Raw genomic sequence first — 223,957 nt, 5'->3', positions numbered from 1 at the left:
GGGGCGATGGTGAGGTAGCGGATGCGCTTGGCTTCCTTGGCGGCTTCGGCGGGCGGGATCGTATCGGTCACCACCAGTTCGGTCAGCTGCGAACCGTCGACGCGGGCGACCGCCGCGCCCGAGAGCACGCCGTGGGTGATGTAGGCGGCCACCGATGCCGCGCCCTGATCGAGCAGCGCGTCGGCGGCGTTACACAGCGTGCCGCCCGAATCGACGATGTCGTCGATCAGCACGCAATGGCGGCCCTTCACCTCGCCGATGATGTTCATCACTTCCGATTCGCCGGGCCGGTCGCGGCGCTTGTCGACGATGGCGAGCGGCGCATTGTCGAGCCGCTTGGCGAGCGCTCGCGCGCGGACCACGCCGCCGACATCGGGCGACACGACCATCAGGTCCTTGTCGCCGTAACACGCCTGGATATCGGCCGCCATCACCGGCGCGGCAAACAGGTTGTCGGTCGGGATGTCGAAGAAGCCCTGGATCTGGCCGGCGTGCAGGTCGACCGCCAGCACGCGGTCGGCACCGGCCTGCGTGATGAGGTTGGCGACCAGTTTGGCGCTGATGGGCGTGCGCGGGCCGGGCTTTCGGTCCTGCCGGGCATAGCCGAAATAGGGGACCACTGCGGTGATCCGGCGGGCCGATGCGCGCTTCAACGCATCGATGCAGATCAGCAGTTCCATCAGATTGTCGTTCGCCGGGAAGCTGGTCGACTGGAGCACGAACACGTCTTCGCCGCGCACGTTCTCGTGAATCTCGACGAAGACTTCCTCGTCGGCGAAGCGCCGCACGCTCGCATCGGTGAGCGGAATTTCGAGGTAGCCTGCGATCGCACGGGCGAGGGGCAGGTTCGAATTGCCGGCCATCAGTTTCATAAGGGAGGCGGTCCTTGTTGCGGGCGGTGCGGGATCGCTTCGGCGGCTAAACCGACGGTCACACGATTGCAACGTGTGGTTCGCGTGCGAGCACAGGCTCGCGCACGCAAAGGCCTTTCCTACTTGCGCCCGTTCGTGGCTTAGAATGGTCGATGGCGAAGCCCCTTGCCCACAATTCGCGCCGCCGCCCCGGCTGGTTCCGTCCCGTGCCGCTGCGCGCGCGGCGCGACGGGTGGAGCGGGGCGCGCCAGTGCGCCTTTCTCGTGCAGCTCTATCTGACCGGATCGGTTGCGGCGGCGGCGCGACGCGTCGGGATGAGCCGGGCGAGCGCCTACCGCCTGCGAGAGCGGGCCGATGCGCAGTCCTTCGCCCATGCGTGGGACCGGGTGCTGACGCCGCCCGGTTCGGGGCGCTGCGACGATGCTCGCGAGGATTTCCGGAAGGTGACAGATGCGGAGTTGGTAGGGCGTGTCGAGACGCCGGTGCTCCAGCCGGTCATCTATCGCGGACGGCTGGTCGGGATTCGCGAAAAGCCGGACATTTCGGCGCTTCTGCGGCTGGCGCGGCGGACCGGTTCGGCGGTGCGCGATTGCCTGCCTGCGGACTCGGGTGAGAGCGGAGCGAGTTTCTCTAACACCCCCTGTCGGTGTGTCACGACACCGCGATCCTCCCCGTTTTGCGAAGCCGAATGGGAAGGGGGACCGCGACGCCGCAGGTGTCGGGGTGGAGGGGAACTTGGATCGCCGCCCCTCCGTCAGCCGCCTGACGGCGTCTGCCACCTCCCCATTTGCGGCTTCGCCGAAAACGGGGAGGATCTGGATGTACCGCGTGCCATTTGAAGGTGCGAAGACCGTCGTTCCAAAAAGAGAGTGCAGTCCTCGCCTATCGGACCCGATGCTCGCTCTTGATCCACCGCACCGTGCCGCTCGACGAGCGCATGACCACGCTTTCGGTGGTCATCTTGCCGCCGCGCTTGAGCTTGACGCCTTCGAGCAGCGATCCCGAGGTGACGCCGGTGGCGGCGAAGATGCAGTCGCCCTTGGCGAGGTCTTCCAGCTTGTAGATCCGGTCGAGATCCTCGATCCCCCACTTGGCGGCGCGGGCCTCTTCCTCTTCGTTGCGGAACACCAGCCGGCCGTTGAACTGGCCGCCCACGCAGCGCAGCGCCGCAGCGGCGAGCACGCCTTCGGGCGCACCGCCCTGGCCCATGTACATATCGATCGTGGTGTTCTCGTCGGTCACCGCGATCACGCCCGCGACATCGCCGTCGCCGATCAGCACCACGCCGCAGCCCAGCCCGCGCAGCTCGGCAATCAGGTCGTTATGGCGCGGACGGTCGAGCACGCAGACGATGATGTCCGACGGGTCGACGCCCTTGGCCTCGGCCACTGCGCGCACGTTGTCGCTGGGGGACTTGGCGAGGTCGATGATGCCTTCGGGATAGCCGGGGCCGACCGCAATCTTGTCCATATAGGTGTCGGGCGCGTTCAGAAGGTTGCCCTCTTCCGCCGCCGCCAGCACGGCGAGCGCGTTGGGCCCGGCCTTGGCGGTGATCGTGGTCCCTTCCAGCGGGTCGAGCGCGATGTCGATCTTGGGCCCGGTGCCCGGCGCGCCGCCGACCTTCTCCCCGATATAGAGCATCGGCGCCTCGTCCCGCTCGCCCTCGCCGATCACAACGGTGCCGTCGATATCGAGCTTGTCGAACGCGCGCCGCATCGCTTCGACTGCGGCGGCATCGGCGGCTTTCTCGTCGCCCCGGCCGATCAGCTTCGAAGCGGCGATCGCGGCCTTCTCCGTCACACGGACCATTTCGAGCACCAGCACGCGATCAAGTTCATTGGCGAGTGCGTTGGAAACGCCTGCGGTGTTCATAGGTGATTCAGCCCTTCTGCTATGTCTTGCAATGCTTACAGCGCCTAGTGCGGGAGCGAGGCCATGTCGACCAGGACCGTGCGGTTTGCGCCGCTCCTCTGCGCTCTGGCGTTGGCGGCGGGGCTATGCGGCCCTGCGCTGGCGCAGCAGGACGCGGGCGACGAAGACGTCGTCGGGCCCATGCTGGAGGAGGCGCGAAAGACATATCGGGTCGATCCGCCGGAGCCGGAGCGTCCCGCCGATTGCCCTGAAGCTGTCGGCAACGAAATCCTCGTCTGTGCGCCGGTCGAAAGCGATCCCGACCGCTATCGAATCACCTCCAGCCTCGACAAGGGGGACGACAGCCACCTGTCGTGGGGCGGCGAGGCGCCCGACGTGTCGGGGCCGGGGATATTCAAGGGCCCGGCGACGGTGGGTGGACTGTGCTTCATCCCGCCATGCCCGAAAGACCCGGTCTATGTCGTCGATGTCGCCGCACTGCCCGAGGCGCCGCCCGGCTCCGACGCAGACCGGATCGCGCGCGGTCTCGCCCCGCGCGGCAGCCGCTTCGATGACGGCGAAACGCAGGTCGCCGCGATGGAGAGCGAGGAAGAACCCGCCGACCCTGCGGTGGACCACCCATCGCAATCCTCCGCCGAGCCGGACGAGATGCCCGAGAGCTGAGCGATCAGTCCATCAGGATCGGCATCGCCAGCGGAGGCTCGACGATGCTGGCCGCGCCCTGCAGCCGGGCCAGCGCATCGCGCACGTTGCGCGCCGGGGCCTTGTGCGTGACCAGCGCGATCATGATGCCGCTCTCTTCGGGGCCGACGCTCTCGCCCTCCTGGATCAGGCTCTGGATGCTGACCCGGGCATCGCGCATCGCAGCGGCGAGTTCGGCGAGCACGCCGGGCCGGTCGGCAACCACGAAGCGCAGATAGTAGCGCGCTTCTCTCTCCCCCGAATCGGCACACTTCACACCGGCAAGGCTGGTCGCGGGTACCGCGAAGGCGGGCCGCGTCTCGCCCCGGGCGAGTGCCACGACATCGGATACGATCGCGCTCGCGGTCGATTCGCTGCCCGCGCCCGCGCCCTGGATCAGGATCGGTCCGGCGTAGTCGCCATGCGCGAGCACGGCATTGGTCGGCCCGTCGATGCTGGCCAGCGGATGATGCGCGGGCAACAGGCAGGGGCGAACCCGCTGCAGCAGGCGCGCCGGCGAATCGCCCTGCCGCTCCATATCGGCCATCGCGACGAGGCGAACCGAATAGCCCAGCCGTTCTGCCTGCATGATGTCGGCGGCACGGATATCGCGAATACCCTCGATCTCGACCTCGCAGAAGCGCGGCTCGACCCCGAAGGCGAGCGCGGCGAGAATGGCGAGCTTGTGCGCAGCGTCGCCACCATCGACATCGAGCGCGGGGTCCGCTTCGGCGTAGCCCAGCCGTTGCGCTTCGGCGAGGACCTCACCGAAATCCTCACCCTGCCGCTCCATTGCGGACAGGATGTAGTTGCTGGTCCCGTTGAGAATGCCTTCGATCCGGTCGATCCGGTTGCCGACCATGCCTTCCCGCAGGGTCTGCAGGATCGGCGTGCCAGCGCACACTGCGGCTTCGAACAGCAGGCCCGCACTATTCGCCTCGGCACGCTGCGCCAGGTCCAGACCATGCTGCGCGATCATCGCCTTGTTGGCCGTGACCAGCGACCGGCCATGGCCGAGCGATTCGCGCGCAAGATCGAGCGCCGGACCGTCGCTTCCGCCGATGACCTCGGCGACCGCGTCGATTCCGTCCAGGTGCGCAAGTTCGACGGGATCGTTGCACCAGTGGTACGAGGACAGGTCGATACCCCGATCCTTCGTGCGCTCGCGCGCGCTCACCGCGACGACCTCGATCGGTCGCCCGGCGCGTGTTTCGATCAGTGCGGCATGCTCGGTCAGCAGGCGGACGACTCCTGCGCCCACCGTGCCCAGCCCCGCGATTCCCAGTCTGAATGCCTCGCTCATGGCGCGCAGCGATGCGATGCTGCACTCGCGAAGGCAAGCCCTAGCAGCACCGATGGCCGGGGAGGATCGTCGAGGTCAGTACCGGACGCTCGGCGCCTCGCGCATTCGCGTGCAGGGGCCTAGCTGCGACAGGATGAACCGATAGTCGTCGCTCGCACGTGCCCGGTCGGCCGGATCGCGGGCCAGGTTGGCCGCGCTCGGCAAGGATGGGGGCAGTGCGCAGGCGAGGCGATAGTATGCCAGCGAACCGGGCTGCGGCACCGTTACCGCCTGGTCGACGATCTCGGAAAAGGACACGCCCCAGACGGGCGCCATGCCGGGGCGACGCACCACGCTGATGGCGGCGGGGGAATCGTCGACCGTATCGAGGAAGATCTGCGTCTCCGATTCGCCTGCCAGCGTCCCCGCGACCGACAGCGCGTCGCGCACACCCGCGATGCGCGGCGCCGCGTCGGGCGCAACGAGCTGTTTCAAAATGAGACGCGTGCGCTGCTCAAGCGCGTCGTTCCACAGCAATTGCGCGTCTGGAGCGACCAGCAGGAGCTCGCCGGGCCGGTCGGGAACGGGACGCGCGAACAGAATCACATCCTGCTTTTTCAGCTTCGGCTTCTTGCCGCGTGCGTCGAGCGGGAGATCGACGAGGTAGCGGATGCGTTCACCGAGTCTCGACGATCCTGCAATCAGGCTTTGCGTATCCGCCTCGATGTAGAACCGGGTGTATCCCGGTCGCAGGCCCGGCGCGCGTTCCGGCGCAACTTCGCTTTGCTTGCGCACCTTTGCGCGCACCACGAGGTCGGCATAATCCGCCAAGTCTATCAGGTCGGCATCGCTGAGCTGCTGACCTGCAGCGACCTGCGATTGCGTGGGACCCTGGGCCATCGCCGGTGCCACGAGGGCCGGTGTGACGAGAAGTGCGGCGGCACTGATGGACGAAACAAGGAACTTCACGGCGCTCTCCGTGGTTAAGCATATCGGACCTGTTGGCAGGTCTCTATGACAAGATTTTCAGGCTGGAGACACATTTACCCGTGAATCCTGACTGAACCGACAAAGGGTTTGCAGAGGTAGAACATCCTGTTTAAGACCCGGCCCGTCTGGGCGGACGGTAGGAAATTGCCCGGACACGGCCCCATAGGCTCGATTGATTGCGGCTTCGGCTCGTCCGGAGACGCGATAGAATTGACTAACGGGGTTGAACAATCGCCGTCCGGTGCAGCCGCCGGACATGATCGCCGGGCCGCGCCCGGTGCTTGATGGAGTGATGCGACTGCATGGCTTATTCAGACCAACAGATGAGCGGTAACAAGATTGTCGCGATCATCATCGTTGCTCTTATTCATGTCGTCATCGGCTACGTCCTCATTACCGGCCTGGCGTATTCCGCCGTTAAGAAGGTCGTGGAACGGGTGACGACAGTCGATATCGAGGAACCGGAGCCGGAGCCGGAGGAAGAACCCCCGCCCCCCGAAGAGCCGAAACCTGAAACGGCACCCCCGCCGCCGGTGGCACCGCCGCCGCCGATCAGGGTTGCGCCCAATCCCCCGGACGTTCGGACGCAACAGACGATTCCGCCGCCAGCGCCGCCTGCGCTGCGGATTCCGCCTGCCGCGCCGGTTGCGCCTCCCGCGCCGCCGCCGCCCCCGCCTCCGCCGCCGCCCCCGCCCCCGCCTGCGGATCCGCTTCGCCCGTCGAACAGCCCGGGCTCGTGGATTACCCCGTCGGATTACCGGTCGAGCTGGATCAGCCGCGACTATTCCGGCAGCGTTTCGTTCACCGTGACGGTGGGCAGCAACGGACGGGTTTCGGGATGTTCGGTCACCGGAGGCAGCGCCCCTGGCGACCTCAAGGACGCGACCTGCCGCCTCATCGAACGCAGAGCGCGTTTCAAGGGCGAGGCAGGATCCTGGTCCGGCACGGTTCGCTGGCAGATCCCGAATTGATTTAGGGCGACGCGTCTTCGCAATGGGGCACCTCGGAGACGCGTCGACATTGTTGGTTAGACATACTTTTTTGGAGAGTTCGCGATGTTCATCAATCTAATGGCGGCCGCCGCTGGCGAAGGTCCGCAGACTGAATTCGGTTTCATGGAAGCGATGAAGCAGGGTGGTCCGATCGCATGGACCATTCTGGCCGTTCTCGTGATCATGTCGGTCGGTTCGTTCTACATTCTGATCACCAAGCTGCTCGAGCAGAACAAGGTGCTCGGCCAGTACAAGAAGGTGCGCACGCAGTTCTGGCGCGCCAACACGCTGGAAGAAGGCGCTGCCAAGCTCGACAAGAACAGCGCATGGCGCCAGATGGTCGACGATAGTGTCGAAGCCCAGGCTTCGCACGGCCGTATGACCGACAGCCTCGAAGCGCACGACTGGATGCACGGTTCGCTCGCCCGCTCGCAGGATGCGATCATGTCGCGCCTCAACGGCGGCCTCGCCTTCCTCGCTACCGTCGGTGCGACCGCACCGTTCGTCGGCCTGCTGGGTACGGTTATCGGTATCTACCGCGCGCTGATCAACATCGGCCTCGCCGGTTCGGCCTCGATCGACAAGGTCGCCGGTCCGGTTGGTGAAGCGCTGATCATGACCGCGATCGGTCTGCTCGTCGCCGTGCCCGCCGTGTTCGCCTACAACTGGCTGATGGCGCGCAACAAGAAGATCGCCGAGCTGCTGACCGGCTTCTCGACCGATCTGCTTGCCTACATCAACTCGAACGGCGCGGTGAAGCCGATGACTGCGGCTTCGGCCAAGCAGGCTGCTGCTGCCAAGACCGTCAAGAAGTAAGCCGATCGGGGGTCACGTTCCATGCGTGGCCCCGCTTCGCTCTTCATCTTGGCTAACTAACGGATAGGACGCAGACCATGGCGATTTCCACGGGAGGCGACGGCAATACGCCGATGGCAGACATCAACACCACTCCGCTGGTGGATGTTATGCTGGTGCTTCTCATCATCTTCCTGATCGCGGTTCCGGTTGCGATCCAGACGATTGAGAAACTCGAAATTCCGATCTTCGAATCGGTCGAATCGAAAGACAAGGTGGAAAACCTGCTGATCACAGTCAGCACCACCGACGCCGAAGGCCGCACCGCCGGGCCCGTAAAGTCGGGCTTTACCGGTGCCGTTCGCGACGGCGAATGCCGCGTGTATCTCGGCAACACGACCCCGGTCAGCTCGGAAGAGCTTTACGACCAGGCGTTCAAGCGTCTCGACAGCATTGTTCAGCGCGCTGGCGGGCCCGAGGCCATCATGGAAGACCCGGATCTCATCCCGCAGGTCCACATCCGCGGCGACGTGAATGCGCCGTGGCGCTGTGTTGCCGGGACGATCTACAACGTGCAGGCGGCAGGCTATCCGACCATCGGGTTCATTTCGAACCCGGTCGATCCGAACGGCTGATCCGGCCCAGACAAAGACTTAGGAGACTTCAACCATGGCTATGTCAGGCGGCAAGGATGATGGCGCGCCGATGATGGAAATGAACATGACGCCGTTGATCGACGTCCTGCTCGTGCTCCTCATCATGTTCATCATCACCATTCCGGTGGCTACGCATGCGGTCAATATCGACCTGCCTTCGCCGGACCCGAACAATCCGCCCCCCGATCAGATCGATCCGGTGAAGAACAAGATCGTGCTGACCCAGGACGGCCAGATTCTCTGGAATGGCGATAATATCAGCCAGCCCGAACTGGTCCGCAATCTGCAGCTGACGCGCGACATGCAGCCCGAGCCCGAGCTGCAGTTCGAACCCGAACCGCTCGCAAGCTACGACCTGTCGGCCAAGACGCTGAACATCATCAAGGCGTCGGGCGTGACCAAGTTCGGCTTCGTCGGCAACGAACAGTACCGTACGTTCGGCAAATAAGCCGATAGGCAAATCCAGCGGCGCATCAGCGCTCGCGACATTCGAGGGGGCGGAGCGATCCGCCCCCTTTTTTGTGCGCACTGGCCAGGGGTCCGATAATGATATATTCTCACACTCGCAGGTCGGATCACCGATCGCATTGTGGGAGAGTGAAAATGGCTTTCGCGAGTTCCGCCGAGACCGCTCCTCTGGGCGAAATGAACATGACCCCCCTCATCGACGTGCTGCTGGTGCTGCTGATCATGTTCGTGATCACCATTCCATTGTCGGCACACTCGATCGACATCGATGTCGGCTCGAACACCGAGAAGTTCGAGTTCGATCCCATCGTCAACAAGGTCGTCGTCACCGAAAGCGGCACCGTGCTGTGGAATGGGCAGCCTGCTTCGCAGAGTGAGTTGAAATCCAACCTGCTCCTCGCGAGCCGAATCGCGCCCGAACCTGAGTTGCAGTTCGAACCGGAGGGGAATGCGAGCTACGATCTGTCCGCGCATACGCTGCGTACGATCAAGGCTTCCCCCGTCACCAAATTCGGCTTCGTCGGCAACGATCAGTATCGGGAATTCGGCGCGAAATAAGCCGATGCTACGATGGCCGCATCCGGCTAGGCAGCGGCGATGACACTTATCGAAGCGTATCACCTCAAACACGCCATCCCCACCGTAGAGGATTACCTTAGCCTCCGGATGGTGGCCGGTCTGAGCCCGCATGATCGCGCCGCCGCCAAGGCAGGCCTTCCCAACAGCATCGTTTCGGTCATCGTCGAGTTCGAAAGCCAAACGGTGGCGATGGGCCGGATCGTCGGCGACGGCGGGCTGTTCTTCCAGGTCTGCGATATCGCCGTCCATCCCGCTCACCAGGGCAAGGGGCTGGGAAAGGCGATTATGCACGAACTGATGGATCGCCTGGCGCAAACGCTGGAGGCACCCGCCTACGTCAGCCTCATCGCGGATGGCGACGCGAACCATCTTTACGCCCGCTACGGCTTCGCATCCGTAGCTCCCATGTCGCAGGGAATGGCCCGCTGGCTGAAGCCTGCCGCCGGCTAGCCTTCGGTCGCGCCGGCTCGCATGGCTTCTGCCGCCAGACTGTCCGCCTCCAGCAGCAACTCGTCGTCGACCGATCCCTGCGGCAGGCTCTCTCGCCCGATCATCACCATAACCGGCACGGCGAGCGGGCTGACCCGGTCGAGCTCGACATGCACCAGATCGCCCTGCGCGCGATCGAGGAGATCGCCCAGCCGCCCGACATCGGTCATCCGCGTGCGCGCATCCGCCCACGCCGCCTCCAGCAACACGTGATCGGGCTCATACTTGCGCAGGACATCGTAGATGAGGTCGGTCGAGAAGGTCACCTGCTTGCCGGTCTTGCGCTTGCCCGGATGCTGCCGCTCCACCAACCCGCCGATGACCGCGACCTCGCGAAAGGATCGGCGCAGCAGGTGCGAATCCTGCACCCAATCGACAAACTCATGCGCCAGAATATCGGGCGACAGCAGCGGCGCAGGATCAACGACCGGCTTCAGCCCCCAAACCGCCAGCGAATAGTCGTTGGCAACAAATCCCCCCGGCATCAGCCCGCGATCTTCCATCCGCTTGGTAATCAGCATGCCAAGCGACTGGTTCGCGTTCCATCCAATGAAGGTGTAGTAGACGGTATATTCACGCCCCCCACGCGGGAAACTCTCGACCAGCAGATTGTTCGGGCCCGGCATTGCACTGCGCCAGTCCTGCATCTCCAGCCATTCGCGCACATCGTCCGGGAACCGGCCCCACCCTGCGCGGTCGACCAGCATCGCCCGGACGCGCTCGGCCAGATGCGTGGTCAAAGGCATGCGGGCACCGCCATAGCTCGGGATCATCGCCGACCTGGACGATGCGCGCACGATAATCTCCATATCCCGCAGCTGCTCGACTTCGAGAGAGGTGCCCGCGAAGGCGAACGTGTCGCCGGGCGAAAGCTGAGCCGCGAAGTTCTCCTCGACCCGCCCTAGCGAGCGGCCATTCCTGAAACGCACCTCCAGCATCTCGGCATCCATGATGATGCCGGCATTGAGCCGGTGGCGCGCCGCGTGTTGGGGGTGCGTGAGGCGCCACTCGCCGTTGCGATCGCGCACGATCCGCTGGAAGCGGTCGTAGGCCTTGAGTGCATACCCCCCGGTCGCCACGAAATTGAGGACACGGGCGAAGACTTCCGCATCCACCCAGGCATAGGGGAGCGAGCTGCGCACCTGCGCGAGCAGTTCGCCCTCCTCGAACGGTGCAGCGCAGACGCAGGCCATCACATGCTGGGCGAGCACATCGAGCCCGCCGGGGCGGAAATCCTCGCCATCGCGCTGCCCTTCGTCCACCGCATCCTTGGCCGCCTGCGCTTCGAGGAATTCGAACCTGTTGCCGGGGACGAGCAAGGCGCGGCTCGGCTGGTCGAGCCTGTGATTGGCCCGCCCGACGCGTTGCAGGAGCCGTGAGGAGCCCTTGGGGGCACCCATTTGCACCACGCAGTCGATATCCCCCCAATCGACTCCCAGATCGAGGCTGGCAGTGGCAACCAGCGCCCTCAGCTCACCTGCCGCCATCGCCGCTTCCACCTTCTCGCGCGCCTCGCGGCTAAGCGAGCCATGATGAATGCCGATCGGGAGTTTCTCCTCGTTCACATCCCACAGGTGCTGGAAGATATATTCGGCAAGGAAGCGGGTATTGGTGAATACCAGTGTCGTGCGGTTCTGCTTGATGACTTCGTAGAGCTGGGGGATCGCCCAGGTTGCCGCGTGGCCGCCCCACGGCACGCGGTTCTCATCGGGTAACAGTATCTCGACCTCCGGAGGCGCGCCCGGTTCGCCCTGGACGACCGCCACCCGGTCGATCTCTCCCCACGGCGCGAGCCATGCGCGAAAGCCTTCCTCGTTGGCTACCGTGGCGGACAGTGCCGCACGCTGCATGTCTGGGGCAATCGACTGCAGACGCGCGAGACATAGCGCCAGAAGATCTCCCCGCTTGCCCGTAGCGAAGGCGTGAATCTCGTCGATGACGATCCGTTTGACGCCCGCGAAAATCTCGAGACTTTCGGGGTAGGAAAGCAGGATTGAGAGGCTTTCTGGGGTAGTCAGCAGAACGTGTGGCGGCTTCTCGCGCTGGCGGCGCTTGCGATCGGAAGACGTATCGCCGCTGCGGGTTTCAACCCTGATCGGCAGACCCATCTCCTCGATCGGGGCAAGCAGGTTGCGCGCAACGTCCTGCGCCAGCGCCTTCAATGGAGAGACATAGATCGTGTGGAGGCCCTCGGGCGGGGTCTGATCGCCCAGGCGCGAAGGAGTGAACGCCGCCAGGGTAGGTAAAAACCCAGCCAACGTCTTGCCCGCACCCGTATCGGCGACCAGCAAGGCGTGCTCGCCCCGGTCGCTCGCTTCGAGCATGGCATGCTGATGGGCCCGGATGCGCCAGCCACGCCCCTCGAACCAGTCTTCGATTTCAGGCGGTGTGCCGCTGCCCGTCATGCCTTCATAATGCACGACGCGCGTTATGGAGCCTGATGGCTATTCGCCGCCGACATCCTCCATGGCCTCTGCAAAGGATTCGCCCTCATTGTCGTCGGATGAATCCATCGAACCGTCGGCTTCATCCTCGAGCGCGTCGGCCGCTGCGTCCAATTCTTCGTCGGACCAGTCGCTCATGTCGATGGTCATCGCCTCTTCTTCCATCGCTTCGGCCGCGGCCATGCTTTCCCGCAATGTCGACTGGTCTATTCCGAGCATCTCGGCCGCACGCCGCTGCTCCGACGGCGTCAGGTCGTCATAACGGCGGGGCTCGGGCAGCCCGTCCGCCGCATCTTCGAAGCTTTCCGTCAACATCGGCAGCTTCTCGATGAGGCTGGGGATGGTATCCATCATCCCCGAGATCACTTGCGGATCGGCGTTGAGAAGCAGGCTTTGCGAAGCAAATTTCGCGCCAACGGGTGTTGCAAAGAACGATTCCAGCTCTGCCAGTTCACTCGTCTCGAACTTGCTGGCATAGGCACGGGCCAGACCATCGCGCACGCCCGGCTCGAGCACCCCGAACACCATGTTGACCCCGCTGACGATGCCGTCGAACTTCGCCTGTTCGCGGCTCTGGTACACGGGATCGAATATATCGGTCAGCTCGGCGCGTTGCTCGTCGGTCAGCGCTTCAACCGTTTCCTGCGCAACGCCGGTATAGTTCGCAAGGTCCGAAGTGCTCATCCCGCCTTCGGTATTCGCCATCTTGAAGATCGGGGCGAGAAACGATTCGATCATCTGCCCCATCATCTCGCCATAGATACCTTCGGGCACCAGGCTCGCCGCGACCGAGTTCGCCAAGGGGAGCCGCGCTTCGGCCTCGGCGGTCAGCGGCTCGGCTTCGAACATGCTGGAGAGCATGGCGGTGACCATGGCCATGGCCATCGCATCGTCATCGCCGCCTGCCTCGTCCGAATCATCCTCGAACCACACCTGGTCCGTTTCGGCGGCATCGGCGTCCTCATGCGAATCGTCGATCCGTACGACCGAGACGACCACCGGCGGCACATCGCTTTCCTGCGCGATAACGGGCTGCACGCCGACTACAGCGAGCGATCCCAGTGCGGTCGAAACGATCAATTTCTTCATGACGGTCCCCCTCGTCGATTTCCCTGGGCTTTAATGCCCTGCTTGCGGCCCTCTTGCGAGTCCGGAAAGTGCCAGTTGCTCGTCGATCTGTTCCATCAGCCGTTCGAGCCCGGCTTCGCTCTCGCTCTCGGCCCGCGCGACGAGTACGTCCTGCGTGTTCGAGGCGCGCAACAGCCACCAGCCGTCATCTGTGGTCACGCGCACGCCGTCCGTTCCATCTACGTCCGCCGGACTGTCCTTCAGGCGCGCCTTCACCTCGTCGATGGCAGCAAATTTGCGCGATTCATCGACCTGGAAGCGCATTTCCGGCGTGTTGATCATCTCAGGCATGGCGTCGCGCAATTGCGTCACCGATTCGCCCAAACGCGCCGAAGCCGCGATCAGCCGGATGCCGGCATAAAGGGCGTCGTCGAAGCCATAATAGGTGTCGGCGAAGAAGACGTGTCCGCTCATCTCGCCCGCCAGCGGAGAACCGGTCTCTTTCATCTTGGACTTGATGAGCGAATGGCCGGTCTTCCACATCAGCGGCTTGCCGCCGTGCTTTTCGACATGGTCGAACAGCGCGCGGCTGGCCTTCACATCGGCAATGATCGTCGCCCCCTGTTGCCGCTGCAGCAGATCCTGCGCGTAGATCATCAGCAGCTGATCGCCCCAGATCACCCTGCCCGCGCCGTCGATCGCGCCGATCCGGTCGCCGTCGCCATCGAACGCGATGCCGAAATCGAGGCCCTTTTCGGCAACCAGTGCGCGCAGATCCTCGAGATTATCTTCGACGGTGGGATCGGGATGGTGATTGGGGAAGGTTCCGTCGACCTCCGTGAAAAGGACGTGATGCTCGCCGGGCAATTTGGCGACCAGTTTCTCCAGTGCGGGGCCTGCCGCGCCATTGCCCGCGTCCCAACCGACCTTGAGGCTCGCGAGGGCACTGCGGTCGATTCCGTCCAGCCCTTCGAGAAGACGTTCGATATAGCTGTCCATCACAGGCCGCTCGCTGACGGCGCCGGCTCCATCCTCCCAGTCGCCCGAAGCGGCGATTTCGCCGATCCGCTGGATGTCCTGCCCGAAGAAGGGGCGGCCCTGGAAGACCATCTTGAACCCGTTGTAATTGGGCGGATTGTGGCTGCCGGTGATCTGGATACCGCCATCGACCTGCGCGTCGGAAGCCTCGGCGTAATAGAGCATCGGCGTGGCACTGAGGCCGATTTGCACGACATCGCACCCGCTCGCCGTCAGCCCCTCGACCACCGCGTGTTCGAGCATGGGCGAGCTTTGCCGCCCGTCGTACCCCACCGCTACTTTCGAGCCACCGGCGCGCTTGAGCAGGGTGCCGAAGCTGCGACCGATCGCGCGTGCATCGTCTGCCTCCAGCGTTTCGCCAATGATGCCGCGAATGTCGTATTCGCGAAGGATCGACGGGTCGAAATTGTGGCTCATAAGGATTTCTCGCTTTCGGGAAGACTGGCAATCAACGCGTCACGCGCGGCATTGGCCTCATGCACCTGGGCGGAAGTCCCGCCCATGTCGGGATGCACCTGCCGCACGAGCCGCTTGTGCGCCTCGATGATCTGGGCGCGGTCGGCGTCGGCAGGCACGCCCAGCAGCTTTCGTGCACGAAACTCGGTCTGCGAACGGGTTGGCTTCGCGCTCAGATAATCCCATGGCCAGCGTCCGAATATCCAGCGGCACGCCAGGCACAGGACTGCCGCGATGACGATGAAGCGGATCATGCGGCCTTGAGCGCGCGGTCCGCACCATCGGGAACGGGCAGGCGCAGGTTCTGGACCAGCTGCCGCAGCTCCTGCCGCGCGACCAGATGACTGGTGCCAAGATCGCCAAGATATCCCTTGTCGAGCAGGGTGAGCCCCGAGGGGAAGAGTTCGCGGTAGATCACGCGCTCGGACAGGCCCGAGGATACGCGAAAGCCAACCCGTTTGCTCAGTTCGGACAAGGCACGCTCGATGCGGACCATGTTGCGCGCCTCGGTATGGCCGGTGCGGTTGCGCACGACGACCCAGTCCATCTGCGGGCGCTCCTGCTCGATCGCCGTCTTGCTGCGCGCGAGCCGGGCTTCCCAGATCAGCTCGGCGTAGAAACTGAGGCGGCGAACCTTGAAGCTTTCCGCGTCGACCTGCCCGATCAGGTCGAAGTCGACAAAGCTGTCGTTCAGCGGCGTTACCAGCGTGTCCGCCTCGCGGGCGACATGGCGCGCCAGCGGATCGTCGCGGCCCGGCGTGTCGAAGATCACGAAGTCGGCCTCTTTCGAAAGCTCCCGTGTCAGGGCTTCGAGGTCGGTCTCGTTTCCTTCGGAAAACACTGCCCGTGCCGCGGTGGGCAGTGCGATTTCGCGCCGCCTTGCCGTCTCTTCGCGGTTCTCCAGGTAGCGGTCCATCGTGCGCTGGCGATGGTCGAGGTCGATCGCGACCACGCGTGCGCCCTGATAGGCAAGCGCGACGGCAACGTGGACCGCCGTCGTCGACTTGCCGGTCCCGCCCTTCTCGTTGGCGAACACGATCCGGTGGGTGCGACGGCCTGACACGTGGAGCGATCCTTTGCTGATTGCGGAACGGAGCTTATTGCGAAACGGGTTCGGGCCCCGCTAGGCCGCTTGTGAATTCGTCTATCGGAGGGGTCCAACCCATGCAATCCGCCATGAAATCGATCCACCGTCTGGATCATTTGCGCGAGGAAATCGCGAAATTCCGCGCGGGACACCAGCGTATTGCGCTGGTCCCCACGATGGGTGCGCTGCACGAAGGCCATCTGACGCTGGTACGCGCTGCACGCGAGCGCGCGGACCGCGTCGCCGTTTCGATCTTCGTCAATCCAACGCAGTTCGGCCCCAATGAAGATCTCGCTGCGTACCCCCGTACGCTGGAGGCGGATTCGGAGCTGCTGCGGCAGGAGGGTGTCGACCTGCTGTGGGCACCGAACGTACCGGAGATGTATCCGGAAGGGTTCGCGACCAGTATCTCGGTCGAGGGTGTCAGCGCGGATTTCTGCGGGGCGAGCAGGCCGGGACACTTCGCCGGGGTGGCAACGGTGGTGTGCAAGCTGTTCCAGCAGGTGCAGCCCGATATCGCCCTTTTCGGCGAAAAGGACTGGCAACAATTGGCGGTCATCCGGCGTATGGCGCGCGATCTCGACCTGCTTTTGCCTTACGCCGACGCGATCATCGGCGTGCCGACCGTCCGCGAACCGGACGGACTCGCATTGTCGAGCCGCAATCGATACCTCGACACGGAACATCGCGCGAGGGCCGCGGTGCTGCCCAAGGCCATGCGCAGCGCAATCGAATCGATCGAGACCGGCGGTTCGATCCCCGATGCTCTCGCCCGGTTGGAAGCGACGCTTCGCGAAGGTGGATTTTCAAAGGTGGATTACGCGGCGCTCGCCGATGCAGCGACGCTCCAACGGGTCGATACGCTGAGCGATCGCCCCGCCCGCCTGCTCGTCGCTGCGCATATCGCGGGGACCCGCCTGATCGACAATATGCCGGTGAATGCACCGTCCTGATCCCGGCCAGGCAAGGCGGCGTCTCGGAAGAGCGCAATGGCGGGTCTGGAGGGAATGATTGGAGCGGGTAAGGGGAATCGAACCCCTCTAGCCAGCTTGGAAGGCTGGAGCATTACCACTATGCTATACCCGCTTCTCGGTCGCAGCCTTTGCCACCGGTTGGGCGCGCGCGTCAATCGCTCCCGTGATCGACTAAACCCGTACCGCGAAAATTCAGGTCAGCTTCCCGCAGCGGCCGATTTCGAACTGGCGGCGGGAGCCGGCGTCGTGGGCGGCCCGGTCGGTGTGGGTGTCGCCGTCGGCCCCGGATCGGGGATCGTCGCCCCCTTGGGCACGAGGATGGTCACATCCACGCGGCGATTGGCCGCACGTCCGCGCTCGTTGGGTTCGCCATTGGGCAGCAGATTGGGTTGCACCGGGTTTTGCGCACCGAAGGCGATGATCCGCACCTGTTCTTCTGGGAGTCCCTGCTCCTCGAGCCAGTCGGCCACGGCCTGCGCGCGCTCTTCCGAAACGCGCATGTTAACGCGATCGGGGCCGCCTGCGTCGCTGTGCCCGCGCAGGATGACCAGCTCGACCTGTTTCCACTGATCGGTGTCGAGCATCGCCTTCAGGTCGGCGATGGCCGCCTCGCTGAGGTCCGAACCGCCCTGGGAGAACGGGATCGTAGTCCTGAGCGGTTCCAGCGGGATGGGCGGCCGCTCGACGTCCATTTCGGGGCGGATGATAGAGGTTTGTTCGGGGGTCTCGGTCTCCATTGTGGCCGAGGACGTCGGGGCTGGCGTGGGGTCAGGTGCAGGCTCTTCCCGATCGCAGCCTGCCAACAGCGCTGCCAGCGCCAACACAATGATCATCGGGCCACGCATGGCCGCTCCTCCCTCGCTTGCTGTCTTCATGCCGGCTTCGCCTTCCCGGCATTTGCCTCTGCCTCGCGCCGAGCCGTCTCGGCCTCGGCTCTCTTAAGTTGTTGCGGTGAATAGGTAATGACGATGTCCCCCGGGCGCGGCTCGGGCTTGGCGGCGTGGGTGAAGAAACGCATCGCGCCATTCTCCCGCAGCAGCAGCAGCATCTGCGCCTTGTCGCCCAGCTTTTCCCGGGCATCGTCGATCGTGAATTCCTCGGTCAGCTTGGTTCGCCGGAAGGTCCAGCCTTCCTGCTGTCGTTCCTCCACCTCGGTGACGCCGAATCCGGAGGTGAACAGGGCACGTCCGCGCAAACTTTCGGGCAGCGCGCGGCGATCGTCGTCGGAGGCCTCGCCCAGCTGGTAGACGCTGTCGCGCCCGATCTCGTGCGCGAACTCGTTGCATACCAGCGCATTGTAGGCCTCGTTCTCGGTCGCGGCGACCAGCACCTGGTAGGGGTTGAGATCGAGGTTGTGTTCGGTCGCCTCGTTCAGAATCTCGCCATGATAGAACGGCAGGCCCTCGCGTCTCGCTGCAGCGAGGCGTTGCCAGCTGGAATCGACGATCATGACCGGAGTCTTGAGCTCGTGCATCTGCTTGGCCAGCGCGATCGTCCACGAGGTGCTGCCCGCGATGATCAGACCGGGCCGGGTGGCGCCTTTCACCTTCAGCAGCTTGGCGACCAGATCGACCGTGAAGCCATGGGCGACGATGGTGGCAACCACCACCGCGAAGCTGAGGCCGATCAGGACGTTACCATCGCCGTAGCCCAGTTCGTTCAGACGCAATGCGAACAGGCCGGAGATGGCGACCAGCACGATCCCGCGCGGGGCGATCCACGCCACGAACAGGCGCTCGTTCCAGGGAATGGGACTTCCGAGCAGGCTGATGAGCACGGTCGCCGGTCGGACGAGGAACAGCAGCGCCACCAGGAATGCGGCGAAGCGCCAGTTGAGGTATTGCAGGTCTTCCCAGTTGAGCGATGCCGACAGCACAATGAAGATGCCCGACACCAGCAGGACTGCAATGTTTTCCTTGAACGGATGAATGCTCCGCAGGCTGGAGACATCCATATTCGCAAGCGCGACGCCCATCACGGTGACAGCAACGAGACCGGCTTCATGCTCGATCATGTTGCTGACCACGAAGACCGCGATCACCATCGAGAAAAGGACCGGGACCTTGAGGTATTCCGGCACTGCGCCTCGCGGAAATAGGTAGGATATAAGCCAGGCCGCGCAGTAGCCGATCAGGCCCGAAAGCGCGGCCGCAAAGATCAGCGGCGGGACCACTTCGAACAGCGACGCCCCCGGGCTTTCGGAGATCCTGCGGAAATATTCGTAAGCGATCACGGCGCATAGTGCGCCGGTAGGATCGTTGACGATCGCCTCCCACTTCAGGATGGATGCGGGCCTCGTTTGCACAGACGACTGGCGGAGCAGCGGCAGCACCACGGTGGGCCCGGTCACCACCAGAATGCCGCCGAACAGGATCGCCACCGGCCAGACCAGACCAGCGATTCCATACCCTGCGAGCGAACCGAGCGCCCAGCCTACCGCAACCCCGATCGTCGCAAGCCGCCAGACCGCGCTTCCAGAGTGGCGCAATTCGCGAAAGTCGAGGCTGAGTCCCCCTTCGAACAGGATCAGCGCGACCCCGATCCCGATCATCGGCTCTAACAGCGAACCGAAGGTCTCCTCAGGACTGAAAAGATTGAGGATCGGCCCTGCTAGGAAGCCTGCGATCAGCATCAGCACGATAGCCGGCCAGCCGGTACGCCATGCGATCCACTGCGCGCCGATACCCAGCGCGCCGATCGCGGCGATAACCAGTGCTGGTGAGTCCATCGTCAAACCGTACCCCCTTAGACCCGCAACCAACGGCAGGTCGGGCGATTGTGTTCCTCGCCCCTCGGATTGGCAAGGTTACTCGCCTTCGAAGGCAAGCAGCGTGTGCACTTCGATGTTAGAATCCCGCAACCGCGCGGCTCCACCCAGATCGGGGAGGTCGACCACGAACAGCGCGGCGGCGACCTCCCCCCCCGCCTTGCGAACCAGTTCCGCCGCAGCGAGGGCCGTACCGCCTGTGGCAATCAGATCGTCGACCAGCGCCACCTTCGCCCCCTGAGCGATCGCATCGGGATCCACCTCGAGCCGGTCGGTCCCGTATTCCAGTTGATAATCGACGCCGATCGTTTCGACGGGCAGCTTCCCGGGCTTGCGGATCGGCACGAAGCCCATGCCCGCCTCGATCGCCACCGCAGCGCCGAAAATGAAGCCGCGTGCCTCCATCCCGGCGATGACTGTCGCGCCGGAGGCACGGGCATGTTCGGCCAATAGTGCAACGCTGCCATGCAGTGCTGCCGGATCGGCGAGCAAGGTGGTGATATCCCGAAACTGGATGCCGGGCTTGGGAAAGTCCGGCACGGTGCGAATGGTCGCGCGAAGCTGCTCGATATCGAGCAGCGCGCGACCTTTCACGGATGCATCCGTGGGGATCTGGTCAGGCCTTCTTCTTGGGCTTCACGCCCGCCCAGATCTGCTTCTTGGCGAAGTAGGCCAGCACGGTCGCGAACAGCAGGAAGACCAGCACGCCCCAGCCGGTCTGGCGCCGCTCGACCAGCTTGGGCTCGGCGGTCCAGGTCAGGAAGGCGGCGACGTCTTCGGCCATCTGCGGCACGGTCGCCTTGGTGCCGTCGTCGAAGGTCACCTGGCCTTCGGCCACCAGCGGCGGCGACATCGCGAGGTTGAGGTTCCCGAAATAGGGATTGAAGTACAGGCCATCGGGCGTGGTGAAGTCGGGGAACTCCTCCATCAGCCGCTTGCCGTCCTTCTCGAACGTCGCAGGATCGGTGAAGCCGGTCAGCAGCGAATAGACGTAGTCGCTGCCGTGGTGGCGCGCCTTGGTCATCAGCGAGAGATCGGGCGGGATCGCGTTGTTGTTCGCCGCCGCAGCAGCCACAGCATTGGGATAGGGCGAGGGGAAGTAGTCGGTCGGCTCACCCGGGCGCGTGGTCGCTTCGCCGGTGTTCGGATCGATCCCAGGCACCTGCTTCGTCGCTGCGAACGCCTTCACCTGTGCCTCGCTGTAGCCAAGCTCTTCGAGGTCGCGGAAGGCGACGAACTTGAGGCTGTGGCACGCCGAGCAGACTTCGCTGTAGACCTTCAGGCCGCGCTGCAGCTGGGCGATATCCCAATTGCCGGTCGGACCGTCGAAGCTGAAGCCGCCTTTCGGGCCGTGCGCTTCCAGATGGAACTCATGATCGGCCGAATGCTGCGGCTCTTCGGTGAGCGCGGTGTACGCGCCGTTGAAGAACGCGAGCAGGGCAACGCCTGCAAAGACGAGACCGGCAAGGGCGGCAATAATGCGGATCATCGGGTGTCCTTAACTTTCGTCCGTCGTCTCAAGGTAATCGGTTGCAGGGATCAGGTGGCGGGCTGGGTGTTTTCGCCCAGCACGGCCTTCTTGTCGGATCCCAGCACCGCCTCTGTAATCGAATAGGGCAGAGGCTTCGGCTTCTCGATCGAGGAGACGATCGGCAGAATCACGAGGAAATGCAGGAAGTAATACGCCGTCGCGATCTGGCTGATCATCACGTAGGGTTCTTCGGCCGGCGCACCACCGCAATAGAACAGCACCGCCATGTCGGCCACGAAGATCATGAAGAAGACCCGGAAGAGCGGACGGTAATGGCCGCTACGCACCGGCGAACGATCGAGCCACGGCAGCAAGAACCACAGCAGGATCGAGCTGAACATCGCGAGCACGCCCCACAGCTTCGCTTCGAGGATGAAGTCGAAGGTGAAGGCACGCAGGATCGCGTAGAACGGATAGAAATACCATTCCGGCACGATGTGCGCAGGCGTCGAAAGCGGGTTCGCCTCGATATAGTTGTCCGGGTGGCCGAGCATGTTCGGCAGGAAAAACACGACCACACAGTAGATGATCAGGAATACGCCCAGCCCGAAGCCGTCCTTCGCCGTGTAATACGGGTGGAATGGCACGGTGTCGCTTTCGCTCTTCACTTCGACCCCGGTCGGGTTGGACGAACCGGGAATGTGCAGCGCCCAGATGTGCAGGATCACGACGCCGGCGATCACGAAGGGCAGCAGGAAGTGCAGGCTGAAGAAACGGTTTAGCGAGGCATTGTCAGGCGCATAACCGCCCAGCAGCCATACCTGGATCGGCTCGCCGACCAGCGGAATCGCGCTGAACAGGCCGGTGATGACCTTGGCGCCCCAGAAGCTCATCTGACCCCACGGCAGAACGTAGCCCATGAAGGCGGTCGCCATGCACAACAGGAAGATGACCACGCCCAGCAGCCAGATCATCTCGCGCGGAGCCTTGTAAGACGAGTAGAAGAAGCCGCGGAAAATGTGCAGGTAGAGCACAAGGAAGAAGAAGCTCGCGCCGTTGGCGTGCATGTAGCGCAGCATCCAGCCCCAGTTCACGTCGCGCATGATGTGCTCGACCGTGCCGAAGGCGACCTGCGCGTTGGCGGCATAGTGCATCGCCAGCACCACGCCGGTGACGATCTGCAGCACCAGGCAGAAGCCGGCCAGCACACCGAAATTCCACATGTAGTTCAGGTTGCGCGGCACCGGATAGCCCGCGCCCACCGCGTTATAGACGAAGCGCGGCAGGGGCAGCTTTTCGTCGATCCACTTGGTGAACCCGCTCGCCGGGGTATATTCCTTGGCCCAGGGAAAACTCATCGCTCTCGTCTTTCTCTTGCCTTAGCCGACGGTAATCGTGGTGTCGGAGCTGAACACGTAATCCGGAACCACGAGGTTCTTGGGCGCCGGGCCCTTGCGGATACGCGCAGCAGTGTCGTAGCTCGAACCGTGGCAGGGGCAGAAATAACCGCCGAACTCGCCCTTGTTCTCGCCTTCGGCGGCGCCCAGCGGCACGCAGCCCAGGTGGGTGCACACGCCCATGGTCACCAGCATGTCCGTGTGACCTTCCTTGGTCCGGTCGGCCAGGGTTTCGGGATCGCGCAGCGCGGAAAGCGGCACCGCGTCCGCCTCGGAAATTTCCTTCGGCGTCAGGCGACGCACGAACAAAGGCTGCTTGCGGAACACCGCCTTGATTGCCTGCCCCGGCTCGATTGCGGAGACGTCGACTTCGGTCGTGCTCTCGGCAAGCACGTCTGCCGAAGGCGCCATCTGGCTGATCAGCGGATAGAGCACCGCCGCACCGCCGACTCCGGCTGCGCTCAGCGCTGCAATATTGATGAAATCGCGACGGCGCACGCCTTCGCTGTTTTCGCCGATCTCGTTGGGTTCCGCGGTTGCGGCACCGGTTGCGTCTGCCATCGTTCCTGCCTTGTCGCGTGCACAGCGGCGGATGCCGCGCTGCCCGTGTTGCTTTTTTCTCTGGGAATTCGGGCGATCCGCTCGGCCCCCGGGTGCCGGGGAGCGGGCCCCCTTTCCCATGTGCCGGGGCTGTTAGCGCGTAAGGTGCGGGCTGCCAATGGCCTTTTGTGCAAGACTTGTGGCGTGGTTGCGCAAGCGTCAGTCTAAGCCGATGAATGCACCCTGCCTACCGTAGGTCGCTTCGCCCCGGTGTGTTGCGCGGCGGAAAGAGTAAAACCGCACCGGATCGGCATAGGTATCGAGCGCGAGATTCTCGATCGTCGACACGCCAGCATTACGCAGCTGTCGGGTGACAAAAGCAGGTAGATCGAACTGATAATGGCCCGGCTTTCCCGAGGTGAAAAAGCGCACGTTGGCTGGATCATCGGCGCAGAATGCTTCGAAGAATGCCTCGCCAACCTCGTAACTGGGCTGAGCAATCGTCGGTCCGATCGCCGCAGCGATCCGTCCGCAATCGGCACCAAGAGCGACCATCGCGTCGATCGTGGTCGCGAGTACCCCGCCCTTCGCCCCGCGCCAGCCCGCGTGCGCCGCCGCGACCACGCCCGCCTGAGCGTCGGCAAGCAGGATCGGCGCGCAATCGGCGGTCACGACGCCGATCAGCAGACCGGGCGTCGCGGTCACAAAAGCATCGACATGGGGCCGGTCTTCGTCGGCCATCGGGGCTGTCACGATGGCGGCATCGGCGGAATGGACCTGATACGGCAAGACCAGCACCGCGCCCGGTGACAGCGCGGCAGTCACCCGCGCCCGGTTCTCCGCCACCGCCGCAGGATCGTCACCCGCGCCCTGCCCGATCTGCAACCCGGCAACTTCGCCGGTCGATACGCCGCCCTCCCGACCGAAGAAGCCGTGCGTCACGCCTTCGAGCGCGCTCGCCCTGATTGGGGTGGGCCGGTCCGCTGCGTCAGCCAAGGCTCGCCTCGACCTGCTCGGCGACGTCGCGCGAGAGCGTGCCCGCCGCCGCGATCCGTTCCAGCTCCGCGCGCATCATCGCCGACCGACCGGGCTCGACCCGCCGCCAGCGCCCGAGCGATGGCACAAACCGCGCCGCGAGTTGCGGATTGCGCATGTTCAGCTCCAGAATCAGGTCGGCAATCATCCGGTAGCCCGCGCCGCTTTCCTGGTGGAAGGCCACCGGATTGCCCGACATGGCACCGTAGAGCGAACGCACCCGGTTGGGGTTGGAGATGGTAAAGGCCTCGTGCCCGGCCAGCTTCCCGACCTCGTCCAGCACGTTGGGGCGCAGCGCCATGGCTTGCAGCGTGAACCACTTGTCCACCACCAGCGGGTTGTCCGCGAACCGGGCGTAGAAGTCGGCCAGAGCCTCTTCCCGCTCGGTCCCGTCGAGGCCTGCCAGCACGGCGAGCGCGCCCTGCCTTTCGGTCATCCCGGCGGCGGCGCGATATTGGGCGAGGCCCAGACGCGCGCCCTCCGCCTCGTCGGCGGCGGCAATATAGCCGAGCGCGAGCGAGCGCATCCGCCGCGCCTGCTTGCCCTGTGCGCCTTCTTCGCGCGCCAGATTGGTGAGCCGTTCATGATAATCGCGGAATTGCCCGGCGAACTCGTGCCCCAGCCACGCCCGCAGACCTTCGCGTTTCTCGACCATTGCGCCCGGATCGTAGATCTTCGAGCGTTCGCCGAGATAGGCGAAAGGCGGCAGGGTGAGCAGCTCGGCGCGCATTTCGTTATCGAGCGCATCGTCGGCCAGCACGGCTTGCGCCGCCGTGCCGATGGCCGCGCGCGCTTCGTCGTCGGCGTCACCCAGCAGGTAGCCGAGCAACAGCTCCTGCATTGCCTCGTGCCGGGCAAAGCTGTCGTCGTCGTGCGCGGCGAGGAAGACCAGATCCTCGCGCGAAATATCGCGGTCGAGCGCGATCGGCGCGGTGTAGCCGCGGTTGATCGAGAGAATCGGCGGCTTGGCGAAGCCTTCGAAGGTGAATTCCTGCTCGGCTTCGGTGAGCACGATCAGCTGTTCGCCCGCATGCTCGCCCTTCTCGCGGTCGAACAGCGCGATTCGCAGCGGGATCGGCACAGGGGCCTTGTCCGGCTGGCCGGGCGTCGGCGGCACCACCTGCTTCAGGACGAGCGTGACGGTGTCGCCATCGTGGCGCTGTTCGGCGGTCACCTGCGGCGTGCCCGCCTGTTCGTACCAGCGGCGGAACTGCGTGAGGTCCAGCCCTGCGCCATCCTCCATCGCCTTGACGAAATCCTCGCAGGTCGCGGCCTCGCCGTCGTGACGGTCGAAGTAGAGGTCGCTGCCTTTGCGGAATGCTTCGATGCCCGCCATGCTGCGCATCATGCGGATCACCTCGGCGCCCTTGTTATAAACGGTCGCGGTGTAGAAGTTGCTGATTTCCTTGTAACTATCGGGCCGGATCGGGTGTGCGAACGGCCCGCTGTCCTCGGGGAACTGGACACTGCGCAGCACCCGTACGTCACCGATCCGCTTGACCGCCGCGCCGTGCATATCCTCGCTGAACAGCTGGTCGCGCAGCACGGTGAAGCCTTCCTTCAGGCTCAGCTGGAACCAGTCGCGGCAGGTGATCCGGTTGCCCGACCAGTTGTGAAAGTACTCGTGCCCGATCACACCTTCGACCGCATCGAAATCGGCGTCGGTCGCGGTTTCCTGATCCGCCAGCACGTATTTCGTGTTGAAGATGTTGAGGCCCTTGTTCTCCATCGCGCCCATGTTGAAATCGCCCACGGCGACGATGTTGAACCGGTCGAGGTCGTATTCGCGCCCGAAGGTTTCCTCGTCCCAATTCATCGACCGCTTGATCGATTCCATCGCATGGCTTGTGCGCGGCAGATCCTCTTCGCGGACCCACACGCCCAGCGCGACCTCGCGCCCGCCCATGGTGGTGAAGCTGTCGGTCCGCGCGACCAGATCGCCTGCGACCAGCGCGAAGAGGTAGGACGGCTTGGGCCAGGGGTCGTGCCACTCGGCGAAATGACGGCCGCCATCGAGCAGCCCCTCCTCGACCGGATTGCCGTTGGAGAGCAGCACCGGGAATGCTTCGCGATCCGCCTCCATCCGCACGGTGTAGACCGACAGGACATCGGGCCGGTCGGGGAAGAAGGTGATCCGCCGGAACCCTTCCGCCTCGCACTGGGTGCACAGCATCCCATTGCTGGCATAGAGCCCCATCAGCTGCGTGTTCTCCGACGGCAGGATGCGGGTGACGATGGTCAGCGTGTGCTTGCCAGAACTCAGCGGGACGATCAGCGCCTCGCCATCGCGCCGCCAGTCGGTGCGCTCTTCGCCATCGACATGCACGCTTTCCAGAACCAGACCGTCGCCATCGAGCCGGATGTCCTCCGCCGCGTCGGCATCCAGATTGGGTTCGACCGTCAGCGTCGCCTCGACTCGCGTCGTCTCGAGGCCGAGATCGAAATCGAGCCGTATCGCCGGGACGCGCCACGGATAGGGCGCATAATCCGCGCGGCGGATCACCGCGGGTTCCTGCGGCTCGGGCGCTGCGTCGGGCAGTACGGGCGAGCCGGCAGGGGTATTGGCGCCGGATTGGGGATTGCTCAGCTGGTCCATCGGTCCTCGTTTCTGCGCGCCCTTTTGCTTGCGGCGGCTTTTGTGGCAGCACGTCACGCGATGCCAAAACTGTTCATCTTCGGCCTCGGCTATAGCGCCGGGCGAATCGCACGCGAGGTGCAATCACTCGGTTGGGAAGTGGTGGCGACCGGCAGCGAGGGCAAGCTGTCGTTCGACGACCGGGATGCCGTCGTGGCCGAGCTGGCGAGCGCGACCCATGTGCTCTCCTCGGTCCCGCCAGATCGCGAGAGCGGGCTCGACCCGGTGCTGAGCACCTACGGGCATGATTTCGCGCCCGCCTGGTACGGCTATCTCTCCTCGACCGGGGTCTACGGCGATGCTGGCGGCGCATGGGTCGACGAAAGCTCCCCCACCGGCACGGGCCGTCGCAGCGCGCGCTCCGATGCCGATAGACTATGGCTTGAACTGGGTGCGCGAATCTTTCGCCTGCCGGGTATTTACGGCCCGGGGCGCAGCATTTTCGAGCGTATCGAAGAGGGAAAGGCCAAGCGGATCGACCTGCCCGGTCAGGTTTTCAGCCGGATACATGTCGACGATATCGCAAGCGGCGTGGTCGCCGGGCTGACTGCCAGCGCACCACCGGGTGCGTATAATCTGGGCGACGACCTGCCAGCCAGCCAGAACGCGGTGGTCGAGGAAGCATGCGCTTTGCTGGGCGTCGCGCCGCCACCGCTGATCTCGCTGGAGGAAGCCGACCTCAGCCCGATGGCGCGCGGTTTCTATGCCGAAAACCGGCGAGTCGCGAACCTCAAGGCGAAGCGCGTTCTGCGCTGGCAGCCCCGCTATCCGACCTTTCGCGAGGGGCTGCGCAGCCTGCTCTAGTGGCGGAGCGAGCCCGACTGCTGCACCTGCACCGCCTTCTGTCGCCGCGCCTTTAGCGCCAGCAGCATGCCGATCACCGCCAGCACCATCCCGCTCGCGGTGAGCCACGTCCAGCGATAGTCCTCGAACAGCGTCGAGAGCAGCATCGCCACCGAAATCGTCAGGATCGAATTATACGCGGTGCGCCCCGCACCGATCTCTCGCACGAGGCCGTAGTGCAGCGGGAAGGTGACCACCGATCCGATCAGCGCGAGGTAGACGATCCCCGCCCAGTAGCCGGGATCGGCGGGCAACGGAGGGCGTCCGGCAGTGAGCAGTGCGAAGGCCCCATCGGCCAGCGTGCCGTAGAGCATTGCCCAGGCGAGCAGGCTGACCATCGGCACCGCGCGCCCGGTTGGGTTGGCCTGCACTACGTTGGCGAGCGAGGCGGCGAGGATGCCCGCCATCGCCAGCCCGATCCCCAGTACCACGTTGCCGCCGATCACCCCGGCATCGGGATTGGCCTGCCATTCGTGCACCAGCAGGAACGACACGCCGATGATGGCGATCCCGCTCCCGACGACGAATCCGCCCTTCACTGTCTCGCTCAGAAAAGCGCGTGCGAACAGTGCGTTGGGCACCATCAGCAGGCCGAACATCATCGCGACGATGCCCGAGGTGACGTAAAGCTCGGCGTGATAGACGAACAGGAAGTTGCCACTGAACTGGAAGATGCCCACCACCAGCGCCAGCAGGTGTTCGGGCCGCGTGAGCCGCAGCCGCCGCTTCATTAGCACCGCCACCAGGAACAGCGCCGGGGTCGCCAGCGCGAAGCGGTAGAACACCGACCATGCGGCGGGCACGTCGGCGATCTGCCCGGTAATGACAAGCCAGGTCGATCCCCAGATCGTGCCGGTGATGACGAACGGCAGGATCACCCGCGCCCGCAGCATCCCGCTCTCGGTCGCGCTCATAGGTCGGCGATTCGCTCGCCGAGCATGCGCGCTTCGGCCAGATCGCTATCCCACGCAGCGACGAAGCGGGCTGCGTCCGCGCCCCAGTCGTAAAACTGGAATCCCTGTTCGCGCAGCGTTTCGCGCTCCTGCGGGGTAAGGCGAATGAACACCTCGTTCGCCTCGACCGGGTGCATCAGCCTGCCCGCGCCGGATTGCGCAATCGCCCGCGCAGCGGCGTTGGCGGCGCGCGCGTTGTCGAGCCAAAGATCGTCCTCGATCATCGCCAGCAGCTGCGCCGCGAGGTATCGGCCCTTCGATTGCAGGTGTCCCGCCCGCTTGCGGCGATAGCGGACCACATCGGCCAGCGCGGGATCGAAGAAGACCATCGCCTCCGCGCTCATCCCGCCATTCTTGACGCATCCGAAGCTGAGCGCGTCGACATCGCCAGCCGCCTGTGCGGCGGATACGCCCAGAAACGCCGCCGCATTGGCAAAGCGCGCGCCGTCCATATGCAGGCCGAGACCCCGCTCGCGCGCAAGTGCAGAGATCGCGGCGACCTCTTCTGCCTGATAGACGCGTCCATATTCGCTCGCCTGTGTGATCGAGATCGCGTGCGGCTGTACCTGGTGCACATCGTCGCGGATCGGATCGATCACCGCACGAATCGCTTCCGGAGTCAGCTTGGCACCTTCGCCATCGGCCAGCATCAGCTTGGCGCCGTGCAGATAAAAGCCGGGCGCCCCGCCCTCGTCCATTTCGATATGCGCTTCGCGGTGGCAGACCACTCCGCCATGAGGGGGGACCATTGCACTGAGGGCAAGACAGTTCGCAGCAGTGCCGGTGGCGACCCAGAGCACCGCAACTTCGCGTCCGAAGAGCTCCGAGAACCGATCGTCCAGCTGTTGCGAGAGCACATCGCCATCATACGGGGAATCCGGACCATCTGCGGCACGCATTGCCTTCCAAACTTTCGGATGCACGCTGGCGGCATTGTCGGAGAGAAATCGCATTGGAACGCCCCTACGCTGCCCGACGTTCGATGCAAGCAGATCGAAAGGGACCGAGAGACCATGACCCTCACCAGCATCACCCACCACGTCGCCGGCCAAGGCGGCAAGTACGTCGCGCATGTCGAGGGCGAAGAGGCACAAGGCACGCTCGAATGGGAGCCGGGCGAAGAACGCGACGGGAAGGATGTCCGGGTCGCGACGCACACCATCGTGCCAAAGCCCATCGAGGGGCGCGGTGTCGCAGGCGAATTGGTCAAGCGCCTGATCGCCGATGCGCGCGAGCAGGATTTCCTGATCGACCCCCAATGTTCCTACGTCGAGGCGCAGTTCAAGCGGCACTCCGACTGGAGCGACCTGCGCGCCTGAGGTGGCGTTACTTCACAAGCCGGGAGAAATCGGTCCGGACCATGCTGGCTAGCAGGGCTTCACGCAGCTGCTCCGCCTCGGCGCGCGGCAGCCCGCCCATGGCGAAGTGCCCGCCCGCAAGCCCCAGATGAAGTGTAACGTAGCCGAAGAGCCGCCCCAGGGGACCGCGAGCGATGGTCACCGATTGCAGCTTCACCCGGTCGCCGATTTTGTAGCCGGGGGCGAGCCAACCAGTGCGCTTGTAGATGTGGCTCGGCGAAAGCGCATGCCGCTCCAACCGCCACAGAAACAGCTGCCGGATCGCCGCAAATGCCGAAAGTCCGGCGAGGACCAGCGCGGCAACCCACAGCCAGCTGTAGCGTTGATCTTGCAAATAGAGCGCCAGCACGGCGGCCCCCACGGCTAGCGCGGCGTAGCCCACCACTGCGAACAGGGCCGACACGACGCGAAAGCTCGCAGCAGTCCGGTGCCATTCGAGCCCGCGAGGGGGCAGCGGAAAACCCGATACCTTGAGGATCGGCGTCAATTCCTCCGCCTTGGCGAAGGGCGCAACGACATGGCTCGAATCGCCCGAATCCTGCGCCAGGCTAACTAGTTTCAGGCTCTTCCAACCGAACCTGTGGCGCACCACGCCCGTCGCTATCTGTACCGCCTGCACCCGGTGTACCGGCATGACCACGTCGGTGCGAGTGAACATGCCGCGCCGCCGCCGAAAGCCTTTCGATGTCCGCTCCAGCCGGAAATCCCAGTCGCGCATGAATGTGCGCACGATCCCGCTCAACATGCCGACCACCAGGAGCGAGACGACCGCTGCGACAGCACCGATTACCTGACCCAGCAGCCCGAGATGCGCGATCTGTTCGCCCGGTCCGGCCAGCAGACCCTGCCAGGTTTTGACATCCCAGATGTCGAACGGCAGCAGGAAGTCGAATTGCTGCGCAGCCGCGCCTAGGAAGGCGACCAGCGCCAGCGAGAATTCGAACAGCCCGAACACGAACAAGCGCTTCGGCCCCATCGCGAACAGGACCGGGACGGCCTCCTCCTCGCGCGCCGCGATCGCCTCTTCGGCAGCTTGCGCCGGCGCAGACGTGGCTGGCGAATCCAGCTCGTCGCGCATCTCGCGAACCAGCTCGCGCAGCCGTGCGCCTTCTTCATTGCTGAGATAGGCGAGCTTGATCTCGTCCGATCCCCCTGCTCCCGTCTCAAACTTGACCTCGGTCAGGCCGAACAGCCGGGGGATGAAGCCCTGTTCCAGACTGACGTCCTGGATACGGTCGTACGGAACGGAGCGCGCGGCGCGCGACAGCACTCCCGTTTCCAGCCGGATATCGCTTTCCCCGACGCGATAGGTCTGTCGCCACCAGCGCAGGAAGGTGAAGAGCATGTTGATGGCCAGAATTGCCACAACGATGCCGAATATCATCAGGGGCCCGAAGACCCCGTCGCTCCGCATCGCGATACCGACCGCCACCAGCGGGAGAATAGAGCGCGGGACGACCTGCAACGCCTGCACCACGAAAGTGCGCGGGTCCGTCCGCTTGGGGAGCGCGTCATCGGCCTCGGCCATGGCGACCGGATCGCCTGCCGCCGGTTCGGGTTGCCTGAGCGGCGCGTTGCCCGGATTCTCGGTCACAGCGATTCGCGCTTGATGTGTGCACGGATCGTCTCGCGCATGGCCAGCGCGTCTTCATGCGACAGGCCGGACAGCGTCACCACATCGCCATGCGAGCCCGCTGTGTAGAGCTGCAAGGTGGCGAGGCCGTAATAGCGTTCGATCGGGCCGCGATCGACGTCGATATGCTGGACGCGCCCGAATGGTACCACGGTGTCGGTATGAAACATGATTCCGCGCACCACGCGCAGGCGATCCTCGCTCAGGGCATAGCCACGCGCGGCGTAGCGCCGGTGCGGCAGGAAGATGACCAGACCCGCAAGGATGAGGGCAATGGGCCCAGCGATGACGAAGTTCGGAAACGGTGTGAGGTATTCGGCCACCAGCGCTCCGATCAGGATCGGGGTCGCCACAAGCAGCGCCTGCACGCGCATCGCCTTGGGATAATTGGGATGGCCCTGCCGCAGCGGTTGCCCGTCGACATCCCCGAAACTGTCCAGTCGCGGATTGATCCCGTTGCCCATACCCGTTTGCTGCCCCCGTTCGTCCATGGCGCGAGAATGGCCAAGCACCTTGCATGCGGCAAGAGCTTTCCGGCCAGCCGCAATGGCAGGTCGATCAAGGATGGCGGGTAGAGAAAATGTGGTGCTGCTGGGGAGGATTGAACTCCCGGCCTCACCCTTACCAAGGGTGCGCTCTACCACTGAGCTACAGCAGCATAGGGGACTCGCGGCGGACCGAGCCCGCCACAGGCCGCGCGCTATTGTCGCGTGGCGCGCGCAAGTCAAGCAAAGCTTGCGTATGGCACGCGCAGATAGCATTCGGGACACACGATGAACAAGCAGTCACCCGCCGATCCCAGGCCCGACAGCAAGGAGGCACGGCTGGCCGCGCAGCTTCGTGCGAACCTCAGGCGGCGCAAGGCGCATGCCCAGAAAAAGCCCGAAGCCGCCGCTTTGCAGGCGCCCGATCTTCCCAAAGATGGCGAGGCCCGCTAACGGCTCGCAGCCTATCCGCAAGGGAGCATGTAAATTGTCGACGCTGATCCTCGTCCGCCACGGACAGTCGGAATGGAACCTCGCCAACCGCTTCACCGGCTGGTGGGATGTCGATCTGACCGAGAAGGGCGTGGAAGAAGCACGCGCCGCAGGCCGCCTTCTAAAGGACAAGGGTATACTGCCCGATCTCGCCTTCACCTCGCTCCAGACCCGCGCGATCCGCACGCTCAACCTCGCGTTGGAAGAATGCGGACGGGTGTGGATTCCGGTGCGCAAGGACTGGCACCTTAACGAGCGCCACTATGGCGGGCTGACCGGGCTCAACAAGCAGGAAACGCGCGAGAAACACGGCGACGAGCAGGTGCACGTCTGGCGCCGCAGCTTCGATACACCGCCCCCGCCGATCGAACCGGGCAGCGAATACGATCCCGGCGCGGACGCGCGCTATGCGGGGATCGATGTGCCCAACACCGAAAGCCTGAAACTGACGATCGAGCGTGTGCTGCCCTACTGGGAAGAGCATATCCTGCCCGAACTGGTCGGTGATCGCACGGTGATCATCTCCGCCCACGGCAATTCGCTGCGTGCGCTGGTGAAGCACCTTTCCGGCATTTCGGACGACGAGATCACCGATCTCGAAATCCCCACCGGTCGCCCCATCGTCTATCCGTTCGAGAACGGTAAGGTCGCGGGGCAACGCCGCTACCTGGACGAAACCTGATGGCCGATACCCCCGTCGTAGCGATCGTCATGGGCAGCCAGTCGGACTGGCCGACGATGAAGTGCGCCGCCGACGTGCTCGAAGAGCTCGGCATTGCGCACGAGGCGCGGATCGTGTCCGCGCACCGCACGCCCGACCGAATGTACGATTTCGCGAAGGGTGCCGCGGACGAAGGCTTCAAGGTCGTGATCGCGGGCGCAGGCGGTGCGGCACACCTGCCGGGGATGATCGCGTCGATGACTGCGCTGCCCGTGCTCGGCGTGCCGGTTCGCTCGAAAGCACTGTCCGGCATGGATAGCCTACTCTCCATCGCGCAAATGCCCGCCGGGGTGCCGGTCGGCACGCTTGCCATCGGCGAAGCGGGGGCGACCAATGCCGCGCTGCTCGCGGCCTCGATCCTCGGTACGCACGATGCTGCGGTGATGGAGCGGCTGGTTGCCTGGCGCGCTGCACGCAGCGCCTCGGTGGCAGAGAAGCCCAGCGACGCATGATCGAGCCGGGTGGCACAATAGGTATCCTCGGCGGCGGCCAGCTTGGCCGGATGCTGGCGATTTCCGCCGCGCAGATGGGCTACCACGTGATCGCCTTCGCGCCCGAAGACGACGCGGTGATCGCACAGGTGTGCGACGAATATGTCAGCGCGGCTTGGCACGATGCCGCCGCGCTCAAGGCTTTTGCCGATCGGTGCGATGTGGTGACGCTCGAATTCGAGAACGTGCCCGCCGCGCCGCTCGACGCCATCGCCGACAAGCTTGCCCCGCATCCGCGCGCGCTCGCCATCGCGCAGGACCGGTTGGCCGAGAAGCGCTTCGTCACCGATCTTGGCGGCACGCCCGCCCCCTTCCACTCGGTCGATTCGCGCGAAGACCTGCTCGCCGGTATCGCCGCGCTGGGCACGCCTGCGATCCTCAAGACGCGCCGCGACGGCTACGACGGCAAGGGCCAGTGGCGGATCGGTTCGCTTGAAGAAGCCGAAGCGCTGGATTTGCCGGATGCGCCCTGCATCCTCGAAGGCTTCGTGCAGTTCGAATGCGAGTTCTCGGTCATTCTCGCGCGGCGCGCCGACGGTCTGATCGCCTTCTGGGAAAGTTCGGAGAACGGCCACGAAGATGGCATTCTCGCCCGTTCCACCCTGCCGGGCCGCGCGATTATCGGCGAGCAGGTGGCCGAGGCGCGCAAGCTCGCCAGGGCGGTGGCGGACAAGCTCGACTATGTCGGTGTGCTGACGCTCGAATTCTTCGCCAGCGAGAGCGGCCCGATCTTCAACGAGATGGCCCCGCGCACGCACAATTCGGGCCATTGGACGATCGAGGGTGCGGCCACCAGCCAGTTCGAGAACCAGGTCCGCGCGATCTGCAACCTGCCGCTCGGCGACACCCGCCGCGTCGCGCCGCGCGTGGTGATGGAAAACGTCATTGGCCCCGCCGCCGCAACCGCGCACGAAGCGCTTCGCGATCCCGGCGCCCACCTGCATCTCTACGGCAAGATCGAAGCGCCCGAGGGCCGCAAGATGGGCCACATCACGCGGCTCGCGTGGCCCGAGGGAGACAGCAACTCATGATCCAGGATCGCCTGTTCCTCGTCTATGCGCGCGCCGCGAATGGCACCATCGGGAAGGACGGCGGGCTGCCGTGGCATATCCCGGCGGACCTCAAGCACTTCAAGTCGCTGACCATGGACAAACCGATGATCATGGGCCGCAAGACCTTTGAGAGCTTCCCCAGCCCCCTCCCCGGTCGCCGCCATATCGTGCTGAGCCGCGATTCGGACTGGCAGGCAGAGGGTGCCGAACACGTCATGTCGGTCCCCGAAGCGCTCGCCGCCGCCGGGGGCGAAGAAACCGCTGTGATCGGCGGCGCGGATGTGTTCATGCTGTTCGAACCGCAGGCCGAACGGATCGAGCTGACGCAGATCCACGCCGACTACGAAGGCGACACCTTCGTCGGTGCGCCCGATTCCGAACGCTGGGCTGAGGTCGCGCGCGAGGACCACGAGGCCAGCGGCGCCACGCCCGCCTTCTCCTTCATCACCTACGAGCGGCACACGTGAAGAAAACCATCCTGATCATCGTCGGGCTGGTGCTGCTGATCGGTATCGCGGGCTTCTTCCAGTTCGGCCCCGGCATGGTCGAGCGGAGCATGAACAAGGTCGATGGCGAGCCGCTGATCGAAGTCTCCGACGAGGCGAAGGCGCTGCACAAGACGCTGACAATCGTCGATCTGCATTCGGACACGCTGCTGTGGAACCGCAACCTGCTCAGCCGCGGGACCCGCGGCCACATGGACCTGCCGCGGCTCGAAGAGGGCAATGTTGCGCTGCAGGTGTTCTCCAGCGTGACCAAGACGCCCAAGGGCCAGAACTACGACGCGAACGGCGACGATAGCGACAACATCACCCCGCTGGTGATCGCGCAGTTACAACCCACCCGCACCTGGAGCAGCCTGCTCCAGCGCTCGCTGTGGCATGCCGAGAAGCTCGACCGGGCGGCCGCCAATTCCGATGGCGAGCTCCTGAAGGTCGCCGACCCCAAAGATCTCGATCGCCTTCTGCGCGAACGCTCCAGCGAGACGCCCAAGCCGGTCGGCGCGCTGCTCAGCATCGAAGGGCTGCACGATCTCGAAGGCGATCTCGCCAATCTCGACACGCTGCGCAAGGCGGGTTTCCGCATGGCCAGCCTGACGCATTTCTTCGACACCGACCTCGCCGGGTCGATGCACGGGATCGAGAAGGGCGGGCTGACCGACAAGGGTCGCAAGGCCGTGCGGCGGATGGAGAAGCTCGGCATGGTGGTCGACATCGCGCATTGCAGCCACAAGTGCGTGGCGGACATCCTTGCGATGGCAAAGCGCCCGGTCGTCTCCAGCCACGGCGGAGTGCAGGCGACCTGCAAGGTCAACCGCAACCTTTCGGACGACGAGATTCGCGGGGTCGCCAAGACCGGCGGCGTGGTCGGCATCGGATACTGGGATGCAGCCGTGTGCGGCACTAGCCCACGCGATGCGGCCAAGGCGATGAAGCATGTCCGCGATCTGGTCGGGATCGATTACGTCGCGCTGGGCAGCGATTACGACGGCGCCACGACGGTGCGCTTCGACACGTCGCAGCTGGTGCAGGTGACGCAGGCGCTGATCGACGAAGGCTTCACCGAGGATGAGATTCGCGCGGTGATGGGCGGCAACGCGCTGCGGGTGCTGCGCGCGGGGATCGTGCCGCAATGAGGTGGCTCGACCATCGTGAGCCGGTGCCCGCACCTTTACGCGGAGCGATCGTTGCGCTCGGCAATTTCGACGGCTTCCATAAGGGCCACCAGGCGGTCGCGGGCGAAGCGATTCGCTGGGCGCGCGAGGAAGAGCGCCCCGTCATCGTCGCCACCTTCGATCCGCACCCGGTGCAGTTCTTCAAGCCCGACACCCCGCCCTTCCGCCTGACCAGTCTCGAACAGCGGCACGAACTCTATCTCGCCTTCGGGGCGACAGCGATGCTGGTGTTCCACTTCGATGCCGAGCTGGCGGGGACCAGCGCAGAAGACTTCATCGAGCGCATTCTCGTCGAGCGGTTCGGCGCGCATGGCGTGCTGACCGGCGAGGATTTCACCTTCGGCAAGGGCGCACAGGGCGATGCCGCGCTGCTGAAAGAGCATGGCGCGAGGCACGGGCTGGAAGCGCGCACCGTATCGGCGGTGAGCGATGGCGACGCGGTCGTCTCCTCCAGCCGGATTCGCGATCTGCTCAAGAACGGCGAACCGCAAGCCGCCGCCGACCTGCTCACCCGCCCCTTCGCGATTCGCGGGATCGTGGAGCATGGCGACAAGCGCGGGCGCGAAATCGGCTATCCCACCGCCAACCTCGCGCTCGAGGATTACCTGCGCCCGCACTACGGCATCTATGCGGTGACGGGCCGCATCCTGTCTTCCGGCGAAGAGCTGCAAGGCGCGGCCAATATCGGCATCCGCCCGCAGTTCGAACCGGCCAAGGAACTGCTCGAGCCGTATTTCTTCGATTTCTCGGGCGACCTCTACGGGCAGGAAATCGAGGTCGCGCTGCACCATTTCATCCGGCCCGAAGCCAAGTTCGACTCTCTCGACGCGCTGATCGCGCAGATGGACCGGGATTGCGCCGAAGCGCGGCGGCTGCTGGCGGAGTAGGGGTTGGCGCTCAGCGCCTTCTGACACACCTGACACAGTGTCCTGAGGCGAAAAAGCCGGCCTCTTTTGCGAGGGCGGCTTTCATCGCGTGAAAGCCGATGAGCAGCTCGCGGGGTTCGACATTATCAAAGAGCGGCAGCGAAGTTAGCGGAGCGGCGGCATGTAGGACAGCTTGAGCGAAGTCTCCGCACGCCCCGTTCCTCCCGCGAACCGATGCCGGGCATGGCAATCGAAAAATTGCGCGACGCACAAGGCCCCGCTAAGGCCTCGCGCCTGATGAGCGACGATACCCAGAAGGACTGGCGGGACACCGTCTTCCTGCCGAAAACCGATTTCCCCATGAAAGCCGGGCTCCCGCAGAAGGAACCGGGCATTCTGGCTGGCTGGCAGCAGGACGACCTGCATGGCAAGCTGCGCGCCGAGCGTGCGGGGGCGGAAAAGTTCATCCTCCACGATGGCCCGCCCTACGCCAATGGCGATATCCACGTGGGCCACGCGCTCAACCACATCCTCAAAGACATGGTGGTCCGCACGCAAAGCCTGCTCGGCAAGGATGCGCCCTACGTGCCCGGGTGGGACTGCCACGGCCTGCCGATCGAGTGGAAGGTCGAGGAACAGTACCGCAAGAAGAAGCTGAACAAGGACGAGGTCCCGCGCGCCGAGTTCCGCGCCGAATGCCGCGCCTATGCGCAGAAATGGGTCGATACCCAGCGCGAGCAGCTCAAACGCCTCGGCATCCTGGGCGACTGGGACAATCCCTACCTGACGATGGACTACGACAGCGAAGCGACGATCGTCGCCGAGCTGATGAAGTTCGCGGAAAGCGGCAATCTCTACCGCGGCTCCAAGCCGGTGATGTGGAGCCCGGTCGAGAAGACCGCCCTCGCCGAAGCCGAGGTGGAATACGAGGACATCACCTCGACCCAGATCGACGTGGCGTTCGAGATCTTCGAATCGCCGATTCCCGAATTGGTCGGCGCACATGCGGTGATCTGGACGACCACGCCGTGGACGATCCCGGTCAACCAGGCTTTGGCTTATGGGCCGGAGGTTGAGTATGTGCTCCTTCGAACCAGTTTCTTCGCTCCCGGGAATGGAGCCGAGCCCGGAAACGGGTCGGCAGATTTCCGCATCTTGGTTGCGGAGGCACTGAAGGGGCAGTTCCTCGCCCGCAACACGACCGCAGGTGTGGAAGCTGACGTGATCGAGGAATGGCGCGGCAAAGGCTCTGACCTAGCCGGAACCAAGGTCCGCCATCCGATGCACAAGCTGGGCGGGTTCTACGAGACGCTCCGCCCGATGCTGCCGGGCGATTTCGTCACTACCGACAGCGGGACCGGTCTCGTCCACATGTCGCCCGACCACGGCGAGGACGACTTCTACCTGTGCCGCGAGAACGGGATCGACCCGGTCTTCGCGGTCGACGATGGCGGCGTGTACCGCGACGACTGGCCGTGGCTGGGCGGTGACGACGAGCGCCGCCGTGCGGTCATCAACCCCAATTTCAACGCACCCGACGGACCGATCTGCTCGGACCTCTCCGAAGCGGGCGCGCTGCTGAGCGCGAGCGCGGATTACAAGCACTCCTACCCGCACTCGTGGCGCTCCAAGGCCAAGATCATCTACCGCTGCACGCCGCAGTGGTTCGTGCCGATGGATAAGCCCTTATCGCCCTCTCCCCTTGAGGGGAGAGGGTTGGGAGAGGGGACTTCTGGCGATGCGCTAGCCCAGCCCCTCCCCCCGACCCCCTCCCCTGAAGTGGAGGGGGAGAATACGCTGCGCAGCCGCGCGCTCTCCGAAATCGAGCGCGTCCGCTTCGTGCCCGAGCGGGGGCGCAACCGCATCCGCGCGATGGTCGAAGGGCGGCCCGACTGGGTGCTTTCGCGCCAGCGCGCATGGGGCGTGCCGATCACGCTGTTCGTCCGCAAGGACGGCACCTACCTGCAAGATTCAGCCGTGAACAGCCGCGTGGTCGATGCGATCCGCGAAGGTGGCGTCGATGCGTGGTCAGAGGATCGCAAGGCAGAATTCCTCTGGTCCGATCATAATCCCGACGATTTCGAGATGGTCCACGACATCCTCGACGTGTGGTTCGATTCGGGCTGCACGCATGTCTTCGTGCTCGAAAGCGACCGCTGGCCCGCGCTGACCTGGCCCGCGAACCTTTACCTCGAAGGCAGCGACCAGCATCGCGGCTGGTTCCAGTCCTCGCTGCTCGAATCCTGCGCCACGCGTGGCCGCGCGCCCTACGACCAGGTGCTGACCCATGGCTTCACCATGGACCAGAACGGGCGCAAGATGTCGAAGAGCCTCGGCAACACGGTCGATCCGTTGAAGATCGTCGACCAGTACGGTGCGGATATCCTGCGGCTGTGGGCGCTGAGCGTCGATTCGACTATGGACCACCGCATCGGCGACGAGATCCTGAAGGGCGTCGCGGACCAGTACCGCAAGCTGCGCAACACCTTCCGCTACATGCTCGGCGCGCTGGAAGGCTACGAGGCTTCGGAAGCGGTCGATTACGCCGACATGCCAGAGCTGGAGCGCTACACGCTGCACAAGCTCGCTGAGCTCGACGGCAAGCTGCGGCAGGCGATTACGGATTACGACTTCAACGAATACACCCGCCTGCTGACCGAGTTCGCGAACGAGGACCTGTCGGCCTTCCTGTTCGATATCCGCAAGGACCGTCTGTATTGCGACGATCCGGCGTGGACACAGCGCCGCGCGTACCGGACCGTGCTCGATATCCTGTTCCACGCGCTGGTGCGCTACGCCGCGCCGGTGCTGGTGTTCACCGCCGAGGAAGTGTGGAGCACCCGCTTCCCCGAGGCGAAGAGCATCCATCTCCAGCAGATCGACGAACTGCCCAGGAACTGGACCGACGCGGCGCTGGCAGAGCGTTTCGCCGCCCTGCGCGAGTTGCGCGAAGACGTGACCGAGGCGATCGAACCGCTGCGGCGCGAGAAGACGATCCGCTCCAGCAACGAAGCTGCGGTGTCCGTCCCGAAAAAGGCCATCCCCGAAGGTTTCGGGATGGACGATCTTGCCGAACTGTTCATCGCCGCGTCAGTCTCGGCGCACGATGGGGAAGGGGTGACCGTTTCGCGCTCTTCCGATAACAAGTGTGGCCGTTGCTGGCGCCTCCTGCCGAGCGTTTCGGAGGATGGCGCGCTGTGCGATCGGTGCGAGGAGGTCGTGGACTAATGCCGGGTATCTGGAACCGCCGTGTCGCCGGCCTCGTGCTGGCCGCGCTCGTCTTCGGGCTGGACCAGCTCGTAAAGTGGCTCGTCACCGGGCCGCTGGAGATCAATCAGGTCGGCGACGTGATGCATCTGCTGCCGTTCTTCGATCTGACCTTCACGCAGAATTTCGGCATCTCGCTGGGGCTTTTCGAAGCGCAGAGCGTCGAGGCGCGGTGGATACTGGTGTGCGGCACCGCGGTGATCGCGGTCATCGTGCTGCTGTGGATGCTGCGCGAGCGCACCGGTGGCGACATTTTCGGCCTCGGTCTCATTCTCGGCGGCGCGCTGGGCAACATTCTCGACCGGGTGCAGTATGGCTACGTCGTCGACTATGCCGATCTGCACTTCGGCACCTTCCGGCCGTTCCTCATCTTCAACATCGCCGATGCTGCGATCACCATCGGCGTCCTCATCATCCTTGCCCGATCCTTCTTCCTGCGCGACAAGAGCGCGGACGACGACATGCACCTCGCTGCGAAAGAGAGCTGATTATGCGTACCAAGAGCCTCCTGATCCTCGGCACACTTGCGATGGGCCTGGCTGCCTGTGGCAGCAACGGCGGCATTCTGGGTCGCGAACGGCCCGACGAATTTGCTGTGCAGCGTCAGGCACCGCTGGTGGTGCCGCCCGATTTCAACCTCGCCCCGCCCGAGCCCGGCACCGCGCGCCCTGCGGAAGGCACCGCTGCCGAGCAGGCGCTCGATGCGCTGTTCGGTGGGCCCGCTCCGCGTAGCCAGGTGGAAGCGGCTGCGATCAGCCGGGCAGGCGAGGCCGAGCCGGGTATCCGCTCTTCTGTGGGCGACCCGCACACGCCGACCGTCGCGAAGGGCCGCGTAACGCGCGATATCATCGCCGCACCCGAGGGTGACGGTGGCTCTGCGCAGGCCGTTATCCCGGGCTGATCGCCGCAATCTCGAACAGCTGGGCGTGCGCCTGTTCGCAGTGCGCCGCCTTTACGAACGGTTCCACCTCGGCAGTCGCCCGCCGAGGGTCGATGCCCCTGTGCGGGTCGGGTCGGGTCGAGTCGGGCTAACGTCCCGCCATGGATTTGACCTGGGGCAGGAACGTCCGGCCGATCCGCAGCGTCTCGCCGTCTTCCAGCTCGACCGACCAGACTCCCAGCCCATCGTGCCGCAGGCCGGCGATGTGATCCTTGCGCAGGATTGTGCTGCGGTGGATGCGAATGAAGGCTTCGGGATCGAGCTTTTCTTCCAGCCCGGCGATCGTCTGCAACAGCAGGTAGGTCTTGTCGCCCACGTAGAGGCGAACGTAATCGCGCTCCGCATCGATCCGGCGCACGTCCGAGACCGAGACCCGGACCAGTTCCGAGCGATGCGGGACCCACAATTCGCGCAGCCATCTGCCATCGCCGGGTTCGCCGGTTTCGCCGCGCTTTGCCAGAGCGCGGCCGATAGCGCGTTCGAGCCGTTCGGCCGCGACCGGCTTCAGGACGTAATCGACCGCATCCAGATCGAAGGCCTCGACCGCAAAACTCTCGTGCGCGGTGACGAAGATAATCGCGGGCGGGTTGGGTGTCTTGGCGAGCTTCCTGGCCACCTCGATCCCGCCCAGCCCGGGCATCGTCAGGTCGAGCAGCACGAGGTCGGGGGCTTGCTCTGCGATAACCTGCAGCGCGGCCTCGCCATGGTCGGCCGTGCCGACGACTTCGACCCGGTCTATCCGGCTGCAAAGCGTCTCCAACCGCTCGATCGCCAGCGGCTCGTCGTCGACCAGGACAACGCGCAGGGGTGTGTTATCGTCCATTCTTCATATCCAGCGGCATGATGATTTCCGTTCGGTAGCCCCGCCCTTCGCGCTGCCCCGATTCGACGTGTGCCTGATCTCCGAAGCGGGCGCGCAGGCGATCGCGCACGTTGGAGAGCCCGATGCCGAACCCCCCGCTGCCGCCTTCGCCCAGGCCGGGTCCATCGTCGGCAACCACCAGATGCAGGCGATTCTCCTTCGCGAAGGCCTCGATCGTGACGTGTACCGGCGTGGTCGACCGGGCAACTGCGTAGCGGACGGAGTTTTCGACCAGCGGCTGCAGGATCATCCCCGGCACGCGGGCCCGTTCGAGGGCTTCCGGAAGGGTGATGTCGACGGCCAGCCGCTCCGGAAAACGCACTTCCTCGATCGCGAGGTAGTCGCGCTGCAGGGAAATCTCGTCTTCCAGCGCAACGTCTTCGGTCGGCTCTTCGGCCAGGCTGTGGCGATAGAAGTTCGACACCGCCTGGATCATCGCTTCGGCGCGCGCTTCCTTGCCGGTGATGACCAGCGAGGACAGCGAATTGAGCGTGTTGAACAGGAAGTGCGGATTGATCTGGTAGCGCAGGCTGCGCAATTCGGATGCCTTGGCGGCGGACCGGAACCGCTCCTCGCGGGCCTGTGCCGCCCTCGCCTGCGCGCCCGCCAGCATCGCGAGATAGAGCGCGGCCCAGGCCAGCAGCAGGAAATAGCGGCCCAGCGCGATGTCGGACAATTGCCGCCAGCGTTCCGCACCCGTGGGCGCGGGCGCCAGCACGAAGGTCCGCACGTCGTCGATTTCCAGGTCTTCGCTCTCTTCGCGGTCTGCCGGGCGGCGGCGCGGCAGTGGCGGAAATTCCAGCAGCATGTTGCCCGCCTCGTCCCGGCGGATCACCACTCCCTGATCCTCCGCGTATTTCTGGTAGAATTCCTTGTAGATCCGCTCTTCCACATCGGCGAAGACCATCTGGTTGATCTGCGCGATCATCAGCGATGCCGGCAGCGCGACCACCAGCGCCGTAGCCGTCTTGATGATCAGCGATTGCCGATCGACCAGCCGCAGCACCAGCCACATGCCCAGCGTAACCGTGGCTCCCGCGAGGCATACCAGCAACCGGCGCCACAGGAGTGCTTCCTGCAATTCCAGCCCCACGATCGCGCCCCGCAGGGTGACCAATGCGAAATAGGTCATCCACAGGCCCGCAATCGAGATCAGCACCAGCCTGAACGGCAGGCGGTTCGAAACGGAGTTATCTTGCAGGTCGGAATTATCTTCTGTCACAGTCTGCCGTCATTGCCCGCCAGCGCGCGCGATTGCCATGCCGCCGGTCGATCCCAAGAATGCGCCGGTCGAGAGCGCATTATCGGCTTTCCAGCAGTCCTTCTTCCGCGATCCGCTTCTTCCACTGCGCCGGGGCGAGCTTATGGACGTTGTTGCCCGCTGCATCGACCGCCACGGTCACCGGCATGTTTTCGACCGTGAATTCGTAGATCGCTTCCATGCCCAGCTCCTCGAACGCGACGACCTTCGCTTCCTTGATCGCGCGCGCGACGAGGTACGCCGCCCCGCCGGTCGCCATCAGGTACGCCGTCTTGAAGCGGCTGATCACATCGACCGCGTCGGCGCCGCGTTCCGCCTTGCCGATCATCGCCAGCAGGCCGAGGTCGAGCATCATTTCGGTAAACTTGTCCATCCGGGTGGCGGTGGTCGGGCCTGCCGGGCCAACGACTTCGCCCATCACCGGGTCGACCGGACCGACATAGTAGATCGCCCGGCCCTTGAAGCTCACCGGCAGCTCTTCGCCCGCCTCGAGCATGTCCTTGATACGTTTGTGAGCCGCGTCGCGCCCGGTCAGCATCTTGCCCGAGAGCAGCAGGCGGTCGCCGTGCTGCCAGCTCTCGACGTCTTCCTGCGTCAGAGTGTCGAGGTTCACCCGCTTCGCAGCACTGTCCGGCTGCCAGTTGACCTTGGGCCACTGATCGAGATCGGGCTTCTCGAGATAGCTCGGCCCCGATCCGTCGAGCGTGAAGTGCGCGTGGCGGGTCGCGGCGCAATTGGGAATCATCGCCACGGGCTTGCCCGCCGCATGGCACGGCCAGTCGAGAATTTTGACGTCGAGCACGGTCGAGAGGCCGCCTAGCCCTTGCGCGCCGATGCCCTGCGCATTGACCGCGTCGAAGATGTCGATCCGCAACTGCTCGATATCGGTCTGCGCACCGCGCGCCTTGAGCTGGCCCATGTCGATCGGGTCCATCAGGCTCTGCTTGGCGAGCTTCACGCAGTGCTCCGCCGTGCCGCCGATGCCGATGCCGAGCATCCCCGGCGGGCACCAGCCCGCGCCCATCGAGGGTATCTGTTCGACCACCCAGTCGACGATATTGTCGCTCGGGTTCATCATCTTGAACTTGCTCTTGTTCTCGCTGCCACCACCCTTGGCCGCGACATCGATGGAGACCGTGTTGCCCGGGACCATCTCTACCGACAGGACACACGGCGTGTTGTCGCGCGTGTTGCGGCGGGTGAAGGCCGGATCGGCGAGGATCGAGGCGCGCAGCTTGTTGTCGGGGTGGTTGTATGCGCGGCGAACGCCTTCATCGACGACTTCCTGTAAAGAGCGCTTGGAGTCGAGGCGGCATTCCTGCCCCCATTTGACGAACACGTTGACGATGCCCGTATCCTGGCAGATCGGGCGATGCCCCTCGGCACACATCCGGCTGTTGGTCAGGATCTGCGCGATCGCGTCCTTCGCGGCAGGCCCTTGCTCGGCCTCATAGGCCTCGCCCAGCGCGCGAATATAGTCCATCGGGTGGTAGTAAGAGATGAATTGCAAAGCGTCGGCGACACTTTCGACGAGATCGTCTTCGCTGATTACAACCATGTCGCTCATCGACGGGCACCTTCTACTGATCGAAACCGGAGCGCCGATAGAGCAGCAAAGGCCTATGCGACAAGTGATGCGGGTCTTGGCGAGCCTTTCCGCCCCCTCTAAGGCGTCTGCCGGGGCCCGCATCCCCGTCTACCAAGCGGCAAAGATAGCGAGACGAGAGAAATGATTGCCACCGCGCAGAAAACGACAGATTTCGCGGCCGCACGCCGTCACATGATCGAAAGCCAGCTGCGCACCAGCGGGGTGAACGATTCCTGGGTTCTGGACCGGATGGCCGCCGTGCCGCGGGAAGATTTCGTGCCCGAGGCCGCGCGCGCCGGTGCCTATGTCGACCGCACGGTGCCCCTTGGCGATGGCGCCTTTCTCGCGCCGCCGCTGGCGCAGGGCCTGATCCTGACCCATGCCCGCCCCGCTGCCGCAGACCGCGCACTTATCGTCGGGCCCGCCACCGGATATCTCGCCGCGCTGCTAGCACCGCTGGTTGGCGACCTTGAGCAGGCGACGCCCGATTCGGTGCTTTCCGGGAATGTCGAGGGCACTTTCGATCTGGTGATCGTCGATGGCGCTCTCGAGCAGGTACCCGCCGCGCTGGCCGCCACCCTTTCGCCCGATGGGCGACTCGTTACCGGGGTCATCCGCAACGGCGTCACCCGGCTCGAACTGGGCCGCCGCAGCGGAGATGGCGTTTCGCTGATCGCCGTCACCGAAGCGCAGCTGCCCCGTCTCGCAGCCTTCGACGCGCCACCGAGCTGGACATTCTGATGATGATACGCCGATCCCGTTTCCTCGCCGTCGCGGCAACCAGTGCGCTCGCTCTGGCCGCGCCCGCCCACGCCGATACGCTACGCGAAGCGCTGGCGGAGGCCTATCGAACAAACCCCACCCTGCAGGCCGCGAGGGCGCAATTGCGCGCCACCGACGAGACCGTGGCGATTGAGAAAGCCGATGCGCGACCGAACGTGAACGGACAGGCCGCGCTGACCGAGTATGTGAAGAAGAGCTCCACCAGCTTCTTCTCTCCCGACCGTGCCCTGACCGCGGGCGTCGATCTGGGCGTGCCGCTCTATTCGGGCGGCTCGGTCAAGAACTCGATTCGCGCGGCGAAGGAACGCGTGCAGGCGGGCCGTGCCGATCTGCGCGGCACCGAAAGCGCGATCTTCAGCCAGGTCGTGGCCGCTTACATGGACGTCCTGCGCAGCGAAGCGCTCGTCGGATTGAGCGCCAACCAGGTCGATGTGCTTCAGGTCAATCTGCAGGCGACGAGCGACCGGTTCGAAATCGGCGATCTTACCCGCACCGATGTCGCCCAGTCGCAGTCGCGCCTCGCGCTGGCACGCGGTGACCTGCGGTCGGCCCAGGCGGGCCTGATCCAGGCGCGCGAGAATTACATCCAGCTGGTCGGGTCCGCCCCGGGAGAGCTGGAACCGCCGCCGCCGCTGCCCAACCTGCCAAGCGATCCACGCATGGCGGTGGAAGTGGCGCTCGAAAACAATCCCGATCTGATCGCGGCGAAGGAACGCGCCGCTGCTGCGGGCTACGATATCGACGTGGCTGGTGCCAGTCGCCTTCCGCGCGTGTCGGCATTCGCCGGATATAATTACCAGAACTTCCTCGGTTCGATCCCCGGCTCGCCTCTCGATCCAACCGATCCTGCCAGCCCGATCGCCAATAGCCCGCAGACGGCGACGTCGTCTTCGGCAGGGCTGTCGCTCACCATACCGCTGTTCCAGGGCGGTCGCCCTGCGGCCTTGCAGCGGCAGGCACAAGCCCGCGCCTCCGCCAGCTACGACCAGGTCATCGCAACCGAGCGGGACGTGATCGCACAGGTCCGCGCGGCGTACGCCAGCTATTCGGCAGCGCTGGCGATCATCGACAGTTCGCGCGAAGCGGTCGCCTCCGCCGAACTCAGCCTCGAAGGCGTCCGGGCCGAGAATTCGATCGGCAATCGCACCGTGCTCGATGTGCTGAACGCCGAACAGGAACTGCTGCTCTCGCGAGTCGATCTCGTGACGGCTCGCCGCAACGCTTATGTTGCTGGCTTCAGCCTGCTCGCCGCCATGGGCCGCGCGGAAGCGCGCGACCTCGGTATCGAGGGTGGCGCGCTGTACGATCCGCTGGACAATTACGACCGGGTCGTTGGCAAGTGGAACGACTGGGACCGCGATCCCGACCCCGAAGCGCAGGGCACGCGCACCATTGACATTCCCCCCGCCAACGCGGAAATCGGCGACGTCTACGGCCCGGTGAACGAGCCGGGCGAGGACTGAGGCAGCCGGAGCTGGGGGGCATGAGCGTGCGACATGATGGGGAAGCGTCGGTCGAGGAAATTCTCGACTCCATCAAAAAGGTGATCGCGCGCGACAATCGTGCCGGTGCGATGGAAGCCCGCCGTCGGCGTGAGCGGACGATGCGCGACGAAAGCCCTTCGTCTCCACATGATCCGGTAATGGAGGAAGAGGCCGAGGAAGTGCTCGACCTCGCCGAAGCCGAACTGGTCGACGAAGATGAGAGCGAATCGCCCGCCGAGTCGGACGACGATCGGGATAGCGAAGGACCGTCCTTGATGAGCGAAGCCGCACGCCACGCGATGCGCGACAATCTGGCTACGCTTGCGCTTCTTTCGGAACCCGGGAGCCCGCCGCAGATCGTCCGCTCCGGCGAAACATCGCTTGAAGGAATGGTTCGCGAGATGTTGCGTCCGATGCTGGCCGAATGGCTCGACAAGAACCTGCCGCCGATGGTGGAAGAGCTGGTGCGCCAGGAAATCGCCCGGATCGTGAAGAAGCAGGGTTGAGGGCACCTACCGCCAGCGAGTTTTCGCTTGCGGGCTCTGACTGAAGGCCTAGTTTCCGCGCCCATGCGCAATGCCTTCAAACCGCTCGCCCTTCTCGCCCTCTCGACGGCGTTTCTCACCACCCCCACACTCGCTCAGGACCAGTCCGGCGGAAGCACGCCAGCGCCGATGTCTGCGCGCGATCTGGTCACGATGCCGCGACTCGGCGGGCCCACCGTCAGCGCAGATGGCAAACGCATGCTCTATTCGGTCACCTCGACCGACGAGACCTCGCTGGCGCGCAGTACGCAATACCGACTGAAGACCCTCGCTTCCGGCGAAGAAGTGGCCGTGACGCTGCCCGAAGGCGCCAATTCGCCGGTCTTCGTCGGCAAGGACCGCCTCTATTTCCTCGCCCCCGGCGGGCGCAATTCGAAGGGGATGCAGGTCTTCACGGCAATCCTGCGCGACAATGGCGTGCTGGCCCAGACCGATCAGGTGACCCGATACAACCGCGATGTGAGCGGTTTCGAAGTCTCGCCGCAGGGCAACAGCCTTGCGTTCTTCGGCGATGTGCCGCGCGAATGCACGCAGTTCGACTGCGCGACCGAAGCGGCCGGGCCGGGTTCGGGCATGCTTTTTGACGCAGATGACGGCTTCGTTCGCCACTGGGACAGCTACGAGACCCCCGGCACCTTCAGCCGCGTCTTTGTCGCCCCGTTGAAGGATGGGGCCGCCGCAGGTGCTGCCGTCGCGGTCGATGGCCCGGAGTCGGATGGTTCGCTGGTCGGCGACACTCCGCTACGCCCCTTTGGCGGGCTGGAGGACATGGCGTGGAGCCCTGACGGCACCACCCTCTATTTCGTCGCGCGGCAGGCCGACCGGGCCGAGCCGACATCGACCAACAGCGATATCTACCGCTTCTCGATGGGCGACAGCGCGCCGAGCAATCTGACCGACGCCAACGAGGCGAGCGATGGTTCGCCCACGCCCTCCCCCGACGGCAAGAGCCTCGCCTATCTGGCGATGGCGCGTCCCAACTACGAATCGGATCGTCAGGTGGTGATGCTGCGCGATCTCTCAACCGGGCAGGTCCGTGCACTGACGCAGGGTTTCGACCGCAGCTTCGCCTCGCTCGCGTGGACGCCCGATTCGCGCTGGATCATCGCCACGGCGCAGAGCATCCTCGATACACCCGCTTTCCGCATCGATCCGCGTACCGGCGCGGTCACCGAACTCGATCTGGTCCGTGGCAACGAAGCGCATATCGGTAATGTGACGCCGGTGGGGAACAAGGCGCTCGTCTACACGCGCGATTCGATTGCCGCGCCTGCCGAAGCCTACCTGTCCGAAGGATGGAGCCAGGGCGTCCAGCTGACCAGCGTGGCCACCGCGCGGATTGCCGCTCTCTCACCTGTGGAAACGCGCCGTTTCGAATTCGCAGGAGCCGGCGGCGACACGGTTCACGGCCAGATTACCAAGCCTTCCGGTGTGGACGGCCGGATCCCCGCAATCCTCTACGTGCACGGCGGGCCGCAGGGGTCGTTCAACGATGGCTGGTCGAGCCGCTGGAATCCCCGCGTCCTCGCCAGCCAGGGCTACGCGGTGATCTCGGTCGATTTCCACGGGTCCACCGGGTACGGGCAGGCCTTCACCGATGCGATCAACCGCGACTGGGGCGGCAAGCCGCTGGAAGACCTGCAGAAGGGTCTGGCGGCCGCGCTGGCGCTCGACAGCCAGATCGACGGGGATCGTGCCTGTGCCATGGGCGCGTCCTACGGCGGCTACATGATGAACTGGATCGAGGGGAACTGGCCGGATCGGTTCAAGTGCCTCGTGCAGCATGACGGCCTGTTCGACATGCGCAGCTTCTATTACGCGACCGAGGAACTGTGGTTTCCCCGCTGGGACTTCGGCGGCTCCTACGCCCAGAACAGCAAGCTGTACGAGCGCTGGAATCCGGTGAACTACGTCGACAACTGGCAGACGCCGATGCTCGTCGTGACGGGAGAGAAGGACTACCGCGTCCCCTCCACGCAAGCTTTCGGTGCCTTTACCGCGCTTCAGGAGCGCGACATTCCGGCGCAGATGCTCGTCTTCCCGGACGAAAATCACTGGGTGCTCAAGCCCGCCAATTCTCTGCAATGGCATGAAACCGTGTTCGGCTGGCTCGATCGCTGGCTGGGTGACGAGAGCGAATGAGCAAGGACAAGGCGCTGCGCAAGGCGCGCGAGGCGCTGACCAAGACGGGCGGCGAGGATGCCGCGCGCCACATCTTTCTGTGTGCGATGCCGCACAAGGCAAAGTGTTGCGACCGCGCGCAGGGCGAAGAATCGTGGAATTATCTCAAGAAGCGCCTGAAGCAGCTGGGCATCGGCCCATCGAAGGGCGATGAAAGTGGTCTGATCGTCCGGCGGACGAAAGCAGATTGCTTGCAAATATGCGAGGCGGGTCCGATCGCCGTCGTGCAACCCGACGGGGTCTGGTACCATTCCTGCACGCCGATGGTGCTCGAAGAAATCATCCAGCAGCACCTGATCGGCGGCGAGCCGGTCGAGGCATACCGCCTCCATCCGGCGGACTAGCGCTCGTCGTCATCCAGCGGATTGTGGATCGATTCGTCGTGCCCGGTGCCGTTCGACAGGAAAACCAGGCCCATCAGCGCGCTGGCGAGCAGCATCGTCATCCCGATCCCCAGCGCCACTGCGATGAAAAAGTGCGGGCTGACCTCGGCCTCGCTCCAGAAAATCGCGACCATCGCCCCGCCAACGACAAGCACGGTCAGCGCAAACATGAATCGCATGATTCTTTTGTAGCGCGCCCAGGCAAAGGCGGCCTTTTCCGGATCATCGAGAGGAGATTTGGGAGCCAAGTGGCCTTCCTTAGGTGACGATTCGCCAAATGTGAGCCTTCGTGCCATCATCTGCCCGGAGGGGAAAGGAGGACCTAAGGCATGACTATCGAACGGCTTATGGCGGATCGAGAGGCGGGGGACATCCTGAGTTGTACCACGCAGACGATCATGCGCGACGCAGTTGCCCTTTTGGCGGAAAAGCGCATCGGCGCCCTGCCAGTAATGGATGGCGATCGTGTCGTCGGCATATTTTCGGAACGCGATGTGATCTATTGCATGGCGAGGGAGGATGGCGCCTGCCTCGACCGCCCGGTTGGCGAGGTGATGACCACGCCCCCGATCACCGTGAGTCGCGGCGAACAGGTCGACCGGGCTCTCGCCCTAATGACCAAGCGCCGGATTCGCCACCTGCCGGTGGTCGAGAACGAGGAACTGATCGGCTTCATCTCGATCGGCGATCTGGTGAAATACCGGTTCGACAAGGTCGAGCAGGAAGCGCAGGAGATGCGCAGCTACATCCAGACCGCTTGAGCCCGGGCACGCGAAGGCCCATATCGTGCATATGAGCACTACACCCGCCCTTACCGAGGCTGCCGCCGCACGCGTGTCCGCGATCGCCAGCAAGCAGGGCAAGCCCGCCATCCTGCGCCTCGCGGTCGACGGTGGGGGCTGTTCCGGTTTCCAGTATCGCTTCGAACTGGCCGAGGCCCCGGACGAAGAGGATGCTGCCAGCGAAACCGCAGGTGTGCGCCTGATCGTCGATCCGGTCAGCCTCGATCTCGTGGCAGGCAGCACGGTCGATTACGTCGAATCGCTCGGCGGGGCGGCCTTCCGGGTCGAGAATCCTCAGGCAGCCGCTGGTTGCGGCTGCGGTTCCAGCTTCGGCATTTGAATTAGACTAGGCGCATCGCATCGGGCAGGAAGCCCGCATGCGTATCGCCACATTCAACATCAACGGGATCAAGGCGCGCCTGCCGCGCCTGATCGAATGGCTCGAAGAAACGCGGCCCGATGTCGCGTGCCTGCAGGAAATCAAATCGCAGGACGATGGCTTTCCTGCGAGCGAGTTCGAGAAGATCGGGTATCAGGCGATCTGGCACGGGCAGAAGAGCTTCAACGGGGTGGCGATCCTCGCCAAGGACGGTCTGACCATGACCGAGCGACAGCGCGGTCTGCCGGGCGACGATAGCGACGATCATGCGCGCTATCTTGAGGCCGAGGTCGACGGCGTGGTGATCGCCAACCTCTACCTGCCCAATGGCAATCCGCAGCCAGGGCCCAAGTTCGATTACAAGCTTGCGTGGATGGAGCGGCTGCGCACGCGCATGGCGGCGATCTGGGCGGAGGAAAAGCCCGCGGTCGTGCTCGGCGATTTCAACGTCATTCCAGAGGACAAGGACGTCTGGTCACCGCCCGCGATGGCCGACGACGCACTGATGCAGCCCGCTTCGCGCGATGCCTATCGTCGCCTTTTGGCCGACGGGTGGACCGATGCGCTCGACACGCTCAATCCGCGCGGCGGTGTGTGGACCTTTTGGGACTACCAGCGCGGCGCGTGGCAGCGCGATCACGGCTTCCGGATCGATCACTGCCTGCTTTCGCCCGAACTGGCCGACAGGCTGCAGGCTGCGGGCGTCGACAAGGACGCACGCGGCCGCGAAAAGGCGAGCGACCATGCACCCGTGTGGGTGAAGGTCGCCGCCTGATTCTGTTTTCGGGAAGATGAACTGCGCGCTGGTGCGCGATTAGCGGTAGAAGACGTGGGTCTTGATCGTCGCGCGGGCCTGCTTTGTGCGGGCCCAGCGGGGCTTCACGTAGGTCGCATGAAAATACAGCGAATCGCGTGCCTCGCTGTTCCACAGGCCTTCGTGCGCAATCCGCGCGATCTTGCGCGCCCGCTCCCACGCGCCGGCATTGCTGCGGCGGCTGGGAATGCGACCGTTCTTCACGAAGGAAAACTGCGCGCGCTGGGTGACGACGCCGCAATAGTCCGAGGGGAAGGCCGAGGATTCGGTACGGTTGATGATCACCTGCGCCACCGCCAGCTGACCTTCGATCGGCTCACCGCGCGATTCGAAGTACACTGCGCCTGTGAGGCATTCGAGGTCGGGCGACATGGTGCTGGGGGCGTCGACTTCGGCCACCAGTTCGCGCAGCGAGGATGCCTTGGCGAATTCCGGTTCCGCGTCGGAAGCATCGGCAATCTTTGCGGTCTCGTCCGTTTCCGGAAGCGGCTGGACCACTTCTTCGGAGATGAAGACCGGTGCGTCCGTAGCTTCAGGCTGCGGCGCGATGACAGTTTCAGCGGTGCCCTCTTGGGCTTGCGCATCGGCGTAGGCAAAACCTGCGGATGCGATCAGTCCGGTTGCGACAAACGCCGCAAAGCCGAATTTCGTCTTGGTACCCATTGATCCCGTTCAAAGGGCGGTGAACGAACTCAGACGCAGGCTGGAACCAACACGCGCCAAAGCGCTTGTATGAAATGTGCAAATGTGAGGGTTCTGTAAAAGGCCTGCCGGCCGTTCCCCGACTGCGTGCTAATCGGCGCGACCGCATTGCCGCCTCGACCGCCTGCGCAAATTCGAAGTTGCGGGCCCATTGCCGCAGAAATGCCTGAGGTCAAGTTAAGGCCGCATTTGTGCGACGAACCGTTCCGGATCCTCGATCTGTGCCTCTATGACCCACAAATCATCGTCCTGCACGCTTCTGCGGTCGCAGTAATCGTAGATTTTTCGTTCGTTTTCAGCGGTTTCTTCTTGCGTTACTTGCCATTCGAAGCCGAAGTCCGCAGAGGGCCGCCTTTCGACTAATTTCACCGTTCCGCTGCGGTCGCGCAGCAATAGAACATAGGTTCCGCTCTCACGATCACCTTTGGCAAGGATAACTCCCGAGCCGCCTTCGCTCGAAATCTGCCGCAAAATCCCGCTAACGACGAGGTGAGTCGGCAGGCGCGAATCGCTCACGCCGAATCACTCGTGTAACCTTCGAGGCCGGAAAGCGGGATGCGGGAGCGCATGAAGGTGCCCGTTCCGCGCCCGATCTCGTCTCCTTCTTCATCGACCAACCGCGATTCGGCAACGAGAACCCGCCGGTGGCCGCTGACCCACACTCCCGTGGCGATCACGCGCCCCGTTCGTACGGGCTTGGTAAAGTGCAGGTTGAAGGCTGTGGTCAGCAGAAAGCGATCGGTGACGAGACTGTTGGCTGCATAAAAGGCCGCATCGTCGAGCATCTTGAAATAGATCGTCCCGTGCGCTGCGCCCGCCGCATGATAGACATTCTGAGTGATATCGAATGCAATCCGGGCGTGGCCTTCGCGCTCGATCGTCAGCTCGGATGAAAAGGCATTGTTGATCGGCGCGCTTCGATAGAGTCGCTCTAGCGCGCGGTAATGGGCAACTGGGCCCAGGGATTCCTCAGGCTGCGTCACGCAGATCCGCATTGGCGACGATAGCGAACAGTTCCTCTTCGCTCTGTGCCTCGAACAGCGAGTGCAGGACTCTCTCGTCCCGGGTCAGGCGAGACATGGCTGCCAGCGCATGAAGGTGCCTGGCACCTGCGTCGCTGGGAGAAACCAACCCCATGACCAGGCGCACCGGCGCACCATCGGCGGCGTCGAATTCGACATCCTGATCGAGGTGAAGGAGCATGGCGAGCGGCTGATCGATCGCATCCATCCGGGCATGTGGCATCGCCACTCCCCGCCCGAAGCCCGTACTGCCGAGGGCTTCGCGTTCGCGTAGCGCCTCGAGCACAACGTCATCCTCAAGCGAATAGGCGGTAGCGAATCCCTGCGCCAGTTCGGCCAGAATGGCACGCTTGTCGGTGCAGGTCGCGCAGCGCACGGCTTCGGGAATCAATCGGAAGGGGAAGGACACGGGGGGATTCTCTACCTTGGTAGTGTGGGTTTCGTTTGCGATCCTGAGACGTCCGACCTCAGGCCACGAAAAACGGATTGGGCGCGGTGAGCGCGGAGACGGCGGACCGGAGCAAGAAGCTCCGGTCCATCGCTCGTCAATGAGGCTCGACCCAGCCGATCGTGCCATCGTGGCGGCGGTACACCATATTATGACGGCCGCTGCCAGCATTTTTGAAGAACAGCGCGTTGGTATCGCGCAGATCGAGCAGCATGACCGCGTCGGCGACCGAGACCTCGGGGATGTCGGTCTTGGTTTCGGCAACCACGGGTGCCGAATCCTCGACTTCGCTATCGTCTTCGTCCGGCGTTGCGGCGAAGATGCGATAGGCGGCTTCTTCCGCCTCGGGCGAGAGCGCGCGGTCGGTATGCTTGTCGGTCAGGCGCCGCTTGTACCGGCGAAGCTGCTTTTCGAGCTTGGCGGCGGATGCGTCGAGCGCCTGGTGGATGTCGTGGGCTTCACCGCGCGATTTGAGCGTCAGGCCCTGCTTGATGTGGGCGACGATGTCGCACGAAAAGGCACCGCCCGGCACCTTGCCGAAAGTGGCGTGAGCCGAAATGGCGCGACTGAAATACTTGTCGACGATGCCTGCGAGACGGTCGCTCGCGCTTTCCTGCAGCGCGGCACCGGTATCGATCTGGTGGCCCGAAATCCTGACATCCATGCTCAGCTCTTCTCCTTTTCTTGGGCAGCCCCGGGGGAGGGCAGGCCTTACCTATTCCAGATAGGTCTTGCGATACGTTCAAGAAAGGTCGCATGCCGCATCAGTTCCTCCTCGGTTGCGGAATGGGGCCGAGGCGCACGTCGCGGCCGGTCTGCCGATGCGGCGAGGGGGGCCGCGACCGCAATCGAGGATGCAGTGCTGGCGTCCTCGGCGGCCAGCAGGCCCATTGCGATCTGGCGACCTCCGGTCAGCTCGATATAGACCTGCGCCAGAAGCTCCGCGTCCAGCAGCGCGCCGTGGAAAACACGGTGGCTGCGATCGACGCCGTAACGCGAGCACAGCGCATCGAGCGAATGCTTGCCACCGGGGTTCTTGCGCCGCGCCATCTCGAGCGTGTCGATCTTGCGGGTGAGGCAGATCGGTTCGCGCGCACAAAGCTCCAGCTCGGCGTTGAGGAAAGCAAAGTCGAACCCGGCATTATGCGCCACCAGCTTGTCGTCTCGGACGAAATCGAGGAACTCGTCGACCGCCTCGGCGAAACGCGGCTTGTCCGCCAGGAACTGCGCACTCAGCCCGTGAATCGCCTCGGCCTCGGCGGGCATGTCGCGTTCGGGATTGTAATAGGCGTGGAAGGTTTCGCCGGTCGGCATCCGGTCGACCAGCTCGACACAGCCGATCTCGACCATCCGGTGCCCCTGCCTGGGGTCGATCCCGGTGGTTTCGGTATCGAAAATGATTTCGCGCATGGGGAGGAGTATCGTCCTCCATGGGCTAGCTGGCAAGGTCAGGCGGGGGAGGGGCGCTCGCTTTTCAATAACGCGATCAGCGCGGCGACCTCCGCCTCGGTTTCGGCGAGCGACTGGCCGGTATCGATCACGTGGTCGGCGCGCGCGCGCTTTTCCTCGTCCGGCGTTTGCAGCGCGAGGATCTGCTCGAACTTCTCCTCGGTCATGCCCTCGCGCGCCAGCACCCGCTCGCGCTGGACGGGATGCGGGGCGGAGACCACGACCACCCGGTCGACCCCGCCCGCGCCGCCCTTTTCGAACAATAGCGGGATGTCGAAGACGATGATCGGGGCTTGCTCGTTATCCGCGAGGAATGCCGCTCGGCGCTGCGCCACCGCAGGGTGCATGATCGCTTCGAGACGGGCGAGCTCTTCGCGGTTGCCAAACACCAGCGCGCCCAGCTTGCCGCGATCGACGCCCTCGGGCCCGGTGGTGCCAGGAAAGGCCGCCTCGATCGCGCCGAGCACCGGTCCGCCGGGGCCCTGCATCGCGCGAACCTCGGCATCGGCATCGAACACGGGCACGCCATGCGCCTCGAACATCGCGGCTACCGCCGATTTTCCCATCCCGATCGAACCGGTCAGGCCAAGGATCAACGGTCGACTCATGCGGTCAGCAGCGCACGCAGTTCGTCATCGTGCTGACGCGGTGGCGGACTTCCGAAGAATAGCCGGAACGCCTCGGCAGCCTGCCCAATGAGCATCGCAAGTCCGTCGATGGTTTCGTGCCCCGCTTCGCGAGCGGCACGCAGGAAGTCGGTTTCCAGCGGATCGGTGACGATATCGTAGGCGATCGCGCCGGGTGGGGCGTGGCTCCAGTCGAAAACGAGAGGAGACTTCCCGCGCATCCCAAGCGGGCTCGCGTTAATCACGAGGTCCAGCAGCCCTTGCCGGTCGTCGAACGCGAAATCGGTCGTTTGCGCGAAGTGATCCAGCGAAACGGCATGATGCTGGGTGGTCTGCGGAAGGCTGGCAATAAGGTCTGCCGCCTGCTCCAGACGACGTGCGGCGATGACGAGGGTGAAGTTCTCCCTCGCAAGGGCGTGCGCAATGGCGCGCGCCGCTCCCCCTGCGCCGAGGATGCGCGCCATGCGGAAAAGGTGCGGTGCCTGAAGGTGTTTGGTCAGTGGTTCGAGAAATCCGGCAGCGTCCGTGTTGGTGCCTGCAAGGAGCCGGTCGAAAGCCGGATAGATCGTGTTGACCGCACCGATCGAGGTGGCTGGCTCTTCCACAGAGGATAGATGCGGCTGGACTTTCTGTTTGAGGGGCATGGTCACGTTGCAGCCGCGCCAGTCCGGGTCCGCCTGCCGTTCGGCCAGGTAATCCGCCACGTCTGCCTCGCTCACTCTACTAGCGCGATAATCCGCCTCGATGCCGAGTTTTTCCAGCCAGAAGCGGTGGATCGCGGGCGACTTGGACTGGGAGATCGGATCGCCGATCACTTCGGCAAACGGCATCGTCATGACGCTAGTTCGCCCTCTTCGCGAAGAGCATCGAGCACCTGAAGCAGCGGCATGCCGAGAATGGTGAAATGATCGCCAAAGATGCGATCGAACAGCTGCACGCCCATCGCTTCGATCCGGAATACCCCGACAGTGTGCCCGACCGCCGGCCATTCGGCAGCGAGGTAACCCTCGATGAATTCGTCGCTCAGCTCGCGCACGTGGAGCGCCGCCGCATCGGTGCCCAGCCAGGCAATCCGGCCATCGCGCGCGAGCGCGGCAGCGCTGTGAAGATGCATGACCTTGCCGGAAAAGAAGCGCAGGTGCTCTGCCGCCTCTTCGCGATCGCGCGGCTTGTCGAAGCGCTTCCCTTCGACGACCACCAGGCTATCCCCACCAAGCACGAGCGCACCCGGTCTTTGTGCGGACACGGCACTCGCCTTCGCCGCGGCGAGCGCCTGAGCGATCTCTTCGGGCGAGGCCTCGGACATTTCCGCTTCGAGCGCGCGCTCGTCGACATCGGCGCCGACCGGTTCAATCGACACTCCCGCAGCTTCGAGCATGGCCCGGCGCGAGGCACTGTTGGAGGCGAGGAGGAGGGTCAGATCGGCTTCTCCTGCGGTTTCGCCCGCACGTGATGATCGCTGATGAGCTTGATAATCGCTGCCGCGGTTTCTTCGATCGATCGGCGGGTGACGTCGATCACTGGCCAGTTGTTGTCGGCGAACATACGCCGGGCGAAACGGATTTCCTCTTCCACCCGCTCATGCTCGGCATAACTCGTTTCGGAGCCTTCGTTGAGCGAGAGCAGGCGATTGCGGCGGATCTGCACCAGCCGTTCGGGCGCGGTGGTGAGCCCCACGATCAAAGGCCCGCTGAGTTCGAACAACACCGGCGGCGGCGGGCTTTCGATGACCAGCGGGATGTTGGCGACCTTGTAGCCGCGGTTGGCGAGGTAGATGCTCGTGGGCGTCTTGGACGTACGCGAAACGCCGGTGAGAAGGATGTCGGCCTTGTGCCAATCGTTGCTCCCGACACCATCGTCGTGCGCGATCGTGTAGTGAATGGCGTCGACCCGCCGAAAATAGGCATCGTCCATGCGGTGTTGGCGACCGGGTCGTCCGTGCGCCTCCTGGCCGAAACAGGTTTCGAGCACGGCAGTCACTTCGCCCAGCGCATCCACGGCCGGTAACGCGAGTTGGCGACACTTTTCCTCTAGCGCCTTGCGCGTCTCTTCATTGACCAGCGTATAAAGGATCAGTCCGGGCGACTTTTCGAGTTCTGGCACGATCCGCTCGAGATGCTGGCGCGACCGGACCATCGGCCAGAAGTGGCGCTCCACATCGACCCCTTCGAACTGGGCAAGCGCGGCGTTCGCCACCATCTGCAGCGTCTCGCCAGTCGAATCGGAAAAGAGGTGCAGGTGGGTGCGCGACAAGGCTGCCATCCGGGTTGTGGAGAAGCCTCGGGATAAACCACTTCACCGATGCGAGGACAAGTCCGGCATCAAATTCATGCCCTTTTCGCGCCGAAGTTGGACGGGAGTCTGCCCACAGCGAAAGCGGTTTTCGACACCCGTCTGACAAGCGGGATAAGTTTCGATTGACGATGGTACCACCGCGAGTCGAGGAGCGGATGAATCCTGCGGGTTTTCCCGTGGCGCCTGTGGGCCACAGGGTTATCATCGCTGTCCACAGGGCCAACTTACTTCAATCATCTATTAATATAATTATTATTGGGGTTAGAGAGACCTATGCCCGGTCCGCTTCTCGATTGCCTACATGGCGAAATGCCAGCCCATCCCCCCGTATGGTTCATGCGTCAGGCGGGGCGATACCTGCCTGAATATCGCGCTTTGCGAGAGGAGAAGGGCGGCTTTCTCGATCTGGTCTACGACAGTGAGGCCGCGTGCGAGATCACGCTCCAGCCGATCGATCGCTTCGGTTTCGATGGGGCGATCCTGTTTTCCGACATCCTGATCGTGCCCCATGCCATGGGGCAGCACCTGGAATTCCTGGCAGGTGAGGGCCCCAAGCTCTCGCCGCCGCTGGTCGCAAGCGAGCTGAGCGATCTTCCTGCAGAACCGTCGCGCTACGAGCCGATCTATCAGACCGTACGCCTGTGCCGTGAGCGGCTGGGGCCGGATACGACGATGCTTGGCTTCGCGGGCAGCCCGTGGACGGTGGCAACGTACATGATCGCAGGGGAGGGCAGCCGCGATCAGCACGAGGCGCGCGCGCTGGCCTATCGCGATCCGGCGCGGATGCGCGCGATAATCGGGGCCATAATCGACCAGACCGTCGTCTATCTTCGCGGCCAGATCGATGCAGGGGCGGAAGCGATCCAGCTGTTCGACAGCTGGGCGGGGAGCCTTGCGCCCGACGAGTTCGATCGCTGGGTGATCGAGCCCAATGCGGCGATTGTCGCTGCGCTGAACGAAAGTCATCCCGATACGCCGGTGATCGGTTTTCCGAAGGGAGCCGGCGAGAAGCTGGTGCGTTATGCCCAACGTACTGGAGTAATGGCGCTCGGGCTGGACGAAACGATCGATCCGGCATGGGCGAACGAGGCTTTGCCCAAGGGAATGCCGGTTCAGGGCAATCTCGATCCGCTGCTTTTGCTTGCGGGTGGCCCTCAGCTCGATTCGGCCATCGCGCATATTCTGGAAAGTCTGCGCGGCCGCCCGCACGTCTTCAATCTGGGCCACGGGATTGATCGACGCACGCCGATTTCCCATGTCGAGGAAGCGCTTTCCCGTTTGCGCAATTGGCAGCCGTCTGCGTAGCGGCTAAAGGCTGAGGTCATGCAGGAAACGCTTGGAATGCTCTACTTCTGGCTCAAGGCTGGGCACATCATTTTCATGGTGTTCTGGATGGCGGGTTTGTTCATCCTGCCGCGCCAGCTGGTCTACATGCACGCGACGGCACCTGGCTCCGCAGAGGAGACCCTGTGGGCGCAGCGCACGCGCCAGCTGTCCAAGATCATTCTGCTGCCCAGCATCATCGTTGTGTGGGTACTTGGTCTTGCGCTCTCGTTTTCCATCGGGGCGTGGGATCAGGGGTGGTTCCACGCGAAGCTGCTGCTGGTCGTGATCCTCAGCGGCTACCACGGTTACATGGTCGCACTATCGAAGAAGATGGCGCGCGGAGAACGGCCTATCGAGGAAAAGCGGCTTCGCCTGATTGGCGAAGCGCCGGCAATTCTGCTTGCGCTGATCGTCGTTCTGGTCGTTGTTAAGCCCTTCTGATTGGCGAGGCGTAATCGCGCCCCTGTCGGCGAAGTTCGATTGACCTGAGCAGGCGATAGACCTATTTCGGCGGTGACCCAGCCGGGCACTGACGGCGTTCTGCCGACTCATTCTTTCGCTTTCTCCAAGCCCTCTGAAGATCCCGGCACGGCAAATTTCGGACAAGAAAACACATGCATCTCAAAGACTTAAAGAAGAAGGCTCCGGCCGATCTCGTTTCGATGGCGGAAGAGCTCGGGGTCGAGGCCGCGGGCACCATGCGCCGGCAGGACCTGATGTTCTGCATCCTTCGTGAACTTGCGGAGGACGAGGAATACAACGAGCAGATCATGGGGATCGGTACCATCGAGGTGCTGCAGGACGGCTTCGGCTTCCTGCGCTCGCCCGAGGCGAACTATCTCGCCGGGCCCGACGATATCTATGTATCGCCCAACCAGATTCGCAAATGGGGCCTGCGTACCGGGGACACTGTCGAAGGCGAAATCCGCGCGCCGCGTGAAGGTGAGCGCTATTTTGCGCTGACCAAGCTCAGCTCGGTCAATTTCGACGATCCCGAAGCAGTGCGTATGCGCACCAATTTCGACAACCTGACGCCGCTCTATCCCGAGCAGAAGCTCAATCTCGACACGCTCGACCCGACCGTGAAGGACAAGAGCGCGCGAGTGATCGACATCATCTCGCCGCAGGGCAAGGGCCAGCGCGCGCTGATCGTTGCGCCGCCGCGCACGGGTAAGACCGTTCTGCTGCAGAACATCGCCAAGGCGATTACCGACAACCACCCCGAGGTGTTCCTGCTGGTCCTGCTGGTCGACGAACGGCCCGAGGAAGTCACCGACATGCAGCGCTCGGTCAACGGCGAGGTCATCTCCTCGACCTTCGACGAACCCGCGCAGCGCCACGTGCAGGTCGCGGAAATGGTCATCGAAAAGGCGAAGCGCCTGGTCGAGCACAAGCGCGACGTGGTGATCCTGCTCGACTCGATCACACGTCTCGGCCGTGCCTACAACACTGTGGTGCCCAGCTCGGGCAAGGTGTTGACCGGCGGTGTCGATGCCAACGCCCTGCAGCGCCCCAAGCGCTTCTTCGGCGCGGCGCGTAACATCGAAGAGGGGGGCTCGCTCTCCATCATCGCTACCGCGCTGATCGATACCGGCAGCCGTATGGACGAAGTCATCTTCGAAGAGTTCAAGGGCACGGGTAACTCCGAAATCGTTCTCGACCGCAAGGTTGCGGACAAGCGCATCTTCCCCGCGCTCGACGTCGGCAAGTCCGGCACGCGCAAGGAAGAGCTGCTGGTCGAAAAGGACAAGCTCTCCAAGATGTGGGTGCTGCGCCGCATCCTCATGCAGATGGGCACCATCGACTCGATGGAATTCCTGCTCGACAAGATGAAGGATTCGAAGACCAACGAAGACTTCTTCGACACGATGAACCAGTAGGATCATGCGTCGCGCCGTCGTTACCGGCGCGCCGGGGTCGGGCAAGTCGACCCTGCTGGCCGAGGTTGCGCGGCGCGGAATTGCTACGGGGGAGGAGGTCGCACGGGCGATCCTCCAGGCTCCCGGTGGCATGGATATGCGCGCGGAGTGGCCGATCGACTTCGCGCTCGCCATGCTGGAGGCGCAGCGCGTATCGTGGGATCGCACAGGGGAGGGGGAGGCCCCGATCCTGTTCGATCGCGGCTTTGCCGATATTGTCGGCTTCCTGAGGCTCGAAGGGCTCGCCGTGCCACGCGCGATCGACGAAGCGTGTCGGGACTTCCGATACGAAGGCCCGGTCTTCCACGCACCGACCTGGCGCGAGATTTACCGACAGGACGACGAGCGCATCCAGAGTTGGGAAGAGGCGGTCGAAAGCGATGCGGCGGTGCTCGGCGCATGGCGCGAATATGGCTACAGCCCGATCACGTTGCCCTTTGCCGATCCCGCCGCCCGCGCCGGTTTCGTTATCGACAGGCTATGAGGCGGACGCTTTTTCCAGCTGCGCCGCCATCATTTCCCAGACCTTGTTTACTGCCTTGATCGGGCGGATCATCACCTTGAAATCGGCTATCTTTCCGGCGTCGTCGAAAGTGATGATGTCCACCCCATTCACTTGGATGTCATCGAGTATGCAGGTGAATTCGAGCATGGCGTGTGGGCCGTCCAAGATCTCACGCAGATAGCGGAACTGGCCCTGACCCAGCGTGGCGGCAGCAGCGGACAGGTATGCGACGACAAGCGTGCGGCCCTCCTGCGGTGTGTGCACGACGGGCGAGTGGAACACCGCACCCTCCGCCACGAGCCGCGCCAGGCGTTCCGGGTCGGGCGAAGTGGCGAGGGTGTGCCAGTCGGCGAGGCCTTGCTGCGTCGGTCTCATCCCAAGTGCTCGGCGAAGAAATCCATCGTGCGCTTGGCGGCGAGCTGGGCGTTCTCTTCGTTGCGACGCTTGCCGAACTGGGTCGCAAAGCCGTGGTCCATGCCTTCGTAATCGTGGAGAGTGACCTTGGGATGATCGTCCAACCCCTCATGCATCGCCTTTTGAGTGTCCTTGTCGACGAAGCCATCCTCGGTCGGGATATGCAGCATCAGTGGGTTAGAGATGGCGTGCTTTTCGCGCAGCAACTCGTCAATTCCGACCGCATAATAGCCAACCGTCGCATCGGAATCCGTCCGAGCGGCGGTCATGTAGGCGAGCCGCCCACCAAGGCAGTATCCGACCGCGCCGACCTTCTTGTCGCAATCCTTGCGCGCCCATTTGATGGTGGCTTCGATATCGCGAACTCCGGCGTCCTGATCGAACTTGCCCATCAGATCGAGCGCCTTCTGGAATTCGGGTTCGATGTCGGGATCGAGTTCGATGCCTTCGCCAAGCTGCCAGAACAGGTCGGGTGCGACGGCCAGATAGCCCTCTTCGGCCAGCAGATCGCATTTGCGGCGGATGCCCGCGTTGACGCCGAAGATCTCCTGGATCACCACGATGGCGGCGCGCGGCGTGCCCTCCGGTCGCGCGACATAGGCCATGAAATCCTTGTTACCGTCGAGGGTCGTGATCCTTGTCGTCTCGCTCATCGATATGCTCCCGTCGTTGATCTGCCACTGACTTGCGCCTGGTCGTCGCGCGGCCCAGATAGTTTTCTAGGAGAGGTAACGGAGAAACTGCAATGAAGGTCCACGTGGAAATCGATTGTACGCCGGAAGAGGCGCGGGCTTTCATGGGGCTGCCCGATCTCAGCAGGGCGCAGGCCGCCTATTCCGAGGGAATGGAGAAGGCGATGCGTGGGGTTTCGAACCCCGACCAGTTGCAAGAACTGGCAAAGACGATGGCGCCGATGGGGCAGGCAGGACTGAAGATGTTCCAAGCCTTTATGGAAGGCAGTGCGGCCAACATGGCACGCGCGACCTCGGGTGGTGAGAAGAAAACTGGCGACTGAAACCTCCGAGACGATTTTTGCGCTGTCTTCGGGTGCACCGCCCTGCGGTGTCGCTGTCATCCGTATTTCGGGTCCCGCTGCGGGGAGTGCCCTAGAGCGTTTGACGGGTCGCCTGCCTGCGCCGCGCAGAGCGAGCCTTCGTGATGTGCGCAATCCAGATATTGGCTGGCTCGATCAAGCTCTGGTGCTTTGGTTTCCCGGCCCCAATACGGCCACAGGTGAGGACTGCGCTGAGATCCATTGTCACGGGGGTCGCGCTGTCATTCGGGCCATCGAAAGGGCTTTGGAGGGCTCCCTCGGCCTCAGGCGTGCCACTGCTGGTGAGTTCACTCGCCGCGCGTTCCTCAATGGGCGGATGGACCTGCTCGAGGCGGAGGCATTGGGCGATATGCTCTCTGCGGAAACCGAGCTCCAGCGGGCGGTGTTGGCGAAGTCCCTTGGGGGAGGTGCCTCTGCACGGGTGGCCGAATGGCGGGACGCGATCCTGATGGCGTCGGCGGCGGTCGAACAGGAACTCGACTTTTCGGACGAGGATGAAGAGGGCACGGCACCGCCGTCCGTCTGGAGGGACACGATCTCCCGAGCCGCAGAAGAGATGCAGCGCTGGCTGGCGACTCCTTCGTCGGATCGGTTGCGCGACGGCTTGCGGGTGGTTCTGGCGGGGCCGCCGAATTCGGGGAAGTCCAGTCTGTTCAATGCAATTCTGGACGAGGCAGCCGCTATCGTCTCGCCGATTGCCGGGACGACGCGCGACGCGATCGAGCGGCCGGTAGCTATTGGGGGTGTGCCCTTCGTGATGGTCGACACCGCGGGGTTGCGACGCGAAGGGGCGGAAGAGATCGAGGCCATTGGCATCGAGCGTGCACAGCGCGAGGTTGCCCGCGCCGACGTCGTCCTGTGGCTGGGGCCAGAGGGAGCGGGGCCTGAGGGGGCGATCGAAGTCGGGAGTATGATCGATCTCGACGGGGTGCAACGAAAGGGTGATGGGGCGTTACACGTCTCCGCCCACACGCGTGCCGGTTTGGATGAGCTGATGGCTGCCCTTGTAAGCTCAGGTCGCGACAGGTTGCCCCGGCCAGGCCAGGTTGCGATTTCGCAGAGGCAGCGCGAGATTCTCGGGCAGGCCCATGCTGCTCTGTTCGATGCCGCGACCTTAAGCGACACTTTGCTGGTGGGCGAGCTCTTGCGTCAGGCGCGGCATGCGATGGACGCGATGCTGGGCAATGTCGCCACAGAAGATATGCTCGACACGCTTTTCGGACGCTTCTGTATCGGCAAGTGATGTTTCACGTGAAACAGAGCGAGGGCTGGCGAGGGGCGCCTGGCCCTCCTATAGGGACGCAATGCTGGAATACCCTATCATCGTGATCGGCGGCGGGCATGCCGGCGTGGAAGCAGCCTGCGTTGCGGCCCGGATGGGCGTGCGCGTGGCGCTCGTGACGATGGACGCGTCGAAGATTGGTGCGATGAGCTGTAATCCGGCCATCGGCGGCCTTGGCAAGGGGCACCTCGTTCGCGAAGTCGATGCCTTCGACGGCGTGCTTGGCAGGGCTGCGGACGCTGGGGCGATTCACTATCGTATGCTCAATCGTTCGAAGGGCAGTGCAGTCTGGGGCCCTCGTGTCCAGGCCGATCGCACGCTCTTCGGCAGGGCGGTTCGTGCGGCGGTCGCCGCCGAGGCATGCCTGGACGTTATTGAAGGGGAAGTGTCCGGCTTGCGCAGAGCGGGCGATCGTGTGCGTGGAGTAACTCTGAGTAATGGCACCACCATTGCTTGCGAAGCCGCGATACTCTGCACGGGCACGTTTCTCGGCGGAGTGCTGTTTCGGGGGGAGGAGCGTTTCGAAGGAGGTCGGGTGGGCGAGGGCTCTGCTGCGGTTCTGGCCTCGCAGTTGCGCGAAACGGCGTTGCCGATGGCGCGCCTGAAAACCGGTACCCCGCCGCGTCTCGACGGGCGGACCATCAACTGGTCGCAATTGGAGACGCAGGAGTCCGATAGGGACCCGTGGACGATGTCGCCGCTCTCAGGCAGACGTCGCAACCCGCAAATATTTTGTGCGATCACTCGTACCAACGCGCGTTGCCACGATATCATTCGCGCAAACCTCTCACGTTCGCCGTTATACTCCGGGGCGATCGATGCGCGCGGTCCGCGCTATTGTCCTTCCATCGAAGACAAGATCGATCGCTTTGGCGATAGGGAGGGGCACCAGATATTCCTGGAGCCGGAGGGTCTCGATACGCCCCTGGTTTATCCGAACGGGATCAGCACTTCGTTGCCCACCGAGGTTCAGGAAGATTTCCTCCGAACGATAGCGGGCCTGGAAGAGGTCCGTATCGCTGAACCAGGTTATGCCGTCGAATACGATCACATCGATCCGCGTTCGCTAGATCGCTGGCTGCAGATGCGGAACCTGAGCGGTCTGTATTGCGCCGGACAGATAAACGGTACCACGGGATACGAGGAGGCTGCAGCGCAGGGCCTGCTTGCAGGCCTTCATGCGGCTAGTACGGTGCTCGACAGGGAACCGCCGCAGCTGGATCGGTCGAATAGTTATATTGCTGTCATGGCGGACGATCTGACCTTGCACGGCGTGAGCGAACCCTACCGTATGCTCACGGCACGGGCAGAGTTCCGGTTGCGACTTCGGGCGAACAACGCGTCGAGTAGACTGACGCCGCTAGCCATCGATTGTGGCTGCGTCTCAGCCCGACGAAAGGGCTGGTTCGAGTCGCGGCAGAGCGCGCGGACGCGGATTGAGGATGCCCTCTCGGTTGAAGCCGGGCCCGCTGACATGCGCGCTCTGGGCTTTCGCGCTCCAGATGACGCAGGTCGGCAGACGTTGAGCAAATGGACACGTTTTCCCGGATTTGCCTTGCCCGATTTGGTCGACGCAGGCCTCGTTCCACGTGAAACGGAGGGTGATCTCTTGAGTGAGGTTGAAGAAGATCTTCATTATGCCCCCTATGTCGCGCGCCAGGATGCCGAACTGAGAGAGGTTAGGGCGAACGAGCGCGTCGCTCTGCCTTACGACCTTATGTTTGGAGACATCCCGGGGTTGTCGAACGAGATGATTGAGCGACTGAGCGCCGCAAGACCCGAAACCCTCGCCCAGGCGTCGCGCATTCCAGGCGTCACCCCGGCAGCGCTCACCGCATTGCTGGTATTCGTCCGCAAGCACACCGACGCAGCATGATCGAGAATGAGGAACAGGCGAGAGCATTTGTCGCTGAGCGATGTAGCTCCGAATCTTTCGAGCTGCTCAATGTGTTCGTAAGTGAGCTGCTGGCGGAGGCCGGCCGTCAGAACCTCATTTCACGTTCTACCATCGATCGTGTCTGGCAGCGCCATATCGCAGATAGTGCGCAGTTGCTTGACCACGTTCCACGTGGAACAGAGGGTGTCTGGCTCGATCTCGGGACTGGTGCAGGATTTCCCGGGGTCATCACCGCGATCATGCGTCCTGAAATCCCGCATGTTCTGGTCGAGTCGCGAAAGCGCCGGGTCGCTTGGCTTGAAGGAGTTAAAGAGCGCGCCTCGTTGAGGAATTGCAGCGTGCAGGGGTCTCGTTTGCAGTTGGTGGAGTCATTCGACGCGGCGGTCATCAGCGCGAGGGCATTCGCTCCATTACCGGATCTCATCAGTTTGTCCGCACGCTTTTCCACCGAACGAACGACCTGGCTCTTGCCGAAAGGTCGCTCGGCAGAGCAGGAGAGAGATGCACTGGATTCTCCGCAGCGCAAGATGTTTCACGTGAAACAATCGCTCACCAGTCGCGACGCTGCCATTCTGGTCGGCAAGGGTCGGCCCAAGGTCGGGAGACGGACATGATTCGCATTGCGATTGCCAATCAAAAGGGCGGGGTGGGAAAAACCACCACGGCGATAAATATTGCCACTGCCATGGCGGCGAGCGGTTGGCGAACGCTTCTTGTCGACATCGATCCGCAGGGCAATGCGTCGACGGGGCTCGGTATTCCTGCTCGTGACAGGGATTATTCGACTTACGATCTGCTCATGCGGGAAGGCACGGCACAGCAGTGCATCCAGCAGACGCGCATCCCGAAGCTCGATTGCATCCCCGCAACGCAGGATCTTAGCGGTGCCGAGGTTGAGCTGGTCGGTGAAGAGGACCGAATCGATCGGCTCAAGACAATGCTTTCGGAGGTCGATTCGTCTTACGATGTCTGCTTCTTCGATTGTCCGCCCTCTTTAGGCCTGTTGACCGTCAACGCGCTTAGCGCGGCTGATTCTCTCCTCGTGCCGCTACAATGTGAATTCTTCGCCCTCGAAGGTTTGAGCCAGCTGCTCCAGACGGTCGAGCGGGTCCAGCAAGGCATCAATCCCTCGCTCAAGATCATCGGTGTCACGCTGACGATGTTCGATCGTCGTAACCGCCTGACCGATCAGGTGGCGGAGGATGTGCGCGAATGCCTGGGTGGCTTGGTGTTCGACACCGTCATCCCGCGCAACGTGCGTCTCTCGGAGGCACCAAGTCACGGACTGCCCGCCCTTATTTACGACCATTCCTGCGCGGGCAGCCGCGCATACATGTCGCTCGCACGTGAATTGCTAGGGCGGCTCCCTGCTGAAAGGAAAGCGGCATGAGTGCCAACACGAAGACAGCCAATGTAGCGGAAGGCTCTGCCGATCGCAGCAAGCGGAAGCTGGGCCGCGGACTGGGCGCATTGCTTGGTGAGACGCAGCGCGAAGAAAGCGTTGTTTCGGACGAAGGCGGCACGGTGGTGTCGAACGGTTCGCCTCAGGGTGACGGGACCGCAGTGACCGAACGTACCGGGCTGGCGAAAATTCCCGTCGCGCGTATCGAGCCTTTGCCCGATCAGCCGCGCAAGGTGTTCGACGACGAAGCGCTCGACGAGCTGGCGCGTTCGATCGCCCAACGCGGCGTCATCCAGCCGATCATCGTCCGCCCCTTGGCCCGTAAGGGGCGTTACCAACTGGTTGCAGGCGAACGCCGCTGGCGTGCCGCGCAACGGGCAAAACTGCATGAAATTCCGGCCATTATTCGCGATCTTGATCAACGCGAGGTGATGGCGATTGCGCTGATCGAGAATATCCAGCGGGAAGACTTGAACCCAATCGAAGAAGCGCGTGCCTACCAGCATCTCGCCGAGCAGGAGGAGATGAGTCAGGCGGAAATTGCAACGCTGGTCGACAAATCGCGTAGCCATGTCGCGAACCTCCAGCGCCTGCTTGCGCTACCAGATGCGGTGATCCAGCTCGTCGAGGTGGGCAAGCTCAGCATGGGTCACGCGCGAGCCCTGATCGGACACGATCATGCCGAGGCGCTGGCCGACGAGGCGGTCGCAAAGAGCCTGTCCGTCCGCGAAGTCGAGAAGCGCGTGCGGGCAAAACCTGAGAATGCGAAGTCGGAATCGCGGCGCACAGGAGGCTCGGGTTCGCGCAGCAATGCCGATATCGAAGCGGTCGAGCGGCACCTGGAGGAATTTCTGGGCATGTCTTTGAGCATCAAACCCGATGCGGATCCACGCTCGGGCGCGATTACGATTCGCTACAAGACGCTCGACCAGCTCGATTTGCTTTGCCAGCGCCTGACGGGCGGAGAAATCTAGGACTAAGCCGAGTTGCGTGGCGCAACCCGGCTTATTTCACCGACTTGATATATTTGGGGCGACGCGGCTGATAGCGAACGGGGACCTCTTCGACCACCCGCTCCCGAACCGTGTCGTACTCCGTCGTCGTCTCGTAGGTCTCTTCGATAATTTCTTCGCGGACGACAGGGACGTAGCGCTCACCACGCTCATGCTCGACGATCACCGTTACACCGCCGGACTGGGTGGTGACGTAACCTCCACCATAAGCGGCTGAATATCCCCCCGAATAGCCCCGCGAGTAGCCGTTGCCGTAACCGTAGCCATAACCGTACCGCCGGTCTGCCCGGCCTGCAGGGTAGCCGTAGGTGTAGCCGCCTTCGCCGCGATATCCTCCGCGATACCCATCGGAGTACCGATAGCCATAGCCGTCGGTTGTTGCCGTGTAGTCAGGCTGCGGCCAATCCCGGCAGTCGCTCCACCCATCGCTGGCCCTGCGGTCGCGCGGGTCTTCATCGCAAACACGCACGTAGTCATCGCCGTCGTAATAGCTCTGGGGAGACGGTTGTGCGTACACATATGCGGCAGGAGCAGAATATTCGTACGCCGGGCTCGCATAATCTTGCGCCATCGCAGATGGACAGAGGCCGGCGAATGCAGCAATTCCGATAAGAATGGTGGTACGCATTCGCAGCTGGCCCTTTCCAGGCGGCCCGGAAAATTCCGGCCCGCTCAAGTCGTTAAGAAAGAGTTAGCATTAACGATCCCGCGCTAGATGCGATCACTAATCCTGTGTCCCGTGCTGGGGCACGGTCAACCGTCAGATACGGTCGGCGATTCGCGCCGCCAGCCCCTCGATACCGTGGGCATCGACCCCGGAAAAACGCCCTTTCTCGGGACTGTCGAGATCGATGACTGCGACGACCTGACCATCGCGTACCACAGGGACCACCAGCTCGGACTGGCTGGCCGCGTCGCATGCGATATGGCCGGGGAACGTATGAACGTCATCCACCAGCTGGGTCTGGCCAGTCGCAGCCGCAGTACCGCACACCCCCTGACCCAAGGGAATGCGGATACACGCAGGACGGCCGACGAACGGGCCCAGCACCAGCTCGCCCGAAACCACGCGATAGAAGCCCGCCCAATTGAGATTCGGTACGAAACTCCAGATCAGCGAGGCGAGGTTCGCCATATTGGCGACTGCATCCGCCTCGCCCCCGGTCAGGGCATCGGCTGCGTTGACCAACTCGCGGTAGCGATCTTCGTCACAGGCATCGGCAGGCAGCGCAAAATCGAACATCGAAACTCCTAATTCGGGGCCGCGCTCCTTTGGCGATTGCCGCCTGCGCGCCCGCGGCCTATTTTGGGTGCCATGACCATTCTTCGCAATATCGGCATCGGCCTGCTCGTAATTCTTGTTCTCGCCGCAATTGGCATCGCCTTGCTGATGCGCGGATCGCCGGCGACCCTTAGCGTAGACGAAGTCTCCGGCACCGATCCGACGCTGGTCGAACCGGACGAAGGGCTCTTCCCGACGATCGACGTGGCAGAGCCGGTCGGCTGGGCCAAGGGCGAGGTCCCCGGCGCGGCGAAAGGGCTCCAGGTGCAGCGGTTCGCCGAGGGCCTGGACCATCCACGCATCATGTACCGCATGCCTAATGGCGATATTCTCGTGACGCTGACCAACAGTCCCCCACGCGAGGTGGGCGGTATCGAAGGCTTCATCATGAAGCGTCTCATGGGCAAAGCCGGAGCTGGAGACCCATCACCGAACAAGCTGGTGCTGCTGCGCGATACCAACGGCGATGGGCGAGCCGACGTCAAGAAAGTGGTGCGCGAAGCCGGGCTGGATTCACCCTCGGGCCTCGCATATCGCGATGGCACGCTCTATGTCGCCAATCACAATGCGCTGCTGGCGTTCGATTACGAACTCGGCTCCACGCAGATATCCGGCAAGCCGCGCAAGCTGCTGGACCTGCCCGCCGGCGGCAATCATTGGATGCGTAACATCGTTCTCTCGCCCGATGGCGAAAATCTCTACATCGCTGTCGGTTCTGCGACCAATATCGGCGATGACGGGATGGAGGCTGAGGAAGGCCGCGCCACGATCTGGGAATACGATCTGAAAAGCGGCTCGGCCCGCCCCTACGCGACAGGGTTGCGGAACCCTAACGGTCTCGCATGGAACCCCCTGTCGGGCGAGCTGTGGACCACCGTGAACGAGCGCGACATGCTCGGCGGCGATCTGGTACCCGACTATCTGACCAACGTGCCCATTGGCGCAAACTACGGCTGGCCGTGGGTCTATTACAAGAACACGATCGATCGTCGGGTAAAGGCGCCGATGCCCAACTTCCTGACCGAATATGCCCGCTATCCCGAATATGCGCTTGGCCCGCATGTCGCTGCGCTCGGCCTTGCATTTACTGGTGAGGGCAACCGGATGGGCGACCAGTTTGCCCGTGGTGCCTTCATCGCACGGCATGGCTCATGGAACCGCAAGCCCCCCTCCGGCTACGACGTGGTATTCGTGCGCTTCGACGAGCGCGGCAATCCCACCGGCAAGCCGATGAAGGTGCTCGACAGCTTCCTCGACGGAGACGGGCAGACCCGGGGTCGCCCGACATGGGTCGAATGGGCCAAGGACGGAAGCCTCCTGGTGAGCGACGACACCGCCGGGATCATCTGGCGCGTCATTGCACCGGGTGCGAAGCCCACGCCCGCGGTCAAGCGGATCAAGGGCGATTCGCTCGAGCCGCAGACCGAACTCAAGGGCGATCCGCGCGATGCCTTCACCGACGAATTCGCCCGTGAATTCAATCCGGTGGGCAACTAACGCAGGCGCTTAGCCAACCAGCGCGTCGGAATCGAGCTCGTAGAGCAGACCGGCACCGGCAACGGCAGCAGCCTTGAGGCCTAGAGCTTCGGGCACGACCTGATCGAGGAAATAGCGCGTCGTCAGGCGTTTCGCGCCCTTGCGGCCCTCGTCGTCGCTGTCTGCAAGCGCGCGGTGCTGCTGGAGCAGGCACCAGCCCGAAACCGCGACGGCACACATGGCTGTGAAGGGCACGCTGCCTGCGAGGCGGTCGTCGAGCGAGGCCTCCTCCCGCATCCACTTGGCAATCGCGGCACATTCCCCGGCGAGAACTTGCAGGTTTGCTTCATCGCCAGCGTCCCGCGCAATATCCGCGAAGAGCGCCTGCAACGCCTGGCCATCTTCCAGCCCGAGCTTGCGTGTCACCAGATCGGCGGCCTGGATGCCGTTCGTTCCTTCGTAGATCGGGGCGATCCGGCTATCGCGCCAATGCTGCGCGGCGCCGGTCTCCTCGATGAAGCCCATCCCGCCGTGGACCTGAATGCCGAGCGAGGCGACATCGATGCCCGTATCGGTCGCCCATGCTTTCAGCATCGGCACGAGCACTTCGGCGCGGGCCGCTGCCGCGCTGTCTCCGATGTCGCCACGATCGACCTGCCCGGCGGTGTAGTAGAGCAGGCCACGCATCGCCTCGGTCAGGCTCCGCATGCGAATGAGCATACGACGAACGTCGGGATGCTCTATGATCGCCGCGGGGCTACGATCGGCTGCACCGGCGCGAGCCGACTGGATACGCTCCTTCGCATAGTCGAGCGCCTGCTGGGTCGCACGCTCGGCAATCTGCACACCTTGCGATCCGACATTGATCCGCGCGTTGTTCATCATCGTGAACATCGCCGCGAGGCCGCGGTTCTCTGCCCCGACGAGCTCGCCGATGCACTCGTCATTATCGCCGTAGGACATCACGCAGGTGGGCGAGGCATTGATGCCCAGCTTATGCTCGATGCTGACGCAGCGAAAATCGTTGTGCGCGCCGGGCGTACCATCTTCGTTGAGGTGATATTTCGGCACCAGGAACAACGAGATGCCCCGGCTGCCTTCGGGCGCGCCGGGAAGGCGGGCGAGGACGAGGTGGATGATATTCTCCGCCAGTTCATGCTCGCCCCAGGTGATGTAGATCTTTTGGCCCTTGATCCGATACTTGCCCGCATGCTCGCCATCTTCGATCAGTTGCGCTGTCGTGCGGAGCGCGCCGACATCGCTGCCGGCCTGCGATTCGGTGAGGTTCATCGTGCCCGACCACTGCCCGCTGATCAGCTTGGGCAAATAGCGCGCCTGCTGTTCCTCCGTCCCGTGCGCTTCGAGCGCCTCGATCGCGCCAACCGACAGCATCGGCAGCAGGTTGAACGCCATGTTCGCGGTGCCCAGGTTCTCCAGCACGGTGCATGCGAGAGTAAAGGGCAGGCCTTGCCCGCCGTACTCCGCGCTGCCCGCAATCGCGTTCCACCCCTGCTCGACATAGGACTGGTAAGCCGCCTCGAACCCGTCCGGCAGTCGCACCACTCCATTTTCCAGCTTCGCGCCCTCGAGATCGCCTTTCCGATTGAGCGGCGCCCATTCGCCAGCCGCGAACTGACCGACGCCTTCGACGATTGCCTCGACCAGATCGGGCTCGGCCGCAGAGAAGCGTTCGCTTTCGGCGAGTTCGGCGATCCCGGCGTTGACGCGAATTGCGAGCAACTGGTCCTGAGTGGCGGGCTTATAGGTCATCGCGGGGGTGCATCCTCTTGGTTTTCTCCGCCCCCGGATATAGCGCGCAGGAATGGACCGCAAATACGTTACGGAAACGGTACTGGCCGATGCGGCAGGAATCGCGCAAGCGGCGCGAATCCTGCGCAACGGCGGCCTGGTCGCCGTTCCGACCGAGACGGTTTACGGGCTGGCGGCGCGCGCAGACAGCGAAGACGCGGTCACGCGGATTTTCGAAGCGAAGGGACGGCCGAGCTTCAACCCGCTGATCGTGCACGTCTTGGATATCGCAGGCGCCGAAAGGATCGTGGAGATCGACGAGAGGGCGCGCCAGCTAGCGGAGCAATTCTGGCCCGGTCCGCTAACGATGGTCCTGCCGCGTCTTCCCGATGCCAAGGTAGCAGCCCCAATTACCGCAGGCTTGCCGACGCTCGCCGTGCGGTCTCCCGCGCATCCGGCGATGCGTGCCATTCTCGACAAGCTGGGCCAACCGCTGGCCGCCCCATCCGCCAATGCGAGCGAAACGGTCAGCCCGACCAGCGCCGCGCACGTTCTGGCGACGCTCGACGGCAGGATCGACGCGGTGGTCGACGGAGGTCCGACAGAGAAAGGCCTCGAATCGACGATCATTGCTCTGAGAGATGGCGGGCGCTGGTCGCTGTTGCGGGAAGGGCCGATAACGCGGAACGATCTCGCTGCCGTTCTTGGAGAAGAAACCCCTTCCGACGGTGCAATTGAGGCTCCGGGGCAGCTCGCCCGGCATTATGCGCCAGGAAAACCTGTCAGGCTCAACGCTAGATGCGCAGAGGATGGGGAATTCCTGATCGGCTTCGGATCGGTGGCGGGTGACGTCACGTTGTCAGAACGTGGCGACATCAACGAGGCGGCGCGAAATCTTTATGCATGTCTGCATCTGGCACGGGAAGCAGACCGGTCGCGTATCGCCGTGGCCGCGATACCGGAAGAGGGGGTAGGCAAAGCCATCAACGACAGGTTGCGCCGCGCCGCTGCGCCTACGGATCAGTCCTCCGGCTCGTAGGGAATGGTGGGCCTCAGGCGCTCGATCTCTTCGTAGGTTTCGCGCGCCTTGTCGCACGCTTTGCGATCCCCGCCCTCGCAGTCTTCGCGTTGGTCGCGATAGCGCCGTTCGAGCTTGCCCAGCCGCTCCTCGCGCTTGCGCAGCTCCCGTCCTCGCTTTTCGTCGGCCTCGCTCTGACTGGTGGTCGCCAGATCGACGGCCTTGCCGGCAACCTTTACCGGGGCAGCAGCCACGTCGATCGCCGTTTTGGCGAGACACCCCTGCAAGGCCAGTGCGGCGAGGAGGGCAAGCGGCACGATCTGTCTCATGCCGCCAGTTTATGCCCTGCCTCGCCCGATGGTGGAACCCTATTCCGCGTCGGTCGCGCCAGCAGGGTCCTCGTCCGCTTTGGCGGCTTCGGGTTTGGCCGGTTCAGCAGCCGCGCGCGCATTGCACTTGAGCTCGCCCGATCCCATCGCACTGACCTTGCACGTCGCGTTGCCGATCACTTCGACCGTGCCCGAACCCATGATGCTCGCCTCGACGTTGCCGTCGGATGCGAATATCGCATCGCCCGAGCCCGCGATGGAGATTTCCGCGCTGCCAACCTTTACCTTCGCCATGTCGAGATCGCCCGAGCCTGCGATCGACAATTCGAGGCTTTTCGCCCGGCCTGCTGCGGTGAGAGCTCCCGATCCGGCCACGTTGACTTCCAGTTCGCTGGCGTCGACCCGGCCGATCTTTGACGTGCCGGACCCCGCGATCGAGATCTCTGCCTCACCGCCGGTACCAAGGCGATCGAGTTCGATCGTGCCAGACCCTGCCATCGACACGGATTTCGGCGTCGGCATAGTCACGCGGATCGTGGCGGTGCCGCCCTTACGCCATTTGCCCTCGCGCCCGATCTCGAGCTCGTCGTCGTCGAGATCGAACCGCAGGTCCTCGGTCACGCCGGCAGGGCCTTCGACGTCGATGGTCAAAGTTTTGCCCGACGTGACGATGACGCGATCCGGCCCGGCGAGCGAGATTTCCGTGGGCGTTGCGCCCTCGTAGTCCAGCTCGGCCAGCGGCACGCCATCGCTTCCCGACATGTTGAAATTACCATTGCACGCGGAAAGCAGTGTGGCTGTTGCGGCAATTGCGAGGCCTGACCAGAATTTCATGACGATCTCCACCGACTGACTGTATTGCATCCTTAATACAGGAGGTGGGTCGTACAAAGCAAGAGGGCCGCCCCTTGCGGAGCGGCCCTCGTCAGCTGTCTGTCGAGTGCCATGAGGCACCGGTCGATCAGGCTTCTTCTGCGCTTTCGTAATATTGCGGCGCGTGTTCGCGCAGCACCGAAAGGATCTTTTCGAGCGCGGCAGGCTCGTCCGTCTTTTCCATCGCAGCGAGTTCGCGCGCGAGACGGCTGGATGCTGCCTCGAAGATCTGCCGCTCGGAGTAGCTCTGTTCGGGCTGGTCGTCGGGGCGGAACAGGTCGCGGGTCACTTCGGCGATCGACACGAGGTCGCCCGAGTTGATCTTCGCTTCGTATTCCTGCGCGCGGCGGCTCCACATCGTCCGCTTGACCTTGGGCTTGCCCTTCAGCGTTTCCATCGCTTCCTTCAGCGTCTTGTCGCTGGAAAGCTTGCGCATGCCGATCGATTCAACCTTGTTGACCGGAACGCGAAGCGTCATCCGCTCTTTCTCGAAGCGCAGCACGTACAGTTCGAGCTGCATTCCGGCGATTTCCTCGCTCTGCAGTTCGACCACGCGGCCGACGCCGTGCTTGGGGTAAACGACATAATCGCCGACATCGAAGGCGAGAGCCTTGGCTGCCATGAAATTTCCTTTCATTCGAAGGCAAGACTGTGCAGCGCGCGCAAAGGAAGGCCGACCGCCCGAGAGCGGGCGAAGGTCCGGTTGCGTCGTGATGCTGGGGGAACCTGCCTTTCAACTTCCACGTGCCGACACGGTAACCACCGTGGCGGACGGCCTATATAGCAGGTTCTTGCGAATATTGCGAGTCGATGAAACAAATGGGACGGATCAGTCACGTTCCTCGCGCGCCTGAACGAATTCCCCCCCGAGCAGCAGCACGTAGGCGCTCAGATAGAACCAGGTGAGCAGGATCACGACGGCACCCAGTGAGCCGTAGGTTGCGTTGTAATCGCCGAAATTCGCAACGTAGCGAGAGAACAGCGCGGTCGCGCCAACCCAGACGATGGAAAACAGCGCTGCACCCGGCAGCACCGCTCCCCACGGAGGATCGGGGCGGTTGGGCGCCACCCGGTAGAGGAAGCCCGCACCGATCATTCCGGCAAGGAACATTAGCGCGAAACTCGCGACCGGTGCAGCCTCTCCGGGCAACGCGGCCGTCAGAGAAATCGCGGTGCCCGCGAGCCCCAGGGCGAAGACCCCGCCAAGCGTCACCGCGAGTGCGATGGCGTTGCTCTTGAAAAAGCCGCGGTTTTCTTCGGCATTGAAGACGACATTCAAGCCGTTGATCACGCCCCCGGCAGCGTTTCGCGCGCCGAACAGCGATAATCCGAAAGCGATCAGCAGGCCCAGGCCCTTTGCATCATCCTTGGCCTCGGTCACGGATTGCAACTGGTCGCCGACGAGCGCGGCAGCGCTAGGCGGAAGGGCCCGACCGATCGCCGCGATATCGCGCGCAACGATGTCGGGCGTCGCCACCAGTCCGTAAACCAGAACGCTGACCGCGAGCAGCGGCACCATCGCAAGAAACGCGTAGTAGGACACGCCCGCCGCGACGAGCCCCGCGTTATCCGCGTTGGCCCCGCGCCAGGTCCGTGAGAGAATTTTGAACATCGAACCCCCTTTTCAGAGGAATCGACTCAATCGCCCTCGCCGGGTTCCTCGGTAAAGAACTTCTCGAACTTGCCTTCTTCGCCCTTGTGCTCGTCGGCGTCTGCGGGCGGGTCCTTCTTCTGGGTGATGTTCGGCCATTCGTTGGAGAACTTGGTGTTGAGCTCCAGCCACTTTTCGAGGTTGTCCTCGGTATCGGGCAGAATCGCTTCTGCGGGGCACTCGGGCTCGCACACGCCGCAGTCGATGCATTCGCTGGGGTTGATCACCAGCATGTTCTCGCCCTCGTAGAAGCAGTCGACCGGGCAAACCTCGACGCAATCGGTGTATTTGCATTTGATGCAGGCGTCGGTGACGACGTAGGTCATGGTGCGTTATCCTTGCGCGCCGTTTGTATCTTGCGCTGCTGCTAGTGGGTCCGTGCCCGCGCGGTCAAGAACGGTGTAACATTCACGTGCTTCGGCAGGGGGGCCGCGCCTTTCGGGCAACGCCTCGATTCGAATGATAATGACGCTCGTCTCGCGCGGAAGGGTGAGCACATCGCCCACCGCGATATCGCGAGAGATCCGCTCCACGCGCACTCCGTTGATTCGCAGATGGCCCTCTTCGATAAGCCGGCGCGCGGCGCTGCGAGTGCGCACGAAGCGCAAACGGCACATCGCCAGGTCCAGCCGCATCAGAGCGTTGCCTGCTGCATCAGGCCCGCAGCATCAGGAAAGCATGTCCTTCAGCGCGGCGAAGGCGTTTTCGGGCCGGGGCTCGCGAGGCTTGCCGCCAGCCCCCTGGTCGTTCCGCTTCGGGCCACGACCCTTGCCTTGCGGCTTGCCTTTGGCCCCACCCTTGGATCGGTGAGGCTTGCCCTGATGCCGACGCTCGCCATCGTTCGTGCGCGAGCCGGGCCTCTGCGGCAGCCACCGCCACCGATCGGGCAGGGCGGGGCCGAACATACCCTCCGCCAGCGGCTTGCCATCCAACATACGGAAGCCCGCCGCGCCAAGAAGTCGCTTAATGCTGTCGGGGGTCAGGCCGGTCGACACAGCGAGCGAGAGATCGAGCACGAAGGGTACCCCGCGACCTTTTTTGCCGCGCGCCTCGTGCGCCTGCTTGAACAGCTTCTCCGCGATATCGACCCGCACCAGCTGCTCGCCAGCGGGGCGATATCCGGCGGGCAGCGGCTTGGTCGCCGGGATGACCGATCGCATGGCGTCGTCGATCGGACGGGTGTCGATGCCAGCCTGCTGCATCGCCAGCCGCGGCGCGGGCTTGAGCAGCGCGGGCGCGAAGATATCTAGCGCGCCGAACACGACGCCGACCTTGCGCAGGAAGGGGCGCGCTTCCTTCGGCAGGTTTTCGATGCCGGCACGCTCGCGCGTCACGATGCCGTGCCCATCGAGCAGGTTGAGCAGCAGTGCACGCGCCCAAGACGTCGCATCTTCGCTTCTCGAGGCGAGCTGGAGCTTGCGCAGCGCTTCGAGCGGCGCGAGCCATTCCTTCACCTTCGTTTCGATTGCGGTGAGAAATGCCTCACGTGCGCCGTCGGGCAAGCGATCGAGTTCTCGCGCCGGCTTCAGGCGCGGCTCGACCGGGTCGACCGGATGTTCGAGCCGCGCGATTTCCTGAGTACCCCACATCACACGTCCATTTTCGAGCGCGATGCCATCCAGCCCGTTCTCGCGCAGCCTTTCCGCCTGCTGTGCCAGAATGCGCGGCAGGGCCTTCTCACCGGCGGAAAGCAGCATCTTGCGATCGCCCACCGCAGCGTGCGGGTCGATGGAGAAGCGGAACCCCTCCAGCTTGCCGATCGGCTGATCCTCGACCAGCAGCGTGCCGTCGTCCTCCAGCGAGATCGGGAGCAGCGCAGGGTCGTTTCCAAGATGCTTCATTAAAACGGAGGTCCTTCGATTCACGAACCGCTCCGTCAGGCGCGCATGCAATGCGTCGGACAGGCGGGCTTCGACTGCGCGGGCACGCGCGGCCATTTCATCACGCGCCAGCACCCAGTCGGGGCGCTGGCAGATATAGGCCCAGGATCGGATCGCGGCTATCCGCCCCTGCAGCACGGCAATATCGCCGCGCATCGTATCGAGTTCGGCGATCCGCGCGGCGACGAAGTCAGCGCCGATATACCCCTGGCGCAGATCCTGCCACAACCGCGTGACGAAACGCGCATGCGTATCGACGCCCGACGCGCGGAAATCGGGCAGCGAGCAGACCTCCCAGAACCGCCGGACATTGGCCGGGCCGCGAATCGCGCGGGCGAAGGGCTGGTCGGCCAGTTTGCGCAGGACGGCGAGATCGATCGATTCGGGCGCGGCGGCCAATTCCCGCTCTTCAGGAGATGCGGACAGGTCGGCAATCAACGTGCCGATGGTGTCGAAGCGGGGCTCGGCCTCGCGCCAGAAGAGCTTGGTGATGGGCTGGAAGCGATGCTCCTCGATCGCGTAGATTTCTTCCTCGGTGAATTCGGCGTCATGGCCGCCAGTGCCTGTCAGCGTGCCGAAGCTGCCATCGCGATGATGCCGCCCTGCGCGCCCGGCGATCTGCGCCATTTCGGCAGGCATCAGCCGCCGTCGCTTGACCCCGTCGAACTTTGCGAGGCTCGCGAAAGCGACATGGGTGACGTCAAGATTGAGGCCCATCCCGATGGCATCGGTGGCGACGATGTAATCGACCTCTCCGTTCTGAAACAACTCGACCTGCTTGTTGCGCGTTTCCGGGCTCAGCGCGCCCATCACCACCGCCGCGCCGCCGCGATGGCGTCGCAACATCTCGGCGATGGCGTAGACCTGGTCCGACGAGAACGCGACGACCGCACTGCGCTTTGGCAGACGCGAAAGCTTCTTGGCGCCAGAATGGGTCAGCGTGGAGAACCGCGGGCGCTCGATCATCTCCACATGCGGGATCAGCGAGCGGATCACCGGGGCTGCGGTGGCCGACCCCAGCAGCATGGTCTCCTCACGCCCACGCGCATTGAGGAGGCGATCGGTGAAGATGTGCCCCCGCTCGCGGTCGGCGGCGAGCTGGACCTCGTCGATCGCCACGAAGGCATGGCCGCCACCGTCGTGCGGCATGGCCTCGGCGGTGCAGAGGAAATAGCGCGCATCGGGCGGTTCGATCCGCTCCTCGCCGGTGATCAGCGCGACCGCCTTCTCGCCCTTGATCGCGACCACCCGATCATAGACCTCGCGTGCCAGCAACCGCAGCGGAAAACCGATCGCCCCGCTCGAATGCGCGCACATCCGTTCGATGGCGAGATGCGTCTTGCCGGTATTGGTCGGGCCGAGCACGGCCTTGATGGCGGGAGAGTTCATCGCGCTGCCAATGTGGCAAGCGCGCGCCCGGCTAGCAAGCGCAGTACCCGGTTCGCCGCAATCGAAGCCCGGATCGTCGACCAAAACTGAACCGGGCTGTTGAGATTAAACGGCGATTAAGAATGAAGTGGCACAGCAAAGCCACACCCGATATTGGCCGCGATCAGCAGTATTCGATAACGAACACGCGATCGGTCGTGGCCGCAACAGGCTATCGGAGACGGGATCTGGATTACGCCGACCAGCCGGTGGATGAAGCGTGGGCCGACGACGGCGCGCCATCGCCAACCGAACAGCATGGGGATGACGCCCCTGCGCCGTTCCGCGCGCCGGTGGGCAAGGCGGCCGGTGCGCGTGCCCGGCTGGCGCAGTACGTCGCGACGACCGGCAATCTTGCCCGCGCGGGAATTGCGAAGGTGGAGCAGGCGGATCTCGCGCCCGACCTCGCCCAGAACATCGGCAGCCCGCGCTGGTTTCGCGGGGCGGCCACGTTCCTTTCGCTGACAGCCGTCGCGCTGGCTTTCTGGCCCGATTTCTCGCCGGTCGAGGCGGCCCCGGCGGTCCGGCTGACCGATCAGGCGCGCGACGAGTTCCGCAGCCAGACGATCCAGCCGCTCGCGCTGGGCGGCGATACCGGCAATCATATGGCCGCGACCGCGCTCGTCCGTCCGCTCGCGAACGCACCCGAACGCCCGCAACTCGAAACCACCGCAACATTGGGACGCAGCGACAATCTGGCGCGCGTCCTTTCGCGCCAGGGTGTCGGCAAGGATGATGTTACGCGTGCGACGGATCTGGTCGCGCAGGCTATTGCGCTGGACGAGATCGAGCCGGGAACGCAGATCGACGTCACACTGGGCCGTCGTGCCAAGCTTGGATCGCAACGTCCGTTGGCCGAGATGCGGTTTCGCGCGCGCTTCGACCTGTCCCTCGCTGTGGCGCGGGGCGGCGACGGCAATCTTGCCCTGATACGCGAACCGATCGAAGTTGACGAAACCCCCCTGCGGGTTCGCGGCACCGTGGGTGGCAGTCTCTACCGTTCGGCCCGCGCGGCCGGTGCGCCCGCCAGCGCGATCCAGGCCTACCTGAAGGCGCTGGGCGACCACGAAGATCTCGATCAGGCGCTGCAGCCTGACGATACCTTCGACATGATCGTCTCCTATCGCCGTGCCGCAACGGGCGAACGTCAGGCGGGCAAGCTGCTTTACGCCGGGCTCGAACGCCCCGATGGCAAGCCCATCCAGCTGATGCGCTGGGGCAGCGACGACCAGTTTTACGAAGCATCGGGCGTGGGCGAGCAGCGTGCGGGCCTCGTTTCGCCCGTGCCGGGGCCGATCATCTCGCGCTACGGAATGCGCCGCCATCCGATACTGCGTTACAAACGGATGCACGCCGGCGTCGATTTTCGCGCCCGCTACGGCACGCCAATCGTGGCGCCGACCGACGGGCGGGTTTCCTCCGCTGGCCGGATGGGAGGCTGCGGAAATGCGGTCAAGCTGTCGCATAATGGCGGGCTGACGACCAAGTTTTGCCACATGAGCCGGATCGCGGTTTCGGGCGGGCAGCGGGTCAGGCGCGGGCAGATTATCGGCTATGTCGGTTCGACCGGCCTCTCCACCGGGCCGCACCTGCATTACGAGATGTATCGCGGCGGCCGGCATGTCGACCCGCTCTCGGTTCGCTACGTCACCCGCGCCACGCTGAGCGGGGCCGACCTCAAACGCTTCCGGTCGACCCTTTCGACGCTCAAGACGGTCGAAGCGGGCGTGGCGCTCGAAGACATGCATCCCACGCGCCCCGTGGCGGAAGAGCCGGTGCGCGAGATCGACCGGGTAGCGCTGGTCGCACGGCATCGCGACGGCGGGTAGCACTTGCGGGCCGACCGGGCTTGCGCCAAACCGCGCGCATGTCCGCACAATTCCCAACCACCCGCCTCCGTCGCACGCGTGCTGCGGCATGGAGCCGCAGTCTCCATCGGGAGAACACGCTGTCTCCTGCCGACCTGATCTGGCCGCTTTTCGTGATCGAGGGCCAGAGCGAGGAACAACCGGTGGGCAGCCTTCCCGGCGTCAGCCGCTGGTCGATCGACCTCTTGCTCGACCGGGTGGGCGAAGCGATCGAGCTGGGCATTCCGTGCGTTTCACTCTTTCCCAATACGCCCGCTGACAAGCGGAGCGACGATGCAGTCGAGGCATGGATCCCCGACAACCTCATCTGTCGCACCGTGCGCGCGATCCGCGACCGTTACGGCGACGCCATCGGCGTGATGTGCGACGTCGCGCTCGATCCCTATACCAGTCACGGGCACGACGGGCTGCTCGATGAGAACGGCTACGTCGCCAACGACATCACGCTCGATGCGCTGGTGAAACAGTCGCTCAACCAGGCGGCAGCCGGAGCAGACATCATCGCCCCGTCGGACATGATGGACGGCCGCGTCGGTGCGATCCGCGCCGCACTCGAACAGGCGGGCCACGCCAATGTCCAGATCATGAGCTACGCGGCCAAGTATGCCTCCGCCTTCTACGGCCCATTCCGCGATGCCGTGGGATCGGGCGACCGGCTGAAAGGCGACAAGCGCACCTACCAGCTCGACCCCGCCAACAGCGACGAGGCGATGCGCGAGATCGCGCTCGACGTCGCAGAGGGCGCCGACAGCGTGATGGTCAAGCCCGGCCTCGCCTATCTCGACATCATCCGCATGGCGCGCGACCGGTTCGACGTGCCGGTGTTCGCTTACCAGGTGAGCGGCGAATACGCTTTGGTCGAGGCGGGCGTGGCGGCGGGCGTGGGCGAGCGCGAGGCGCTGGTGATGGAAAAGCTGATGGCCTTCAAGCGCGCCGGATGCGCCGGCATTCTGACCTATTATGCGCCCTTTGCCGCGCGCATCCTCAATGTCTGAGTTCCGCCACGAAACCGCCCGGCTGATCCTGCGCGACTGGCGCGGGGACGACTGGGCGCCCTTCTGGGAAGCGACCAACACGCCCGCGGTGATGCGCTGGCTGGGCGGCGTGTGCGACGCGGACAAACGCGAAGGCGCACAGCAGCGCCTGCTTTCTTACAAGCGCGACCATGGCCACACGTTCTGGGCGATCGAGCGCGGGAGCGACGGCGCGATCCTGGGCTTTTGCGGGCTCAAGCGGTCGAACCAGCAAGGCGGGCCCCTCGGCATGATGGAAGTCGGCTGGCGGCTGCGCGAGGATGCCTGGGGGCAGGGCTACGCCAGGGAGGCTGCTGCGGCCGCGCTCGATCTCGCGTTCGGCCGTTTCGACGCGGACGAGGTGATCGCGCTGACCGTCGCGCGCAACGAAGCCAGCTGGGGGCTGATGAAGCGGCTCGGCATGCAGCGCAGGTCCGATCTCGATTTCGACAACGCCGATTTCGATCCCGACGACCCCACCATCATCGTCTATTCGATTTCGCCGGAAGAGTGGGCCCGTGTCGACGCCTGAGCCGATCCTGGAGACGGAGCGCCTGCTGTTGCGCCCGATCGGCCCGGAGGACGCCGAACTGCAGTTTCGCACGCTCAATACGCCGACGATCATGGGGCATCTTGGCGGGCCGCTGACGCTGGCGGCGATTGCGGAGAAGCATGCGAAGTCGCGCGATCTTTTCGCTCGGGAAGGTTTCAGCTTCCTCTTCGTGATCGAGCGCGAAACCGGCGAACTCGTGGGCCATTGCGGGCTCAAGCGGGTCGATGCCGAAGGGGCGAAGAACCCGGGCGATTTCGAGATCGGCTGGATCATTCGCGACGACCGCTGGCGGCGCGGCTACGCGCGCGAAGCGGTCGAAGCGGTGCTGCGCTGGGCCTTCGTCACGCATGACGCGCCGCACGTGGTCGCGCTGACGAGCAAGCGGAACGAACCGAGCTGGCGCCTGATGGAGCGGATCGGGATGGAGCGGCGCGAGGACCTCGACTTCGACGATCCGCGCTTTCCACCCGAGGACAATCCGGCGATCCTCTACTCGATCGACCGCGAGGCGTGGGCCGCGACCCGCTGAGTGCGACTGCTCACACACGCTTGAGACACACCACCGGGAGACACATGATGACCGATACGCAACAGCACCGGCCCGGAGTGCGGCTGATCCCGATTCACGGCAAGGCACCGCAGATTCACGAGAGCGCCTTCATCGCGCCGGGCACGGTGATCGTGGGCGACGTGACCATCGGGGCGGGAAGCTCTATCTGGTACAATTGCGTGCTGCGCGCCGATGTCAGCCGAATCGTGATCGGCGAACGGACCAATGTGCAGGATGGCAGCGTGCTCCATTGCGACGGGCCATCGCCGCAATACCCCGACGGCTGTCCGCTCATCATCGGCGACGACGTGCTGATCGGCCACATGGCGATGGTCCACGGCTGCACCATCGAGGACCGCGGCTTCGTGGGGCTGGGCGCTATTGCGATGAACAAGGCGGTGATCGGCAGCGACGCGATGCTGGCGGCGGGCGCGATGCTGACCGAGACCAAGGTGATGGGCGCGCGCGAATTGTGGGGCGGCCGTCCTGCGCGCAAGATGCGCGATCTCGACGATGCGGCGGTCGCGGGAATGAAGCTGGGTGTGGCGCACTACGCCGAAAACGCGAAGCATCATGCTGCGGCCATTGCCGGGGTCGAGTGACGCCTGACACACCTGACACAGTGTCCAGGGGGAGAAATCCACTCGATCAATCGAGCCACATCTATCGACCGATCCGATTACACGCCGATCGAAACGGGCTAACAAGGATGTGGGCAAGGATATCGTACGATGGGAAAGAGCAGCATCACCATGCCACTGCGCAGAGCCTGTAGGACAGCGCGCAATCGCGCAAAGTGCGATGGCACGCCCCAAGGCTGATCTGCCAGATCCGCAGGCACTGCGCGCACTGGTGCAGGCGGGCGAGATGCGCGTGCGCGTGACCCCGGGCGCGCGGACCGAGGGCATATCGATCATCGACGGCGCAGTGCAGGTCAAGGTCCGCGCCAAGCCGCAGGATGGCGCGGCCAACACCGCAGTCACCGAGCTGATTGCCAAGGCCCTGGGAATTCCGAAGTCGCGCTGTACCTTGTTGCGCGGCGCAACTTCGCGCGAGAAGGTGCTCGCGGTTGCAATCTAGCGCTGAACGCTATTCCAGCAGGTCGCCGCCCAGTTCCTCTTCAACCCAGCGGTCGCGGCGTGCGCCGATGAAATCGAAATCGTCCTCGTTGGTCATGATCGCATAGCCGATATCGGCGGTGGGATCGTACACCGTGTAGGACTTGAAGGGGCCGTTACTGCCACTTTCCCAGTTGATCGTGCGAACCTCGCCGTTCACCATCGCCTGGCGAACCCGGCCCCCCAGCGCGTAGTAATCGGCGGGACTGGCCACGGTCTCCAGGTCTGCCAGCATTTCAGGCGTGAAGCCGCCTGCGTGATGCGCGAAGCGCGCCAGCCGGATCAGGTCGGCGGGCGTCGCAGCCAGCCCGCCCGCACATAGTACGAAATCGGGGATTCTGATAACCGGGCTCTCGGTCGTGACGGGCGCCGCGCCGGGCAAGTTGCCGTCGGTCATGATGACGGCGGTCGACATGTCGGCGGGATCGAAAATTCGCGCCTGCATCATTTCTGCCAAAGGCGCGCCGCCCGCCCGTTCCAGCACGGCCTGAACGAGGATCCAGTTGGTGTTGACGTAGTCGAACGCGGTGCCGGGCGCATCGCCTGTCCGGCCGAGTGCAAAGCGGTTGGCGGCCTCCAGCGGCGAGATGTCGAGCGCGGCAATCGCGGCGGCATCCTTCCGGAAACCGTCCATCAACCCGTCGGCAATGCCCGAGCGGTTCTGGAGCAGGTTGCGCAGAGTGATCGCGCCTGCATCGGGCGCGGCGTAACCCGGCAGAAGGTCGGCGAGATTGTCGTCGAGCTTCAGCTTGCCGTCGCGTTCCAGATCGAGCGCGAGCAGCGAGCAGGCGAATTTCGAAGTCGAACCCGCCTGGTATCGCGCGCCGCTTCGCCCGCCATTCCCCGCACTGCTGTGGAAGACGCCTTCGCTGTCGAGCCGCGCCTCGGCATAGGCAGGCTTTGCGGCAGGGTCTGCGGCGGCGACAGGGGCCGCGATCAACGCGGCGGCGGCGAATGCGAGCAGGTTCTTCATGCCTCGTGTATTGCAGGTGCAACACACGTGCTGCAAGCACGCTCGTCAGAGTGGGTGCCCGGTTGGCCGATCAGCGCGAGGATATGCGCATGGCCGCCGCGCACAGTACCAGCGCGAAGCCACCGGCCACCCACAGCGAGGCGGCGCCGAGGTTCAGCCCGACCAGCGCGCCGCACAGCGCGCCCGCCAGCAGGCTCGCCCACAGCAGCGCGAAAGGCAAAGGATTGGCAGTGCGATCGCCCGCGATCCGCTCGGCCAGCAATTGCCCGGTGCGAACCAGCGCCCCGGTCATATAGGTCAGCCCCACCGGATTGGCGCGGTTGGCGCTCATCACCGTGTTGAGAGCGCCCATCGCCATGACCAGCAGCGCGAGCGAGAATGCCGAAAGATCGAGGGCGCGCATGGCTCTGGCCACGATCAGCATCGCCGCGACCAGCGCCGTCACCACCGGCTTGCGCCGCTCAGCCCAGCGATCTCCGGCGAGCGTGCCGATCGTCACCCCGATTACGAAGCCCAGGATCAGCAGCGCGGGCACCGCCACGCGGCTCACTCCGCCCGCCAGATCGCGCGCCAGCAGCGTGGTATTGCCGGTCATGAAGGACACGAAATAGCCGTTCAGCTGCAGGAAGCCGGTAATATCGACGAAGCCCGCCAGCCCCGCGACGGCGTAGGCGAAGCGGCGCTGGCTGGGAGTGAAGCGCTTCATGGCGTCCCCCGGTACACCGCAAGCCAGCCCGATTGAACCCGGCTTTACGGGCGCTCCGGCGTCAGTCCCTCACCAAGGCCTGCAGCGCCTCGATCCGGTCCGCCTCGTGCGGCGGCTTGTCCCACCGGATGCGGTGGATGCGCGGGAAGCGCATGGCGAGGCCGCTCTTGTGCCGCTTCGATGAGTGAACGCTGTCGAACGCGACCTCGAACACCAGGCTCTTGTCGGTCTCGCGCACCGGGCCGAAGCGATTGACCGTGTTCTGGCGCACGTGGCGGTCGATCTTCTTCAGCTCGGCATCGGTAAAGCCCGAATAGGCCTTGCCCACCGGCAAGAGTTCCGCGCCCGCATCGGGGTCGCCGTCCCAGCAGCCGAATGTGTAATCGGAGTAGAAGCTGGAGCGTTTGCCCGACCCACGCTGCGCGTACATCAGCACGCAGTCGATCAGCAGCGGATCGCGTTTCCACTTGTACCACAGGCCAGTGCGGCGGCCGGGCACATAGGGCGAATCGCGCCGCTTGAGCATCAGCCCCTCGATCGCGTCGTCGCGCGCGCCTTCGCGGATTTGGGCAAGATGCTCGAAATCGCGCGCCTCGACGATCGCGCTGAGGTCGAATCGCTCTGCGGGGAGCCGCGCCATCAGCTGTTCGAGGATCGCGCGCCGCTCGCTCCACGGCCTGTCGCGCAGGTTCTCACCATCGAGCGAGAGCACATCGTACACGCGCACGAAGGCGGGGCTCTCGGCCAGCATCTTCTTGCTCACCGTCTTGCGCCCCAAACGCTGCTGCAGCGCGTTGAAGCTGGCTGCGCCGCCTGCCTCACCGCCCTGCGCGGTGCCCTGCACCAGCAGCTCGCCATCGAGGATCGCGGGGAAGTCGAGCGCGGGGAGCATTTCGGGAAAGGTGTGCGAGATATCGTCGCCGCCGCGCGAATAGAGCCGCGTTTCGCCGCTCCCCTCGGGCCCGGCATGGACCAGCTGAACGCGAATCCCGTCCCACTTCCATTCCGCGACATAATCGTCGAGGCTGACCACCGCGTCCTCCAGCGGATGCGCCAGCATGAACGGCTTGAACAGCGGGATATCCGCCATGTCCGGCGGGTCCGCACCCTCGGCGGCCCACGCGAACAGTTCCGCATAGGGCGGCGCAAGCCCGTGCCAGTATTCCTCGACATCCTCGACCGGCACCTCGAAAGCGTCGGCGAAGGCGACCTTGGCGAGGCGGGCGGAAATCCCGATGCGCATCGCGCCGGTCGCCAGCTTGAGCAGCGCGTAGCGCCCCGAGACATCGAGCCGGTCGAGCAGCGCGGGCAGTTCGACCAGCACAGATTTGCGAGTCATCCCGCTCAGCAGCTCGACCGTTTCGCTCACTGTCGGCGGAGCAGGCGGCGAGTCCGGCTGCGGCCACAACAGGCTGGCGGTCTCCGCCGTGTCGCCTACGAAATCGCGACTCAGCGTCCAGAGCACCGGATCGACGCGATCCTTCAGGATGGTGCGGATGGTCGAGGATTTGACCGCGGGGAAGTCCAGCCCGTCGCTCAATGCCGCGAGCGCCCAGCCGCGGTCCGGATCGGGCGTCGCGCGCAGGTATTCGCCGATCAGCCGCAGCTTCTCGTTGCGGCTGCGGGTGTACACCAGCGCGTCGATCAGGGCGGCGAAGTGCTCCATCGTTCAATCCGCGCTTGCTTCGCGCGCCGGGCGTGCGACAAGTGCCAGGCGGCGCAGCGGAGTCTGCGCCAACCGACGGGAGAAAGTTTCATGAAGTCCGTACTGCTTGCCCTGCCGCTGCTGTTCGCCGCCACTGCTCCTGCCATCGCGCAGGATGACGACGCTGACACAATGGCCGCCGAAACCGCCGAAGCCGAACTGACCATCGACTCGCCGATCGAGGTGCTGATGGCCGACGACGGCGCGCGTGCAGTCGTGCTGGCCGAAATGCCCGGGCTCGACCAGCATCCCGCCTACGGGCAGTTCAAGGCGATGAGCCTGAAAGCGGTGCAGCCCTATTCGCAAGGGATGGTGACCGACGAAATGCTGGCGAACATCGCCGCGGGCCTCGCCGAACTCAACTAAGCCACGTCGTGCGCCCCGGTTGCCGCAGCATTGCGGGGGCCGGGGCGTCGCACGCGGATTCTGGCCCATCGCCCGCACAGCCCGGCTGTGGCGGCGGGTATTGGCAGGCAGGTCGATCGTGGCGGCAAAGGCTCCCATGCATCGACAACCAGACATTGGCCGGATAGCTCCCGATCTAGGAAACGTGCTCAACGCTCGTCGCCGCGCGGCAGCTGGAATCGCGGATCCTGTCGATCCAGGGGGCACGCCATGAGCCGACGTACTTCGCACACGGAAACGCACGCAACATCGCGAATCGGCTGGCTTCGGGCCGCCGTCATGGGTGCCAATGACGGCATCGTCTCGACCGCCAGCCTGATCATTGGTGTCGCGTCGGCCAATGCCAGCCATAATGGCGTTTTCATTGCGGGGATTTCCGCGCTTTTCGCGGGCGCCATGTCGATGGCCGCTGGCGAATATGTCTCGGTCAGTTCGCAGGCCGACTCCGAAAAGGCCGACCTTGCGCGTGAAGCGGCCGAGCTAGCCTATCAGCCCGATGAGGAGCTCGATGAGCTGACCCGGCATTACCAGGAGCGGGGCGTACAGCCCGAGACCGCCCGGGCCGTTGCCGAACAGATGACCGCGTTCGATGCGCTTGGCGCGCATGGACGGGACGAACTGGGCATTTCGCAAGCGACCATGGCACGCCCCCTGCAGGCCGCCTTTGCCTCTGCGCTGACCTTCACCGCTGGCGCAGCGGCACCTCTGGCCGTGGTGCCCTTTGTCGCGCCGCACATGCTCGTCGCCGCTGTGGGGATTGTTTCGCTCGTATGCCTCGCGGTGCTGGGCGCGTTGGGGGCACGAACGGGCGGCGCTCCGGTCCTGCCTTCGGTGGTGCGGGTCGCCTTCTGGGGCGCCCTCGCGATGGCGGTTACCGCCGGAGTGGGGAAGCTGTTCGGTGCTGCGATCGGGTAGCTGCCGAGGCTCCGGACCGGGTGATGCCCTCAGTCATCCTCGTCCTCGTAGCCGACCATCGCGAGTGCGCGTGCGGGCCGCTGGTGCAGCTGGCACCAGCGCAGCAGCGCCTCTTCGCGTCCGTGGGTGATCCAGGTTTCCTGCGGGTCGACCTCCCGAATCGTGTCGGTCAGCTCGCCCCAGTCGGCATGGTCGGAAATTACCAGCGGCAGCTCGAGATTGCGCTGCCGGGCGCGCTGGCGCACGCGCATCCAGCCTGACGCCATGGCGGTGATCGGATCGGGCAGGCGGCGGCTCCACCTGTCGTTGAGCGCCGAGGGCGGACAGACGACCACGCTCCCGCGCATATCGTCCTTGGAGTGATCAGCGACCAGCCGCAGCTCCCCCAGATCGACACCGTGTTCTTCATACAGGCGACACATGCGCTCCATCGCGCCGTGCAGATAGATCGGATCGGTGTGCCCAGCCGCGCGCAGTTCGGCGATCACCCGCTGCGCCTTGCCCAGCGCGTAGGCGCCCACCAGCACGCACGAATCGGGATGTGCCGCCAGCCGGTCGGTCAGTTTGGCCATTTCGCCCGCAATCGGCGGGTGGGTAAACACCGGCAGGCCGAAGGTCGCCTCGGTGATGAAGATATCGCACGGCGTCACTTCGAACGGCGGACAGGTCGGGTCGGGCCGGCGCTTGTAGTCGCCGGTAACGACGATCCGCTCGCCCGCATGCTCGAGCAGGATCTGCGCGCTGCCGAGCACGTGGCCGGCGGGAACGTATGTCGCAGTGACATCTCCGGGCAGGCGGATGCTTTCGCCATAGCGCACCGGCTCGGCCTTGTGCGGGATCGCCCCCGCATCGTCCGCCGCCCCGGTGCGATAACGCAGCTCCATGATCGCGAGCGTTTCGGGCGTGGCTACGGTCCGCCCGTGCCCGCCGCGCGCATGGTCCGCATGGCCATGCGTGACCAGCGCAAGGTCGACCGGGCGCGATGGATCGACCCACGCGTCGGCAGGCACCACGTGGATGCCGTGCGGGTAGGGCTGGATCCAGGAAAACGGGGCGGTCACGCAAGGGTGAACCGGCCCGCCATAACGAAGGTTCCTGCCTAGTCGGCGGTCTTCGCGTTCTCCTTCGCCTTCTTCGCCTTTTCCTGCTGTTCGACCATCCAGCCCTGCCAGCGCGCGATGTAGGGGCTGTAGCGCAGGACCTTGGCCATCGGGTCGATCACGTAATGTGCGTCGTCCGATCCCAGATCGATCACCGTGCTGCCCGAAGACATGTCCGCAACCATCGTCTTGTCACCGACCTGAACTTCGATCGGCATCGGGAAGGGCGTGCCGCCCTCGGTCTGCCAGGTTAGGGACAGCTTGTTTCCATCGCGGTCCTCGATCAGCGTGGGCAGGGCCGCCTGCCGCAGGTAGGCGTCGAAGAACCAGCCGAGATCCTCTCCGCTCTGCTCGCTGGCGATCCGTTGGAAATCGTTCGTATCGGCGAACTGGGGCACGAAATTGCCCGGCCGCGGATCGACCCGCCCGTAGACGAGGCGGCGTATCGAGGAGAAGAATGCCTCGTCCCCGATCAGGCCGCGCAGCGTGTGCGCAATCTGGCTGCCCTTCGAATAGATGTCTCTTCCCCAGCCAGCATCTTCGTCGAGGTAGAAGCTGGTCGAGATCGGCTCTGCCGGGACAACCGGGCTCTTGTTGATCAGCGAAGCGCGCTGGCTGACGATTGCCGCCAGATAGGCCGCTTCGCCGTCGCGCCACTGCTGGAACAACGGCTGCATGTAGGTTCCCAGACCCTCGTGCAGCCACATGTCGTTGGGCTGGCTGTTGGTCAGCTGGTTGGCGAACCATTCGTGAGAGAATTCGTGCTGGGCGAGTGTGTCGTACCCAAGCGGTGTCGGCTTGAACTTGGCACCATAGGCGTTGATCGTCTGGTGCTCCATCCCGAGGTGGGGTGTCTCGACCAGGCCGACCTTCTCGTCGCCGAACGGGTAGGGGCCGATCATGTCCTCGAAGAAATCGAGGTAGGTCTTCATTTCCTCCATCAGCGTCTTGGCCTGCTCGCCATTGCCCGGCAGATACCAGAAATAGAGCGGGATGCTGTTGCCGAAGCGGCTCTGATAGGTGTCTTCGTAGACGTCGTAGGGCCCGATATTGAGCGCGACGGCATAGGTGTTCGGGCTGCGCGCCGACCATTTCCACGTGGTCCAGCCGTCATTGGTCTCGCTGCCTGCGAAAGTCCCGTTACCCGCGGCGACCAGCCCCTCCGGGACGGTGATCGCGCTGTCGAGCCGGGCGATTTCCTTGGTCGGATAGTCGATGCAGGGCCAGAACACGTCGCATCCGTTCATCTGGATCGCGGTGGCGATCCACGGGCTGCCGTCCTCTGTCTTGTCCCACATGAAGCCACCTTCCCAAGGGGGGCGCTTGGCCACGTAGGGCGACCCATTCCACTGGATCGCAACCTTGGCGCTGTCTCCGGTCGACAGCGCCTTGCCCAGCGGAATCAGGAGCCGTCCGGCATCGGCTTCCCACTGCGCAGCCGCGCCGTCCACGGTCACCGACGTAACCGTAAAGCGCGGATCGAGATCGACTTCGAACGTGTCGAGCGGGGCCAGTGCGTCGATCGTGTAGCGCGCATCGCCCGAAATCGTCTTTGTGTCGGGATCGACCTTCAGGCGCAGGTCGAGATACGGCAGCCCGGTCGCTTCCTGCGCGGCGGTCAGCGGCAGGCCGCTGTCGGCGGTGCGCGGGGCGAGGGGGGGCGACTGCGTGGCGTCGGCCGCTTCGGTCTGCGCCGCTGCCGGGACGGCGAAACACGCCGCGATGGCGAGGGCAAGGATGGAAACGCGCATGAAAAAAGCTCCCCTGGTCTGACCAGGGGAGCTTGAACCATATTCAAGGCGGTAGCGCCAGTCGGCGAAACCTAGTTTTTGCCTGGCTTGTCGGCGCCTGTCTCGGCATCGCTGTCGGGCGCCGCTTTCTTCTTCGCCGGTGCCTTCTTGCGCTTCGCCTTGGGCGGGGCAGGCGTGAGCTCGAAGTGCGGCTTGCCGTCCTTCATCGTCACGTTGACCTCGCCGCCGTCGGCGAGCTTGCCGAAGAGCAGTTCCTCGGCCAGCGGCTGCTTGATCTTCTCCTGGATCAGGCGGCCCATCGGGCGCGCACCGTACAGGCGATCATAGCCCTTGTCGCCGAGCCACTTCTTGGCGTCGTCGTCGAACTGGATGTCGACGTTCTGGTCGGCCAGCTGGAGTTCGAGCTGGATGATGAACTTGTCGACCACCCGCGCGATGGTGTCTTTCCCGAGGTAGCCGAACGGCACGATCGCATCGAGACGGTTGCGGAATTCGGGGGTGAACATGCGCTTCACCGCCTCTTCGCTCGCATCCTCGCGGCTGACGTCGCCAAAGCCGATGCCCTGGCTCGCCATGTCGGCCGCGCCCGCATTGGTGGTCATGATCAGCACCACATTGCGGAAATCGACCGTCTTGCCGTGGTGGTCGGTAAGGCGGCCATTATCCATCACCTGCAGCAGGATGTTGAACAGGTCGGGGTGCGCCTTCTCGATCTCGTCGAGCAGCAGCACGCAATGCGGGTTCTGGTCGACCGCGTCGGTCAGCAGGCCGCCCTGGTCGTAGCCGACATAGCCCGGAGGCGCGCCGATCAGTCGCGAAACGCTGTGGCGTTCCATGTATTCGGACATGTCGAAGCGCTTGAGCTCGATCCCCATGATGCTGGCGAGCTGGCGCGCGACCTCGGTCTTGCCGACGCCGGTGGGGCCGCTGAACAGGAACGAGCCGATCGGCTTGTCCGGATCGCGCAGGCCAGCACGGCTCAGCTTCATTGCGGTCGAGAGCTTGTGGACCGCCGCGTCCTGCCCGAAGACGACCTGCTTCAGATCGCGTTCGAGGTTCTCGAGCGCGGCCTTGTCGTCCTTGCTGACAGATTTGGGCGGGATGCGCGCCATCGTCGCGATGACTGCCTCGATCTCGCGCGCGGTGATCTTCTTCTTGCGGCGGCTGGGGGGCACGAGCATCTGCATCGCGCCGACTTCGTCGACCACGTCGATCGCCTTGTCGGGCAGCTTGCGGTCGTTGATGTAGCGCGCGCTCAGCTCCACTGCCGTTTTCAGCGCATCCGCGGTGTAGGTCACCTTGTGGTGCTTCTCGAACGCGCTCTTGAGGCCCTTGAGGATCTTGACCGTATCCTCGATCGTGGGCTCGTTGACGTCGATCTTCTGGAACCGGCGCAGCAGCGCGCGATCCTTTTCGAAGTGGTTGCGGAATTCCTTGTAGGTGGTCGACCCGATGCACCGGATCGCGCCGGAGGACAGCGCGGGCTTCAGGAGGTTCGAGGCATCCATCGCCCCGCCGCTGGTCGCGCCCGCGCCGATTACCGTGTGAATTTCGTCGATAAACAGGATGGCGTGCGGCATCTTTTCGAGCTCGGAGACGACCTGCTTGAGCCGTTCCTCGAAATCGCCGCGATAACGCGTGCCCGCCAGCAGCGCGCCCATATCGAGCGAGTAGATCACCGCCTCGTTCAGCACCTCGGGCACGTCGCCTTCGACGATCTTGCGCGCGAGGCCTTCGGCGATCGCGGTTTTGCCCACGCCCGGATCGCCCACATACAGCGGGTTGTTCTTGCTGCGGCGGCACAGGATCTGGATCGTGCGATCCACTTCTGGCCCGCGACCGATCAGCGGGTCGATCTTGCCCTTGTCGGCCTTGGCGTTGAGGTTGACCGTGAACTGGTCGAGCGCGGTCTCCTTCTTGCTTTTGGCCTCTTCCTTCTCGTCGGCCGCATCCTCGTCCGCTCCGCGCGGGGATCGCGGCTCGATGGCCTGGCCACCCTTGCCGATGCCATGGCTGATGAAGCTGACCGCATCCAAGCGGCTCATGTCCTGTTGTTGCAGGAAATAGACCGCGTAGGAATCGCGTTCGGAAAACAGCGCGACCAGCACGTTGGCACCGGTCACGGTGTCCTTGCCGCTTGACTGGACGTGCAGGATCGCGCGCTGGACTACGCGCTGGAACCCGGCGGTCGGCTGCGGCTCGCCCGCCTCGTCGGCTTTCAGCGACTGGTATTCCTGGTCGAGATAGGTGCGGACCACGTCGGCGAGCTCCGCGAGATCGACCCCGCATGCTCCCATGACTTCCGACGCGTCGTCGTCCGCGATCAGCGCGAGCAGCAAATGCTCGAGCGTGGCGTATTCGTGGCGTCGCTCGCGCGCCCCGTCGAGCGCGGCGTGGAGGGTTTTTTCAAGATTCTGGGCGAAGCTGGGCATGGCTTTCCTGCACGGGTTTGCAGCCGGTGTCGGGGCTGCGGGAAGTCACCGAAACATTGCGCAAAAGGGTTAGCGCGCGGTGAACGGTGGGGAAGAGGTCCTGCCAAGGATATTGGATGCCGCCCGCTTCATGTGAAGGGCGCGGCACCGTTCAATCCTCGTTTTTCTTGGCAAACAGCGCCTCTGCGGCGCTTCGCTGCGCCGAATAGCGCGACCTGTGGCTCTCGACCCGGGCGATCTCCAGCTGGAGGAGCCGTATCCGGTCGTCGAGCTCGAATTGCGAGAGGCGCGTCAGATCCTCGGCGGCCAGCTGGTTTGCCGCGTCGCTGCTCGGACGAGGGCCTTCGGGTTCTTCCATCGGGTCGATACTCTCCTCCCACTCCCGCTTGCTGTCAATCCGCCGCGAAGGTAGGTGGCGGGCGGTGGAAGCGAATGGGGGGAAGTCGATGCCAGCGGTGCCCGAGACGATGAGAGCGATCGGGTTCGACGAGCCGGGCGGTCCGGACGTCCTTACGCTCGAACACGATGTCGCCGTCCCGAAGCCGGGGCCGGGCGAAGTGTTGCTCAAGGTCGCCTATGCGGGGGTCAACCGTCCCGACTGCATCCAGCGCGCAGGGCAGTACCCGCCGCCGCCGGGCGCCTCCCCCATCCTCGGCCTGGAGGTATCGGGCGAGATCGTCGCAGTGGGCGAGGGCGTCGACACCGCGCGGCTGGGCGAGCAGGTCTGCGCGCTGACACCCGGCGGCGGCTATGCCGAATTCTGCTGCGTACCCGCCGGACATACGCTGCCCGTGCCCGACGTGCTGACCATGGCGGAGGCCGCCGCGCTGCCCGAAACGCTGTTCACCGTATGGCACAACGTCTTCCAGCGCGGGATGGCGCGCGATGGCGAGACGCTGCTGGTCCACGGGGGTACATCGGGGATCGGGACGATGGCGATCATGCTCGCCAAGGGATTCGGGATGACCACCATCGTGACCGCAGGCAGCGAGGAAAAGTGCGATGCCGCCCGCCGCGTGGGGGCGGATCACGCGATCGATTACAAGACGACCGACTTCGTCGAGGCGGTGGGGCTGATCACCGGCGGCGACGGGGTGGACCTGGTGCTCGACATGGTGTCGGGCGATTATGTCGCGCGCAATCTCAAGTGCCTCAAGCCCGGCGGCCGCCACGTGACCATCGCCGTGCTCGGCGGGATGAAGGCCGAGATCAACATGGCGCTGGTGATGTCGAAGCGGCTGGTGCTGACCGGATCGACGCTGCGCCCGCGGTCGGACGCGTTCAAGACCGCCCTGCGCGACGAGATAGAGCGCGAGGCCTGGCCGCTGATCGAAGAAGGGGCCGTGCGCCCGGTGATGGACGAGATCTTCGCGCTCGAGGATGCCGACAAGGCGCATGCGCGGATGGAGAACGGCGATCACATCGGCAAGATCGTGCTCGCAGTGGACGAATCGCTGTAGCGAACAGACCCGCGCTGTAATGCGCGAGACTGTGGAAAGACGCAGGTTTGTAACGCGATTGTGAGTCCCCTGTAACAAACGGCCCCTACGGCTCTTCCATTATATCCCGGCCATATTGCGATCGCGCCGGAGATCTACTGGACGAACAACCGGGACCCCGCCGCCTTATGCTCGACCGAGATTCGACAGCAGACCTGCCCGCCGACCTGAATGGACTGGCAGGCCATTTCGGAAATGTGGCCAAATTCCCGCCGGTCGAGCCTTCGGTGCCGGAACCCGAGGACGGCAAGCGCCGCCGCTATCGCACGATCTGGATCAGCGACGTGCATCTTGGCACCAAGGGCTGCAACGCGGAAATGCTGATCGACTTCCTCGACAGCACCGACAGTGAAACGATGTACCTGGTCGGAGACATTATCGACGGCTGGCGGCTGAAGAAGAAATTCTATTGGCCTGCCGCGCACAATGATATCGTCTGGCGCATCCTCAAGCGCGCCAAGCGCGGCACGCGAATCGTCTACATCCCCGGCAACCACGACGAAGTGGTGCGCCCGTTCAGTGGAATGAATTTCGGCGATGTCGAAATCCGCCGCGCGGCATTTCACGATACGGCGGACGGCCGCCGCCTGATGGTGCTGCACGGCGACGAATTCGATACGATCATGCTTACCCACAGGTGGCTCGCCTTCGTCGGCGACACCGCCTATCACCTGACGATGGCCTTGAACGGGTGGGTCAATTCCGCTCGAAAGGCCTTGGGAATGCCCTACTGGTCGCTGTCGAAGGCGGCCAAGAACAAGGTGAAGAATGCGGTCGAGTTCATCTCGAAATACGAGGAAGTCGTGGCCCGCGCCGCTGGTGAGCGTGGAGTCGATGGCGTGGTGTGCGGTCACATCCACACCGCCGAGCACCGCATGTTCACGCATAACGGGCGCGACATCGAATACTGGAACGATGGCGACTGGGTCGAAGGCTGCAACGCGCTGGTCGAGCATTTCGATGGGCGGATGGAAATCCTCCACTGGCCGGACGAGATCGCACGGCGCACCTCCCCCGACGTTTCGCCGCAACGGGCAGACGACGAAAGCAGCGCGCGCGCGGTCGCCTGATGCTGCTCCAGGAAGCTGGCGGGCTAGCTGACTTGGTCGGGGCCCCTCCCAAATCGATCGCGATCGTCAGCGACGCATGGCATCCGCAGATGAACGGAGTGGTCCGCACGCTGACCACTACCTGCGATATCCTGCGCAAGAACGGATTGCGGGTCGATGTGATCACGCCCGATCAGTACCCTTCGGTTCCGTGTCCCACCTATCCCGAAATCCGCCTTGCGCTGACCATGCCCGGCACCGTGGGGCGGCGGCTGGCGAAATTGCAGCCCGACGCCGTGCATATCGCCACCGAAGGGCCGCTCGGCCTGTCGGCGAGGCGGTACTGCCTTGCCAAGGACGTGCCGTTCACCACCGCTTATCACACGCAGTTTCCCGATTACGTCTCGCGCCGCACCTATCTGCCGCCCGACGCCTTCTGGCCCTATATCCGCTGGTTCCACCGTCCCGCGCAGCGGGTGATGGTCGCCACCGAAAGCATCCGCGAGGAACTGCGCGAGCAGGGCCTTACCCGGCTGCACCACTGGGGGCGCGGGGTCGATCTGGAACTCTTCCACCCCGATGCAGGCCATTGCGCCGATTACGACGGGCTGCGCCGACCGATCCAGCTGTATGTCGGGCGTGTTGCGGTGGAGAAGAACCTCGAGGCATTCCTCAAGACCGATCAGCCGGGCACCAAGGTGATCGTGGGCGATGGCCCGGCGCGTGGCGATCTGGAAGCGCGCTATCCCGATGCGGTGTTCCTCGGCAAGCGTGGGGGAGAGGATCTGGCGCGCTGCTACGCCGATGCCGACGTCTTCGTTTTTCCGAGCAAGACCGACACGTTCGGCCTGGTGATGATCGAGGCGCTGGCCTGCGGCACCCCGGTGGCCGCGTATCCCGTGCCCGGCCCGCGCGATATCCTGACCGACGAGGTCGGCGCGATGAGCGAGAACCTGGACCAGGCGATTGCCGCTGCGATGACGCGCGACCGGCAGGCCTGCGCCGAATTCGGCAAGGCATTCAGCTGGGAGGCGGCGACCGCGCAGTTCCTTGCCGGGCTGGAGGAATTCGACGGCGAGAGCCTGACCCCCTAACGGCCCGAACGCATTGTCTGGCCGTGAATCTCGCCAGCGTGCCAATCACCTTGCCGTCAGGCCCGCCATCACCTAAGTGATAGTGGAAGCGGCCGCTCCGAAAGGGGCGGCCCTTGTCTTTTCCGGCCCTCGCCATGAAGCGGGGCGCACACTTTCAGGATGACCACAATGGCCGACCAACCGACCCCGCTGATGCCCCACGCGACCGCCACCTGGCTGGTCGACAACACCGGGCTCAGCTTCGAGCAGATCGCCGAATTCTGCGGGCTCCATATCCTCGAAGTGCAGGCCATGGCCGACGATCTGGCGGGCAGCAAGTATACCGGGCGCGATCCGGTCTATGCAGGCGAGCTGACGCAGGAAGAAATCGAGCGCGGCCAGGCCGACAGTTCCTACAGCCTCAAGATGCAGAAGGCTCCGGCCGACGTCACCCGCACCAAGGGCCCGCGCTATACCCCCGTTTCCAAGCGGCAGGACAAGCCCGACGGGATTGCGTGGATCCTGCGCAACCACCCCGAAGTGACCGACGCGCAGATTTCCAAGCTGATCGGTACGACCCGCAACACGATCGGCGCGGTGCGCGATCGCAGCCACTGGAACATCCAGAACATCCAGCCGAAGGACCCGGTGACGCTGGGCCTGTGCTCGCAGCGCGAGCTCGACGCGGTGGTCAAGGCCGCGGCCAAGAAGGCCGGCCTGGAAAATGCCGCTGCCGATCCCGCCGTCGAGGCGAGCGACAAGGCCAAGCTGATCGAGGAACTGCGGCGCGAGCGCGACGACAACGAAAAGGCCGCTGCCGAAGCTGCGCAGGAAGCCAAAGCCGCCGCATGGCTCGAAGCCAAGCGCGCGAGCGAGGAAGAGCAGCTGAGCGGCGCGCCGGTCGACACCGGCCCCGCCTCCGACGAAGAATAAGCACACCGCGAAGAACGGGAATCTTGCACGCCTCGCCCAGCTAACACTTGCGGGCGGGGCCGCACCCCTGCATCAGGCTTACATGGATGTAAGCAAGCTCCCCTATCATCACCCCAGTCCCTGGGACACCGAGATCGAATCGACCACTATGCCCGCGCTGTTCGGGCGCGCGGTCGATGCGCATCCGCAGCGGACACTGATCGAATTTCTCGGCCGCAAGCTGAGCTACCAGGCGATGCACGCGGAAGCGCGGCGGTTCGCCGCGGGCCTGCAGGAACGGGGCATCGGGCGTGGCGACCGCGTCGGGCTGTTCCTGCCCAACGTGCCGATCTACCTGTCCGCCTATTACGGGGCGATGATGGCCGGGGCGACCGTGGTCAATTTCTCGCCGCTCTATTCGGTCGAGGAACTGGCGCACCAGGTCGAGGATTCGGGCACGCGCCTGCTGGTGACGGTCGATGCGAAGCAATTGTACGACACGGCTGCCGCCGTGCTCGACCAGTCCTCGCTCCAGACGCTGGCGGTCGGCAAGCTCGCCAGCATGCTGCCGACGCTCAAGGGTCTCGGCCTCAGGCTGTTCCGCCGCAACGCAGTGGCGCAGCCGGACTATGGGGCGAGGGACGGCAAGGCCATCGTCGACTGGAACGAACTGCTGCCGCGCAGCGAGCCGCGCGCGCTCGACATTGCGCCTGACGAGATCGCGCTGCTGCAGTACACCGGCGGGACCACGGGCCGCCCCAAGGGCGCGATGCTCAGCCACGCGAACCTCGCCGCGAATGCGCAGCAGGTCAACGCGATCGACCCGTTCGACCGCAAGGACCCCGACGTGATCATGGGCGCGCTGCCGCTGTTCCATGTCTTCGCCAACACCTGCGTCCTCAACCGCAGCGTCGTGCGCGGGGCGACCATTGCGATGGTCCCGCGCTTCGAGGCGGGCGACGTACTGGCGACGCTCAAGCGAGCGCGCGTTACCGGATTTCCCGGCGTGCCGACCATGTTTCAGGCGCTGCTCGATCATCCGAAGGTCGGCCAGACCGACTTTTCGAACCTGCGAATCTGCATCTCGGGCGGGGCGCCGCTATCCAATGCACTGCGCGAGAAGTGGGAGAAAGTCTCGGGCGTCCGGCTGGTCGAAGGCTACGGACTGACCGAGAGTTCGGGCGTGGTGTCCGCGAACCCCTACGTTGCGATGCGCAAGCATGGCACGATCGGGCAGGTGCTGGCACAGACCCGCCTGCTGCTGCTCGACAAGGAAGATCCGACCAAGCTCGCCCCAGAGGGTGAGCCGGGCGAGCTGGCGATCAACGGCCCGCAGATCATGCAGGGCTACTGGAACCTGCCCGATGCCGATGCCGAGGTGTTCATCGAGCATCAGGGCCGCAAGTGGCTGCGCACCGGCGACGTCGCCCAGATCGATGCGGACGGGTTCGTGGAGATCGTCGACCGGATCAAGGACATGATCGCGGTCGGCGGGTTCAAGGTCTTCCCCAGCCAGGTCGAAGACGTGCTGCAGGAAAATCCGGCAATCCGCGACGTGCTCGTGATCGGCGTGCCCGACGATTATCACGGCGAAGTGCCGCGCGCCTATGCGACCCTCCAGCCCGATGTCCGCGCACCGAGCGCGGAGGCCTTGCGCGAATGGCTCAATGCCCGCGTCGGCAAACACGAGCGGGTCGACGAAGTGGTGATCCGCAAGGAGCTACCGGTCACGCTGGTCGGCAAGCTCGATCGCAAGGCCTTGCGGCAGGAAGTCCTAGGCGACTGACCCGTCCCGAATGCACTGCGGGAGCGACGCCGCGATCCAACGGCGCGCTCCCGCTTCCCTCCCGACCGTGGCCGGTAACTCAGTAGTAGTTCGAGGTATTGCTCGCGCTGGCGCTCGCGCGGTCCGTGTCACTGTCGTTGTCCGAAGAGAACGGCGAAATGCCGAGATCCGCGGTGGTCGACGAAGACGTTGCGCTGCCGGTCGTCGAGGAAGACGCAGTGTTGCTGGGCGCGCTCGCCTTGGGCGGAGCGGCGTCGCGCGGCGCGAAACGGCCCTGCACTGCGGCGCCCTGTTCCACGGTAAGCGCTTCGTAATGGACATCGCCGTTGATCGTCGCGCTGCGCAGGATCACCAGTTCGCGCGCATGGATCGAACCGTCGACACGGCCGGCCAGCCGCGCGGTTTCGGCGGTCACTTCGCCGGTGATCTGGCTGCCGTCGCCCTGCACCAGCGACGCGCAGTCGATGTCGCCTTCGACGGTGCCGTCGATATGCAGTTCGGTGGTTGCGCTGATGTTTCCGGTGATGGTGACGTCCGCACCCAGCACCGAGAAGCTGCCCGAGGAGGAACCGCCCTTAGCCACGGGACTTGCCTTCGGCGCTGCGGGCCGCGCCGGCGCGCTGGGCGGCGGCGGCGGTGGGGTTTCTGCGTGCTTTTTTGAGAACATCAGGGGCTAACTCCAAGAATGTGCGCGGATTGACTGCTGTGCCGTTCACTCGAACCTCGAAATGCAGGTGCGGGCCGGTCGATCGACCCGTGCTGCCAATAGCGCCGATAACCGTGCCTGCTTCAACCCGGTCCCCCACCTTCGCCTCAAAACGCGACATGTGGCCGTAACGGGTTAACAGCCCCTGCCCGTGGCTGATTTCAACCGCGTTACCATAGCCGCCCTTGCGCCCGACGAAGGTCACCGTACCGCGCGCGGCGGCATAGATCGGTGCGCCGGTCGCTCCCGGAAAATCGAGCCCGCGGTGCATTGCCGCGCGCCCGGTGAAGGGGTCGCGACGATAGCCGTAGGAGCTGTTTATCGCCGCCGCATCGGTCGGGCGAAGCTGCGGCACGCCTTCGAGCGTTTCTTCCAGCGTCGCCATCCGGGCGAGGCTGAGGCCGAGCCGCTCGAAACGCGGATCGATTTCGTCGCCATCGCCGAAGACGGCTTCCAACGGCCCGCCGCGCGCCGATTTTTCGGCGTTGGCGAGGATCTGCTTGGGGTCGAGCCCGAGCTCGTTGAGCGCCCACATCGCCTGTTTCGAACGGTTGTCGGCATAGCGGGTCAGGCCTTCGACGAAGACCAGCTGCCGCGCCTCGATCTTCGCCAGTGCGGCCGCTTCGGGCACGGCCATCGAGACTTTCTCGACCATGTCGGCGGTCTCGTCCGCGCTATCGGTAACCGTGCTTTCCTGGATCGCGTCGGCGGGGACCACCTTCATCATTTCCTCGATGAAGTCCTGCCGTTTCTCAAGATCCTGCGTTACCTCGCCCAGATTGGCGCGATAGGCGTTGAGGCGCTCTTCCGACGTGGCGACATCGGCTTCGCGTTCGAGCAGGGACACCCGCTCCACGCTCGATCGCCATTGCAGGAAGCTCATCGTCCCCATGCCGGCGATCACCGCCAGCGCGACGATCAGCGTCAGTGCGACGACCGTCTTCTGCAGCCGCGAACTTATCTTTATGAAACGAACCTGGCCGTGCGAACGCATGAAAAACTCACGCTCGGGAAACCAAAGCTCCATGCGCTGCGCCCACGTGACGCGCTGTTCCGTGTTATGTGTCAATGCAACCCCTAACCGTATGTCCGGTCCCTGCGGAGGGGCTAGCAAGCGGGCCGGGGACGGTCGAATCACCTGGCCGTCCGACAGGATGAGTCGAATTGTGGCTACGATGAACTGTGAAAAACTTTGTTATTAACCTTAATTTTCGGGAACCGGACCCAATCCAGAGTGTTTCGGCTCGCTTGACCGATTCGCTCCGGCCTCCTTCCTCGACCTCGCGATTTCCCCCTTTCAGGGGCGCATCGGCACGCGCTCGGGGCGCCGGCGCGCGAGTCGGTCTGCTGGGCGGTAGTTTCAACCCGGCGCATGGCGGGCACCGGCGTATTTCACTGTTCGCCTTGCGCGCGCTGGGCCTCGACGAAGTATGGTGGCTGGTCTCGCCCGGCAACCCATTGAAGCCTGCAAAGGGAATGGCGCCGCTCGATGCGCGCTATCGCTCGGCCGTCGAACAGGCGCGCCGGGCCCCGATCCGGGTGACCGCTATCGAAAGAGAGCTGGGCACGCGCTACACGGTCGACACGATCGCGGCGCTGCAGGCGCGCTATCCGAAGCGAGAATTCGTGTGGCTGATGGGGTCCGATAATCTGGCGACGTTTCACAAGTGGCGGCAATGGCGGAGGATCGCGTGGAGCGTACCGATTGCGGTAATCGCCAGACCGGGGTATGAGATGGCAACCGTCGCAAGCCCCGCGGCGGCATTGCTGCGGCGCTTCACGATGGACGCGGCGCGGTTCAGGAACAGCCGGTTCCACGATAGGGGCGAATGGAGCGCACCTATTCTGGTGACACTGCGTTTTGATCCCGACGCCCGGTCGGCCACCGCAATCCGCGCTGGCGAGCCGAACTGGGCATCGCGCTATGGCAACGCTCCGATCCGCGACCAGGTAACCCATCTACCTATTACACGTACCGGCACGCAGCCGGAGCCGGGGGGCGCATGACTCGCATATGCTCCCGGCCATTCCCATATCCTTGGAATGACAGGAGTATCGACCCCGCCCATGACACACGCGCACGCCGACACAGTGGCCGCCAGGGCCGCCAAGAAAGCGCCCGCCTTGACCGGTGATCGCTCCGATGCGCTACACGCGCTGGTGATGCAGCATCTCGACGACGATCAGGCGCAGGATATCGTCAGCATCGATCTCGACGGCAAATCGAGCATCGCCGATCACATGGTGGTCGCGTCAGGCCGTTCGACGCGTCAGGTTGCCTCGATCGCGCAGAAGCTGGCCGAAAAGATGAAGCAGGACGGGTACGGCCCGATCCGCCTCGAAGGTCTGCCCGCTGCAGACTGGGTGGTGATCGATGCGGGCGACGTGGTCGTCCACCTGTTCCGCCCTGAGGTACGCAGCTTCTACAATATCGAACGCATGTGGTCCTTCGGCGATGACGAGAAGCTGGCCGCAGGGGGCAACGCCTAGCTTTTTCGCCAGGCTGTGCCCGCCCGCTGACCAGTGCTGCTCCACATCATTGCGCGCGGCAAAATCGGCCGATCGCCCGAGTCCGAACTGGTGAACCGCTATTTCACGCGGATCGCGTGGGACACGAAGCTGACCGAACTGCCCGAAACAGGCGGCCGAATCCCGCCACCCAAAGAGCCCGTTCGCACGGTCGCGCTCGATGAAAAGGGCCGCGATCTCCCGTCGGAGAATCTCGCGACCATCCTCGGCGAATGGCGCGATGGGGGCATTCGCGAAACGCGCTTCCTGATAGGCGCAGCCGACGGCCATTCCGACGAACAGCGTGCCGAGGCCGACCTGCTGCTCGCCTTCGGCAGCGCCACCTGGCCGCACTTGCTGGCGCGCGCCATGCTCGCCGAACAGCTCTATCGCGCGACGAGCATTCTTGCAGGCCATCCCTATCATCGGGCAGGGTAGCCCGCGATGGTCCAACGCTTCGCCATTCTCCTCGCGCCGCTGGCGGTACTCGCCACCATAGCGCTCGCGCCGCAGGTACGCGGCCAGCAGGGCCTGGGCGCGTTCGAGACGACCGAAGAGGTACGCGCTGCCATCGAACGCGCCGAGCGCGCATCCCAGCAGGCGGCCAAACGTGGCCGATCGCTCGAATCTGCCGCCGCGCAAGCCAAGGTGGAGGCAGACAAGATCGCCAGCCAGTCCGCCGCGCTCGCGGCGCGAATCCAGGAAACCGAAGCGGAGATTGCCGTCGCGAAGGGGCAGCTGATGCTGATCCGGCGGCAGCAGGACGCGCTCAACGCGCGTCTGGGCGAGCGGCGCGAACCGCTGATCCGTCTGACCGGCGCATTGCAGAATTTTTCCCGCCGACCGCTGGTGCTGTCGGTCTTCCGGCCCGGCTCTATCCGCGAGAGCATGTATCTGCGCGCCGTGCTCGAAACGACCATCCCGCAGGTCCGGGGGCGCACCGCCGCGCTCCGCAGCGAGATCGACCGCAGCCGGGGTCTGCGCCAGAAGGCCGAAACCGTGCTGACCGGGCTAGCCGAGGAAGAAGAGCGCCTCGCAACGCGCCGTAGCCAGCTTGCCGCGATCGAGACGCGCAAGCGGCTGGCGGCAAGGCGGCGCGGGGGAGAGGCGGATCGCCAGGAAGAGCGCGCCCTTGCCTATGCCGAACAGGCGCGCGACCTCGATGGACTGGTGGCCCGGATCGATGCCGCCGGTGCGCTGCGCGAGGAGCTTGCCGAATTGCCCGGGCCGCTGATCCGTCCTGCGCAGCCTGCACAGGCGCGCGCACCGGGGAATGCCCAGCGCCTTCCGCCAGCGACGAAACAGTCTGCACGACCGCCTGCGGGGCTCCGTTTGCCGGTCGATGGGCGGACGCTGCGCGGCTTCGGGTCGGTCGATTCGAGCGGTGGGCGCTCCGAAGGTGTGACGATACGCGCGGCGGGAGGGGCGCAAGTGGTAACCCCGGCGCCGGGGCGAGTAGCCTTTGCCGGCCCTTTCAGGGGATACGACCGGATCGTGATCATCGAACATCCCGATGGCTGGACCAGCCTGATTACCGGACTGGCGCGGACCGATGTGGGCGTGGGAGACGAGCTGGTCGAAGGGGCGCCGCTCGGCGTGGCCCCACCGCGAGGCGGTCCGGTCGGGTTCGAGCTGCGCCTGGGCGGGCGTCCGGCCAACCCTCTCGACCATTTGGCCCGGTGAAGTCCCGCGCTGAAACGCATCGCACCCCGCACAACGGCCATCTGGCGTTAACCGCTTGTGCGCGATAGACGGGGGCGAATGTCCGGAAGGCTTGCCACTATGAAACTGCCCGTTGTCGCCCGCTCGCTCGCGTTTGTCTCCGCGCTCGCCATGGTCCCGATCGCCACCGCCGGGATGGCGCAGGTCGACAGCCGCGTCGCGCCCGAATTCGCCAAGCTGTTTGCGACCTACCAGCGGATCAAGGCGAGCTACGTCGATCCGGTCGACGACGACAAGCTGATCCGTGGTGCGATCGACGGGATGCTCGCCAGCCTCGATCCGCATTCCGCCTATCTCGACGGGGCCGATCTGCAGCGGCTCGAAACGCTGATCGATGGCAATTACTCCGGACTCGGCCTGTCGGTCGTGATGGAAGAGGGTGCGGTGAAAGTCGTCAGCCCGTTCCGCGGCAGCCCCGCCGAAAAAGCAGGGATCAAGGCGGGCGACTTCATCACCCATCTCAACGGAAAGCTGATCTACGGCGGCGATCTCGACGACGCGGTATCCCAGATGCGCGGACCGGCGGGCACGTCGATCAACCTGACGATCTTCCGCCCTGGCAGCGAAGAGCCGATCGAAACCACCGTGACGCGCGGCGTTATCGAACTCGAGCCGGTGACGCATACCGTTGCCGACGGGGGTATCGGGATCATCACCGTCAACGAATTCTCGCGCGATGTCGGGGCCGACGTCTACGCTGCGTGGGGTGATATCCAGAAGGAGGTTGGGGGCAAGGTCAACGGCCTGATCCTCGATCTGCGCTCCAACCCTGGCGGTTCGCTCGACGAGGCGGTCGCGCTGTCGGACCTGTTCCTCGACGAAGGGCGGATCGTCTCGCAGCGCGGGCGCGCGCGGGGGGAATCGATCACCTACAATTCTGAAACAATGTTCCGCGGTCAGATTGCGCCCAACGTGCCGCTGATCGTGCTGATCGACGCAGGCTCCGCCTCGGCGAGCGAGATCGTCGCCGGCGCACTGCAGGATCACCGCCGCGCGCTCATCATGGGCGAACGCAGCTTCGGCAAGGGCAGCGTCCAGTCGCTCGTCCCGCTGGGCGACGATGCCGCGCTCAAGCTGACCACCGCGCGCTACTACACGCCTTCGGGCCATTCTGTGCAGGAAGGCGGCATCAAGCCCGATATTCGCGTGCCCCAGATTTCGGACCCCGACATGGAGCGGCGGATGAAATACCAGCTGCGCGAAAGCGACCTGCGCGGGCACCTGATCAACGAAGCCGATCTGAAGGACGACGATCTTGAGCGCGACCTCAAGGCCGATCCGCGCTTCTCGCAGACGTCGGAACAGCTGAAGGAGCAGGGGATCGAGGATTTCCAGCTCGACTATGCGATCAAGACGCTGCGCCGGACGACCGCGAGTTCGGTTGCACTGCTGAAGTAAGCGGGGGCGCGCCGAGATGATCGATACGCCGCACATGCGTGCAGCCCGCTGGATCGTGTTGATCGTCCCTGCGCTGCTGCTCGGCGGGGCCTATCTCAGCCAGTATGGCTTCGGGCTCTACCCATGTGAGATGTGCTGGTGGCAGCGTTACCCGCATTTCGTCGCACTGGCTTTCGCGGTTCTGGCCTTCATCGTCCCTCCATATCGGTTGTGGGTGGCGCTCGGCGCGCTCGCGATCATTGCTTCGGGCCTGATCGGCGGCTTCCACGCCGGGGTCGAATATGGCTGGTGGGAAGGCGTCACCAAATGTGCCTCCATCCCGCACGCAGGCGGCGGCAGCGCGATGGACGCCATCCTCGCGACGCCGCTGATCCGCTGCGACACGGCACAATGGACGCTGCTGGGCGTTTCGCTGGCAGGGTTCAATTTCATCATCTCGTGCGGGGCGGGCGTCGCCGCGCTCGTGCTGCTCGCAAGGAAACGGTAAAGCGCCATGAAAGACGAGATCGAACGGATGATCCGGGTCGACCAGGCCGGCGAATTCGGCGCCACCCGCATCTATGGCGGGCAGCTCGCGGTCATGGGCGATCGCGCACCCAACTCGGGCGAGATCGCGGCGATGGCCCGGCAGGAAGACGATCACCATGACGCCTTCAACGCACTGATGGCGCAGCGCGGCGTGCGCCCCACCGCGCTGCATCCGGTATGGTCGGTGGCGGGCTATGCACTCGGTGCAGCGACCGCGCTGATCGGTCCGAAGGCGGCGATGGCGTGCACGGCGGCGGTGGAGACCGAAATCGACCTGCACTATTCGCGCCAGCTCGACCGTCTCGAGGAAACCGACGAAGATCCCGAACTGCGCGACATGATCGAGCGCTTCCGCGAGGACGAGCGCGAGCATCACGACGCCGCCATTGCCGCCGGGGCCGAGCAGGCGCCCGCTTACCCGCTGCTCTCGGCCGCAATCCGGCTGGGCTGCCGCGCGGCCATCCGGCTGAGCGAACGCGTTTGAAAACCGGGAACCCCGACGCCCGGTCGGGAGCTTCAGTCATGGTTCAGCCATTCGCGCCGTTTATGCTATCCACGAAGGCACACGCATTCCCCAAGCCGCAGAGGCCCCAGATGAAGACTATCGCAATCGCTACATTTGCCGCTTTGGCAGCATTCGCGGGCGCCACGTCCGCTTCCGCGCAGGACGATGCGGGCGACCGGGTCAACATGGTGATCGTCTATGGCGACGATCCGTGCCCGCCGTCGGTCGATGGCGAGATCGTGGTCTGCGCCGTTATCGACGAGGGCGAGCGTTACCGTATCCCGGAATCGCTTCGCTATAGCGACGATCCGGAAAACACGGCCTGGGCGCAGCGCGTCGAAGCCTTCAAGTTCGTCGGCGATTTCGGTGCGATGAGTTGCTCGCCCACGGGTGCGATGGGCTTCACCGGTTGCACGCAGAAGATGATCGATGCCGCTTACGAAGCGCGCAAGGGCGGTTCCGCCGCACGCTTCAGCCAGCTGATCGCGGAGGCGCGGGCCGAGCGCCTGTCGACCATCGACGAGGATGCGGCTGCCGAGCAGGCGCGGGTGGAGATGATCGAGCGCGAATACATGGAGCGGCTCGAAAAGGAACGTGAGTCCGAGGTCCCCGAAGCGCCGCTGCCCAAACCCAGCGCATCGGACGACTAATCCTCCGGCCGGGTGCGTATCCTGTCGATGATGGCGAGCGGTAGGGCCGCCGGAATCATCAGCGCCTGCATTGGCCCAAGCGGTGTGCAGGGGGTGCGCCCGGTCAATCGTGCGTGCCACCAGAAGCGGGCGTAGTTCAGCAGTGACCGCAAGCGCGTGGGCAACCTGGCCGAATTGCGAAAAATCGATTGGTAGGTGAAGGTGGCTCCGACCGGAGAATCCATCCGTTGTCGCAGGATCGTCGCCGATAACCCATCGGGCTGATATTCGACCGCGACACAGATGGCGTCCGACAAAAACGCCCCTACCCCGGCCGGGAGATTATGCATCAGCGACGCTTCGGCGAGAAATTTCTCGCCTCCGAATTCTCGCAGCGCGATCGGTTGCAGGCTTTTGTGGAATGCGCAGGTGCAATCGAAATCGGGCTCTGCATCGTATCTTTCCGCCACATCGACGCGGCGGTTGGGCTGCCGGAAGCGGTATTGTCTTTCCCGATCGATCACCTTGATCGGCATGAAGGCGATTTTCGCATCCGCCTGACGCGCAGCCTGCAGTGTTTCGTGCAGCCGACGCAGGCCCCCTTCCATCAGCCAGTCGTCACTATCGATGATGGCAACCCAATCGCCGGTCGCAAGGGCGAACCCCCGGTTGAGCGCGCGATGCTTCCCGCCATGCTCGATTTTCTCGTAGCGGATCGGGAAACCGGACCGCTCCGCCCAACCGGCCACCAGCCGCGCCGTTTCATCGCGCGATCCATCGTCGATGACGAGCCAGTCGATCTCTGGCCCAGCGCTGGCCTGACTGGCGATGGATTCATGCAAGCGCGGTAGCAGGCACGCGCGATCCCACGTTGGAGTAAGGATCGTGATGCCGAACCGTTTTCCCGTGCGCGCGCCATCTGAGAACGAGGCATTCTGTTCCTGGCTCGATCCGTGCGAGATTTCCGGAGTTTCCAATCGACCCTGTCACGCCCGAGGCAAATTCAGCGCCAAGCGCCTTCGGTTATCGGGCGTACGATATCGCTACGCCCTATGAAGCTTCGTCAAGGGCGTGCGCGCAATCGCCACCACCCATTTACCGGTCGTCTAGTCGAACCGGCACATCTCCGCAATTGCACACCGCTCAATAGAACAGGCCCAGCCGCGATTCCGGGGTGCCGAACAGCCACGTGAGATAAGGATCGTAACAGTACGAAAAGTGGGACGAAAGCATGCTCCAGACCAGCAGCACACCCACCATAGCAATGTACGGCAGCCCCGCGATTATAGGTTTGTCACGAAATTGTTCGAAATAGGGCAGCCGGGCCAGGATCGTCGCCTGCAAGGGCATGATATAATAGGCGTAACGATCCCCGATCACCGTTGAAACGACCACCAAGGGTATCGTCATGATCATCAGTACAGAAGCAATCAGCACGAGCGCGTGCGATCTGGGATATTTCTCCCGCCAGCGGCGGTTCAACAGTAGCAGGTACGTCAAACCGGTGATAGCCAGTGTGCTCGTCCTGAAATAGGCCCCGCCCGCTTCGATATCGCTTCCAAGATAACGCTGCGCGGCGGTTTGGGCGCTATCGCTGCCTGCGAACAGGAATACGGCCGGTACAACGACGACGAGCGCGCTTGCGACCATGCGCCAACTCAGTTCGCGCCCAATGAAGAGCGCAAGGATCACGAACGGCAGCGCACTTGTATGAAATCCGGCCGCGATCAGAACGAGGATGACGTACCGGATGGTCTTCTTGTCCACGAAGGCGAGATAGGCAAAGCACATGATGCCGATCGCGATACCCTGGCGGAGGGCCGCCATCGGCATGTTGAGAATCAGGACCGGGAACACCAATGCAAGGAAGGCGGTAGGGTTCGGCTCTCGCCGTGCAATGGCGTGGATGCCTGCAAAAAACGGGATCGCGGCCACCACGTTCAGCCACTGATATTCCAGCCCCAGCTGGTGCTGCAGGAAAAAGATCGGTCGCCAGAAAGGTTCGTCGCTGAACAGGGCCTCCTTCAGCGTATCGCCTTGCCAGACCCGGTACTGATAAAGGTACCCTTGCCAGTCGCACCCCACTTCCCATCGGAAGGCGACGAACAGGTAGAGCGCGACCAGCGCCGGCACGTAGGTCTCTTTGGGTCGCGATTGCGCGAGCACCGCAAGCACCAGGAAGATCGCAATATAGAGCATCAATCAATACCTTCGACACAGGCCGCAAGCAGGCTAGAGACACGCTCCTGCTGACTTTGCAAACTGTACCTCAGAAGCACTTTTCGTTGCCCCACCGCCCCCATCGTCGACCGCAAATCGCGATCGCGCAGCAGGCGTTCGAGCGCAATGCGCCAATCGTCGCTGCTATCGGCGAGAAAGCCGTTGACGCCATGTTCCACGATCTCGCGATTGACGCCCACGGGCGAGGCAACCACCGGCTTCGCGCATGCCATGTACTGGATAAGCTTGTAGCCGCATTTGCCGAGCGCCCAGGGCGTTTCATTGAGCGGCATAATCCCGATATCGAATCCATGGATCTGGTCGATTTCTGCGGCCTCGCTCCATTCCAGCGTATCGACCAGCGGATGCACGTCGCGAGCGCCCGAGCCGATGACGGTTATCCGTGCCCCGTGTTGTTCGGCGAGTGCGGTCAGCAAAGGCAGCATCGGGACAAGGTATTCGCGCCAGGTGCTCGGCGTGCCGACCCAGCCGATCCGCGTGACCGTATCGGAACGCGGTGAATTAGGGGTGCGGTATGCATCGGCGTCGACCACGGTAGGCACGATCTCGACCCGAGAGGATCCGGCCGACTTCGCGCGATCGGCAAGATATTCGTTGCCGGCAAGCACCAGCGACGCGTGCTGCATGACCCTGTCGATCTTCTGGCCGAGCATCCGGCGAACCGCCTTGCGCGGATGCAGATCGTAGGAATGAAAGACGGCATCGTCGTAATCCGCGACAATCGGAGTACGCGCGGGCAACAGGCGCCTTTCGATTGCCGCGGGGATCATCGGGAGCGCTTCTTTTTCCAGCCAGATGAGATCGGGCTTGGGCTTCGCGCGCAATTGCCCCAACCGACGGGCGTATGCTGCCGCGACCTGCGAGCGGGTTCCTTCACCAGCATACTGCGCGGTCAGATAGGCGTCATCGAAAAAGGGCGCGATCGATACATCCCACCCATGCGCCTCCAGCCAGGGCACATACTGGAACATGCGCACCCGACTGGATGCGCCCTTGCGCCCATAGCGCGAAAGGATCTGCAGCCTCATGTCCAGCGATCGCGCCAGGCCTGAAGCATCAGGATGCTCCAGAGCGCGGGCGTCCAGTCGGCCTTGCCGGAGAGATGGGCCTGCCAGGCGGCGCGAACCGGTACCGGATCGATCAGCCCATCGGCCGCCAGCGCATCTGCCTGCAACAGATCTTCGGCCCATTCGCGCAAGGGGCCTCGCAGCCAGTGACCCACGGGGATCGCAAAACCCGCCTTTGGCCGCTCGATCAGCGAGCGGGGCACATGGCGGAAGAGAATCTGGCGCAGCGGCCACTTGGCCTCTCCGCCGTGCAGCTTCCAGTCGGTCGGCAAGCGCGCCGACAGGGCGATGACATCGGGGTCGAGGAAGGGAACACGGGTTTCCAGGCTGACCGCCATCGCCGCCCGGTCGACCTTGCACAGAATGTCGTCGGGCAGATAGCCGCGCATGTCGCGCATCATCATGCGTCCGGCAAAATCGCCGGAAAGCCCTGCAGGGACCGGGTCATCGACCGGGAGGGAGCTCGCCTGCGGATCGAAGCAGGTGAGGCGGGTTCCGTTCCATTCGGTCAGGAGACTGCGATAGAACGCATCGGGCGAGCTTGCCTGCCCCAGGCGACGGCCAAGCTTCTGGGCCTTTTCCCCCGGCCGGTTCACCCCTGCAAGCTTGCCCGCGGTATCCCACATGCGCTGCGGCGCATGCTCGATCGCGCCACCGAGCGCGCTTCGCACGACCGGCGGCATGAGCGCGATCCGTGACCACAGGCGCGGACCCCACAGATAGCGGTTGTACCCGCCGAACAGTTCGTCCCCCCCATCGCCCGACAGCGCGACCGTCACGTAAGCGCGGGCCGCCTTGCACACCAGATGTGTGGGGATCTGCGACGAATCGGCAAAGGGTTCGTCGTACATCTCGGGCAACAAGGGGATCACCGCGCGCGCATCGGCGTCGGTCACGGTCAGTTCGGTATGGTCCGTGCCCAGGTGCGCCGCGACCGCCGCTGCATGCGGCGCTTCGTTGAATTCCTGCTGTTCGAAACCGATCGTGAAGCTGCGAACCGGAGCAGACGACACCGACTGCATCAACGCGGTGATCAGCGAGCTGTCGATCCCGCCTGAAAGAAACGCGCCGAGCGGCACATCCGACAGCATCTGCCGCGACACGGCGTCGCGCAGGGTAGCCTCGAGCGTATCGAGCGCTTCGTCGCGGTCCGTCAGTGGAGAGCGAAGCCCGTGTTCCACGACAGCGCCCAAATCCCAGTAACGCCGTACGCTAATCGTGCCATGGGCGTCGCCCGGGCGTAGCGGCGCGCGCGGCGGCGCGGCGGGTGGTGCTTCGCCGAGATCGACGATGGTGCCCGGTTCGAGCTTGAAGACACCTTCGAGAATGCTGAGCGGCGCGGGCACATAGGAAAACCCGATAAATTCCTGCACGGCCGCATGGGACATCGCATTGCTGCATTGCGGGTGCGCGCGCAGCGCCTTCAGCTCGGAAGCAAAGACGATGTCCTCGCCAGCCCAGCCCCAGTACAGCGGCTTTTCCCCCATGCGGTCGCGCGCGAGCGAGAGGCGGCGGCGCTCGCGATCCCACAGCGCAATCGCAAACATGCCGGATGACCGTTCGAGCGTAGCGTCGAGGCCCCAGGCGGCGATCGCGGCAAGCAGCGTCTCTGTGTCCGAATGCCCGCGCCATTGCGGCGCCATTCCTTCTGCGGCCAGTCGTTCGCGCAGTTCGAGATGGTTGTAGATTTCGCCGTTGAATGCCGTGACGAAGCGACCGCAGCGCGAGTGCATCGGCTGCGCGCCCGCCTCGCTCAGATCGAGGATCGACAGACGCCGGTGTCCCAGTGCGATGCCTGCGCTTTCGTCGTACCAGGCGCCGCTCGCATCGGGCCCGCGATGCACCAGGCGCGCAGTCATCCGGTCAAGGATTCCGGGTAGGCTCCCTTTGCTCCCGGATCGGGATAAGATCCCGGTCAACCCGCACATTGATGCCACCTATTGCTTTGCATGGCCCCCCGGGCGGGCGGCAGTGAAGGTCAACGCCTTGGCGATGCAGCGCAGTGCCATCAAGGGCCTTCCCGCGCGTAGCCACGATTTGCCAAGGATACTGGCGATCCTGTGGCGCAGATGGCGCAAATCGGCAGGCTGTGCCCGTGCCATCCGGTGAGCGTGGTCGAGCAAGAAGAAGTAGCCGCGCGAAATTCCCGCCAGATTGCTCATCGCGCTCCCGCCATGCAGCCGATATTCGTAGACGGGCTCTGTCACCGCGCCATGCACCAGATCGCGATCGTGCGCAGCGCTGAGGAAGAAGATGATATCCTCGCAATGGGTCGTGGAGGTGTCGAACTCCAGCCCGGTGATGGCTTCCGCCCGGACCATGTAGAAAGGCCCGAAAAACACGCTCTCATCGAGACGCAGCAGCGGCCGGAAAAAGGGCTGAACTTTGCTGGATGGCCGATAGAGCCGCACCTCCTCGCCATTGCGCGTCACCCTGATAGGCCCGCTCGCAATATCGATCTGCGGGTTGTCGCACAGAAAATTCACGCGAAACGTCAGCGCCGCCTCGGGCAGGATGTCGTCTGCATCGACAAAGGTGATCAGGTCGCCGCGGGCATGGCGCAGCGCGGTATTGCGAGCCGCGCTGGCCCCCGCATTGTCCTGCCGAATCACTTCGATGCGCGGATCGTCGAATGCGCTTGCGATATCGAAAGTCGCATCGGTGCTCCCGTCATCGACGATGATTAGCTGCCACCGCCGATGCGTTTGGGACAGGATCGATCGGATCGCCTCAGCCAGAAACTCCGCCGCGTTGTAGGCCGGCATGATGATCGACACGAGCGGCGCAGGTTGGGTCTCGGCGGGGCTATCCGGCATGGGCCTCACCCCTGTCCCGCGCTGCGCCGGGCGCTCTAAACCCACCCCGCCGGACGATCTTCAATGTCGGTCGTTCGACGGCAACGAAATAGATGGAGCCCGCGAGGGTGCCCAGCAGCGCCGTAACGGCGAAAATCGCCCATTTCCCCATGAAGGGCGCAAGCAACCCGGCCGACACGGATATCACCGGGCTGTGGACCAGATAGATCGAATAGGATGCCGTGCCGAGGAACAGGGCACCACGAAACACGGCCTGCCCCTGTATCGGTTTCAGCAGTGCGAGGCCAAGCACGACCAGCGCCAGCGGCGGCCCCATCAGCAGCTTGTTATCGAGCAGGTGTAACGGCACGAGGGCGACCACGACGAGCAAGCCGGGCACGATCAGCCAGTACCGCCACTTGCGATCGACCTTCGGGAATACCCACGCGCTCGCCATGCCGAGGAAGAATTCGAGAATGATCGGATTCGACAACGCCGTCATCGCGGGCGACAGTGCGAGGTCCGGCCACAGGACCGCCTTCGCGCCAATCCATGCAAGCCACAGCGCGCCTGCCACGAACATCGCGATTTTCGCGAGATAGCGGAACAGAAAGAAAGCGTAGAACATCAACTCGTAGGTCAGCGTCCACGCGACCGACAAGGCCGACACCGTCGCCAGTGGCAGTAGCGTGAGGGTGGCCAGCACGCTCCAGTTTCGCGCCTCCTGATCCCCCTGAAACAGCAGCAGCAGGGCCATCCAGCCGATCCCAACTGGCAGATAGGGCAGGTAAATGCGGGTCAGGCGTTTCCAGGCATAACGCCGCGCGGGCGCCATGCCGGGCGCATCGTTGCGATGCGCGTAGAAGATGATGAAGCCGCTGAGGACGAAGAAGAAATCGACCCCATACGCGCCCCAGCCAAAATAGCGCTGGCCCGGCACCGCGAGGAAATGCGCACTTGCCTGATCGGCGTGGTGGAAAACCACCAGCATCGCCGCAACGGCGCGGCCGATTTGAAGCCATTCGAGCTTGGCGCGTTCCCGCGTAATGCTGGGCGAGGCGGTGGTCACATCTGGCTCGTCAGGCGATCATGCCCTCGTCGCGCAGTACCCGACGGATATCCTCGACCGAAAGCCAGTCGTCATTGTCGCCGGAACCGTATTCGAACAGTGTTTCCAGCTTCGTCGCGCCCGTCTGTTCGCAATATGGTTCAACGTCCCATCGTCCGGTGCGGGGCAGGAAGACGTAGTTCGCCCCGCGCTTCACGACCTGGGGCGATTCGACCATCGAGAACATGATCTCGTGCATCTTTTCGCCCGGACGCGATCCGATGATCCGGTGCTCTGCCTCGGGCGCGATCGCTTCGGCCATGTCGCCCACCCGGTACGAGGGTGAGATAGGCATGAAGATGTCGCCACCCAGGCCATCGTTCACGGCCGTCATGACCAGGTCCACGCCGTCGCGCTTGGCGATCGAGAAGCGCGTCATGTCCGGATCGGTAATCGTGAGAACGCCGCTTTCCTTCTGTTTGAGGAACAGCGGTGCCACGGAGCTGCGGGTGTCGATCACGTTGGCATATCGGACCAGCGAATAGCGGGCGTTCTGGCGCTTGTCGGCGTCCACCAGAATGCGCTCCATCGCGAACTTGGTCGTCCCGTAAATGGTGGAGGGGGCGACCGCCTTGTCGCTGGAAATGGCGACCACCTTGGACACGTCGCTCCGCCCCACAGCGCGGGTCAGCGCATTTGCGCCGCCCACATTGATCCGGTGGCATTCGGCGGGGTTCGCCTCGGCATGGGGCACCAGCCGCATGGCAGCGGTGTGGATGACAGTATCGATCCCGGCGAGCGCACGAAACAGGGCCTCTTCATCGCAGATGTCTCCGAGGAAGAAATCGAACGGCGTCCCGCTTTGCGCGACCCGCTGCATCATGTCGCCCTGCTTGTGCTCGTCGCGCGAGTAGATGACGATCCGCTCGACTGCCGGATCGGCCAGCAGCCGCTCTACGATCGCACCGGCAACCGACCCGGTTCCCCCCGTGATGAGGACCTGTTGCACGTTAACCTCCCGTCACTGCTTTGCGAGCGCTGCCATGGCGGCGCGAAAAATCGGATTGAGGGCTTCGAACCCCCGATATTCAAGCCCGAAGGTGCGGCAGCGCGCACGCAAAGTATTGCGATCTTCGGTCAGGTAGCGGTTTATTTCGGGCCATGCGGCTCGAAACGCCTCAGGCTCGAACCGGGGGACGACCACGCCCACGTCCTGTTCGGTCGCGTGGAGGTAGTCTTCGGAAACGCCCGCAGGTGTCAGGAACGGCATGCCCGAACACAGGTATTCCCCGGTCTTGATACTCGATCGATATTCCTGCCCAGGACCGGGCGGAATCGTGATCAGCCCCATGTCTCCGGCGAAATAATAGCGTTCGATCTCGTCATACGTGCTGTGGCAGATGCTGTACTTGTCTGCCGGGACGCCAGCTGCATCGAACAGCGCGACGACCGTCGCATCGTCTGCCGGGGTAACCATCAGCAGATGCAGCGAGGGTTCGAATTCGAGCAATACCGCCATCATTTCGGCGATTTCGCGATCGTAATAGAGACCGCCGAACTTGCCGGAATAGAACAGTGTCGGCTGGCCGGGGGCGAGCCCGAGTTGCGCGCGCACCTCTTCGCGGATATTCGCGTCGAACTGGAATTTGTTGCCGTTGACGACCGTGGGGACCCGGAAGAATTTCGCCCTGGCCCCGATCGAGCCCAGCCATTCGCCCATGAATCGCGTTCCCGAAGCGATGACATGCGCAAACCGCGCCGAGGCATCTTCCAGCCGCTTCGTGATCCGGTACTGCGCACTGTCCTTGCGCCACATGCCCGATGCCACCGACACATCGCTATGCGGTTCGTACTGGTACAGGAACAGGCGCATCCCCAGCACGCGCGCGTAAAGGTAGGCGTAGGATCCGGCGATCGAACCCAGCGTCACGATATGGCGGAAACCTTTCGCACGCAGCCGGGTCATCGCGGCGAAGCCTGCGGCGACATCGCGGCCCTTGCGCGACAGCTGCATCCCCGGATGCCAGGTCAGCTGCGTCCATTCGAGACCCTGCGACTGCCAGTGCGCGACGAGCTTTTCCTGCTCCGGGGTCAGCGGATTGGCCGGATCTTCGTACGTGACGACATGCAGGCGATACGGCGCGTCCGGATCATCCAGGATGTTCTTTATGTACATCCAGAAATTCCCCTGAATCAGGGGGTCGAACAGGCGATTATACAGGAAAATGACCACAGGAGTGGGCGTCGTCACGTTACGCCTCCATCTCTAATTGCGCGTCCATGCGCGCCTAGCGCGTCGGCGATACGATCTACCTGGCGCTGATAGGTATTGTTCATGGCGAAGGCAATCCTCGCTTCACGCAAGGGACGAGAATCATATTTCGCGAGATTTTTTAGCGCGTAATCGAAGGCTTCGCGAAAATCCCCGTCGGGCCCGGACATCGCGAACAGGTCCGATATATCGGCATAGGCGGAGGTATAGCTGGCGACGATCGGTGACCCGCTGAGAAGGTATTCCATCATCTTGTGTGGGTTGGACTGATCCTCGAAATGGGCCTTCTGATAGCACAGCATCTGCAGGTCGGCGTTGGCGAGGATTGCCAGCAATCGGTCCGGATCGACCTTGCCGTGCAGGATTGCGTTGGAATGGCGAGCAAGCTGGTCGCGGAAAGGATCGCCATCCCTGAAACCGCCGAAGAAGTGGAACCGGACGTCCCCATGCGATTCCACGCATTCCAGAATGGTTTCCCGGTCGAGGTAGGCCATCGACATATTACCGCAGTAAACGCAGTGAATGCCGGGCTCGGAAAATAAGCCCGCTTCATCTTCCGGATTGTAGGGATGCGTCCAGACGCCATGCGTGATGATGGTGACGGGCTTTCCAGCAACCTCCAGGCGTCGCTCTATTTCCCGGCTCGTACAGAAAACTGCGTCGGCTGTCTGCGCGGCGACCTGCGGGTGGAAATTCTGATTGAGATCGACCTGGTGGTAGATCTTCAAGCGATCGCCGGCGAACCGCATATCGTAGAACCGTGAATTCTCGAACAGCCAGACAACGTCGATCCGGGCACCGATCTGTCGCTCGAGCCGCGCAAGCCAGCGCGCTTCCAACTTGCGACGCAAGAAGCCTGGAAGGAAGCGCAGGCCGGGCGCGACACGCGCGCTTCGGACGACGTGCAGGGAGCCGGAGATGACTTCGTCCGACAGATCGACCGGCATGCTCGTTACGCCCCGGGTTTCACCATCTGGCGGATCGAGGAACAGGACCGTGTGCCCGCGTCTGGCAAGTTCGCGCGCATAGTGATGCTTGCTGACCGAATGGCCCGCCCACGGTTCGGGTGAAATTATGAGGATGGTGCTCACGGTTTATCAGCCATGTTCCGGGTGGTGCGCAAGTTAGCCTGTCGAGCGCCATTTTTCCTTTCGAGTGCCGCGTCAAGAACGTTGCGGTATGCTTTCCGAAGCGCGGAGGTCGAAAAACGCCGCGCCGCGCGTTCAGCAATGGCGGCCCGGTCAATCTCTCCGCGCTTGTGACGGGCGGCGAACTGCGTGATCGCTTGCGCCCAGTCTTCGGGATTGCTGCCGTCTTCGAGCCGTTGCCAGTCTTCTGTGCCCGCATATTCGGCGATCGCAGGAATGTACGGGCCGACCAACGGGACTCCCGCGCCCAAGGCTTCCGCACAGGCGATGGAAAACGTCTCGTGGTCCGAATTGAACAGATTGGCGTCGCTGCGCGCGAGCTGGCGGGCGATTTCATCCCTGCTCATCCAGCCAGCGAAGGTGGTGCGCCCGGCGAGCGCCGAGTCCGCAACCAGCGCGCGCATCTCGTCCAGCAATTCGCCATCGCCGCCCAGCACAAGTTCGAACCGGGTGCCGCGCTCCGCCGCGAGGGCGAGACCTTGCAGCATGGGGATGGGGCGTTTGATCGGAACCCATCGATTCGCACTGAACAGTACCGGCACGTGGTTGCTAACTTCTCTGGCCCCGTGAAATGGAACGACATTGGGTACCACGTGGCCACTCACATCTTCCTGCCCGGCAAACAGGGCAATGTCGTCGAGCAGCGACTGCGAAACGGCCAGCAGTGGAAACCCCTGCCGGAAGGGCCTGCCCATCCGTCGCTTGGCTGGCCCGTCCGGGAGATGAAAGCCGTAATGGTAGGCGGACCAATGCTCGGTCATGACGATCGGTTTGCCGATCAGCCGCTTCCACAGATGCATCTGCGAAAGGAGGGGCTGAGCGATATGCACGTGCAGGACATCATACCGCCAGAATTTCTCGCGAAACAAAGCGTAAAGCAGTAATAAGGTGCTGAGGATTTCACCGAGGCGACCCTTGTGGAAACGGCTCAGGCAGAAATATCCGGTCGTTCCCTGTCCCAAGTCGACCCGACGGACCTCCGCGACCTTCCGCTCGGCAGGGCGTACCTGCACCGCGACGATTGCGCCGGGCGCCTCCTCGCGCAGGACCCGCACCTGTTCCTGAATGAAGTTCCCCTCATTCGGATTCCAGGGGTTCGGATACCAGTTGGCGATATGAAGGACGGTTGGGTGCATCGCGATGGTATTACCACAAGCTATAGGTGAGGGGCGCCATGCCGGGTTCCGGCGCAAAGCGTGACTGGCAAATAAACCTGCAATGCGGGCCCCGTTTTGCGAGTATGAAATTCGGACATGTCAGATCTCCTCATATCCGAGCTTCTTCAGCCAAGGATTCATCAAACCGCGCAACTTTGCAGATGCGTCCTTACGCAAGATGCGCACCCCCTTGCCTGAGTTTTTCGCATCTACCGGTGCAAGAGATTTCTGGAGGTGCGGCAACGTGTGTGCATCGTGCAAAGTTGCCTGTGGGGCATTGGATTCTTCGCTAACTCGCGTTCTCGGGATGCCGGTGAAGGCGAAGACTTTATCCAATTGCATATCGGGTTCAGCGATAAGATCTTCATAGCGAAGCAGCATCAATTGATGTGCATTTTTCTTTCGGAATCGCTCGAGCAAGAGGTTGGATTTGATCCACCGGTTTGCGGCAGCCTCATAATCCTCATAAATTCCGGCTTTTACGTAGGATACGACGACATCGCACCCATTGCGCTGCATGCCGATAAATTTGGCGTCAGGGAATACGGTCGCAATTTCTGAAAGAAAGAATGTATTATAGGGTGTCTTATCTCCCCAGAAATACCGGTCACACCCCTCTTCGCGGCCGAAGTGACGGTAGAGGTCATCGAGGAGAGATTCGACCGAGCGCCGATCCGTGCCCGCTGAGCGCTGTTCCAGCGCGAATTTGCGCAGAGAATCTATTTGGAAATGATAGAATTCCGGCTCGTACTCGAAACGACCCGCAACATACGAAACCAGGTCCTCCCATTCGCACCTTAGAAGCTTCCGCGCGCCCTGAAGTGTCGGACCCAAAACATATGTCTCCGGTGGGATATAGATATCCCCATTCTCCATCAGCAACCGCCGGAGCAAGGTCGTGCCGGAGCGCCCGCTTCCAACAATAAAAACCGCGTTGGTTTCACCCGACGTCCGATTGATGCGAATTTTGGGTCGAGGTCCATGCGCGCGTAGCAGCGCAGACCTTCCGGCGAAGGACTTAAGGTACCGATTTGAGGCCACAAATTCGTCCTTTCTGGGATCGCGCAAAAGCGCGGTGCCTAGCGGGCTGGTGAGTTTGGCAGGTGCCGTTTCGCGGTTTTTTGCGGAGTTCGGGCCGACCAGCTCTCGAGCCCGATCAGGCCCTTGATGGCCGCCCGCAAGTGATTTTGGTTCGCTATCATCTGCTTACGGGCGAGAACATAGAAGTGCGCGATCCTTAAAGGCAGGCTTCCGTCTTCGAACCTTATCGCTGCGAACTCGCTCGCGGCGAGCACCTCGCGAAAGCTGTCGATCGCCTCGGTCGACTGGCGCGCCCATTCTGGTAGCGGCACGGGATCTCCAAGAAGGAAGGCGCGAACGCGGTTTTCGAAAACCTCCTGGCTGTGCTCCTTGACAACCAAGTCCCTCAGCGTTGCCGGGTCATAGGAGAGTTGCCCCTCCCGGCGGAACGCCAGCAGCGCTTCCTGAAGGTGTTCGACATCATCCGACATGACACTGTCGGCAGCTGACCACCCTCTTGGGATATCCTTGGTGCCGAAAACCGGCAGGCCTGTAAGCGCAATCTCGCTAAGCACCGTCCCTCCGGTAAGGGGGAAGCTGTCGATATAGGCATCGATCCCGGGCAGAAGCGCTTCGATCTCGTCCCAGCCCATCACTGAACGTCTATCGATGCGCGTGTCCTTCAGGCGATCACCCCACCACTTCTCGAGGCCCGTCCTGCCGATGATGATGTATTTCGCCGACAAATTGCGAACGATCCAGACCGCGAAGTCTGCAAAGTTGTGCCGCATCGAGGGCTTGAGTTTCCCGCTTCGGCCGATCGTCAAAAAGCGAAATTCATCGCGCGGATCGCTGGCTGCAGGCTTTTCGGCATCGCGCTCGGGCGTCCCGACCTTGATCGGGATACCGGCGAAGGATTGCGCCGTGAAGGTTCGCCCGCGCTGCGAAAGCTCGTAGCCGAAGCCGCTGACCTCGATAAGCTCGCGGCTACGGGCGGCGCCGAGCGAAAACGTGTGATCGGTATGGTTGCAGAAGATGATCCGCCGGCCCGCAGCCGCCATTCTCTGCGCGAGCAAGGCGGACACGATATCGTCATTGGCGATGCACAGGTAAAGTTCGCCCGATACCTCCATCGAAAGAAGATCGTCCCAGCGCTCGGGCACGAAAACCCCTACCCCCAGCGCCTCGACCTGTTGGCGGATCGTGTCCGAAATGGCCGACGTGATGACCACCGACGGGGCTTTTCCCGCGGCTGCCAGGGCCTTGACGAAGGCCAGCCCCCATTTCGAGTGCCCGCCGACATCGTGCAGCGCCGTTGCCACGAATGCTGCACCGTCGAACCGGGTGTGAACCTCTCTTGATGCGCAAAAACGGGCGTACAACGTCTCTTCGAGATCGACGTCCTCGAGCCAGGATGGAATGTTGGTCGTGCAATAGCGCGCATAGACCCCCGCCGCGCTCAGGGCATCCGCAGGACTTTTCTGCGAAAGGCAGATGGCGCGCAGACGCCGTGCGGTCGCCTCGATCCGGTCGCGATCGGGCCGCTTGTCCAGCGCCAGCACATCCTGCGGGGTTTGAGGGAGGGACATCGGGTAAGCTCCCATCAGCCAGCGTTGCGGATCAGGAAGAGCGCGCGAATCTTATCGAGATGCGCCGGTTTGAGCGGCCACATTTCCACGCTGGCCGGATGGGCCAGGATCGACCGTGCGAAAATGAGCATGCTCACTACCCCGACGATTTGCGCGATGACCAGCGCATAGGTCGATATCACGAAAATCGCGATACATGTCAGCAGGATCAGCAGCACCCTGGCAAGCACTGGCCCGCTCAGCGTGACATCCAACGTCCGGCGCGCATAAACCAGTACGAAGGCCGAATAGGCGAGGTACATCGCGATATAGCCGACCCCCACCGCGACGAACCCCAGCTTTTCGTACAGCGTGGCCGCAAGGATCGAAAAAGTAGTCCATGCAATTGCGTCGGCCGCGAAAAACGTCCGCCCGTGTCCGTTGGCAAGAATGGCGTAGCCGATCGGCCAGCTCACGAGCTTCAGCACGTCGCCCAGCACCAGCAGCTTGAACAGCTGGGCTGCCGTGCTGAACTCGCTCGAATACAGCACCACGAAGATCAGTTCGGAAAAGGCAATGAAGATTACCAGGATCGGCGCACTGAGCAGTGCGATCAACTCGATCTGGTGGACCACCGCTTCCTGAACCGGTTCGCCGCGCGAGATGATGCCCGAAAGCCGCGGATAGTATTCGGACGACATCGATCCGACCACCAGGCCGATATAGATGACGCCGACCGACCAGGCTGCCTGGAAATAGCCGAGCTCCTCGTCGCTACCGGATTGCTGGACGACGAGACGGATCAGCAGCAGCCCACCGATCGGAAGCAGCCCGGTGATCATCACGAAGAACCCGAGCCGGCTGATCTCTTTCCACAAGGGAAGCGAGAATTTGGCCAGCGGTATCCGCACCGCGCGGCGAACCGAATCCCGGCACAGGTATATCGAACACGCGAGCGAGAACACCGCCGGGATGATCGACAGCAGCGGCACCGCGATGCCTGCATCCATCACCGCAACCGGGATCGACACCGCCGAGGCCGAAATACCGGAAAGGAGCGTGAGCTGGGCAATTCGCTTGTGCCGTTTGCGACCACGCAACAACGCGCCGTATGGCTGACTGTTGATGGCTGCAAGGATGCCGACGGTCAGCACCATGATGCCTGTGCCGGTGACACTTTCGGTCAGTTCGCCGAGGTCGAAAAACAGCATGATCGCAAGGAACACGACTGCGGTGACGACCGATTGCAAAGCGGACGTGACAATAAGATTGAAAAAGGTTTCGCTTTCAGCCTCTGGCGGCGCATCCCCCGGCGTCCCCTCTTCGATCGAGGCGATCGCGCGGGTCCCGCTGCTGTTCATGCCGACCGCACCGATGGACGCAAAGAGGTTGGTCACGTTCATGAACAGGCCGATCAGGCCGACGCCTACGGGGCCCAGCAGCACGGCGACGAACTTCATCTTGATCATCGTGAACAGCAGGTTGATGACCTGCGAGCCACCCACGAAGAAAATCGCCCGGATTACCTCTCTGGCGGCCATGTTGCGTCCGTATTTCCGTTCGATCGACGTGCCGTGGCTACGGGCCAGGCGGATGGGATCAGGAAGTCTGCGCGATCTCGCGGAGAACTTCGATCACGTGCTGCGCGTCTTCCATGGCCAAGTGCGGCCCGATCGGCAAGCTCAGAACCTCTCCGGCCAGGGTCTCGGCCAGCGGCTGGCTGCCGGGCCCGATCCCGGCCTCGGCATAGGCCTGCTGCCGGTGGGGCGGAAGGGGGTAATGAATGAGCGTACCCACGCCCGCGTCGGTCAGCCGCTTCTGCGTCGCTTCGCGGTCCGCCGCGCGCACCACGAACAGGTGCCATGCCGGTTCGGCCCAGTTGGGCACGAAGGGTAGGCCGATGCCCGATACCTGGCTCAACTCTTGCCGATACAGCGCTGCAATCCTGGCCCGCCGCTGCGTCCATTCGTCAAGATGCGCGAGCTTCACGGACAGCACGGCTGCCTGGATGGGATCGAGGCGCGAATTCGTGCCCTTTTCCTCGTTCACGTATTTTTCCCGGCTGCCGTAATTGCGCAGCACGCGAATGCGGTCTGCTATCGCGGGATCATCGGTAGTGATCGCCCCGCCATCGCCCAGCGCGCCCAGGTTCTTGCCGGGATAGAAGCTCCAGCAGACGACATCGCCGTGCGCGCCGATCCGTTTGCCCTTGTAACGCGCGCCATGGGATTGTGCGGCATCCTCTACCACGCGCAGGCCCCGGTCCTCTGCCAGCCGCAGGATCGGATCGAGATCGGCCGGCTGTCCGTACAGGTGCACCGGCAGGATCGCCCTGGTGCGCGCGGTGATTGCCGCTTCGATCCGCGCCGGGTCGATATTATGCGTCGCGGGATCGGGCTCCACCGGCACCGGAACCGCGCCCACGTTGGAGACGGCCAGCCAGGTCGCGATATAGGTGTTGGACGGGACGATGACTTCGTCACCCTCGCCGATATCGAGCGCGCGCAGGGCAAGGGTCAGCGCGTCGAGCCCGTTGCCGAGCCCCACGCAATGCTGTGCTTCGCAATATTGCGCCCACTGGCCCTCGAAGCTCTCCACTTCGGGGCCGAGAATATACCAGCCGCTCTCGAGCACGCGCGCGACCGCAGCATCGATTTCGGGCTTCAGTTCGCGATAAGCCGCGCCAAGGTCGAGAAAGGGGATCATCGCTTTTGCGCCTCGACCTCGGTCAGGAACGTATCGTAATCGCGAATATAATCCTCGTTTTCGTAGGGCCGGGACGCGAACACCAGGAGCACCGCGTCGCGCGAATAGCGGTATTGAGTACCCCAAATCATCGGCGGCATGTGGACGCCCACGTCGGGCCGGTCCAGCGTTACCTCACAGCGATCGACACCATCGTCGAGCAGGACCCGGCACGATCCGTGGACACACAACAGGAACTGTTCGCAGCGCCGATGTGCATGCTCGCCGCGCAGTTCGGTTGAAGGGACGTCGAAAATCGTAAAATATCGCGCAGGCTGAAACGGCAGTTCATCGGGGAGTTCCCCGACGGTCAGCGACCCTCGGGGATCGCCGATCTTGCGCATCAGATAGAGCGCTCCGCCCCCGACGGCCAGATCGATCCTGGTCGGCCTCGGGTGATCGAGATACTGGGCCAAATCGAAATGATGGGTGGTGCGCTGTACCTGGTCCGACGACGGACGGTAACCGACAACCTCTGCGGGGTTTCCTTCGAGGATCGCATTCGGCGGGACGTCCCGCAGCGCAACGGCCCCCGCGCGCAGCCATGCGCCGCGACCGATCGACACACCGGTGCCGATCACGCACGCCGGTTCCAGGATCGCGCCTGCGCCCACCGTGATTCCGGCACCTGCAAAGATCGCACTCTCGGCGATCTGCGCACCCTCCTCAACGGTCACGTCCTCGCGTGCTACGCTCGCGGTCATTGCTTCTCCTCCGTGCCTGCCGAACTCTCGAGGGAATCGAAAGCAGTCATGGCATCGGCAAACTGGGCGGCGCTGAAGGTGAAAAACAATTCCTTCTCGTCCCGTCGAACTTCAGTCATCCCGAGGCGGCGATAGAATGCAATGGCACGCTCGTTCGCGATGCGGACATCGACGTCGGCAATATCCAGCCCGAGCGCTTCGAAACCCACGCCAAACGAAAGCAGCGCACTCTCGATCGCGGCCTTGGGGGGCTTGCGATCGTTGAGGATAAAGCTTCCCCAGGTGAAGCGTTGCTCCCCGATGTTGTAAAGCCGGACGGTCCCGCACGGCACCCCGTCGGTGCGCTCAATAAGGTAGTAATATTCCGTGCCCGCCGCCTCCCGGGCCTTGTAGCGTTCGATCCACGCCCGCTGGCCAGCGACCGAGCCATCAACGGGCGAAAGATGGGTGTTCAGGCCGGGGTCGACGCGCAGTCCGTGGATGAACGGGGCGTCTGACGGTTCGACAAGGCACAGGCGCACGCGTGCGCCTTCCAGCCGTTCGATTGTCGAATTCATTGCTTTCATTGCGCCGATCATGGCCCCAATCGACGCGGCGAAATTGCCGGACAGGATTGCGCGGACGGCGTGTGCCGCCTTCCGCGTTCGATCGCGGGGGGTATAGATTGTGGCCCTTGGCGTGACAAGCGGCTGCCTCGGCTGCGGCTAGCGCAGCAGTTTGATGGCAGTGATCGGGCCCTTGATCGTGCCGCCGGTAGACCATGCCCGCCCCTCGATCGACAGGACCAGGACGTCACAGCCCGCCGGTCGTGCCGGCACGGGCAGAACTACTGGCGAGGTGCCGAAATCTTTCGCGGACAGTTCGGGGCCGTCGCCGGCGCATGTGAGCTTGGCCGACAGCGTATCCCTGTCTCCACCGATCTCTATCGCATGTTCGATGCGCAGGGCGGCTACCTCGGGTGGCAGATCAAGCATGCGGGTGGCCAGCACGCCGCCACTGCCGGGCTGAACACGGATCGCCAGCCCCCCTTCGGGCCGGGTTCGTGCATAGGCATCGTAGCTGTCGGTCAGGTCCCAGTCGAAGGGCGGGAATTGCGCCTTCCAATCGAGCTGCTTCGCCTGTGCTGCGGTTTTGCCCGAGGGATCGAAGGCGCGGTAGAGCGCAATCGCGCCGCCGAACTTGCCCGCGCGGACTAGGTTCACCACCAGATCGCGATCGGTTTCTGGTGAAATGTCGGCCTCGGGCGGCAGGGCAAGGCGCAGGCGAACAAGGTTGTCGGCTGCCTCTGCATCCCGCGAAGCCGCTAGCAGGAACGCATCGCTCCAGGGGGCACCTCCAGCCATCAGCTTTTGCAGTTCCGGAATGGAAGCCTCTTGCCGGAGCGCCTGCACCAGGCCCGTGCCGATCGTGCCGGTCGCCTTCGGGTTGACCCGCAGCAACGCGTCGATGATCGGCAGCGTCGCTGCGTCGTCACCGCGCGCAGATGCCTGGATCATCAACGCCGTCTGGAGCAGCGCTTCGCGCCGGCTGATATTGCTCGCCGCATCGAGTATCCGCTCGCGCTGCTCTGGCGGGGCATTCCAGGCGAGGATCGCGAGCGAGAGCGGGCTGAGCAAGGAACGGTTCAGCGCCTCGCGCGCGTAGGGCAAAGATTTGCTGACATCGACCGATGCGAAGCCCTGCTCCTGCGTGCCCACCGTCATGTTCGCACGAGCCAGCTTCTCAAGCGGATAGGGCGAGGATGACGAGGCCCTGGCCGCCGCGTCGGGGAGGATCCTGGCGACAGCATTGCCAAACGCCTGCTGGCCTGCCGCGACAGCCGACAGCAGGCTTGCCACCACGATGGCCGTTGCGATCCAGGGGCGCATCGGTACCGTCATCATCTGGCTCCGCCCCCTTACTCGGACTTGTAATCGTAACCGTAGCCGTACTTGTAGCCGTAGGCATAGCTTTCGTTACGGTAATCGAGCTTCGTGACCACTGCACCGAGCAGCTTGCCGTGGGTGGCGCGCAGCCGCTGGATCGCCTGGCGAACCGAGCGGAACGTGCTGCCGTTTGCCTGCACGACGTAAACGATCCCGTCGACCGCGTCGGCAATCTGGGGAGTGTCGGCCAGGCCGAGCAACGGCGGCGCATCGAGAACGATCCAGTCGTAATGCTTCCTCAGTTCGTCGAGTACGATCTGGAACTGGGAGGTCGAAAGAATGTCGGCCGGGTTCAGCGTCGAAGTGCCAGCGCGGACGAAATCGAGCCCGAACTCGTCCTTGTGAACGGTCGGCAGGCTGGAAATCTGGCCGGCAAGATAGGTCGACATCCCCTCGGTAGATTTCGACTCGTTCAGCCGGATCGAAATGCCCTTGCGCCGCAAATCCATGTCGATCAGCAGCACCTTCTTCTTCAGGCGCGCGAAGTTATAAGCAATGGCGAGCGAGGTGAGCGACTTGCCCTCATCCGGACGCGTGCTGGTGACAAGGATGATCTTGTCGTCCGGCTTGGTCGCGAAATTGATCGCAACGCGCGTGGAGGCATAGGCTTCGGATAGCTCGGAGTGCGTATCGCCCAGCTGATTCTCGACCTCGTCGGCCTCGAACTTGGGAATGAGGCCGAGCACGGGGAGCCCCAGCCTGCGCCGCAGTTCGGACGGATCGCGGACCGTATCGTCGAAGATCTCGCGGGCGAAAATAAGTCCGCCGCAAAGGGCCAGCGCCGCCAGCAGGGCAAGGAAGAGATTCCTCACCAAAGACGGGCTGTAGGGTCCGCCGGGCGGTTCTGCGCGCTCGACTAGCGCGATGTTGTTCCGTCCGCCGCCAACGACATCCAGCTCTTTGTAACGCTGCAGCAAGGCGTCGTATAATTGCCGGTTGGTGTTCACCTCCCGATCCAGGATGCCGTATTGCACGCCCTGATTCTGCTGCGCCAGATACTCGGCCTTCGCCCGGTCGAACCGGGCTTGCAGCTCTGCTTCGACCTGTCGCGCACCACGCAACTGCGCATCGCTCGCAGCGCCCGTGATGCCGCTTTCCTTCGATAGCGCCGACCTGAGCGAACGAAGCTCGGCCTCGCTTGCCTCTACCTGGGAATTTTCCGGGCCAAGCGTGGTACGCAGCCTTGCAAGCGTGGCCTCGACCTCCGCGATCCGGGAACGGATCGTCGCCGCGCCCGCATTCGCGACCGAGGCCGCACGCGCGGTACCCTCGGCTTCGATCCGGCGAGCGGTTGCTGCGGCCAGAGCTTCGTTCAATTGCGATAGGCGGGTTTCCACGAGGGTCTGCTGTCCTCCGCCTTCACTATCGCCCGATGCTCCACGCTGCAGCACAACGATGCCATTTTCGTTGGCATAGGAAATCAGCGCAGCTTCGGAAATTTCGAGCCGTTCGCGCTGTTCCGCCAATTGCCGTTCCAACCGCCGGCGGGCGCTCTGCGTGTCGCCGAACCGCTTGTCGTAGTTGGTCTGGATAAACTGCTCGGCCCAGGCATTCGCAAGCTTGGCCGACGCGGCAGCTCCGCCGGTCCTGACGGAAATGTCGACGAGGTTGGATTCAGGGATAGGTTCGACCTGAACATGACCGAGAAGATTGCGGGCAAGCTGTTCGGCCGACGGTGAGGCAGTCTCCGGGTAGCCGAGCGCTTCGATAACCGCACGGTCCTGCGTCAGGTTTTCGGCTTCGACGACCCGTTCGGCAAGGAAGCGGGACCGCAGCAGGACATACTGCGTTTGGTAATATTGCCGGTCACGGTTCTCGACATCGATTGCGACACCCTCGATCTGGGTCGCCCCGGCGTCCACACGGCTGATCTCGATCCGCGAACTTGCAAGGTACTGCGGGTCTTGCAGGACGGTTGCGAGGATCGCGAGAGTTACTGCGGCGGCGACGATACCCAGCAGCCAGTACCGCAGCTCGAACGCCCGCTGCGCCAATCGCTGCGGATCGAGGAGGTCGGTCAATCCGCCCGAACCGTGCCCCGTTTCGGCTGTGGTCTCGGCGTCGCTGGGATGCTGTTGCGTAGGGGCAAAATCCATGAGGGTCTCAGTTAACGAGCCGGTCGACCAAGATGACCGGCGTGATGGCAAGGGAAAACAGTTGGAGAAGTGATTCAGCCCGGCGCCGGGCGGGCGAATCGCCGACCATCACGATATCGTCGGGATAGAGTGCGGGATCCTCGTAGTTGCCGCGGTAGATAGCGGAAAGATTATAGACCCCGATATACTTCCGGCCATCGACCTCGCGAAAGATCAGCACGTCGTCGAGCTTCGCATATTCGGTCGTACCACCAGCCATATTGACCGCCCGCATCAAAGTGGGCGCCTGGATGACGGATACGTTGCCGGGTGTAGCAACCTGTCCGCCGATCGAGATCGTTGGGGCACGTTCGCTGCTCACCCGCACCGTTACATCCGGGTTGAGTACGAAGCGGGGATTGAGGCCCGCCGCAATCCGATTGGCGAGTTCGCCGGGCAGAAGCCCCGCGGCATACACCCGCCCCAGATAAGGATAGTCGATGTAGCCGTCCGTCTCGACCACGTAGGTTCCACCCAGTGTTTCGTCCTGGCGCACGGCAATCTGCAGCGAATCGAGAGGACGCAGACCGTAGTATGCACCGGTCTTGGGCGCTGGCAGCGATTGCAGGTCGGTCGCCTCGATGCCGGGAGCGGCGGCGATCTCACGGGTGGTCGCGCAGCCGCCCAGCGCCAACGCAGACAAGCACAGCAAGGCTAACAGGCCGAATTTATGGGTCATGGCGTCCCGTCCTCCATGGCGGGCTCTGTAACCGCCGAAGCTCTGTGAGAATATGAAACCTCGCCTGCCTGCCGATCTCGCAAAGTGGCAGGAAGGTGGGCAAGAATCCCGAGCAGTAATATCGCAACCATCTGAAACAGTGGGGTTCGCAGCGGATAGTCGAATCCACTGCCGAGGATCAAGACGGTTGTGATGCCCGCGCCGCAAAGTGCCGCGATCCGGCCCTCCCTCCCGGACTGCCATAATCGGATGAGAGTACGCGCGATCCAGATCATGCCCGCGATCAACAGTGCCGCTGCGGGCAGCCCGCCTTCGATGACAACCTGCAGCCAGTCGTCGTGCGCCTGATTCAAATAAGATGGAATGAGAACCTCATTGGTCTCGTAGGCATAGAACACGTCTTCGAAGCTTCCGAAGCCCGAGCCCCAGGGGAAGAAGTCGCCCGCCATGCGCACCAGAATGGGCGTCACTCGAAAGCGCAGATCGTCCAACGGGCCAGCAGCCGACAAACGCTGCAGGGCGGGCATGCGGTCCGCGAGATATAGCAGGAAGAGCAGCACCACAGAGATCAAAACCAGCGGAGCGGCGATGCTGAACCGGTGCGAGCGCAGCAAGTTCGAGAGTTTCGTGCCACCCCGTTGCCTGCGCGACCGCGGCTTTTCGATCACGAACAGCATGCCACTGCATCCCAACGCCAGGGCGGTCAGCGCAAGCCCCCCACGCGACCCGTTGATCAGCTGGAACATCAGCAAAGTGAAGTAGATCACGCCAAGCGAGGGGAACACCCAACTTGGCTGCGGACGCGGTGCCATCCGCGCAAATCCGGCAATCAGGATCATCGACGCGGCGCCGAAAATGGCCGCGTGATTTGGGTTGGCGAACAGGCCGACCGGCTGGCGCGGATCCGAATATTTGTAATAATGCAGGGCGCTGCTTTCGCCATAAGACGCCTGCAATATCCCCAGCAGTGCACTCGCCAACGCGATCGCAATGATCGTGACGATCGCAAATCTCATGGACTTGCGCCCGAGCGCGGCCCAGACGAACAGGGTGGAAAGCGGCACCGCCATCATCCACAGGGCGTGCTGCGTGCGCCAGGGTACCATCGATAGCGGACGCCAGTTGCGGTCGCCGATCGCATCGGCAACCAGCGTCATCGGCCCTCGCCCAGAGAGCGCTCGCCAAAGGTCGGGCGGCAGCGGGATCAGCTGCACAACGCACAGCCCCGTCCACAGCAGCAGCACGATCAGGGGCGTGCGCAGCTCTCGCCAGTCATTGTCCCACGACTTCAGCAAACCGTACCCGGCAGCAAGGCACGCGATCGGCAGCAGGATCGCAAGCTGCATCGCGTCGTAGCGCGACGATCCGCCAAGCGCGGCCATCATGAAGGCGAACAGCGCAGCGACCACCACGATCGGCTCCGTAGTCTGCTCTGCTGCTCCACGCTTCTGGCGTTGGCGTTTCCGGCCCGCAAATGCCGCCATTGATGGTAACCCCTTCCGGTCTCGGTTCGCAGGCCGCCCTGTTCGCCATGCGAGCGATGCGGCTCGTCCTTGCCGACCGTTCACGCTTGATCGTTTCGTGTCGGTCGAGTCAACTCCGCAATGGCTTGCCGGTAGGCCTCGATCACGTAATCGACCGAGTACTGCGCAACCATTTTCGTGCGCCCCGCCATCCCCATCGCCTGACGCGCATCCGGCCCGAGATCGAGCATTTTTTCCAACGCATCGGCCAGCGCATCGCTGCTGCGCGCGGCGCACAGAAAGCCGGTTTCACCATCATCGACCACCGCGCTGCACCCGGCGACGTCGGTCGCGACCAGGGGGCGCCCCATCGCTGCGGCCTCGATCAGGGATCGGGGCGCGCCCTCGCGATAGGACGGCAATACCACGCAGTCGGCTTCTTCGATAAACGGCCTGACATCGTCGGTTGCGCCGAGATACTCGATCGAGCCATCGTCAATGAAGGGCTGCAGTTCGGCTGCGGAGAGCGCGGTAGGGTTGTCCGATGTGAGCGGGCCGAGCAATTGGAACCGCGCATTGCCCCGCGTTCGCCTGACGCGGCGCGCGGCGGCGAGATACTCCTCGATCCCCTTGTCGCGCAGCAGGCGCGATATCATGAGGAAGATCACTTCATCCGACTTGCCGGGCAGGGGGGAGGGAGTGAACCGCTGGGTATCGATGCCCGATCCCGGCAACAGCCGCAATTGCCGCGCTCGCAGGACCCGCTTCGACACGAGGAATTCCCGATCGTCCTCGTTCTGCACGAAGACGACGGGGCTCTTGCCCAGGCTTACCCGGTAAAGCGCCCGCCCGATTTCGAAGAGCGCGCGCGAACCCAGGAATACCGTCCCCAGCCCGGTCACGTTGGGAACAAAAGGAATGCCCTGCCACCGCGCAGCCAGCGCGCCGAACAGATTGTTCTTGATGGTAAAGCTGAGCACGATGTCCGGCTGCAGCGTCCGGAACGCGCGGCCAAAGCGTGGCACGAGTGTCGCATTTTCGAACGTGCCGAACGAGCCCGCATTCATCGCGAAAGGTTCAACTTGCGCGCCAATGCCCTCGAGCTTCGCGACCGTCTCGTCTGCGGGTGCGAGTATCGTAACCCGGTGTCCATCGGCGATCAGCGCTTCGACCAGCGGCTGGCGGAAGTTCCAGACATTCCACGCCCGGTTGACGCTCATCAAGATATGCAAAGAAACTCTCCGTGGCCGCCCCGGTCGGCCAGCGGCGCCACGCCTAGTGACAGGTGCTGAATTTGTAAAGGAAACCGGGCGCGTATGTCGCGCCGAACAGCAGGATCGACGGGCCGCTTTCTCCGTCTCCGGATCGATCGGACAAGGTCCCGGGCACGGGTTCTAGCCGCCGGTCAATCCTGCACTTGGGCACGCGAATTTGCGCATCCGGTCTTCCGTTATTCCGTCAGTCCGGCCGCCCGTTCGTCGAAATAGGCGATGGCGAGAGCGAGCGCATCGGGAAAGCCGCTGTGCGTAGTTTGCAGCGCGCAGATCGGGATCAGCACACCCTGCACGCAATATTGCACGCCATATCCCCCGATCCGCGGGAGCTGACTGGTGGATCCGTGGGCCATCTGGAAGCCGATGCGATGGACATGGCCGTCCGCAACCGACGCCTTGATCTGGCTGCGGGTCGGGTTGCCCGAGGAAACGACTGTGCCGTCGATATGACACGTCCCACCGCCACTGCTGTTGGCCGCGGTACTGACTTCCCAGGCACCCAGATACGTGTTGGTGCCGGTATACACCAGCAGACCTGTGGGGTCGTCGGTCTTGAGCAGGAAGATCACGTGCACATCGCTGCGTGGCAGGTTTGGGATCTGTAGTCGTAGATCATCATCGACGCCGTCGAATGCGATGATGCCGTCCTTCCATTGCGGAGCCGTGGAGGGGGAAGCCGAGGTCCAGCTGAAGGTGCCGGGCGTCTTGAGATTGGCCAGCGTGCCGATCGTATCGGCGGGGGTAGAGGGGTTTCCACCTTCGGGCCGCGTCATCGAGGCTACTTCGGTCGTATCCCACACCGCCAGGGTGGCCGGTGCCGCGATCAGCGCGTCACGGGCGGACAGCTCGAGCGGAGGGGCGGGGGCGGCGGTGGGCCGGGTTCGGCGTGCGCCCCGGTAGGTGCCAAAGCCGAGCATCGTCACACCAGCCCGACGATGTTGGTCGCCGTGGTGCCCGTGGCGCGGATCGCCGAGGCCCTGACGTCGAGTATCGTGCCCGCAGACAACCCGACAAAGACGACATCCTGCGTGTTACCGATCGGTCGCAGGGCAATATCGCCCGCGCCGCCGATATAGATGGCCTTGGTCGCGTCCGGAAGGTCCGAAGCATCCGAAGGGCTGACGGCAAAGGCGCGCGCGGCTGGCGCCATCGGGCTGTCGGCATTGTTGCGAAAACGATCGTTCATCGGGGGAGCTCCTTGCTGTCAGAATGCGAAGAAGCCCTCCCCTTATGCACATGGGCACGAGTAGGAAAATGGTTTTGCCCGGTGCTTTGCCATTCGGTCGCCCGCCCCCTGGCTCGGGCTTGCGCGCGCGTGCGGGGCTGGCCATAGCCGGAGCGAGACGTGCATGGTCGATACACGCACGGCATTTTCAGGAGGCAGCATCATGGCACGGATCCTGGTCGTTTTCGGCACCCGGCCCGAAGCGATCAAGATGTTTCCCGTGGTCCACCAGCTGCGCGCTACAAAGGGTATCGAAACTCTCGTTGCGGTGACCGCACAGCATCGCGAATTGCTCGACCAGGTGCTCGATATTGCCGACATCGTGCCCGACGTCGATCTGGACCTGATGCGACCCAGCCAATCGCTGGACGAGCTTTCTTCTCGCATCCTTCTTTCGTTCGGCAAGGTTCTCGACGATTTGCAGCCGGATCGCGTGCTGGTCCATGGCGATACCCTGACGACGATGGTCGTCTCGCTAAGTGCCTATTTCCGCAAAATCCCGGTCGGTCATGTCGAGGCCGGCTTGCGAAGCGGCGACATCTATTCGCCATGGCCCGAAGAAGTGAACCGGCGCGCCACGGGCGTGATTGCCGATTTGCACTTCGCGCCCACCGAAGGTGCGGCCGCAGCCCTGCGCGCCGAAAATACCGATCCCGCGCGGATTCACGTTACGGGCAATACCGTGATCGACGCGCTGCTGACCACCCGGGCGATCTTGCGCGACAGGCCACAGCTGGGCGCCGGGCTCGACGCGTTGGCGAAGCGTTTCGCGGGCAAGCGAATACTTGCGGTGACAGCGCATCGGCGCGAGAATTTCGGTCCGGGGATGGAGCGAATAGCGGCGGCGCTGCGCACGCTCTCTGCGCGCGAGGATGTCGGCGTGATTTTTCCGGTCCATCCCAACCCTAATGTGCGCCCCGTCATGGAAGAAATGCTGGCCGACCGCGAGAATGTCGCCTTGATCGAACCGCTGGATTACCCCCATTTCGTACGCTTGCAGGAAATGGGCGACGTGATCCTGACCGATAGCGGCGGGGTGCAGGAGGAGGCGCCCAGTCTTGGCAAGCCCGTGCTGGTCATGCGCGACACGACCGAGAGGCCTGAAGGCATTGCTGCCGGTACCGCGAAACTGGTCGCGACCGATACCGCGCGCATCGTTTCCGAAACGGAGCGACTGCTGGACGATCAAGCCGCTTATGCAGCGATGGCGCAGGCGCAGAACCCTTACGGAGATGGCAAAGCAGCCGAACGCATCGCGCGGATCGTGGCGCAGCTTCACATCGGCTGATCGGCGGCCTCAGGCCTGATAATAGTCGCGATACCAGGCGACGAACTGGCGAATGCCGTCGCGCACCCCGGTTTGCGGCGCGAAGCCGGTCAGATTGCGCAACAATGTCGCATCGGCCCAGGTGGCAGGCACATCGCCTTTCTGGATGTCCATGTAATTGCGAATGGCGGGCTTGCCGCATTCGGCCTCGATCGCGTCGACGAAATCTTCCAGACGCACCTTGTCGCTGTTGCCGATATTGACGACGCGAAACGGTGCCGCGGGGCTCAGGCTGTCCCACTCGGGAATTTCGTCGGCGCTGGCCGGACGCTCGGGCACCGCATCCACAAGCAGCCGAATGCCCCGCACCAGATCGGTCACATAGGTGAAATCGCGATACATCTGGCCGTGGTTGTAGATGTCGATCGGTTCGTCGTTCAGGATACCGCGCGTGAATTTGAACAGGGCCATGTCGGGGCGGCCCCACGGTCCGTACACGGTGAAGAAGCGGAACATGGTCGTCGGCAGGTTCCACAGGTGCGCGTAGGAATGCGCCATCGCCTCGGTCGCCTTCTTGGTCGCGGCGTAGAAGGTCAGCGGCGTGTCGGCCTTTTCCGTCTCCCGGAAGGGCATTTCCTCGTTCGCGCCGTACACCGAACTGGTCGATGCCATCAGCAGATGGTCCACCCCGAGCTCGCGCGCGCATTCCATGACGTTGAAGGTGCCCACCATATTGGATTCGAGGTAGGCGCGCGGGTTTTCCAGGCTGTAGCGCACACCCGCCTGCGCAGCGAGATGGACGATTACGTCGGGCTGGAAATCATCGCACACCTGCTTCAGCAATTCAGCGTCTTCCAGCCTGCCCTCGGTCGCGGAAAACGCGTTATGTTCGGCCAGCATCGCATGGCGGCGCTGCTTGATGCGCACATCGTAGTAATCGGTCATCCCGTCGAAGCCGTGGACCCGCCAGCCTTCGGCAAGCAGTTCCTTGGCGAGATGGAAGCCGATGAACCCGGCGGTTCCGGTGACGAGAATTTTTCGCATGATACGATGCCTGAGAAAACGAAGTGCGTGGGAAAGGCGACGGGGCGGTGCGCCCCGTTGCAAGGGGTCGATCAGCGCGAACCGCGCCCTGTGATGACTACCTGCAAGGTGTTGAGCGCGATCAGCAGATCGAGCCAGAGCGAGAAGTTCTTCACGTAATAAAAGTCGTACTGCAGCTTGCGATAGACATCCTCGGTCGACGCGACATGGCCCTGGTTGACCTGCGCCCAGCCGGTAATCCCGGGCTTCACGATGTGCCGGTAGGGGTAAAAATCGAGCTCCTGATCGTACCAGTTCGACAGCGACACCACCTCGGGCCGGGGGCCGATCAGGCTGAGTTCGCCACGCAGCACGTTCACAAGCTGCGGCAGTTCGTCGATCCGAGTCTTGCGCAGGAAGCGGCCGACCTTCGTAACCCGCGGATCGCTGTCGACGGTGATCGCGTCCTCGCGTCGATCCTTGCGCTGGTCGCGATGATACATCGTGCGCAGCTTCAGGATCGTGAACGGGCGATCGCGGAAGCCGACCCTTTCCTGACGGAAGATTGCCGGTCCAGGACTGTCGAGACGGATCGCGATGATGGCGATTGCGAGGATCGGCGACAAGAGCACCAGGCCTACCGCAGCCAGCATCTTGTCGGACAGATCCTTTAACCGGAAATAGACCCCGTTGGGCCGCAGCATCCCGAAATTGTTTTCGCTCAGGTGATCGATCCGCACCCGCCCGGTGAGCGATTCGGACACCTGCTTCACATGGTAGACTGCGGCCCCGCGCAGCGCCGCCCGGGCTATGGCGCGTTCCCATTCGGGTGAAAGGTCGGCATGCAGATCGACCACCAGGTTATTGGTGGTTTCCGCGTCTTCCGGCCTTTCGCACAGGCGATAATAAAGCTTGGGCATTTCGGCCAGCAGACGCGCGGTCAGATCCCCCGGCACGATCATCATCGGTTCGGTGTTGGGATGGCGAAAAATGACGTTGAGTACCCAGGTCATCGCCACCGATGCCGCAAAGCCGAGTGCGAGAAGCGGTACGCTGTACGGAAGCCTGAAATAAAGCAGCAGTCCGAGCATGCCCAGATTGGGCAGCAAGAAGGCCTGCAGGATGAACGCATAGCGCCGTGCGCCGGGAAACAGGCGAAGGTTGCGATAGTTCAGCAAGCTAAGCGTGGTGGCGCAAAACGTGAAGAATATCGAATTGACGACCCACGGGCTGTCGATCTGCGAGTCAAGCGCAAGGCCAAGACCCAGCTGTAACAAGGCAACGATCCCCAGAATCAGGGGCATCTGGAACCGGAACTTGTCGAGATGGAGATGCGGCTGCAGGCCCAGCTGAGCCTGGTAATCCACGTTCAGTTCGCAATCCGCACGGTTATCCTGCGCGGGCTCAAGACCCGGGATTACGGGATCGGTCTGGAGATAGTCCGACAGACCAGGCTCCGTTGCCGCGTGAGGGTCTTGCGAAGACGCCGGTTCGTTAGCCTCGATCAAAGCCTGCGCCCCCATCTGGCGGTCCGTTACCTGTGCGGAATGTGTCCGAAGAGTGCCAAGCATAGTCCGTCCAGCCGTCAAATTCCAGTTTATTGCAACGTCCCAATTGGTTACGCCGCCAAGATCAGAGCGACCAATAGGTGTAGCCCGTTGGAATCGCACCGGGATCGAGGGCCGATTTGATGTCTGCAAGGATGCCGCCATCGCGCAGCGACCCCACGATCAACTCATCGATCCGCCCCGCATAAGCCCCATGGGGAACGGCGTAGACCAAGGCGTCGAGATCGGTGAACGCGTCCAGATCGGCCAGCGCAATGCCGTAGTCCTGCTCGAATTCCTCATTCGAGGCGAGCGGATCGTGGCACACCGCGTGCATGCCGAAGCTGCGCAACTGCTGCAACAGTTCGGCCGATTTGCTGTTACGCACATCGGGCACGTTTTCCTTGAAGGTCGCGCCCAGCACGCCAACTCGCGCGCCCTGGATCGCGGTCCCCGACGTCGCCATCAGGCGCATCAGTTCGGTCGCGACGTGGCGGGGCATGCCATCGTTGATCCTGCGCCCGGCCAGGATGACTTCCGGATGGTAGCCCATCCTTTCGGCATGCGCGGTGAGGTAATAGGGATCGACGCCGATGCAGTGCCCGCCGACGAGGCCCGGGGTGAAGGGCAGGAAGTTCCACTTGGTGCCCGCTGCGGCAAGCACATCGGCCGTCCGGATGCCCGAAAGATGGCAGATTTTCGCCATCTCGTTCATCAGGGCGATGTTGATGTCGCGCTGGGTGTTTTCCAGCACCTTGGCCGCTTCCGCCACCTTGATCGATGACGCGCGGTGGACCCCGGCATCGATGATCGCTTCATAGGCGGTCGCAACCAGCTCGAGCGTTTCGGCGTCCTGCCCCGACACCACCTTTACGATCTGGTCGATCGTATGAACCTTGTCGCCCGGATTGATCCGTTCGGGACTATAGGCCAGTTTGAAATCTACTCCGGCAGTCAGGCCGGATGCTTCTTCCAGAATCGGGCCACAAATATCCTCGGTGGCGCCGGGGTGCACGGTCGATTCGAATACGATCGTGGACCCGGGAGAGAGATTCGCGCCGACCGTCCTGCAGGCGCTCTGCAGAATGGTGAAATCCGGATTGCGATCAATGTTGATCGGCGTGGGCACGGCAACCACGATAAAATTGCATTTCGCGATTGCTGAAGCGTCGCTGGTGAACACCAGGTCGACTTGCGCAAGCTGCTCACTCGTCAATTCGCCTGTCGAATCCTGACCACGGGTAAGCTCGTCGACGCGTGCTCGCGAGATATCGTATCCGATCACGCCGTCGAATTTGGCAGCGAAAGCATGCGCAACCGGCAGGCCGACATATCCGAGGCCGACAACGCAAATCCGATAATCTTGGGTTTTGGTAGGCATGGCCATCCTGATGCTTTTTGCCGTCATTTCAATTCGGATACCGAATGCGGGCGGGTCCGCTTAGCGCGGGTTTGCGAAAATTGCATGTCGAAATGAACCGGGCCAAGCGCGCTGGGGCGTTTCATCCTGTCCACCCTTATTGGGCTCAAGCCAGCAATGTCCCGACGACTTTCTCCAGCGAAGTCTGCCATGGGGGGCTTTTCAGCCCGAATGTCCGTTCGAATTTCGTGCAATCGAGGCGAGAGTTCGCCGGACGGGTGGCCCGGGTCGGATATTGTGCCGATGTGATGGATTCGACGTCGCAGTCGGGCCCGCCATGCACCGCGCCAGCCGCAAAGATCGCGCGCGCGAACGTCGCCCAGTCCGTCGCTCCGGTACCGGCAAAGTGATAGACCTGGTCGATCCCGTGACGGGGATTTTCCTGCCAGCGGTCGACCACTGCCAGCAGCGCGTCGGCAATGTCGAGCGCGGAGGTCGGATTGCCATGCTGGTCGCTGACGATACCGAGCGTATCGCGCGTTTCCGCAAGCCGCAGCATGGTCTTGACGAAATTGCTGCCGAACGGGCTGTATATCCACGCGGAGCGCACGATCGCGTAGCTGGCACCCGATGCAGCAAGCGCCTGCTCTCCTGCGAGCTTGCTCTTGCCATACATGCCGATCGGCTGTGTCGGATCATCCTCTCGCCAGGGGCGGTCTCCGCTGCCATCGAATACGTAATCGGTAGACAGATGGATTACCGGGACTCCGATGGCTGCCGCGGCGCGGCCGATCAGGCCGGGCGCCTCGCCATTGATCGCCATCGCGAGATCGGGCTCGTCCTCGGCCTGATCGACTGCGGTGTACGCGGCGGCGGAAATCACCAGATCCGGGTGTACCTTCGCGATCGTCCGCGCGATACTATCGCCATCGGCAAGGTCGAACTCGGGCCGCCCCGCGAACACCAGATCGCGGCCCGCGCCTTGCTGGGCGAGCGAGCGTGCGACCTGCCCCTCGCGCCCGGTAACGAGGATCTTCACGTGCCGTCCGCACCCAGTCGCTCGCCCGCATATTTGCCGGAGCGGATCGGGCCCCACCACCATTCGTTTTCGAGATACCAGTCGATTGTCTTGCCGAGACCGCTCTCGAAGGTTTCCTGAGGGGTCCAGCCGAGCTCGCGCGCGATCTTGCTGGCATCGATGGCATAGCGGCGATCGTGCCCGGGCCGGTCCGCCACGAAGGTGATCAGATCGCGGCGGGATGTGCCGTCGGCCAGAGGGCGCCGGTCGTCCAGGGCATCGCAGATCGCTTCCACCACCGCCAGGTTGGTGCGTTCCTGATTGCCGCCGATATTATAGCTTTCGCCCACCGCGCCGGTGGTCAGCACCGTGACGAGGGCACGGGCGTGATCGTCGACGAACAGCCAGTCGCGCACGTTGTCGCCGGTGCCGTAGACCGGCAGCGGCTTGCCTTCGAGGGCGTTGAGGATGACGAGCGGAATGAGCTTTTCCGGGAAGTGGTATGGCCCGTAATTGTTCGAACAATTGGAAAGCACCACCGGCAGGCCGTAGGTTTCGTGCCAGGCGCGCACGAAATGGTCGCTGGCGGCTTTCGATGCCGAATAGGGCGAGGACGGGGCGTAGGGCGTTTCTTCGGTGAACAGGCTGTCGTCGAAATCGAGATCGCCGAACACTTCGTCGGTCGAGATGTGGTGAAAGCGGAAGTCTGCCTTCCGTGTTCCCTCAAGGCCGCGCCAGTACTCCAGCGCGGCATCCAGCAGGCGGAACGTGCCGACCACGTTGGTTTCGACAAAGGCGCCGGGCCCGTCGATCGACCGATCGACATGGCTTTCGGCGGCGAGGTGCATGATCGCATCGACCTGTTCTTCGCGCAGCAGACCGAGCACCATCTCGCTATCGAGGATATCGCCCTGGACGAGCCGATGGTTGGGCGCATTGGAGATCGTCCGCAGGCTTTCCGGGTTGCCCGCATAGGTCAGCTTATCGAGGTTGATGACCCGTTTGCCATCACGGACAAGCAGGCGAACCACTGCCGAGCCGATAAAGCCGGCTCCGCCGGTGACGAGGATGGTTTCCATGATGATCAGCCTTCGAAGGTAAACGGAGAATCGAATTCTGCGAACAGCGGGGCTTCCATGTCTCTTTCCGAAAGCGTCGGTTCCCCATCGATGGCGGGCCATTCGATTCCCAGCGCCGGATCATTCCAGCGGATCGCGCGCTCATGCTCTTTCGAATAGGGGCTGCTGACCTTGTACAGCACTTCGGTATCGGGCTCCAAAGTCATGAAGCAATGGGCAAAGCCGACCGGCACGAGCAGCTGGTTCCATTTTTGCGCCGACAGCGTCACTCCGACATGCTGGCCATAGGTCGGAGAGCCTTTGCGAATGTCGAGTGCGACATCGTAGATCGCGCCGCGCAGCACCCGCACAAGTTTGTCCTGTGCGACGGGCGGCACCTGGAAGTGCAGGCCACGCACAGTGCCGACGGTTTCCGACAAAGACTGATTGTCCTGGATCCAGTCGATCCGGATATTCTCGGCTTCGAAAGCGGACCTCTTGTAGACCTCCGAAAAGAAGCCGCGATGATCCCCGTATTTCGGCGGCGTCAGCTCGATCACCTCGGGAATCGCCTGGCGATGGAACTGGGTCACGCCGCCATGTCCACCAGCTTGCGCAGATAGGCGCCGTAACTTGTCTTGCCCATCATCGCTGCGCGTTGCAGCAGGGCGTCGGCATCCAGCCAGCCTTGGCGGAACGCGACCTCTTCCAGGCACGCGATCTTGATCCCGGTGCGATGCTCGATCGTTCTTACGAAGCTCGATGCTTCATGCAGGCTCTCGTGGGTGCCGGTGTCGAGCCAGGCATAGCCGCGGCCGAGGCGGGTGATATGCAGATCGCCGCGCTCCATGTAAGTGCGGTTGACGTCGGTGATTTCCAGCTCGCCGCGTGCGCTCGGCCGAATACCGCGGGCGATCTCGACGACATCGCTGTCGTAGAAATACAGCCCGGTCACCGCCCAGTTCGATTTGGGATTGGCCGGCTTTTCCTCGATGCTGGTCGCCTTGCCCGTTTCCGGATCGAAATCGGCGACCCCGTATCGTTCAGGATCATCGACGTGATAAGCGAACACGTTCGCCCCGCCCGTGGCGGCTTCCGCGGCGGCGTTGCGGCATTTTTCGCCCATCTTTTCGCCGTGGTAGATATTGTCGCCCAGAATGAGCGCGCTCGGGCCGCCGGAAATGAAATCCGCACCGATGATGAAGGCTTCGGCCAGCCCGTTAGGCTCTGGCTGGACGGCGTAGCTCAAGGCCATTCCGTAAGCCGACCCGTCGCCGAGCAATTCCTTGAACATCGGCAGGTCGCGGGGGGTCGAAATGATCAGGACTTCGCGGATGCCCGCCAGCATCAGGACGCTGAGCGGGTAATAGATCATCGGCTTGTCGAAGACGGGCAGGAGCTGCTTCGACAGCGCCATCGTGGCAGGATAAAGTCGGGTGCCGCTGCCACCGGCGAGAATGATGCCCTTCACTGGTCGGTGCCCCTAAATCATCGGAATTCCACGGACGCATAGTTGCGCCATCCCGGGTTGTCACCCCACTGCGCCGGACCCTCGCGCGCGAGGCTGCAAGGACGCGATGCCGCCATCGCCGTCCTCAGCGTCGGGGGCGTAGCGTTACCGATAAATTTACCGGCTTGGTACACAAGCTTGCGCGAACACACCCGCTGGCTGGCTGCTGGGGAAGGCGCGAATGACGAACGACAATCCGACTGTGGCGGTGGTGGGCCTGGGCTATATCGGCCTGCCGACCGCTGCGATCATCGCCCGAAGCGGCTGTTCGGTGATTGGCGTCGATACCTCGCCGAATGTGGTCGACACCATCAATCGCGGCGACATCCATATCGAGGAAGTCGATCTGGATGGCCTGGTGCAGGCGGTCGTCGCGCGTGGAACGCTGCGCGCCAGCAACGAAATGCCAGAAGCCGACGTGTACGTGATCGCCGTACCGACGCCCTTTCTGAAGGAAGCCGGACACGAGCCCGACACCGGCTACGTCATGTCGGCGGTCGACGCCATTGCGCCGGTCTTGCAAGCGGGCGCGCTGGTGATCTGCGAATCGACCTGTCCCGTCGGCACGACCAACGCGATCCGCGACCGCCTGTCGCTGCTGCGGCCCGATCTTGCGATGCCCGGCCTTGCTAGCGGCACGCCCGATATCGCAGTCGCCTATTGTCCGGAGCGGGTGTTGCCCGGCCGCATTCTGGAAGAGCTTGTCCATAACGACCGTTCGGTCGGCGGGATCACGCCGCGCTGTGCGCGCAAGGCGCTGGCATTCTACAAACGCTTCGTGCGCGGCGAATGCGTCACCACCGATGCGCGCAGCGCGGAAATGACCAAGCTGGTCGAAAACGCCTTCCGCGACGTCAACATCGCCTTCGCCAACGAGCTATCGATGATCGCCGACAAGCAGGGGCTCGACGTGTGGGAGGTGATCCGCCTCGCCAACCGCCACCCGCGCGTGAACATCCTCCAGCCGGGCCCGGGCGTGGGCGGGCACTGCATCGCGGTCGATCCGTGGTTCATCGTCCATGGCGCGCCCGAGGAAGCGAAGATTATCCGGCAGGCGCGCGACACCAATGATGCGAAGATGCACCATGTGCTCGCGCAGGCAAGCGAGCTGATCGCCGCAAATCCGGGCGTGCCCGTTGCGTGCATGGGCCTCGCCTTCAAAGCCAATATCGACGATTTCCGCGAGAGCCCGGCGCGCTTCGTCGCCGCGCGGCTCGCCCGCCAGTTCGGCGAGCGGATCCGGATTGTCGAGCCCTACGCGAAGGAACTGCCGGTCGAATTCGGCGAAACGGGCGCCAAGCTGGTCGATATCGACACCGCGCTCGAAACCTGCGGCATCCTGATCGTACTCGTCGACCACGACCTTTTCCGGTCGATCCCCGAAGAGGAACGCGCCGACGCGATCGTCTACGATACTCGCGGAATCTGGGGCAACCAGCAGGGCCGCAGTGGCCCAGCGGCATTGCGCCTCGCCAGCTGAGCGTCAGCCGAGCGCGATATCCGGCGCGTCTTCCTGTTTCATGCCGACCACGTGGTAGCCCGCGTCGACGTGGTGCGTTTCACCGGTCACGCCCGCAGACAGGTCGGACAGGAAATAGAGCCCCGATCCGCCGACATCCTCGATCGTGACGTTGCGGCGCAGCGGTGAGTTCAGCTCGTTCCATTTGAGGATGTAGCGAAAATCGCCGATCCCGCTGGCTGCCAGCGTCTTGATCGGCCCCGCGCTGATTGCGTTGACGCGAATGTTGTCAGGCCCGAGATCGTTGGCGAGATACTGCACGCTGGTTTCGAGCGCAGCCTTCGCGACACCCATCACGTTGTAGTGCGGGATGACCTTTTCGGCACCGTAATAGGTCAGCGTCAGGATGGAGCCGCCGCCTGAACCGTCCTCTGCCTTGGGTGGCATCATCGCCGCCGCGCGCTTGGCCACCGCGACGAGGCTGTAGGCGGAGATGTTCATCGTCATCAGGAAGTTGTCGAGGCTGGTGTCGACATATTTCCCGCGCAGCTCGCTCTTGTCCGAAAAACCGATCGCGTGGACGACGAAGTCGAGCTGATCCCAGTGCCCCTTCAGCGTCTCGAACGCGGCATCGAGATTGGCCATGTCGCTGACATCGCACGGAATGAGGATATCGGAGCCCAGCTGGCTCGCGAGCGGGCGGACACGCTTTTCCAGCGCTTCACCCTGAAAGGTGAAGGCGAGTTCGGCGCCATGCTCGGCAAGCTTCTGGGCGATGCCCCATGCAAGCGACTTGTCGTTCGCAAGCCCCATGATGAGCCCACGCTTGCCTTCCATCAGACGGGTCACGGTTTCTTCCTTTCCATTGCCAGCGCCTCGGGCGCGATACGCGATTCCAGAGCGTTATCCCGCATCGCGAGCCGCTCTTCTTCCGGGGTTTCGGCCAGCGCCGCATTCAGCTGCGCCCCGATAACGAGCCCGAGCCCGACCAGCCAGAAAAACAGTAGCGTTATAATGATTCCCGCAAGCGATCCGTAGGTCAGATTATACGCAAAAAAGCTCCGCAGTACCTGAGGCAGGGCCACCGTCACGCCGACCCACCAAAGTGTCGTCGCGACTGCACCGGGCCATTTGGGATAGCGCTTCTTGCGATAGGGGCTGGGAGTGAGGATGTAGAACAGCGCATAGATCGAACCGAACAGGCCGAAACCTGGGACGAACCGGGCCAGGGAAAGCTGGTCCAGCACATCGCTCAAAGGCGGGAAATAGGCATCGATCACCTGCTGCGCTGCGCCAATCGTCACCTGCGCGATCAGGGAAAACAACAGCAATATGACCGCGCCGATGATCATTGCGGTCGAGGCGAGACGGTAGAGCCAGAAGGCTTGCGTCGGTTCCGTCCCGTAGGCTCGCCTCAGCAAATCGCGGATCGTTTCGATCAGGCTGCCGACGGTCCACAGGCCCACTATGCCGCCTACCCATAGCAGCCAGCCCTGCCGCGAATCGATAACGCTTCGCGCGACGGGCTCGATCACTTCGGCAACCACCGGCGGCATCGCCAGCAGAATTGCGTTGATGCTGGCCGCACGCTCGCTCCCCTCGCCCAGCGCAGCGAAGATCGCCGCCCCGGTGATGAAGAACGGGAAGATCGCCAGCATCGACATGTAGGCGAGATTGCCTGCGTAAAGGAAACCGTCGTTGAAGGTCCCGACGAAAACCCTGCGCGCCACTTCGAACGATCGGGCGTGTCGGTGGAGCGCGGTTGCCGGGGTGCCTTGCAACTCTTGCGCTTCGCGGCGACGATCCTCGGGGGTCAGTGAATGGATCTGGCGCGATTCGGGATCGGGCAATGCCTGCCGCAAGCGAGGAATGAGGCGGCGCAATCGCAAATCAGGCGCCCAGGTCTGCGCGCGGATTCGCCCCGTCGGTCCAGCCTTCGAGCGCCTTTTCCAAGGGCGCGATATCGTCGGGCAGAACGATCTGTATCGTTACCAGCTGATCGCCGCGGCCACCGCCCTTGCGCGAAAATCCCTTGCCGGCGAGGCGCATGGTCGTGCCCCCGCTTGTGCCGGGCTTGATCGTCAGCATGACCGGGCCGTCGACAGTGGGCACGCGCACCTTGCCGCCACGCAATGCCTCGCTCAGCGTGATCGGTAAGTCGAGCCGGACGCGGTCGCCGTCGCGCTCGAAATGCGGGTGCCTGTCGATCTCGATCGTCACCAGTGCATCGCCTGAACCGCCGGGCCCCGCTTCGCCCTTGCCGCGCAAGCGCATCTGAGTGCCGCTCTCGACACCGGCGGGCAGCTTGAGGTCGATCGTCTTGCCGTCCTGCAGCGTAATCCGCTGCTCGATCAGCCGCGCGGCATCCACGAAGGGGACCCGCAGGCGATAGGCGATATCCGCGCCCTTGCGCGGCGGGGGAGCGCTGCGACCGAATCCGCCGCCCATGCCCGATCGCGGGCCGCCGCCACCCATCGGCCCGGCCCGGCCGCCGCCGAACAGGCCCTCGAACAGGTCGCCAAGATCGACTTCCTCGCCGCCTGCGCCCCGGAATCCTTCCGAATAGCCGGCGCCCGGCCCGCCTCGGCGACCTCCGCCAAAGCCGCCACCGCCGCCCATGCCGCCGAACGGATTCGTCGGGTTGCCTTCCAGATCGATCTCGCCCCGGTCGTATCGACCGCGCTGCGTCTTGTCGGACAGCATGTCGTAGGCCTTGGTAATATCGGAAAACTTCTCGGCCGCCTTGGGATTGTCCTTGTTGCGGTCCGGATGCAGCTGCTTGGCGAGCTTGCGATAGGCGCTCTTGATTTCCTGCTCGGTCGCGTCGCGCCCGACGCCGAGGATGTCATAAGGGTCCGCCATCCCCGCTAGCTAGATTTGCGAAGGGCTCTGCGCAAGGCGCTTGGCGACGCGAAGCCATCGCGAGACGACGGACATCATTGGATTTTCCTTGCGGCGCGCGCTGCCGGGCGCCGCCGTGTTTAGGAATTCTCAACCATAATCGGGTGAAGAGGGCGCAAGGGAAGGGCCCGGAACCGCCAATGTTGCTGCTGATCCAGATACCGTGCTTCAACGAGGAGCAGACGCTGCCGCAGACGCTGATCGATCTGCCGCGGACGATCCCCGGTATCGACCGGGTCGAAATTCTGGTGATCGATGACGGTTCGAGCGACCGGACCAGCGAAGTCGCCCGCCGTTACGGCGCACATCACATCATCCGCAACGCCACCAATCGGGGCCTCGCCGCCTCATACGCGCGCGGGATCGAGGAATGCCTGCGGCTGGGCGCGGACATCATCGTCAACACCGATGGCGACAACCAGTATTGCGGGGCGGACATCGCCAAGCTGGTCGGGCCGGTCGTGGAAGGCCGTGCGGATATCGTGATCGGTGACCGGCAGACCGCCAAGATCGCCCATTTCTCTCCGATAAAGCGCGTGCTCCAGCGGCTCGGCAGTCTTGCGGTTTCCACGCTATCGGGCGCTCGCGTTCCCGATGCCGTTTCCGGCTTTCGCGCAATCAGCCGCGAGGCGGCGCTTAAATCCAACATCGTTTCGCCCTTCAGCTACACGATCGAGACCGTGCTGCAGGCCGGACGCAAGAAGCTGAAGATCGTCTCCGTCCCGGTCGCAACCAATGCCGCGACGCGCGAGAGCCGCCTGTTCACCAATATCCCGAGCTTCATCGCCAAACAGCTCAAGACGCTGATCCTGATCTACGTCATGTATTCGCCCTTGCGCGCTTTCAGCGCGATCGGTCTGACGCTGGGGCTGATCGGCCTGCTACCGATCGCGCGTTTCGTGTGGCAGTTTGCCCAGGGCGACGGGGCAGGGCACCTGCAATCGCTGGTGCTGGGCGGCGTGCTGTGCGTAATGAGCTTCATCGCCTTTGCGGCAGGCCTGCTGGCCGACGTTGTTTCACGAAACCGCCAGCTGCTGGAGATTACGCTCGAGAAAGTCCGCCGCATTGAACTTGCGCAGGACGTGCAGGGCAATGCCATCGAAGACACTGGCGATGGCAGCGACACACCCATTTCTCTGCGCGCCAGAAGTTAGCGGGATGACGGGTATCGCTGCGCATCCTGCTCCGACGCCGGCCCGGCGCGGTTTCGGAATCGTCGAGCGGCTCTCCGCCCGCGCGGTTGCTGGCGCAGCCTTGGGATTGCTGCTGCTCGTCCAGTTCACGCAGGTGTTTCGCCGCGCAATCAACTGGGACGAATTCTGGCATTACAACCATTTGATCCAGTTCCAGAACGGCGAACTGGCAAGACCGCTCAACACTCTGCATGTCCGCGCGTTCTCGTGGGTGACCGACCTGCCCGGCAATGCGGTCGATCACATCGTCGTGATCCGCCTGTTCATGTTCGGGTGCGAGCTGGCGATCGTCGCCGGGATCATTGCGCTTGCCACCCGCTTTACCGACCGCGTTACGGGCCTGCTTTGCGCGCTTGCCTACCTATCCTTCCCGTTCGTGTTCCAGCACGGCTATTCTTTCCGCTTCGATCCGCCCTCGACGGCGCTGATGATGGGCGCGCTGTGGGTGCTCGCAGTCCGACCGCTCGATGTGCGGAGCATGCTGGGCGCGGGGTTGCTGATCGGTACGGCGCTGATGGTCACGATCAAGATCGTCCTGCTGCTGCCTGCCTTTGCCGGAATTCTCTGGTGGCGGTGGAGCGAACGGCGCTTCGCGTGGGATTATGTGGTGCGGGTCGCCGTGACCGGTGCGATCGCCTTGGCGAGCGCGGGCGTGATCTTCGCGCTCCATTCGCGGGGCATTGCCGGCGTCGCGTCGGAAAATGCCGCCAACATTGTCGAGGGTTCGGGTGCGACGATGTTCGCGCTCGAGGCCAAACCCTATTGGCCGGTCGCGATTGCCGCAGCGCAGATGGCTCCGCTGGTGACGCTCCTCCTTGCGCTGTTTCCCATTGCGCTGTGGAAGTGGAAGGCGACCCGGGCCGAGAAAATCGCCCTCGTGGGCCTATATCTGCCGCTGACGACGCTGCTGTTCTATCACAACACCGCGCCGTATTATTACGTCTTCATGCTGCCGTGGGTGCTGATCGCGTGCAGCATTGCTATGCCTTTTATCAACGCGCGGATCACCGCCTCGGGCACGGCTGCGCTGTTCCTGGTGTTCGGCCTGATCGGATACGCGTTCGAAGAAGAAAGCCCGATCGACAAGCAGCGCGCGCTGATCGACACGGCCTACGCCACCTTCCCGAAGGACACCGCCTATTTCGACTTCATGGGGATGCTGGCCGAACGGCCCAAGGCCAATCCTTTCGTGACTCCGGCAACGCTCAAGCAATATCATCTGGCGAACCGTTCGATCTATCGCGCGGCAATGGAGGAGCGGCCGGTGCCCCTGCTGGTCGATGACGATTACCAGTTCCAGCAGCTGTTCGCCGAGCCCTACGTGCCGACCCTGACCGAAGGCGGCGTGCCGCACTTCAGCCCCGAAGATGCCGAGGCGCTGCGCGACACGTACCTGCACTGGTGGGGTCCGTTCTATCTCGCGGGCGAGGATATCCCGTCCGGTTCGGAGCCGTACCGCTTCGAAATCCGCGTACCGGGCACTTACACCGTGGAAGGCGGTGCACTGGCGTTGGATGGACGGACCTATCGCCCGGGTGAGATCGTAACGATCGACCGTGGCGCGCATGTGGTCACCGGTTCGCGTGAGAAGCCCGCACGGATCATCTGGGGTGAGCGCCTGCACCGTCCATCCACGCCGCCGCCCGACAAACCATATTTCATGGGCTGGTAGTTGGCGATGATGCCTCTCGACCCTTCCGACCTCCAAGCGCAGAAACCGCGGCGCGCCACATTGATCGAGCGGCTGCATCCGACGCTCGCTCTGGCGAAGGATTTTCTTGCGCGGCGCCGCAGGGCGCTGCTTGGCATCGCGACGATCCTGTTCGTCGGTGGATTTGCCTGGTCGCTCGACGCGGCGCAGATCGGCCTCGCCGCAATCGCTTGGGTTTGGCTGCTCGCCTCGGTCTTCCTTGGCTTCGCGGGTGTCGTGCTCAACGGGCTCGAACTTGGTCTGTGCGCCGCGGCCGTAGGCAAGCGCTTCCCGCCTATCGAAGCCATCCGCCTGTCGAGTGTCGGAATCCTCTCCAACCTCCTGCCCATTCCGGCGAGCGCGCTTGTGCGGGGGGGAGGGCTGGTCGCCAGGGGTGCGTCGGTCGTCGAGAGCGGGCGTATCCTGCTCTACGTCGGGTTGCTGAGGTTCACTGTCGCGGGCGCGTTCACCGGGGTGGCGCTGACTTCGTTTCCGCTCGTCGGGGGGAGCCTGCTGGCAAGCGCGGCCCTGTTCGCGCTGATCGTGAGGTCGGGAGGGTTTCGGGTTGCCACCGGCCTGCTTGGGTTGCGTGTCGCCATGCTGGGTGTGGTAGCGGTTCGGCTGCTGCTGTGCTTCTGGGCGCTCGGTGCCTCTGCCGACCTCTACGATGCGGCGCTCCACGCCATCGCTCCCGTGGTGGGCTCCGTCGTCGGCCTGGTTCCCGGAGGTATCGGCGTGTCGGAAACGATTGGCGCAGGGCTAGCGATGATTGTCCGCCAATCGCCTGCAGTGGCCTTCGCCGCGCTCGCGCTGAACCGGCTCGGCGGATACCTCTGCTCCTTCATAACGCTGGCGCTCTTCGAAGCGGCAGATCTGGTGCGACAGAGGCGTCCGGCCTGACGATGCGTGTGCTGTTCGACATCGTCCACCCCGCACACGCACTGTTCTTTAAGAACGCGATCGAGCGGTTGCGCAGCGAAGGGGCCGAGATCGCCATAGCCTCGCGCCACAAGGACGTGACGGTCGACCTCCTCGACAGCTGGGGTTTCGACCATCGCCCGGTAACACGAGCCGGGGCGGGCGCTCCTCAGCTGGCGATAGAGCTGGTGAAGCGCGATGTCGCGGTGTGGCAAATGGCGCGCAAACTCCGCCCCGATGTGATGGCCGGGTTCGGCGGGGTGGCGATTTCGCATGTCGGAAAGCTGCTCGGCATTCCGGCGATCTCCTTCTACGATTCGGACAACGCGGCGTTGCAGACCGCGTTGACGTGGCCCTTCATCACCCATGTCTACACCCCCGAAAGCTATGCCGGGCCTCTGCCCGAGGGGCGGCATTCGCATTTTCAGGGGCCGAAGGAGCGTGCCTTTCTCGAGAATTTCGAGCCCGATCTCGCGACCGCGAAGCGGTGTGGGTTCGACGAGACGCGCGACAACTTTCTTGTCCGCACGGTGAGCTGGAACGCCAATCACGATCTCGGGAAGGCCGGGTGGGATGTCGATACGCTGCGGCAGCTGGTCGCTCAGCTGTCGCGCCACGGCCGGGTGCACATCAGCGCCGAGGGCGACTTGCCAAGCGATCTTGCGGCCCATGCCTATGCCGGTCGCCCTGCCGACCTGCACCACCTGATGGCGCTATGCCGTGGCTACGTGGGCGAGTCGCTCACGATTGCGCGCGAATGCGCTGTGCTCGGCGTGCCCGCCGTAACGCAATGTTCGGACATCAACGGCATCTCGCGCGAGCTGGAAGAAAAAGGCCTCGTCATCGGCCTGCGCGGTGGCGGGGAGAAGGAGTTGCTAGAGGCCGTCGCGTGGATGCTGGCCATCGATCCGGCGGAGCATCTGAAATTGCGCGATGCCTATCTGGCAAAGGTCGGCAGGCTCACCGAATTCGTCACCAACGCCATCCGGAACGCGGCTCGGCGCTAGGCTGCAGAGGTGTCCTCGACCAGGATCAGGCTGGCTCCGTTGGAGAGGTCCAGCCCATCGGTTCCGCTCACGAGTGTGCAGGTCCCCACGGCAAGTGGCTGACCTGCAAGCGACGCACCCTCCGTCAAAGGCAGGATTAGTGTGTGGCTCGCGAAACGTCCCTCCGGTACGGCGCCGTCGCTCGCCAGCTTTGCGAGGCGAAAGAAGGGGCCGTCGAGAAGCTCGGAGTAACCTTGGTCCGGTGCGCGGGAATGAAGCGCAGACGCGTATACGTCGCGGTTCGCGATCCTGAGCGCGTCTTCCAGATGCAGTTCGCGCGGGCGACCATAATCGTACAGCCGGTAGGTAACATCGCTGTTCTGCTGCACTTCGAGCAGGGTGATGCCTGCGCCGAGCGTGTGGATCGTGCCTGCAGGGATCGAGAAGAAATCGCCACGCGTCACCTCGACATAACCAAGCATCCGCTCGATCGACCCGTCGAGTGCGGCAGCGCGAAGTTCGTCAGCATCCATCTCTTGCGTCAGCCCGACTGCCAGTTTGGCCCCCGGTTCGGCGTCGAGGATATACCAGCATTCGTTCTTGCCGCGCCAACCCGCAGGCGCCTGAGCGTCGTCCGGGTGGACCTGTACGCTGAGCGCGGCATCGGTGAAGATGAACTTGACCAGCAGATTGGCGAGTTCCGGTGGGGAATCGAACCAGATTTCACCGAGCGGCTCGTCATGTGGGTTCGTGAACGGCGCTGGCGGCGTTTGCCGACCCCAGACCTTGGGCAAGGAGTGGGTTGGAAGTTGCCTCATGTCCGCTTCACCCCGTCCAGATCGCCGACATCCTGAGCGCTGCTCGCGCTTGTGACGAGGATGTCGTTTCCATCGACGACCACGATGACATCGTCGAGGCCGACCACGCTCACGCGTGGGCCATCGGTGTCGACCATCACTCCCGTGCTATCGTGCAACTCGTGAGGGCCGCTGGACGCGCCTCCGCGCGCCTCGCGCACGGCCTTCCAGTCCCCGATGTCGGACCAGCCCATTGCCGCGGGCACCATCGCGGCGCGCGTGGTGTTTTCCATGACCGCGTAGTCGATCGATTCTCCCTCGATACGTGCGAAAGGCGACTGTGCCGGGCGAAAAACCTGGCCCTCGGTTTCTCCTTCGCTCACGGCCGCCTCGCACAGCCGGGCCATTACGGGCCGGTGCGCCTGCAACTCTTCCAGAAAACGCTCCCGGCCGAAGACGAAGATTCCGCCATTCCAGCTGTATCGCCCGTCGGACAGAAAGCCCTTCGCGGTTTCGAGGTCGGGTTTCTCTACAAAGGCTTCGAGTGCATAGCCGCCGGGCAGCCTTGCGCCGCGCTTCAAATAGCCGTAGCCGGTATGCGGGCTGACAGCTTCGATCCCGAACGAGACGAGGTATCCGTCACGAGCCAGTTTGGCCGCCGCCTCCGCCGCTTCGCGAAAGGCCTGTTCGTCCCCAATATGATGGTCGCTCGGACAGACCAGCAAAACGCTCCCCTCGGGCGCGCGGTGCGCCGCGAGGGCGATAGCGGGTGCGGTATTGCGCCCGACCGGTTCGGCGATGATCGCAAGCCCGCCTCCACCCTGTTCGCGCACTAATGGCAGGTGCGCTTCGCCAGCGACCACAAGTGGAGCGGCGAAGTGTTCGGGATCGGCGACCCGATCGAGCGCCTTCTGGAAGAGGGTTCGCCCGCCCAGCAGGGCGAGGAAGGGCTTGGGTTTTGATGCACGGCTGCGCGGCCATAGTCGCGTGCCGCCACCGCCGCACAGGATAACTGGCTGGATACTCACCGTCATGGGCTCTGGCTCTAGCGACCAGCCCGGACAAATTGAATGGCCTAATTGCCGCCGCGCGGAGTGGAGGCTAGGGCTCGGGCATGAGTGAAAGCCAGCCCGCCGCGTCCACCAGTGCGTTGCCTCATGGCGATCCGCTGGGGCTGTTCGACACATGGATGGCCGAGGCGCGCGCATCCGAACCCAATGATTCGAACGCGATGGCGCTCGCGACCGCGACCCCGGAGGGCCGCCCGTCTGTTCGCATGGTGCTGCTGAAGGGCCACGGACCCGAAGGTTTCACCTTCTACACCAATGCGCATAGCCGCAAGGGTGAGGAAATCCGCGCCAACATGCATGCGGCGCTGCTGTTTCACTGGAAGAGCCTGCGCCGCCAGATCCGCATCGAAGGGCCGCTGTCGCAGGTCGCCGACACGACGGCGGACGAGTATTTCCATTCGCGCGCCCGTGATTCGCAACTGGGCGCCGTCGCCTCCGACCAGTCCCGCCCGCTTGAAGATCGCGCTGTCTTCGTCGATCGCTTTCGGGCTGCTAAGGAGCGGTTCGAAGGCCAAGAGGTCGATCGCCCAGCCTATTGGACCGGGTTTACGCTGACGCCCGAAAAGATCGAATTCTGGCTCGACCGCGACAACCGTCTCCACGACCGCCGCGTATTCACGCGCGAGGGTGGCGGGTGGAGCAGCACTTTGCTCTATCCATGAGAAGCGGCTCGGCCAGCGAGAGGGCAAGCCTCGGCCGCAGCGCGGCCGTGGCGTCGATCGCGACCGCAGTCCTGCTGGTGGCGCTCAAGCTGTGGGCGGTGTGGCAGACCAACTCGATGGCCCTGCTCGGCTCGCTGGCGGACAGCGCGCTCGATCTGGTGGCCAGTCTCGTCACGTTGCTGGGCGTCATCGTCGCTGCCCGTCCCGCCGACCGGACGCATCGGTTCGGCCATGGCAAGGCAGAAGCGCTCGCGGCGATTTTCCAGGTCATGCTGATCGCGCTTTCGGCTGCCGGTATCGCGATGCGTTCGGGCGAGGCGCTGGTTGCCGGGCAGCGCGTCGCGGGCGCGCAGGAAGGCATCCTGGTCAGCGTGATTGCCATTGTCGCGACACTGGCACTGCTTGCCTACCAGCGGTTCGTGATCGCCCGCACACGTTCGATCGCGATCACGGCGGATCACGTGCATTATCAGTCCGACCTGCTGCTGAACCTCGCCGTGATCGTGGCGCTGGTGCTGGACCGGTATGCAGGTCTTTCCGGAGCGGACCCGCTGTTCGGCCTCGGCATTGCCGCATGGCTTTTGTGGGGCGCATGGCGCGCCGGGGGGAATGCGATCGATCACCTGATGGACCGCGAGTGGCCAGACGCGAAACGGCAGCAGTTCGTTGCGGTCGCCGCACGCCATCCGGAGCTTTCGCGCCTGCACGACCTGCGCACCCGCACCAGTGGTGGTGTGGATTTCGTGCAGTTCCACGTGGATCTCGACGGCAACAAGAGCATTGCCGAGGCGCACGACATTCTTGAAGCCGTGGAACAGGACCTGTGTCGCGAGTTTCCTGGGATCGAGCTTTTGATCCACGTAGATCCCGCAGGCCACGTCGACGAACCTGGCAACATGCTGGTCGAACAGGATGAGTTCGCCAAACTGGAGAGCAACGAATGATCGCGCTTCCCTATTGGCACGTCGATGCCTTCGCCGACCGCCCCTTCGGCGGCAATCAGGCGGCCGTCATGCCGCTCGACACGTGGCTGCCCGATGCGACGTTGCAGGCGATCGGCGAAGAGAACAACTTCGCCGAAACCGCCTTCGTCGTGCGGGACGAGAGCGGGGAGGCGGACTGGGAATTGCGCTGGTTCACCCCGACCAGCGAAGTCGCACTGTGCGGTCACGCGACGTTGGCTGCGGGTCACGTGCTCCTGAACCGTGACGGGGGCGACGCGGTCACGTTCCGGACCCGCAAGGCGGGCGTGCTCGAGGTCAGGCGCAATGCCGATGCCTACGAACTGGCACTGCCGATCACACGGGTGGAAGAGGCGACATTTCCCGCCCTGCTCGCCGCGCTGCACGCGAAGGCGCCATTGTTCGAATCGGTAAGCGGGGCCGAACAGACCACCATCGTGCTGCTGGAGAATGAATCGGCCGTCCGCCGCCTGCAGCCGGACATGATGGCGCTTGCGAAAATCGACCGCATGGTGATCTGCACCGCCCCGGGGGACCACACCGATATCGTCAGCCGCGTATTCGTGCCTGCCTGGGGTGTGCCCGAGGACAGCGTCACCGGCTCCGCCCATGCCGCGCTCGCACCCTTCTGGGCCGCGCGGCTGCGGCGCGACACGATGAGCGCGTTTCAGGCATCGACGCGCGGTGGGCAGCTGACCTGCCGGCTCGAAGGCGAGCGCGTGTGGCTTGGTGGGCCTTGCGCGACGGTTGTCGAAGGCACGTTCTACCTTCCCGGCTGACCGGGACTGCTGGCGGACCGGTGATGGCAGGTTCGTCAGTCGGTCGGGTACAGCTCGACCACGTCGTTGACCTGGCGCAGCAGCGCACGACGCTGCTCGCTGTCCGAATGGCCCAGCCGGACAATCGTCAGCTTCTGCTTGGGCGAGACGACGATGTACTGACCCATATGGCCGATGGCGGCGAATATCCCCTTCGGCTTGTCGATCGGATACAGTGAATCCTGCGGATCGCTGGCCTGCGTGTTCAGCCAGATTTGCCCGCCATAAAAAGGCGCAGGCGGGCTCGGCTCCAGCATGAAATCGATCCATTGGCGCGGAACCAGCTGGGTCCCGCGATAGCTGCCGTGGTTGCGCAGGAATTCGCCGAATCGCGCCCAGTCGCGCAGGTTGCCGTGGATCGCGCTGCCGCCGATCAACGTTCCGGCGGCATCGTATTCAGGCACCATCGACGTCATCCCGAGCGGCTCGAACAGGCGCGTGCGCAGGTAGGTATCTACGGCCTTGCGGCGCGTTTCGGGGTCCGTGCTGTTATCGGTCAGGACATCGGCTGCGATGTCGGCGAGGATGACCGTGGTGTTGCTCGAATATTCGAACTTCTCTCCCGGCTCGGCCTCCAGCGGCTGCTCTTCTGCGAACTTCGCCATGTCGTCTCGCTGGTCGAGAAAAAGCATTCGCACTTCGCTCGATTCATATGGCGGATCGCCGGCTTCGGTGTGATCGAGCCCGGATCGCATCTGCAACAGGTCGCGCAGCGTAATCTCGGCGCGCGCATCGCCCGGTCGCTGCCAATTGGGGACGGGCGCAGGCTCGTCGAGCTCGAGTGCGCCATCGGCGACGAGCATGCCGATCATGACTGCGGTCACCGTCTTGGCCATCGACCAGCTGATGAAGCGGGTGTCGGCATCGTAGCCATCGGCATAACGCTCTGCGACGATTTCGCCCCCATGCATCACCATGGCTGCGCGCGTCTCGCCGATGCCCTGGTTTTCGTCGAAGAGGTCGGCAAAATCCATTGCCAGTCGTTCGCGTCCGACGCCTGGGCTTTTGGCGATGACCGCGAGTTCGGACTCGCTCGGGCCAAGGTCCGGCTCGGCACCTCCGCCGCAGGCGGCAAGCGACAGGACGAGGCAGACAGGGCTTGCAAGCGCGAGGTGGCGGAGCGACAACATGGGCGCAGCAATTCGCACGAGAGACGCCCCTTTGGCAACGACCGAAACCCCTTCCGCAACCACTCATTTCCGTGAAAAGCCTACGCGGCGCCTATGGCCGCGCATCCTGCTGGTCGCGGTCTTGGTGCTGCTGTCTGTCGGCGTGGTCGGTTGGTTCGCCAACCGCGCGGCGATCAACGGCTATGCGGTAACCGGCGCGTCCTATGCTGCGCGCGTCGCCTGCTCGTGCCGCTATATCGGCGGGCGATCGATCGGCGACTGCGCGAAGGACAAGGTCGCCGGGATGGAACTGGTGAGACTGTCCGAGGACCCCAAGACGAAGAGCGTCACCGCAACATTCCCGCTCGTAGCCAGCCAGACCGCGACATATCGTGAGGGGTATGGCTGCGTGCTGGAGAAATGGGCGGATTAGAAACGCGCCGCCACGCGGTGGTTAGGCCGCGGCGACCGTCCGGTCGATCCAGCCGCCGCCGACCACGCGTTCCCCCGCGTAGATGACCGCAGCCTGCCCCGGCGCGACGCCGAATTCGGGCGATGCGAATCGGATATCGACCGGCGCGCCGTCTCCGAGCGACCCATCGAGTGTGATTGCGACAGGCTTCGCCAGCGAACGCACCTTCGCCGTAAGAGGCACGTCGGGGAGCGGGCCGATCCGGTTGGTTTCGACCAGTCGCGCGCTCGCCGTGGCGAGCATCGCCTTGGGCCCGACCCGCACTTCGGACGCCGCAGCATCGAGCTCGACGACATAAAGCGGTTCGGGCTGGCCACCGATTTCGAGCCCGCGCCGCTGACCGACCGTGAAATGGATGACGCCCGCGTGCTGGCCCAGCGTCTCACCGGTCTGCGCGTGGACGATTGCGCCGGGGGTCCCACCCTCGGGGCGCAGCTTCTCGACGATTTTCGCGTAGTTGCCATCGGGAACGAAGCAGATGTCCTGGCTGTCCGGCTTGGCGGCGTTGCGCAGCGAAGCGGCTTCGGCCAGTTCGCGCACCTGCGTCTTGGGCATTGCACCCAGCGGGAAGCGCAGGAAATCGAGCTGCGGCTGGGTCGTCGCGAAAAGGAAATAGGACTGGTCGCGGCTCGCGTCTTCCGCTCGAAGCAGCTCCGCACCGCCGGGCCCCATCGCACGGCGCACGTAATGACCCGTAGCGAGGCAATCGGCATCGAGTTCGCGCGCCATTTCTAGTAGGTCGGTGAACTTCGGCCCCATATTGCACCTGATGCAGGGAACCGGGGTGCGCCCGGCGAGGTAATCGTCGGCGAACTGTTCCACCACCGACTCCCGAAACGCGCCCTCATGGTCGAATACATAGTGCGCGATACCCAGCCGATCGGCCACGGCGCGCGCGTCGGCGATATCGTCGCCCGCGCAGCACGCTCCCTTGCGGCCCGTGGCGGCACCGTAATCATAAAGCTGGAGCGTGATCCCGACCACGTCCGCGCCGCTCGCGGCGGCGAGCGCGGCAACCACCGAACTGTCGACCCCGCCCGACATGGCGACGACGATGCGGCACTCGGAGGCCGGTCGCGGCAGATCGAACAGCGCGGCGGCTGCATCTGCGGTGGAGAGGATTGTGGAATGGGACATAAATGCTCGCGGTGCAGCATATAGGCCCCTGCCTTGGTGAGACAAGCGGAGGTCTTCCATCGCTGTCTGGGCCGAAAATGTCCCTTCTTTACCGCTTGTTGACCATCTTGAAGCTAATGATCGGGGCATGTTCGAAGGACTTGAGCCAATCGTTGCGCAGGACGATGCGACAGGTGAGGGCGGGCTGCGGCGCGTCGGCTGGGCGGAGCTTACCGCCGCGATCAGCCTGTCGCGCAATCTTGCCAGGGACGAGCAGGGATTGCTCGCGCAGGCTGGCCCGTCCTTCGATAACAGCGAAGCGAAAGAACAACGCGGCATTAACCTTAGGTCTTTAGCGAGCCGCAAAGCGCCCGAGCGTACGGATGGGATCAGCGCAACCCAAACCCCCAGGCGCCACCGAGAGAAACCATGATCGAGAACCAGAAAATCAAGCCAGACCAGGTGATCGGCCCGCTCGGCGAGCCGCTGACCGTCGCCGACCTGCCCTCACCTAAGACCAAGCGCTGGGTTATCCGGCGCAAGGCGGAAGTGGTCGCAGCGGTCAATGGCGGCCTGCTGACGATCGACGAGGTTCTGGAACGCTATGGACTGACGCTGGAGGAATTCGCGTCCTGGCAGCGTGCGGTCGATCGCTCGGGCATGCAGGGCCTTCGGGTCACGCGCATCCAGCACTATCGCGACCTCTACGAACGCCAGCTGAAGTATTGATCGCCTGCCGAGGCGACGCGCTCCAGACTCACAATTCGTCGCTCGTCGGGAACTTGCTGTCCCCCGGCTCCGTTGCAGACCCGTAACTCGAACGGGTTTGATAATAACAGGAGTTGGGACATGTTGAGTTGGATTATCGCGATCATCGTGGGCGGCGTTGCAGGCTGGATCGCCAGCATGATCATGGGGCGCGATGCCTCGATGGGCATTTTCTGGAACATCATCGTCGGTCTGATCGGCTCGCTGATCGGTAACTGGATCGGCAATGCCTTCTTCGGCGTTGGCGGTCCGATCGGTGCGTTCAGCCTGACCGGCTTCATCGTAGCCATCGTCGGTGCGGTCATCCTGCTGGCGATCGCCAATCTGGTTCAGCGCGGTCGCGTCCGCTAACCTTACAAAACCGACAAGCACCATTGGGGCGGTCCGACACGAGGTCGGGCCGCCCTTTTTCGTATCCGAACCGCGATCGGCGGACACCTGACTGATGTTCCTTCGTCTTGCCCGCTTTGCGGTTCGTAGAGCAGTCGATTGCTTGCCGGTTGTGGGACGCGTAAGGCAGGGGTGGATCGACGGATCGCCCCGGAGGCCTCGAGCAGGCGAGGCGTGCACCCCCTAGGGAATGGACTTGCACTGATGAACTACCAACCCCCGGTCGGCCGTGAGGATGAAAAACACCCCATGACACAAACCTACTCCACAACCGTAGACGACCAGCCGAAGAGCAATCGGACGCGCGCCATCATCATCGGCATTGTCGTCGTGCTTATTGTCGCGGTGGTGGGCGGCTGGTTCTTCCTGAGCGCTGCCAACGACAGCCCGGCAGAGGCGGGTCCGGCGGACCAGGCACCGGAAATTACGGTCGTCCAGCCCGGCAGCGGCACGATCGAAGGCACCATCAACGCCAGCGGAACGATCGCCGCACGCCGTGCGCTTCCCGTCGGCGTCGTGGGCGAGGGCGGACGGGTCGTCTCGGTGAATGTCGATCAGGGCCAGTGGGTTAGGGCAGGCCAGGTGCTCGCCTCGATCGACCGTTCGGTCCAGAACCAGCAGGCCCGCGCCCAAGCGGCGCAGGTGCAGGTGGCCCGGGCCGACGCCGAACTGGCGCAGAACAATCTCGACCGCGCGCTGCAGCTGGTAGAGCGCGGCTTTGTTTCGACTGCCGATGTCGACCGGCTGACTGCGACACGCGATGCCGCGCGAGCGCGTGTGAACGTCGCGCAGGCGCAACTCGCGGAGCTTCGCGAGCGCAATGCACGCCTCAATATCGTCGCACCGGCTTCGGGCCTGGTGCTCGAACGTAATATCGAACCGGGCCAGACGGTAAGTGCCGGGATCGCCTCGGCCTTCGTGATCGCTCAGGGTGGCGAGATGGAGCTGCGCGCGCAGGTTGGCGAAAGCGACCTTCAGAAGCTCTCCGTCGGCGTTCCGGCGGAAGTAACCCCGGTCGGTTCGAGCAAGACCTACACCGGTCAAATCTGGCAGGTCGAGCCGACAGTCGATGCACAGAGCCGTCAGGGGACGGCGCGCATCGCCCTCAACTACGAACCCGGCCTCCGCCCCGGCGGCTTCGCCAGCGCGACGATCCGCAGCGGCACCACGGTCGCGCCCTTGCTGCCGGAAAGCGCGGTGCTGGCGGACGATAACGGCACCTACGTCTACATCGTGGACAAGGCCAATACCGTCCAGCGGCGCCCCATCGAAACCGGCATGGTCACTCCGAACGGTATCGCGGTCACCAAAGGCCTGACGGGCGACGAACGGATCGTGGTCAGCGCGGGTGGCTTCCTTAACCCGGGTGAAAAGGTCAATCCCGTCGTGCGAAAGAAGTAATCTACGATGAACTTCCGCAACATCTCCGCATGGTCGATCCGTAACCCCGTCATTCCGCTGGTGTTCTTCACCGCGCTGCTATTCGCTGGCCTGCTCAGCTTCTGGCAGATGGACGTGGTCAACAACCCGGAGATCGAATTCCCGGCAGTCAACGTCAACATCTCGCAGCCCGGCGCGGCGCCGACCGAGATCGAGAACCAGATAACCCAGCTGGTCGAATCCGCCGTCCGCTCGATCAATGGCGTCAAGACAATCAATTCGACCGCGTCGGAAGGCAATTCGAGCACCTTCATCGAATTCGAGATCGGAACCGATCCCGACGATGCCGTTTCGGAAGTGACCAACGCGATCAACACCGTCCGCGGGTCGCTGCCCGACGGTATCCTCGAACCGCGGGTTTCCAAGCAGGAAATCTCGGGCGGTTTCCTGGGCATCTATGCGGTCGAAGCCGACGACATGACGCTCGAACAGCTCAGCTGGTTTATCGACGATGTCGTCGCCAAACGTCTGCTGGGCGTGGAAGGCATGGCCGAAGTCAATCGCTTCGCCGGGGTCAACCGCGAGATCGAGGTGATCCTCGATCCCGCGAAAATCCAGTCTTACGGCGTGACCGCGAGCCAGCTGAACAGCGTGCTGCGGCAGAACAACCTGAACGCAGCTGGCGGTGCAGCCGAGGTCGGCGGGACGCGCCAGTCGGTTCGCGTGCTCGGCAACAGCCAGGATGCCTACTCCCTCTCGCAGCAGCAGATCCAGCTCGGCGACGGGCGGACGGTCAAGCTTGCGGACGTAGCCACCGTACGTGACGGGTTTTCCGAACAGGACTCGATCAGTAAGGTTCGCGACAAGGAAGTCGTCAATTTCGCGATGTCGCGTGCAAAGGGATCGTCGGACGTATCGACCTTCCATTCCGCGCTCGAGGAAATCGAGAAGATCGAAGCCGAAAATCCCGGAGTGCGCTTCATCCAGCTGTTCAACACGGTGAAATATACTGAGGAACAGTACGAAAGCTCGATGGCGATGATGATCGAGGGCGCGCTGCTCGCGGTGGTTGTCGTATTCTTCTTCCTGCGCGACTGGCGTGCGACGTTCATCTCGGCGGTCGCAATCCCGCTCTCCGCGATCCCGACCTTCTGGTTCATGGATCTGCTCGGGTTCAACCTGAACTCATTATCCCTGCTTGCGCTTGCATTGGTGGCGGGGGTGCTGGTCGACGATGCCATCGTTGAGATCGAGAACATCGTCAGACACATGCGAATGGGCAAGAACGCCTACCAGGCGTCGATCGACGCGGCGGACGAGATCGGCCTGCCGGTGGTCGCGACCAGTTTCTGCATCGTCGCAGTGTTCCTGCCCGTGGGCCTGATGCCGGGCATTTCCGGCCAGTTCTTCAAGAACTTCGGGATCACCGTGGTGATCGCGGTGCTGATGTCGCTGGCCGTTGCCCGCATGATCACGCCCATGCTGGCGGCTTACTTCCTCAAGTCCAAAGGCCATGCCAGCCATGGCGAAGGCCCGGTGATGGATCGCTACATGGGCATCCTCCACTGGTCGCTGGAACGCGGCAAGATGATGCGCCGCCGCGACGGGATCGAGCCGCCGACAAAGCGCTTCTTCTACATGATCCTGCTTTTGTTCACGATCCTGCTGCTGATCGCGATTACCGGCGGGATCTTCTTTGTTGCGAACCAGATGATCGGCACCCTTGGCCTTGCGCAAGCGGCGGGCAATGCCGTCGCATCTTCGCCGGAATCGGTTGCGGGCACATTCTACAGCCGCATCGTCGGCATCGCCCAGCTGGCGGTCGCAGCAATCCTTGCATTCGGTGCCGGTTGGGGCGCGCTCAAGCTGTTCGGGCTCCTCGCGGGAATCTTCGGCAGGCGGATGCGCGAAGTCTGGCGCTATCTGGAAGCGCGCTTCTACGATCATCGCGTGTGGATGCTGATGATCGGCTATTTCTCGCTTCTGCTGACGATCCAGCTGTTCATGAACGTGCCTGCGCAGTTCCAGCCGCTGGTCGATAGCGACAACAGCCAGGTCCAGATCGAGATGGTGCCGGGCACCACGCTGGAAGATACCGAGCGGGTGGCCGACCGGGTCGCGGCAATCCTCTATCAGCAGCCCGAAGTCGAGCGCGCGCTCGAACGGGTGCGGATGGGTAGCGCGACGCTTTACGTTTCCCTGTCGCCCGACCGTGAGCGGACCTCGATCCAGTTTGAGCGCCAGCTGGCTCCCGAACTGGCCAAGATCCCCGACGCGCGCGTGCGCTTCCAGTCGCAGGGCGGCGGTTTCGGCAGCGGGCGCGACATCACCGTGATGCTCGCCGGTTCGAACCCGGAAGTGTTGCAGGAGACGGCTTCGCAACTGGTCGAACAGATGAAGGGGCTCGACACGCTGGTCGCGCCGCGGATCGAAGCGGATCTCAACCGGCCCGAGCTGATCATCACGCCGCGCCCGGACCTGGCCGCCGACCTTGGCGTGTCGACCGTCGCGCTCAGCCAGACGATCCGTATCGCCACACTGGGTGAGATCGACCAGAGCGCGGCCAAGTTCTCCCTGTCCGACCGGCAGATCCCGATCCGCGTCAAGCTGCCCGAAACTTCGCGCGAAAGCCTGACGACGATCGAGAATCTGCCCGTGCCCACCCTGCGTGGCGGCACCGTGCCACTGTCGCGCGTTGCCGACATCAGCTTCGGCTCGGGACCGACGGCGATCCAGCGCTACAACCAGAGCCGCCGCGTGCTGGTCGGCGCGGACCTGGCGCAGGGTGTCGTCAGCGGGACCGCGCGCGAGCAGATCGACGCTCTGCCGGCTCTGCAGGACCTCCCGCAAGGCGTTACACGCGACGCGGTGGGCGACGAGCAATGGCAGAACGAGCTGATTACGAGCCTGATCTACGCGGTAATCTCCGGCGTGTTGCTGGTGTTCGCGGTGCTGGTGCTGCTGTACAAGCGCCTGATGAGCCCGCTGGTGAACATGACCAGCCTCGCACTCGCGCCGCTGGGCGGGATCTTCTTGGTCTGGCTGGTCGGCCAACCGCAATCGATGCCGGTCTATATCGGCGTGCTGCTGCTGCTGGGCATCGTGTCGAAGAACTCGATCCTGCTGATCGACTTCGCGATCGAGGCGATGGCCGAGGGGCGCGACAAGATGGACGCAATTCTCGATGCTGGTCACAAGCGTGCCCAACCGATCGTGATGACGACCTTCGCGATGACTGCCGGGATGATCCCGACCGCGCTTTCGGGTGTCCTCGGATCGGGCGATGGCGCCTGGCGCGCCCCGATGGGGACGATGGTGATCGGCGGGTTGGTCGTCTCGACCCTGCTGACTCTGCTGATCGTGCCGGCTGGGTTCAGCCTTGCCGACGGGTTCGAGAAACGCGTTGGCCCGTGGCTGCGCGATCGCGTGCTCAGCTATCGTCCCGGTGACGACAGGAACGCCGGGCATCGCCACGGCGGGGGCGAGGCTGCCCCGGCCGAGTGACGCGCGCGCCGACCATCAGCACCCATTCTGCGATCGCTCCACTCGATCGCGCGAAAGGCATGCGCCGCACCGCCACCTTGATGCTGGTGCTGATGGTGGCGATTTTCGCGGCCAGCCACTGGGCGATCGGGGCCCACCCGCAATGGGCCACGGGGCTGGGTTATGTAAACGCGTTCGCAGAGGCGGCGATGGTCGGCGGGCTGGCGGACTGGTTCGCGGTGACCGCATTGTTCCGCCATCCGCTGGGCGTGCCGATCCCGCACACCGCGATCATCCCGCGCAAGAAGGACCGCATTGCCGACACCATGGCACAGTTCCTGCGCGACAATTTCCTGACCCCTTCGGTGGTGGCGCGACGGATGCGGCGGATGAACGTCGCCGTCTCGGCTGGCGAGTTCCTCGTCAACCGTGAAGGCGGAGAACGCTCGCGCTTCATGGGCGGCGGTGCCGAGCTGGTGGCCGAGGTGCTCGAGTCGCTCGATCCGGAACGGCTCGGCTTGCGGGTGCGCCAGGGTCTTGCGGGCCAGCTCTCCAAGATCGAGCTGTCGCCCCTGCTGGGCAGTCTGCTGGAGAACCTGATCGCCGACGGTCGTCACCGTCCGCTGCTCGACGGGTTCATCCGGTGGGCAGGCCTGACGCTGGAGGACAACGAAGATGCGGTGCGCGAGATCATTCGTTCGCGCGCCAATTCGGTTCTGCGCTGGACCGGGCTCGACAGCCGCATTTCAAGCTCGGTGCTCGATGGAGTGTACCGCCTGCTTGCCGAGGTGCTCGTCGATCCCGAGCATCCGATGCGCGAGAAAATCGATGCATCGCTGGTCAAGCTTGCGTCACAGCTCAAGACCGATCCGGAGATGCGCGCAAAGGTCGAAGCGGTAAAGATGGACCTGCTCGAAAACCCGGCGCTTGCCGACTGGTGGATGGGGGTGTGGGAACGGATCAGGCTGTCGCTGATCGCGCGTGCACGCGACCCGCAAAGCGCGCTGGGAGACGAGCTGCGTGAAGGCCTGCGCGAAGTCGGTCGCGCGCTTCAGGACGATCCGCGTCTGCAGGCACAGATCAACCGTTTCGCCCGCCGCACCGCCGTGGGGATGACGTCCCGCTACGGCGCTCAGATCGTCGCATTGGTATCAGAAACGGTGAAGCGCTGGGATGCCGGCACGGTGACCGACCGGATCGAAAGCGCGGTTGGCCGCGACCTCCAGTTCATCCGCATCAACGGCACGCTGGTGGGCGGACTGGTCGGAGTGACGCTCCACGCGATTACGCAGCTGTTCTAGAAATCCGTATCGCTGGGCCGTCTATCGAGACAGCACGAATCTCACCGTATTGCGATAATAGGATGCGATAGGCGTCAAGCTCGCACGCCGTAGTTCTGAGCACCGGCGGGACGGGGAGGGCCGAACCGGCATGCACGGCTCCTGCCCTAATCAGGGCATCTGGAAACGAACCGTGCCGAGGTAGACCGACGTGATCGGCTCGCCGTTCACATCGAGCGCAGGTTCAAAGCGAGCACGCTTTTTCAAACGGGCACAGCTGATCTCCGCGAACTCGGCCGAGTCGGTCAGGCCGGAAACATCGCAATCGACCGGAAGGCCCTCCTCGTTCACGGTCAGACGGAATTTGATGATGGCCTGTCCGCCCTTCCACAATTCCGAAACCGGGTAGTCGGTCGACCTGATCCAGTTGCCGGGATCGTTCGTCGGTTCCACCCTGCGCGAAAGTTCGCGGTGCGCCGCCACATCGATCCCCCAGGTCGAAACGAGATCTTCCATGCATTTCTGCAACGCCGCAATCGGCTTCTCCATCGGACCGGTGGCGAGGGTTACGGCCCTCCTCCGCCGTTCGATCCGGAACCACTCGATCTGCGCGGCGCGCTCATCCGGGAAGGTGCGCCCGATGACATCGAATGGGCCGGGCGCGACATAGCCTTCCGGTCGGTCCTCTGCTTCGGAAGGAAGCGTCCCAAGCTTGCCCATCGAGATGATCGCGGCGGGCTTGAACTCTCCCAGATCGCCTTCGACAGCCGTGACATCGGTGGCATCCTCGAATGGTCCGAATTGGATTTGGACATCTTCGGGCGAGGGTTTCAGGTACAAAGATCGCATGGGACGTCCGGCGACGATGACGGAGAAGTGATCTCCGGGCAGCGCCTGCTCGATCGCGAAGACCACCTTGTCCTCGCCTTCGCCGAACGTACGCATGAGCCGGCAGTTCTTCTCGGCGTAATTGAGGTTCCAGCTGGAGGACGGCTGGAGCAGGGCCGGTTCCTGTTTTGCGCTGGCGCCATACGAAAAAGCCGCCGAGGCGATAATCATCACCGCGGCGGCTTTGAATGCTGTCTTGCGATCGATCATGGGTGGGAAGACTATCCCCGCCCAAATTTGCGAGCAAGCTATTGTGGGGTCAAAGCTTCTCGGTCAGCTCGGGCACTGCCTTGAAGAGGTCCGCGACCAGGCCGATGTCCGCGACCTGGAAGATCGGAGCATCCTCGTCCTTGTTGATCGCGATGATGACCTTGGAATCCTTCATCCCGGCAAGGTGCTGGATCGCGCCCGAGATGCCGATCGCGAAATAGGCTTCCGGCGCGACGATCTTGCCCGTCTGGCCGACCTGATAGTCGTTGGGGACATAGCCAGCATCGACCGCCGCACGGCTCGCGCCGATGGCGGCACCCAGCTTGTCGGCGAGCGGCGTGATGTACTCCTCGAACGTCTCTGCGTCCTTCAGCGCACGGCCACCCGAAACCACCACCTTGGCGCTGGTCAGTTCGGGGCGCTCGCTCTTGGCGAGTTCGCGGCTGACGAATTCGGAGGTGCCCGCATCGCCGGTGGTGTCGACCTTTTCCACGGTGCCGCTACCACCTTCGGCTTCGGCCTTGTCGAACGCGGTGCCGCGCACGGTCAGCACCAGTTTGTCTTCGGTGCTTTCGACCGTCGCGATCGCGTTGCCCGCGTAGATCGGGCGGGTGAAGGTCTTGTCGCCTTCCACGCTCATCACCTCGGAGATCTGCATCACATCGAGCAGAGCGGCGACGCGCGGCGCGATGTTCTTGCCGGTGGTGGTGGCGGGCGCGACGAAGGCGTCGTGGTCGGCCATCAGCTTGGCGGCGAGCGGAGCGATATTTTCCGCAAGCATGTCCTTGTAGGCGGCATCGTCCGCGAGGTGGACCTTGCCCACGCCCGCGATCTTCGCAGCGGCATCGGCAACGCCCGCGCAGTCGGCCCCTGCAACCAGCAGGTGCACTTCGCCGAGCTTGGACGCTGCGGTCACTGCGGCGAGCGTCGCGTCCTTCACTTCTTCGTTGTCGTGTTCGACCAGAACGAGTGTCTTCATTTCTCTACCTCAAAATCCGTCCGGGCTGAGCCTGTCGAAGCCCTGAATTTCTTCTGTCCCGCCGTCCGCAAGATAAGGACAGCCCTTCGACAAGCTCAGGGCGAACGGGTGGGAATTGCTCCTCAGGCGATCCCGAGCGCCTTGATCTTGGCTACCAGCGCATCGACATCCTCGACCTTTTCGCCCGCCTGGCGAACCGGCGGCTCGGAGACCTTGAGCGTCTTGAGGCGCGGCGCGGTATCGACGCCGAAATCGGCCGGGCTCTTGGTATCGAGCGGCTTCTTCTTGGCCTTCATGATGTTGGGCAGCGAGGCGTAGCGCGGCTCGTTGAGGCGCAGGTCGGTGGTGACGATGGCGGGCAGCGTCAGCTTGACCGTTTCCAGACCGCCGTCGACTTCGCGCTTCACCGTGATCGAATCGCCTTCGAGCGTGATCGTGTTGGCGAAGGTGCCCTGCGGACGGTCGAGCAATGCGGCGAGCATCTGGCCCGTCTGGTTGCTGTCGTCCGAAATCGACTGCTTGCCCAGCAGCACGAGGCCGGGCTGTTCTTCCTCGACGATCGCCTTGAGAATCTTGGCGACGGCGAGCGGCTCCAGATCCTCTTCGCTTTCGACCAGGATCGCACGGTCTGCGCCCATGGCGAGTGCGGTGCGCAGCGTTTCCTGCGCCTTTGCCGGGCCGACCGAGACCGCAACGATCTCTTCGGCGTTGCCCGCTTCCTTTATCCGGATCGCTTCTTCGACCGCGATCTCGTCGAACGGGTTCATGCTCATCTTGACGTTGGCGAGGTCGACGCCGGAGCCGTCCGCCTTGACGCGGGGCTTCACGTTGTAGTCGATCACCCGCTTGACGGGCACGAGTATCTTCATCGGTTGTCCTTTCCCGTGAGAGGCCGGGCGTTTTCGCGCGCCGGGCCGCAGAATGCTTCGCCTGTTCCAATGGCTGGAGGCGGTGTTGCGTTCCGGAAACAGCCTCGTCAAGGGCACGCGCGCGGGCTCGCCAAGGCGTAGCGTAAGGCAGACGTGAGTCCCCGGCCTCCGCGAGCGCGCAAGCCCTTGCGAATCATGCTAAAGGCGCGGGAACTCCCATTCAGCAGGGTGCTTGAGCACATATGTCCGACACGCCGAAAAACGTTTGCGGGATCATCGACCGTCTGACCGAGCTTGGCGACAAGCAGGACAAGGTGTCGATCGGAGACATCGTCGAATCTTTCGGTAGCCGTTCGTACGGCCCGATGCTGCTGGTACCCGCGCTGATCGGTATTTCGCCCGTCGGCGGCATCCCGGGCGTGCCCAGCTTTCTCGCGCTGACCCTGCTGCTGATCGCGGTGCAGATGGTTTTCGGGAAAGATCACCTGTGGCTGCCCGGCATCTTGAAGGATCGCTCTGTCGATGGCGAGAAGCTTGCCAATGCGGCGGAGGATATGGAGGGTGTCGGCAAGTTCATGGACAAGATTTTCCACGGCCGACTTGAGGTGTTCACGGGGCCGACGGCTGGCCGGATCGCTGCGGGTGTGATCGCGTTGATGTGCCTTGCAGTCCCTCCGCTGGAGCTGCTGCCCTTCGCTGTCGTACTGCCGATGGGCGTGATCGCGGCATTCGGCATCGCACTCACCGTGCGCGACGGCTTGCTGATGCTGATTGGATTTCTGGGCAGCGGCGCTGCGCTCTACGTTCTGATTACGAAGGTCGTATTCGGGATGCTGATGGGTGGATCGTCGGGCGGCAGCGGCGGGATGTTCTGACCCGCATCGCCATGCGCAAAAGGAAAGGCGCTCAGGCCCCCATCGACAAGCCTTCGTAGCACGTGAGCAGACCTGACAGCAGCTGCCGGTTGGGCATCAGCGTATCCTGCATGCCTTCCGGATCGCTTAGCGAAATCTGGTCGTACCGATCCTGGTCGAACAGGTCCTTGGTCGCCTCGAACTCTACGAAGGGCAGGCTGCCTTCGTACCACAATTCGCGCAGCACCCCGGCACCGAAGGCAAAGGTCGTGCGATTGCCGCGCGCGGCCACGACCTTGCCCCAGACGAGATCGTCGCCGAACTTCATCTTCACCCAGCTGCCGGGCTTGTAGCGATTATAGGTGTCCTGCTCGACCACGAGGATACGATAGGCTCCGTCGCCAACCGGACCATTGGTAAAATGGTCGGTCAGCGCGAGCTCGGCGCCGCCCATCAGTTCGGCGCTGCAAGCGTCGTAATCCGACGCCAGTTTGAAGGTGCTGAGGACCGATCGGTCGGAAATGGTCGGCCAGGGCGACTGCGCTGAGGCGGCGCTGCCAAAAATGGTCGCTACACTTGCCAGTCCGATCAGTACCTTGCGCATTATGCTGCCTCTTTAACTTCCGCCACGATCTTGCGTGCAGCATCGCCCAGATCGTCCGCCGGGACGATGGCGAGGCCGGAATGGCTAAGGATTTCCTTGCCCTTTTCGACATTGGTGCCTTCGAGGCGAACCACCAGCGGAACCTGGATGTTCACTTCCTTGGCCGCCGCGACGATGCCTTCGGCGATCACGTCGCACTTCATGATCCCGCCGAAGATGTTCACCAGGATCCCTTCGACCGCCGGGTCTTTCAGGATCAGCTTGAACGCAGCGGTCACCTTCTCCTTGTTGGCGCCGCCGCCGACGTCAAGGAAGTTGGCAGGGAACGCGCCGTTGAGCTTGATGATGTCCATCGTCGCCATGGCGAGGCCTGCGCCGTTGACCATGCAGCCGATATTGCCGTCGAGCTTGATGTAGGCGAGGTCGTATTCGCTCGCTTCGACCTCGGCTTCGTCTTCCTCGGTGACGTCGCGCAGCTTCTCGACTTCCTTCTGGCGATACATCGCGTTCGAATCGAAGCTCATCTTGGTGTCGAGCACCAGCAAGTTGCCGTCTTCGGTTTCGACCAGCGGATTGATCTCCAGCATCGCGCAGTCATAGGCGAGGAAGGCTTCGTAGAGCTGCTTGGCCAGCTTCTGCGCCTGCTTGTTGAGATCGCCTTCCAGCTTGAGCGCAAAGGCCACCGCGCGGCCGTGGTGCGGCATGAAGCCCTGCGCCGGGTCGATGGTGATGGTGGTGATCCGCTCGGGCGTTTCGTGCGCGACGGTTTCGATGTCCATCCCGCCTTCGGTCGAGGCAACGATGGCGACTTCGCCGCTTGCACGGTCGACCAGCAGTGCGAGGTAGTATTCCTTGGCGATATCCACCCCGTCGGTGACGTAGAGGCGGTTCACTTCCTTGCCCGCATCGCCGGTCTGCACGGTGACCAGCGTGTTGCCGAGCATTTCGCGCGCAGCCTCTTCGACCTCGTCGATCGACTTGGCGAGACGCACGCCGCCCTTCGCGTCGGGGCCCAGTTCCTTGAACTTGCCCTTGCCGCGTCCACCGGCGTGAATCTGCGCCTTCACGACATAGAGGGGGCCGGGCAGAGTCTTGGCGGCGGCAACGGCTTCTTCCACGCTCATCGCGGGAACACCCTTGGGGATGGCGATGCCGTGTTCCTTGAGGAGTTCCTTGGCCTGATATTCGTGAATGTTCATGGGGGCGCTCCGTCCTTCGTCGACTGGATCTGTGTGCGGATAGGTTTGTGCAGCGCCTAAGCATGGTTGCGCGCGCTTGAAAAGGGCGCTGCGCCAGCGCACAACGCGAACATCCAAAATGATCGATTACACGCGCCTTGATGCGATACTCCACGAAGCTGGTTTGATCGCGATGACCCGATGGCCCGGAGCGGGCCATAGCGTCCAGACGTGGGACAAGGGCGACAACGACCCGGTTTGCGAAGCGGATCTCGAGGTCGACACGTTTCTCCGCCGCGAGCTTTCCACCCTGTTGCCGAGCGCGGGCTGGCTGTCCGAAGAGAGCGCCGATCACGCCGAACGGCTCGACGACCGGCTGGTCTGGGTGGTCGATCCGATCGACGGCACGCGCGATTTTATCCGGGGGCGGTCTGGCTGGGCGGTTTCGGTCGCTCTCGTTTCGAACGGCCGTTCTTTGATCGCGTGCCTCGAAGCTCCGGCGCGCAAGGAGCGCTGGCAGGCGACGGCGGGCCGGGGGGCAACGCTCAACGGCGAACCGCTGATCGCGTCCGACAGGGCGGAACTGGATGGGGCGCGCGTGCCCGCGGCCGATCTGGCGAAGGCCGATCGCTCTCTGGTCGCGGTCGAGCAGCCCAATGGTATCGCTCTTCGCGCTGCGATGGTCGCCGCGAATCGTGCCGACCTTCTCGCGACGATGCGCTGGGGTTACGAGTGGGACATTGCCGCCGCCACCCTGATCGCGCGCGAGGCGGGCGCGGCGGTGAGCGATATTTTCGGGCAGCCGCTGGGATACAACAAGCGCGATCCGCGCAGTTTCGGATTGCTGGTCTGCGCGCCCGGGATCCAGCAGCAGGCGATCGAGCATTTCGGGGAACGGGCGCGCGAAAGGCTGGGCACCGCGAAGGGTCCAGAATGAAAAAGGGGGCCGACGCACGCGGCGCCGACCCCCCCCCGTTTCTTGAAAAGTCGATCCGGCCTTAGCGGCGCGCAGCCTGAACCTGTTCCTGGCTGATCGGAACGATCTTGATTTCCACGCGGCGGTTGAGCGGCTCGGCGACATTGTCGCCGGTGCGGACACGCAGGTATTGCGGGTCTTCGCCGTAGCCGCGGGTCGCGATGCGGGCGCGCGAAACGCCCTGCGACACCAAGTAATCGGCAACTGCCTGTGCGCGGCGCTCCGAAAGATCCTGGTTGTATCCCACGCTGCCGGTGGTGTCGGTAAAGCCGTACACGTCGATCAGACTGTCCGGATAGCGGATCAGGCTGTCTGCGACGGTCTTCAGGGTCGCGCGGAAGTTGGCGTTGATGTTCGCCGAGTTAGTGGCGAAGGTCACGCCGTCGGGCAGGCGGACGAGGATCGCGTCCTGATCGCCGATTTCCTCGACGTCGACGCCGCTACCGGCGGTCTGTTCGTCGAGTTCGCGAATCTGGTCGTCGAACTTGTCGCCGATCACCGCGCCTGCGGTACCGCCGATGCCCGCGCCGATGATGCGGGCGGCATCGCCGCCGATCACGCCGCCCAGCAGATAGCCGAGAGTCCCGCCGATGGCGGCACCTGCAGCGGTGCGCGAGAAGGTTTTTTCACCGGTGTTCGGGTCGGTAACGCAAGCGGATGTGCTCACCAGGGCCGCGACGGCCACCGACGAGAGAATGATACGGGGGGTTTTCATATTCAGGCAGTCCCTCTTTTGTGTCGTTTCGCGGGAGTTGCCGCGAACGTAATAATTGCCAGCGTCCACCCACGCTCGCCGCCCCAGTAACGGCCCCCTGTCGGCGAAGTTCCCGCGAGGCCACCGATAGGAGGTCGAACAGGCCGTCGGACGATGGTGGATGGCGCAGCGCCGCTTTTGTGCTAGCGCGAAGGACGTCGTGACACCTTTTCCCTGGACAGACCTGCTCATCATCGCCGGGCTCATCGTGCTCAATGGCGTATTCGCCATGTCCGAGCTCGCGATCGTTTCCGCAAAGACCACCCGGCTGCAGTCGAAGGCCGAAGGCGGAAGCGTCGCGGCGCGTACCGCGCTGGAGTTGGCCAGCGATCCGGGGAAGTTCCTCTCTACCGTCCAGATTGGCATCACGCTGGTCGGGATCATTTCCGGCGCGTATTCCGGCGCGAGCCTTGGCGGCCCCTTCGGCGAACGGCTCGAAGTCTGGTTCGGGCTGTCGTCAGACAGGGCGGCGCAGATAGGCTTCGCGGTGGTTATCGCCCTGACGACCTACCTGACGCTGGTGATCGGCGAGTTGGTGCCAAAGCAGCTCGCGCTGCGTGCGGCGGACCAGATCGCGATGGTCATGGCGCGGCCAATGAAATGGCTCGCGCTGATTGCTGCGCCGGTCGTCTGGTTGCTCGATTTCTCGTCTGCCACCATCGTGCGCCTGTTCGGCGTGCGGCCCGGGGGGCAGAGCAGCGTCACCGCAGAAGAGCTGCAGATGCTGTTCGCCGAAGCCACCCGCAGCGGCGTGCTTGAGGCGGAGCAGAGCGCCATCCTGAAAGGCGTCGTGCGGCTGGCGGACCGGCCCGTCCGCGAGGTTATGACCCCGCGCACCGAAGTCGACTGGATCGCCGTCGATGCGGACCGGACCGAAATCGAGACGACCATCGCCGACAGTCCCCACTCGCTGCTGCCGGTGGCGGAAGGATCAGCCGACAAGATCATCGGTGTGGTCAAGGTGCGCGAAGTGTTGGCCGCGATGGTCTCAGGCGCGCCTTTCGCGCTGACCGATCTGGTGAAGCGTGCCGAGGTCGTGCCCGATCAGCTCGATGCGATGGACGCTCTGCGCGTGCTCCAGCAGGCGGATGTCGCGATGGCGATGGTCCACGACGAATACGGCCATCTCGACGGGATCGTCACTCCGATCGACCTTCTCACTGCGATCGTGGGCCAGTTCGAAAGCGACAAGGATCAGGGCGAGATACCCGAGGTGATCGAGCGCGCGGACGGATCGCTGCTGGTTTCAGGCAGCCTCTCGGCAGAGGACCTGGGTGACCGGCTGGGCCTCGATTACGGCGAGGAACGCGAATTCGCGACCGCGGCCGGGTTTGCGCTTTCGGTGCTCAAGCACCTGCCCGACGAGGGCGAGGTGTTCACGCATCAGGGCTGGCAGTTCGAGATCGTCGACATGGATGGGCGCAAGATCGACAAGCTGCTGGTGGCGCAGGAAAAGCCCGATTCGGCGTCGTCTCCAGCCGATCGCTCCGCAAACGCCAATGGCTGACGGGAACGTGCAGCAGGCCCGACGCTTTCACTAAGAATGACGGGACATCGCGATATCTGGCTGATCGCCAACCAAGGCAGCGGCTCGGTCCGCGAAGAGACGCTTGCCAAGCTGGACCAGTGTTGCGCCAGTTCCGACCTGTGCATCGCCAAGCGCTCGACCTTCCCGGATGACGGTATCCCGGACCGACAGGAGCTTGCGCGGCTTGGGATCGACACTGTGGTCACTCTGGGCGGCGACGGCACGATCAACGCAGTCGTCACCGGGCTTGCAGGCTGGGACGGAGCAGTGCTTCCGCTTCCCGGTGGGACGCAGAACCTGCTGACCAAGCGGCTGCACGGCGATGTCGAGGTCGATGCCGTAATGGACGCCTTCGCTGCCGGATCGGCCCGGCGTATCCGACCGAAGATCATTCGATGCCAGAGCGGTGTCGCACTGGCCGGGCTCCTGGTAGGCCCCGGCACGAGTTGGAACGAGGTGCGCGAGGCGTTGCGGGCGGGCGATCCCCGCGCGATGCTCGCCGCGACGGGCGCTGCGATCGAGGGGACGACTGGTCGTCCGCCCGTGCGCATTGCGCGGCCCGAGGCGGGCGATGAAATTGGCTATCCGATACTCGAACTCATGCCGCACTCTGGCGGCATCGACGTTGCTGCCTATCACGCGCGCAGCGGTGCCGACTTCGTCGGCCAGACGTGGGCTTTGCTGAGGCAGGAATTTCGCGAAGGCCCGCATGAGACATATGGACCATTTCCCGAAGTCGAACTGGCCAGCACGGGGACCGATCCGCTCGACCTGCTGCTCGACGGGGAGCCTGCCGACGGGCGAGAGCGGGTGACCTTTACGCTCGACACCTGTCCGGTCGATCTGATTGCAACGCTGGCGGAGGATGGCTGAGGTGACCGCGGAAACCCTGCTGTTCCACGTAAGCGATATTCATTTCGGGCTCGAAAACAACGAAGCGCTCGACTGGTTTTCGGGCGAGGTCATACGGATGCAGCCTGCTGCCATCGCGATTACCGGTGATCTGACGATGCGCGCGCGGGCTCGGGAATTCGCTGCCGCCAAGGAATGGGTGGGTGCACTCGAAGCGCCGGTGACGCTCGACGTGGGCAATCACGACATGCCCTATTTCAACCTGATCGAGCGGTTCGTCGATCCGTACAAACGGTTCGGGCGGCTGCGCGAAGTGGTCGAGCGTGAAATCGACCTGCCCGGCATCGCGCTCGTCCCCCTCAAGACTGCGGTGCGCGCGCAGCCGCGTTTCAACTGGTCGAAAGGGTGGGTGACCGGGCGGGCACTGGACAAATGCCTCGCGCGGATCGACGCGCTGCCGAAGGGTACGCGCGCACTCGTCACAGTGCACCACCCGCTGCGCGAAGTCGGAACGCAAGGCACCGCACTCACACGCGGTGGGTCCAACGCGCTTGCCGAACTGGCCAAACGCGATGTGCTGGGTGTGCTGTCGGGCCATGTCCATGACGCGTTCGACATCATGGAAGACACGCCGCTTGGGCCGGTGCGGATGATCGGCGCGGGCACTTTGTCGCAGCGCCTGCGCTCGACTCCGCCGAGCTTTAACGAACTCCATTGGGATGGTGCGAACCTGCGCGTGTGCATCCGCAATCTGGAGAATATCGAGGACGACGCGATGAAGATCGACGACGTTCCCGAAGACGCGCACCCGCCACGCGAAGAAGGAGAGCCGGTCGCGCCGGTGGGGGCGGTCCCACGTACGGACCCGCCGGTGAGTTGACCGCCGAGAGGCGATGGTCGCCGGCGGCAGCAGGGTACCAAACAAAAAGGGCGGCGCCGTGCGGCACCGCCCCTCCTGGTGATTGGTAATCGTTGTAGCCTAGCGCTCGAAAACGATCAACGCTTGCTGAACTGGAAGCTACGACGTGCCTTGGCGCGGCCGTACTTCTTACGTTCGACCACACGGCTGTCGCGGGTGAGGAACCCGGCGGCCTTGACCGTGCTGCGCAGTTCCGGCTCGTACTTCGACAGTGCCTGCGCGATACCGTGCTTCACGGCACCGGCCTGGCCCGAGAGACCGCCGCCACGCACCGTGGCGATCACGTCGTACTGACCTTCGCGATCGGTGATAGCGAACGGCTGGTTGATGACGAGGCGCAGCGTGGGGCGTGCGAAGTAGACTTCCTGCTCCCTGCCGTTGATCGTGATCGTGCCCTTGCCAGGCTTCACCCAGACGCGGGCGACCGCATCCTTACGGCGACCGGTGGCGTAGGCGCGGCCGTGCTGGTCGAGCTCCTGCTCGCGCAGCGGCGCGGTGCTCTGGGCAACGACGGCGGCGTCCGCTTCGGGAGCATCGCCCGCGATATCGCCCAGATCGGCGAGGTCACGGATGCTGGCCGTCTTGGGTTCGGACTCGTTGTCCGCCTGCGGCTGGTTCTGGTTCTTGTCGTCGGCCATTATGCGACAGCCTTGTTCTTGCGGTTCCGGGAAGCGATGTCGAGCACCTCGGGCTTCTGCCCGTCATGCGGATGCTCGGTACCGGCGTAGAGGTGCAGCGCCTTCATCTGCTGGCGACCAAGCGGGCCGCGCGGGATCATCCGCTCGACAGCCTTTTCCAGCACGCGCTCGGGGAACTTGCCCTCGAGGATCTTGGCCGGAGTGGTTTCCTTGATGCCGCCGGCATAGCCGGTGTGCTTGTAGTACTTCTTGTCGCCCATCTTGCGGCCGGTGAACTTCACCTTGTCCGCGTTGATGATGATGACATGGTCGCCGCAATCGACATGCGGGGTATAGCTGGGCTTGTGCTTGCCACGCAGCATGTTCGCGACGATCGAGGCAAGCCGGCCGACGACCAGGCCTTCTGCGTCGATAATATACCAGTTCTTTTCGACCTCGGCCGGCTTGATCGACCGGGTCATCTTGCTGAGCGCCTTCATGGCTGTAATTTCCCTTGGAATTCGGGGTCTCGCCAGATTGACGGTCCGCGCTGTGGCGGATTCGCCTGATCGGGCGTGGAGCGCGCTAATGCTTCCCGTCTCGCCCTAAGTCAAGCGATCATGCGGGTTAGCGAAGAGGTATTATGATACCGCTGCGCGCAAGGTCCATGCTTCGCTGCCCTTTTGGGTCATGTCTTTGGTCGTGGTGGCTGCTTCGCGCGAAAAGCTCTTCAGCAACCCCGACGCGCCCTCGGCAGAGACGCTTTCACGCAGCTCGAAGCTTCCCGTCGTCCCGTCAGGCAAGTCAATCTCGCGCGATATCCTGCGATCGCGAGGGGCGGGAAAGAACAGATCGGCGGGAAGGTCGCTCAGCCAGGCCATCCCATGTTGCGAAAGCTCGACCAGGAATTGCCGCGACATCGTCTGCGCGGCGGTCGCGTCGCTTCGCGCCTTGGCATAGGCCAGTGCTGCATCCACCACGGTTTCCGGCAACGGGGCCAGCGCAATCTCTGAACTGCTCTGAACGATCCGACCTGCGCGATCGAGCTGGAGCGGGAAGAGATCGCTTTCGTCACGCGCGGCCTCCAACCTGGCCATCGCCTGCAGTGCAGAGGGTGCGTCGACGCTCGCATCGACCTGCTTGCCCGTGGCGCGCAGCCCGTCGTCACCGACCGCCTCGAACGCCAGCGACCAGCGGCGGGTGACACTGATCTGCTTGCCGTCCGAAAGGCTGCGCACAAGGGCGCGTTCGAGAACGAAGGGTCCGTCGGGTGACGCCAGCCGCGCCGATGCGGCCGTCGGCAGCAAGAACAGCGCGCCGAGCCCGGCGAGAACGCCGCGTCGCTCCAACATGGCATTCATCCCACCACGCCCGAGAGCCACGCGGCTGTCGCATCCCCGCACGCGTCCGCGCGCCAGCCCAGAATTGCCGGCGTATCGTAAGGGTGAAGCGCCTCAAGCCGCGCGACAGCGGCATCGAGCCGCTCGGCGTGCGTCTTGAACAGCACGGCGATCTCCTCGCCCGAGCCGCGCTCCCCGTCCCAATCGAACAAGGCTTCGACGCGTCCGATAATGTTGGCACAGGCGATCAGCTTTTCGTCGAGCAGACGAGTGGCCACGCTGCGTCCGTCGTCCTTGCTCGCAAAAACCGTATAGATCAGCGCGCTCACACCCGCTGTCCAAGCGCGTGCGCGCTGGCCGAGGTTGCTGCGACGAGCAATGCACCTGTCACCTGATGGGCGACAGCCACCCAGATCGACACGCCGGTCACCACCGTCACGATTCCCAGCAGCACCTGTCCGATCGCGAGCGCGATCAGCGCCTTGCCCGCGTTGCCTTCACGCAGCAGCGCACGCGATCCCATCCAGACCAGCACGCCAAACGCGACCCAGGCAAACCAGCGATGAACGAAGTGGAGCAGGAAGGGGTCGTGAGTGATCGCCCAGAAGAAGCCTTTCGACAGGTTCGCCTCCGGCACGAACCGGTCCTGCATCAGCGGCCAGGTGTTGGAGGCATGCCCGGCATTGAGGCCCGCAACCCATGCCCCGAGCACGATCTGCACGAAGAGCACCCCGCCAGCGATCGCGGCGAGGGGGCGAAAGCGCGCCGGCAAAGCGCCCCGGTTGCGATCGAGATCGTGGAGGTCGAGCGCGGTCCACACCAGCCCGGCGAGCGTAAACAGGGCGGTGCACAAATGGATCGAGAGCCAGAAGTGGCTCACGTCGGTCATCGATCCGGTCAGTCCCGAGCTTACCATCAGCCAGCCGAAGACGCCCTGCAATCCGCCCAGCGCCAGCAGCGCGAGCAGGCGCGGCTTGTAACCTTTCGGGATCCACCCGCGCAGCCACGCGAATGCGAGCGGCAGGGCGAAGACCAGCCCGATCACCCGACCGAGCAGGCGGTGAAACCACTCCCAGAAGAATATCGCCTTGAAGTCGGCGAGCGTCATACCTGCCGGACCGGCTTCGAGCCTGTACTCCGGCGTCGCCCGGTAGAGCGCAAACTCTGCCTGCCACGCCTTGTCGCTCAGCGGCGGGAGTACGCCCGTCACCGGGTCCCATTGGGTGATCGACAGCCCCGATTCGGTCAGCCGGGTAATTCCGCCGACCGCGACGATCAGCACCACAAGCACGGCCACGCACACAAGCCACCAGGCCAGCCAGCCTGGTCGTGTGCCATCAAGGGTGGGTTCGCTGGATCGACGCAAGAGTGTGGCGGCCATTCCGCATGAATGCGTACTGGCGACCAGACTTGCAAGCGCGCAGACATACATGGCCTGCACGTGATCGCTTTTCAGGCACTTGCAAAATGAAACAACATAACATATTTCGCTGCCCATGAACTTCCGCAGCATATCGAACCGCATCAGACTGGATGCGGTGGGCATTGCCCTGTCCGCGCTGTGTGCGGTGCATTGCGTGCTCACGATCGTGCTCATTTCCGCGCTGGGTTTTGCGGGTAGCTGGCTGCTCGCGCCCGAGCTGCATACCTGGGGGCTGGTCGCCGCAACCGTGATTGCCGGGGTCGCTATCGGTGTCGGTGCGATTCGCCATCGTCGGCGTATGCCATTCGTCGTGGCGATGACCGGACTGACCTTTATGGGGGGCGCACTCGCTGCTCCGCACGGGATCGAGGAAGCTGTTCTGACGATCATAGGCGTCGGGCTGGTTTCGGCGGGACATATTCTCAATCTGCGCCACCACACGCCGGGCCACCGTGCGGAAAGCTTGCGCGAGGAGCGCTGAACCTCCAAGTCGCTCTCGCTATGAGCGATACCAAGACGATCCAGCTGAACGGCGAGAGCCGCACCACCACCGCCCCCGACATTGCCGCGCTGGTGCGCGAGCTGGGCCTTGCGCCCGAGAAGGTCGCTGTGGAGCATAATGGCGAAATCGCACCGCGATCGCAGCTCGGCGAGACTGCGCTGAATGACGGAGATGCTCTGGAAATCGTCCACTTCGTCGGGGGCGGCGACCATCCTTCCGACAGCGACGACACCTGGACCGTCGCCGGGCACACTTTCCGTTCGCGGCTCATCGTGGGCACGGGAAAGTACAAGGACTTTGCGCAGAATGCTACCGCACTCGAAGCGAGCGGGGCGGAAATCGTCACCGTCGCGGTGCGGCGGGTGAACGTTTCCGACCCGAATCAGCCGATGCTGACCGATTTCATCGATCCCAAGAAGGTCACCTACCTGCCCAACACCGCAGGCTGCTTCACCGCCGACGAGGCCGTGCGGACACTGCGCCTCGCACGCGAAGCTGGCGGCTGGGATCTGGTAAAGCTGGAAGTGCTGGGCGAGGCGAAGACGCTTTACCCCGACATGCGCGAAACGCTGCGCGCGACAGAGACGCTGGCCAACGAAGGCTTTCACCCGATGGTCTATTGCGCGGACGATCCGATCGCGGCCAAGCAGCTTGAAGACGCGGGCGCGGTGGCGATTATGCCGCTGGGTGCGCCGATCGGCAGCGGCCTGGGCATCCAGAACCGCGTGACCATCCGCCTGATCGTCGAAGGCGCAAGCGTTCCCGTGCTGGTCGACGCAGGTGTCGGGACCGCATCGGACGCTGCGGTGGGCATGGAACTGGGCTGCGACGGCATCCTGATGAACACCGCCATTGCCGAGGCGAAAGACCCGATTCGCATGGCACGGGCGATGAAGCTGGCGGTGCAGGCCGGGCGCGACGCCTATCTTTCCGGCCGGATGGCGACTCGCAAATATGCCGACCCTTCCAGCCCGCTGGCTGGCCTGATCTAGCTCCTGGCCGTCGGCACCCCGCAAGGCTTACGGGATGTTAACCAAGTTACGCGACATCTACCTCCACCGGATCAAGCGCCCGATGGAGGGGCAAGATGGCGACAAGGAACACGACCAACCTGAGCATCGCTGAGATGCGCGAATTTGCGAACTTCTCGCCCTGCGAGCAGCGCTTCATCCGTCGCAATCTCGACATCGGGCTTGGCCGCTGCGACGCCTTCAAGCTGTGGGCGCGCAATGCGAGCGAGAATGTCGACATCCGTCGGCAGTACGTTGCCTATCAGGATCTCAAGGCGCTGCGCCATTCTATCCCGGAAGCCGACGCCGTCGATTCGATTTCACCTTTCATAGGGCAGCTGGCGCGCCTTGCTGCATTCGACCTCGCGCAGGAGCGGCTGGATGGTTTCTCGCCGTTCCGCTTTCTTTACGAACGCCTGCTCGGGGCCGAGATTCGTCCCTGGCTGCCGAGCGCCTTTTGCAGCGGGGCGGCGATGCCGCACCTGCGCCCGGCGCGGCGCAAGCTCCTGCTGCAATCGCTGAGCGAAGCCGCAGCGACCGCACCTGCCTGGTCGACCCGCGCGCCGAGCTTCTATCCCGAATATGTCGACCTGGAGGGCGAAGCCGCCTGATCGGTCAATCCCGAACGAAACCAATGACCCGGGCTGCCCTCCATACGGGGCGGCCCGGGTCTTCTCGTTTGTGGGTCCGGCGAACCGGATCAGAAGGATACCTGCGCACCGGCCAGGATCACGTTCGTATCCGCATCCTGCCGCGACCAGGTGCTGCCATCGGGGAAGTTGCCGCCCGACAGGAAGTTGAGCGGCACGTACCCGTCGACATGGATGAATTCACCGAACAGGTCCACGTTGGGCACGGGGAACCAGGACAGGCCGAGAACCGACTGGTTCTGACGCCGCCAAGGCGAGCCCTTCTCGCCCGAGATGAACTTCGAGAATTCGGCCGAAACCGCGAATTCGCGCCGCTGGACAGACAGGTTGTCCGCGCCGAAGGCAAAGCGTCCGCCGAAGGTGAACGCTTCCGGCTTTACCGCTTCGAACTCGCTCAGTGGATTGGTCGGAATCGGGACAGCGGTCCCCTCCCACTCCTTGGTCGTCTGCGCATATTCACCCAGCAGGGTGATGGGGCCGTAGGTCAGCTTGCCGTAGGCCGCGATGCCCGGGTTATTGTCCGCACACGGGTTGAAGTGCGTCACGGGATAGGCCTGACAATAGGCTGTGCCGCGCTGGTAGCTGGCACCCGCCATCAGGGCATTGCCTTCGCCGCCTAGATCGATGGTGTAGCGCGCGTCGACCGCGAAATTATTGGCGCGCGAGGGCACGCTCGACCCGAGCACCGGTACGTTTGCCGATCGGAACTGCGAGCCGCCCTGAACGATCATTGCGCGCAGATGCAGACCGCCGGTGACCACGCCGACCTGCCCGCCGAATGCCAGCCCGGCGAACGCGTGCCAGTTGGTCGAGTTGGTGAACGGGCTGACCGTGTCGTTGAGCCCGAAGGGCGTGTCCATCTTGCCCACCAGCGCGTAGACCGGCGAGGTATCCAGATTGCCGTACATCACCCAGCCGCGCCGCAGCTGAACCTGGTTGCGGGCCAGCGCGGTGATCGTGCCCTGGCCGAAGCTTTGTTCCGGATCGTACAGGAATTCGGCATAGCCGATGAGATTGGGCGTGAGCCGCGCCGTCAGCGCGAGATTGGCCGAGTGCAGCACGACTTCGGAGACATTGTCGCCGAGCTGGTTGGCGCTCGTCGGATGGCGCATCAGGTAGCCGAACTTGTCGTCTACCGAAGCCCACTGATAGTTCGCGATCGCCGCAATGCCACCCGACAGCGTGACGCGGTCCTCAAGCTCACCCGCCTGCAGGGCGGCCAGCTGCACCAGCGGCTTGGTATTCACGTTTTCGGCGTGATCGAGCATGCGGTATGCGTAGGTGCCGTTGGTGCCGACGAAATTCTCCGACCCCTGCACCTGCAGCTCGCGCGGATCGTCGGTCTCGGTCACGACATCGACCGGGCCGGCCGAGGCGGGTTGCGCCGCTGCAACCTGCGCGGTGCCCGGAATCCTGTCCTGCGTGGTCGCAGCGGGCTCTTGCCCCTGCGCTAGCGCAACCGGCGCCGACGCCTCGACCGAAGTTTCGGCGCGCATCGCTTCGATCTGCGCACGCAGCGCAGCGTTTTCGTACTGCAATGCGTCGAGGCGGTCTTCCATCGCTTCCAGCCGGTCGAGCACAGCCGAGTCTTGCGCCAGCGCGGGCGTGGAGAGCGAAAACAGCGAGATCCCACCCAGCAGCAGGGCGCTCATGCGCATAGGGCGAGGCATGGCAAACGAGCCACAGTTGTTCATTATCACGAATCCTTTTGTCCAAACGGCCGCGCCTATTCAGATCGCGAATATTGACCCCGATCTCTTCGCGATCCAGCATTTCCGGCGGTTTGCGCGCGTTATCGCGCGTCTTGGCACCTGCCAAGACGGCTTCCAAAAGGAGGTTCAACAATGTTGCCAAAAGGCAACTTTAGCCGTGGCGATATAGTCCGTCGAGCCGATCGCCATAGCGTTCGCGGATCTTGTGACGCCGGATCTTCATGCTCGGCGTCATTTCCTCGTTCTCGATTCCGAAGGGTTCGTCGGCGAAAGCGAAGCCGCGCACCTTCTCGACAACCGACAGCTCGGCATTGACCCGGTCCACCGCCTTGCGGATTGCCGCGCGGAATTCTGGTAGCTCCTGCACACTTTTGCAATCGAGCGGCTTGCCCTGCGCCTTGCACCAGTCGAGCGCCCATTCGGCATCGGGCACGATCAGGCCGACCACGTAGGGCCGCCTGTCACCGACGACCATCGCCTGCCCGATTTCGGGTTGCAGCGTCAGCATCCCCTCGACCTTCTGCGGCGCGACATTGTCGCCCTTGTCGTTGACGATCATGTCCTTCTTGCGGTCGGTGATTACGATCCGGCCCTTCTCGTCGAGGTGCCCGATATCGCCGGTATGCAGCCAGCCATCCTGCAACGCGCGGTCGGTTTCCTGCTGATTCTGCCAGTATCCATGCATCACCAGTTCGCCGCGGCACAGAATCTCGCCATCGTCGGCGATCCTGATTTCGACACCCTTCATCGGCGGCCCGACCGTCTCCATCGAGACCCCGGCGGACGGCCTGTTGCAGCTGATGACGGGCCCGGCCTCGGTCTGTCCGTAGCCTTGCATCATCGGCAGGCCGAGCGCCTGGAAGAAGATGCCGACGTCGGGATTGAGCGGCGCGCCACCCGATACCATCGCTTTGATCCGGCCGCCGAACTTCTGGCGGATCTTGGGTCGCAGAAGGCGCCCTACGACCGCGTCCATCGGCTTGTCGCGCAGGCGTTTGCGGCCCTTCCTGTTCGTTCGCTCTTCAATCTCAAGCGCTCGATCGAGCAGGAAGCTGGCCGCGCCGCCCTGCTTGGCAATCTGCTTCATGATCCGCGTGCGCAGCACTTCGAACAACCGCGGCACGACGACCATAACGGTCGGGCTGGTTTCCTCGATATTGCTCGCGAGCTTTTCGAGCCCTTCGGCATAGTAGATCTGCGCACCGACTCCGATCGGCAGGAATTGCCCGCCGGTATGCTCGTAAGCATGGCTGAGCGGCAGGAAGGAGAGAAATCGTTCATCGTCCGACAGCTTGAAGTCGCTGATCAGGATGTCCGCAGCGCCCGCGACATTGCACAGGATCGCACCGTGGTGTTGCAACACGCCACGCGGCGCCCCGCCGGTGCCGCTGGTGTAGATGATGCAGGCGGTGTCCTTGCGCCCGATATCGGCGATCCGCGCTTCGACAGCTGCGCGTGCCGCCTTCGCATCGCCCTCGGTCATGCCCGTCCATCCATGGCAGGCGAGGTTGCCGCCCTGATAGGCGCGCACGCTTTCGATCGGAATGATATGTTCCGCGATGCCCGTATTGAAGATCGCCGGGATCAAGGGGCCGGAAAGCTTTTCGTTCGAAACGATCACCGCTTTCGCCCCCGAATTGTCGAGGATGTGCACGTGATCGCGTTCGGTATTGGTGATGTAGGCGGGCACAGTGATGCACCCTGCCGCCATGATCGCGAGGTCCGCGATGCACCACTCGGGCCGGTTTTCGGATACCAACACCACGCGGTCGCCACCCTTGAGGCCGAGGCCCCGCAGATTCTCGGCCAGTATGCAGACCTGGTCTGCCGCTTCGCGCCAGCTGATCGTCTGCCATTGGCCCGCGACCTTGCGCCCGAGGAAAGGCCTGTCGCCGCCCTCGTCGGCGCGTTTCAGGAACAGCGAGACAAGGTTGCTCGCCCGTTCGATCTCTTCAAGCTGCGTCAAATCCGCACCTGCTCCCCAGTTTCCGTTCGCTTCCCGTAACGGTTCGCGGCGCTCTAGGCTCCCGCCGACGCTACGGCAAGCGCGTGGCACCCCTATGCCTCAGGGAAGATCGAGTTGTCCCGAAAGCCGCGGATCGCGTGCGGCGACCCACTTGCCGTCGCGCCGAACCACGATTCCCGCCTTCACCGGGGCCGGTCGGACGCTCAGCGAAGCGTGGCCGAGCGCGCGGAACGCGTCCTGGCTATCCACCAGCCAGGTGCCCTGTTCCAGCATTACGCTATCCCCGAAAGCCATCACGAACGGCAGACCCATCGCGTCTTCGGGGGCCAGCCCGAAATCGATCACGCCGATCATGGTGCGCGCAGTCTGTACCGGGATCGTGCTGCCGCCCGCTGCGCCGACCGCCATGAACGGGTTGCCCTGCGGATCGTAGACCACAACCGGAGACATGGAGCTGCGCGGGCGCTTGCCCCCCTCGACCCTGTTTGCGACGAGCTTTCCATCCACCGTGGGCGAGCGGCTGAAATCGGTCAGTTCGTTGTTGAGATAGAACCCGTCGACCATCAACCCCGATCCGAAGGCGCTCTCGATGGTCGAGGTGTAGCTGATCATGGTGCCTGCATCGTCGACCACCGCGATATGCGAGGTCCCGTGCTCGGCAGGTTCGTCGCCATCGGCGAGGGCCGTGTCGGCACCGGCGGGCGATCCCGGCTTCACATCCGACATCGAACTGCCCGACTGGATCAGAGCGCTACGCCGCGCGAGGTAGTCCGGCGCAATCAACCCCTGCGAGGGGACCGGCACGAAATCGCTGTCGGCCAGGTAAAGCTCGCGGTCGGCATAGGCGAGCCGCTGCGACTCTACGAACAGGTGCCAGGTTTCCGGATTGCGCGGGCCAAGCGAGGCAAGATCGAACCGTTCCAACTGCCCCAGCATCTGCAGCACCGCGATACCGCCCGAGGTCGGCGGGCCCATCGCGCAGATACGAAAAGCGCGATATTTTCCGCATACGGGCGCGCGTTCCTTGGCAACGTAGCCCTCGATATCGCGCAGGTTCATCGGGTCGGGGCGCGGCGTATCGTCGGCCACCGTGCTGGCGATTTGCTGGGCCACTTCACCGCGATAGAATGCCTCGGGTCCGGCCTTTGCTATCTTCTCGAGCGTGCTGGCCAGCGCCGGGTTCCTTAGGGTGGTACCCACCGGCAGCGGTTTACCCGAGCCGTCGTAGAACAGAGCGCGCGCCTCGGCGCTGCGTGCGCCAGTATCGCTGCTTTCGGAGAGCGAGGTGTTGAGCCTCGGATTGACCCGAAAGCCGTCGCGCGCCAGCGCAATTGCGGGCGCGAACAGGTCCGCCCACGGCAGCTTTCCGTGCTCTGCATGGGCCTTGGCAGCCAGCGCCAGGTTGCCGGGGACGCCGACGCTGAGCCCGCTGCGGACCGAGTCACGGAAGGAGGGGACATTGCCCGAAGCGTCGAGAAACCAGTCCGGCGTCGCGCCCGCAGGGGCGGTTTCGCGTCCGTCGTAGGAGGTGACGGAGCCATCGGCAGCGCCGCGGACCATAAATCCGCCGCCGCCTATTCCCGAACTCTGCGGTTCCACGACCGTCAGCGCGAGCATCACGGCGATCGCTGCGTCGGTGGCGGTGCCGCCCTGACGAAGGATTTGCTCGCCCGCCTCCTGCGCCCGCGGATCGGCGGCGCTGACGGCCCCGCGTACCGACTGCGGAGGCTGCGCAGTCGATGCGGTTTCGACCGGTGCCGCCGGGGGCGTCGCACATCCTGCCAGCGAGAACGTGGCAATAATGCCGAACAGCGGGGCGGCGAAAGTTCTGGCGAGCATGGCGATCCTCAGGCTTGCGATCCGATGGCGTCCTCAATCGACGCAAAGCCTTCGCGCCGCAACCTTTCCCTCAGCCCCTTGGCGATCCGGCGGCACAGCATCGGCCCGCGGTAAACCATCGCCGAATAGAGCTGGACCAGGCTCGCGCCCGCGACGATCCGCTCCCACGCGGCGTCTGCGCTATCGATCCCGCCCGCCGCGATCAGCGGAATCTGCCCCCCGGTCGCCTTGCGGAAATCCTTGAGCCTTTGCAGCGCAATGGGCGCGAGCGGGGCACCCGACAGCCCGCCCGTTTCGTCCGCATGTTTCGACCGCAGCGGTGGCCGGGCAAGCGTGGTGTTGGAGACGATCAGCGCCGCCAGCCCGCTGCCCACCGCGACCTTCGCGATCGCGTCGATCTCCCTGGGCTCGAGATCGGGTGCGAGTTTCAAAAACACCGGCGGCCCCTCGGCACCGCGCGCCTCGAACACGCCGGCCAGCAGATCGGCCAGCGCGTCGCCTGCCTGAAGGTTGCGCAGGCCCGGCGTGTTGGGACTGGAGATATTGACCGTCAGATAGCTGGCGAGCGGTGCCATCAGCTCGGTCAGCAGCGCATAATCGGCCATGCGATCGTCGCTATCCTTATTGGCACCGATATTGATGCCGACGACGCCCGGCTTGTCTGCACGCTTGCGCAAGCGTGCGTGCGCTTCCTCGGCCCCGCCATTGTTGAACCCCATGCGGTTGATCACCGCGCGATCCTCGACCAGCCGGAACAGGCGCGGCTTGGGATTGCCCGCCTGCGGCAGCGGCGTGATCGTGCCGACCTCGACGAAGCCGAAACCGAGCCCCAGCAGCGCATCGGGCACCTCGGCATCCTTGTCGTACCCCGGGGCGACACCCACGGGGGAGGGGAAGGTCAGTCCGCCCAGCGTAACGGCCAACGCCGGGTCGTGGCGGAGAGGCTTGCTCGAAGGGAAGGATTTGAGACCTGCGAGAGACAGGCGATGCGCGCGCTCGGGGTCGAGCTGGAAAAGCAGCGGCTTTACGAGCGGGAACAGCATGGGTGATGCCCTATTGCGCACCGGCAGCGCTGTCGAGCGCGCTTTGGGCCGATCCCCAGTGCGTCGGAGCAAACGCGGCGCGGAAACCGGCAAACGCTAACGACTCGCAACTGGCGGGTTTTGGTTGAAATCAGACTGCATTAGTCCGAATTAGCCCGTATGCGCCTCAGCAACCTCGCCGATTATGCCATTGTGATCATGGCTGCGACCGCACGCAAGTGTGGCGGCGGGCGGGTGTCGGCGGCCGATCTGGCGCAGGAAACCGGCATTCCGGTGCCGACCGCGCAGAAGATCGTCAGCAAGCTGAGCGCCGCCGGGCTGCTCCGTTCGACGCGCGGCGCGGGCGGCGGGTTGCAGCTCGCACGACCTGCCGCGGCGATCAGCATGGCCGATATCGTCGAGGCGATCGAAGGGCCCATCGCGCTCGTCACCTGCATCGATACCGGCGATTGCGCGGTCGATCACGAATGCACCGTCAAGCCGCACTGGCCGGTGGTCAACGCCGCGGTGCGCGGCGCATTGGCCGACGTGTCGCTGGCGAAGATTGCAGGCTCCGCACCTGCGCAGAAAGAATTGGCATGAACGAAACCATCGACCTCAAGAACCCCGAGCAGGATCGGGAAGCCCGCGAAGCCGCCGCCAGGGCCGCCGACTACGAGTTCGGCTGGCATTCGGAAATCGACACCGAATACGCGCCCAAGGGCCTATCCGAAGACACGGTCAGGTTCATTTCGGCGAAGAAGAAAGAGCCCGAGTGGATGCTCGAATGGCGGCTCAAGGCGTACCGCAAATGGCTCACCATGACCGAGCCCGACTGGGCGAAGCTCGGCTATCCCGAGATCGATTACCAGGACGCCTACTACTACGCCGCGCCCAAGAAGAAGGAAGAGCTGGAGTCGCTCGACGAGCTCGATCCGGACATCAAGTCGGTCTACGACAAGCTCGGCATTCCGCTGGCGGAGCAGGAAGTGCTCGCCGGGGTGAAGGGCGCGCGCAAGGTCGCGGTGGATGCGGTGTTCGACTCGGTTTCGGTTGCTACCACCTTCCGCGAGGAGCTCGAAAAGGCGGGCGTCATCTTCCGCTCGATCTCCGAAGCGATCCGCGAATATCCCGATCTGGTTAAGAAGTGGCTGGGCAAGGTGGTGCCGCAGCACGACAACTACTTCGCCTGCCTCAACAGTGCGGTCTTTTCCGACGGCACCTTCGTCTACATCCCGGAGGGCACCCGCTGCCCGATGGAGCTGAGCACCTATTTCCGCATCAATGCGGAGAATACCGGCCAGTTCGAACGCACGCTGATCGTGGCCGAAAAGGGCAGCTATGTCAGCTATCTCGAAGGCTGCACCGCGCCGATGCGTGACGAGAACCAGCTGCACGCCGCCGTGGTCGAGCTGGTCGCGATGGACGATGCCGAGATCAAGTATTCGACCGTGCAGAACTGGTACCCCGGCAATGCCGATGGCGTGGGCGGGATCTACAATTTCGTGACCAAACGCGGGCTGTGCCAGGGCGCGCGGTCCAAGATCAGCTGGACGCAGGTCGAAACCGGCAGCGCGGTGACGTGGAAATACCCCAGCTGCGTGCTGAATGGTGAGGATAGCGTGGGCGAGTTCTACTCGGTCGCGGTCACCAACAACCACCAGCAGGCCGATACCGGGACCAAGATGATCCACAACGGCAAGCGCAGCCGCTCGACGATCATCTCCAAGGGGATCAGCGCCGGCCAGAGCAACAACACCTATCGCGGGCTGGTTCGCGTGGCCGCCAATGCCGACGGCGTGCGCAACCGCACCGAGTGCGATTCGCTGCTGCTGGGCGACAAGTGCGGCGCGCACACCGTGCCCTATATCGAGGTGAAGAACCCCACCGCGCAGATCGAGCACGAGGCGACCACCAGCAAGATTTCCGACGACCAGCTGTTCTACGCGCAGCAGCGCGGGCTGGACGAGGAGGCGGCGATCGCACTGATCGTCAACGGTTTCGCCAAGGAAGTGCTGAAGGAACTGCCGATGGAATTCGCGGTCGAGGCGCAGAAGCTGCTGGCGATTTCTCTGGAAGGGAGCGTGGGGTGATGATCAGATTGAAGTGCGCCATGCTTTCGGCAGCGGTTCTGCTGTGCGGGGTCCCGGCGAACGCAGAAGAGCCTGCGGACGGTGTTGAAGTGGAGAACCTGTGGGAGTTCTTCGGCGCTATCAGCTATGCCGGATGCATGGTGCGTGAAATCGGCTCGGTAAGCGACGATGTCGAGGCGAATACCCGAGCGGTCAAGAATGCTCGATCCGCATGTGCTAAATCTCCCGCCAAAACGTTTGCGAAGGCTACGATGAATGGTGGGGCCTTCCCTCCTGTCTTTGCGATGCAGGCGGAAGCGATGATCCCCGAAACGGACACGTATGTGATCCGAACTCTTGCGCAGATCGAGCCCTCGCCAACGCCGCTCGACAAGAGGCTGCAGGTGATGCTCCGCAAACCTGATGGATCATTGCTTACGGTTGCCGAGGACGGCGAACCATTAGATATCGATGGCGGTGACTTCGTCGTACTTCACCCGATTTCGAGCGCTACGTATGACTGACCGCAAAACTCTCAACCTCCGGCCCGCCTCCGAGGACTCCAACGCCCCCGCGATCAAGAAGAAGGGTCGCGGGTGGGAGATTTCGGAGAAGCGGCTCGATGCGCTGCATGATCGTGCGCGCGAGATGCGTCGCCATGCTTCTCCCGCGCACAAGGCGCTGGCGGAGAAGTTCTCGAAGGCCGATTTCGGGCGCTACTCCTTCACCCGCTTCGCGGTGGTCGGCAGCGCGATCGTCGATTTCAACTCGCACAATATGGGCCTCGCGATCCTGATCGACGAGGAGGGTGTCGAGCCCGCCATCGCCACCCGGCGCGACAAGAGCCTGGAAGCGGTCGGCATCCGCGTGGTCCACGTGGCCGCCGCGGATATCCTGAACGATATCGACGCGGTGCTGGCGAGGCTGACGCAGGAAATGCGCGCCGCGATAGCCAACCGCAAGGAAGCGCGACGCCGCCACGAAGAGGCCAATCCGCGCCAGACCAAGCCGCGCTACGACCGCGACGGCAATGGGCCGCCGCGTGGCCGATCCCCCCGAGACCAGAAACCCCGCGATTTCAGACCAGGCAGGGACCGTCGCGATGGATAAGCTCGAAGTACTCGCTCTCGCGGAAACGCCTGCCGCCACTCGCGAGCTGGCTGCGATGCAGGCGCTCGCCCGCAAGCTGGTGCAGACGGACACGGCAAATCCGCGTCTGCGTTCGCTCGCGCGCTCCCTCCAGCGCGATCTCGAAGCGGCGCTGGAAGGCAAGGCGGCAGCATGGAGCGAGGCGCGCACGAGGTTCGAAGCGCGCAAGCTAGCGCGGCTGGTGCCTGCCGATGCAGCAATCGAGGACACGTCCTCACCCGCAAGCGACAGTGCCTTTGCTGGCGAACTTGCCGACGCGGAAGACAACGGCAAGCGCGCCTTGATCGTGCGGCTAGCCATCGCCGCGGTTGCCTTCGCGCTTTGGGGGCTGTGGATCGGCTCGCTCGGCAGCACCGGGCAGGTCGCGTGGGATGGCGGAACGGGCCCTGCGCAAACGCTGAACCTCGTGATGCTATACGCCCCGGCCGTGATTGCCCTGCTGTTCACGCTGATCGCGATCACCCCATCGGATCGGGTCGCGCAGTCGTGAGGTCGACACTCGCCCTCTTCCTGGCGCTTGGTGCCAGCATGGCGCTCGGTCCTTCGCTCTCGGCGCAGGACGCGCTGAGCCCTCGGCAGGCGGAGACGCGGCTACGCGGTTGTCTGCAATCGGGCTCCGCGGGCGCACCGCGCACCGGTCTGCGCGCGGCGGTGGTCGCCACGCGTGCCTTGTGTGCGCCGCAGATCAAGCGGGTACAGGCCGATCGCGTAGCCGTCGCCACGCAGGGCCTGACCGACGACGACGCCGAACAGGCGAAGCAGCGCGCCATTCGACAGCTTAATGACGAGATCGCTCTCGCGATCGCCAATTTCACCGGATTGAAGACACTTTAGACATGCTCCAGATCGACAACCTCCACGCCGAGATAGACGGCACCAAAATCCTCAACGGCCTCACGCTCAGCGTCAATGCGGGCGAGGTCCACGCCATCATGGGCCCCAATGGCGCGGGCAAGTCGACGCTTGCCTACGTGCTTGGCGGACGACCCGGCTACGAAGTGACCGAGGGTTCGGTATTCTTCCGGGGTGAAGACCTGCTCGCGATGGACCCGCACGAACGCGCGGCTGCCGGGCTGTTCCTCGGCTTCCAGTACCCGGTCGAAATTCCCGGCGTCTCCAACATCCAGTTCCTGCGCGAAGCGCTGAACGCGCAGCGCCGGGCGCGCGGCGACGAGCCGATGACCGGCGGCGACTTCCTCAAGCTGGCGAAGGAAAAGGCCGGCCTGCTCAAGCTCGACATGGAGATGCTCAAGCGCAACGTGAACGTCGGCTTTTCCGGCGGCGAGAAGAAGCGCGCCGAGATGGTCCAGATGGGCATCCTCGACCCGTGCTTTGCCGTGCTCGACGAAACCGACAGCGGGCTCGACATCGATGCGCTGCGCGTCGTGGGCGACGGGATCAACGCGATCATGCGCGCCAAAGAAGGAGAAGGGGGCGACAAGGGCGTGCTGCTGATCACGCACTACCAGCGCCTGCTCGACGTGGTGCAGCCGACGCACGTCTCGATCCTCTCGAAGGGCCGCATCGTCAAGACCGGCGGGCCGGAACTTGCCGCCGATCTGGAGCGCGAAGGCTACGACGCCGTCATGGAGACCGCATGACCGAGAGCATTCTCCTCCCCACCCGCAAGGACGAAGCCTGGCGCTATTCGGATATCGACGCGCTGCAGGATTGCGCGCCCGATACGTTCGAGGCGTGGGAAGATATCCGCGTCGCCGAAGGTGAAAGCTGGTCAGACCTGATCGTGCTCGACGGCGGTGGCAATCTGGAGATGCGCCGCCTGCGGATTGCTCTGGAGAAGGGCGCGCGCGCAGAACTCGCCGCGCTGGTGGCCGGTGGCCAGCTCGGGCGGCTGGAAGTCGTCGTCACGCTGGCGGAAGGTGCGCATTTCGAGCTTGGCGGCATCACGCTGGGCGGGGCTGACACTACGCGCGAGATTGTTACCCGGCTGGCGCACGATCATCCGGGCGCGACCAGCAACCAGACCGTGCGCAGCGTCCACTGGGGCACAGGCACGGGCAATTTCCTCGGCCGGATCGACGTTGCGCGCGATGCGCAGAAGACCGACGCGGCGCAGAGCTTCAAGGGCCTGCTGCTGGAACGGGGTGCGAGCGTGAACAGCGTGCCGCAGCTCGAGATTTTTGCCGACGATGTGCAGTGCGCCCACGGCGCGAGTGTGGGCCAGCTGGACGAAACCGCGCGGTTCTACATGGCCGCCCGCGGCCTGCCGCCCGAAACGATCCGCCGCCTGCTGGTGCAGGCCTTCATCGGCGATGCGACCCGCGAACTGGCCGACGAGGCCACGCGCGAGACGCTGCTCGAAAAGGCGCTCGACAAGCTGGAAGAGCGGGCGTGAGCGCGCAGACGAACACAAAGCCCTCTCTCCTTCAGGGGGGAGGGTTGGTTGGGGGGCCTTCCGCTAACCAGCCCCGCCCCCCTGAAGGGGAGCGGGAGATTGCGGCACAGTTCCCCGGCCTGCTGACGTCTGATGGCGAGCGCTGGCACTACCTCGACAGCGGAGCGACCGCGCAGAAGCCGCGCGTGGTGATTGATGCGATGGCCCGTGCGCTGGGCGAGGATTACGCCACCGTCCATCGTGGGGTCTATTCCCGCTCCGCCCAGATGACGCTGGGCTACGAGGCGGCGCGCCGTCGGGTTGCCGCCTTCATTGGCGGGGCCGAGGACGAACTGGTGTTCACCCGCGGCGCGACCGAGGCGATCAATCTGGTCGCTTACAGCTACCCGAAGAAGGGTCGCGTGCTGCTCAGCCAGCTGGAGCATCATTCGAACATCGTGCCGTGGCAGCTTGCGGGCTGGCAGGTCGATGTCTGTCCGCTGACCGAGGATGGCCGGATCGATCTCGACGCCGCAGAGAAGATGCTCACGCCCGAGCACGAGATGGTCGCCTTCGCGCATGTCTCGAACGTGCTCGGCTCGGTGCTCGACGCGAAGCGCGCGGCTCAGCTGGCGCATTCGATGGGTGCGAAGCTGCTGCTCGACGGGTGCCAGGCGGCACCACGCCTGGCCGTGGACGTAGAAGAGATCGGCTGCGATTTCTACGCGATGAGCGCGCACAAGATGTACGGGCCGACCGGGATCGGCGCGTTGTGGGGCCGCAAGGAGCTGCTCGATGCGATGCCGCCGTGGCAGGGTGGCGGGTCGATGATCGACAAGGTCACGTTCGAGCACACGACGTATGCCCCGCCGCCGCAGCGCTTCGAGGCGGGAACGCCTGCGATAGCCGAGGCACTGGCCTTTGCGGAAAGCTGCGACTTCATCGACCAGATCGGGCTCGAAAAGATCGAGGCGCACGAACGCGCTCTCGTTCGCCAGCTGCGTGACGAGCTTTCTCGCATCCAGGGCGTGCGCGTGTTCGGGCCGGAAGATAGCCTCGGCATCGTCTCGTTCGAGCTGCCGGGGGTTCACCCGCACGATCTGGGCACCATATTGGATGAAGAGAACGTGGCGATCCGCGCCGGGCACCATTGCTGCCAGCCGCTGATGGAGCATCTGGGCGTACCCGGCACCGCGCGCGCCAGCTTCGGGGTCTACTCCGACGAGACCGACATCGCCGCGCTGATGCGCGGGATCGACCGCACGCTTAAGATTTTCGCCTGAGAGTAATGACGATGAGCGACGAAGAAAAAGATTACATCGCGGCTCCTTCGCCGACCGAGCAGATGGTCGCGAGCAAACCGCCCCGCGCGCGGGTGGAGGATGCGGTCGATCCCGACGAGGAAACTGCGGGCGAGAAGCTGGCGCGCAAGCGCGACTATCTCGACGGGTTCCTCAAGAAAAAACCCGAAAGCGCGGGCGAAACCGGTGCGGGCGGTGCGCTGCAGGAGGCAGTGATCGCCGCGCTCAAGGAAATCTACGACCCCGAAATCCCGGTCAATATCTACGATCTGGGCCTGATCTACGGCGTCGAGGTGACCGAGGACAAGGATGTCTCGATCACCATGACGCTGACCACGCCGCATTGCCCGGTTGCTGAATCCATGCCCGCCGAGGTCGAAATCCGCGCGGGATCGGTGCCCGGCGTGCGCGATGCCGAGGTCAATCTGGTGTGGGACCCGCCGTGGGGCCCGGACAAGATGACCGACGAAGCGCGACTCGAACTGGGAATGCTATAAACTTTCGTCCGAAGTGGTACTTTGGACGACTTGGGATTGATCGATATGTCGACGGAAACTCGCGAACGTCCAGCAGCGGTTAGCCTTACCCCGGCTGCCGAACAGCGCGTCGCCGATCTGATGGCGAAGGCCCCCGACGACGCGATCGGGGTGAAGCTTTCGACGCCGCGCCGCGGTTGCTCGGGCCTCGCCTATTCGGTCGACTACGTGTCCGACGAACAGGCCTTCGACGAGAAGATCGAGACGCCCGGCGGCACGTTCTACATCGACGGGGCGAGCGTGCTCTATCTCGTCGGCAGCGTGATGGACTGGGTGGAGGACGATTTTTCTGCCGGGTTCGTTTTCGAAAACCCCAATGCGAAGGGTGCCTGCGGCTGCGGCGAGTCCTTCATGGTCTGAATTCCGCCTGGGCGGGCTGCAAATCGCGCCGCCCTGCGCTTCCGGTGCTCACGGACTTGCATGTCCGCTGCGCGCCGGTTCTCGTGCGACGCAATTTTCGCCGCGCCCAGACGAAATTCCCGCGCCCTACCGCCTCAGCGCATTGGCGCAGGCGACGCGGTCCACATCCAGTGCATCGCTCGCGCGGCGGGCGTCGACATAAGTCGCGGTCGGCTCTGCGCCCGGTGCCAGCGGATAGAGGAAGACGTCGAGCACGCAGGCCTCGCCCACGAATTGCAGCTTGCGCGCATCGCCTTCCACCACGTCGAGACGGGCGGGGCCGAATGTCTGCTCCAGCTGGCTGGCGCGCGCGCCGATCACGTATTCCAGGCCCTTGTCGTTCATCACCCGCGGCGCGATGAAGTTGCCCGGGGTCACGGGCTGCGGGTTCGTAGGCGGCACCGTGCCAGGTCGCTGCGACGACGGAGACTGCGGAGGCACGGGGCGGCCCGCGGTCGGCCGCTGGGTCTGCGTGGGCGCAGGGGTGGCGCAGGCCGCAACCGACGCGGCCAGAGCCAGCGCGATTGCCATTTTCGATCCGTTACGCATCGCGCAATCTTCCTTGCACCAGATGGGTGGCGGCTGCCGCCCCGATGATCGGGGCGATGAAATTGAGGCCGGGAACGGTCAGCATCCCGGCAATGATCAGCCCCAGGGCAAAGCGCGTGCCGCGCCCGATCGGCGGATCTTCCGACCGATCGCGCCGGTGTCGCTGCCACGCCATGTCGCGCAGTTCGCGCCCCAGCAGCCAGGCATTGACCAGCGCGAACAGCACCACGGTGCCGAAGCCGGTGACCAGCAGGATCAGCGCCAGCGGCAGGATCAGGATATTGACGAAGACGACCCGCAGAGCGCCCTTGAGGCTCAGCCACATGCTTTCCGCAAAGCCGATCCGCCGCGCACTTTCGAGCGCCTCGGGATAGTACTTCGCCTCGACCACTTCGACCACGTCATCGGCGAAGAACTGCACCGCGGCGAGCGCGGTGACGCGGAACAGCAGCCATCCGCCCAGCACGACGCCCAGCAGCGTGCCGATTGTCGCAACCAGCTCTGCCGTCTGCGGCGGCAGCCCGTCGAGCACCGAGCCCAGCCCCCGGTCCACCAGCCACATCAGCCCGAAATAGAGCACTGCCCCCAGCGCCACGAACAGCAGCAGCGTGACCAGCAGCGACTTGATCAGCAGCCACAGGATACGCGGGTCCGCCAGTTGTGCGAAAGCGCGGGCGAGGGAGGCGGGGAGCGAAAGCATGAAGGCCCTGCTTTTCCGTTGGCCTGCCCCCCAAGTCAATCGCCTGCACACCATAACCGGCCTTGGCCGCGGCTCGCTTCGTCGCTAGGCCGCGCACCAATCGAGATTTTCCAAAGCAAAGGATTGTGAGCCCACATGGCCGACCCCCAGTACGACGTGATCGCCATCGGCAATGCCATCGTCGACGTTCTCGCCCCCGTCACGCACCAGTTCCTGAAGGACGAGGATCTGCCGGCGGGTTCGATGCGGCTGATCGATGCCGAACGCTCGGTCGATCTCTACGCCAAGATGGGGCCGACCAAGGAAATCTCCGGCGGCGCGGCCGCCAACACGCTGACCGGCGCGACCATGCTGGGGCTCAAGACCGCCTTTATCGGGCAGGTGGCGGACGACCAGCTGGGCGAAATCTATCGCCACGACCTGACCTCGGTCGGCGTCGATTTCGACACTCCCGCACGCCCTTATGGCGAAAGCGACGACCAGCCGCCGACCGGGCGCTGCCTCATCCTGGTCGATCCCGATGGCGAGCGGACGATGAACACCTCGCTCGGCGCATCGCAGTTTCTCCCCGCCGCCGCGATCGACGACGATCTGATCCGCAGCACCAGGGTGCTGTTCCTCGAAGGCTACCTCTGGGACCCGGCGGAACCGCGCGAAGCGATGAAGCGCGCGATCCAGGTTGCGCGCGATGCGGGCGTGAAGATCGCCTTCGCGACCTGCGCCGATTTCTGCGTCCACATGCACGGCGCCGATTTCCGCGCGCTGATCAATGATGGCCTCATCGACATCCTGTTCGTGAACGAGGAGGAGGCAGGCATCCTCGAAGGCTCCGACCCCGACACCGCGTTCGAAAGCCTCGCCAATGATGTGCCGTTGGTGGTGATGACGCGCGGCGGCGACGGTGCGCTGGCTGCACGCGGCGACGAACGCGCAAAGGTTTCGCCCGAGCCGGTCGACAAGGTGCAGGACCTGACCGGCGCAGGCGACCTCTTCGCCGCCGGCTTCCTCTCTGGCTATTGCCGCGACGCGTCGCTGGAAGAGTCGCTGATCCGCGGCGCGGTGGCCGCTGGCGAAGTCATCTCGCACTGGGGCGCACGGCCCGAGGCGGATTTGCAGGCACTGGTGGCGAAGCGGTTGGGGTAGGGGGTGATCGGGTATCGCTGCCCGATCCACCAGTCATTCATCCAGTCCGCATAGCCAAGCAACTCGCCTTCGCGCCGTTCCTCAGTCGCGCCCCAAACTGGCGAGCGCATAATAAGCTCGATCATCGCCTCCATGCGCCATTCTTCTCCGGGAAGCGCATAGAGGATGCGTTGCAACCGTAAGTCGGGCCGACCCGGGAATTGGTCGAAGGAGTCACGTCGCAGGATTTGTCCTGCGGCAACATGCCTGTCGAACATTCGCAGGTATCGCAGCATGGAGAGCGGGTAGCCGCCCTCAGCGTCTGCGAAGCTGGCCAGCGGCTTTTCGCCGCGAAGCATCAGCCCCAGTTCTCGATTGGTATGGATGAGATAGGGGGGTCTTTCGGTGAACTCCGTCACGCTATTCGGCGGTCTCCCGCTCGACTTCGCGCCAGCCGATATCGCGGCGGCAGAAGCCGTCGGGGAAGGTGATCGCGTCGACGGCCTTGTAGGCGGCTGCTTGTGCCTTCGTTGCGTTGCTCCCGCGAGCGGTCACGCTGAGCACGCGTCCTCCGCTGGAGATCAGCCCGCCGTCCTCATCGCGCGAGGTCCCCGCGTGGAAGACCTTTGCGCCGTCATCCTCCGCACCGCCCAGCTCGATCGCGCCGCCCTTCTTGGGCGTATCGGGATAGCCCTCGGCCGCCATCACCACGGTCAGCGCGGTGTCGTCCGAGAAGCGGACGGGATCGGCCTTCGACAGGTCGCCGGTAGCGCACGCGTGCAGCAGTGCGGCGAGGTCGCCTTCGAAGCGCATCATCAGCACCTGGCATTCGGGATCGCCGAAGCGGATATTGTACTCGACCAGCTTGGGCCCCTCGTCGGTCAGCATCAGCCCGGCGTAGAGCACGCCGCGATAGGGCATCTTGTCCTCGCTCAGCGTGCGCACCGTGGGCACCACGATTTCGCGCATCGCCCGGTCGATCAGCGCATCCGTCAGCACCGGGGCGGGACTGTAGGAGCCCATGCCGCCCGTGTTCGGGCCGGTATCGCCCTCGCCCACGCGCTTGTGATCCTGCGCGGTGCCGAAGGGCAGGATGATCTCGCCGTCGGTCAGCGCGAAGAAGCTCGCCTCCTCGCCGGTCATGAACTCCTCGATCACGACTTCCGAGCCTGCCGAGCCGAACCTGCCGTCGAACATTTCGGAGAGAGCGTGCTGCGCTTCCTCGCGCGTCTCGGCGATCACCACGCCCTTGCCCGCCGCAAGGCCATCGGCCTTGAGTACGAAAGGCGCGTTGAAGTTCTTGAGCGCGCCCCATCCGGCCTCGAGCGAAGTGACCCGCTCGTACCGCGCGGTGGGGATGCCCGCGCGCGCACACAGGTCCTTGGTGAAGCCCTTGCTGCCTTCGAGCTGTGCCGCACCCTTGCCCGGGCCGAACACCGCAAATCCTTCGGCGCGCAGGTCGTCCGCCAGCCCGGCGACCAGCGGCGCTTCGGGGCCGACGACGACCAAGTCGACGGCGTTCTCGTGGCAAAACGCAATCACGGCCTTGTGGTCGGACGGATCGAGCGCGACAATGTCCGCACATTCGGCGATGCCCGGATTGCCAGGCGCCGCGAAAAGCTGAGAGCAGGAGGGGGAACCGGCGAGTTTCCACGCCAGCGCATGTTCGCGGCCACCCGACCCGAGCAGAAGGATATTCATTCGCGTGTCCAATCCAGACGATACTGATCCTTCGCTGCTAGCGAACACCAGGCCGGGCGACAATTCCGAGCCGCTCAGTGTGAGCGATCTTTCGCGCAGCCTGAAGCGGGTGGTGGAGGACAGGTTCGGCTTTGTCCGCATTCGCGGCGAGCTGTCGGGGGTAAAGCGCGCGGCCTCAGGCCATCTCTATTGCAGCCTCAAGGACGACAAGTCGGTCATCGACGGCGTTATGTGGAAGAGCGCCGCCCCGCGCCTCGCCTTCCGGCCCGAAGACGGGGTGGAGGTGATCGCCAGCGGCAAGGTGACCACCTACGCCGGGCGCAGCAAATACCAGATCGTGATCGAGCGGATGGAGCTGGCGGGCGAGGGCGCGCTGCTCGCGCTGCTGGAGAAGACCAAGGCGCGGCTGGAGGCGGAAGGCCTGTTCGCACCCGAGCGCAAGAAGCCACTCCCTTTTTTGCCGAAGACCATTGGAGTGGTCACCTCCCCCACCGGCGCGGTGATTCGCGATATCCTTCACCGGCTGGAGGACCGCTTTCCCAGCCACGTGATCGTGTGGCCCGTGGTTGTGCAGGGTGAGACCGCGAAGGGGCAGGTGAGCGCCGCTGTGCGCGGTTTCAACGCGCTTGAACGCGGCGGTGCGGTGCCTCGGCCAGACCTGCTGATCGTCGCGCGTGGCGGCGGCTCGATCGAGGATTTGTGGGCCTTCAACGAGGAAGAGGTGGTCCGCGCGATCGCCGATTCGGAGATACCCGTTATCTCTGCGGTAGGACACGAGACCGACACCACGCTTGCCGATTTCGCCGCCGATCACCGCGCGCCGACGCCCACCGCCGCTGCCGAGCGCGCCGTGCCGGTGCGCGCCGAACTGGCGGCGGGGCTGGCGGACCTTGGCGCACGGCAGATGCGCTGTGCCTCGCGCCCCGTGGCGCTGGGGCGCGAGCGGCTGGACGCCTGCTCGCAGCGCTTGCCCCGGCCCGAGACGCTGCTGCAACCCGCCGCACAGGCGCTCGACGATGCGACCGAACGGCATCGCCGCGCGCTGGTCGACCGCGTCGGGATCGGCCGCGCCGCGCTCGATCAGGCGGCGGCCCGGCTGGCCCCGGCCACGCTGCGCTGGCGACTCGATCAGGCGCGCGAGCGGCTGGCGCATGTGCGGCTGGTGCCGGGCACGCTGACCTCGCGGCTGGAACGCGCGGGGGAGCGGCTGGAGGCGGGTGTTTCGATGCTCCGCTCGCTCGATCCCAGGGCCCCGCTCAAGCGCGGCTATGCCCTGGTCTTCGGCCCCGACGGCGAACTGGTCCGCAGCGCCGGCACGGCGCGCAAGGTCGGAGCGTTGCGACTCGAATTCGCGGACGGGCAGGTCGGTGTGGCCACGGGCGATTCGCCGCCGGCCGCGCCCGCCCCACGCAAACCCGCGCGCAAATCGCCGCCTCCGCCGAGCCCCACACAGGACGATCTGTTCGGATGAGCCCTTTCTAGCGCGCCGCGCGATGCTATATCGGGGGCATGCTTACCACTTCCAGCGATCAGCCTGCCAAGCTTCACTACGGCCCCAATTCCTTCCGCGTGCTGCGCGGCGGGCGCTTCGTCACCTGCGCGGTGACCGGCGAACCGATCCCGCTCGACACGCTGCGATATTGGAGCGTCGAGCATCAGGAAGCTTACGCGACCTGCGAGATCGCGACCCGTCGCCTGACCGGCCAGGCGTGAGTTTGCGGCTGACGGCGACTGCGGCGGCTGGGTTTGCGGGTCTGGTCGCGCTCGGCAGCTGTTCGACCGCCAATAGCGATGCGCAGGCACCGCGCGAGGTGGTCCAGCCGATCGCCGAGACGCCTGTGCCTGCGCCGGTCACGACTCCCACTCCGAAGCCGAGCCCTACAGCGAGCCAGGCCCCCGTCAGGACGACGTTCTCTTTTCGCGGAGAGCTGGAGCAGGGCGGCTGGATTCGCGGGCAGGTGCCCACCGGCACCCGCAGCGCTCGCCTTGGCGACCAGGAGGTGCGCTTCGACGAGGATGGGACTTTCTTCGCCGCGTTCGACCGCGATCAGGGCCCGCAGATAGAGCTGGTCGCGACGCTGGAGGACGGGCGGACGATCTCCAGCCCGCTGACCGTCAAACCCCGCGACTGGCAGCTCGAATATATCAACGCCCCCTATCGCGCGGGCCGCAGCAGCGCCGAGTTCGAGCGGTTGCGCGGCAAGGAAGTCGCACAGATCGTCGCCGCACGCGAAAAGCAGACCGGGGCGGACGGCTGGCGGCAGGACTTCATCTGGCCGGTTACTGGGCGCATTTCGGGCCGATTCGGGTCGCAGCGCGTTTACCAGGGCAAGCCCGGCCCCTATCACACGGGGCTCGACATCGCGCCCGGCGCGGGCGTTCCTTACGTTGCGCCTGCCGACGGGGTGGTGACGCTGGTCGCGCAGGATCCCTTCACGCTCGAAGGCAATCTGCTGATGATCGACCACGGGATGGGCCTGAACAGCGCGTTCCTTCATTCCGCGACCATCGTGGTGCGCGAAGGGCAGAAAGTGCGGCAGGGCCAGTATCTGGGCACGATCGGGGCAACGGGGCGCGCGACCGGGCCGCATCTGCACTGGAGCCTGAAATGGCAGGACTCGCGACTCGATCCGCTGCTGTTCCTTGGGCCGATGCCGGACTGAGGGGGGCCGCCTGATGCGGTGGCGGCGATTCGGCTGCCGACGCTTCGCCCCTGACACACCTGGCACAGTGTTCAGGGGCGGAAAGTTTGTGCACCTTAACTACGCGCATTTGGGGATCGACGGTGTGAAAGAGCCGCGCATATTGCCCTACACTTCTCCTCCCCCTTGAGGGGGAGGTCGGGTGGGGGTGTACCAAGGCCGATGGCGGGGAACCCCCACCCCTAACCCCTCCCCAAGGGGAGGGGGGACAATGGCCTCAGTCGAATATCGTCGGACCTTACCGCTGGCGCAGCATGTAGGACAGCGGCGCGACCGCCGCTCAGACACGACTCGAGCGCGATTCGCAGCGAACTGCGACCGCGCCCGGTTTCAATCGATTGGAAAAGCCGAAAGGCTCAGGCGGCTTCCTTGGCCGCCTTCTTCAGCTCACGCTTCACCTTGAGGGCGCGCGCAGAGAGCTTTTCGTCCTTGGTCTTGAGCAGCCAGTTGTCGAGCCCACCATTGTGCTCGACCGAGCGCAGGCCCTGCGTCGAGACGCGGAACTTGAAGCTGCGGTCCAGCTTCTCGCTCAGCAGCGTGACGTTCTGCAGGTTGGGCAGGAACACACGCTTGGTCTTGTTGTTCGCGTGGCTGACATTGTGGCCGACCTGGCGGCCCTTGCCGGTCAGTTCGCAGATGCGCGACATGGCTTATCTCTTCTCAAAAAGGTGATCGGTCTGTGCCGGAAAGTCGCCGCGCTTAGCGGCCGATACGCGAATAGTCAACAACCGATCGTGGTCCTTGCCGATCCGACGTGGCGCTTATAGCGCAAATTTCACGATGACGCGATGGCCTTTGCCCGACCCGATGAAAGCCGCTCTGGAGCAGGCGCAATTGGCCGCAGACGCGGGCGAAGTGCCCGTGGGCGCGGTGGTCGTGCGCGATGGTGAGGTGATCGCGTCGGCGCACAACGCGCCCCGCACGCTCGCCGATCCGACCGCGCATGCCGAAGTGCTCGCGCTGCGCGCCGCCGCGAAGGCGCTGGGGCAGGAGCGGCTCGAAGGCTGCGACCTGTGGGTCACGCTGGAGCCCTGCGCGATGTGTGCAGGCGCAATCGCCCACGCGCGAATCGGGCGGCTCTACTACGCCGCGCCCGATCCGAAGGGCGGCGCGGTGTCGCACGGCGCGCGGGTGTTCGAGCATGCGCAGTGCCATCACCGGCCAGAGGTTTATTCGGGCATGGGCGAGGAGGTGGCGGCGGGGATGCTCAGGAACTTCTTCGGCGAACGACGCTAAAGCCCCCGCCAGATCTTCGCCGGAGCATCGTCCGCCGCGCCGCGCGTCGAGGGCTTGCACGCAGCAGGCAGCCAGTCGCGCCCGTAGCAGAGCCGCAGTTCTTCCAGCCAACCGCGCTCGTTAAGCACGACCCCGATCATCTCGGGCCGCCAGTTGGTGTTCGCCTCCATCCACGCCTCGCGGATGTCGCCCGCGGTCAGTCCCTCCTTGCGCGAAAGCCGGTCGAGGTCGGGCCAGTCGAGGCTGCGATGGAGGATGCGGGTGATGCGGAAATAGCGGTCGGGCGTGTCGGCCATGCAGCTGCCGTGCTTGGCCCATTGCCGCATCGCGAGGCTGGCGGAGGGTTGCACGCACATCTGCCGGGCGAGCTGCGCGCCGGTGGGACGGGCGGGCCTCGCCCTGCACCATTGCGGCGAGACGCGCGCGCCCTGCGGCCACAGGCCGTGGACGATCAGCCCGAAGCTGCCGCTGCGACCGGAGCACTGCCACGCGTGGCGCGGCGATTCCTTGCGGGTGCGGCAGAACTCCGGGCTCCAGCTGAGCGACAGCACGTAACCGGTGATCGGCACCCTGCGGGTCGGCGCATCGCGCGCGACGCTTGGTATCGAAACGCTGGGCGGCAGGTTGCACTGGTAGCTCTGCGCGAGGGCTGCGGGGCAGGCCAGTGCGGCCAGCGCGCCTGCGAGGACCGCGCGCAGCAAGGGTCAGCCCTGCGGGTCGCCGGGCGCGTTGCGGCCGTTCAGCCAGCGAATCGAATCGCCACGGAACAGCATCGCCACCGCCACCGCCTGCGCGATCAGCGATAGCAGCCCGTAAATCTCCGAAAGGGGCATGGGCCCGACGAAATAGCCGCCGACGCTGACCAGCGAGAGGAGAAAGAACAGCACGATGATCCACTTGGCGATGATCACCCGCTTGCGCGACACCAGGAACCACAACAGCAGTTCGACCGCGACGAATGCGGCATAGGCCGCCAGCGGGAACAGCGGCGACAGGGCGACGCCGCTGGTCGCACTTTGCGCGGCGACTTCGGCCTTCAGCGTGCCATAGCCGCTGACGAACTGCAGCAGCCCCAGGAAGATGGAGCCGAGATAGGCGTAGTCGAACACTTTCATCGATTGCGGTTTCATCGGTGCCCCCAGATTGACCGTCGTTCGTCAGGAGTGACCGATCGCAGGCCGTCGGGCAAGCCGCCGCCTAGTCGAGAGTGGTGAAATCGAGGCCTATGTCTGCTGCCGGCGCGCTCTGGGTGAGCCGCCCGACCGAAACAAAATCGACTCCGGTCGCTGCCTTGGCCTTGATCGTATCGAGGTTGATGCCGCCGCTTGCCTCGGTCGGCACGCGGCCTGCCACGATGGCAACGGCGTCGCGCAGCGTATTGGGCTCCATATTGTCGAGCAGCAGCCGCGTGGCTCCGGCTTCGAGCGCGGGTTCGATCTGGTCGAGCCTGTCGACCTCGCAGATGATCTCGGCAACGCCGGCCTCGGCGGCGCGGCGCACGGCCTCGCCGACATTGCCTGCCACGGCGACGTGGTTGTCCTTGATCATCGCCGCGTCCCACAGGCCCATGCGGTGGTTCGCCCCGCCGCCCATGCGCACCGCGTATTTCTCAAGATGGCGCAGGCCAGGCAGCGTCTTGCGCGTATCGAGCAGGGTGCAGTCGGGATTGTCCATCCGGTCGACATAGCTGCGCACCAGCGTAGCGATGCCAGAGAGGTGCTGGACGGTGTTGAGTGCGCTGCGCTCCGCAGTCAGCAGCGCGCGAGCATTCCCCTCGATCCGCATCAGGTCGGTGCCCGCAGCCACCTGTGCACCATCCTCGACCAGCGTCTCGACCTCGCACTCGGCGTCGAGAGCGCGAAAGAAGGCTTCCGCGATGGGCAGACCGGCAACGGTTATCGGGTCGCGGCTGTCCATTACGCCTGAAAAGCGTGCATCGGCGGGAATTACGGCTGTCGACGTCACATCACGCCCGCCACCGGGAAGCCCGGTGCCGAGGTCCTCGGCCAGTGTTTCCTGGACGAAACGGTCTAGATCGAAACCGGGGAGGGCGAAATCAGGTGTTGGGCTGGTGCTCATCGTCCAATCTTCGTCATTGCGAGCGACCGCAGGTCGCGCGGCAATCCATGGCGCCATGGATTGCTTCGTCGCTCCGCTCCTCGCAATGACGGGCTAGAGGGTCAATGCACGAACCGCGCGACGACGTCGCGGTAGGAGCGCGAGACCTTCACCTCGGCCCCGCTGCCGAGCACGAGGAAGCACTCGCCATTGGTGTGTGGCTTCACCTGACGCACCTGGTCCAGATTGACGATGGTCGAGCGGTGGACGCGCTGGAACTTGCGCGGATCGAGGCGCCGCTCCAGATCCTTCATCGTTTCGCGCAGGATCAGCGAATTGTCGCCGGTGTAGATGCACATGTAATCGCCCGCGGCCTCGATATGCTCGATCGAGTCGACCTCGACGCGGAAGATCTTGCCCCGATCCTTGACGTTGAGCAGCTTTTCGAACCGTTCGCCGCTTTCGGCGGTGCCTTCCTGCAGTTCCTCGGCCGTTTCCGGGGCTACCTCTGCGAGGACGTTCATCAGCTTTTCCGCCTCGTCCGCGCCGCGCTTCTCGTTCATGCGCTGGCGCACGCGTTCGATCACGTCGGCCAGCTTGTCCTCGTCGACCGGCTTCATCAGGTAATGCAGCGCATTGGCCTGGAAGGCGCGGATCGCGTGTTCCTGGAAAGCGGTGACGAACACGAACAGCGGGGGCTCGATGTCCATCACGCCCTGAACCACGCCGAACCCGTCGAAGCCGGGCATCTGGATGTCGAGAAAGACGAGGTCGGGGCGCAGCGTCTTGATCTTGCGGATGGCCTCGCGGCCGTTCGAACACGTGTCGATGATCTCGACATCCTCGAACGGTTCGAGGCGCAGCTGCAGGCCCTGAATCGCGAGTTTTTCGTCGTCGACGATGATCGTTTTGATGGTCATTTTTTCACTATCCCATGGCGCGGGGGTACGCCGATGTCTCAACGGACGTCTGTTCGTCCTGTTTCCCGGTTTCGAGACGGGTATCCTGCCTCTCTTCGCGCAAAGAGGGATGCGTGGTCAATTCGGGCGGCGGCGCCAGCGCTGCCATGTCTTCCTCGACCTCGCGTTCGAAGGGAATTTCGATAATCACCGTGAAGCCGCCCTGAACCGGAGAGCGGATTTCGAAAAGGTGATCGGTTCCATAGGCTTGCGCCAACCGATCGCGGATATTGGCGAGGCCCACGCCGGTCGAATCGGGGCTCGCGCTGCTCGGGATCGAATCGCGGGTGGATTCCACCGGATTCTTCAGGCCCGGACCCGTATCGGATACCACAAGCCGCAGCCGCGATCCGGAGAGCTGCGCGGTAAGCGAAATCTTGGCGCCCTCCTCCAGCGGGGAGACCGCGTATTTGATCGCGTTCTCGACCAGCGGCTGGAGCAGCAGCGAGGGCAGCCGCGCCTCCGATGCTTCCTCGGCAATGTCGAAGTCGGTCTGCAACCGCTCTTCGAACCGCATCCGCTCGATATCGAGATAGAGTTTCAGCGTCTCCACCTCCTGCTCCACCGTCACCGTACCACCCGGCTCCGAGATCAGCGTATGACGCAGGAAGCGCGACAGCCGGGTCAGCATCGCGTTGGCGGGCTTGGTCTGCTGGAGCAGCACCAGCGTGCTGATCGAATTGAGCGTGTTGAACAGGAAATGCGGATTGAGCTGATAGCGCAGCATCGCCAGCTGCGCGCTGGTCGCCTGCGCCTCCAGCCGCTCCAGCCGGTCCGCCTGCTCTTCCAGCTGGAGGAAATAGTTGATCGCGTAATAGAGCCCGGTCCAGGCACCCAGCAGCGGGCCTTCTACCGCGAGATAGAGGAAGAACAGCTGCGTCAGCGTGGTCTGGCGATCGCTGTAATAGAGCCCGGCAACCCACGCTTCGATCAGCACCTGGATGCTCAGCGCGGTGGCCAGCGCGAGAACGGTAAAGCCCCACGTCACCAGCGGCGGCCGCCCGATGAGATTGCGATAGACGACCGACAGGATCAGGCTGAACGAAAAACCGGTCACGGTCGCGATGAATACGATCATCAGCAGGCCGAAGCCCTGGCCATTGGCGAGGCCCTGTACGCTGCGCAGCACCATCGCGCTGCCCCAGCCCGCGAATTGCAGGTTCCAGAACGCACGGTTCTTGTTCGCGAAGAAAGGCGCAGGACGGGAGGGCAGCACGGCCATCATGGCCCCGCTTTAGCGCAAGCGTGCGCTTTCGCCCAAACTTTTGCGCACCTCTCTGCGATGGGATATGTCTGGCATACGAGGAGAGGATTTATGCAACCCGCAGACACCCTGCATTCCGCCGCCGAGCGTGCCAAATTCCGTGAAATGAAGGAAGGGACCGCCGAGGATTGGGCGATCATCGGAAGCGAATACCGCGCCTTTGCCAAGGGGCTGCCGGACAGGGTTCTCGATCATCTCAAGCTGCTCGACGGCGATTTCGGCGGTTTCCCCGTCTGCCGGCTGGAGCATTCTCTCCAGACCGCGACTCGCGCGCATCGCGACGGGCGCGATGAACGATACGTGGTGATGGCGCTGCTCCACGACATCGGCGATACGCTTGGCAGCTATAATCACCCCGAAGTCGCCGCCTCGATCATCAAGCCGTTCGTGAGCGAGGAAGTGCACTGGATCTGCCAGAACCACGGCGCCTTCCAGGGCTATTACTACTTCCACTTCCTCGGCATGGACAAGGACGCGCGCGAGGCCTTCCGCGACCATCCGCATTACGAAGCGTGCAAGCACTTCTGCGAGGAATACGATCAGGCAGCATTCGACCCTGCTTATGACAGCGAGCCGCTGGAATTCTTCGAGCCGATGGTGCGGCGGGTAATGGCGAAGCCGCTGAGTTCACCCTACGCCAAGGCAATGGAAGACGAAGCCGCCGCCTAGCGGCTGGGCAATTTCTCGCGGCGGAAATGGCGCGGCCAGTCGGCGGCGCCCTCGCTTGCCATAAGCGATTCGATCTGCGGAATTTCCGCCGACATATTCTCGACGCGCTCGTCCCACGCATCGTGGTCCCGGTCACGGAAGATCCACATGCCGTGGCGCGGACCCCATCGTTTGAAGAATTTTGCGCCGCCGTCCGGGTCGAGCCCGGCATTGGCGAGCAACCATGGACTAAGACGATCGGCCTCACGCTCGGTCAGCCGCACACCCTTGCGGGTCCGCTTCCCATAGGCATCGAACCATGCGCGGTGGCGCAGCAGGTTATGGGCGAATTCGTGTGCCACAATACCCGCCAGAAGCGCTTCGGGATAATCCATGCCGACGAATTCCGGCCCGATCACCACCCGGTGCCCATCGGCAACGGCGCGGCTGCCCAGACCGACCTCGAACCGGCTTGGGCAGGCGGAAACACCCTCGATCGTGAGCACGAGAGGCGCGCCCTCGCGCAGCACGGTGACCGGCAGCGCGCCGGTTGCGGCGAGCAGCCGTTCGGTTTCCGCCCGGATCGTTTCGATCCGTTCCCACGGCTTGGTATTCTCGTTCGGAATGTCGGCAATCTTCAGATCGCCGACCGCGATGACGGTGTCGTCCAGCCGCAGCCCGGCCCGCTCCGCCGGGCCACCCGCGACGAGCGCCTGGACCCCCACATCTCCCTTGAGGCCCAGCGCTCTGCGCAAGCCATCGGCATCGGCGTAGGCCCCGACATCGTGGAGCAGCAAGCCGTCGGCGTAGGTCGTATTCTCGCAATAGCGTGCATTGCCCGTCACCAAGCGGTAGCCGATGGTCAGGACGCGCGTATCCTTGGCGCGCAGGTCGACCACTTCGGGGGGCAGCGGCGGGCGCGATACCGCAGGAGGCGTCCCGGTGTCGGTAGCCGGTGGGGCGGTGGTTTGAGCCAGCGCCGGCGTGCATTGCAGCGAGAATGCCAGTGCAGCGCACCCGATCGCGCCGGGAGTTAGCCGACCTCTCACCGCTCGTCGCCCGAATCTCCAATGGCGTCGGCTAGCGCGTCGACACCCTGCGCACCGTGGAGGATGCGGTTGCCGGTGATCCATGCGGGCGTCCCGCTGAAGCCCAGTTCCTGCGCCAGCATCTCGTTGCGCATCAGCTCCATCGTCACATCCTGCCCCTGCGCGTCCTTGGCCGCCCGTGCAAGATCGAGCCCGGCGGCCTTTGCCGCGCGGTCGATCGCGGCGGCATCGGCGGTTTCTTCCTTGAACAATGCGCGATGGAATGCGGCGAACTTGCCCTGCTTCGCAGCCGCCAAAGCCATTCGTGCGGGCGTTTCGCTGCCTTCGAAGATCGGCCATTCCTTGATCACCACCCGCAGTTCGGGATCCTTGGCAATCAGCTGTTCGACATGCCCGCTGCTCATCCGGCAATAGCCGCAGTTGTAGTCGGAAAATTCGTACAGCGTATGGCTGCCCTTCGGGTTGCCGAGGACGGCGCCGGGGAACGGCTGCCGCCATTCGTCGCCCGCGGCTTTCAGCCGCTGCTGCGCTTCACGGTTCTGAAGTTCCTGCGCCATCTTCGGCAGCAGTTCCGGGTTTTCGAGCAGGTACGCCTCGGTCTGTCGGTCGGCCAGACCGGTGACCGAGAACAGCCCCGCGCCGATCAGCCCGCCAAGCAATGCCAGCGCGAATACGCCCACGCCGCGCAGGATTGTCTCTTTCATTCGGTCAATGCCCTAACTTTTGTCGCGTTCGCGTTCCAGCGCGGCCTGCGCTTCCATCCGCACGTCCTGCGCGCGCAGCCAGTCGGCAGATCCCACCGGCAGAGCCGATTCGGCCAGCTGTGCACTGCGCAGCGCCTCGATATAGCGGCGCGTCATCACCTGCTGTTCCGCGCTGGCAAGATGCGCACGCGGCATGTCCCCCTGTGCGGCGTAGACCACGCCCAGCTGATACCATGCGAATGGATTGAGCCGATCCTTCGCGACGGCGGCGCGCAGCACGTCTTCGGCCTCCGCGAAATTATCGGGGTTCTCGGTCGCGATCAGGGCGTGGCCGAACAGCGATGCGATCAGCGGTTCGTTCCTGGTCAGCTCGGTCGCCTGCCTGAGATCGGGCAAGGCATCGGCGGGGCGGCCCGATTCGAGCAGCACCTGTCCGCGCAGTTCGAGGAAATAGGGATTGTCGGGATCGCTTGCGACGAGCGCGTCGGTCTCTGCCAGCGAAGCGTCGACCTTGGCCTCCTTGTGATAGGCGTAGGCACGCGCGTAGCGTGCCGGGATGCTGGTGTCCGACGGCGGATAGGTCTTCAGCGTAAGCACGGGTTCCGACAGATAACCGAACAGCTTGGCGCGCACGCGCTCGAACCGGGCCTGCAGCTCCGGATCGGGCGGAGTGTCCCACGCCGGATCGACCTCGTAGACTTCGCGGAGGCGCGCGATGCGATCGCCCGACAGGGGGTGCGTGCGATAGAACCCGGCCTCGTCGCTCTGGCTGCGGCCATAGCGATATTCCTGGTTGAGCAGCTTGCCGAAGAATTCGAGCGAGCCCTTCCCGGTGATCCCCGCGTCGGACAGGTACTGCGCGCCCGCCGCATCGGCGGAGGATTCCTGGGCGCGGCTGAAGGCGAGGTACTTGCCCAGCGCCGCCTGCTGGCCGGCCATCACCGCCGCCATCGCCGCATCGCCCGATCCGGCGACGGCCGCGGCAATTCCGACCAGCAGCGAGAGGATCGAGATATTGCGTGCACCGCGTGTGCCGTCAGGGTTGCCGAGCGCGTGCCCGCCGACAATATGGCCCAGCTCGTGCGCGATCACGCCTTGCACTTCGTTGGCGGACTCGGCCGCGTTGAGCAGCCCCGAATGGATATAGACCACCTGCCCGCCGGCGACGAAGGCGTTGATCGACGGGTCGTTGACCAGCACGATATCGACATTGCCCGGGCGCAGGCCCGCCGCCTCGACCAGCGGATCGGCCATGTCGCGCAGCAGCGCCTCGGTCTCGGCATCGCGCAGGACGCTTTGGGCCATGGCCGGCTGCGCCATCAGCGTCGCCGCCGCCAGGATTGCGATCAGTCGGATCAGGGAACGGTGAAGCGCGGCCATGTCGCCCGCATGCTAGCGTCCTGCGGGCTGAATGTCTCCTGAAGCTTGCGCGCCCTGCGCGGCGGCTGCGTCCGCCCGAGCGTCTTCGCCGGTGGCCTGAAGTTCGCGCGCCTGGCGCTGCGCCCGGATACGCTCCCGCGCGGATTGCTTCACCTGCTCGCGCAGGAATTCGAGCACCTGGGTTTGCGTCCGGGGATCGAAATACTCGAACGGCTGGGCGAGCGTCATGAGGATTTGCGAATGGTCCATGCCCCTGAAGACGACATGGCGCGCATCCGCCCCCTTGGCGCCTAGCGCGTTGAACAAGGTCTGCGCGTTCTCGGGCTCGACCGTCTCGTCCTTGTCGCCCGTCATCAGCAGCATGGGCGGCGCATCCTTGCGCGCAAAACGGATCGGCTGGGTCGCCGCCAGCGGGCGGACCTTGCCGAAGGCGTCCTTCGCGTTCTCGGTGTCGAGTGGCAGGAAATCGTAAGGCCCGGCGAGCCCGATCACCGCGTCGATCGTATCGTCGGGCAGGCCGGCCCGCCGCGTCCAGCGCCTGTCGAGGCCGAGCATGACCACGTTGTAGGCGCCTGCCGAATGCCCCATCAGATAAATCCGGTCGGGATCGCCGCCGTACTTGCCGATGTTCTGGGAAGCCCATTTCAGCGCTGCGGCGCTGTCCGTCAGCATCGCGGGATACTTGCCTTCGGGCAGCAGGCGGTAACCGACGTCTACCACCACGAAACCCTTGGGCGCGAAGTTGCGACCAACGAAGCCGTAGGCGGCCGGGTCGCCATCGTGCCAGCCGCCGCCATGGATGAAGAGAAGCACCGGTTGCGCACTGTCTTCGGGCGCATCGGCGCTGCGATAGATGTACAGCTTCTGCGCCTCGTCCTTGCCGTAGGCAATCGGTCCGCGTTCCTCGACATCCTTGTAGAAGGTGAAGGCGAGGTCGGTCTTGTCGAGCACATGGTGGCGCAGGTCGGGCCACAGCCAGTGGTACAGATTGTACGCGAGAATCGTCAGCGCCAGGACGAAGATCATCTGGAACAGGCAGCAGCCGCCCGGCTCCTTAGGCTTCTTCTCCAGATCCCGGACCCACCGTTTCCACGATGCGCGATGTTTCCCCATGCGGTGCAACCCCTGCTGCTCTCAGGAAATCCCGGCCGATCGCATAGCTGTTTCCCAGCCACAGGGGCACCCCAAAGCTCTCTATGACCCGTTTCGCGTCAAGTTCGGCCTCGGACAGTGCCTTTTCGGTCGTCCGGATGAAGACTGCAGCGATCCTTTCCGGCTCGCGCTCGACGGCTTCGGCGAATGCGGGCAGGTCGCCCTGCGTGTCGTCGCCGATGAAGGCGAAGCGCAGGTCGGAGAAATGATCGAGGATGGCCGCGATCGACGTCTGTTTGTGCTCGCCGTGACTCCGCTTGCCGATCGTCGCGCGGTTGAACCCCCAGCGTCGCAGGAACAGCGCACCCAGCGGCAGCTCGCGCGATCGCTTGAACGCGACGAGATAGGAAAACAGGTTCCACGGCGAAGATGAGATGTAGAAGAACGGGCGATGCGTCGCCGGGATGAAGCTGCCGGTCGGCTGCTGGTTGCTCGGCACGGACAGGCCGCCGCCGATCGCGCCGTAGAAAACGTCGGCACCTTCGACCAGCAGGCGTTCCTGCGGCATCTGCGCGAAGATCCGCTTCAGGTTGCGCACGACATTGTGCAGGCCGCCGGTGATGCCGGTTTCCATGATTGTGTCATCGATGTCCGAAATCACGCCGATCTGGGCATCGGTCCCGGGCACCAGCACGTGGCCGATCACCGACTGGTGCCCCTCGCGCGTTTTCCAGCCCAAACGGACCACTTCCCACGCGGTGCTTTCGGGATAGGGCCAGTCGCCCTCCAGATCGATCTCGAACTGGAAATAGCCCTTAGCGTCGGAAGCGGCAGCGTAATCGAAATCCTGCCCGTCCTCGCGGGTGAGGCACAGGGTTACCCCCACCCCGGCAACGGGCTTGGCAAAGAACTGCGACATCATGACGCGGATGGTCCGCCACCGGCCCGCGGTGTCGAATTCGGGCGCGCGAGAGCGCAGCGTGCGACCGGTCACGATCAACCTGTCGCGGCTGCGATAGCCGAAGAACGGCTGCACGCGAACCGGATTGCGCCTGAAAAGCCCCATGCTGCGCGCAGCTAGCGCGCCCGCGACCTCAGGTGAACCCCCAACCGGTGGCTATTCGCCGGGAAACCTGGCTCAATCGACCAGTTGCTTGGCCGCACGCGCCAGCAGGCGGGTGTCTTCCTCCATCTCGCCAAGAAACGAGACCTGCCCCGCTTCGCCGCGCCGGATAAGACACAGCGCGTAGGGTGCGCCCTCGGGCGGGATGGCGGCCAGCGGCCTTCCGTCGAGCTTGCCAAGCTTCCCGAGTGTGCGTGCCGAAAGCGTCGGTGCTGCGGCGCCTTTGCCCTCGCGGCGGAAAGCGCGTTCGCATGCAACCAGCGCCTTGATCCCGCCGTCGGTCCGTTCGAGAATTTCCGCCAGTTCGCCCGCTTCGATGCCTTCCCGCTGCGCGTAGGAGAGGACCGCGGCGTATTCGGCGATACGCGACTTGTCGTAATCCGCCCCGAAGACGAGCTTGACCACCGGTGTGGTCGGCGCGCGCGGAGCGACCTCGATACCCTGTTCTTCAAGCAGTCGCGCAAATTCTTCCGGCTCTCCCTGCGCGGCGAGACCCAGATCGTAAGCTCGTCCGATGGCGCAATAGAGTGTGCTGCGGCTGCGGCTTTCGGATTGGCGAGCCTCCTCGGCAAGCGCGCGCGCTTCATCGAGGAATTCCCGTAGGCTGCCGACCTTGCCGTGATCTTCGCGGCGCGAATCGTCGACCGGTTCGTCGTGCGTGGTGTCGAAGGTCAGCGTGGTGTCGGGTGCCAGATGCGCATCGAGAGCGGCGAAGGCGGGTGGCGACAGGGATGCTGAGGGATCTTCGTCGTCCTGGTCCGCCACCGCGCCCGGGCCGTCTGCCCAGCGCGTGATCGATGGCGTGACCACCTGGCGCGTCCGCGACGCGGGCATCAGCCCGCTGTCGTCGAGGTTTTCGGCCCCGTTTTCGAGGGCCTGGTCGATCTCGAGCAGCAATTCGTCGGTGGTCAGCTGGTCGGCGACTTCCTTCCAATTGATCACCCCGTAAACGAAGTCGATCGTTTCGTCGTCGGTCGAAAAGGGCAGCAGGATTCCGCGATACAGGACGGTCAGCCCGTCCTGGTTGATGAATTCGGCCTCAAACCCGATCGGCGCCTCGTTGGCGATGATCTGCATGTAGTGGTCGGTGATTCGGCTCAGCAGCGATCGCGAGGGCACATCGGCCAGCGTTTCGATGGGAGTTGCACTGCCGCACTCGCCCGCAAGCTTCTTGCCCAGAAAGGCGATTGCCGGATTCTCGATCCCGCTGGTGAAATCGAGCAGCACGCTGTTCTCGGAGAAATCGGGCAGGCTGTCGGGCTCGATATCCTCGACGCTCGGATAGGTCCGGTCGCCGAGCAAACCCGCCCAGTAATTATAGGCGCGCACCTGCATGCGTCGCTCGTCTTGTCCCACGGGCGCGGGGGGAGCGTCGCCTACCGCCAGATCGTTGTCATCTTCGGCATCGTCCCAGGCGGCGTTGTCATCCGCACCGTCGGAAATCCCGAATTTGCCCCGCAAGCTATCCATCGTGTCACCAGACCCTTTAATGATTGGGGCCTGTTGTGACGCTGCATGGTAAATATTCTGTTATTTCAAAGCGGGATGGGCACGCTGGTGACGGCGGTGCCGGTTTAGCGCGACAGGTACCTCATCCGGATCGTCTGGTAGACAGGCGCATCGCTGTCGACGTGAAAGGCTGCGGCGGAAAACCGCGGCGGGCCGAGCCGCAGTTTGGCATCGCGCGAAAAGCCGAACCCTTCGGTCGGTACGAACAGTGCCTTGTCGACCTTTCCGTTGCCATTCTCGTCATGCAGCAGTGAGATCGCGTATTCTCCCGGTGCGACATCGTTGAAAACGATGGTCACCCGCGTGTTCGCGCGCACTATTCGACGCTGCGAAAGACTGTCCTTGGCGCAGTCGGGGAAGGCCCCGCCGCTCGGCGTCAGGCAGGCGAGCACGGTCCCTTCGGCGGAGCGCAGATCGACGACTGTCACCACGACATCCTGTCGGGCGGGGGCGCTGTTACCCAGCGCCAGCAGCGCAGCCGTGCCGAGCGTCAGCGCTCGAAGCTGTCCGATAATCCGCGGTCGGTTTTGCATAGACGGTCCCAGAACCTGAAATAGAGGCCGAAATTACACATGTAACGTTCGTGGTGGAGCTGGTGATGACTCGCTGTGATGATCCACCCGCCAACTGGCGAGCGCACCAACCAACGCGGAAACATTTCCCACCCCATGTGGTTCGTGACCCCCATGATCGTCATCACGGAGAGAACCACGCCAAGCATAGCAATGTGAATCGGCACGAGGAAGACCAGAAGCGGGACAACCACCGCACCGGTGAGTGCTTCTATCGGATGAAAACTCATCGCGGCCCATGCCGTCGGCGGGCGGCTGGCATGATGGACGGCATGCGCGACCCTGAACAGGCGCGGGCGATGCATCCAGCGATGCGTCCAGTAGAACCATGTGTCGTGGGCAAAGAGATATATCAGCACCGACAGCGGCAGGTACCAAAGGGGGTAGGCGTTCCAGTCGCGGTAGATCATCGTCCAGCCGAACCGGTCCCACCCGAACGCGACCAGGCCAGCAGGCGCGCCGTAAATCGCTGCCGAAGCAAGCGACCAGCCGATCTCTCGCCGGATTTGCGGCCCCAGCTTGTCATGATATCCCGGTCGCACCCGAGTGGTTAGCGCGGCAAATGCGCCGCTCACGGCGAGGTAGCGCACGGCGACGATCGCCGTCATGGCGAAGATCGAAAGGATAAGCGCGAGCAGCATGGGCATTCTCCTATGCCGCAGGCGCGAACAGAGCGCGAGACCTTTTGCCCGCCCGTGCTTCTCGCTAGCGCTCGCCGCCCCAGGGCGCGCAATCAGGATCGCAGGCTATGGTAGAGCGGCGCATGGTGGTGCGCGCCAGACGCTCTATCTCGACCTTCCGGCGCGCCGGGGCGAGCGGATGGCGGGCGGCGGGTCGCAGGATCTCCGCGTCGTATCCGTCCGCAATAATTACTCCGCACCGTTCGGGCAGGTAGGCTTCGCCGTCGAGGATCGCTGGATCGAGATGCGACCCGATGCCCCAATAGAACTTGTCGCAATGATCGAGGTAATCGGTCCACTTGGAATCGCCGGTCAGGTCGGCCCGCGCCACCTTGATCTCGACGATGATGACATGGCCCTTGGCATCGATGCCCATCAGATCGGCCCGTCGTCCGCCACGCAGCGGCATTTCCGTGCAGCACCAGATATCGTTGCGCGCGAAAAGGCGCATGATGCCGCGCGCGGCCTGGCTGGCATCGCACAATGTTTCGGGTGCAGCGGCGGCGCTATCGATCAGGAAAGGTGCATCGGCCATGACCGCTTAGGAACAGAACGGAAACACGGTGTCAAGCGGGCTTCGTTCGCGCTAGCTGCGCAGGGCGATCTCCGCCTCGCTGAGCACCTTTGCGCGCCCACGCTGGTACTCGTCCCACAGCCGCACCGCGGCGGCTTGCGGGTTGGCCGAGGTGCCATGTGCGCCCAGCAGCGCGTCGAGCCCCGCGCGCATCGTCGCGACGAGTTCGTGCAGCGCAAAGGTCGCGGCTTCGGCGCGATCGGGACGGACGCGCGCAAGCGATCCGATGCGCTCGTGCCCGTCGATATTCGCGGTCGGAGCCGGCCGCCCGGCCAGCATCGCGACCACGCGCGCAGCATCCTCTACCGCCGCCCACTGTTCGACGAGGGTGGTCTCGTTCGAGAGTGGAGCTCGCGGAGCAAGGTCCTGATCTGGCGCAAGGTCGCTCATCACCGGGCAGGCTAACCCGGCGATTCTTGCCAATCCCCTAAGATGGAAGAGAGGATTTTGCGGCCGTTCCACTCATCCGGGATTTTTCCCGTGGCACGCACCGCATCGCTTTGCTAAGCGCGCTGCTCGCATCGCGCGATGCACCCGTAGCTCAGCTGGATAGAGCGCTGCCCTCCGAAGGCAGAGGTCACAGGTTCGAATCCTGTCGGGTGCGCCATTCTTCAAGAACCGTCGAGAATCGAGCATCTTACCGACGCTACCGATGTAGCGTGTAGCACATCCGTGGCACACGCGGACGATAACCGGCATCGTCCAATCGACGGTTCTGGCGGTCAATCGTCGATCATCGTTGGACGCGCAACTGTGTATCACAAGCGGCTTCGAGGCATGTGGCGTCGAGGTGGTGTTTGGCAATTTCGGGTTCGCGTCCCGACCGACCTCGTGTCAGTGATCGGCAAAACACACATCAATCGCACGCTCGGAACAGGGGCGTATCCTGATGCTCTTTCACGGTGCCGCATTGTGGCGCTTGACGTTGCGAATTGGTTTGAGATCGTCAGGGCTGGTGGCATCGCTAGACTCGATCATTCCATCACGGTGACAAAGTCGCACAGACAACCGTCAACATCAGCATCAGCGACGCGTGGGGGCATATCGTTGGCAGAGGCGTGGGATCGGTATCTTGCTGACCCCAGCAGCACACGAACGGCGAAAACGACTCTAGCTTACGAGACCGTGAGGAACGTCGTGATTGCAGTTCTCGGAGCAGAAACGCTAGTCGCCGATATCGGGCGGCAAGACTGCCGACGAGTGCTCGACACGTTGCGGCATCTTCCCCCGAACTATGGAAAGAGATGGCCAGAGATGACGCCGATAGCCATAGCTGAGATGGCCCGGCACGATGGGCTACGGCCAATGGCCGCTGCCAATTGCAACGGCTACATGACCCGTTGGGCAGGCATGATGAACTGGCTTGTCAAAGAGGAGCTAGCCGACCGCAACCCATGCATCGGTTTGCGCGTCGCGGACCCCGTGCCGGTCAGGGACAAGCGTCGTCCCTTCTCGTCAGATCAGCTTCAGCGCATCTTCACCGGCTCGCCATTTGATGCGCTCAAACAACCTTGCCCTGATGGCTTGACGCCCGCGAATCCCTCGCAGTTCTATGTGCCGTTAATCGCCTTGTTCAGCGGTCTGCGACAAAACGAGATCTGCCAGCAGACGACCGAAGACATCGCCGAACTCGATGGGGTGCCATGCTTCATCGTGAAGGGCGATCCCTCAACTGGGAAGCGGGTCAAAACCGCCTCATCTGAGAGAATCGTGCCTGTGCATCCTGTGCTTGTTCGTGCTGGGCTTCTCGACCACCATTGCAGGCGCTGCGTTTCCGGCGAAACGCGGCTATGGCCAGACTTGAGGCCGGATAGATTTGGCTACGCTTCGGCGTATTTCTCGAAGTGGTTTGCGCGCTATCTGTCGCAGGTCGATGCTAAACGCGAACGGACGAGCTTTCATAGCTTCCGACACTGCTTCCGCGACTCGCTGCGTGCCGGTGGTGTCGAGCGTGAGTTGGCGTTCGCTCTCGGTGGCTGGACTGGCTCTCGATCAGGAACCGTGTCGGTTGGCGACATCTATGGAAGTGGCTTTGCCATCTCGGCCTTGCACGAGGCGATCTCTCGCGTTTCTTACGATGTAGCTGCACTACGTCCTCTGATATTGGGGGTGTCGAGTTCCTCGACACCATCAGTTGCGCGTCCAACGATGATCGACGATTGACCGCCAGAACCGTCGATTGGACGATGCCGGTTATCGTCCGCGTGTGCCACGGATGTGCTACACGCTACATCGGTAGCGTCGGTAAGATGCTCGATTCTCGACGGTTCTTGAAGAA

At 64.0% G+C, this 223,957-nt stretch carries 231 protein-coding genes, 3 tRNA genes and 1 pseudogene (1 of these 235 cut by a window edge); 106 read left to right on the top strand and 129 right to left on the bottom strand.

Annotation, left to right across the window (positions count from 1 at the left end; genetic code table 11):
* Positions 1-872, bottom strand: partial view of a ribose-phosphate pyrophosphokinase gene (locus AAG591_RS06695; RefSeq protein ID WP_342530296.1) — the 5' portion only. It extends 64 nt beyond the left edge of the window; 872 of the gene's 936 nt are visible here — the first part of the coding sequence; it begins with the start codon at positions 870-872; its stop codon lies off the left edge, out of view.
* Positions 873-1,024: 152 nt separating this feature from the next.
* On the opposite strand from AAG591_RS06695, the gene AAG591_RS06690 reads away from it, so the two are divergent.
* Positions 1,025-1,711, top strand: coding sequence for a hypothetical protein (locus tag AAG591_RS06690; RefSeq protein WP_342530294.1), 687 nt, complete (start codon positions 1,025-1,027; stop codon positions 1,709-1,711).
* Positions 1,712-1,754: 43 nt separating this feature from the next.
* Here AAG591_RS06690 and glpX read toward each other — a convergent pair whose 3' ends face one another.
* Positions 1,755-2,744 (bottom strand): class II fructose-bisphosphatase, encoded by a 990-nt coding sequence (gene glpX / locus AAG591_RS06685; protein WP_342530292.1) that lies wholly within the window; start codon positions 2,742-2,744, stop codon positions 1,755-1,757.
* Positions 2,745-2,807: 63 nt separating this feature from the next.
* Here glpX and AAG591_RS06680 point away from each other — a divergent pair, with 63 nt between their 5' ends.
* Positions 2,808-3,407, top strand: a complete 600-nt coding sequence (locus AAG591_RS06680; protein ID WP_342530291.1) for a hypothetical protein — start codon at positions 2,808-2,810, stop codon at positions 3,405-3,407.
* Between the two features lie 4 nt (positions 3,408-3,411).
* Here the strand turns inward: AAG591_RS06680 and AAG591_RS06675 are convergent, their stop codons facing one another.
* Positions 3,412-4,728, bottom strand: coding sequence for a homoserine dehydrogenase (locus AAG591_RS06675; RefSeq protein ID WP_342530290.1), 1,317 nt, complete (start codon positions 4,726-4,728; stop codon positions 3,412-3,414).
* 75 nt (positions 4,729-4,803) lie between these two features.
* Complete coding sequence (locus AAG591_RS06670; RefSeq protein WP_342530289.1) at positions 4,804-5,676, bottom strand: hypothetical protein; 873 nt, start codon at positions 5,674-5,676, stop codon at positions 4,804-4,806.
* A 323-nt stretch (positions 5,677-5,999) separates the two neighbouring features.
* Between AAG591_RS06670 and AAG591_RS06665 the strand changes: the two genes are divergently transcribed.
* The 6 genes from AAG591_RS06665 to AAG591_RS06640 all read left to right on the top strand — a co-directional run bounded on the left by AAG591_RS06665 (position 6,000) and on the right by AAG591_RS06640 (position 9,637).
* Positions 6,000-6,668: an energy transducer TonB gene (locus tag AAG591_RS06665; protein WP_342530286.1), complete on the top strand. Its 669-nt coding sequence runs from the start codon at positions 6,000-6,002 to the stop codon at positions 6,666-6,668.
* 84 nt (positions 6,669-6,752) lie between these two features.
* On the top strand, positions 6,753-7,505 hold the full coding sequence (locus tag AAG591_RS06660) for a MotA/TolQ/ExbB proton channel family protein (RefSeq protein ID WP_342530285.1): 753 nt from the start codon (positions 6,753-6,755) through the stop codon (positions 7,503-7,505).
* Positions 7,506-7,582: 77 nt separating this feature from the next.
* Positions 7,583-8,119, top strand: coding sequence for an ExbD/TolR family protein (locus AAG591_RS06655; protein WP_342530284.1), 537 nt, complete (start codon positions 7,583-7,585; stop codon positions 8,117-8,119).
* Positions 8,120-8,153: 34 nt separating this feature from the next.
* Positions 8,154-8,588 carry an ExbD/TolR family protein gene (locus AAG591_RS06650; RefSeq protein WP_342530283.1) on the top strand — a complete coding sequence of 145 codons (435 nt, stop codon included), beginning with the start codon at positions 8,154-8,156 and terminating at the stop codon, positions 8,586-8,588.
* Between the two features lie 155 nt (positions 8,589-8,743).
* Positions 8,744-9,166 carry an ExbD/TolR family protein gene (locus AAG591_RS06645; protein ID WP_342530281.1) on the top strand — a complete coding sequence of 141 codons (423 nt, stop codon included), beginning with the start codon at positions 8,744-8,746 and terminating at the stop codon, positions 9,164-9,166.
* A gap of 39 nt (positions 9,167-9,205) precedes the next feature.
* Entirely contained in the window at positions 9,206-9,637 is a 432-nt protein-coding gene (locus AAG591_RS06640) for a GNAT family N-acetyltransferase (protein ID WP_342530279.1), read from the top strand.
* Here the strand turns inward: AAG591_RS06640 and AAG591_RS06635 are convergent.
* Genes AAG591_RS06635 through AAG591_RS06615 form a run of 5 tightly spaced genes read right to left on the bottom strand, consistent with a single transcriptional unit; the run spans position 9,634 to position 15,745 of the window.
* Positions 9,634-12,081, bottom strand: a complete 2,448-nt coding sequence (locus AAG591_RS06635) for a ligase-associated DNA damage response DEXH box helicase (protein WP_342530278.1) — start codon at positions 12,079-12,081, stop codon at positions 9,634-9,636. The two genes, AAG591_RS06640 and AAG591_RS06635, sit on opposite strands and share 4 nt — an antisense overlap.
* A gap of 39 nt (positions 12,082-12,120) precedes the next feature.
* A complete protein-coding gene (locus AAG591_RS06630; protein ID WP_342530276.1) occupies positions 12,121-13,209 on the bottom strand; it encodes a DUF2059 domain-containing protein in 1,089 nt (362 codons plus the stop codon).
* Between the two features lie 30 nt (positions 13,210-13,239).
* The gene (pgmG, locus tag AAG591_RS06625) at positions 13,240-14,643 is read right to left on the bottom strand and encodes a phosphoglucomutase/phosphomannomutase PgmG (RefSeq protein WP_342530275.1); all 1,404 of its coding nucleotides are present in this window, start codon (positions 14,641-14,643) and stop codon (positions 13,240-13,242) included.
* Entirely contained in the window at positions 14,640-14,936 is a 297-nt protein-coding gene (locus AAG591_RS06620) for a J domain-containing protein (protein ID WP_342530273.1), read from the bottom strand. Before AAG591_RS06620 ends, pgmG begins: the two co-directional genes overlap by 4 nt.
* On the bottom strand, positions 14,933-15,745 hold the full coding sequence (locus tag AAG591_RS06615) for a division plane positioning ATPase MipZ (RefSeq protein ID WP_342530271.1): 813 nt from the start codon (positions 15,743-15,745) through the stop codon (positions 14,933-14,935). The genes AAG591_RS06620 and AAG591_RS06615 overlap by 4 nt, the downstream gene beginning before the upstream one ends.
* A 113-nt stretch (positions 15,746-15,858) precedes the next feature.
* Here AAG591_RS06615 and panC point away from each other — a divergent pair, with 113 nt between their 5' ends.
* Positions 15,859-16,722, top strand: a complete 864-nt coding sequence (panC, locus tag AAG591_RS06610) for a pantoate--beta-alanine ligase (RefSeq protein WP_342530270.1) — start codon at positions 15,859-15,861, stop codon at positions 16,720-16,722.
* A 59-nt stretch (positions 16,723-16,781) separates the two neighbouring features.
* Here the strand turns inward: panC and AAG591_RS06605 are convergent.
* The 9 genes from AAG591_RS06605 to pepN form a co-directional block, all read right to left on the bottom strand.
* Positions 16,782-16,855: transfer RNA gene (locus AAG591_RS06605), tRNA-Gly, on the bottom strand.
* An 85-nt stretch (positions 16,856-16,940) separates the two neighbouring features.
* Entirely contained in the window at positions 16,941-17,618 is a 678-nt protein-coding gene (locus AAG591_RS06600; protein WP_342530269.1) for an OmpA family protein, read from the bottom strand.
* Complete coding sequence (locus tag AAG591_RS06595; protein ID WP_342530268.1) at positions 17,615-19,471, bottom strand: cation:proton antiporter; 1,857 nt, start codon at positions 19,469-19,471, stop codon at positions 17,615-17,617. The genes AAG591_RS06600 and AAG591_RS06595 overlap by 4 nt, the downstream gene beginning before the upstream one ends.
* 78 nt (positions 19,472-19,549) lie before the next feature.
* Positions 19,550-20,104, bottom strand: coding sequence for an adenine phosphoribosyltransferase (locus AAG591_RS06590; protein ID WP_342530267.1), 555 nt, complete (start codon positions 20,102-20,104; stop codon positions 19,550-19,552).
* A 22-nt stretch (positions 20,105-20,126) separates the two neighbouring features.
* A complete protein-coding gene (locus tag AAG591_RS06585) occupies positions 20,127-20,999 on the bottom strand; it encodes a cytochrome c1 (RefSeq protein ID WP_342530266.1) in 873 nt (290 codons plus the stop codon).
* A 50-nt stretch (positions 21,000-21,049) separates the two neighbouring features.
* Positions 21,050-22,339 (bottom strand): cytochrome b, encoded by a 1,290-nt coding sequence (locus AAG591_RS06580; RefSeq protein ID WP_342530265.1) that lies wholly within the window; start codon positions 22,337-22,339, stop codon positions 21,050-21,052.
* A 21-nt stretch (positions 22,340-22,360) separates the two neighbouring features.
* Positions 22,361-22,939 (bottom strand): ubiquinol-cytochrome c reductase iron-sulfur subunit, encoded by a 579-nt coding sequence (gene petA / locus AAG591_RS06575; RefSeq protein WP_342530264.1) that lies wholly within the window; start codon positions 22,937-22,939, stop codon positions 22,361-22,363.
* A 198-nt stretch (positions 22,940-23,137) separates the two neighbouring features.
* Complete coding sequence (pgeF, locus tag AAG591_RS06570) at positions 23,138-23,914, bottom strand: peptidoglycan editing factor PgeF (RefSeq protein ID WP_342530262.1); 777 nt, start codon at positions 23,912-23,914, stop codon at positions 23,138-23,140.
* Positions 23,907-26,549 (bottom strand): aminopeptidase N, encoded by a 2,643-nt coding sequence (pepN, locus tag AAG591_RS06565; protein WP_342530261.1) that lies wholly within the window; start codon positions 26,547-26,549, stop codon positions 23,907-23,909. Before pepN ends, pgeF begins: the two co-directional genes overlap by 8 nt.
* A gap of 60 nt (positions 26,550-26,609) precedes the next feature.
* On the opposite strand from pepN, the gene AAG591_RS06560 reads away from it, so the two are divergent.
* Entirely contained in the window at positions 26,610-27,392 is a 783-nt protein-coding gene (locus AAG591_RS06560; protein WP_342531223.1) for a Rossmann-fold NAD(P)-binding domain-containing protein, read from the top strand.
* On the opposite strand, the gene AAG591_RS06555 is transcribed toward AAG591_RS06560, so the two are convergent.
* A complete protein-coding gene (locus tag AAG591_RS06555; RefSeq protein ID WP_342530259.1) occupies positions 27,389-28,345 on the bottom strand; it encodes a DMT family transporter in 957 nt (318 codons plus the stop codon). The two genes, AAG591_RS06560 and AAG591_RS06555, sit on opposite strands and share 4 nt — an antisense overlap.
* Positions 28,342-29,337, bottom strand: a complete 996-nt coding sequence (locus AAG591_RS06550; protein ID WP_342530258.1) for a threonine aldolase family protein — start codon at positions 29,335-29,337, stop codon at positions 28,342-28,344. Before AAG591_RS06550 ends, AAG591_RS06555 begins: the two co-directional genes overlap by 4 nt.
* A gap of 60 nt (positions 29,338-29,397) precedes the next feature.
* Here AAG591_RS06550 and AAG591_RS06545 point away from each other — a divergent pair, with 60 nt between their 5' ends.
* Complete coding sequence (locus AAG591_RS06545) at positions 29,398-29,703, top strand: GNAT family N-acetyltransferase (RefSeq protein ID WP_342530257.1); 306 nt, start codon at positions 29,398-29,400, stop codon at positions 29,701-29,703.
* Positions 29,704-29,710: 7 nt separating this feature from the next.
* On the opposite strand, the gene AAG591_RS06540 is transcribed toward AAG591_RS06545, so the two are convergent.
* The 3 genes from AAG591_RS06540 to AAG591_RS06530 all read right to left on the bottom strand — a co-directional run bounded on the left by AAG591_RS06540 (position 29,711) and on the right by AAG591_RS06530 (position 32,033).
* Complete coding sequence (locus AAG591_RS06540; RefSeq protein ID WP_342530256.1) at positions 29,711-31,336, bottom strand: PH domain-containing protein; 1,626 nt, start codon at positions 31,334-31,336, stop codon at positions 29,711-29,713.
* Positions 31,333-31,866, bottom strand: coding sequence for a PH domain-containing protein (locus AAG591_RS06535; protein ID WP_342530255.1), 534 nt, complete (start codon positions 31,864-31,866; stop codon positions 31,333-31,335). The genes AAG591_RS06540 and AAG591_RS06535 overlap by 4 nt, the downstream gene beginning before the upstream one ends.
* A gap of 92 nt (positions 31,867-31,958) precedes the next feature.
* Positions 31,959-32,033 (bottom strand) — tRNA-Thr (locus AAG591_RS06530).
* A gap of 115 nt (positions 32,034-32,148) precedes the next feature.
* Here AAG591_RS06530 and AAG591_RS06525 point away from each other — a divergent pair.
* From AAG591_RS06525 to AAG591_RS06480, 10 genes are all read left to right on the top strand, one after another.
* The gene (locus tag AAG591_RS06525; RefSeq protein ID WP_342530254.1) at positions 32,149-32,313 is read left to right on the top strand and encodes a hypothetical protein; all 165 of its coding nucleotides are present in this window, start codon (positions 32,149-32,151) and stop codon (positions 32,311-32,313) included.
* 34 nt (positions 32,314-32,347) lie between these two features.
* Positions 32,348-33,034, top strand: a complete 687-nt coding sequence (gene gpmA, locus AAG591_RS06520; RefSeq protein ID WP_342530253.1) for a 2,3-diphosphoglycerate-dependent phosphoglycerate mutase — start codon at positions 32,348-32,350, stop codon at positions 33,032-33,034.
* Entirely contained in the window at positions 33,034-33,525 is a 492-nt protein-coding gene (gene purE, locus AAG591_RS06515; protein WP_342530252.1) for a 5-(carboxyamino)imidazole ribonucleotide mutase, read from the top strand. Before gpmA ends, purE begins: the two co-directional genes overlap by 1 nt.
* Positions 33,522-34,595: a 5-(carboxyamino)imidazole ribonucleotide synthase gene (locus tag AAG591_RS06510; protein ID WP_342530251.1), complete on the top strand. Its 1,074-nt coding sequence runs from the start codon at positions 33,522-33,524 to the stop codon at positions 34,593-34,595. Before purE ends, AAG591_RS06510 begins: the two co-directional genes overlap by 4 nt.
* Entirely contained in the window at positions 34,592-35,083 is a 492-nt protein-coding gene (locus AAG591_RS06505) for a dihydrofolate reductase (RefSeq protein WP_342530250.1), read from the top strand. Before AAG591_RS06510 ends, AAG591_RS06505 begins: the two co-directional genes overlap by 4 nt.
* Positions 35,080-36,252 carry a dipeptidase gene (locus AAG591_RS06500; protein ID WP_342530249.1) on the top strand — a complete coding sequence of 391 codons (1,173 nt, stop codon included), beginning with the start codon at positions 35,080-35,082 and terminating at the stop codon, positions 36,250-36,252. The genes AAG591_RS06505 and AAG591_RS06500 overlap by 4 nt, the downstream gene beginning before the upstream one ends.
* Positions 36,249-37,178, top strand: a complete 930-nt coding sequence (locus tag AAG591_RS06495) for a bifunctional riboflavin kinase/FAD synthetase (protein ID WP_342530247.1) — start codon at positions 36,249-36,251, stop codon at positions 37,176-37,178. The genes AAG591_RS06500 and AAG591_RS06495 overlap by 4 nt, the downstream gene beginning before the upstream one ends.
* Before the next feature lie 276 nt (positions 37,179-37,454).
* Positions 37,455-40,385, top strand: a complete 2,931-nt coding sequence (ileS, locus tag AAG591_RS06490; protein ID WP_342530246.1) for an isoleucine--tRNA ligase — start codon at positions 37,455-37,457, stop codon at positions 40,383-40,385.
* A complete protein-coding gene (lspA, locus tag AAG591_RS06485) occupies positions 40,385-40,912 on the top strand; it encodes a signal peptidase II (RefSeq protein WP_342530245.1) in 528 nt (175 codons plus the stop codon). Before ileS ends, lspA begins: the two co-directional genes overlap by 1 nt.
* A gap of 2 nt (positions 40,913-40,914) precedes the next feature.
* Positions 40,915-41,325: a DUF3035 domain-containing protein gene (locus tag AAG591_RS06480; RefSeq protein ID WP_342530244.1), complete on the top strand. Its 411-nt coding sequence runs from the start codon at positions 40,915-40,917 to the stop codon at positions 41,323-41,325.
* A gap of 127 nt (positions 41,326-41,452) precedes the next feature.
* Here the strand turns inward: AAG591_RS06480 and AAG591_RS06475 are convergent, their stop codons facing one another.
* The 3 genes from AAG591_RS06475 to AAG591_RS06465 all read right to left on the bottom strand — a co-directional run bounded on the left by AAG591_RS06475 (position 41,453) and on the right by AAG591_RS06465 (position 45,054).
* A complete protein-coding gene (locus AAG591_RS06475; protein WP_342530243.1) occupies positions 41,453-42,187 on the bottom strand; it encodes a LytR/AlgR family response regulator transcription factor in 735 nt (244 codons plus the stop codon).
* The gene (locus tag AAG591_RS06470; RefSeq protein ID WP_342530242.1) at positions 42,177-43,448 is read right to left on the bottom strand and encodes a sensor histidine kinase; all 1,272 of its coding nucleotides are present in this window, start codon (positions 43,446-43,448) and stop codon (positions 42,177-42,179) included. The genes AAG591_RS06475 and AAG591_RS06470 overlap by 11 nt, the downstream gene beginning before the upstream one ends.
* A gap of 79 nt (positions 43,449-43,527) precedes the next feature.
* On the bottom strand, positions 43,528-45,054 hold the full coding sequence (locus AAG591_RS06465) for a fumarate hydratase (RefSeq protein ID WP_342530241.1): 1,527 nt from the start codon (positions 45,052-45,054) through the stop codon (positions 43,528-43,530).
* A 213-nt stretch (positions 45,055-45,267) separates the two neighbouring features.
* On the opposite strand from AAG591_RS06465, the gene AAG591_RS06460 reads away from it, so the two are divergent.
* The 5 genes from AAG591_RS06460 to AAG591_RS06440 all read left to right on the top strand — a co-directional run bounded on the left by AAG591_RS06460 (position 45,268) and on the right by AAG591_RS06440 (position 50,412).
* Positions 45,268-45,816: a protein-L-isoaspartate O-methyltransferase family protein gene (locus tag AAG591_RS06460; protein WP_342530239.1), complete on the top strand. Its 549-nt coding sequence runs from the start codon at positions 45,268-45,270 to the stop codon at positions 45,814-45,816.
* A gap of 2 nt (positions 45,817-45,818) precedes the next feature.
* Entirely contained in the window at positions 45,819-47,321 is a 1,503-nt protein-coding gene (locus AAG591_RS06455) for a TolC family outer membrane protein (RefSeq protein ID WP_342531222.1), read from the top strand.
* A gap of 26 nt (positions 47,322-47,347) precedes the next feature.
* Positions 47,348-47,848, top strand: coding sequence for a DUF2497 domain-containing protein (locus AAG591_RS06450; RefSeq protein ID WP_342531221.1), 501 nt, complete (start codon positions 47,348-47,350; stop codon positions 47,846-47,848).
* A gap of 63 nt (positions 47,849-47,911) precedes the next feature.
* Positions 47,912-50,029 (top strand): dipeptidyl-peptidase 5, encoded by a 2,118-nt coding sequence (locus AAG591_RS06445; RefSeq protein ID WP_342530237.1) that lies wholly within the window; start codon positions 47,912-47,914, stop codon positions 50,027-50,029.
* Positions 50,026-50,412 carry a (2Fe-2S) ferredoxin domain-containing protein gene (locus AAG591_RS06440; protein ID WP_342530236.1) on the top strand — a complete coding sequence of 129 codons (387 nt, stop codon included), beginning with the start codon at positions 50,026-50,028 and terminating at the stop codon, positions 50,410-50,412. The genes AAG591_RS06445 and AAG591_RS06440 overlap by 4 nt, the downstream gene beginning before the upstream one ends.
* Here the strand turns inward: AAG591_RS06440 and AAG591_RS06435 are convergent.
* A complete protein-coding gene (locus tag AAG591_RS06435) occupies positions 50,409-50,699 on the bottom strand; it encodes a hypothetical protein (protein WP_342530235.1) in 291 nt (96 codons plus the stop codon). The two genes, AAG591_RS06440 and AAG591_RS06435, sit on opposite strands and share 4 nt — an antisense overlap.
* Positions 50,700-50,780: 81 nt before the next feature.
* Here AAG591_RS06435 and AAG591_RS06430 point away from each other — a divergent pair, with 81 nt between their 5' ends.
* The 3 genes from AAG591_RS06430 to xth are packed head-to-tail and all read left to right on the top strand — an operon-like array spanning position 50,781 to position 52,387.
* A complete protein-coding gene (locus AAG591_RS06430) occupies positions 50,781-51,212 on the top strand; it encodes a CBS domain-containing protein (RefSeq protein ID WP_342530234.1) in 432 nt (143 codons plus the stop codon).
* A gap of 31 nt (positions 51,213-51,243) precedes the next feature.
* The gene (locus AAG591_RS06425; RefSeq protein ID WP_342530233.1) at positions 51,244-51,573 is read left to right on the top strand and encodes a HesB/IscA family protein; all 330 of its coding nucleotides are present in this window, start codon (positions 51,244-51,246) and stop codon (positions 51,571-51,573) included.
* Between the two features lie 37 nt (positions 51,574-51,610).
* Positions 51,611-52,387, top strand: a complete 777-nt coding sequence (gene xth / locus AAG591_RS06420; protein WP_342530232.1) for an exodeoxyribonuclease III — start codon at positions 51,611-51,613, stop codon at positions 52,385-52,387.
* A 39-nt stretch (positions 52,388-52,426) separates the two neighbouring features.
* On the opposite strand, the gene AAG591_RS06415 is transcribed toward xth, so the two are convergent.
* The 10 genes from AAG591_RS06415 to AAG591_RS06370 all read right to left on the bottom strand — a co-directional run bounded on the left by AAG591_RS06415 (position 52,427) and on the right by AAG591_RS06370 (position 58,926).
* Entirely contained in the window at positions 52,427-53,089 is a 663-nt protein-coding gene (locus AAG591_RS06415) for a cell wall hydrolase (RefSeq protein ID WP_342530231.1), read from the bottom strand.
* Between the two features lie 216 nt (positions 53,090-53,305).
* Positions 53,306-53,644, bottom strand: a complete 339-nt coding sequence (locus tag AAG591_RS06410) for a DUF1491 family protein (RefSeq protein WP_342530230.1) — start codon at positions 53,642-53,644, stop codon at positions 53,306-53,308.
* Positions 53,641-54,111, bottom strand: a complete 471-nt coding sequence (locus AAG591_RS06405) for a PaaI family thioesterase (protein WP_342530229.1) — start codon at positions 54,109-54,111, stop codon at positions 53,641-53,643. The genes AAG591_RS06410 and AAG591_RS06405 overlap by 4 nt, the downstream gene beginning before the upstream one ends.
* Complete coding sequence (locus AAG591_RS06400) at positions 54,098-54,559, bottom strand: PTS sugar transporter subunit IIA (RefSeq protein ID WP_342530228.1); 462 nt, start codon at positions 54,557-54,559, stop codon at positions 54,098-54,100. Before AAG591_RS06400 ends, AAG591_RS06405 begins: the two co-directional genes overlap by 14 nt.
* 136 nt (positions 54,560-54,695) lie before the next feature.
* Positions 54,696-55,262, bottom strand: a complete 567-nt coding sequence (hpf, locus tag AAG591_RS06395) for a ribosome hibernation-promoting factor, HPF/YfiA family (RefSeq protein WP_342530227.1) — start codon at positions 55,260-55,262, stop codon at positions 54,696-54,698.
* Positions 55,263-55,309: 47 nt separating this feature from the next.
* Entirely contained in the window at positions 55,310-56,008 is a 699-nt protein-coding gene (dnaQ, locus tag AAG591_RS06390; protein WP_342530226.1) for a DNA polymerase III subunit epsilon, read from the bottom strand.
* A gap of 38 nt (positions 56,009-56,046) precedes the next feature.
* Entirely contained in the window at positions 56,047-56,655 is a 609-nt protein-coding gene (gene coaE, locus AAG591_RS06385) for a dephospho-CoA kinase (protein WP_342530225.1), read from the bottom strand.
* Positions 56,652-57,509: a shikimate dehydrogenase family protein gene (locus AAG591_RS06380; protein WP_342530224.1), complete on the bottom strand. Its 858-nt coding sequence runs from the start codon at positions 57,507-57,509 to the stop codon at positions 56,652-56,654. Before AAG591_RS06380 ends, coaE begins: the two co-directional genes overlap by 4 nt.
* Complete coding sequence (locus tag AAG591_RS06375; protein WP_342531220.1) at positions 57,506-58,093, bottom strand: Maf family protein; 588 nt, start codon at positions 58,091-58,093, stop codon at positions 57,506-57,508. The genes AAG591_RS06380 and AAG591_RS06375 overlap by 4 nt, the downstream gene beginning before the upstream one ends.
* The gene (locus AAG591_RS06370; RefSeq protein WP_342531219.1) at positions 58,090-58,926 is read right to left on the bottom strand and encodes a pyruvate, water dikinase regulatory protein; all 837 of its coding nucleotides are present in this window, start codon (positions 58,924-58,926) and stop codon (positions 58,090-58,092) included. The genes AAG591_RS06375 and AAG591_RS06370 overlap by 4 nt, the downstream gene beginning before the upstream one ends.
* Positions 58,927-59,241: 315 nt before the next feature.
* Between AAG591_RS06370 and hemE the strand changes: the two genes are divergently transcribed.
* The 4 genes from hemE (at position 59,242) to AAG591_RS06350 (ending at position 62,697) form a co-directional block, all read left to right on the top strand.
* Entirely contained in the window at positions 59,242-60,273 is a 1,032-nt protein-coding gene (gene hemE / locus AAG591_RS06365) for a uroporphyrinogen decarboxylase (protein ID WP_342530223.1), read from the top strand.
* Positions 60,274-60,291: 18 nt separating this feature from the next.
* Positions 60,292-60,735, top strand: a complete 444-nt coding sequence (locus tag AAG591_RS06360; RefSeq protein WP_342530221.1) for a CopD family protein — start codon at positions 60,292-60,294, stop codon at positions 60,733-60,735.
* Between the two features lie 173 nt (positions 60,736-60,908).
* Positions 60,909-62,174 (top strand): transcription termination factor Rho, encoded by a 1,266-nt coding sequence (gene rho / locus AAG591_RS06355; RefSeq protein ID WP_342530220.1) that lies wholly within the window; start codon positions 60,909-60,911, stop codon positions 62,172-62,174.
* Between the two features lie 4 nt (positions 62,175-62,178).
* Positions 62,179-62,697, top strand: coding sequence for an AAA family ATPase (locus AAG591_RS06350; protein WP_342530219.1), 519 nt, complete (start codon positions 62,179-62,181; stop codon positions 62,695-62,697).
* On the opposite strand, the gene AAG591_RS06345 is transcribed toward AAG591_RS06350, so the two are convergent.
* Both AAG591_RS06345 and AAG591_RS06340 read right to left on the bottom strand, forming a co-directional pair.
* The gene (locus AAG591_RS06345) at positions 62,692-63,093 is read right to left on the bottom strand and encodes a nuclear transport factor 2 family protein (RefSeq protein WP_342530218.1); all 402 of its coding nucleotides are present in this window, start codon (positions 63,091-63,093) and stop codon (positions 62,692-62,694) included. The two genes, AAG591_RS06350 and AAG591_RS06345, sit on opposite strands and share 6 nt — an antisense overlap.
* The gene (locus tag AAG591_RS06340) at positions 63,090-63,785 is read right to left on the bottom strand and encodes a dienelactone hydrolase family protein (RefSeq protein ID WP_342530217.1); all 696 of its coding nucleotides are present in this window, start codon (positions 63,783-63,785) and stop codon (positions 63,090-63,092) included. The genes AAG591_RS06345 and AAG591_RS06340 overlap by 4 nt, the downstream gene beginning before the upstream one ends.
* A 92-nt stretch (positions 63,786-63,877) precedes the next feature.
* Here AAG591_RS06340 and AAG591_RS06335 point away from each other — a divergent pair, with 92 nt between their 5' ends.
* The 6 genes from AAG591_RS06335 to AAG591_RS06310 all read left to right on the top strand — a co-directional run bounded on the left by AAG591_RS06335 (position 63,878) and on the right by AAG591_RS06310 (position 69,741).
* Positions 63,878-64,147: a DUF6489 family protein gene (locus AAG591_RS06335; RefSeq protein ID WP_342530216.1), complete on the top strand. Its 270-nt coding sequence runs from the start codon at positions 63,878-63,880 to the stop codon at positions 64,145-64,147.
* On the top strand, positions 64,137-65,429 hold the full coding sequence (gene mnmE, locus AAG591_RS06330) for a tRNA uridine-5-carboxymethylaminomethyl(34) synthesis GTPase MnmE (protein WP_342531218.1): 1,293 nt from the start codon (positions 64,137-64,139) through the stop codon (positions 65,427-65,429). Before AAG591_RS06335 ends, mnmE begins: the two co-directional genes overlap by 11 nt.
* A gap of 61 nt (positions 65,430-65,490) precedes the next feature.
* Complete coding sequence (mnmG, locus tag AAG591_RS06325; protein ID WP_342530215.1) at positions 65,491-67,344, top strand: tRNA uridine-5-carboxymethylaminomethyl(34) synthesis enzyme MnmG; 1,854 nt, start codon at positions 65,491-65,493, stop codon at positions 67,342-67,344.
* The gene (gene rsmG, locus AAG591_RS06320; RefSeq protein ID WP_342530213.1) at positions 67,341-67,979 is read left to right on the top strand and encodes a 16S rRNA (guanine(527)-N(7))-methyltransferase RsmG; all 639 of its coding nucleotides are present in this window, start codon (positions 67,341-67,343) and stop codon (positions 67,977-67,979) included. The genes mnmG and rsmG overlap by 4 nt, the downstream gene beginning before the upstream one ends.
* Entirely contained in the window at positions 67,976-68,755 is a 780-nt protein-coding gene (locus AAG591_RS06315; RefSeq protein WP_342530212.1) for a ParA family protein, read from the top strand. Before rsmG ends, AAG591_RS06315 begins: the two co-directional genes overlap by 4 nt.
* Positions 68,752-69,741: a ParB/RepB/Spo0J family partition protein gene (locus AAG591_RS06310; RefSeq protein WP_342530211.1), complete on the top strand. Its 990-nt coding sequence runs from the start codon at positions 68,752-68,754 to the stop codon at positions 69,739-69,741. Before AAG591_RS06315 ends, AAG591_RS06310 begins: the two co-directional genes overlap by 4 nt.
* A 31-nt stretch (positions 69,742-69,772) precedes the next feature.
* Here AAG591_RS06310 and AAG591_RS06305 read toward each other — a convergent pair whose 3' ends face one another.
* Both AAG591_RS06305 and AAG591_RS06300 read right to left on the bottom strand, forming a co-directional pair.
* Positions 69,773-70,408 carry a hypothetical protein gene (locus tag AAG591_RS06305; protein ID WP_342530209.1) on the bottom strand — a complete coding sequence of 212 codons (636 nt, stop codon included), beginning with the start codon at positions 70,406-70,408 and terminating at the stop codon, positions 69,773-69,775.
* A 132-nt stretch (positions 70,409-70,540) separates the two neighbouring features.
* A complete protein-coding gene (locus tag AAG591_RS06300; RefSeq protein ID WP_342530208.1) occupies positions 70,541-71,023 on the bottom strand; it encodes a GAF domain-containing protein in 483 nt (160 codons plus the stop codon).
* A gap of 72 nt (positions 71,024-71,095) precedes the next feature.
* Here AAG591_RS06300 and AAG591_RS06295 point away from each other — a divergent pair, with 72 nt between their 5' ends.
* Positions 71,096-72,559, top strand: a complete 1,464-nt coding sequence (locus tag AAG591_RS06295; protein WP_342530207.1) for a PQQ-dependent sugar dehydrogenase — start codon at positions 71,096-71,098, stop codon at positions 72,557-72,559.
* Between the two features lie 9 nt (positions 72,560-72,568).
* On the opposite strand, the gene AAG591_RS06290 is transcribed toward AAG591_RS06295, so the two are convergent.
* The gene (locus AAG591_RS06290) at positions 72,569-74,308 is read right to left on the bottom strand and encodes an acyl-CoA dehydrogenase family protein (RefSeq protein ID WP_342530206.1); all 1,740 of its coding nucleotides are present in this window, start codon (positions 74,306-74,308) and stop codon (positions 72,569-72,571) included.
* Between the two features lie 52 nt (positions 74,309-74,360).
* On the opposite strand from AAG591_RS06290, the gene AAG591_RS06285 reads away from it, so the two are divergent.
* Positions 74,361-75,326 (top strand): L-threonylcarbamoyladenylate synthase, encoded by a 966-nt coding sequence (locus tag AAG591_RS06285; RefSeq protein ID WP_342530205.1) that lies wholly within the window; start codon positions 74,361-74,363, stop codon positions 75,324-75,326.
* Here AAG591_RS06285 and AAG591_RS06280 read toward each other — a convergent pair.
* From AAG591_RS06280 to AAG591_RS06250, 7 genes are all read right to left on the bottom strand, one after another.
* A complete protein-coding gene (locus AAG591_RS06280) occupies positions 75,308-75,634 on the bottom strand; it encodes a hypothetical protein (RefSeq protein WP_342530204.1) in 327 nt (108 codons plus the stop codon). The genes AAG591_RS06285 and AAG591_RS06280 overlap by 19 nt on opposite strands.
* Positions 75,635-75,673: 39 nt before the next feature.
* A complete protein-coding gene (locus AAG591_RS06275; protein WP_342530203.1) occupies positions 75,674-76,468 on the bottom strand; it encodes a head GIN domain-containing protein in 795 nt (264 codons plus the stop codon).
* Positions 76,469-76,595: 127 nt separating this feature from the next.
* Positions 76,596-77,129, bottom strand: a complete 534-nt coding sequence (locus AAG591_RS06270; protein ID WP_342530201.1) for a CarD family transcriptional regulator — start codon at positions 77,127-77,129, stop codon at positions 76,596-76,598.
* Positions 77,130-77,336: 207 nt separating this feature from the next.
* Positions 77,337-78,119, bottom strand: coding sequence for a YihY/virulence factor BrkB family protein (locus AAG591_RS06265; protein ID WP_342530200.1), 783 nt, complete (start codon positions 78,117-78,119; stop codon positions 77,337-77,339).
* Between the two features lie 26 nt (positions 78,120-78,145).
* On the bottom strand, positions 78,146-78,484 hold the full coding sequence (gene fdxA / locus AAG591_RS06260; protein ID WP_342530199.1) for a ferredoxin FdxA: 339 nt from the start codon (positions 78,482-78,484) through the stop codon (positions 78,146-78,148).
* A gap of 6 nt (positions 78,485-78,490) precedes the next feature.
* A complete protein-coding gene (locus tag AAG591_RS06255) occupies positions 78,491-78,793 on the bottom strand; it encodes a S4 domain-containing protein (RefSeq protein WP_342530197.1) in 303 nt (100 codons plus the stop codon).
* Between the two features lie 33 nt (positions 78,794-78,826).
* Positions 78,827-81,427 (bottom strand): helicase-related protein, encoded by a 2,601-nt coding sequence (locus AAG591_RS06250; RefSeq protein ID WP_342530196.1) that lies wholly within the window; start codon positions 81,425-81,427, stop codon positions 78,827-78,829.
* Positions 81,428-81,549: 122 nt separating this feature from the next.
* Between AAG591_RS06250 and AAG591_RS06245 the strand changes: the two genes are divergently transcribed.
* The 6 genes from AAG591_RS06245 (at position 81,550) to AAG591_RS06220 (ending at position 86,530) form a co-directional block, all read left to right on the top strand.
* Positions 81,550-83,295: a M23 family metallopeptidase gene (locus tag AAG591_RS06245; RefSeq protein ID WP_342530195.1), complete on the top strand. Its 1,746-nt coding sequence runs from the start codon at positions 81,550-81,552 to the stop codon at positions 83,293-83,295.
* Positions 83,296-83,333: 38 nt separating this feature from the next.
* Entirely contained in the window at positions 83,334-84,329 is a 996-nt protein-coding gene (gene hemB, locus AAG591_RS06240; protein ID WP_342530193.1) for a porphobilinogen synthase, read from the top strand.
* Positions 84,322-84,879, top strand: coding sequence for a GNAT family N-acetyltransferase (locus AAG591_RS06235; RefSeq protein ID WP_342530191.1), 558 nt, complete (start codon positions 84,322-84,324; stop codon positions 84,877-84,879). Before hemB ends, AAG591_RS06235 begins: the two co-directional genes overlap by 8 nt.
* Positions 84,866-85,429: a GNAT family N-acetyltransferase gene (locus tag AAG591_RS06230; protein WP_342530190.1), complete on the top strand. Its 564-nt coding sequence runs from the start codon at positions 84,866-84,868 to the stop codon at positions 85,427-85,429. The genes AAG591_RS06235 and AAG591_RS06230 overlap by 14 nt, the downstream gene beginning before the upstream one ends.
* Before the next feature lie 47 nt (positions 85,430-85,476).
* A complete protein-coding gene (locus AAG591_RS06225; protein ID WP_342530189.1) occupies positions 85,477-86,052 on the top strand; it encodes a gamma carbonic anhydrase family protein in 576 nt (191 codons plus the stop codon).
* A gap of 199 nt (positions 86,053-86,251) precedes the next feature.
* A complete protein-coding gene (locus AAG591_RS06220) occupies positions 86,252-86,530 on the top strand; it encodes a DUF167 domain-containing protein (RefSeq protein ID WP_342530188.1) in 279 nt (92 codons plus the stop codon).
* Between the two features lie 9 nt (positions 86,531-86,539).
* Here the strand turns inward: AAG591_RS06220 and AAG591_RS06215 are convergent, their stop codons facing one another.
* The 3 genes from AAG591_RS06215 to AAG591_RS06205 all read right to left on the bottom strand — a co-directional run bounded on the left by AAG591_RS06215 (position 86,540) and on the right by AAG591_RS06205 (position 89,913).
* Entirely contained in the window at positions 86,540-87,541 is a 1,002-nt protein-coding gene (locus tag AAG591_RS06215) for a serine hydrolase domain-containing protein (RefSeq protein WP_342530187.1), read from the bottom strand.
* 70 nt (positions 87,542-87,611) lie between these two features.
* The gene (locus tag AAG591_RS06210) at positions 87,612-88,247 is read right to left on the bottom strand and encodes a YoaK family protein (RefSeq protein WP_342530186.1); all 636 of its coding nucleotides are present in this window, start codon (positions 88,245-88,247) and stop codon (positions 87,612-87,614) included.
* A gap of 61 nt (positions 88,248-88,308) precedes the next feature.
* Positions 88,309-89,913, bottom strand: coding sequence for a cisplatin damage response ATP-dependent DNA ligase (locus tag AAG591_RS06205; RefSeq protein ID WP_342530185.1), 1,605 nt, complete (start codon positions 89,911-89,913; stop codon positions 88,309-88,311).
* A gap of 90 nt (positions 89,914-90,003) precedes the next feature.
* On the opposite strand from AAG591_RS06205, the gene AAG591_RS06200 reads away from it, so the two are divergent.
* Together AAG591_RS06200 and AAG591_RS06195 are read left to right on the top strand one after the other, a co-directional pair.
* Positions 90,004-90,318, top strand: a complete 315-nt coding sequence (locus tag AAG591_RS06200; RefSeq protein ID WP_342530184.1) for a hypothetical protein — start codon at positions 90,004-90,006, stop codon at positions 90,316-90,318.
* 249 nt (positions 90,319-90,567) lie between these two features.
* The gene (locus AAG591_RS06195) at positions 90,568-91,272 is read left to right on the top strand and encodes a VIT1/CCC1 transporter family protein (RefSeq protein WP_342530183.1); all 705 of its coding nucleotides are present in this window, start codon (positions 90,568-90,570) and stop codon (positions 91,270-91,272) included.
* 29 nt (positions 91,273-91,301) lie between these two features.
* Here the strand turns inward: AAG591_RS06195 and AAG591_RS06190 are convergent, their stop codons facing one another.
* From AAG591_RS06190 to AAG591_RS06175, 4 genes are all read right to left on the bottom strand, one after another.
* On the bottom strand, positions 91,302-92,333 hold the full coding sequence (locus AAG591_RS06190) for a ligase-associated DNA damage response exonuclease (protein WP_342530182.1): 1,032 nt from the start codon (positions 92,331-92,333) through the stop codon (positions 91,302-91,304).
* Positions 92,334-92,371: 38 nt separating this feature from the next.
* Entirely contained in the window at positions 92,372-94,123 is a 1,752-nt protein-coding gene (locus tag AAG591_RS06185; RefSeq protein WP_342530180.1) for a M1 family metallopeptidase, read from the bottom strand.
* 71 nt (positions 94,124-94,194) lie between these two features.
* Positions 94,195-96,555 carry an ATP-dependent Clp protease ATP-binding subunit ClpA gene (clpA, locus tag AAG591_RS06180; protein WP_342530179.1) on the bottom strand — a complete coding sequence of 787 codons (2,361 nt, stop codon included), beginning with the start codon at positions 96,553-96,555 and terminating at the stop codon, positions 94,195-94,197.
* Between the two features lie 151 nt (positions 96,556-96,706).
* Positions 96,707-96,913, bottom strand: a complete 207-nt coding sequence (locus tag AAG591_RS06175; protein WP_342530178.1) for a DUF1192 domain-containing protein — start codon at positions 96,911-96,913, stop codon at positions 96,707-96,709.
* A gap of 109 nt (positions 96,914-97,022) precedes the next feature.
* Between AAG591_RS06175 and AAG591_RS06170 the strand changes: the two genes are divergently transcribed.
* The 5 genes from AAG591_RS06170 (at position 97,023) to AAG591_RS06150 (ending at position 102,874) form a co-directional block, all read left to right on the top strand.
* Positions 97,023-98,015: an NAD(P)H-quinone oxidoreductase gene (locus AAG591_RS06170; RefSeq protein ID WP_342531217.1), complete on the top strand. Its 993-nt coding sequence runs from the start codon at positions 97,023-97,025 to the stop codon at positions 98,013-98,015.
* A gap of 167 nt (positions 98,016-98,182) precedes the next feature.
* Positions 98,183-99,124: a UDP-2,3-diacylglucosamine diphosphatase gene (locus tag AAG591_RS06165; protein ID WP_342530177.1), complete on the top strand. Its 942-nt coding sequence runs from the start codon at positions 98,183-98,185 to the stop codon at positions 99,122-99,124.
* Positions 99,124-100,197, top strand: a complete 1,074-nt coding sequence (locus tag AAG591_RS06160) for a glycosyltransferase family 4 protein (protein ID WP_342530176.1) — start codon at positions 99,124-99,126, stop codon at positions 100,195-100,197. Before AAG591_RS06165 ends, AAG591_RS06160 begins: the two co-directional genes overlap by 1 nt.
* Positions 100,198-100,365: 168 nt before the next feature.
* Positions 100,366-101,109 (top strand): DUF1013 domain-containing protein, encoded by a 744-nt coding sequence (locus AAG591_RS06155; protein WP_342530175.1) that lies wholly within the window; start codon positions 100,366-100,368, stop codon positions 101,107-101,109.
* An 82-nt stretch (positions 101,110-101,191) separates the two neighbouring features.
* Positions 101,192-102,874, top strand: coding sequence for a long-chain-fatty-acid--CoA ligase (locus AAG591_RS06150; RefSeq protein ID WP_342530174.1), 1,683 nt, complete (start codon positions 101,192-101,194; stop codon positions 102,872-102,874).
* Between the two features lie 79 nt (positions 102,875-102,953).
* Here the strand turns inward: AAG591_RS06150 and AAG591_RS06145 are convergent, their stop codons facing one another.
* Positions 102,954-103,457, bottom strand: coding sequence for a bactofilin family protein (locus AAG591_RS06145; protein WP_342530173.1), 504 nt, complete (start codon positions 103,455-103,457; stop codon positions 102,954-102,956).
* Positions 103,450-104,607, bottom strand: coding sequence for a peptidoglycan DD-metalloendopeptidase family protein (locus tag AAG591_RS06140; protein WP_342531215.1), 1,158 nt, complete (start codon positions 104,605-104,607; stop codon positions 103,450-103,452). Before AAG591_RS06140 ends, AAG591_RS06145 begins: the two co-directional genes overlap by 8 nt.
* Before the next feature lie 221 nt (positions 104,608-104,828).
* Here AAG591_RS06140 and AAG591_RS06135 point away from each other — a divergent pair, with 221 nt between their 5' ends.
* The 8 genes from AAG591_RS06135 to AAG591_RS06100 all read left to right on the top strand — a co-directional run bounded on the left by AAG591_RS06135 (position 104,829) and on the right by AAG591_RS06100 (position 110,891).
* Positions 104,829-105,587 (top strand): nicotinate-nucleotide adenylyltransferase, encoded by a 759-nt coding sequence (locus tag AAG591_RS06135; protein ID WP_425341641.1) that lies wholly within the window; start codon positions 104,829-104,831, stop codon positions 105,585-105,587.
* Positions 105,588-105,743: 156 nt separating this feature from the next.
* A complete protein-coding gene (rsfS, locus tag AAG591_RS06130) occupies positions 105,744-106,070 on the top strand; it encodes a ribosome silencing factor (RefSeq protein WP_342531213.1) in 327 nt (108 codons plus the stop codon).
* A gap of 33 nt (positions 106,071-106,103) precedes the next feature.
* Positions 106,104-106,526, top strand: coding sequence for a 23S rRNA (pseudouridine(1915)-N(3))-methyltransferase RlmH (locus tag AAG591_RS06125; RefSeq protein WP_342530172.1), 423 nt, complete (start codon positions 106,104-106,106; stop codon positions 106,524-106,526).
* A gap of 6 nt (positions 106,527-106,532) precedes the next feature.
* Complete coding sequence (locus AAG591_RS06120) at positions 106,533-107,771, top strand: murein hydrolase activator EnvC family protein (protein ID WP_342530171.1); 1,239 nt, start codon at positions 106,533-106,535, stop codon at positions 107,769-107,771.
* A gap of 99 nt (positions 107,772-107,870) precedes the next feature.
* On the top strand, positions 107,871-109,208 hold the full coding sequence (locus AAG591_RS06115) for a S41 family peptidase (protein WP_342530170.1): 1,338 nt from the start codon (positions 107,871-107,873) through the stop codon (positions 109,206-109,208).
* Positions 109,209-109,224: 16 nt separating this feature from the next.
* Positions 109,225-109,695, top strand: coding sequence for a disulfide bond formation protein B (locus tag AAG591_RS06110; protein ID WP_342530169.1), 471 nt, complete (start codon positions 109,225-109,227; stop codon positions 109,693-109,695).
* 6 nt (positions 109,696-109,701) lie between these two features.
* Positions 109,702-110,220: a demethoxyubiquinone hydroxylase family protein gene (locus AAG591_RS06105; protein ID WP_342530168.1), complete on the top strand. Its 519-nt coding sequence runs from the start codon at positions 109,702-109,704 to the stop codon at positions 110,218-110,220.
* Positions 110,221-110,330: 110 nt separating this feature from the next.
* Positions 110,331-110,891 carry a hypothetical protein gene (locus tag AAG591_RS06100; RefSeq protein WP_342530167.1) on the top strand — a complete coding sequence of 187 codons (561 nt, stop codon included), beginning with the start codon at positions 110,331-110,333 and terminating at the stop codon, positions 110,889-110,891.
* Here AAG591_RS06100 and AAG591_RS06095 read toward each other — a convergent pair.
* The 23 genes from AAG591_RS06095 to AAG591_RS05985 form a co-directional block, all read right to left on the bottom strand.
* Complete coding sequence (locus AAG591_RS06095; RefSeq protein WP_342530166.1) at positions 110,888-111,847, bottom strand: glycosyltransferase family 2 protein; 960 nt, start codon at positions 111,845-111,847, stop codon at positions 110,888-110,890. The two genes, AAG591_RS06100 and AAG591_RS06095, sit on opposite strands and share 4 nt — an antisense overlap.
* A 166-nt stretch (positions 111,848-112,013) precedes the next feature.
* Positions 112,014-113,069, bottom strand: coding sequence for an EpsG family protein (locus AAG591_RS06090; RefSeq protein WP_342530165.1), 1,056 nt, complete (start codon positions 113,067-113,069; stop codon positions 112,014-112,016).
* Positions 113,069-114,139: a glycosyltransferase family 4 protein gene (locus tag AAG591_RS06085; protein ID WP_342530164.1), complete on the bottom strand. Its 1,071-nt coding sequence runs from the start codon at positions 114,137-114,139 to the stop codon at positions 113,069-113,071. The genes AAG591_RS06090 and AAG591_RS06085 overlap by 1 nt, the downstream gene beginning before the upstream one ends.
* Positions 114,136-116,106: an asparagine synthase (glutamine-hydrolyzing) gene (gene asnB / locus AAG591_RS06080; protein WP_342530163.1), complete on the bottom strand. Its 1,971-nt coding sequence runs from the start codon at positions 116,104-116,106 to the stop codon at positions 114,136-114,138. The genes AAG591_RS06085 and asnB overlap by 4 nt, the downstream gene beginning before the upstream one ends.
* 9 nt (positions 116,107-116,115) lie before the next feature.
* On the bottom strand, positions 116,116-116,994 hold the full coding sequence (locus AAG591_RS06075) for a glycosyltransferase family 2 protein (protein ID WP_342530162.1): 879 nt from the start codon (positions 116,992-116,994) through the stop codon (positions 116,116-116,118).
* Entirely contained in the window at positions 116,984-118,042 is a 1,059-nt protein-coding gene (locus tag AAG591_RS06070; protein ID WP_342530161.1) for an acyltransferase family protein, read from the bottom strand. Before AAG591_RS06070 ends, AAG591_RS06075 begins: the two co-directional genes overlap by 11 nt.
* A 10-nt stretch (positions 118,043-118,052) precedes the next feature.
* Complete coding sequence (locus AAG591_RS06065; protein ID WP_342530160.1) at positions 118,053-119,030, bottom strand: SDR family NAD(P)-dependent oxidoreductase; 978 nt, start codon at positions 119,028-119,030, stop codon at positions 118,053-118,055.
* 12 nt (positions 119,031-119,042) lie between these two features.
* Positions 119,043-120,272, bottom strand: a complete 1,230-nt coding sequence (locus AAG591_RS06060; RefSeq protein WP_342530159.1) for a glycosyltransferase family protein — start codon at positions 120,270-120,272, stop codon at positions 119,043-119,045.
* On the bottom strand, positions 120,269-121,240 hold the full coding sequence (locus tag AAG591_RS06055) for a glycosyltransferase family protein (RefSeq protein ID WP_342530158.1): 972 nt from the start codon (positions 121,238-121,240) through the stop codon (positions 120,269-120,271). The genes AAG591_RS06060 and AAG591_RS06055 overlap by 4 nt, the downstream gene beginning before the upstream one ends.
* A gap of 140 nt (positions 121,241-121,380) precedes the next feature.
* Entirely contained in the window at positions 121,381-122,577 is a 1,197-nt protein-coding gene (locus tag AAG591_RS06050; protein ID WP_342530157.1) for a glycosyltransferase family 4 protein, read from the bottom strand.
* Positions 122,578-122,697: 120 nt separating this feature from the next.
* Entirely contained in the window at positions 122,698-123,666 is a 969-nt protein-coding gene (locus AAG591_RS06045; RefSeq protein ID WP_342530156.1) for a sulfotransferase family protein, read from the bottom strand.
* 11 nt (positions 123,667-123,677) lie between these two features.
* Positions 123,678-125,207 (bottom strand): hypothetical protein, encoded by a 1,530-nt coding sequence (locus AAG591_RS06040; RefSeq protein WP_342530155.1) that lies wholly within the window; start codon positions 125,205-125,207, stop codon positions 123,678-123,680.
* A gap of 14 nt (positions 125,208-125,221) precedes the next feature.
* Positions 125,222-126,727 carry an oligosaccharide flippase family protein gene (locus AAG591_RS06035; protein ID WP_342530154.1) on the bottom strand — a complete coding sequence of 502 codons (1,506 nt, stop codon included), beginning with the start codon at positions 126,725-126,727 and terminating at the stop codon, positions 125,222-125,224.
* 58 nt (positions 126,728-126,785) lie between these two features.
* Positions 126,786-127,892, bottom strand: a complete 1,107-nt coding sequence (locus tag AAG591_RS06030; protein ID WP_342530153.1) for a DegT/DnrJ/EryC1/StrS family aminotransferase — start codon at positions 127,890-127,892, stop codon at positions 126,786-126,788.
* Entirely contained in the window at positions 127,889-128,635 is a 747-nt protein-coding gene (locus AAG591_RS06025; protein ID WP_342530152.1) for a WxcM-like domain-containing protein, read from the bottom strand. Before AAG591_RS06025 ends, AAG591_RS06030 begins: the two co-directional genes overlap by 4 nt.
* Positions 128,632-129,213, bottom strand: coding sequence for a GNAT family N-acetyltransferase (locus AAG591_RS06020; RefSeq protein ID WP_342530150.1), 582 nt, complete (start codon positions 129,211-129,213; stop codon positions 128,632-128,634). Before AAG591_RS06020 ends, AAG591_RS06025 begins: the two co-directional genes overlap by 4 nt.
* 126 nt (positions 129,214-129,339) lie before the next feature.
* On the bottom strand, positions 129,340-130,518 hold the full coding sequence (locus AAG591_RS06015; RefSeq protein ID WP_342530149.1) for a hypothetical protein: 1,179 nt from the start codon (positions 130,516-130,518) through the stop codon (positions 129,340-129,342).
* 14 nt (positions 130,519-130,532) lie between these two features.
* Complete coding sequence (locus AAG591_RS06010; RefSeq protein WP_342530148.1) at positions 130,533-132,656, bottom strand: GumC family protein; 2,124 nt, start codon at positions 132,654-132,656, stop codon at positions 130,533-130,535.
* 7 nt (positions 132,657-132,663) lie between these two features.
* Positions 132,664-133,374 carry a polysaccharide biosynthesis/export family protein gene (locus AAG591_RS06005; RefSeq protein WP_342530147.1) on the bottom strand — a complete coding sequence of 237 codons (711 nt, stop codon included), beginning with the start codon at positions 133,372-133,374 and terminating at the stop codon, positions 132,664-132,666.
* Complete coding sequence (locus AAG591_RS06000; RefSeq protein WP_342530145.1) at positions 133,371-134,858, bottom strand: O-antigen ligase family protein; 1,488 nt, start codon at positions 134,856-134,858, stop codon at positions 133,371-133,373. Before AAG591_RS06000 ends, AAG591_RS06005 begins: the two co-directional genes overlap by 4 nt.
* An 80-nt stretch (positions 134,859-134,938) precedes the next feature.
* A complete protein-coding gene (locus AAG591_RS05995; protein ID WP_342530144.1) occupies positions 134,939-136,057 on the bottom strand; it encodes a glycosyltransferase family 4 protein in 1,119 nt (372 codons plus the stop codon).
* A gap of 230 nt (positions 136,058-136,287) precedes the next feature.
* On the bottom strand, positions 136,288-137,034 hold the full coding sequence (locus AAG591_RS05990; RefSeq protein ID WP_342530143.1) for a hypothetical protein: 747 nt from the start codon (positions 137,032-137,034) through the stop codon (positions 136,288-136,290).
* Positions 137,031-137,297 carry a spike base protein, RCAP_Rcc01079 family gene (locus AAG591_RS05985; protein ID WP_342530142.1) on the bottom strand — a complete coding sequence of 89 codons (267 nt, stop codon included), beginning with the start codon at positions 137,295-137,297 and terminating at the stop codon, positions 137,031-137,033. The genes AAG591_RS05990 and AAG591_RS05985 overlap by 4 nt, the downstream gene beginning before the upstream one ends.
* A gap of 202 nt (positions 137,298-137,499) precedes the next feature.
* Between AAG591_RS05985 and wecB the strand changes: the two genes are divergently transcribed.
* Complete coding sequence (gene wecB / locus AAG591_RS05980) at positions 137,500-138,624, top strand: non-hydrolyzing UDP-N-acetylglucosamine 2-epimerase (RefSeq protein ID WP_342530141.1); 1,125 nt, start codon at positions 137,500-137,502, stop codon at positions 138,622-138,624.
* Between the two features lie 9 nt (positions 138,625-138,633).
* Here wecB and AAG591_RS05975 read toward each other — a convergent pair whose 3' ends face one another.
* The 7 genes from AAG591_RS05975 to rfbA form a co-directional block, all read right to left on the bottom strand.
* Positions 138,634-139,647, bottom strand: a complete 1,014-nt coding sequence (locus AAG591_RS05975; RefSeq protein ID WP_342530140.1) for an NAD-dependent epimerase/dehydratase family protein — start codon at positions 139,645-139,647, stop codon at positions 138,634-138,636.
* A gap of 71 nt (positions 139,648-139,718) precedes the next feature.
* A complete protein-coding gene (locus AAG591_RS05970; protein WP_342530138.1) occupies positions 139,719-141,197 on the bottom strand; it encodes an exopolysaccharide biosynthesis polyprenyl glycosylphosphotransferase in 1,479 nt (492 codons plus the stop codon).
* A 61-nt stretch (positions 141,198-141,258) separates the two neighbouring features.
* Positions 141,259-142,554: a nucleotide sugar dehydrogenase gene (locus AAG591_RS05965; RefSeq protein WP_342530137.1), complete on the bottom strand. Its 1,296-nt coding sequence runs from the start codon at positions 142,552-142,554 to the stop codon at positions 141,259-141,261.
* Between the two features lie 145 nt (positions 142,555-142,699).
* A complete protein-coding gene (gene rfbD / locus AAG591_RS05960; RefSeq protein ID WP_342530134.1) occupies positions 142,700-143,572 on the bottom strand; it encodes a dTDP-4-dehydrorhamnose reductase in 873 nt (290 codons plus the stop codon).
* On the bottom strand, positions 143,569-144,630 hold the full coding sequence (gene rfbB, locus AAG591_RS05955; RefSeq protein ID WP_342530132.1) for a dTDP-glucose 4,6-dehydratase: 1,062 nt from the start codon (positions 144,628-144,630) through the stop codon (positions 143,569-143,571). Before rfbB ends, rfbD begins: the two co-directional genes overlap by 4 nt.
* Positions 144,631-144,635: 5 nt before the next feature.
* On the bottom strand, positions 144,636-145,202 hold the full coding sequence (gene rfbC, locus AAG591_RS05950; RefSeq protein WP_342530130.1) for a dTDP-4-dehydrorhamnose 3,5-epimerase: 567 nt from the start codon (positions 145,200-145,202) through the stop codon (positions 144,636-144,638).
* On the bottom strand, positions 145,199-146,080 hold the full coding sequence (rfbA, locus tag AAG591_RS05945; protein WP_342530128.1) for a glucose-1-phosphate thymidylyltransferase RfbA: 882 nt from the start codon (positions 146,078-146,080) through the stop codon (positions 145,199-145,201). The genes rfbC and rfbA overlap by 4 nt, the downstream gene beginning before the upstream one ends.
* Before the next feature lie 220 nt (positions 146,081-146,300).
* Between rfbA and wecC the strand changes: the two genes are divergently transcribed.
* Positions 146,301-147,599, top strand: coding sequence for a UDP-N-acetyl-D-mannosamine dehydrogenase (wecC, locus tag AAG591_RS05940; protein WP_342530126.1), 1,299 nt, complete (start codon positions 146,301-146,303; stop codon positions 147,597-147,599).
* Positions 147,600-147,602: 3 nt separating this feature from the next.
* Here wecC and fabI read toward each other — a convergent pair whose 3' ends face one another.
* From fabI to AAG591_RS05925, 3 genes are read right to left on the bottom strand one after another with little or no spacing between them, the layout of a single operon-like run.
* Positions 147,603-148,427 (bottom strand): enoyl-ACP reductase FabI, encoded by an 825-nt coding sequence (fabI, locus tag AAG591_RS05935; RefSeq protein WP_342530124.1) that lies wholly within the window; start codon positions 148,425-148,427, stop codon positions 147,603-147,605.
* On the bottom strand, positions 148,424-149,428 hold the full coding sequence (locus AAG591_RS05930) for a YihY/virulence factor BrkB family protein (protein WP_342530122.1): 1,005 nt from the start codon (positions 149,426-149,428) through the stop codon (positions 148,424-148,426). The genes fabI and AAG591_RS05930 overlap by 4 nt, the downstream gene beginning before the upstream one ends.
* Positions 149,429-149,468: 40 nt before the next feature.
* Positions 149,469-150,440 carry a DnaJ C-terminal domain-containing protein gene (locus tag AAG591_RS05925; RefSeq protein ID WP_342530120.1) on the bottom strand — a complete coding sequence of 324 codons (972 nt, stop codon included), beginning with the start codon at positions 150,438-150,440 and terminating at the stop codon, positions 149,469-149,471.
* A 179-nt stretch (positions 150,441-150,619) separates the two neighbouring features.
* Here AAG591_RS05925 and AAG591_RS05920 point away from each other — a divergent pair, with 179 nt between their 5' ends.
* Genes AAG591_RS05920 through AAG591_RS05905 form a run of 4 tightly spaced genes read left to right on the top strand, consistent with a single transcriptional unit; the run spans position 150,620 to position 155,287 of the window.
* Positions 150,620-151,633, top strand: a complete 1,014-nt coding sequence (locus tag AAG591_RS05920) for a glycosyltransferase family 2 protein (protein ID WP_342530117.1) — start codon at positions 150,620-150,622, stop codon at positions 151,631-151,633.
* Positions 151,593-153,344 (top strand): ArnT family glycosyltransferase, encoded by a 1,752-nt coding sequence (locus AAG591_RS05915; protein WP_342530115.1) that lies wholly within the window; start codon positions 151,593-151,595, stop codon positions 153,342-153,344. The genes AAG591_RS05920 and AAG591_RS05915 overlap by 41 nt, the downstream gene beginning before the upstream one ends.
* Positions 153,345-153,350: 6 nt before the next feature.
* Entirely contained in the window at positions 153,351-154,262 is a 912-nt protein-coding gene (locus tag AAG591_RS05910) for a hypothetical protein (protein WP_342530113.1), read from the top strand.
* A gap of 2 nt (positions 154,263-154,264) precedes the next feature.
* Positions 154,265-155,287, top strand: a complete 1,023-nt coding sequence (locus tag AAG591_RS05905; RefSeq protein ID WP_342530111.1) for a DUF354 domain-containing protein — start codon at positions 154,265-154,267, stop codon at positions 155,285-155,287.
* On the opposite strand, the gene AAG591_RS05900 is transcribed toward AAG591_RS05905, so the two are convergent.
* Together AAG591_RS05900 and AAG591_RS05895 are read right to left on the bottom strand one after the other, a co-directional pair.
* The gene (locus AAG591_RS05900) at positions 155,284-156,084 is read right to left on the bottom strand and encodes a class I mannose-6-phosphate isomerase (RefSeq protein WP_342530110.1); all 801 of its coding nucleotides are present in this window, start codon (positions 156,082-156,084) and stop codon (positions 155,284-155,286) included. The genes AAG591_RS05905 and AAG591_RS05900 overlap by 4 nt on opposite strands.
* Positions 156,081-157,097, bottom strand: coding sequence for a mannose-1-phosphate guanylyltransferase (locus tag AAG591_RS05895; protein WP_342530107.1), 1,017 nt, complete (start codon positions 157,095-157,097; stop codon positions 156,081-156,083). Before AAG591_RS05895 ends, AAG591_RS05900 begins: the two co-directional genes overlap by 4 nt.
* An 80-nt stretch (positions 157,098-157,177) precedes the next feature.
* Between AAG591_RS05895 and pdxH the strand changes: the two genes are divergently transcribed.
* Genes pdxH through AAG591_RS05880 form a run of 3 tightly spaced genes read left to right on the top strand, consistent with a single transcriptional unit; the run spans position 157,178 to position 159,536 of the window.
* Positions 157,178-157,795: a pyridoxamine 5'-phosphate oxidase gene (pdxH, locus tag AAG591_RS05890; RefSeq protein ID WP_342530105.1), complete on the top strand. Its 618-nt coding sequence runs from the start codon at positions 157,178-157,180 to the stop codon at positions 157,793-157,795.
* Positions 157,792-158,739, top strand: coding sequence for a cation diffusion facilitator family transporter (locus tag AAG591_RS05885; RefSeq protein WP_342530103.1), 948 nt, complete (start codon positions 157,792-157,794; stop codon positions 158,737-158,739). The genes pdxH and AAG591_RS05885 overlap by 4 nt, the downstream gene beginning before the upstream one ends.
* Positions 158,736-159,536, top strand: a complete 801-nt coding sequence (locus tag AAG591_RS05880; protein ID WP_342530101.1) for a PhzF family phenazine biosynthesis protein — start codon at positions 158,736-158,738, stop codon at positions 159,534-159,536. The genes AAG591_RS05885 and AAG591_RS05880 overlap by 4 nt, the downstream gene beginning before the upstream one ends.
* Positions 159,537-159,571: 35 nt before the next feature.
* Here the strand turns inward: AAG591_RS05880 and AAG591_RS05875 are convergent, their stop codons facing one another.
* Complete coding sequence (locus tag AAG591_RS05875) at positions 159,572-160,705, bottom strand: serine hydrolase domain-containing protein (RefSeq protein WP_342530098.1); 1,134 nt, start codon at positions 160,703-160,705, stop codon at positions 159,572-159,574.
* A gap of 31 nt (positions 160,706-160,736) precedes the next feature.
* Between AAG591_RS05875 and AAG591_RS05870 the strand changes: the two genes are divergently transcribed.
* The gene (locus AAG591_RS05870) at positions 160,737-161,117 is read left to right on the top strand and encodes a hypothetical protein (protein WP_342530096.1); all 381 of its coding nucleotides are present in this window, start codon (positions 160,737-160,739) and stop codon (positions 161,115-161,117) included.
* Positions 161,118-161,138: 21 nt separating this feature from the next.
* Here AAG591_RS05870 and mnmA read toward each other — a convergent pair whose 3' ends face one another.
* Complete coding sequence (mnmA, locus tag AAG591_RS05865; protein WP_342530094.1) at positions 161,139-162,293, bottom strand: tRNA 2-thiouridine(34) synthase MnmA; 1,155 nt, start codon at positions 162,291-162,293, stop codon at positions 161,139-161,141.
* 127 nt (positions 162,294-162,420) lie between these two features.
* Here mnmA and AAG591_RS05860 point away from each other — a divergent pair, with 127 nt between their 5' ends.
* From AAG591_RS05860 to AAG591_RS05835, 6 genes are all read left to right on the top strand, one after another.
* Positions 162,421-162,705: a hypothetical protein gene (locus AAG591_RS05860; RefSeq protein WP_342530092.1), complete on the top strand. Its 285-nt coding sequence runs from the start codon at positions 162,421-162,423 to the stop codon at positions 162,703-162,705.
* Positions 162,702-163,001, top strand: coding sequence for a CtrA inhibitor SciP (sciP, locus tag AAG591_RS05855; protein ID WP_342530090.1), 300 nt, complete (start codon positions 162,702-162,704; stop codon positions 162,999-163,001). The genes AAG591_RS05860 and sciP overlap by 4 nt, the downstream gene beginning before the upstream one ends.
* A gap of 120 nt (positions 163,002-163,121) precedes the next feature.
* Positions 163,122-163,391: a GlsB/YeaQ/YmgE family stress response membrane protein gene (locus AAG591_RS05850; RefSeq protein WP_342530089.1), complete on the top strand. Its 270-nt coding sequence runs from the start codon at positions 163,122-163,124 to the stop codon at positions 163,389-163,391.
* Between the two features lie 243 nt (positions 163,392-163,634).
* Entirely contained in the window at positions 163,635-164,831 is a 1,197-nt protein-coding gene (locus AAG591_RS05845) for an efflux RND transporter periplasmic adaptor subunit (RefSeq protein WP_342530088.1), read from the top strand.
* Positions 164,832-164,837: 6 nt separating this feature from the next.
* Complete coding sequence (locus AAG591_RS05840; protein ID WP_342530087.1) at positions 164,838-168,314, top strand: efflux RND transporter permease subunit; 3,477 nt, start codon at positions 164,838-164,840, stop codon at positions 168,312-168,314.
* A gap of 59 nt (positions 168,315-168,373) precedes the next feature.
* Positions 168,374-169,594, top strand: a complete 1,221-nt coding sequence (locus tag AAG591_RS05835) for a DUF445 domain-containing protein (RefSeq protein ID WP_342530085.1) — start codon at positions 168,374-168,376, stop codon at positions 169,592-169,594.
* A gap of 150 nt (positions 169,595-169,744) precedes the next feature.
* Here the strand turns inward: AAG591_RS05835 and AAG591_RS05830 are convergent, their stop codons facing one another.
* From AAG591_RS05830 to AAG591_RS05820, 3 genes are all read right to left on the bottom strand, one after another.
* Positions 169,745-170,671 carry a hypothetical protein gene (locus AAG591_RS05830; RefSeq protein WP_342530084.1) on the bottom strand — a complete coding sequence of 309 codons (927 nt, stop codon included), beginning with the start codon at positions 170,669-170,671 and terminating at the stop codon, positions 169,745-169,747.
* A 49-nt stretch (positions 170,672-170,720) separates the two neighbouring features.
* Positions 170,721-171,650 (bottom strand): electron transfer flavoprotein subunit alpha/FixB family protein, encoded by a 930-nt coding sequence (locus tag AAG591_RS05825; protein WP_342530083.1) that lies wholly within the window; start codon positions 171,648-171,650, stop codon positions 170,721-170,723.
* A gap of 122 nt (positions 171,651-171,772) precedes the next feature.
* A complete protein-coding gene (locus tag AAG591_RS05820) occupies positions 171,773-172,519 on the bottom strand; it encodes an electron transfer flavoprotein subunit beta/FixA family protein (RefSeq protein WP_342530082.1) in 747 nt (248 codons plus the stop codon).
* A gap of 242 nt (positions 172,520-172,761) precedes the next feature.
* Here AAG591_RS05820 and AAG591_RS05815 point away from each other — a divergent pair, with 242 nt between their 5' ends.
* The gene (locus AAG591_RS05815) at positions 172,762-173,394 is read left to right on the top strand and encodes an exopolysaccharide biosynthesis protein (protein ID WP_342530080.1); all 633 of its coding nucleotides are present in this window, start codon (positions 172,762-172,764) and stop codon (positions 173,392-173,394) included.
* Between the two features lie 31 nt (positions 173,395-173,425).
* Here AAG591_RS05815 and AAG591_RS05810 read toward each other — a convergent pair whose 3' ends face one another.
* Together AAG591_RS05810 and sucC are read right to left on the bottom strand one after the other, a co-directional pair.
* A complete protein-coding gene (locus AAG591_RS05810) occupies positions 173,426-173,977 on the bottom strand; it encodes a hypothetical protein (RefSeq protein WP_342530078.1) in 552 nt (183 codons plus the stop codon).
* The gene (gene sucC, locus AAG591_RS05805) at positions 173,977-175,176 is read right to left on the bottom strand and encodes an ADP-forming succinate--CoA ligase subunit beta (protein ID WP_342530076.1); all 1,200 of its coding nucleotides are present in this window, start codon (positions 175,174-175,176) and stop codon (positions 173,977-173,979) included. Before sucC ends, AAG591_RS05810 begins: the two co-directional genes overlap by 1 nt.
* A gap of 118 nt (positions 175,177-175,294) precedes the next feature.
* Here sucC and AAG591_RS05800 point away from each other — a divergent pair, with 118 nt between their 5' ends.
* Positions 175,295-176,092, top strand: a complete 798-nt coding sequence (locus tag AAG591_RS05800) for a 3'(2'),5'-bisphosphate nucleotidase CysQ (protein ID WP_342530074.1) — start codon at positions 175,295-175,297, stop codon at positions 176,090-176,092.
* Positions 176,093-176,153: 61 nt separating this feature from the next.
* Here the strand turns inward: AAG591_RS05800 and AAG591_RS05795 are convergent, their stop codons facing one another.
* The gene (locus AAG591_RS05795; RefSeq protein WP_342530073.1) at positions 176,154-176,846 is read right to left on the bottom strand and encodes a YiaD family glycine zipper/OmpA-like lipoprotein; all 693 of its coding nucleotides are present in this window, start codon (positions 176,844-176,846) and stop codon (positions 176,154-176,156) included.
* Positions 176,847-177,045: 199 nt separating this feature from the next.
* On the opposite strand from AAG591_RS05795, the gene AAG591_RS05790 reads away from it, so the two are divergent.
* Genes AAG591_RS05790 through AAG591_RS05780 form a run of 3 tightly spaced genes read left to right on the top strand, consistent with a single transcriptional unit; the run spans position 177,046 to position 180,145 of the window.
* Complete coding sequence (locus AAG591_RS05790; RefSeq protein WP_342530072.1) at positions 177,046-178,392, top strand: hemolysin family protein; 1,347 nt, start codon at positions 177,046-177,048, stop codon at positions 178,390-178,392.
* A 36-nt stretch (positions 178,393-178,428) separates the two neighbouring features.
* Positions 178,429-179,286: a diacylglycerol/lipid kinase family protein gene (locus AAG591_RS05785; RefSeq protein WP_342530071.1), complete on the top strand. Its 858-nt coding sequence runs from the start codon at positions 178,429-178,431 to the stop codon at positions 179,284-179,286.
* On the top strand, positions 179,279-180,145 hold the full coding sequence (locus AAG591_RS05780; RefSeq protein ID WP_342530070.1) for a metallophosphoesterase family protein: 867 nt from the start codon (positions 179,279-179,281) through the stop codon (positions 180,143-180,145). Before AAG591_RS05785 ends, AAG591_RS05780 begins: the two co-directional genes overlap by 8 nt.
* A 116-nt stretch (positions 180,146-180,261) precedes the next feature.
* Here the strand turns inward: AAG591_RS05780 and rpsI are convergent, their stop codons facing one another.
* From rpsI to AAG591_RS05755, 5 genes are all read right to left on the bottom strand, one after another.
* A complete protein-coding gene (gene rpsI, locus AAG591_RS05775) occupies positions 180,262-180,822 on the bottom strand; it encodes a 30S ribosomal protein S9 (RefSeq protein ID WP_342530068.1) in 561 nt (186 codons plus the stop codon).
* Positions 180,822-181,301: a 50S ribosomal protein L13 gene (gene rplM / locus AAG591_RS05770; RefSeq protein ID WP_342530066.1), complete on the bottom strand. Its 480-nt coding sequence runs from the start codon at positions 181,299-181,301 to the stop codon at positions 180,822-180,824. The genes rpsI and rplM overlap by 1 nt, the downstream gene beginning before the upstream one ends.
* 141 nt (positions 181,302-181,442) lie before the next feature.
* Positions 181,443-182,153 carry a hypothetical protein gene (locus AAG591_RS05765; RefSeq protein WP_342530065.1) on the bottom strand — a complete coding sequence of 237 codons (711 nt, stop codon included), beginning with the start codon at positions 182,151-182,153 and terminating at the stop codon, positions 181,443-181,445.
* A gap of 5 nt (positions 182,154-182,158) precedes the next feature.
* The gene (gene cutA, locus AAG591_RS05760; protein WP_342530064.1) at positions 182,159-182,470 is read right to left on the bottom strand and encodes a divalent-cation tolerance protein CutA; all 312 of its coding nucleotides are present in this window, start codon (positions 182,468-182,470) and stop codon (positions 182,159-182,161) included.
* Positions 182,467-183,522 (bottom strand): COX15/CtaA family protein, encoded by a 1,056-nt coding sequence (locus AAG591_RS05755; protein WP_342530063.1) that lies wholly within the window; start codon positions 183,520-183,522, stop codon positions 182,467-182,469. The genes cutA and AAG591_RS05755 overlap by 4 nt, the downstream gene beginning before the upstream one ends.
* 115 nt (positions 183,523-183,637) lie before the next feature.
* On the opposite strand from AAG591_RS05755, the gene AAG591_RS05750 reads away from it, so the two are divergent.
* From AAG591_RS05750 to AAG591_RS05740, 3 genes are all read left to right on the top strand, one after another.
* On the top strand, positions 183,638-184,045 hold the full coding sequence (locus AAG591_RS05750; protein ID WP_342530062.1) for a MerC domain-containing protein: 408 nt from the start codon (positions 183,638-183,640) through the stop codon (positions 184,043-184,045).
* 20 nt (positions 184,046-184,065) lie between these two features.
* Entirely contained in the window at positions 184,066-185,058 is a 993-nt protein-coding gene (thiS, locus tag AAG591_RS05745) for a sulfur carrier protein ThiS (protein ID WP_342530061.1), read from the top strand.
* A gap of 95 nt (positions 185,059-185,153) precedes the next feature.
* Entirely contained in the window at positions 185,154-185,687 is a 534-nt protein-coding gene (locus AAG591_RS05740) for a hypothetical protein (protein WP_342530059.1), read from the top strand.
* 89 nt (positions 185,688-185,776) lie between these two features.
* On the opposite strand, the gene AAG591_RS05735 is transcribed toward AAG591_RS05740, so the two are convergent.
* The 4 genes from AAG591_RS05735 to AAG591_RS05720 all read right to left on the bottom strand — a co-directional run bounded on the left by AAG591_RS05735 (position 185,777) and on the right by AAG591_RS05720 (position 192,286).
* Complete coding sequence (locus AAG591_RS05735) at positions 185,777-187,384, bottom strand: hypothetical protein (protein WP_342530058.1); 1,608 nt, start codon at positions 187,382-187,384, stop codon at positions 185,777-185,779.
* Between the two features lie 205 nt (positions 187,385-187,589).
* Positions 187,590-189,404 (bottom strand): AMP-dependent synthetase/ligase, encoded by a 1,815-nt coding sequence (locus AAG591_RS05730; protein ID WP_342530057.1) that lies wholly within the window; start codon positions 189,402-189,404, stop codon positions 187,590-187,592.
* A 99-nt stretch (positions 189,405-189,503) separates the two neighbouring features.
* A complete protein-coding gene (ggt, locus tag AAG591_RS05725; protein ID WP_342530056.1) occupies positions 189,504-191,243 on the bottom strand; it encodes a gamma-glutamyltransferase in 1,740 nt (579 codons plus the stop codon).
* A gap of 8 nt (positions 191,244-191,251) precedes the next feature.
* Complete coding sequence (locus AAG591_RS05720) at positions 191,252-192,286, bottom strand: quinone-dependent dihydroorotate dehydrogenase (protein ID WP_342530055.1); 1,035 nt, start codon at positions 192,284-192,286, stop codon at positions 191,252-191,254.
* Between the two features lie 159 nt (positions 192,287-192,445).
* Between AAG591_RS05720 and AAG591_RS05715 the strand changes: the two genes are divergently transcribed.
* The 11 genes from AAG591_RS05715 to AAG591_RS05665 are packed head-to-tail and all read left to right on the top strand — an operon-like array spanning position 192,446 to position 200,018.
* Positions 192,446-192,868: an SUF system Fe-S cluster assembly regulator gene (locus AAG591_RS05715; RefSeq protein WP_342530054.1), complete on the top strand. Its 423-nt coding sequence runs from the start codon at positions 192,446-192,448 to the stop codon at positions 192,866-192,868.
* On the top strand, positions 192,865-194,358 hold the full coding sequence (gene sufB / locus AAG591_RS05710; protein ID WP_342530053.1) for a Fe-S cluster assembly protein SufB: 1,494 nt from the start codon (positions 192,865-192,867) through the stop codon (positions 194,356-194,358). The genes AAG591_RS05715 and sufB overlap by 4 nt, the downstream gene beginning before the upstream one ends.
* Positions 194,358-194,861 (top strand): hypothetical protein, encoded by a 504-nt coding sequence (locus AAG591_RS05705; protein WP_342530052.1) that lies wholly within the window; start codon positions 194,358-194,360, stop codon positions 194,859-194,861. The genes sufB and AAG591_RS05705 overlap by 1 nt, the downstream gene beginning before the upstream one ends.
* Positions 194,854-195,447: a DUF559 domain-containing protein gene (locus AAG591_RS05700; protein WP_342530051.1), complete on the top strand. Its 594-nt coding sequence runs from the start codon at positions 194,854-194,856 to the stop codon at positions 195,445-195,447. The genes AAG591_RS05705 and AAG591_RS05700 overlap by 8 nt, the downstream gene beginning before the upstream one ends.
* Positions 195,440-195,976 carry a hypothetical protein gene (locus AAG591_RS05695; protein ID WP_342530050.1) on the top strand — a complete coding sequence of 179 codons (537 nt, stop codon included), beginning with the start codon at positions 195,440-195,442 and terminating at the stop codon, positions 195,974-195,976. Before AAG591_RS05700 ends, AAG591_RS05695 begins: the two co-directional genes overlap by 8 nt.
* Positions 195,973-196,320, top strand: a complete 348-nt coding sequence (locus AAG591_RS05690) for a hypothetical protein (RefSeq protein ID WP_342530049.1) — start codon at positions 195,973-195,975, stop codon at positions 196,318-196,320. The genes AAG591_RS05695 and AAG591_RS05690 overlap by 4 nt, the downstream gene beginning before the upstream one ends.
* A 2-nt stretch (positions 196,321-196,322) precedes the next feature.
* Positions 196,323-197,087 carry a Fe-S cluster assembly ATPase SufC gene (gene sufC / locus AAG591_RS05685; protein WP_342530048.1) on the top strand — a complete coding sequence of 255 codons (765 nt, stop codon included), beginning with the start codon at positions 196,323-196,325 and terminating at the stop codon, positions 197,085-197,087.
* Complete coding sequence (locus AAG591_RS05680; protein WP_342530046.1) at positions 197,084-197,842, top strand: SufD family Fe-S cluster assembly protein; 759 nt, start codon at positions 197,084-197,086, stop codon at positions 197,840-197,842. Before sufC ends, AAG591_RS05680 begins: the two co-directional genes overlap by 4 nt.
* Before the next feature lie 44 nt (positions 197,843-197,886).
* Positions 197,887-199,104 carry an aminotransferase class V-fold PLP-dependent enzyme gene (locus tag AAG591_RS05675; protein ID WP_425341640.1) on the top strand — a complete coding sequence of 406 codons (1,218 nt, stop codon included), beginning with the start codon at positions 197,887-197,889 and terminating at the stop codon, positions 199,102-199,104.
* A gap of 11 nt (positions 199,105-199,115) precedes the next feature.
* The gene (locus AAG591_RS05670; RefSeq protein ID WP_342530045.1) at positions 199,116-199,619 is read left to right on the top strand and encodes an SUF system Fe-S cluster assembly protein; all 504 of its coding nucleotides are present in this window, start codon (positions 199,116-199,118) and stop codon (positions 199,617-199,619) included.
* A gap of 45 nt (positions 199,620-199,664) precedes the next feature.
* The gene (locus AAG591_RS05665; RefSeq protein WP_342530044.1) at positions 199,665-200,018 is read left to right on the top strand and encodes a HesB/IscA family protein; all 354 of its coding nucleotides are present in this window, start codon (positions 199,665-199,667) and stop codon (positions 200,016-200,018) included.
* Positions 200,019-200,144: 126 nt separating this feature from the next.
* On the opposite strand, the gene AAG591_RS05660 is transcribed toward AAG591_RS05665, so the two are convergent.
* Together AAG591_RS05660 and AAG591_RS05655 are read right to left on the bottom strand one after the other, a co-directional pair.
* On the bottom strand, positions 200,145-200,606 hold the full coding sequence (locus AAG591_RS05660; protein ID WP_342530042.1) for a hypothetical protein: 462 nt from the start codon (positions 200,604-200,606) through the stop codon (positions 200,145-200,147).
* Positions 200,599-201,306 (bottom strand): EI24 domain-containing protein, encoded by a 708-nt coding sequence (locus AAG591_RS05655; protein WP_342530041.1) that lies wholly within the window; start codon positions 201,304-201,306, stop codon positions 200,599-200,601. Before AAG591_RS05655 ends, AAG591_RS05660 begins: the two co-directional genes overlap by 8 nt.
* Before the next feature lie 135 nt (positions 201,307-201,441).
* Between AAG591_RS05655 and AAG591_RS05650 the strand changes: the two genes are divergently transcribed.
* On the top strand, positions 201,442-202,449 hold the full coding sequence (locus AAG591_RS05650) for an adenosine kinase (RefSeq protein ID WP_342530040.1): 1,008 nt from the start codon (positions 201,442-201,444) through the stop codon (positions 202,447-202,449).
* A gap of 399 nt (positions 202,450-202,848) precedes the next feature.
* On the opposite strand, the gene purD is transcribed toward AAG591_RS05650, so the two are convergent.
* Positions 202,849-204,129, bottom strand: a complete 1,281-nt coding sequence (purD, locus tag AAG591_RS05645; protein WP_342530039.1) for a phosphoribosylamine--glycine ligase — start codon at positions 204,127-204,129, stop codon at positions 202,849-202,851.
* A gap of 4 nt (positions 204,130-204,133) precedes the next feature.
* Here purD and xseA point away from each other — a divergent pair, with 4 nt between their 5' ends.
* Genes xseA through AAG591_RS05630 form a run of 3 tightly spaced genes read left to right on the top strand, consistent with a single transcriptional unit; the run spans position 204,134 to position 206,792 of the window.
* Complete coding sequence (xseA, locus tag AAG591_RS05640) at positions 204,134-205,600, top strand: exodeoxyribonuclease VII large subunit (RefSeq protein WP_342530038.1); 1,467 nt, start codon at positions 204,134-204,136, stop codon at positions 205,598-205,600.
* A 38-nt stretch (positions 205,601-205,638) separates the two neighbouring features.
* Positions 205,639-205,842 carry a DUF2093 domain-containing protein gene (locus AAG591_RS05635; RefSeq protein ID WP_342530037.1) on the top strand — a complete coding sequence of 68 codons (204 nt, stop codon included), beginning with the start codon at positions 205,639-205,641 and terminating at the stop codon, positions 205,840-205,842.
* Positions 205,839-206,792: a M23 family metallopeptidase gene (locus AAG591_RS05630; protein ID WP_342530036.1), complete on the top strand. Its 954-nt coding sequence runs from the start codon at positions 205,839-205,841 to the stop codon at positions 206,790-206,792. The genes AAG591_RS05635 and AAG591_RS05630 overlap by 4 nt, the downstream gene beginning before the upstream one ends.
* 395 nt (positions 206,793-207,187) lie before the next feature.
* Here the strand turns inward: AAG591_RS05630 and rpmB are convergent, their stop codons facing one another.
* Positions 207,188-207,478: a 50S ribosomal protein L28 gene (gene rpmB, locus AAG591_RS05625; protein ID WP_115491042.1), complete on the bottom strand. Its 291-nt coding sequence runs from the start codon at positions 207,476-207,478 to the stop codon at positions 207,188-207,190.
* A 133-nt stretch (positions 207,479-207,611) separates the two neighbouring features.
* On the opposite strand from rpmB, the gene AAG591_RS05620 reads away from it, so the two are divergent.
* Positions 207,612-208,067 (top strand): nucleoside deaminase, encoded by a 456-nt coding sequence (locus AAG591_RS05620; protein ID WP_342530035.1) that lies wholly within the window; start codon positions 207,612-207,614, stop codon positions 208,065-208,067.
* Here the strand turns inward: AAG591_RS05620 and AAG591_RS05615 are convergent.
* The 5 genes from AAG591_RS05615 to AAG591_RS05595 all read right to left on the bottom strand — a co-directional run bounded on the left by AAG591_RS05615 (position 208,064) and on the right by AAG591_RS05595 (position 212,306).
* A complete protein-coding gene (locus AAG591_RS05615) occupies positions 208,064-208,768 on the bottom strand; it encodes a ribonuclease T2 family protein (RefSeq protein ID WP_342530034.1) in 705 nt (234 codons plus the stop codon). The genes AAG591_RS05620 and AAG591_RS05615 overlap by 4 nt on opposite strands.
* Positions 208,769-208,771: 3 nt before the next feature.
* Positions 208,772-209,197: a hypothetical protein gene (locus tag AAG591_RS05610; protein WP_342530032.1), complete on the bottom strand. Its 426-nt coding sequence runs from the start codon at positions 209,195-209,197 to the stop codon at positions 208,772-208,774.
* Positions 209,198-209,264: 67 nt separating this feature from the next.
* A complete protein-coding gene (gene nadC, locus AAG591_RS05605) occupies positions 209,265-210,146 on the bottom strand; it encodes a carboxylating nicotinate-nucleotide diphosphorylase (protein ID WP_342530031.1) in 882 nt (293 codons plus the stop codon).
* Positions 210,147-210,247: 101 nt separating this feature from the next.
* Positions 210,248-211,045 carry a LytR/AlgR family response regulator transcription factor gene (locus AAG591_RS05600; protein ID WP_342530030.1) on the bottom strand — a complete coding sequence of 266 codons (798 nt, stop codon included), beginning with the start codon at positions 211,043-211,045 and terminating at the stop codon, positions 210,248-210,250.
* A gap of 7 nt (positions 211,046-211,052) precedes the next feature.
* Positions 211,053-212,306 (bottom strand): sensor histidine kinase, encoded by a 1,254-nt coding sequence (locus AAG591_RS05595; protein ID WP_342531211.1) that lies wholly within the window; start codon positions 212,304-212,306, stop codon positions 211,053-211,055.
* A gap of 93 nt (positions 212,307-212,399) precedes the next feature.
* On the opposite strand from AAG591_RS05595, the gene AAG591_RS05590 reads away from it, so the two are divergent.
* Positions 212,400-213,017 carry an HD domain-containing protein gene (locus AAG591_RS05590; RefSeq protein ID WP_342530029.1) on the top strand — a complete coding sequence of 206 codons (618 nt, stop codon included), beginning with the start codon at positions 212,400-212,402 and terminating at the stop codon, positions 213,015-213,017.
* On the opposite strand, the gene AAG591_RS05585 is transcribed toward AAG591_RS05590, so the two are convergent.
* The 10 genes from AAG591_RS05585 to AAG591_RS05540 all read right to left on the bottom strand — a co-directional run bounded on the left by AAG591_RS05585 (position 213,014) and on the right by AAG591_RS05540 (position 222,069).
* A complete protein-coding gene (locus tag AAG591_RS05585; RefSeq protein ID WP_342530028.1) occupies positions 213,014-214,045 on the bottom strand; it encodes a hypothetical protein in 1,032 nt (343 codons plus the stop codon). The genes AAG591_RS05590 and AAG591_RS05585 overlap by 4 nt on opposite strands.
* Entirely contained in the window at positions 214,042-214,749 is a 708-nt protein-coding gene (locus tag AAG591_RS05580) for a DsbA family protein (RefSeq protein ID WP_342530027.1), read from the bottom strand. The genes AAG591_RS05585 and AAG591_RS05580 overlap by 4 nt, the downstream gene beginning before the upstream one ends.
* Positions 214,750-214,761: 12 nt before the next feature.
* Positions 214,762-216,129, bottom strand: coding sequence for a M48 family metalloprotease (locus tag AAG591_RS05575; RefSeq protein WP_342530026.1), 1,368 nt, complete (start codon positions 216,127-216,129; stop codon positions 214,762-214,764).
* Positions 216,130-216,141: 12 nt separating this feature from the next.
* A complete protein-coding gene (locus AAG591_RS05570; RefSeq protein ID WP_342530025.1) occupies positions 216,142-217,242 on the bottom strand; it encodes an alpha/beta hydrolase in 1,101 nt (366 codons plus the stop codon).
* Positions 217,184-218,287, bottom strand: coding sequence for a phosphatase domain-containing protein (locus AAG591_RS05565; protein WP_342530024.1), 1,104 nt, complete (start codon positions 218,285-218,287; stop codon positions 217,184-217,186). Before AAG591_RS05565 ends, AAG591_RS05570 begins: the two co-directional genes overlap by 59 nt.
* A 72-nt stretch (positions 218,288-218,359) precedes the next feature.
* The gene (locus AAG591_RS05560) at positions 218,360-219,814 is read right to left on the bottom strand and encodes a PAS domain-containing protein (RefSeq protein WP_342530023.1); all 1,455 of its coding nucleotides are present in this window, start codon (positions 219,812-219,814) and stop codon (positions 218,360-218,362) included.
* Between the two features lie 104 nt (positions 219,815-219,918).
* Positions 219,919-220,386 (bottom strand): DUF2141 domain-containing protein, encoded by a 468-nt coding sequence (locus AAG591_RS05555; protein ID WP_342530022.1) that lies wholly within the window; start codon positions 220,384-220,386, stop codon positions 219,919-219,921.
* Entirely contained in the window at positions 220,344-221,066 is a 723-nt protein-coding gene (locus tag AAG591_RS05550) for a sterol desaturase family protein (RefSeq protein ID WP_342530020.1), read from the bottom strand. The genes AAG591_RS05555 and AAG591_RS05550 overlap by 43 nt, the downstream gene beginning before the upstream one ends.
* Positions 221,067-221,130: 64 nt before the next feature.
* The gene (locus AAG591_RS05545; RefSeq protein WP_342530018.1) at positions 221,131-221,640 is read right to left on the bottom strand and encodes an MmcB family DNA repair protein; all 510 of its coding nucleotides are present in this window, start codon (positions 221,638-221,640) and stop codon (positions 221,131-221,133) included.
* 51 nt (positions 221,641-221,691) lie between these two features.
* Positions 221,692-222,069: a hypothetical protein gene (locus tag AAG591_RS05540; protein WP_342530017.1), complete on the bottom strand. Its 378-nt coding sequence runs from the start codon at positions 222,067-222,069 to the stop codon at positions 221,692-221,694.
* Between the two features lie 140 nt (positions 222,070-222,209).
* On the opposite strand from AAG591_RS05540, the gene AAG591_RS05535 reads away from it, so the two are divergent.
* The 3 genes and pseudogenes from AAG591_RS05535 to AAG591_RS05530 all read left to right on the top strand — a co-directional run bounded on the left by AAG591_RS05535 (position 222,210) and on the right by AAG591_RS05530 (position 223,842).
* A tRNA-Arg gene (locus AAG591_RS05535) sits at positions 222,210-222,286 on the top strand.
* A gap of 170 nt (positions 222,287-222,456) precedes the next feature.
* Positions 222,457-222,618: pseudogene (locus AAG591_RS15185) on the top strand (DUF6538 domain-containing protein); the annotation flags it as partial.
* Between the two features lie 366 nt (positions 222,619-222,984).
* Positions 222,985-223,842, top strand: coding sequence for a site-specific integrase (locus AAG591_RS05530; RefSeq protein ID WP_342530016.1), 858 nt, complete (start codon positions 222,985-222,987; stop codon positions 223,840-223,842).
* The last annotated feature ends 115 nt before the right edge of the window (positions 223,843-223,957 follow it).

The organism is Citromicrobium bathyomarinum (assembly GCF_038594485.1).
In the GTDB taxonomy this organism is placed as follows: domain Bacteria; phylum Pseudomonadota; class Alphaproteobacteria; order Sphingomonadales; family Sphingomonadaceae; genus Alteriqipengyuania; species Alteriqipengyuania bathyomarina_A.
This window is presented reverse-complemented; position numbering and strand designations above follow the sequence as displayed.

Coding starts and splice junctions, on each gene's coding strand:
- AAG591_RS05850 (WP_342530089.1), top strand. CDS start 163,122: ATGTTGAGTTGGATTATCGCGATCATCGTGGGCGGCGTTGCAGGCTGG.
- AAG591_RS06635 (WP_342530278.1), bottom strand. CDS start 12,081: ATGACGGGCAGCGGCACACCGCCTGAAATCGAAGACTGGTTCGAGGGG.
- sufB (WP_342530053.1), top strand. CDS start 192,865: ATGAACGAAACCATCGACCTCAAGAACCCCGAGCAGGATCGGGAAGCC.
- AAG591_RS06380 (WP_342530224.1), bottom strand. CDS start 57,509: ATGACGATGCCGTTTGCCGAAGTGATCGGCGATCCGATCTCCCAGTCC.
- AAG591_RS06210 (WP_342530186.1), bottom strand. CDS start 88,247: ATGAAGCGCTTCACTCCCAGCCAGCGCCGCTTCGCCTACGCCGTCGCG.
- AAG591_RS06445 (WP_342530237.1), top strand. CDS start 47,912: ATGCGCAATGCCTTCAAACCGCTCGCCCTTCTCGCCCTCTCGACGGCG.
- ggt (WP_342530056.1), bottom strand. CDS start 191,243: ATGCTCGCCAGAACTTTCGCCGCCCCGCTGTTCGGCATTATTGCCACG.
- AAG591_RS05895 (WP_342530107.1), bottom strand. CDS start 157,097: ATGACGGTGAGTATCCAGCCAGTTATCCTGTGCGGCGGTGGCGGCACG.
- AAG591_RS06585 (WP_342530266.1), bottom strand. CDS start 20,999: ATGATCCGCATTATTGCCGCCCTTGCCGGTCTCGTCTTTGCAGGCGTT.
- AAG591_RS06280 (WP_342530204.1), bottom strand. CDS start 75,634: ATGAGACAGATCGTGCCGCTTGCCCTCCTCGCCGCACTGGCCTTGCAG.
- AAG591_RS06035 (WP_342530154.1), bottom strand. CDS start 126,727: ATGGCCGCCAGAGAGGTAATCCGGGCGATTTTCTTCGTGGGTGGCTCG.
- AAG591_RS06690 (WP_342530294.1), top strand. CDS start 1,025: ATGGCGAAGCCCCTTGCCCACAATTCGCGCCGCCGCCCCGGCTGGTTC.
- AAG591_RS06025 (WP_342530152.1), bottom strand. CDS start 128,635: ATGACCGCGAGCGTAGCACGCGAGGACGTGACCGTTGAGGAGGGTGCG.
- AAG591_RS05570 (WP_342530025.1), bottom strand. CDS start 217,242: ATGGGGAAACATCGCGCATCGTGGAAACGGTGGGTCCGGGATCTGGAG.
- AAG591_RS06425 (WP_342530233.1), top strand. CDS start 51,244: ATGAGCACTACACCCGCCCTTACCGAGGCTGCCGCCGCACGCGTGTCC.
- AAG591_RS06155 (WP_342530175.1), top strand. CDS start 100,366: ATGGCCGACCAACCGACCCCGCTGATGCCCCACGCGACCGCCACCTGG.
- AAG591_RS06535 (WP_342530255.1), bottom strand. CDS start 31,866: ATGGACGAACGGGGGCAGCAAACGGGTATGGGCAACGGGATCAATCCG.
- AAG591_RS06475 (WP_342530243.1), bottom strand. CDS start 42,187: ATGGACGATAACACACCCCTGCGCGTTGTCCTGGTCGACGACGAGCCG.
- AAG591_RS06415 (WP_342530231.1), bottom strand. CDS start 53,089: ATGGGTACCAAGACGAAATTCGGCTTTGCGGCGTTTGTCGCAACCGGA.
- AAG591_RS06560 (WP_342531223.1), top strand. CDS start 26,610: ATGCCAAAACTGTTCATCTTCGGCCTCGGCTATAGCGCCGGGCGAATC.
- AAG591_RS06175 (WP_342530178.1), bottom strand. CDS start 96,913: ATGGAAGAACCCGAAGGCCCTCGTCCGAGCAGCGACGCGGCAAACCAG.
- AAG591_RS06305 (WP_342530209.1), bottom strand. CDS start 70,408: ATGCGTACCACCATTCTTATCGGAATTGCTGCATTCGCCGGCCTCTGT.
- AAG591_RS05705 (WP_342530052.1), top strand. CDS start 194,358: ATGATCAGATTGAAGTGCGCCATGCTTTCGGCAGCGGTTCTGCTGTGC.
- AAG591_RS05660 (WP_342530042.1), bottom strand. CDS start 200,606: ATGCGTAACGGATCGAAAATGGCAATCGCGCTGGCTCTGGCCGCGTCG.
- rplM (WP_342530066.1), bottom strand. CDS start 181,301: ATGAAGGCGCTCAGCAAGATGACCCGGTCGATCAAGCCGGCCGAGGTC.
- AAG591_RS06675 (WP_342530290.1), bottom strand. CDS start 4,728: ATGAGCGAGGCATTCAGACTGGGAATCGCGGGGCTGGGCACGGTGGGC.
- AAG591_RS05600 (WP_342530030.1), bottom strand. CDS start 211,045: ATGACCATCAAAACGATCATCGTCGACGACGAAAAACTCGCGATTCAG.
- AAG591_RS06050 (WP_342530157.1), bottom strand. CDS start 122,577: ATGCACCCAACCGTCCTTCATATCGCCAACTGGTATCCGAACCCCTGG.
- AAG591_RS05550 (WP_342530020.1), bottom strand. CDS start 221,066: ATGCTGCTCGCGCTTATCCTTTCGATCTTCGCCATGACGGCGATCGTC.
- petA (WP_342530264.1), bottom strand. CDS start 22,939: ATGGCAGACGCAACCGGTGCCGCAACCGCGGAACCCAACGAGATCGGC.
- nadC (WP_342530031.1), bottom strand. CDS start 210,146: ATGAGCACCAGCCCAACACCTGATTTCGCCCTCCCCGGTTTCGATCTA.
- fdxA (WP_342530199.1), bottom strand. CDS start 78,484: ATGACCTACGTCGTCACCGACGCCTGCATCAAATGCAAATACACCGAT.
- AAG591_RS05590 (WP_342530029.1), top strand. CDS start 212,400: ATGCAACCCGCAGACACCCTGCATTCCGCCGCCGAGCGTGCCAAATTC.
- AAG591_RS05540 (WP_342530017.1), bottom strand. CDS start 222,069: ATGAGCGACCTTGCGCCAGATCAGGACCTTGCTCCGCGAGCTCCACTC.
- AAG591_RS06640 (WP_342530279.1), top strand. CDS start 9,206: ATGACACTTATCGAAGCGTATCACCTCAAACACGCCATCCCCACCGTA.
- AAG591_RS06075 (WP_342530162.1), bottom strand. CDS start 116,994: ATGCCGGATAGCCCCGCCGAGACCCAACCTGCGCCGCTCGTGTCGATC.
- AAG591_RS06660 (WP_342530285.1), top strand. CDS start 6,753: ATGTTCATCAATCTAATGGCGGCCGCCGCTGGCGAAGGTCCGCAGACT.
- AAG591_RS05785 (WP_342530071.1), top strand. CDS start 178,429: ATGACGGGACATCGCGATATCTGGCTGATCGCCAACCAAGGCAGCGGC.
- hpf (WP_342530227.1), bottom strand. CDS start 55,262: ATGGATGTCAGGATTTCGGGCCACCAGATCGATACCGGTGCCGCGCTG.
- pdxH (WP_342530105.1), top strand. CDS start 157,178: ATGAGTGAAAGCCAGCCCGCCGCGTCCACCAGTGCGTTGCCTCATGGC.
- AAG591_RS05580 (WP_342530027.1), bottom strand. CDS start 214,749: ATGAAAGAGACAATCCTGCGCGGCGTGGGCGTATTCGCGCTGGCATTG.
- rfbB (WP_342530132.1), bottom strand. CDS start 144,630: ATGGAAACCATCCTCGTCACCGGCGGAGCCGGCTTTATCGGCTCGGCA.
- AAG591_RS06650 (WP_342530283.1), top strand. CDS start 8,154: ATGGCTATGTCAGGCGGCAAGGATGATGGCGCGCCGATGATGGAAATG.
- AAG591_RS06295 (WP_342530207.1), top strand. CDS start 71,096: ATGACCATTCTTCGCAATATCGGCATCGGCCTGCTCGTAATTCTTGTT.
- AAG591_RS06015 (WP_342530149.1), bottom strand. CDS start 130,518: ATGATGACGGTACCGATGCGCCCCTGGATCGCAACGGCCATCGTGGTG.
- AAG591_RS06120 (WP_342530171.1), top strand. CDS start 106,533: ATGGTCCAACGCTTCGCCATTCTCCTCGCGCCGCTGGCGGTACTCGCC.
- AAG591_RS05965 (WP_342530137.1), bottom strand. CDS start 142,554: ATGCCTACCAAAACCCAAGATTATCGGATTTGCGTTGTCGGCCTCGGA.
- AAG591_RS05595 (WP_342531211.1), bottom strand. CDS start 212,306: ATGGCCGTGCTGCCCTCCCGTCCTGCGCCTTTCTTCGCGAACAAGAAC.
- AAG591_RS05555 (WP_342530022.1), bottom strand. CDS start 220,386: ATGCAAAACCGACCGCGGATTATCGGACAGCTTCGAGCGCTGACGCTC.
- rsmG (WP_342530213.1), top strand. CDS start 67,341: ATGATCGAGAATGAGGAACAGGCGAGAGCATTTGTCGCTGAGCGATGT.
- AAG591_RS05900 (WP_342530110.1), bottom strand. CDS start 156,084: ATGAGGCAACTTCCAACCCACTCCTTGCCCAAGGTCTGGGGTCGGCAA.
- AAG591_RS06235 (WP_342530191.1), top strand. CDS start 84,322: ATGTCTGAGTTCCGCCACGAAACCGCCCGGCTGATCCTGCGCGACTGG.
- AAG591_RS05795 (WP_342530073.1), bottom strand. CDS start 176,846: ATGAAAACCCCCCGTATCATTCTCTCGTCGGTGGCCGTCGCGGCCCTG.
- AAG591_RS06265 (WP_342530200.1), bottom strand. CDS start 78,119: ATGTTCAAAATTCTCTCACGGACCTGGCGCGGGGCCAACGCGGATAAC.
- AAG591_RS05680 (WP_342530046.1), top strand. CDS start 197,084: ATGACCGAGAGCATTCTCCTCCCCACCCGCAAGGACGAAGCCTGGCGC.
- AAG591_RS05670 (WP_342530045.1), top strand. CDS start 199,116: ATGAGCGACGAAGAAAAAGATTACATCGCGGCTCCTTCGCCGACCGAG.
- AAG591_RS05780 (WP_342530070.1), top strand. CDS start 179,279: ATGGCTGAGGTGACCGCGGAAACCCTGCTGTTCCACGTAAGCGATATT.
- AAG591_RS06170 (WP_342531217.1), top strand. CDS start 97,023: ATGAGAGCGATCGGGTTCGACGAGCCGGGCGGTCCGGACGTCCTTACG.
- AAG591_RS06160 (WP_342530176.1), top strand. CDS start 99,124: ATGCTGCTCCAGGAAGCTGGCGGGCTAGCTGACTTGGTCGGGGCCCCT.
- rsfS (WP_342531213.1), top strand. CDS start 105,744: ATGCAGCATCTCGACGACGATCAGGCGCAGGATATCGTCAGCATCGAT.
- AAG591_RS06580 (WP_342530265.1), bottom strand. CDS start 22,339: ATGAGTTTTCCCTGGGCCAAGGAATATACCCCGGCGAGCGGGTTCACC.
- sufC (WP_342530048.1), top strand. CDS start 196,323: ATGCTCCAGATCGACAACCTCCACGCCGAGATAGACGGCACCAAAATC.
- AAG591_RS06250 (WP_342530196.1), bottom strand. CDS start 81,427: ATGAACTCTCCCGCCATCAAGGCCGTGCTCGGCCCGACCAATACCGGC.
- purE (WP_342530252.1), top strand. CDS start 33,034: ATGGCCGATACCCCCGTCGTAGCGATCGTCATGGGCAGCCAGTCGGAC.
- AAG591_RS05815 (WP_342530080.1), top strand. CDS start 172,762: ATGTCCGACACGCCGAAAAACGTTTGCGGGATCATCGACCGTCTGACC.
- AAG591_RS05560 (WP_342530023.1), bottom strand. CDS start 219,814: ATGGATAGCTTGCGGGGCAAATTCGGGATTTCCGACGGTGCGGATGAC.
- AAG591_RS06345 (WP_342530218.1), bottom strand. CDS start 63,093: ATGAGACCGACGCAGCAAGGCCTCGCCGACTGGCACACCCTCGCCACT.
- asnB (WP_342530163.1), bottom strand. CDS start 116,106: ATGTGCGGGTTGACCGGGATCTTATCCCGATCCGGGAGCAAAGGGAGC.
- wecB (WP_342530141.1), top strand. CDS start 137,500: ATGGCACGGATCCTGGTCGTTTTCGGCACCCGGCCCGAAGCGATCAAG.
- AAG591_RS06005 (WP_342530147.1), bottom strand. CDS start 133,374: ATGACCCATAAATTCGGCCTGTTAGCCTTGCTGTGCTTGTCTGCGTTG.
- AAG591_RS05530 (WP_342530016.1), top strand. CDS start 222,985: ATGGCCGCTGCCAATTGCAACGGCTACATGACCCGTTGGGCAGGCATG.
- AAG591_RS05575 (WP_342530026.1), bottom strand. CDS start 216,129: ATGGCCGCGCTTCACCGTTCCCTGATCCGACTGATCGCAATCCTGGCG.
- mnmG (WP_342530215.1), top strand. CDS start 65,491: ATGCTGGAATACCCTATCATCGTGATCGGCGGCGGGCATGCCGGCGTG.
- AAG591_RS06040 (WP_342530155.1), bottom strand. CDS start 125,207: ATGTCCCTCCCTCAAACCCCGCAGGATGTGCTGGCGCTGGACAAGCGG.
- AAG591_RS05655 (WP_342530041.1), bottom strand. CDS start 201,306: ATGCTTTCGCTCCCCGCCTCCCTCGCCCGCGCTTTCGCACAACTGGCG.
- AAG591_RS06550 (WP_342530258.1), bottom strand. CDS start 29,337: ATGCGATTTCTCTCCGACAATGCCGCCAGCGTGCATCCGAAAGTTTGG.
- xth (WP_342530232.1), top strand. CDS start 51,611: ATGCGTATCGCCACATTCAACATCAACGGGATCAAGGCGCGCCTGCCG.
- glpX (WP_342530292.1), bottom strand. CDS start 2,744: ATGAACACCGCAGGCGTTTCCAACGCACTCGCCAATGAACTTGATCGC.
- AAG591_RS05740 (WP_342530059.1), top strand. CDS start 185,154: ATGGCGACAAGGAACACGACCAACCTGAGCATCGCTGAGATGCGCGAA.
- AAG591_RS06600 (WP_342530269.1), bottom strand. CDS start 17,618: ATGAAGACAGCAAGCGAGGGAGGAGCGGCCATGCGTGGCCCGATGATC.
- AAG591_RS06100 (WP_342530167.1), top strand. CDS start 110,331: ATGAAGACTATCGCAATCGCTACATTTGCCGCTTTGGCAGCATTCGCG.
- AAG591_RS06270 (WP_342530201.1), bottom strand. CDS start 77,129: ATGGCAGCCAAGGCTCTCGCCTTCGATGTCGGCGATTATGTCGTTTAC.
- AAG591_RS06255 (WP_342530197.1), bottom strand. CDS start 78,793: ATGCGGCTGGACCTGGCGATGTGCCGTTTGCGCTTCGTGCGCACTCGC.
- sucC (WP_342530076.1), bottom strand. CDS start 175,176: ATGAACATTCACGAATATCAGGCCAAGGAACTCCTCAAGGAACACGGC.
- AAG591_RS06315 (WP_342530212.1), top strand. CDS start 67,976: ATGATTCGCATTGCGATTGCCAATCAAAAGGGCGGGGTGGGAAAAACC.
- AAG591_RS06215 (WP_342530187.1), bottom strand. CDS start 87,541: ATGAAGAACCTGCTCGCATTCGCCGCCGCCGCGTTGATCGCGGCCCCT.
- AAG591_RS06555 (WP_342530259.1), bottom strand. CDS start 28,345: ATGAGCGCGACCGAGAGCGGGATGCTGCGGGCGCGGGTGATCCTGCCG.
- AAG591_RS06350 (WP_342530219.1), top strand. CDS start 62,179: ATGCGTCGCGCCGTCGTTACCGGCGCGCCGGGGTCGGGCAAGTCGACC.
- AAG591_RS06460 (WP_342530239.1), top strand. CDS start 45,268: ATGATCGAAAGCCAGCTGCGCACCAGCGGGGTGAACGATTCCTGGGTT.
- mnmA (WP_342530094.1), bottom strand. CDS start 162,293: ATGTCCCATTCCACAATCCTCTCCACCGCAGATGCAGCCGCCGCGCTG.
- purD (WP_342530039.1), bottom strand. CDS start 204,129: ATGAATATCCTTCTGCTCGGGTCGGGTGGCCGCGAACATGCGCTGGCG.
- pepN (WP_342530261.1), bottom strand. CDS start 26,549: ATGGACCAGCTGAGCAATCCCCAATCCGGCGCCAATACCCCTGCCGGC.
- AAG591_RS06480 (WP_342530244.1), top strand. CDS start 40,915: ATGCGTACCAAGAGCCTCCTGATCCTCGGCACACTTGCGATGGGCCTG.
- AAG591_RS05765 (WP_342530065.1), bottom strand. CDS start 182,153: ATGTTGGAGCGACGCGGCGTTCTCGCCGGGCTCGGCGCGCTGTTCTTG.
- AAG591_RS05840 (WP_342530087.1), top strand. CDS start 164,838: ATGAACTTCCGCAACATCTCCGCATGGTCGATCCGTAACCCCGTCATT.
- lspA (WP_342530245.1), top strand. CDS start 40,385: ATGCCGGGTATCTGGAACCGCCGTGTCGCCGGCCTCGTGCTGGCCGCG.
- AAG591_RS06680 (WP_342530291.1), top strand. CDS start 2,808: ATGTCGACCAGGACCGTGCGGTTTGCGCCGCTCCTCTGCGCTCTGGCG.
- AAG591_RS06055 (WP_342530158.1), bottom strand. CDS start 121,240: ATGCCGGTCGATCTGTCGGACGAAGTCATCTCCGGCTCCCTGCACGTC.
- AAG591_RS06285 (WP_342530205.1), top strand. CDS start 74,361: ATGGACCGCAAATACGTTACGGAAACGGTACTGGCCGATGCGGCAGGA.
- AAG591_RS05985 (WP_342530142.1), bottom strand. CDS start 137,297: ATGAACGATCGTTTTCGCAACAATGCCGACAGCCCGATGGCGCCAGCC.
- AAG591_RS06310 (WP_342530211.1), top strand. CDS start 68,752: ATGAGTGCCAACACGAAGACAGCCAATGTAGCGGAAGGCTCTGCCGAT.
- rho (WP_342530220.1), top strand. CDS start 60,909: ATGCATCTCAAAGACTTAAAGAAGAAGGCTCCGGCCGATCTCGTTTCG.
- AAG591_RS06340 (WP_342530217.1), bottom strand. CDS start 63,785: ATGAGCGAGACGACAAGGATCACGACCCTCGACGGTAACAAGGATTTC.
- AAG591_RS05695 (WP_342530050.1), top strand. CDS start 195,440: ATGGATAAGCTCGAAGTACTCGCTCTCGCGGAAACGCCTGCCGCCACT.
- AAG591_RS05905 (WP_342530111.1), top strand. CDS start 154,265: ATGCGTGTGCTGTTCGACATCGTCCACCCCGCACACGCACTGTTCTTT.
- AAG591_RS05800 (WP_342530074.1), top strand. CDS start 175,295: ATGATCGATTACACGCGCCTTGATGCGATACTCCACGAAGCTGGTTTG.
- AAG591_RS06225 (WP_342530189.1), top strand. CDS start 85,477: ATGACCGATACGCAACAGCACCGGCCCGGAGTGCGGCTGATCCCGATT.
- AAG591_RS06030 (WP_342530153.1), bottom strand. CDS start 127,892: ATGATCCCCTTTCTCGACCTTGGCGCGGCTTATCGCGAACTGAAGCCC.
- AAG591_RS06545 (WP_342530257.1), top strand. CDS start 29,398: ATGACCCTCACCAGCATCACCCACCACGTCGCCGGCCAAGGCGGCAAG.
- AAG591_RS06140 (WP_342531215.1), bottom strand. CDS start 104,607: ATGGAGCTTTGGTTTCCCGAGCGTGAGTTTTTCATGCGTTCGCACGGC.
- rpsI (WP_342530068.1), bottom strand. CDS start 180,822: ATGGCCGACGACAAGAACCAGAACCAGCCGCAGGCGGACAACGAGTCC.
- AAG591_RS05545 (WP_342530018.1), bottom strand. CDS start 221,640: ATGGCCGATGCACCTTTCCTGATCGATAGCGCCGCCGCTGCACCCGAA.
- AAG591_RS05995 (WP_342530144.1), bottom strand. CDS start 136,057: ATGAGCGTCAACCGGGCGTGGAATGTCTGGAACTTCCGCCAGCCGCTG.
- AAG591_RS06360 (WP_342530221.1), top strand. CDS start 60,292: ATGCAGGAAACGCTTGGAATGCTCTACTTCTGGCTCAAGGCTGGGCAC.
- AAG591_RS06185 (WP_342530180.1), bottom strand. CDS start 94,123: ATGCGCGTTTCCATCCTTGCCCTCGCCATCGCGGCGTGTTTCGCCGTC.
- AAG591_RS06645 (WP_342530281.1), top strand. CDS start 8,744: ATGGCTTTCGCGAGTTCCGCCGAGACCGCTCCTCTGGGCGAAATGAAC.
- AAG591_RS06195 (WP_342530183.1), top strand. CDS start 90,568: ATGAGCCGACGTACTTCGCACACGGAAACGCACGCAACATCGCGAATC.
- AAG591_RS06620 (WP_342530273.1), bottom strand. CDS start 14,936: ATGATCCGCTTCATCGTCATCGCGGCAGTCCTGTGCCTGGCGTGCCGC.
- coaE (WP_342530225.1), bottom strand. CDS start 56,655: ATGAGTCGACCGTTGATCCTTGGCCTGACCGGTTCGATCGGGATGGGA.
- AAG591_RS05830 (WP_342530084.1), bottom strand. CDS start 170,671: ATGATCGATCGCAAGACAGCATTCAAAGCCGCCGCGGTGATGATTATC.
- AAG591_RS05845 (WP_342530088.1), top strand. CDS start 163,635: ATGAACTACCAACCCCCGGTCGGCCGTGAGGATGAAAAACACCCCATG.
- AAG591_RS06440 (WP_342530236.1), top strand. CDS start 50,026: ATGAGCAAGGACAAGGCGCTGCGCAAGGCGCGCGAGGCGCTGACCAAG.
- AAG591_RS05875 (WP_342530098.1), bottom strand. CDS start 160,705: ATGTTGTCGCTCCGCCACCTCGCGCTTGCAAGCCCTGTCTGCCTCGTC.
- AAG591_RS05820 (WP_342530082.1), bottom strand. CDS start 172,519: ATGAAGATACTCGTGCCCGTCAAGCGGGTGATCGACTACAACGTGAAG.
- AAG591_RS05885 (WP_342530103.1), top strand. CDS start 157,792: ATGAGAAGCGGCTCGGCCAGCGAGAGGGCAAGCCTCGGCCGCAGCGCG.
- thiS (WP_342530061.1), top strand. CDS start 184,066: ATGAGCGATACCAAGACGATCCAGCTGAACGGCGAGAGCCGCACCACC.
- AAG591_RS05665 (WP_342530044.1), top strand. CDS start 199,665: ATGTCGACGGAAACTCGCGAACGTCCAGCAGCGGTTAGCCTTACCCCG.
- rpmB (WP_115491042.1), bottom strand. CDS start 207,478: ATGTCGCGCATCTGCGAACTGACCGGCAAGGGCCGCCAGGTCGGCCAC.
- AAG591_RS06220 (WP_342530188.1), top strand. CDS start 86,252: ATGGCACGCCCCAAGGCTGATCTGCCAGATCCGCAGGCACTGCGCGCA.
- AAG591_RS06205 (WP_342530185.1), bottom strand. CDS start 89,913: ATGGAGCACTTCGCCGCCCTGATCGACGCGCTGGTGTACACCCGCAGC.
- AAG591_RS06105 (WP_342530168.1), top strand. CDS start 109,702: ATGAAAGACGAGATCGAACGGATGATCCGGGTCGACCAGGCCGGCGAA.
- hemB (WP_342530193.1), top strand. CDS start 83,334: ATGTCCGCACAATTCCCAACCACCCGCCTCCGTCGCACGCGTGCTGCG.
- AAG591_RS05720 (WP_342530055.1), bottom strand. CDS start 192,286: ATGCTGTTCCCGCTCGTAAAGCCGCTGCTTTTCCAGCTCGACCCCGAG.
- AAG591_RS06020 (WP_342530150.1), bottom strand. CDS start 129,213: ATGATCGGCGCAATGAAAGCAATGAATTCGACAATCGAACGGCTGGAA.
- AAG591_RS06525 (WP_342530254.1), top strand. CDS start 32,149: ATGAACAAGCAGTCACCCGCCGATCCCAGGCCCGACAGCAAGGAGGCA.
- AAG591_RS06465 (WP_342530241.1), bottom strand. CDS start 45,054: ATGAGCGACATGGTTGTAATCAGCGAAGACGATCTCGTCGAAAGTGTC.
- AAG591_RS05635 (WP_342530037.1), top strand. CDS start 205,639: ATGCTTACCACTTCCAGCGATCAGCCTGCCAAGCTTCACTACGGCCCC.
- AAG591_RS05880 (WP_342530101.1), top strand. CDS start 158,736: ATGATCGCGCTTCCCTATTGGCACGTCGATGCCTTCGCCGACCGCCCC.
- AAG591_RS05715 (WP_342530054.1), top strand. CDS start 192,446: ATGCGCCTCAGCAACCTCGCCGATTATGCCATTGTGATCATGGCTGCG.
- dnaQ (WP_342530226.1), bottom strand. CDS start 56,008: ATGCGCGAAATCATTTTCGATACCGAAACCACCGGGATCGACCCCAGG.
- AAG591_RS05835 (WP_342530085.1), top strand. CDS start 168,374: ATGCGCCGCACCGCCACCTTGATGCTGGTGCTGATGGTGGCGATTTTC.
- AAG591_RS06165 (WP_342530177.1), top strand. CDS start 98,183: ATGCTCGACCGAGATTCGACAGCAGACCTGCCCGCCGACCTGAATGGA.
- sciP (WP_342530090.1), top strand. CDS start 162,702: ATGATCGAGAACCAGAAAATCAAGCCAGACCAGGTGATCGGCCCGCTC.
- AAG591_RS06430 (WP_342530234.1), top strand. CDS start 50,781: ATGACTATCGAACGGCTTATGGCGGATCGAGAGGCGGGGGACATCCTG.
- clpA (WP_342530179.1), bottom strand. CDS start 96,555: ATGCCCAGCTTCGCCCAGAATCTTGAAAAAACCCTCCACGCCGCGCTC.
- AAG591_RS05735 (WP_342530058.1), bottom strand. CDS start 187,384: ATGCGCATGAGCGCCCTGCTGCTGGGTGGGATCTCGCTGTTTTCGCTC.
- AAG591_RS06655 (WP_342530284.1), top strand. CDS start 7,583: ATGGCGATTTCCACGGGAGGCGACGGCAATACGCCGATGGCAGACATC.
- hemE (WP_342530223.1), top strand. CDS start 59,242: ATGCCCGGTCCGCTTCTCGATTGCCTACATGGCGAAATGCCAGCCCAT.
- AAG591_RS06000 (WP_342530145.1), bottom strand. CDS start 134,858: ATGGCGGCATTTGCGGGCCGGAAACGCCAACGCCAGAAGCGTGGAGCA.
- AAG591_RS05610 (WP_342530032.1), bottom strand. CDS start 209,197: ATGAAACCGCAATCGATGAAAGTGTTCGACTACGCCTATCTCGGCTCC.
- panC (WP_342530270.1), top strand. CDS start 15,859: ATGAAATCGATCCACCGTCTGGATCATTTGCGCGAGGAAATCGCGAAA.
- AAG591_RS06150 (WP_342530174.1), top strand. CDS start 101,192: ATGGATGTAAGCAAGCTCCCCTATCATCACCCCAGTCCCTGGGACACC.
- AAG591_RS05620 (WP_342530035.1), top strand. CDS start 207,612: ATGACGCGATGGCCTTTGCCCGACCCGATGAAAGCCGCTCTGGAGCAG.
- AAG591_RS05860 (WP_342530092.1), top strand. CDS start 162,421: ATGTTCGAAGGACTTGAGCCAATCGTTGCGCAGGACGATGCGACAGGT.
- AAG591_RS05920 (WP_342530117.1), top strand. CDS start 150,620: ATGTTGCTGCTGATCCAGATACCGTGCTTCAACGAGGAGCAGACGCTG.
- AAG591_RS06630 (WP_342530276.1), bottom strand. CDS start 13,209: ATGAAGAAATTGATCGTTTCGACCGCACTGGGATCGCTCGCTGTAGTC.
- AAG591_RS06665 (WP_342530286.1), top strand. CDS start 6,000: ATGGCTTATTCAGACCAACAGATGAGCGGTAACAAGATTGTCGCGATC.
- AAG591_RS05755 (WP_342530063.1), bottom strand. CDS start 183,522: ATGGCCGCCACACTCTTGCGTCGATCCAGCGAACCCACCCTTGATGGC.
- AAG591_RS06510 (WP_342530251.1), top strand. CDS start 33,522: ATGATCGAGCCGGGTGGCACAATAGGTATCCTCGGCGGCGGCCAGCTT.
- AAG591_RS06300 (WP_342530208.1), bottom strand. CDS start 71,023: ATGTTCGATTTTGCGCTGCCTGCCGATGCCTGTGACGAAGATCGCTAC.
- AAG591_RS05970 (WP_342530138.1), bottom strand. CDS start 141,197: ATGCTTGGCACTCTTCGGACACATTCCGCACAGGTAACGGACCGCCAG.
- AAG591_RS06090 (WP_342530165.1), bottom strand. CDS start 113,069: ATGCTCTATATTGCGATCTTCCTGGTGCTTGCGGTGCTCGCGCAATCG.
- AAG591_RS06495 (WP_342530247.1), top strand. CDS start 36,249: ATGAGGTGGCTCGACCATCGTGAGCCGGTGCCCGCACCTTTACGCGGA.
- AAG591_RS05650 (WP_342530040.1), top strand. CDS start 201,442: ATGGCCGACCCCCAGTACGACGTGATCGCCATCGGCAATGCCATCGTC.
- AAG591_RS06010 (WP_342530148.1), bottom strand. CDS start 132,656: ATGGATTTTGCCCCTACGCAACAGCATCCCAGCGACGCCGAGACCACA.
- AAG591_RS05925 (WP_342530120.1), bottom strand. CDS start 150,440: ATGGCGGACCCTTATGACATCCTCGGCGTCGGGCGCGACGCGACCGAG.
- AAG591_RS05750 (WP_342530062.1), top strand. CDS start 183,638: ATGAACTTCCGCAGCATATCGAACCGCATCAGACTGGATGCGGTGGGC.
- AAG591_RS06085 (WP_342530164.1), bottom strand. CDS start 114,139: ATGAGGCTGCAGATCCTTTCGCGCTATGGGCGCAAGGGCGCATCCAGT.
- pgmG (WP_342530275.1), bottom strand. CDS start 14,643: ATGAGCCACAATTTCGACCCGTCGATCCTTCGCGAATACGACATTCGC.
- AAG591_RS05915 (WP_342530115.1), top strand. CDS start 151,593: ATGGCAGCGACACACCCATTTCTCTGCGCGCCAGAAGTTAGCGGGATG.
- AAG591_RS06200 (WP_342530184.1), top strand. CDS start 90,004: ATGAAGTCCGTACTGCTTGCCCTGCCGCTGCTGTTCGCCGCCACTGCT.
- AAG591_RS05825 (WP_342530083.1), bottom strand. CDS start 171,650: ATGAAGACACTCGTTCTGGTCGAACACGACAACGAAGAAGTGAAGGAC.
- AAG591_RS05565 (WP_342530024.1), bottom strand. CDS start 218,287: ATGGGGCTTTTCAGGCGCAATCCGGTTCGCGTGCAGCCGTTCTTCGGC.
- AAG591_RS05810 (WP_342530078.1), bottom strand. CDS start 173,977: ATGCGCAAGGTACTGATCGGACTGGCAAGTGTAGCGACCATTTTTGGC.
- AAG591_RS06290 (WP_342530206.1), bottom strand. CDS start 74,308: ATGACCTATAAGCCCGCCACTCAGGACCAGTTGCTCGCAATTCGCGTC.
- AAG591_RS06110 (WP_342530169.1), top strand. CDS start 109,225: ATGATCGATACGCCGCACATGCGTGCAGCCCGCTGGATCGTGTTGATC.
- AAG591_RS06505 (WP_342530250.1), top strand. CDS start 34,592: ATGATCCAGGATCGCCTGTTCCTCGTCTATGCGCGCGCCGCGAATGGC.
- AAG591_RS06595 (WP_342530268.1), bottom strand. CDS start 19,471: ATGGACTCACCAGCACTGGTTATCGCCGCGATCGGCGCGCTGGGTATC.
- AAG591_RS05975 (WP_342530140.1), bottom strand. CDS start 139,647: ATGCGAAAAATTCTCGTCACCGGAACCGCCGGGTTCATCGGCTTCCAT.
- wecC (WP_342530126.1), top strand. CDS start 146,301: ATGACGAACGACAATCCGACTGTGGCGGTGGTGGGCCTGGGCTATATC.
- AAG591_RS06275 (WP_342530203.1), bottom strand. CDS start 76,468: ATGAAATTCTGGTCAGGCCTCGCAATTGCCGCAACAGCCACACTGCTT.
- AAG591_RS06115 (WP_342530170.1), top strand. CDS start 107,871: ATGAAACTGCCCGTTGTCGCCCGCTCGCTCGCGTTTGTCTCCGCGCTC.
- AAG591_RS06455 (WP_342531222.1), top strand. CDS start 45,819: ATGATACGCCGATCCCGTTTCCTCGCCGTCGCGGCAACCAGTGCGCTC.
- AAG591_RS06245 (WP_342530195.1), top strand. CDS start 81,550: ATGAAGTGGCACAGCAAAGCCACACCCGATATTGGCCGCGATCAGCAG.
- ileS (WP_342530246.1), top strand. CDS start 37,455: ATGAGCGACGATACCCAGAAGGACTGGCGGGACACCGTCTTCCTGCCG.
- AAG591_RS05700 (WP_342530051.1), top strand. CDS start 194,854: ATGACTGACCGCAAAACTCTCAACCTCCGGCCCGCCTCCGAGGACTCC.
- AAG591_RS05910 (WP_342530113.1), top strand. CDS start 153,351: ATGATGCCTCTCGACCCTTCCGACCTCCAAGCGCAGAAACCGCGGCGC.
- AAG591_RS06335 (WP_342530216.1), top strand. CDS start 63,878: ATGAAGGTCCACGTGGAAATCGATTGTACGCCGGAAGAGGCGCGGGCT.